The sequence below is a fragment of the Mesorhizobium sp. ORM8.1 genome (assembly GCF_053005525.2).
This window is the reverse complement of the sequence record NZ_CM132600.1, coordinates 6,148,292-6,374,515: the sequence shown is the minus strand read 5'-3', so window position 1 is coordinate 6,374,515 and position 226,224 is coordinate 6,148,292. Positions and strand designations below refer to the sequence as shown.

188 protein-coding genes, 2 other RNA genes and 17 pseudogenes (2 of these 207 only partly in view) are annotated in these 226,224 nt (G+C 63.5%); 82 read left to right on the top strand and 125 right to left on the bottom strand.

Features of this window, described 5'->3' with window-relative positions:
• A protein-coding gene (locus ACVDG8_RS31740; RefSeq protein ID WP_447251996.1) for a thymidylate synthase crosses the window boundary here: on the bottom strand, positions 1–688 show its 5' portion. The gene continues 107 nt to the left of window position 1, outside the view; only the first 688 of its 795 coding nucleotides appear in the window; it begins with the start codon at positions 686–688; its stop codon lies beyond the left edge, outside the window.
• A 155-nt stretch (positions 689–843) separates the two neighbouring features.
• Positions 844–1,155 (bottom strand): DUF2853 family protein, encoded by a 312-nt coding sequence (locus ACVDG8_RS31735; RefSeq protein ID WP_447251995.1) that lies wholly within the window; start codon positions 1,153–1,155, stop codon positions 844–846.
• A 168-nt stretch (positions 1,156–1,323) separates the two neighbouring features.
• Between ACVDG8_RS31735 and ssrA the strand changes: the two genes are divergently transcribed.
• Together ssrA and ACVDG8_RS31725 are read left to right on the top strand one after the other, a co-directional pair.
• Positions 1,324–1,683, top strand: a transfer-messenger RNA (tmRNA) gene (gene ssrA / locus ACVDG8_RS31730).
• A gap of 98 nt (positions 1,684–1,781) precedes the next feature.
• Positions 1,782–2,339: an AAA family ATPase gene (locus ACVDG8_RS31725; protein WP_447251994.1), complete on the top strand. Its 558-nt coding sequence runs from the start codon at positions 1,782–1,784 to the stop codon at positions 2,337–2,339.
• Between the two features lie 44 nt (positions 2,340–2,383).
• Here the strand turns inward: ACVDG8_RS31725 and ACVDG8_RS31720 are convergent, their stop codons facing one another.
• Positions 2,384–3,589: a multidrug effflux MFS transporter gene (locus ACVDG8_RS31720; protein ID WP_447251993.1), complete on the bottom strand. Its 1,206-nt coding sequence runs from the start codon at positions 3,587–3,589 to the stop codon at positions 2,384–2,386.
• Between the two features lie 213 nt (positions 3,590–3,802).
• Between ACVDG8_RS31720 and ACVDG8_RS31715 the strand changes: the two are divergent.
• From ACVDG8_RS31715 to ACVDG8_RS31700, 4 genes and pseudogenes are all read left to right on the top strand, one after another.
• A pseudogene (locus ACVDG8_RS31715) lies at positions 3,803–4,485 on the top strand (TetR/AcrR family transcriptional regulator).
• A gap of 116 nt (positions 4,486–4,601) precedes the next feature.
• Positions 4,602–5,135, top strand: coding sequence for an SspB family protein (locus tag ACVDG8_RS31710; RefSeq protein ID WP_455707369.1), 534 nt, complete (start codon positions 4,602–4,604; stop codon positions 5,133–5,135).
• A 9-nt stretch (positions 5,136–5,144) separates the two neighbouring features.
• Complete coding sequence (locus ACVDG8_RS31705) at positions 5,145–5,342, top strand: DUF4169 family protein (protein ID WP_447251990.1); 198 nt, start codon at positions 5,145–5,147, stop codon at positions 5,340–5,342.
• 8 nt (positions 5,343–5,350) lie between these two features.
• On the top strand, positions 5,351–5,578 hold the full coding sequence (locus ACVDG8_RS31700; protein ID WP_447251989.1) for a ribbon-helix-helix domain-containing protein: 228 nt from the start codon (positions 5,351–5,353) through the stop codon (positions 5,576–5,578).
• Here the strand turns inward: ACVDG8_RS31700 and ACVDG8_RS31695 are convergent.
• On the bottom strand, positions 5,575–7,377 hold the full coding sequence (locus ACVDG8_RS31695) for a chloride channel protein (RefSeq protein WP_447251988.1): 1,803 nt from the start codon (positions 7,375–7,377) through the stop codon (positions 5,575–5,577). The two genes, ACVDG8_RS31700 and ACVDG8_RS31695, sit on opposite strands and share 4 nt — an antisense overlap.
• Positions 7,378–7,605: 228 nt before the next feature.
• Between ACVDG8_RS31695 and ACVDG8_RS31690 the strand changes: the two genes are divergently transcribed.
• Complete coding sequence (locus ACVDG8_RS31690; RefSeq protein ID WP_447251987.1) at positions 7,606–8,037, top strand: MarR family winged helix-turn-helix transcriptional regulator; 432 nt, start codon at positions 7,606–7,608, stop codon at positions 8,035–8,037.
• A 49-nt stretch (positions 8,038–8,086) separates the two neighbouring features.
• On the opposite strand, the gene ACVDG8_RS31685 is transcribed toward ACVDG8_RS31690, so the two are convergent.
• The gene (locus ACVDG8_RS31685) at positions 8,087–12,016 is read right to left on the bottom strand and encodes an AsmA family protein (RefSeq protein WP_447251986.1); all 3,930 of its coding nucleotides are present in this window, start codon (positions 12,014–12,016) and stop codon (positions 8,087–8,089) included.
• A gap of 211 nt (positions 12,017–12,227) precedes the next feature.
• Between ACVDG8_RS31685 and ACVDG8_RS31680 the strand changes: the two genes are divergently transcribed.
• Positions 12,228–13,196, top strand: a complete 969-nt coding sequence (locus tag ACVDG8_RS31680; RefSeq protein ID WP_447251985.1) for a Dyp-type peroxidase — start codon at positions 12,228–12,230, stop codon at positions 13,194–13,196.
• A gap of 35 nt (positions 13,197–13,231) precedes the next feature.
• On the opposite strand, the pseudogene ACVDG8_RS31675 reads toward ACVDG8_RS31680, so the two are convergent.
• From ACVDG8_RS31675 to ACVDG8_RS31665, 3 genes and pseudogenes are all read right to left on the bottom strand, one after another.
• Positions 13,232–13,749, bottom strand: a pseudogene (locus tag ACVDG8_RS31675) (hypothetical protein).
• Between the two features lie 155 nt (positions 13,750–13,904).
• The gene (locus tag ACVDG8_RS31670) at positions 13,905–14,402 is read right to left on the bottom strand and encodes a hypothetical protein (protein WP_447251983.1); all 498 of its coding nucleotides are present in this window, start codon (positions 14,400–14,402) and stop codon (positions 13,905–13,907) included.
• Positions 14,403–14,404: 2 nt separating this feature from the next.
• Entirely contained in the window at positions 14,405–15,823 is a 1,419-nt protein-coding gene (locus tag ACVDG8_RS31665) for an FAD-binding oxidoreductase (RefSeq protein ID WP_447251982.1), read from the bottom strand.
• A gap of 164 nt (positions 15,824–15,987) precedes the next feature.
• On the opposite strand from ACVDG8_RS31665, the gene ACVDG8_RS31660 reads away from it, so the two are divergent.
• Together ACVDG8_RS31660 and ACVDG8_RS31655 are read left to right on the top strand one after the other, a co-directional pair.
• A complete protein-coding gene (locus ACVDG8_RS31660; protein WP_447251981.1) occupies positions 15,988–16,473 on the top strand; it encodes a thioesterase family protein in 486 nt (161 codons plus the stop codon).
• Positions 16,474–16,619: 146 nt separating this feature from the next.
• On the top strand, positions 16,620–16,817 hold the full coding sequence (locus ACVDG8_RS31655) for a hypothetical protein (RefSeq protein ID WP_447251980.1): 198 nt from the start codon (positions 16,620–16,622) through the stop codon (positions 16,815–16,817).
• 5 nt (positions 16,818–16,822) lie between these two features.
• On the opposite strand, the gene ACVDG8_RS31650 is transcribed toward ACVDG8_RS31655, so the two are convergent.
• Positions 16,823–17,299 carry an Lrp/AsnC family transcriptional regulator gene (locus ACVDG8_RS31650; protein ID WP_447251979.1) on the bottom strand — a complete coding sequence of 159 codons (477 nt, stop codon included), beginning with the start codon at positions 17,297–17,299 and terminating at the stop codon, positions 16,823–16,825.
• Positions 17,300–17,387: 88 nt separating this feature from the next.
• Here ACVDG8_RS31650 and ACVDG8_RS31645 point away from each other — a divergent pair, with 88 nt between their 5' ends.
• The 3 genes from ACVDG8_RS31645 to ACVDG8_RS31635 all read left to right on the top strand — a co-directional run bounded on the left by ACVDG8_RS31645 (position 17,388) and on the right by ACVDG8_RS31635 (position 20,004).
• Positions 17,388–18,308 (top strand): EamA family transporter, encoded by a 921-nt coding sequence (locus ACVDG8_RS31645; RefSeq protein ID WP_447251978.1) that lies wholly within the window; start codon positions 17,388–17,390, stop codon positions 18,306–18,308.
• 152 nt (positions 18,309–18,460) lie between these two features.
• A complete protein-coding gene (locus ACVDG8_RS31640; protein WP_447251977.1) occupies positions 18,461–19,558 on the top strand; it encodes a histidine kinase dimerization/phosphoacceptor domain -containing protein in 1,098 nt (365 codons plus the stop codon).
• A complete protein-coding gene (locus ACVDG8_RS31635; protein ID WP_447251976.1) occupies positions 19,555–20,004 on the top strand; it encodes a response regulator in 450 nt (149 codons plus the stop codon). Before ACVDG8_RS31640 ends, ACVDG8_RS31635 begins: the two co-directional genes overlap by 4 nt.
• Positions 20,005–20,007: 3 nt before the next feature.
• Here the strand turns inward: ACVDG8_RS31635 and ACVDG8_RS31630 are convergent, their stop codons facing one another.
• Positions 20,008–20,895, bottom strand: a complete 888-nt coding sequence (locus ACVDG8_RS31630; protein WP_447251975.1) for a dienelactone hydrolase family protein — start codon at positions 20,893–20,895, stop codon at positions 20,008–20,010.
• 209 nt (positions 20,896–21,104) lie between these two features.
• Between ACVDG8_RS31630 and ACVDG8_RS31625 the strand changes: the two genes are divergently transcribed.
• Positions 21,105–21,536 (top strand): hypothetical protein, encoded by a 432-nt coding sequence (locus ACVDG8_RS31625; RefSeq protein ID WP_447251974.1) that lies wholly within the window; start codon positions 21,105–21,107, stop codon positions 21,534–21,536.
• A gap of 307 nt (positions 21,537–21,843) precedes the next feature.
• Positions 21,844–23,970 carry a putative bifunctional diguanylate cyclase/phosphodiesterase gene (locus tag ACVDG8_RS31620; RefSeq protein WP_447251973.1) on the top strand — a complete coding sequence of 709 codons (2,127 nt, stop codon included), beginning with the start codon at positions 21,844–21,846 and terminating at the stop codon, positions 23,968–23,970.
• Positions 23,971–24,010: 40 nt separating this feature from the next.
• On the opposite strand, the pseudogene ACVDG8_RS31615 reads toward ACVDG8_RS31620, so the two are convergent.
• Positions 24,011–26,324: pseudogene (locus tag ACVDG8_RS31615) on the bottom strand (glucose/quinate/shikimate family membrane-bound PQQ-dependent dehydrogenase).
• 186 nt (positions 26,325–26,510) lie between these two features.
• On the opposite strand from ACVDG8_RS31615, the pseudogene ACVDG8_RS31610 reads away from it, so the two are divergent.
• Together ACVDG8_RS31610 and ACVDG8_RS31605 are read left to right on the top strand one after the other, a co-directional pair.
• Positions 26,511–27,357 (top strand): annotated as a pseudogene (locus ACVDG8_RS31610) (ATP-dependent helicase); the annotation flags it as partial.
• Positions 27,358–27,510: 153 nt separating this feature from the next.
• Positions 27,511–29,192 (top strand): annotated as a pseudogene (locus ACVDG8_RS31605) (ATP-dependent helicase); the annotation flags it as partial.
• 9 nt (positions 29,193–29,201) lie between these two features.
• Here the strand turns inward: ACVDG8_RS31605 and ACVDG8_RS31600 are convergent.
• The 5 genes from ACVDG8_RS31600 to ACVDG8_RS31580 all read right to left on the bottom strand — a co-directional run bounded on the left by ACVDG8_RS31600 (position 29,202) and on the right by ACVDG8_RS31580 (position 34,176).
• Positions 29,202–30,251 (bottom strand): ABC transporter permease, encoded by a 1,050-nt coding sequence (locus ACVDG8_RS31600; RefSeq protein ID WP_447251971.1) that lies wholly within the window; start codon positions 30,249–30,251, stop codon positions 29,202–29,204.
• Entirely contained in the window at positions 30,248–31,045 is a 798-nt protein-coding gene (locus ACVDG8_RS31595; protein WP_447257149.1) for an ATP-binding cassette domain-containing protein, read from the bottom strand. Before ACVDG8_RS31595 ends, ACVDG8_RS31600 begins: the two co-directional genes overlap by 4 nt.
• Positions 31,046–31,132: 87 nt before the next feature.
• Entirely contained in the window at positions 31,133–32,140 is a 1,008-nt protein-coding gene (locus tag ACVDG8_RS31590; protein WP_447251970.1) for a substrate-binding domain-containing protein, read from the bottom strand.
• Positions 32,141–32,239: 99 nt separating this feature from the next.
• Positions 32,240–33,145, bottom strand: a complete 906-nt coding sequence (locus ACVDG8_RS31585) for a sugar phosphate isomerase/epimerase family protein (RefSeq protein WP_447251969.1) — start codon at positions 33,143–33,145, stop codon at positions 32,240–32,242.
• Entirely contained in the window at positions 33,145–34,176 is a 1,032-nt protein-coding gene (locus ACVDG8_RS31580; RefSeq protein WP_447251968.1) for a Gfo/Idh/MocA family protein, read from the bottom strand. The genes ACVDG8_RS31585 and ACVDG8_RS31580 overlap by 1 nt, the downstream gene beginning before the upstream one ends.
• Positions 34,177–34,472: 296 nt before the next feature.
• Here ACVDG8_RS31580 and ACVDG8_RS31575 point away from each other — a divergent pair, with 296 nt between their 5' ends.
• Positions 34,473–35,498 (top strand): LacI family DNA-binding transcriptional regulator, encoded by a 1,026-nt coding sequence (locus ACVDG8_RS31575; RefSeq protein WP_447251967.1) that lies wholly within the window; start codon positions 34,473–34,475, stop codon positions 35,496–35,498.
• A gap of 16 nt (positions 35,499–35,514) precedes the next feature.
• Here ACVDG8_RS31575 and ACVDG8_RS31570 read toward each other — a convergent pair whose 3' ends face one another.
• The gene (locus ACVDG8_RS31570; RefSeq protein WP_447251966.1) at positions 35,515–36,663 is read right to left on the bottom strand and encodes a hypothetical protein; all 1,149 of its coding nucleotides are present in this window, start codon (positions 36,661–36,663) and stop codon (positions 35,515–35,517) included.
• Between the two features lie 356 nt (positions 36,664–37,019).
• On the opposite strand from ACVDG8_RS31570, the gene ACVDG8_RS31565 reads away from it, so the two are divergent.
• The 3 genes from ACVDG8_RS31565 (at position 37,020) to ACVDG8_RS31555 (ending at position 40,473) form a co-directional block, all read left to right on the top strand.
• Positions 37,020–38,435 carry an esterase-like activity of phytase family protein gene (locus ACVDG8_RS31565; RefSeq protein ID WP_447257148.1) on the top strand — a complete coding sequence of 472 codons (1,416 nt, stop codon included), beginning with the start codon at positions 37,020–37,022 and terminating at the stop codon, positions 38,433–38,435.
• Between the two features lie 106 nt (positions 38,436–38,541).
• Positions 38,542–40,014, top strand: a complete 1,473-nt coding sequence (locus tag ACVDG8_RS31560; RefSeq protein WP_447251965.1) for an MATE family efflux transporter — start codon at positions 38,542–38,544, stop codon at positions 40,012–40,014.
• Positions 40,015–40,146: 132 nt separating this feature from the next.
• A complete protein-coding gene (locus tag ACVDG8_RS31555) occupies positions 40,147–40,473 on the top strand; it encodes a nuclear transport factor 2 family protein (RefSeq protein WP_447251964.1) in 327 nt (108 codons plus the stop codon).
• 18 nt (positions 40,474–40,491) lie between these two features.
• Here the strand turns inward: ACVDG8_RS31555 and ACVDG8_RS31550 are convergent, their stop codons facing one another.
• A complete protein-coding gene (locus tag ACVDG8_RS31550; RefSeq protein WP_447251963.1) occupies positions 40,492–41,700 on the bottom strand; it encodes an MFS transporter in 1,209 nt (402 codons plus the stop codon).
• Positions 41,701–41,839: 139 nt separating this feature from the next.
• Between ACVDG8_RS31550 and ACVDG8_RS31545 the strand changes: the two genes are divergently transcribed.
• Positions 41,840–42,415 (top strand): TMEM175 family protein, encoded by a 576-nt coding sequence (locus ACVDG8_RS31545; RefSeq protein WP_447251962.1) that lies wholly within the window; start codon positions 41,840–41,842, stop codon positions 42,413–42,415.
• Positions 42,416–42,425: 10 nt separating this feature from the next.
• Here the strand turns inward: ACVDG8_RS31545 and ACVDG8_RS31540 are convergent, their stop codons facing one another.
• The gene (locus tag ACVDG8_RS31540; protein WP_447251961.1) at positions 42,426–42,707 is read right to left on the bottom strand and encodes a hypothetical protein; all 282 of its coding nucleotides are present in this window, start codon (positions 42,705–42,707) and stop codon (positions 42,426–42,428) included.
• 243 nt (positions 42,708–42,950) lie between these two features.
• Between ACVDG8_RS31540 and ACVDG8_RS31535 the strand changes: the two genes are divergently transcribed.
• The gene (locus ACVDG8_RS31535) at positions 42,951–43,817 is read left to right on the top strand and encodes an SDR family NAD(P)-dependent oxidoreductase (protein ID WP_447251960.1); all 867 of its coding nucleotides are present in this window, start codon (positions 42,951–42,953) and stop codon (positions 43,815–43,817) included.
• A gap of 7 nt (positions 43,818–43,824) precedes the next feature.
• Here the strand turns inward: ACVDG8_RS31535 and ACVDG8_RS31530 are convergent, their stop codons facing one another.
• The 3 genes from ACVDG8_RS31530 to ACVDG8_RS31520 all read right to left on the bottom strand — a co-directional run bounded on the left by ACVDG8_RS31530 (position 43,825) and on the right by ACVDG8_RS31520 (position 45,820).
• The gene (locus ACVDG8_RS31530; RefSeq protein WP_447251959.1) at positions 43,825–44,256 is read right to left on the bottom strand and encodes a low affinity iron permease family protein; all 432 of its coding nucleotides are present in this window, start codon (positions 44,254–44,256) and stop codon (positions 43,825–43,827) included.
• 348 nt (positions 44,257–44,604) lie between these two features.
• Complete coding sequence (locus tag ACVDG8_RS31525) at positions 44,605–45,246, bottom strand: transferase hexapeptide repeat family protein (protein ID WP_447251958.1); 642 nt, start codon at positions 45,244–45,246, stop codon at positions 44,605–44,607.
• 88 nt (positions 45,247–45,334) lie between these two features.
• A complete protein-coding gene (locus ACVDG8_RS31520; RefSeq protein ID WP_447251957.1) occupies positions 45,335–45,820 on the bottom strand; it encodes a CreA family protein in 486 nt (161 codons plus the stop codon).
• A gap of 196 nt (positions 45,821–46,016) precedes the next feature.
• Between ACVDG8_RS31520 and ACVDG8_RS31515 the strand changes: the two genes are divergently transcribed.
• The 3 genes from ACVDG8_RS31515 to ACVDG8_RS31505 all read left to right on the top strand — a co-directional run bounded on the left by ACVDG8_RS31515 (position 46,017) and on the right by ACVDG8_RS31505 (position 49,474).
• A complete protein-coding gene (locus tag ACVDG8_RS31515) occupies positions 46,017–46,601 on the top strand; it encodes an SCO family protein (RefSeq protein WP_447251956.1) in 585 nt (194 codons plus the stop codon).
• On the top strand, positions 46,601–47,473 hold the full coding sequence (locus ACVDG8_RS31510) for a 50S ribosomal protein L11 methyltransferase (RefSeq protein WP_447251955.1): 873 nt from the start codon (positions 46,601–46,603) through the stop codon (positions 47,471–47,473). Before ACVDG8_RS31515 ends, ACVDG8_RS31510 begins: the two co-directional genes overlap by 1 nt.
• 156 nt (positions 47,474–47,629) lie before the next feature.
• Positions 47,630–49,474 carry an aminopeptidase P family protein gene (locus tag ACVDG8_RS31505; RefSeq protein WP_447251954.1) on the top strand — a complete coding sequence of 615 codons (1,845 nt, stop codon included), beginning with the start codon at positions 47,630–47,632 and terminating at the stop codon, positions 49,472–49,474.
• On the opposite strand, the gene ACVDG8_RS31500 is transcribed toward ACVDG8_RS31505, so the two are convergent.
• Both ACVDG8_RS31500 and ACVDG8_RS31495 read right to left on the bottom strand, forming a co-directional pair.
• Complete coding sequence (locus tag ACVDG8_RS31500) at positions 49,475–49,771, bottom strand: AzlD family protein (RefSeq protein WP_447251953.1); 297 nt, start codon at positions 49,769–49,771, stop codon at positions 49,475–49,477.
• Positions 49,768–50,496 (bottom strand): AzlC family ABC transporter permease, encoded by a 729-nt coding sequence (locus ACVDG8_RS31495; RefSeq protein ID WP_447251952.1) that lies wholly within the window; start codon positions 50,494–50,496, stop codon positions 49,768–49,770. Before ACVDG8_RS31495 ends, ACVDG8_RS31500 begins: the two co-directional genes overlap by 4 nt.
• 242 nt (positions 50,497–50,738) lie before the next feature.
• On the opposite strand from ACVDG8_RS31495, the gene ACVDG8_RS31490 reads away from it, so the two are divergent.
• The gene (locus ACVDG8_RS31490) at positions 50,739–51,497 is read left to right on the top strand and encodes an SDR family NAD(P)-dependent oxidoreductase (protein WP_447251951.1); all 759 of its coding nucleotides are present in this window, start codon (positions 50,739–50,741) and stop codon (positions 51,495–51,497) included.
• A 36-nt stretch (positions 51,498–51,533) separates the two neighbouring features.
• Here ACVDG8_RS31490 and ACVDG8_RS31485 read toward each other — a convergent pair whose 3' ends face one another.
• The 4 genes from ACVDG8_RS31485 to ACVDG8_RS31470 form a co-directional block, all read right to left on the bottom strand.
• Entirely contained in the window at positions 51,534–52,226 is a 693-nt protein-coding gene (locus ACVDG8_RS31485; RefSeq protein WP_447251950.1) for a DUF2461 domain-containing protein, read from the bottom strand.
• Positions 52,226–54,430, bottom strand: coding sequence for an NAD-dependent DNA ligase LigA (ligA, locus tag ACVDG8_RS31480; protein WP_447251949.1), 2,205 nt, complete (start codon positions 54,428–54,430; stop codon positions 52,226–52,228). Before ligA ends, ACVDG8_RS31485 begins: the two co-directional genes overlap by 1 nt.
• 138 nt (positions 54,431–54,568) lie before the next feature.
• A complete protein-coding gene (gene recN / locus ACVDG8_RS31475) occupies positions 54,569–56,242 on the bottom strand; it encodes a DNA repair protein RecN (RefSeq protein WP_447251948.1) in 1,674 nt (557 codons plus the stop codon).
• A gap of 223 nt (positions 56,243–56,465) precedes the next feature.
• Positions 56,466–57,335 carry an outer membrane protein assembly factor BamD gene (locus tag ACVDG8_RS31470; RefSeq protein ID WP_455707368.1) on the bottom strand — a complete coding sequence of 290 codons (870 nt, stop codon included), beginning with the start codon at positions 57,333–57,335 and terminating at the stop codon, positions 56,466–56,468.
• A gap of 250 nt (positions 57,336–57,585) precedes the next feature.
• On the opposite strand from ACVDG8_RS31470, the pseudogene ACVDG8_RS31465 reads away from it, so the two are divergent.
• Positions 57,586–58,105: pseudogene (locus ACVDG8_RS31465) on the top strand (GNAT family N-acetyltransferase).
• A 10-nt stretch (positions 58,106–58,115) separates the two neighbouring features.
• Here the strand turns inward: ACVDG8_RS31465 and lpxC are convergent.
• The 17 genes from lpxC to mraZ all read right to left on the bottom strand — a co-directional run bounded on the left by lpxC (position 58,116) and on the right by mraZ (position 78,333).
• Positions 58,116–59,063, bottom strand: coding sequence for a UDP-3-O-acyl-N-acetylglucosamine deacetylase (lpxC, locus tag ACVDG8_RS31460; protein ID WP_447251946.1), 948 nt, complete (start codon positions 59,061–59,063; stop codon positions 58,116–58,118).
• Between the two features lie 376 nt (positions 59,064–59,439).
• Positions 59,440–61,098: a cell division protein FtsZ gene (gene ftsZ / locus ACVDG8_RS31455; RefSeq protein WP_447251945.1), complete on the bottom strand. Its 1,659-nt coding sequence runs from the start codon at positions 61,096–61,098 to the stop codon at positions 59,440–59,442.
• Positions 61,099–61,164: 66 nt separating this feature from the next.
• Entirely contained in the window at positions 61,165–62,472 is a 1,308-nt protein-coding gene (gene ftsA / locus ACVDG8_RS31450; RefSeq protein WP_447251944.1) for a cell division protein FtsA, read from the bottom strand.
• A complete protein-coding gene (locus ACVDG8_RS31445) occupies positions 62,469–63,410 on the bottom strand; it encodes a cell division protein FtsQ/DivIB (protein WP_447251943.1) in 942 nt (313 codons plus the stop codon). Before ACVDG8_RS31445 ends, ftsA begins: the two co-directional genes overlap by 4 nt.
• Entirely contained in the window at positions 63,398–64,324 is a 927-nt protein-coding gene (locus ACVDG8_RS31440) for a D-alanine--D-alanine ligase (protein ID WP_447251942.1), read from the bottom strand. The genes ACVDG8_RS31445 and ACVDG8_RS31440 overlap by 13 nt, the downstream gene beginning before the upstream one ends.
• A gap of 312 nt (positions 64,325–64,636) precedes the next feature.
• On the bottom strand, positions 64,637–65,602 hold the full coding sequence (murB, locus tag ACVDG8_RS31435) for a UDP-N-acetylmuramate dehydrogenase (RefSeq protein WP_447251941.1): 966 nt from the start codon (positions 65,600–65,602) through the stop codon (positions 64,637–64,639).
• Complete coding sequence (gene murC, locus ACVDG8_RS31430) at positions 65,599–67,005, bottom strand: UDP-N-acetylmuramate--L-alanine ligase (RefSeq protein ID WP_447251940.1); 1,407 nt, start codon at positions 67,003–67,005, stop codon at positions 65,599–65,601. Before murC ends, murB begins: the two co-directional genes overlap by 4 nt.
• A complete protein-coding gene (gene murG, locus ACVDG8_RS31425) occupies positions 67,002–68,126 on the bottom strand; it encodes an undecaprenyldiphospho-muramoylpentapeptide beta-N-acetylglucosaminyltransferase (RefSeq protein WP_447251939.1) in 1,125 nt (374 codons plus the stop codon). The genes murC and murG overlap by 4 nt, the downstream gene beginning before the upstream one ends.
• Positions 68,127–68,132: 6 nt before the next feature.
• Positions 68,133–69,284, bottom strand: coding sequence for a putative lipid II flippase FtsW (ftsW, locus tag ACVDG8_RS31420; RefSeq protein ID WP_447251938.1), 1,152 nt, complete (start codon positions 69,282–69,284; stop codon positions 68,133–68,135).
• Entirely contained in the window at positions 69,284–70,687 is a 1,404-nt protein-coding gene (murD, locus tag ACVDG8_RS31415) for a UDP-N-acetylmuramoyl-L-alanine--D-glutamate ligase (protein WP_447251937.1), read from the bottom strand. Before murD ends, ftsW begins: the two co-directional genes overlap by 1 nt.
• A gap of 8 nt (positions 70,688–70,695) precedes the next feature.
• Positions 70,696–71,778 carry a phospho-N-acetylmuramoyl-pentapeptide-transferase gene (gene mraY / locus ACVDG8_RS31410; RefSeq protein WP_447251936.1) on the bottom strand — a complete coding sequence of 361 codons (1,083 nt, stop codon included), beginning with the start codon at positions 71,776–71,778 and terminating at the stop codon, positions 70,696–70,698.
• A 27-nt stretch (positions 71,779–71,805) separates the two neighbouring features.
• Positions 71,806–73,239, bottom strand: coding sequence for a UDP-N-acetylmuramoylalanyl-D-glutamyl-2,6-diaminopimelate--D-alanyl-D-alanine ligase (locus tag ACVDG8_RS31405; RefSeq protein WP_447251935.1), 1,434 nt, complete (start codon positions 73,237–73,239; stop codon positions 71,806–71,808).
• Positions 73,236–74,690: a UDP-N-acetylmuramoyl-L-alanyl-D-glutamate--2,6-diaminopimelate ligase gene (locus ACVDG8_RS31400; RefSeq protein ID WP_447251934.1), complete on the bottom strand. Its 1,455-nt coding sequence runs from the start codon at positions 74,688–74,690 to the stop codon at positions 73,236–73,238. Before ACVDG8_RS31400 ends, ACVDG8_RS31405 begins: the two co-directional genes overlap by 4 nt.
• A gap of 53 nt (positions 74,691–74,743) precedes the next feature.
• Positions 74,744–76,465 (bottom strand): peptidoglycan D,D-transpeptidase FtsI family protein, encoded by a 1,722-nt coding sequence (locus ACVDG8_RS31395; RefSeq protein ID WP_455707367.1) that lies wholly within the window; start codon positions 76,463–76,465, stop codon positions 74,744–74,746.
• Positions 76,462–76,857, bottom strand: a complete 396-nt coding sequence (gene ftsL, locus ACVDG8_RS31390; protein ID WP_447251932.1) for a cell division protein FtsL — start codon at positions 76,855–76,857, stop codon at positions 76,462–76,464. The genes ACVDG8_RS31395 and ftsL overlap by 4 nt, the downstream gene beginning before the upstream one ends.
• Positions 76,858–76,861: 4 nt before the next feature.
• Positions 76,862–77,878 carry a 16S rRNA (cytosine(1402)-N(4))-methyltransferase RsmH gene (gene rsmH / locus ACVDG8_RS31385; protein WP_447251931.1) on the bottom strand — a complete coding sequence of 339 codons (1,017 nt, stop codon included), beginning with the start codon at positions 77,876–77,878 and terminating at the stop codon, positions 76,862–76,864.
• Positions 77,875–78,333, bottom strand: a complete 459-nt coding sequence (mraZ, locus tag ACVDG8_RS31380; RefSeq protein WP_447251930.1) for a division/cell wall cluster transcriptional repressor MraZ — start codon at positions 78,331–78,333, stop codon at positions 77,875–77,877. Before mraZ ends, rsmH begins: the two co-directional genes overlap by 4 nt.
• A 407-nt stretch (positions 78,334–78,740) precedes the next feature.
• Between mraZ and ACVDG8_RS31375 the strand changes: the two are divergent.
• Positions 78,741–79,855: pseudogene (locus tag ACVDG8_RS31375) on the top strand (cystathionine gamma-lyase).
• A gap of 52 nt (positions 79,856–79,907) precedes the next feature.
• Here the strand turns inward: ACVDG8_RS31375 and ACVDG8_RS31370 are convergent.
• The 6 genes from ACVDG8_RS31370 to ACVDG8_RS31345 all read right to left on the bottom strand — a co-directional run bounded on the left by ACVDG8_RS31370 (position 79,908) and on the right by ACVDG8_RS31345 (position 83,543).
• Positions 79,908–80,192: a type II toxin-antitoxin system ParD family antitoxin gene (locus tag ACVDG8_RS31370; protein WP_447251928.1), complete on the bottom strand. Its 285-nt coding sequence runs from the start codon at positions 80,190–80,192 to the stop codon at positions 79,908–79,910.
• 157 nt (positions 80,193–80,349) lie between these two features.
• Positions 80,350–80,746, bottom strand: an RNA gene (gene rnpB, locus ACVDG8_RS31365) — RNase P RNA component class A.
• Positions 80,747–80,858: 112 nt separating this feature from the next.
• Complete coding sequence (locus ACVDG8_RS31360) at positions 80,859–81,548, bottom strand: lytic transglycosylase domain-containing protein (RefSeq protein ID WP_447251927.1); 690 nt, start codon at positions 81,546–81,548, stop codon at positions 80,859–80,861.
• 185 nt (positions 81,549–81,733) lie between these two features.
• Positions 81,734–82,501 carry a peptidoglycan recognition protein family protein gene (locus ACVDG8_RS31355; RefSeq protein ID WP_447251926.1) on the bottom strand — a complete coding sequence of 256 codons (768 nt, stop codon included), beginning with the start codon at positions 82,499–82,501 and terminating at the stop codon, positions 81,734–81,736.
• On the bottom strand, positions 82,498–83,217 hold the full coding sequence (locus tag ACVDG8_RS31350; protein WP_371010268.1) for a TerB family tellurite resistance protein: 720 nt from the start codon (positions 83,215–83,217) through the stop codon (positions 82,498–82,500). Before ACVDG8_RS31350 ends, ACVDG8_RS31355 begins: the two co-directional genes overlap by 4 nt.
• A gap of 122 nt (positions 83,218–83,339) precedes the next feature.
• Positions 83,340–83,543 carry a hypothetical protein gene (locus ACVDG8_RS31345; RefSeq protein ID WP_447251925.1) on the bottom strand — a complete coding sequence of 68 codons (204 nt, stop codon included), beginning with the start codon at positions 83,541–83,543 and terminating at the stop codon, positions 83,340–83,342.
• A gap of 171 nt (positions 83,544–83,714) precedes the next feature.
• On the opposite strand from ACVDG8_RS31345, the pseudogene ACVDG8_RS31340 reads away from it, so the two are divergent.
• From ACVDG8_RS31340 to ACVDG8_RS31325, 4 genes and pseudogenes are all read left to right on the top strand, one after another.
• Positions 83,715–86,256: pseudogene (locus ACVDG8_RS31340) on the top strand (hydantoinase/oxoprolinase family protein); the annotation flags it as partial.
• Between the two features lie 130 nt (positions 86,257–86,386).
• Positions 86,387–87,595, top strand: coding sequence for a hydantoinase B/oxoprolinase family protein (locus tag ACVDG8_RS31335; RefSeq protein ID WP_455707870.1), 1,209 nt, complete (start codon positions 86,387–86,389; stop codon positions 87,593–87,595).
• A 37-nt stretch (positions 87,596–87,632) separates the two neighbouring features.
• Positions 87,633–88,931, top strand: coding sequence for a DUF3419 family protein (locus ACVDG8_RS31330; RefSeq protein WP_447251922.1), 1,299 nt, complete (start codon positions 87,633–87,635; stop codon positions 88,929–88,931).
• A complete protein-coding gene (locus tag ACVDG8_RS31325; RefSeq protein ID WP_447251921.1) occupies positions 88,928–89,593 on the top strand; it encodes a class I SAM-dependent methyltransferase in 666 nt (221 codons plus the stop codon). Before ACVDG8_RS31330 ends, ACVDG8_RS31325 begins: the two co-directional genes overlap by 4 nt.
• A 5-nt stretch (positions 89,594–89,598) precedes the next feature.
• On the opposite strand, the gene ACVDG8_RS31320 is transcribed toward ACVDG8_RS31325, so the two are convergent.
• A complete protein-coding gene (locus tag ACVDG8_RS31320) occupies positions 89,599–90,984 on the bottom strand; it encodes a serine hydrolase domain-containing protein (protein WP_447251920.1) in 1,386 nt (461 codons plus the stop codon).
• 287 nt (positions 90,985–91,271) lie between these two features.
• Between ACVDG8_RS31320 and ACVDG8_RS31315 the strand changes: the two genes are divergently transcribed.
• Together ACVDG8_RS31315 and ACVDG8_RS31310 are read left to right on the top strand one after the other, a co-directional pair.
• A complete protein-coding gene (locus tag ACVDG8_RS31315; protein ID WP_447251919.1) occupies positions 91,272–92,063 on the top strand; it encodes a glycoside hydrolase family 25 protein in 792 nt (263 codons plus the stop codon).
• 182 nt (positions 92,064–92,245) lie between these two features.
• The gene (locus ACVDG8_RS31310; RefSeq protein WP_447251918.1) at positions 92,246–93,424 is read left to right on the top strand and encodes a lytic murein transglycosylase; all 1,179 of its coding nucleotides are present in this window, start codon (positions 92,246–92,248) and stop codon (positions 93,422–93,424) included.
• Positions 93,425–93,582: 158 nt separating this feature from the next.
• Here ACVDG8_RS31310 and ACVDG8_RS31305 read toward each other — a convergent pair whose 3' ends face one another.
• A complete protein-coding gene (locus tag ACVDG8_RS31305; RefSeq protein WP_447251917.1) occupies positions 93,583–94,803 on the bottom strand; it encodes an alanine racemase in 1,221 nt (406 codons plus the stop codon).
• Between the two features lie 250 nt (positions 94,804–95,053).
• On the opposite strand from ACVDG8_RS31305, the pseudogene ACVDG8_RS31300 reads away from it, so the two are divergent.
• Positions 95,054–95,940 (top strand): annotated as a pseudogene (locus ACVDG8_RS31300) (DMT family transporter).
• A gap of 473 nt (positions 95,941–96,413) precedes the next feature.
• Here ACVDG8_RS31300 and metF read toward each other — a convergent pair.
• Positions 96,414–97,331, bottom strand: a complete 918-nt coding sequence (gene metF, locus ACVDG8_RS31295) for a methylenetetrahydrofolate reductase [NAD(P)H] (RefSeq protein WP_447251915.1) — start codon at positions 97,329–97,331, stop codon at positions 96,414–96,416.
• Positions 97,331–98,338: an ArsR/SmtB family transcription factor gene (locus tag ACVDG8_RS31290; protein WP_447251914.1), complete on the bottom strand. Its 1,008-nt coding sequence runs from the start codon at positions 98,336–98,338 to the stop codon at positions 97,331–97,333. Before ACVDG8_RS31290 ends, metF begins: the two co-directional genes overlap by 1 nt.
• A gap of 140 nt (positions 98,339–98,478) precedes the next feature.
• Between ACVDG8_RS31290 and tsaA the strand changes: the two genes are divergently transcribed.
• The 3 genes and pseudogenes from tsaA to ACVDG8_RS31275 all read left to right on the top strand — a co-directional run bounded on the left by tsaA (position 98,479) and on the right by ACVDG8_RS31275 (position 100,319).
• Entirely contained in the window at positions 98,479–98,985 is a 507-nt protein-coding gene (tsaA, locus tag ACVDG8_RS31285) for a tRNA (N6-threonylcarbamoyladenosine(37)-N6)-methyltransferase TrmO (RefSeq protein ID WP_447257147.1), read from the top strand.
• A pseudogene (locus ACVDG8_RS31280) lies at positions 98,982–99,295 on the top strand (DUF2293 domain-containing protein). The gene tsaA and the pseudogene ACVDG8_RS31280 overlap by 4 nt, the downstream one beginning before the upstream one ends.
• A 184-nt stretch (positions 99,296–99,479) precedes the next feature.
• Positions 99,480–100,319, top strand: coding sequence for an SDR family oxidoreductase (locus ACVDG8_RS31275; protein WP_447251912.1), 840 nt, complete (start codon positions 99,480–99,482; stop codon positions 100,317–100,319).
• Between the two features lie 45 nt (positions 100,320–100,364).
• Here ACVDG8_RS31275 and ACVDG8_RS31270 read toward each other — a convergent pair whose 3' ends face one another.
• Both ACVDG8_RS31270 and ACVDG8_RS31265 read right to left on the bottom strand, forming a co-directional pair.
• Positions 100,365–100,982: an MOSC domain-containing protein gene (locus ACVDG8_RS31270; RefSeq protein WP_447251911.1), complete on the bottom strand. Its 618-nt coding sequence runs from the start codon at positions 100,980–100,982 to the stop codon at positions 100,365–100,367.
• Positions 100,983–100,985: 3 nt separating this feature from the next.
• Positions 100,986–101,714: a TetR/AcrR family transcriptional regulator gene (locus ACVDG8_RS31265; protein ID WP_447251910.1), complete on the bottom strand. Its 729-nt coding sequence runs from the start codon at positions 101,712–101,714 to the stop codon at positions 100,986–100,988.
• Positions 101,715–101,740: 26 nt separating this feature from the next.
• Between ACVDG8_RS31265 and ACVDG8_RS31260 the strand changes: the two genes are divergently transcribed.
• Both ACVDG8_RS31260 and ACVDG8_RS31255 read left to right on the top strand, forming a co-directional pair.
• A complete protein-coding gene (locus tag ACVDG8_RS31260; protein WP_447251909.1) occupies positions 101,741–102,163 on the top strand; it encodes a hypothetical protein in 423 nt (140 codons plus the stop codon).
• 101 nt (positions 102,164–102,264) lie between these two features.
• The gene (locus ACVDG8_RS31255) at positions 102,265–102,831 is read left to right on the top strand and encodes a methyltransferase family protein (RefSeq protein ID WP_447251908.1); all 567 of its coding nucleotides are present in this window, start codon (positions 102,265–102,267) and stop codon (positions 102,829–102,831) included.
• 4 nt (positions 102,832–102,835) lie between these two features.
• Here the strand turns inward: ACVDG8_RS31255 and ACVDG8_RS31250 are convergent, their stop codons facing one another.
• The 4 genes from ACVDG8_RS31250 to ettA form a co-directional block, all read right to left on the bottom strand.
• Positions 102,836–103,957: a beta-ketoacyl-ACP synthase III gene (locus tag ACVDG8_RS31250; RefSeq protein ID WP_447251907.1), complete on the bottom strand. Its 1,122-nt coding sequence runs from the start codon at positions 103,955–103,957 to the stop codon at positions 102,836–102,838.
• Positions 103,958–104,102: 145 nt separating this feature from the next.
• Complete coding sequence (gene tam / locus ACVDG8_RS31245; RefSeq protein ID WP_447251906.1) at positions 104,103–104,870, bottom strand: trans-aconitate 2-methyltransferase; 768 nt, start codon at positions 104,868–104,870, stop codon at positions 104,103–104,105.
• A complete protein-coding gene (locus ACVDG8_RS31240) occupies positions 104,863–105,126 on the bottom strand; it encodes a DUF6290 family protein (RefSeq protein ID WP_447251905.1) in 264 nt (87 codons plus the stop codon). Before ACVDG8_RS31240 ends, tam begins: the two co-directional genes overlap by 8 nt.
• A 64-nt stretch (positions 105,127–105,190) precedes the next feature.
• Positions 105,191–106,840 (bottom strand): energy-dependent translational throttle protein EttA, encoded by a 1,650-nt coding sequence (gene ettA, locus ACVDG8_RS31235; RefSeq protein WP_447251904.1) that lies wholly within the window; start codon positions 106,838–106,840, stop codon positions 105,191–105,193.
• Positions 106,841–107,206: 366 nt separating this feature from the next.
• On the opposite strand from ettA, the gene ACVDG8_RS31230 reads away from it, so the two are divergent.
• Complete coding sequence (locus ACVDG8_RS31230) at positions 107,207–108,484, top strand: GGDEF domain-containing protein (protein WP_447251903.1); 1,278 nt, start codon at positions 107,207–107,209, stop codon at positions 108,482–108,484.
• Positions 108,485–108,631: 147 nt separating this feature from the next.
• Here ACVDG8_RS31230 and ACVDG8_RS31225 read toward each other — a convergent pair whose 3' ends face one another.
• Positions 108,632–109,639 carry a ribonuclease T2 family protein gene (locus tag ACVDG8_RS31225; protein ID WP_447251902.1) on the bottom strand — a complete coding sequence of 336 codons (1,008 nt, stop codon included), beginning with the start codon at positions 109,637–109,639 and terminating at the stop codon, positions 108,632–108,634.
• 331 nt (positions 109,640–109,970) lie between these two features.
• Between ACVDG8_RS31225 and ACVDG8_RS31220 the strand changes: the two are divergent.
• From ACVDG8_RS31220 to ACVDG8_RS31210, 3 genes and pseudogenes are all read left to right on the top strand, one after another.
• Positions 109,971–110,902, top strand: a pseudogene (locus ACVDG8_RS31220) (alpha/beta fold hydrolase).
• A 79-nt stretch (positions 110,903–110,981) separates the two neighbouring features.
• Positions 110,982–112,157: a CaiB/BaiF CoA transferase family protein gene (locus ACVDG8_RS31215; protein ID WP_447251900.1), complete on the top strand. Its 1,176-nt coding sequence runs from the start codon at positions 110,982–110,984 to the stop codon at positions 112,155–112,157.
• The gene (locus ACVDG8_RS31210; protein WP_455707366.1) at positions 112,154–113,803 is read left to right on the top strand and encodes a thiamine pyrophosphate-binding protein; all 1,650 of its coding nucleotides are present in this window, start codon (positions 112,154–112,156) and stop codon (positions 113,801–113,803) included. Before ACVDG8_RS31215 ends, ACVDG8_RS31210 begins: the two co-directional genes overlap by 4 nt.
• Before the next feature lie 51 nt (positions 113,804–113,854).
• On the opposite strand, the gene ACVDG8_RS31205 is transcribed toward ACVDG8_RS31210, so the two are convergent.
• Positions 113,855–114,295, bottom strand: coding sequence for a CHRD domain-containing protein (locus tag ACVDG8_RS31205; RefSeq protein ID WP_447251898.1), 441 nt, complete (start codon positions 114,293–114,295; stop codon positions 113,855–113,857).
• Between the two features lie 188 nt (positions 114,296–114,483).
• The gene (locus ACVDG8_RS31200) at positions 114,484–115,767 is read right to left on the bottom strand and encodes a cystathionine gamma-synthase family protein (protein ID WP_447251897.1); all 1,284 of its coding nucleotides are present in this window, start codon (positions 115,765–115,767) and stop codon (positions 114,484–114,486) included.
• 124 nt (positions 115,768–115,891) lie between these two features.
• Between ACVDG8_RS31200 and ACVDG8_RS31195 the strand changes: the two genes are divergently transcribed.
• Positions 115,892–116,350, top strand: coding sequence for an Lrp/AsnC family transcriptional regulator (locus ACVDG8_RS31195; protein WP_447251896.1), 459 nt, complete (start codon positions 115,892–115,894; stop codon positions 116,348–116,350).
• A gap of 43 nt (positions 116,351–116,393) precedes the next feature.
• On the opposite strand, the gene ACVDG8_RS31190 is transcribed toward ACVDG8_RS31195, so the two are convergent.
• The 4 genes and pseudogenes from ACVDG8_RS31190 to ACVDG8_RS31175 all read right to left on the bottom strand — a co-directional run bounded on the left by ACVDG8_RS31190 (position 116,394) and on the right by ACVDG8_RS31175 (position 120,524).
• Positions 116,394–117,365, bottom strand: a complete 972-nt coding sequence (locus tag ACVDG8_RS31190; protein WP_447251895.1) for an ABC transporter substrate-binding protein — start codon at positions 117,363–117,365, stop codon at positions 116,394–116,396.
• Between the two features lie 40 nt (positions 117,366–117,405).
• Positions 117,406–118,559 (bottom strand): annotated as a pseudogene (locus ACVDG8_RS31185) (ABC transporter permease).
• The gene (locus ACVDG8_RS31180; RefSeq protein WP_447251893.1) at positions 118,556–119,434 is read right to left on the bottom strand and encodes an ABC transporter permease; all 879 of its coding nucleotides are present in this window, start codon (positions 119,432–119,434) and stop codon (positions 118,556–118,558) included. The pseudogene ACVDG8_RS31185 and the gene ACVDG8_RS31180 overlap by 4 nt, the downstream one beginning before the upstream one ends.
• A 298-nt stretch (positions 119,435–119,732) precedes the next feature.
• Positions 119,733–120,524 carry an ABC transporter ATP-binding protein gene (locus tag ACVDG8_RS31175; protein WP_447251892.1) on the bottom strand — a complete coding sequence of 264 codons (792 nt, stop codon included), beginning with the start codon at positions 120,522–120,524 and terminating at the stop codon, positions 119,733–119,735.
• Between the two features lie 116 nt (positions 120,525–120,640).
• Between ACVDG8_RS31175 and ACVDG8_RS31170 the strand changes: the two genes are divergently transcribed.
• A complete protein-coding gene (locus tag ACVDG8_RS31170) occupies positions 120,641–121,045 on the top strand; it encodes a cupin domain-containing protein (RefSeq protein ID WP_015317160.1) in 405 nt (134 codons plus the stop codon).
• A gap of 23 nt (positions 121,046–121,068) precedes the next feature.
• On the opposite strand, the gene ACVDG8_RS31165 is transcribed toward ACVDG8_RS31170, so the two are convergent.
• The 5 genes from ACVDG8_RS31165 to ACVDG8_RS31145 all read right to left on the bottom strand — a co-directional run bounded on the left by ACVDG8_RS31165 (position 121,069) and on the right by ACVDG8_RS31145 (position 126,096).
• Positions 121,069–121,410: a hypothetical protein gene (locus tag ACVDG8_RS31165; protein ID WP_455707869.1), complete on the bottom strand. Its 342-nt coding sequence runs from the start codon at positions 121,408–121,410 to the stop codon at positions 121,069–121,071.
• A 36-nt stretch (positions 121,411–121,446) separates the two neighbouring features.
• Positions 121,447–122,898 carry a dihydropyrimidinase gene (gene hydA / locus ACVDG8_RS31160; protein ID WP_447251890.1) on the bottom strand — a complete coding sequence of 484 codons (1,452 nt, stop codon included), beginning with the start codon at positions 122,896–122,898 and terminating at the stop codon, positions 121,447–121,449.
• A gap of 65 nt (positions 122,899–122,963) precedes the next feature.
• Entirely contained in the window at positions 122,964–124,214 is a 1,251-nt protein-coding gene (locus ACVDG8_RS31155) for a Zn-dependent hydrolase (protein ID WP_447251889.1), read from the bottom strand.
• Entirely contained in the window at positions 124,215–124,655 is a 441-nt protein-coding gene (locus ACVDG8_RS31150; RefSeq protein ID WP_447251888.1) for an endonuclease domain-containing protein, read from the bottom strand. It abuts the gene before it with no gap.
• A gap of 112 nt (positions 124,656–124,767) precedes the next feature.
• The gene (locus ACVDG8_RS31145) at positions 124,768–126,096 is read right to left on the bottom strand and encodes an aminotransferase class III-fold pyridoxal phosphate-dependent enzyme (RefSeq protein ID WP_447251887.1); all 1,329 of its coding nucleotides are present in this window, start codon (positions 126,094–126,096) and stop codon (positions 124,768–124,770) included.
• A 224-nt stretch (positions 126,097–126,320) separates the two neighbouring features.
• Here ACVDG8_RS31145 and ACVDG8_RS31140 point away from each other — a divergent pair, with 224 nt between their 5' ends.
• Positions 126,321–126,974: a TetR family transcriptional regulator C-terminal domain-containing protein gene (locus ACVDG8_RS31140; protein ID WP_447251886.1), complete on the top strand. Its 654-nt coding sequence runs from the start codon at positions 126,321–126,323 to the stop codon at positions 126,972–126,974.
• 11 nt (positions 126,975–126,985) lie between these two features.
• Here ACVDG8_RS31140 and ACVDG8_RS31135 read toward each other — a convergent pair whose 3' ends face one another.
• Positions 126,986–127,852: a helix-turn-helix transcriptional regulator gene (locus tag ACVDG8_RS31135; RefSeq protein ID WP_447251885.1), complete on the bottom strand. Its 867-nt coding sequence runs from the start codon at positions 127,850–127,852 to the stop codon at positions 126,986–126,988.
• 103 nt (positions 127,853–127,955) lie between these two features.
• Between ACVDG8_RS31135 and ACVDG8_RS31130 the strand changes: the two genes are divergently transcribed.
• Together ACVDG8_RS31130 and ACVDG8_RS31125 are read left to right on the top strand one after the other, a co-directional pair.
• Positions 127,956–128,795: an SDR family oxidoreductase gene (locus tag ACVDG8_RS31130; protein ID WP_447251884.1), complete on the top strand. Its 840-nt coding sequence runs from the start codon at positions 127,956–127,958 to the stop codon at positions 128,793–128,795.
• A pseudogene (locus ACVDG8_RS31125) lies at positions 128,792–129,512 on the top strand (SDR family oxidoreductase). The gene ACVDG8_RS31130 and the pseudogene ACVDG8_RS31125 overlap by 4 nt, the downstream one beginning before the upstream one ends.
• Positions 129,513–129,556: 44 nt before the next feature.
• On the opposite strand, the gene ACVDG8_RS31120 reads toward ACVDG8_RS31125, so the two are convergent.
• The 5 genes from ACVDG8_RS31120 to ACVDG8_RS31100 all read right to left on the bottom strand — a co-directional run bounded on the left by ACVDG8_RS31120 (position 129,557) and on the right by ACVDG8_RS31100 (position 134,532).
• Positions 129,557–130,015, bottom strand: a complete 459-nt coding sequence (locus ACVDG8_RS31120) for a carboxymuconolactone decarboxylase family protein (protein WP_447251882.1) — start codon at positions 130,013–130,015, stop codon at positions 129,557–129,559.
• Positions 130,016–130,045: 30 nt separating this feature from the next.
• Positions 130,046–130,564 (bottom strand): RrF2 family transcriptional regulator, encoded by a 519-nt coding sequence (locus tag ACVDG8_RS31115; protein ID WP_447251881.1) that lies wholly within the window; start codon positions 130,562–130,564, stop codon positions 130,046–130,048.
• 438 nt (positions 130,565–131,002) lie between these two features.
• Entirely contained in the window at positions 131,003–132,316 is a 1,314-nt protein-coding gene (preA, locus tag ACVDG8_RS31110; protein WP_447251880.1) for an NAD-dependent dihydropyrimidine dehydrogenase subunit PreA, read from the bottom strand.
• 2 nt (positions 132,317–132,318) lie between these two features.
• A complete protein-coding gene (locus ACVDG8_RS31105; RefSeq protein WP_447251879.1) occupies positions 132,319–133,683 on the bottom strand; it encodes an NAD(P)-dependent oxidoreductase in 1,365 nt (454 codons plus the stop codon).
• Between the two features lie 114 nt (positions 133,684–133,797).
• Positions 133,798–134,532 (bottom strand): gamma-glutamylcyclotransferase, encoded by a 735-nt coding sequence (locus tag ACVDG8_RS31100; protein ID WP_447257146.1) that lies wholly within the window; start codon positions 134,530–134,532, stop codon positions 133,798–133,800.
• A gap of 171 nt (positions 134,533–134,703) precedes the next feature.
• Here ACVDG8_RS31100 and ACVDG8_RS31095 point away from each other — a divergent pair, with 171 nt between their 5' ends.
• Positions 134,704–135,480, top strand: coding sequence for a VOC family protein (locus ACVDG8_RS31095; RefSeq protein ID WP_447251878.1), 777 nt, complete (start codon positions 134,704–134,706; stop codon positions 135,478–135,480).
• A gap of 118 nt (positions 135,481–135,598) precedes the next feature.
• Here the strand turns inward: ACVDG8_RS31095 and ACVDG8_RS31090 are convergent, their stop codons facing one another.
• Complete coding sequence (locus tag ACVDG8_RS31090; RefSeq protein WP_447251877.1) at positions 135,599–136,087, bottom strand: hypothetical protein; 489 nt, start codon at positions 136,085–136,087, stop codon at positions 135,599–135,601.
• Between the two features lie 210 nt (positions 136,088–136,297).
• On the opposite strand from ACVDG8_RS31090, the gene ACVDG8_RS31085 reads away from it, so the two are divergent.
• The gene (locus tag ACVDG8_RS31085) at positions 136,298–136,687 is read left to right on the top strand and encodes a DoxX family protein (protein WP_447251876.1); all 390 of its coding nucleotides are present in this window, start codon (positions 136,298–136,300) and stop codon (positions 136,685–136,687) included.
• A 22-nt stretch (positions 136,688–136,709) separates the two neighbouring features.
• On the opposite strand, the gene ACVDG8_RS31080 is transcribed toward ACVDG8_RS31085, so the two are convergent.
• Both ACVDG8_RS31080 and ACVDG8_RS31075 read right to left on the bottom strand, forming a co-directional pair.
• The gene (locus ACVDG8_RS31080) at positions 136,710–139,136 is read right to left on the bottom strand and encodes a GcvT family protein (RefSeq protein ID WP_447251875.1); all 2,427 of its coding nucleotides are present in this window, start codon (positions 139,134–139,136) and stop codon (positions 136,710–136,712) included.
• A gap of 64 nt (positions 139,137–139,200) precedes the next feature.
• The gene (locus ACVDG8_RS31075) at positions 139,201–140,739 is read right to left on the bottom strand and encodes a trimethylamine methyltransferase family protein (RefSeq protein ID WP_447251874.1); all 1,539 of its coding nucleotides are present in this window, start codon (positions 140,737–140,739) and stop codon (positions 139,201–139,203) included.
• Here ACVDG8_RS31075 and ACVDG8_RS31070 point away from each other — a divergent pair.
• Both ACVDG8_RS31070 and ACVDG8_RS31065 read left to right on the top strand, forming a co-directional pair.
• Positions 140,738–140,959 carry a hypothetical protein gene (locus ACVDG8_RS31070; RefSeq protein WP_447251873.1) on the top strand — a complete coding sequence of 74 codons (222 nt, stop codon included), beginning with the start codon at positions 140,738–140,740 and terminating at the stop codon, positions 140,957–140,959. The two genes, ACVDG8_RS31075 and ACVDG8_RS31070, sit on opposite strands and share 2 nt — an antisense overlap.
• The gene (locus ACVDG8_RS31065) at positions 140,952–141,542 is read left to right on the top strand and encodes a transglycosylase SLT domain-containing protein (RefSeq protein WP_447251872.1); all 591 of its coding nucleotides are present in this window, start codon (positions 140,952–140,954) and stop codon (positions 141,540–141,542) included. The genes ACVDG8_RS31070 and ACVDG8_RS31065 overlap by 8 nt, the downstream gene beginning before the upstream one ends.
• 25 nt (positions 141,543–141,567) lie before the next feature.
• Here the strand turns inward: ACVDG8_RS31065 and ACVDG8_RS31060 are convergent, their stop codons facing one another.
• The 6 genes from ACVDG8_RS31060 to ACVDG8_RS31035 all read right to left on the bottom strand — a co-directional run bounded on the left by ACVDG8_RS31060 (position 141,568) and on the right by ACVDG8_RS31035 (position 156,222).
• Positions 141,568–143,898, bottom strand: coding sequence for a dipeptide ABC transporter ATP-binding protein (locus tag ACVDG8_RS31060; RefSeq protein WP_455707365.1), 2,331 nt, complete (start codon positions 143,896–143,898; stop codon positions 141,568–141,570).
• Positions 143,899–143,950: 52 nt separating this feature from the next.
• Complete coding sequence (locus tag ACVDG8_RS31055) at positions 143,951–145,108, bottom strand: ABC transporter permease (protein WP_447251870.1); 1,158 nt, start codon at positions 145,106–145,108, stop codon at positions 143,951–143,953.
• Positions 145,109–145,120: 12 nt separating this feature from the next.
• Positions 145,121–146,155, bottom strand: a complete 1,035-nt coding sequence (locus ACVDG8_RS31050; RefSeq protein ID WP_447251869.1) for an ABC transporter permease — start codon at positions 146,153–146,155, stop codon at positions 145,121–145,123.
• 148 nt (positions 146,156–146,303) lie between these two features.
• A complete protein-coding gene (locus ACVDG8_RS31045; protein ID WP_447251868.1) occupies positions 146,304–147,962 on the bottom strand; it encodes an ABC transporter substrate-binding protein in 1,659 nt (552 codons plus the stop codon).
• 278 nt (positions 147,963–148,240) lie between these two features.
• Positions 148,241–154,291, bottom strand: coding sequence for a translocation/assembly module TamB domain-containing protein (locus ACVDG8_RS31040; protein WP_455707364.1), 6,051 nt, complete (start codon positions 154,289–154,291; stop codon positions 148,241–148,243).
• A gap of 2 nt (positions 154,292–154,293) precedes the next feature.
• Positions 154,294–156,222: an autotransporter assembly complex protein TamA gene (locus ACVDG8_RS31035; protein ID WP_447251866.1), complete on the bottom strand. Its 1,929-nt coding sequence runs from the start codon at positions 156,220–156,222 to the stop codon at positions 154,294–154,296.
• 277 nt (positions 156,223–156,499) lie between these two features.
• On the opposite strand from ACVDG8_RS31035, the gene ACVDG8_RS31030 reads away from it, so the two are divergent.
• The 7 genes from ACVDG8_RS31030 (at position 156,500) to ACVDG8_RS31000 (ending at position 169,096) form a co-directional block, all read left to right on the top strand.
• Complete coding sequence (locus tag ACVDG8_RS31030; protein ID WP_447251865.1) at positions 156,500–161,980, top strand: alpha-2-macroglobulin family protein; 5,481 nt, start codon at positions 156,500–156,502, stop codon at positions 161,978–161,980.
• Positions 161,981–162,191: 211 nt separating this feature from the next.
• Positions 162,192–164,282 (top strand): penicillin-binding protein 1C, encoded by a 2,091-nt coding sequence (gene pbpC, locus ACVDG8_RS31025; RefSeq protein WP_447251864.1) that lies wholly within the window; start codon positions 162,192–162,194, stop codon positions 164,280–164,282.
• Between the two features lie 41 nt (positions 164,283–164,323).
• Positions 164,324–165,061: a M15 family metallopeptidase gene (locus tag ACVDG8_RS31020; RefSeq protein ID WP_447257145.1), complete on the top strand. Its 738-nt coding sequence runs from the start codon at positions 164,324–164,326 to the stop codon at positions 165,059–165,061.
• Positions 165,062–165,260: 199 nt separating this feature from the next.
• Positions 165,261–166,289, top strand: a complete 1,029-nt coding sequence (locus ACVDG8_RS31015) for a sulfate ABC transporter substrate-binding protein (protein ID WP_447251863.1) — start codon at positions 165,261–165,263, stop codon at positions 166,287–166,289.
• A 22-nt stretch (positions 166,290–166,311) separates the two neighbouring features.
• A complete protein-coding gene (gene cysT / locus ACVDG8_RS31010; protein WP_447251862.1) occupies positions 166,312–167,163 on the top strand; it encodes a sulfate ABC transporter permease subunit CysT in 852 nt (283 codons plus the stop codon).
• The gene (gene cysW / locus ACVDG8_RS31005; RefSeq protein WP_447251861.1) at positions 167,156–168,040 is read left to right on the top strand and encodes a sulfate ABC transporter permease subunit CysW; all 885 of its coding nucleotides are present in this window, start codon (positions 167,156–167,158) and stop codon (positions 168,038–168,040) included. Before cysT ends, cysW begins: the two co-directional genes overlap by 8 nt.
• Positions 168,041–168,052: 12 nt before the next feature.
• Complete coding sequence (locus ACVDG8_RS31000) at positions 168,053–169,096, top strand: sulfate/molybdate ABC transporter ATP-binding protein (protein ID WP_447251860.1); 1,044 nt, start codon at positions 168,053–168,055, stop codon at positions 169,094–169,096.
• 15 nt (positions 169,097–169,111) lie between these two features.
• On the opposite strand, the gene ACVDG8_RS30995 is transcribed toward ACVDG8_RS31000, so the two are convergent.
• Positions 169,112–169,510, bottom strand: a complete 399-nt coding sequence (locus tag ACVDG8_RS30995; RefSeq protein ID WP_447257144.1) for a PIN domain-containing protein — start codon at positions 169,508–169,510, stop codon at positions 169,112–169,114.
• Complete coding sequence (locus ACVDG8_RS30990) at positions 169,510–169,782, bottom strand: antitoxin (RefSeq protein ID WP_447257143.1); 273 nt, start codon at positions 169,780–169,782, stop codon at positions 169,510–169,512. The genes ACVDG8_RS30995 and ACVDG8_RS30990 overlap by 1 nt, the downstream gene beginning before the upstream one ends.
• Positions 169,783–170,012: 230 nt before the next feature.
• On the opposite strand from ACVDG8_RS30990, the gene ACVDG8_RS30985 reads away from it, so the two are divergent.
• From ACVDG8_RS30985 to ACVDG8_RS30975, 3 genes are all read left to right on the top strand, one after another.
• Complete coding sequence (locus tag ACVDG8_RS30985) at positions 170,013–171,002, top strand: sulfate ABC transporter substrate-binding protein (protein ID WP_447251859.1); 990 nt, start codon at positions 170,013–170,015, stop codon at positions 171,000–171,002.
• A gap of 248 nt (positions 171,003–171,250) precedes the next feature.
• Complete coding sequence (locus ACVDG8_RS30980) at positions 171,251–171,700, top strand: RrF2 family transcriptional regulator (RefSeq protein ID WP_140821031.1); 450 nt, start codon at positions 171,251–171,253, stop codon at positions 171,698–171,700.
• Between the two features lie 88 nt (positions 171,701–171,788).
• Entirely contained in the window at positions 171,789–172,934 is a 1,146-nt protein-coding gene (locus ACVDG8_RS30975; protein WP_455707363.1) for a hypothetical protein, read from the top strand.
• Between the two features lie 16 nt (positions 172,935–172,950).
• Here ACVDG8_RS30975 and ACVDG8_RS30970 read toward each other — a convergent pair whose 3' ends face one another.
• The 7 genes from ACVDG8_RS30970 to ACVDG8_RS30940 form a co-directional block, all read right to left on the bottom strand.
• The gene (locus ACVDG8_RS30970; RefSeq protein WP_447251856.1) at positions 172,951–173,493 is read right to left on the bottom strand and encodes a gluconokinase; all 543 of its coding nucleotides are present in this window, start codon (positions 173,491–173,493) and stop codon (positions 172,951–172,953) included.
• A gap of 2 nt (positions 173,494–173,495) precedes the next feature.
• Positions 173,496–174,482 carry an ABC transporter permease gene (locus ACVDG8_RS30965; protein WP_447251855.1) on the bottom strand — a complete coding sequence of 329 codons (987 nt, stop codon included), beginning with the start codon at positions 174,480–174,482 and terminating at the stop codon, positions 173,496–173,498.
• Positions 174,479–175,459: an ABC transporter permease gene (locus ACVDG8_RS30960; RefSeq protein WP_447251854.1), complete on the bottom strand. Its 981-nt coding sequence runs from the start codon at positions 175,457–175,459 to the stop codon at positions 174,479–174,481. The genes ACVDG8_RS30965 and ACVDG8_RS30960 overlap by 4 nt, the downstream gene beginning before the upstream one ends.
• Positions 175,456–177,003 (bottom strand): sugar ABC transporter ATP-binding protein, encoded by a 1,548-nt coding sequence (locus ACVDG8_RS30955; RefSeq protein WP_447251853.1) that lies wholly within the window; start codon positions 177,001–177,003, stop codon positions 175,456–175,458. Before ACVDG8_RS30955 ends, ACVDG8_RS30960 begins: the two co-directional genes overlap by 4 nt.
• 78 nt (positions 177,004–177,081) lie before the next feature.
• On the bottom strand, positions 177,082–178,209 hold the full coding sequence (locus ACVDG8_RS30950; protein ID WP_447251852.1) for a sugar ABC transporter substrate-binding protein: 1,128 nt from the start codon (positions 178,207–178,209) through the stop codon (positions 177,082–177,084).
• A 293-nt stretch (positions 178,210–178,502) separates the two neighbouring features.
• Positions 178,503–179,540, bottom strand: a complete 1,038-nt coding sequence (gntR, locus tag ACVDG8_RS30945; protein ID WP_447251851.1) for an HTH-type transcriptional regulator GntR — start codon at positions 179,538–179,540, stop codon at positions 178,503–178,505.
• A 177-nt stretch (positions 179,541–179,717) separates the two neighbouring features.
• Entirely contained in the window at positions 179,718–180,890 is a 1,173-nt protein-coding gene (locus ACVDG8_RS30940) for an MFS transporter (RefSeq protein ID WP_447257142.1), read from the bottom strand.
• Between the two features lie 220 nt (positions 180,891–181,110).
• Here ACVDG8_RS30940 and ACVDG8_RS30935 point away from each other — a divergent pair, with 220 nt between their 5' ends.
• The gene (locus tag ACVDG8_RS30935; RefSeq protein ID WP_447251850.1) at positions 181,111–181,398 is read left to right on the top strand and encodes a DUF3175 domain-containing protein; all 288 of its coding nucleotides are present in this window, start codon (positions 181,111–181,113) and stop codon (positions 181,396–181,398) included.
• A 31-nt stretch (positions 181,399–181,429) separates the two neighbouring features.
• Here ACVDG8_RS30935 and ACVDG8_RS30930 read toward each other — a convergent pair whose 3' ends face one another.
• A complete protein-coding gene (locus ACVDG8_RS30930; RefSeq protein ID WP_447251849.1) occupies positions 181,430–182,206 on the bottom strand; it encodes a FadR/GntR family transcriptional regulator in 777 nt (258 codons plus the stop codon).
• Between the two features lie 102 nt (positions 182,207–182,308).
• A complete protein-coding gene (locus ACVDG8_RS30925; RefSeq protein WP_447251848.1) occupies positions 182,309–183,205 on the bottom strand; it encodes an NAD-dependent epimerase/dehydratase family protein in 897 nt (298 codons plus the stop codon).
• A 132-nt stretch (positions 183,206–183,337) separates the two neighbouring features.
• Here ACVDG8_RS30925 and ACVDG8_RS30920 point away from each other — a divergent pair, with 132 nt between their 5' ends.
• Complete coding sequence (locus ACVDG8_RS30920) at positions 183,338–184,276, top strand: NAD(P)-dependent oxidoreductase (RefSeq protein WP_455707362.1); 939 nt, start codon at positions 183,338–183,340, stop codon at positions 184,274–184,276.
• A 90-nt stretch (positions 184,277–184,366) separates the two neighbouring features.
• On the opposite strand, the gene ACVDG8_RS30915 is transcribed toward ACVDG8_RS30920, so the two are convergent.
• Positions 184,367–185,356, bottom strand: a complete 990-nt coding sequence (locus ACVDG8_RS30915; RefSeq protein ID WP_447251846.1) for a sugar-binding protein — start codon at positions 185,354–185,356, stop codon at positions 184,367–184,369.
• Between the two features lie 455 nt (positions 185,357–185,811).
• Here ACVDG8_RS30915 and ACVDG8_RS30910 point away from each other — a divergent pair, with 455 nt between their 5' ends.
• From ACVDG8_RS30910 to ACVDG8_RS30860, 11 genes and pseudogenes are all read left to right on the top strand, one after another.
• On the top strand, positions 185,812–186,555 hold the full coding sequence (locus ACVDG8_RS30910) for an ATP-binding cassette domain-containing protein (protein ID WP_447251845.1): 744 nt from the start codon (positions 185,812–185,814) through the stop codon (positions 186,553–186,555).
• A gap of 28 nt (positions 186,556–186,583) precedes the next feature.
• Positions 186,584–187,582: an ABC transporter permease gene (locus ACVDG8_RS30905; RefSeq protein ID WP_447251844.1), complete on the top strand. Its 999-nt coding sequence runs from the start codon at positions 186,584–186,586 to the stop codon at positions 187,580–187,582.
• A gap of 153 nt (positions 187,583–187,735) precedes the next feature.
• Positions 187,736–188,563 carry a helix-turn-helix domain-containing protein gene (locus ACVDG8_RS30900; protein ID WP_447251843.1) on the top strand — a complete coding sequence of 276 codons (828 nt, stop codon included), beginning with the start codon at positions 187,736–187,738 and terminating at the stop codon, positions 188,561–188,563.
• Between the two features lie 127 nt (positions 188,564–188,690).
• Positions 188,691–189,133 (top strand): annotated as a pseudogene (locus ACVDG8_RS30895) (SRPBCC family protein).
• Positions 189,134–189,144: 11 nt separating this feature from the next.
• Entirely contained in the window at positions 189,145–189,939 is a 795-nt protein-coding gene (locus ACVDG8_RS30890) for an FAD binding domain-containing protein (RefSeq protein WP_447251841.1), read from the top strand.
• Positions 189,940–189,996: 57 nt separating this feature from the next.
• Positions 189,997–190,479: a (2Fe-2S)-binding protein gene (locus ACVDG8_RS30885; RefSeq protein WP_447251840.1), complete on the top strand. Its 483-nt coding sequence runs from the start codon at positions 189,997–189,999 to the stop codon at positions 190,477–190,479.
• 11 nt (positions 190,480–190,490) lie between these two features.
• Positions 190,491–191,858, top strand: a complete 1,368-nt coding sequence (locus tag ACVDG8_RS30880; RefSeq protein WP_455707361.1) for a xanthine dehydrogenase family protein molybdopterin-binding subunit — start codon at positions 190,491–190,493, stop codon at positions 191,856–191,858.
• 1 nt (position 191,859) lies between these two features.
• Positions 191,860–192,864, top strand: a complete 1,005-nt coding sequence (locus tag ACVDG8_RS30875) for a xanthine dehydrogenase family protein molybdopterin-binding subunit (protein WP_447251838.1) — start codon at positions 191,860–191,862, stop codon at positions 192,862–192,864.
• A gap of 8 nt (positions 192,865–192,872) precedes the next feature.
• Positions 192,873–193,754 carry an AAA family ATPase gene (locus ACVDG8_RS30870; RefSeq protein ID WP_447251837.1) on the top strand — a complete coding sequence of 294 codons (882 nt, stop codon included), beginning with the start codon at positions 192,873–192,875 and terminating at the stop codon, positions 193,752–193,754.
• Between the two features lie 221 nt (positions 193,755–193,975).
• Positions 193,976–195,050, top strand: a pseudogene (locus ACVDG8_RS30865) (vWA domain-containing protein).
• Entirely contained in the window at positions 195,050–195,937 is an 888-nt protein-coding gene (locus tag ACVDG8_RS30860) for an amidohydrolase family protein (RefSeq protein WP_447251835.1), read from the top strand. Before ACVDG8_RS30865 ends, ACVDG8_RS30860 begins: the two are co-directional and overlap by 1 nt.
• Before the next feature lie 163 nt (positions 195,938–196,100).
• On the opposite strand, the gene ACVDG8_RS30855 is transcribed toward ACVDG8_RS30860, so the two are convergent.
• From ACVDG8_RS30855 to ACVDG8_RS30825, 7 genes and pseudogenes are all read right to left on the bottom strand, one after another.
• Positions 196,101–196,508 (bottom strand): carboxymuconolactone decarboxylase family protein, encoded by a 408-nt coding sequence (locus tag ACVDG8_RS30855; protein WP_447251834.1) that lies wholly within the window; start codon positions 196,506–196,508, stop codon positions 196,101–196,103.
• A gap of 318 nt (positions 196,509–196,826) precedes the next feature.
• Entirely contained in the window at positions 196,827–198,323 is a 1,497-nt protein-coding gene (locus tag ACVDG8_RS30850) for a sugar ABC transporter ATP-binding protein (RefSeq protein ID WP_447251833.1), read from the bottom strand.
• Positions 198,323–199,369 carry an SMP-30/gluconolactonase/LRE family protein gene (locus ACVDG8_RS30845; protein ID WP_447251832.1) on the bottom strand — a complete coding sequence of 349 codons (1,047 nt, stop codon included), beginning with the start codon at positions 199,367–199,369 and terminating at the stop codon, positions 198,323–198,325. Before ACVDG8_RS30845 ends, ACVDG8_RS30850 begins: the two co-directional genes overlap by 1 nt.
• Positions 199,366–201,488, bottom strand: a pseudogene (locus ACVDG8_RS30840) (ABC transporter permease). Before ACVDG8_RS30840 ends, ACVDG8_RS30845 begins: the two are co-directional and overlap by 4 nt.
• 131 nt (positions 201,489–201,619) lie before the next feature.
• Positions 201,620–202,645, bottom strand: coding sequence for a sugar ABC transporter substrate-binding protein (locus ACVDG8_RS30835; protein WP_447251830.1), 1,026 nt, complete (start codon positions 202,643–202,645; stop codon positions 201,620–201,622).
• Between the two features lie 67 nt (positions 202,646–202,712).
• The gene (locus tag ACVDG8_RS30830; protein WP_447251829.1) at positions 202,713–203,699 is read right to left on the bottom strand and encodes an ABC transporter permease; all 987 of its coding nucleotides are present in this window, start codon (positions 203,697–203,699) and stop codon (positions 202,713–202,715) included.
• 279 nt (positions 203,700–203,978) lie between these two features.
• A pseudogene (locus ACVDG8_RS30825) lies at positions 203,979–204,370 on the bottom strand (MFS transporter); the annotation flags it as partial.
• A 106-nt stretch (positions 204,371–204,476) separates the two neighbouring features.
• Here ACVDG8_RS30825 and ACVDG8_RS30820 point away from each other — a divergent pair.
• Positions 204,477–205,478, top strand: coding sequence for an ornithine cyclodeaminase family protein (locus tag ACVDG8_RS30820; RefSeq protein WP_447251828.1), 1,002 nt, complete (start codon positions 204,477–204,479; stop codon positions 205,476–205,478).
• Positions 205,475–206,971 (top strand): HAL/PAL/TAL family ammonia-lyase, encoded by a 1,497-nt coding sequence (locus tag ACVDG8_RS30815; RefSeq protein WP_447251827.1) that lies wholly within the window; start codon positions 205,475–205,477, stop codon positions 206,969–206,971. The genes ACVDG8_RS30820 and ACVDG8_RS30815 overlap by 4 nt, the downstream gene beginning before the upstream one ends.
• A 12-nt stretch (positions 206,972–206,983) precedes the next feature.
• On the opposite strand, the gene ACVDG8_RS30810 is transcribed toward ACVDG8_RS30815, so the two are convergent.
• The 13 genes from ACVDG8_RS30810 to ACVDG8_RS30750 form a co-directional block, all read right to left on the bottom strand.
• The gene (locus ACVDG8_RS30810; RefSeq protein WP_447251826.1) at positions 206,984–207,787 is read right to left on the bottom strand and encodes a 3-methyl-2-oxobutanoate hydroxymethyltransferase; all 804 of its coding nucleotides are present in this window, start codon (positions 207,785–207,787) and stop codon (positions 206,984–206,986) included.
• A 90-nt stretch (positions 207,788–207,877) separates the two neighbouring features.
• Positions 207,878–208,972, bottom strand: coding sequence for a fatty acid desaturase family protein (locus ACVDG8_RS30805; protein ID WP_447251825.1), 1,095 nt, complete (start codon positions 208,970–208,972; stop codon positions 207,878–207,880).
• Between the two features lie 17 nt (positions 208,973–208,989).
• A complete protein-coding gene (locus ACVDG8_RS30800; RefSeq protein WP_447251824.1) occupies positions 208,990–209,904 on the bottom strand; it encodes a sugar phosphate isomerase/epimerase family protein in 915 nt (304 codons plus the stop codon).
• 62 nt (positions 209,905–209,966) lie between these two features.
• On the bottom strand, positions 209,967–211,055 hold the full coding sequence (locus tag ACVDG8_RS30795) for a Gfo/Idh/MocA family protein (protein WP_447251823.1): 1,089 nt from the start codon (positions 211,053–211,055) through the stop codon (positions 209,967–209,969).
• Between the two features lie 123 nt (positions 211,056–211,178).
• Positions 211,179–211,685 (bottom strand): T6SS immunity protein Tdi1 domain-containing protein, encoded by a 507-nt coding sequence (locus ACVDG8_RS30790; protein ID WP_447251822.1) that lies wholly within the window; start codon positions 211,683–211,685, stop codon positions 211,179–211,181.
• Positions 211,685–212,752: an ABC transporter ATP-binding protein gene (locus ACVDG8_RS30785; RefSeq protein ID WP_447251821.1), complete on the bottom strand. Its 1,068-nt coding sequence runs from the start codon at positions 212,750–212,752 to the stop codon at positions 211,685–211,687. Before ACVDG8_RS30785 ends, ACVDG8_RS30790 begins: the two co-directional genes overlap by 1 nt.
• Positions 212,752–213,540 (bottom strand): ABC transporter permease, encoded by a 789-nt coding sequence (locus ACVDG8_RS30780; protein WP_447251820.1) that lies wholly within the window; start codon positions 213,538–213,540, stop codon positions 212,752–212,754. The genes ACVDG8_RS30785 and ACVDG8_RS30780 overlap by 1 nt, the downstream gene beginning before the upstream one ends.
• The gene (locus tag ACVDG8_RS30775; RefSeq protein ID WP_447251819.1) at positions 213,540–214,409 is read right to left on the bottom strand and encodes an ABC transporter permease; all 870 of its coding nucleotides are present in this window, start codon (positions 214,407–214,409) and stop codon (positions 213,540–213,542) included. The genes ACVDG8_RS30780 and ACVDG8_RS30775 overlap by 1 nt, the downstream gene beginning before the upstream one ends.
• A gap of 65 nt (positions 214,410–214,474) precedes the next feature.
• A complete protein-coding gene (locus tag ACVDG8_RS30770) occupies positions 214,475–215,539 on the bottom strand; it encodes an ABC transporter substrate-binding protein (protein ID WP_447251818.1) in 1,065 nt (354 codons plus the stop codon).
• A gap of 28 nt (positions 215,540–215,567) precedes the next feature.
• Positions 215,568–216,554: a PfkB family carbohydrate kinase gene (locus ACVDG8_RS30765; protein WP_447251817.1), complete on the bottom strand. Its 987-nt coding sequence runs from the start codon at positions 216,552–216,554 to the stop codon at positions 215,568–215,570.
• Positions 216,551–217,582 carry an ADP-ribosylglycohydrolase family protein gene (locus tag ACVDG8_RS30760; protein ID WP_447251816.1) on the bottom strand — a complete coding sequence of 344 codons (1,032 nt, stop codon included), beginning with the start codon at positions 217,580–217,582 and terminating at the stop codon, positions 216,551–216,553. The genes ACVDG8_RS30765 and ACVDG8_RS30760 overlap by 4 nt, the downstream gene beginning before the upstream one ends.
• A gap of 2 nt (positions 217,583–217,584) precedes the next feature.
• The gene (locus ACVDG8_RS30755; RefSeq protein WP_447251815.1) at positions 217,585–218,310 is read right to left on the bottom strand and encodes a GntR family transcriptional regulator; all 726 of its coding nucleotides are present in this window, start codon (positions 218,308–218,310) and stop codon (positions 217,585–217,587) included.
• 234 nt (positions 218,311–218,544) lie between these two features.
• The gene (locus tag ACVDG8_RS30750; protein WP_447251814.1) at positions 218,545–219,327 is read right to left on the bottom strand and encodes an IclR family transcriptional regulator domain-containing protein; all 783 of its coding nucleotides are present in this window, start codon (positions 219,325–219,327) and stop codon (positions 218,545–218,547) included.
• 94 nt (positions 219,328–219,421) lie between these two features.
• Between ACVDG8_RS30750 and ACVDG8_RS30745 the strand changes: the two genes are divergently transcribed.
• From ACVDG8_RS30745 to pcaF, 3 genes are read left to right on the top strand one after another with little or no spacing between them, the layout of a single operon-like run.
• A complete protein-coding gene (locus tag ACVDG8_RS30745) occupies positions 219,422–220,279 on the top strand; it encodes a CoA transferase subunit A (RefSeq protein ID WP_447251813.1) in 858 nt (285 codons plus the stop codon).
• Entirely contained in the window at positions 220,276–221,073 is a 798-nt protein-coding gene (locus tag ACVDG8_RS30740) for a CoA-transferase subunit beta (RefSeq protein ID WP_447251812.1), read from the top strand. The genes ACVDG8_RS30745 and ACVDG8_RS30740 overlap by 4 nt, the downstream gene beginning before the upstream one ends.
• Entirely contained in the window at positions 221,074–222,279 is a 1,206-nt protein-coding gene (gene pcaF, locus ACVDG8_RS30735; RefSeq protein WP_447251811.1) for a 3-oxoadipyl-CoA thiolase, read from the top strand. It abuts the gene before it with no gap.
• 11 nt (positions 222,280–222,290) lie between these two features.
• Here the strand turns inward: pcaF and pobA are convergent, their stop codons facing one another.
• The 5 genes in view from pobA to pcaC are tightly spaced (at most 11 nt apart) and all read right to left on the bottom strand, a layout consistent with a single transcriptional unit that may run on beyond the window.
• Positions 222,291–223,463 (bottom strand): 4-hydroxybenzoate 3-monooxygenase, encoded by a 1,173-nt coding sequence (gene pobA / locus ACVDG8_RS30730; RefSeq protein WP_447251810.1) that lies wholly within the window; start codon positions 223,461–223,463, stop codon positions 222,291–222,293.
• Positions 223,463–224,515, bottom strand: coding sequence for a 3-carboxy-cis,cis-muconate cycloisomerase (locus ACVDG8_RS30725; protein ID WP_447251809.1), 1,053 nt, complete (start codon positions 224,513–224,515; stop codon positions 223,463–223,465). Before ACVDG8_RS30725 ends, pobA begins: the two co-directional genes overlap by 1 nt.
• An 11-nt stretch (positions 224,516–224,526) precedes the next feature.
• Positions 224,527–225,138, bottom strand: coding sequence for a protocatechuate 3,4-dioxygenase subunit alpha (gene pcaG / locus ACVDG8_RS30720; protein ID WP_447257141.1), 612 nt, complete (start codon positions 225,136–225,138; stop codon positions 224,527–224,529).
• A gap of 2 nt (positions 225,139–225,140) precedes the next feature.
• Positions 225,141–225,893: a protocatechuate 3,4-dioxygenase subunit beta gene (pcaH, locus tag ACVDG8_RS30715; RefSeq protein ID WP_447251808.1), complete on the bottom strand. Its 753-nt coding sequence runs from the start codon at positions 225,891–225,893 to the stop codon at positions 225,141–225,143.
• Positions 225,886–226,224, bottom strand: partial view of a 4-carboxymuconolactone decarboxylase gene (gene pcaC / locus ACVDG8_RS30710; RefSeq protein WP_447251807.1) — the 3' portion only. It continues 66 nt past the right edge of the window; only the last 339 of its 405 coding nucleotides appear in the window; the start codon falls outside the window, past its right edge; the stop codon is at positions 225,886–225,888. The genes pcaH and pcaC overlap by 8 nt, the downstream gene beginning before the upstream one ends.

Below are 226,224 nucleotides of genomic sequence, written 5' to 3'. Positions count from 1 at the left end.
TCGTCGGCAGCGCCTTCGGCGTGCGCCGCAGCTGTTCGCGCGCCTGTTCGAAATGGTTCGCGTAGAGATGCGCGTCGCCCAGCGTATGGACGAAATCGCCGGGTTTCAGCCCGGTCACCTGCGCCACCATCAGCGTCAGCAAGGCATAAGAGGCGATGTTGAACGGCACACCGAGGAAGATATCGGCCGAGCGCTGGTAGAGCTGGCAGGAAAGCCGGCCTTCCGAGACATAGAACTGGAACAGGCAGTGGCAGGGTGGCAGCGCCATGGCCTCGACCTCGGCCGGATTCCAGGCCGAGACGATCAGACGGCGCGAATTAGGATTTTTGCGTATCTCCTTGAGAAGATTCGCAATCTGGTCGATCGCGCCGCCATGCCCGTCGGGCCAGGAACGCCATTGCTTGCCATAGACCGGGCCGAGATCGCCGTTCTCGTCGGCCCATTCGTCCCAGATGGTGACGCCGTGATCGTTCAGATATTTGATGTTGGTGTCGCCGGCCAGGAACCACAAAAGCTCGTGGATGATCGACTTCAGATGCAGCTTCTTGGTGGTGGTGACCGGGAAGCCCTGCGAAAGATCGAAGCGCATCTGGTAGCCGAACACCGAGCGCGTACCGGTGCCGGTGCGGTCGCCGCGATCGGCGCCGTTTTCCAGCACATGCTTCAACAGGTCGAGATATTGGCGCATCGGCTTTGCCTCGATCCGGGCTACAGCCGATCATAACCGACTGTCTGCCCGTCGAACACTGCAAAGCCTGCGGCAGGCGTGGATCATGCGTAAAACCTCTGCGCCGGCACCGTTTCGTGCCGGCGGCCGGACGGTTTTCAGGCCTCTTTCAGGCCTCAGAGAGAGCCGAGTTTGCCGAGATCCTTGGCGACCAGATAATAGAAGGTCACGCGGCTCTTGGTGTTGTCCGCATGCATCGCCTTGCAGGTCTTCTCGATCGAAGCATTGGCCTTTGCTGCGTCCGCGATGCCGAGCTTCTTGCCGATCCAATTCTCCCGCACGCGGTCGAGTTCCTTGGGGTCGGTACAGGACACCAGCGAGGAATCGCGGTTCCTGAGCGCGATGCCCAGATGCTTGACGATCTTATCGACCACATCCGCGCCGGCGCCAGCGTCGTACTTCTTCACATCCGCAAGATAGTCGGCCATCAAACTTCCCCTCGTCGGCGCCACCGATGTCATCGATGAGGTTTGTGGCGCACTGCGCAACCTGTGCGCTAGGTCAAAGACTCCTCACCGCGAGCCGGAGCTTCGATTGAGTAAGCGCGCAAGTCAACCCTCGGCCGCGTGGTTTGCCAAGGGGACAAGTGCCGGGATGGCCTTTCTTTTTCCTCATCGATCCCTATATACCGTACGTCGGCTTGACCGACTATGGCGATAAACAGGCGATGAAATAAGCCGTTCGGACCCGGGGGCGGTACCCGGCGCCTCCACCAAAAACCGCTCTGGATAACGGAGCGGCTTTTGCTGGGGGCGAAATAGGATCGACGAAGGTGTAAAGATCGTACTTTTGCCCGGCATTGTACCACCGTTATCGGGCTAAACTTATAGTTGCCAACGACAACTATGCGGAAGCTCGTCTCGCTGCTTAATGCGGCGCGAACGCTTCAAATCAAGCCCTAGGGGTTCGCACTTCTAGGCGGGGTTCGGAGGTACCTGGCAACAGAAACCTCCACTTCTCCCTCCCCGCTTCCCCAATCATCGACAGAACGGCCAAGCCTCGTCCGGCGCTCGATACGCGGCGCGGCCTGCCGCTCATCACCCATGGACAAGTGATGCAAAACGATACCGATCGATTTTTCGTGCTGACCGGCGGTCCCGGTTCCGGCAAGACGACGCTGATCGACGCGTTGAAGGCTGCAGGCTTCGCGACGGCGCCCGAAGCCGGACGCGGCATCATCCGCGACCAGATGGCGATCGACGGCCCTGCCCTTCCCTGGCAGGACCGCGCGCTGTTTGCCGAGCTCATGCTGTCATGGGAGCTGCGCTCTTGGCATGCCGCGCATGCCGAGCCCGGTCCGGTCTTCTTCGACCGCGGTGTGGCCGATACAATCGGCTATCTCAGGCTTTGTGGCCTGCCGGTGCCCGAGCACATCAGAACCGCGGCGGATAAATTCCGCTATGCGCGGCGCGTTTTCGTCGCGCCGCCATGGCCGGAGATCTTCACCCAGGACCAAGAGCGCAAGCAGACGCTGGACGAAGCCGAGCGCACCTTTCAATCGGTGACCGGCGTCTATGCCGAGCTTGGCTACGAGCTGGTGCCCCTGCCTTTCGTCTCCGTCGGGGAGCGGGTCGGCTTCGTCCTCGATCAAGCCGGCTTGCGTCAGACATGAAAAAGGCCGGGCAAGCCCGACCTTCTTCAGTGGTTTGATCCGTCTTATTCCGCCGGCGCCTCCGCTGCTTCCCGCGAACGGCCGAGCGTCACCTTGGCCAGCGTGAAGGAGATAACCGCGCACAGCGTGATGCCAGCGACCATCGGCAGCGGCGTGCCGTCGAAGAAGACGCCGGCAACGCCCATCGCCAGCGCGCCGATGGCGAAGTGCAGCGTGCCCATCAGCGCCGAGGCGGTTCCGGCGATCTCGCCATGCTCTTCCATCGCCAGCACCGAGGTGGTCGGGATGACGAGGCCGAGGAAGCCGTAGCCGACGAACAACAGCGCCGCCATCAAGTCGAGCCGGTCGACGCCGGATGCCATGATCGCGAACAGTGCCACCATCGTCGTGGCATAGCCGGTGACCGCCACCCAGACGACGCGCTTCAGCCCGAAACGCTCGGCCAGCATCCCGGTCAGCTGCGACATGCCGATGAAGGCAACGGCGTTGATCGAGAAGAACACACTGTAGACCGATGGCGACAGGCCGTAATGGTCGATCAGGATGAAGGACGAGCTTGACAGATAGACGAAGAAGCTGGCGATGCCGAAGCCGGCGATTGCCGTCAGGCCGAGGAAGTTGCGGTCACTCAACAAATAGCGGTAGCCGGCCAAAGCCGTGCCGAAGGACGAGTTGGCGCGTTCTTCCGGCGACCGCGTTTCCTTGAGCGAGGTGGCAAGCAAGATCGTGGCCAAAGCCGCCGCACCCGTCACGGTCCAGAACACGGCGCGCCAGCCGAAGCTCTCGATGATCTGGCTGCCGGTCAGCGGCGCCAGGATCGGCGATACCGAGAACACCAGCATCAGGAGCGACATCAGCCTGGCGGCCTCATTGCCGGTGTGCAGGTCGCGCACGATGGCGCGCGGCACCGCCATGCCGGCGCTGGCGCCGAGCCCCTGCAGGAAGCGGAAGACGATCAGCCATTCGATGGTCGGCGCCATCGCCGAGCCGACGCCGCCGACCATGAACAGCGCAAGACCGCCATAGAGCGGCAATTTGCGCCCGACCATGTCGGAGATCGGACCGACGACGATCTGACCAAACCCCATCGACAGGAAGAAGATCAAAAGGCTCATCTGCACGGCAGCCGTGCCGGCGTGCAGATCCTGGCCGATCGAAGGCAGCGCGGGAAGATACATATCGATGGCAAACGGGCCGATCGCGGACAACAAGCCGAGCACGACCGCAATGCGGAGGAATTTGGGACTCATGATTAAGGCTCTTTTCGAATGTGGTTTGCCGCCGCGAAATAGCGGTGTCTAAACCCAGGACGTTCCATCCCGCGGGAACTCGACATCGAAGAACGAATTTATTCGTCTCGTGAGAGCGAACCCATTCGTCTCGTCAACACGCGTCTCCCTTTCTTGTGTCCACAAATTTAGACAGGCTTGTCCAATTCGTCAATCACCGCTATATGGTTTTTTATGAAGCACGGCGTTTCTCCTGACACTTTCCCGCCACGCAGCCATGAGGCCAAGCGCGTGTCGGTGGTCGACGCTGCTGCCGGCGTGTTCTGCCGGGAAGGCTATGCCGGGGCCAATATCGACCTGATCGCGGCCGAGGCCGGCGTGTCGCGCCAGACCGTCTACAACCATCATGGCGACAAGGAAAAGCTTTTGTCGCCGTCGTGCGCGACCTGACCGAGCGCTGCAATGCCGGCATTTTCGCCACCTTCGCTACTTTCCCCGACCAGCCGACCGATCTCGAAGCCGATCTGGTCACGTTTGCCGTTCGCATGAACCGCAACTGCATCTGCAGCCGCGACGGCCGGTTCCTGCGCAAGCTGATCCAGACCGAAGCCGAGCGCTATCCCGAGCTCTTTGCCGAATGGCGCGAACAAGGCCCTGGACGCACCTGGTCGGCGCTTGCCGCCCGCTTCGCCCGCCTTGCCCTCGCCGGCCACCTGTCGATCGGCGATCCCGATGTCGCGGCGCGCCAGTTCATGGCGCTGGTCAATGCCGAATTGCAGATCACCTTCATGCTCGGCGGCACGCCGACCGAGGAAGAGGTGCTGCGCTCTGCCAGCAACGGCGTACGGACCTTCCTCAACGCTTTTGCCAGGAAGAAACAGCCAGCCGGCAAACAGCCGGTCCTCGCCCACGCCTGAGCGATCAAATCGTCGGCACCCCTCTTGGCCTCAACGCTTTGCGCCTATATGCGGTTTACGCCGCGCCCAAGCTTGATTACAGCTATGCGGACGATTCAACGGAACCCGACCAGCACATGGCCGACGACCACATCCGCTACGACATTCTGGCCCAGGAGGCTCTGCGCGGCGTCATGCGCAAGGTCCTGGCCGAAGTCGCGCGCACCGGCCTTCCGGGCAATCATCATTTCTTCATCACCTTCCTGACCGGCGCGCCGGGCGTGCGCGTCTCGTCCAGGCTGCGCGAGCGCTATCCCGAACAGATGACCATCGTCATCCAGTTCCAGTACTGGGACCTGAAGGTGACGGACGCCGGCTTCGAGGTCGGGCTCTCCTTCTCCGATGTTCCGGAAAAGCTGGAGATTCCCTTCTCAGCCGTACGCGGCTTCTACGATCCGTCGGTCAATTTCGAGCTCGAATTCGACGTAAAGAGCGAGACCGTGGAAGACGAAGCCGCAGCACCTGCTCCCGAGCCGATCGCGGTCGTCGTTCCCGAAAAGAAGCCGGAATCCAAGAAGAAGGCCGCCGAGGCCGAGAAGAAGGCCACCGTCGCCGAGACCGGCGGCAAGGGCGCCGACGTGGTTTCGCTCGACGCCTTCCGCAAGAAGTAAGCCGGCGCGATGGGCGAGATCGTCAATCTCCGCCAGGCCCGCAAGCAGAAAGCGCGCACAGAGAAGGAACGCCTGGCGAGCGAGAACCGGGTGCTGCATGGCCGTTCCAAAGCCGAGCGCGAGCGTGACCGGTTGACCGCCGACAAAGCCGAAAATTTCGTCGCCGGCCATCGCCGCGAAAAACCTGACGATCCTGGCGAGCGCTGAGCACCCCGATGGCCGCGGTCGAAAAACGTTCCGTAACGATCCGCGGCCACCGCACCAGCTTTTCCCTGGAACAGCCCTTCTACGACGACCTTATCGCCATCGCGCTGGAACGTTCGCTGTCGCTCGCGGCCCTCGTCGCCGAGATCGACGAGACCCGCAGGCGTGACGCCAACCTGTCGTCGGCGCTCAGGCTCTACGTGCTTGCCTGGGCAAAGCGTGGCGGCAAGGCGGGCTAGATCGGGTCGCCAACGCCCTGCTGCGCTCTTCGCCTGGCGCCGAAGCTCAGCAAGGCAGTGCGGTCTCGCTCCTCGGCCTGCTTTTTCGACCTTACCCGCATCATATCCTTCCAGCCGATATAGCCGACAAGTCGTTCACCCTCGCGTGAGACGACTGGCAGATGCGAGACGTTGGCAAGCAGCAGCTTGTCGGACAGAGCTTCGAGATATTCGTCCGGATAAGCGAGCGTGATCTTGCTGCCGGCAAGCAATTCGCCGAGCGTCGCCTTGCGATGCCTGCCGTTACGGCGCCAGCGCAGGATCGCCGGCGGGTCGATGACGCCGAGCACATGGCCCTCCGCATCGATCACCGGGAAGCTCGGATGCCTGGTTTCCGGCGCGGTCAGGAACGCGGCCGCGCCATGCAGCGTCATGGATGCCGGCACGCTTTCGACATTGGTGGTCATCACCTCGCGCACCCTGGTCAGCGCGAAAGGATCGACGCGGTATTCGCGCACGAGATGATGTCCGCGCCGGGCCACCTTTTCGGTCAGGATCGAGCGCTTCATCAACAGCACGGTGACGGCATGGGCCGTGGCGCAAGCCGCGATCAAAGGCACCAGCACATGCGTGTTGCCGGTAAGCTCGGTGGCGAAGAAGGTTGCGGTGAGCGGCGCACGCATGGTGCCGCCCATGGTCGCCGACATTGCCAGCAGCGGCCAGAAGCCCGGGCTCGCCTCAGGCAGGATGCTCGACAGAACCGCGCCCATCGCGCCGCCCATGATGAGAAGCGGCGCCAGCACGCCGCCGGAAGTCCCGGACCCCAGCGCGACCGACCAGATGATCGCCTTCACCACCAGCAGCAGGAGCGCCGCTGACGCAATCGTGCGGCCGTCCAGCATGTTGGCGATGTTGTCGTAACCGACGCCAAGCGCGTGCGGCTCGATCAGGCCGCCTATGCCGACGACCAGGCCGCCGATCATCGGCCACCACATCCAGTGTATCGGCAGCCTCTGGAAGGCGTCCTCGCAACGGTAGACCATCTGCGTCAGCAAGCCCGACAGCAGGCCGGCGCAGATACCGACCATCACCCAGCCACCAAGGCCGGCAATCGAGGGCTCCATGCTGCCGGTGAACGGAAAGATCGGCCCCGGCATGTGCAGCAAGCTGCGTTCGACTTCGGCAACGATCGCCGCGACGGCGACCGGGATGAAGCTGCGTGGCGTCCATTCGAACAGCAGCAGTTCGACGGCAAGCATGATGGCGGCGATCGGTGTGCCGAAAACGGTCGTCATGCCGGCCGCCGCACCCGCCACCAGCAGCGTCTTTCGCTCATTGTCGCTGACCGGCAGCATCTGCGCGATCAGCGAGCCGATGGCGCCGCCCGTCATGATGATCGGGCCTTCGGCGCCGAACGGTCCGCCCGAACCGATCGAGATCGCCGACGACAAAGGCTTCAACACCGCGACCTTGGCGTCGAGCCGGGAACGGCCGAGAAGGATCGCCTCGATCGCTTCGGGAATGCCGTGGCCGCGGATCTTCTCACTGCCGAAGCGCGCCATCAGTCCGATGATCAGCGCGCCGATCACCGGCACGATGACGGCGGCAAGCCCGAGCGGCGTGTCTTCCAGCCTGAGTTCAGCCAGCGAAAACTGGCCGAAATAGGCAATGTTGGTGGCGAGCCGGATGAGCTTCAGAAGCGCGATGCCGGCGAACAGCCCGGCGGTCGCCACCACGACGGCAGTGACCGCGATCAGCAGAACACGCGGATCGGTGGTGAAGTCGCTAAGGTGGCGGTTGCCATCGGAGGCGGATTTCATGGGAACTCAGCTTTCTGGCGGCGCGATTGCCGACCGGTCGTCGGCGGCTGCATATCGTAACGCGATATAATTCATCAAGACCCCATAGACCGCCGCCCCCGCGTCATTTTGGACAAGGATTGCGCCAGAGCATGGTCCCGAAGAGTGGGAACCGGTTTTCGGCGAAGATCATGCTCCAACAAAGATCCAAGCTTTGAGCTTTCGCGCGAAAGCGCCATAAGTCGGGACATGACGACGCCGAAAAAACCACACCCCGAAATCAGCCTGGCCGATTACCAGAGGCTGTCGGAATTCCGTTATCTCATCCGCCGCTTTCTCGAATTCAGCCAGGTCCAGGCCAATGACGCCGGCCTCACGCCCCGCCAGCACCAGGCGCTGCTGGCCATCAAAGGCTATCCTGGGGGCGCACCGGTAACGGTCGGAGACCTGGCGGAGCGGTTGCGCATCCGCCATCACAGCGCGGTCGAACTGGTGAACCGCCTTGCCGAGGCCGGGCTGGTCGTCAGGGATCAGGACAAGGCGGACAACCGGCGTGTGCTGCTGCAGTTGACACCTCTGGCCGACGACCGGCTGGCGGAACTGTCGGCCGCGCATCTCGATGAGCTTTCGCGCATCGAGCCGATGCTGCGGCGCCTGCTTTCGCGCCACGAGCCATCCTGAGCGCCACACGGCTTCGGCCTGATGCCGAGCCGCTGCTATCATTGGAGGCTCAACCGCCGTCGAGCGACTTCAACAGATTGTCGATGGTGAACGGATTGGCCTTAGGCTTCGCCGGGGCTGAAGTCGAACCGTCGTTGACGCCGGGAAGCGATCGGTCGGCCTTCGGCGCTTGCTCGGCAGCCTTGCGCTCGGCCTGTTCGGCCTTCTTGCGCTCAGCCTCCGCTTGCGCTTTTGCTGCTTTGTCGGCCGCCTGTTGCTCGGCTTGGGCCTCGGCCTGGGCTTTTGCCTCCGCGTCAGCCTTGGCCTTTGCATCGGCCTCGGCTTGAGCCTTTGCGGCAGCCTCCGCCTTGGCTTTCGCCTCTTCGTCCGCCTTGACTTTTGCTTCGGCTTCCGCCTGGGCCTGCGCCTCGGCTTCGGCTTTTGCCTTAGCGTCGGCCTCCGCCTTCTGCCGCGCCTCTTCCTCTTGGCGGCGCAATTCCTCGGCCGCCTTGTCGCGCTCGGTTTCAAGCGCCGCGTAGTAGCGCACCTCGCGCCGCAGCCTTTGCTTTTCGAGCAGCGCCGCCTGCATCGCCTCGACCCTTTGCTGCTCCTTTTCCAGCGCGCGCTGCGTCAGGAACTGCGCCAGCGGTTCGCTGTCGAACGTGGCAGCCACCGCTCCCAGTGGTCCGGCAAGGCTGAAGTTGACGGCCGGTTCCGAACCGACCAGCGCCTCGTCGCCGGAATGATAGGTCAAAGCCCCCTTTGCCGTGACCGTCTCGGTGTTGAGATCGGCCGCCACGTCAGCCGACAAGGTTGCGCCCGGGTTCTCCAGGCTGATTGGCGGCGCGCGCAACGTGCCGTTGGCTACGGTGAAGGCCAGATCCGCGTCGCCGGCGGCAAAACTGCCGGCGCCGGCGATCTGCGGCGCGAAACCCGCTGTCTTGGCCGTGTCGACATCGCGCCCGATCGCATCTGCCTTGGCGATGATGGCGGCAAACCCGTCCGGATTGATGCCGTCGATCTTCATCCCTTTCAAGGTCGCCGTACCCGATCCGGAGAGAGCGGCAATCATCGCATCGACCGACTTGCCGCTGGTTGACAGCGCCGCCGAAATGTCGCCGCTGCCGCTGATGCCGGCGCCCGGCAGCACAGCCGGAAGATCGCCGCCGGTGAGCTTCATCTGGCTGGAAAACAGGCCGGTGCCTTCGGTATTCTTGAGGTCAAACAGGCCGGTCAGCGCACCGCCATAGAGCTTGGCCTTGAGATCGGAGACATGGATGCCCTCGCGGTCGAGCTTCAGCGAGAACGCCGCGTCATGCGCCGTCGCGAACGGCCCGACAGCCAGCGCCGAGGTGGTGAGATCGAGGTCGGCATTGAATGGCAGGGTCGATTTCTGGCTGAAGGGCGCGGTCGGCCATCCGCCCTTGGCCGGCGCGAAGGACGGGTCGCCGAACAGCGACACCGCCAGCGGATCGAGATCGAGCTCGTCGAGCACCAGCGCGCCGGCAAGATGCGGCAGTCCGTCCTTGGCATCGATATTGACGTCGCCGGACACCGACGCCTTGTTGATGGAACCGGTAAGACCGCTCAGCACCAGAAGCCCGTTGCCGAAATCGGCGTCGGCCGCGAGCGATGCGGAGGTGCCGGTGCCCATGCCGGGCAGACCGACGCCCGTCGTCATCAGCCACGGCTCGATATCGGCAGCGTCGAGATTGATCTTGCCCTTGGCGGCCGCACCTTGCGGCGTTGCGGCGACGGTCCCGTCAAAGCTCGCCTTGAAGTCGTCGGCGGTCAGGTTGAAGCTGGTCGCCAGACCGCCGGTCACCGAGCCCTTTGCCGAGATGTCGGTGCTGGCGTGGCCGAGCATGCCGAGCGGCAACGCCGGCAGCCCGTAAAGCGCAAGCAGCGAGGTGGCGTTGTCGTTGCGGCCATTGAAGGTGATCGACACCGGCGCCTCGAGCAATTTATCCGCGGTTCCCTTGCCCGACAGCGAAGCCGAGAAAGCCGAACCGCCGGCCTTGCCTTGGGCCGACAGCGCCAGGCCGGTGGTGCCGTCGCCATTGTCGGCGGCACTTGTCAGCAAATCGACACGGGCATCCTGGAACAGTTCGGGATAGGCCGACGCGCGGCTGGCGATGCCCTTCAACACCGGATTGTCGGGATAGTGCTCGGCCGCGACATCGATCAGCGGCTTCAGATCCACCGCCACGATGGATGCATTGAGTTTGCCCGTCGGGGCCTGCGGAAAATCCTTGACCCGGCCCGTGGCGCTGATCGAGGCACCGGCAAGTCCGCCGATGGAAAGCTTGTCCACCTCCAGCAGGCCTTCGCGCAGCCGCAGCGCCGTGTCGACCGTGTCGGCGGTGAGCCCGCCGGCGCTGACCGGGCCGGCCTTGATCTGGAAATCGAGATCGCGGTCGGAAAAGCGGTTGGCGCCCTTGTCGCTGATGAAGATCGACGCGAAAGCGGCCAGTCCATCAAGGTCCATTTCGCCGCCGGTGAGCCGCATCAGCACCGATGGCCTGGCGCCGTCCGGCTGGCTGGAATCGATGTTGCCCGAGAATTTCGCCTTGCCGAGGATGAGCTCGAGATCGCTGAACGACTGCCGGTTGTCGCTGAGGTCGACCTTGGCCTTGAAACCGGCGGCCGGCAGTCGCCGGATCGCTTCGTCGACGTCCTTTGACAGCCAGGCGGCAAAGCCGGAAGGCTGGCCTACGGCAAGCAGCAGCGAGCCGGTGAAGCCGAAATGATCCTCGACGCTCAGCATGCCGTCTGCTTCGAGCGTCGCGCGGCCAGGCAACGTGGCGGCAAGCGATTTGACCGACCAGCCGCCCTCGACCGGCTCGGCCGAGAGCCGCACGTCGCGCACCGTCGTGTCGCCCGCCACCACCGCCGGCAACTTGACCTCGAGCGTGCCGGGTATGGTCGGCTTCGGCATATGCTGCAGCGTCTGCTCGAATGCCGCGATGCGCTGGTCGAGCGTCAGCCCGGTACCCGCATTTGCACCGACGGCCTCGTCGAACTGCACTTGCGCGCCACTGGCCTCGATCGAGAAATGCGGCTTCAGGCCGAGATCGACCGAGGCCTTGCCGTCGGCCGTATAGGGATTGTCGAGCGGCCCGGTCTCGAAGCGGAACTCGTCGACACCGAGTTTTTGATAATCGAGCGCGAACTTGCCGTTGAGCCGGAAACCCGGATCCGGCTTGCCGGAGCTGACCTTGACCGGCTCGCCGTCAGTGCCGCGCAGTTCTGCCGAGTTCCTGTCCGCCCCGGAAACCTTGAACTGGCCGGAATAGACGGCCGCACCCTTGACGATGCCGGCATTGCCGTCGGTCTCGACGATCAGCGGATAAGCATCGGGATCGGCTTTCAGCCTGATCCGCATCTGGCCGTCGGCTTCCACCTTGCCGGTCGAGGCCGAGACGTCCGTGCGCAGCCCGTCGAAGCGCAGCGTGCCGTCCATGCGCCAAGGGCCGGTGAGCGACTTGGCCGAAACCGTCGAGTTGATCTGCGAAATCAGATGGTTGCGACCGCCGGCCTCGTGGCGCAATTCGATCTGCCCTTCGGTGATCGTCAGCTTTTCGATCGAGATCTGGTTGGGATCGAAGGGCGAGGATGGCCGCATCGCCCAGTCGACGGTGCCGTCACTGGCAACATCGATGATCGCTTTCGGGTGCACCAGCCGCATGTCGAAGATCAGCACTTCGCCGCGCAGGAATGGCGCGAGCTCAGCATCCATCGAAAAGGTCTCGACGGTCATTGCCGGCTGGCCGGCCGGGCCACCGGCAACCTCGACATTCGAGAAGGTCACCGACGGAAACGGCAGCAGCCGCGCGGTGGCATCGCCCTTCACCGTCACCTTGCGGCCGAGGATGGCGCTCGCCTCACGCTCGAAATCGGCGCGGTAGCCCGTCCAGTCGATGAAATACGGCACTACCAGTGCCGCGCACAGCACCAGCACGAACAAGCCACCGAAGATCACGAACAGGCGTGCGAGCATTTGCTCCTGGGGGTTGGGATGAAAGCCAGCCGCACTCTACCCGCATCCGCGTGTCGATAAAGAGGCAATTCGGCAATGTCGGCCCGCAATCCCGGGCAATCTCGGCAGTTGCGCGACCGCTGGCCGTCGCGATATCTCTTTGCAAATTCCCTGCCCCTCCCGGCCCTGCCCTTGGCCGTTACAAATCTGCACCCAACACGGAGCCTTCCCGATGTCAGGCAAGAACTGGGACAGAGTGCCGATCGATGCGCAGAGCATCGATGCGCCGCTCTCGATGGCCGCGATTTTCCTCGTCGTCACGGTTGGCGACGACAAGGCGGCGCTTTCGAACGTCGCTTCGGTGCTCGGCGAGCTTGACGATCTCGTCAAGAATGTCGGTTTTCGCGACTTGTCCGGCCGGCTGTCCTGTATTGCCGGCATCGGCGCCGACCTTTGGAACCGGCTTTCACCCAATAGGCGGCCGCATGAGTTGAAACCCTTCGCGCCGATCAAGGGCTCGGTCCATTCGGCGCCTGCGACGCCGGGCGACCTCCTCTTCCACATCCGCGCCGAGCGGCCCGACATGTGCTTCGAGTTCGAGCGTATCTTGCTCAATGGTTTGGGCGACAGCGTGAGCGTCGTCGACGAGGTTTCGGGCTTTCGCTATTTCGACGCGCGCGACCTGCTCGGTTTCGTCGACGGCACCGCCAACCCGACCGGTCTCGACCTGCCCGCCTCGGCGCTTGTCGGCGACGAGGACGCAGACTTTGCCGGCGGCAGCTACGTCGTCGTCCAGAAATACCTGCACGACATGGCCGCCTGGGGCAAAACGCCGACGCATGTCCAGGAAGAAATCATCGGCCGCACCAAGATCGACAACATGGAGATCGATGACGACGACAAACCGCGCAAGTCGCACAAGTCGCTGGCCACGATCGAGGACGACGCCGGCAACGAATACGACATCCTTCGCGACAACATGCCGTTCGGCCGCCCGGGGCAGAACGAATTCGGCACCTATTTCATCGGCTACACGCGCTATCTGTGGGTGATCGAAAAGATGCTGCAGCGCATGTATGTCGGCGAACCGTCGGGCGCCTATGACCGGCTGCTCGACTTCTCGACGCCAAACACCGGCACGACCTTCTTCGCGCCGACGCGTCCCATGCTGCAGAAGCTTGCCGAACAAGCGGGTGCGTAATGTCGGGGCCGAAATCCGTTTCAGCGCGACGCCTTTTAGCGCGCGTCGCGCTTTGCCCGCGCTACCGCCGCCGCCTTTCGCTGCCGGCCACGTTCCATCGGCCGGACCAGGTTTTCAGCCTTCTGGTTGGCCACTGCCCGCATGCCGCGGTGCGCGGTGCGGGTGTTGAAATCCGGACCCTTCACGGCTGCCTGCTTGCTGTCCAGCGCCTTGCGCGCGTTGTTGATCAACGAGGCACGCGCCGCCAGTTGGCGACGGCGTTCGGCCTCGCCGTTCAGCCGCCGCATGGCCATTGCCAGAACCTCCAGCTTCAACCGCGAGCCACCATCGGCTTTCGAAGCCGTCGCCCCTTTGGAGCACCTTTGCCGCGCATTTCGCGCCGCCGCCGATGCGCCTCGGCCTGCGCCTTGTTGCGTCGTTCCCGCAGCAGCTTGACCAGATCGCCAAGTTCGGCGTCGGCAAGCTCCTGCACCGTCGGATGGTGCGATTTTACCACCAGCTCCTGTTCGTCAGCGCTCAGCGCGCGCGCCTCTTCCTTGCGTGAAATCGCCATGGCATCGCTCCTCCGTTGGCACGCCTGTATGTTCAGGCCTTGCTAGCGCCCAAGCGTCTGCCCGAATGGCGGCGCGGTCAAGACGGACTACTTTCTGCTCCCCTCAGTCCGAAATGTTCGCTGGCGATCCGCCGTCGGACGCTGCGGCCAGACGATCAGTCGCCCACCGCTTCGATCAAAACCTTCACCACCGCTCCTTTTCGCAGGCTGGTCCGGAAATCCCGCGCGATAAATTCCAGGGTCGAATCGTGAAATGTCAGAATGAAGTGCCGACGGCCTGAAAACAGCTCCGGCATATGACGCGGGTGAACCCTGTTTGCTTTTTCCAGAGAAGCAATCCAGGACGAATTGACCACTTCGAACGCGGAATAAGGCTGCAGGCCGAGCCCGTGGAGCCGATGCCCGCTAAGGGCCTCATCGTTCGGCGGACCGAATTGGAATGCGACATAAGGGTCCACCGTCAGGATTGCGACGACCTCCCCCTCCGCAGCGGCTGAAACCGGGCGCGGGTTGATGCCATCGAAGGGTGGATCCGGAACATTGACGATATAAGCAATCACCAACCGTCCCTCGTCCGCGAACACATGCGGCAGAGGAGCTCCCGCCGATGAGAGCGGAAGATCGATCGGCATCAAGGCTTCGGCCGCCGACATGACTAGTGACCATCCGCCGGCAGGATCTTGCCGGGGTTCATGATATTTTGCGGATCGAGTGCCTGCTTGATCGTGCGCATGATATCGACGCCGTGGCCGAGCTCGTGGCGCAGGAAGCCGACCTTGCCCTGGCCGATGCCGTGCTCGCCGGTGCAGGTGCCTTCCATGGCAATCGCACGCATGTTCAGCCTGGCGACGAATTTTTCGGCAAGCGCGATCTCGGCCGGGTTGTCGACGTCCATAAGCACCAGCACGTGGAAATTGCCGTCGCCGGCATGACCGACGATGGGTGCTACCAGGCCCATTTCGGCAATGTCGGCCTCGGTTTCGGTGACGCACTCGGCAAGCCGCGAGATCGGCACACAGACGTCGGTCGACAGCCCCTTGGCGCCGGGGCGCAGCGTCAGCGACGACCAGTAGGCGTCGTGCCGCGCCTTCCACAGTTTCGTCCGCTCCTCGGCGACGGTGGTCCACAAGAACGGCCCGCCGCCATTCTCCTCGGCGATCATGCCGAACGTCTCGGCCTGTTCGGCCACGCCTGCATCGCTGCCATGGAATTCGACGAACAGGCACGGGCTCTCCGGATAGTCGAGCTTGGAATAATTCTTCATCGCCCGCATCTGCAGCGCGTTCACCAGTTCGATGCGCGCCACCGGGATGCCCATCTGGATGGTGGCAATCACCGTGTTGCAGGCGGCCTCTAGGCTTGGAAACGGACAAACGCCACCCGAGATCGCCTGCGGGATGCCCTGCAGACGCAGCGTCAGCGAGGTGATGATGCCAAGCGTGCCTTCCGAGCCGACCAGCAGCCGTGTCAGGTCGTAGCCGGCCGAGCTCTTCTTCGCCCGCTTGCCGGTCGTCATCGTCTCGCCGTCGGCCATGACGGCGGTCAGCGACAACACGTTCTCGCGCATCGTGCCGTAACGCACCGCATTGGTGCCGGACGCCCTGGTAGCCGCCATGCCGCCAAGCGAAGCATTGGCGCCCGGGTCGATCGGGAAGAACAGGCCGGTGTCGCGCAAATGCCGGTTGAGGTCCTCGCGCGTCACCCCGGCCTCGACGGTGCAGTCGAGATCCTGCGGGTTGACCGACAGGATGCGGTTCATGCGTGAAGTGTCGATGGAGATGCCGCCGCCAGGCGCGTTGGTGTGGCCTTCGAGCGAGGAGCCGACGCCGAAGGCGATGACCGGCACCCGATGCTCGGCGCAGGCGCGCACGATCTCCTGCACCTCCGCGATGGTCTCGGTGAACGCAACGCCGTCCGGCGCCTGGGTCGGGATATAGGTGGTGGTGTGCGCATGCTGGCCGCGGATCGCCTCGCCGGTCTGGAAGCGATCGCCCAAGCGCTGCTTGAGGATGCCGAGCACCGCGGCGATGCCTTCCTCGTTGCGCTCGACCGGGTTGAGGTCGCTCAGAGCCATGAATTCCTCCGCGAATGGACCAGCGGCCACTCTTGTTCTGCAGCTATGGAGATGCCTAAAGCACTTCCAGGAAAAGTGTGAAGCGGTTTTCGATCCCGAATTGCTTCAGAACAAGACAACCTTACCGGCCACGCCCTGTCCAGCGACGATCAAAGGAAAAGCAGATGACGACCCCTTCGCCTATCATCACCAGCCCGATGGGCATCGAGAAGGACTGGATCGACTATAACGGCCATCTCAACATGGCCTATTACAACGTGCTGTTCGATCGCGGCTCGGACGAGGCTTTCGAGTTGATGGGCATGGGGCCGAATTACGCCAAGGATCGCCGTCTCACCATCTACACGGCGGAAGTCCATGTCTGCTACGTGCAGGAACTGCATCTCGATCACAAGGTGACGGTCTCCTTCCAGCTCATCGACCACGATGAGAAGCGCCTGCGCGCCTATCAGGAAATCCGCCATGTCGATGGCTGGCTGGCCGCCACCTCCGAGCAGCTTGCGCTGCATGTCGACATGGCCGGGCCGAAGGTCGCCGCCTTCCCTGCCGATGTGATGGCCAAGGTGGAAGCCATGCGCGCCGCCCACGCCGCGCTGCCGATGCCTGAGCGCGCCGGGCGCGCGATCGGCATCAAACGCAAGACCGCTTGAAGCCCTCCAGTACCCGCGTTAACCTTACCAAGGTTTTAACGTGAACAACCCATTTGAGCCGGTTGAACGACTCAGTGGCGCGTTGGAAAACGGCCGTACCGGGTTTGCGCGCGGGCGGCTGGCGGGATGCGGTGCGAGGACAGTGCATGAAAACCGACATCAAGGTCGAAGTGGAACGGTTGGCGGCCGATCCACGCATCACCGACTATGATTTCTGGCGATCGCTGAAGAACGTGAACAACGAGATCTTCCACATCGCCAACAACAACGAGCCTATCCCTTTCGACATGATCCGCTGGCGCGCGATCCTGAAGCAGGCGCGCATGAAGCGCGGCCACGTCTGATCTGTTCACCGGCTCCGCAAAGCCCCGAGTGGTGAACGCGGCTCGACCGGCGACGACTGGATGATGGCGGTGTTGGTCATCGCATGGGGAATGATGCGGTCGATCACCCTTTCCAGTTCAGCCACCGAGCCGACATGCGCGAGCGCAATGAAACAATCCTCGCCGGTGACGCGGTCGCATTGCGCGATCTCCGGCAACTCGCGGATGATCTGCGCCACCACCGATAGCTGCCCAGGCACCGGCCTGATGCGCAGCCATGCCGACAGTTTCAGCCCGAGCGCCGCCGGATTGATCCTCACCGTATAGGCCTCGATCACGCCGTTCTCCTGCAGCTTGCGGATGCGCTCGGCCACGCTCGGCGCCGAGAACCCGATGGCACGCGCCAGTTCGGCCGTGCTGGTGCGGGCGTCTTTTTCCAGCAGGCGCAGGATTTTCAGGTCCGCCGCATCAAGGTCGGTATTTTCATTTCGAAGGCGTTTCACCAGAAAGATCTTTCTTCTCAAAGGATATTGGCTGAACTGACATCGATCCGGCATGTCAGTTGCCGAATTGGCCTGCGATAATGAGCCCATGGAAACGTCAACGCAAGCCTCACCCTCTGCCCGCCCCGCTTTGGCCGGACTGGCCAACGCGCTGCCACCGCATGTCTGGTTCTGCGTCAGCGCCGTCTTTCACTATCTCGGGCCAGCTTTCGCCGTGCTGTTGTTTGCCGAGGTCGGGGTCCTGGGCATGGCCTGGCTACGCATTGCCACCGCCGCGTTGATCTTCGCGCCTTTGACCAAGCCCTGGCGGGTGTTCGCCCGTGCCGACCGTTCCGGCCGGTTGCTGCTTCTCGCCTTCGGCGTCTGCCTGGCGGTGATGAACTGTTCGTTCTATCTCGCGCTTGCCCGGCTGCCGATATCGCTGGTGGCCTCGATCGAATTCGTCGGCACGATCGGCGTGGCGCTTGTTGGCCTCAGAAGCCGGCGCAATCTCGCGGCGCTGGCCATCGCGGTCACCGGCACCCTGCTGCTCATCGACGTAAAATGGTCAAGCGATCCCATTGGCCTGTTTTGGGCCTTCCTCAACGGCGCGCTCTTCGTCTTCTATATCGTGATCGGCCACCGCATTGCCCGGACCGGCCTCGGCATTGCCGGTCTCGGCACGGCCATGATGATAGCCTTCCTCGTCGTCCTGCCGATCGGTTTTCGCGAGGCGCTACCGGCCTTCTCGGCGCCGCAGCTGTTGATCGCCGCCGTCGGCGTCGGCGTCTGCTCGTCGGTCATCCCCTATATCTGCGATCAACTGGCCATGGCGCGGCTGCCGCGCGCAAGCTTCGCGCTGATGCTGTCGCTGTTGCCACTTACCGCGTCGCTGATCGGCATCGTTGTGTTGCATCAGATGCCGAGCCTGACCGATTGCCTCGGCATTGCGCTGGTGGTGTTCGGCGTCGCCGTCCACAAGCCGAATTCAGCGGCAGATCAGAAAAGCCGTTGCCGCCCAAAAACTTAAACCAACAGCGGTTTGGTTCCTTCACTTCTGTGCCTGCGACAACAAAACTTGAGAGTGAACCAATTCCAAGCCTGCGTCGTTGTGGCGGCGAATAAGGCTTGGAGTTTCACATGGATTGGAAGCGGACCAGAGAACCTGCCGATGCATGGCATATGACGGACGATCTTCATGCCGAACAAGGCAAGGGCGACCCGTTCGCGGCAGCCATTCGCGCCACACACATGTCGATGATCATCACCGATCCGCGCCGGGCGGATAATCCCATCGTCTTTGCCAATGACGCGTTCCTGCGCCTGACCGGCTACGAACGCCAGGAAGTGATGGGCAAGAACTGCCGCTTCCTGCAGGGACCCGAGACGGACGAGGCGGTCGTGGCCGAGATCCGCGATGCCATCGCCGAGGGCAGCGATATCAGCGTCGACCTTCTCAATTATCGCAAGGACGGTTCCAGCTTCTGGAACGCGCTCTACATCAGCCCTGTCTCCAACGACAAAGGCGAGCTTTTGTTTTTCTTCGCCTCCCAGCTTGACGTCTCCGACCGCAAGCTCTCGGAGCATCGCATGACGGCGGACAAGGAAAAATTCGAGAAGGCGGTGAAGGAGCGCACGAAGGAACTTGAAGCCGCGCTCGAAATACAAACCACGCTGCTGCACGAGGTCGACCATCGCGTGAAGAACAATTTGCAGATGGTTTCGTCGCTGATCCTGATGCAGAGCCGGGCGACCGAGGATGAGGCCGTCAAGCGGTCGCTGCGCACGATGCTGGAGCGCATCGAAGCGTTGAGCACGGTGCACCGCAGATTCTATCAGTCGAAAGATGTCAGCAACTTCGATGTCTCCGATTTTGCCCGCGATCTCGTCTCCGACCTGCTTGCCGCCTCCGGCCGTTCCCACGTCGGATCGAAGCTCGATCTTGCACCCGTTATCGTGCCAGCGGAGAAGGCGACACCGGTCGCACTCATCATCAACGAACTTGTAACCAACGCGCTAAAACATGCTTTCAAGGATGATACGCGGCCCGGCAACATCGGCATCAAGATGAGCCAGCCGGACGGACGCCTCATTATCGAGGTTTCCGACGACGGCGTCGGCATGGACGGCGCGGACCGCGACGCTTCCTTCGGCATGCGGCTGATCCGGCAGCTTGGACGGCAGTTGCGCGCCGATATCGAGTGGCGCGATGCCGGTCCCGGCACGCAGGTCGTCATAACAATGCCGAACGGGCCGCAGCAGGAAAGGCAGACCCAATGACCGAGCCTCTTAAAGTGCTGATTGTCGAGGACGAGGCGCTGTTGGCGATGGAGCTCGAAAGCCTCGTCGAGGAAGCCGGCCACAGGGTGGTCGGATGGGCGATGTCGTCGGACGAAGCGAGAAGCATTGCCGAAGGCAGCGATGCCGACATTGCCTTTGTCGATATCCACCTCGCGGATGGCCCGACGGGGGTCGATATTGCCGAGCATTTGAAGCAATCGGGCCGGCCGATGGTGGTTTTCATGACCGCCAATCCCAAGCGCATACCCGACCATTTCGCCGGCGCGATCGGCGTCATTTCGAAACCATACACGATGAACGGCCTGATGTCGGCGCTACGTTACCTGCAGGAAGGTGTCAGGCGCCCGCCTCCCGTCTCGCAACTGCCGACGGGATTCACGCTCTCGCCGGCATTTAGCACGGTATGGTCGCCGTCGGTCGCCTGATGCTCAGGCGAGCTTTTCCTTCAGGAAAGCCACCGTCCGTCCCCAGGCGAGGTCCGCGGCCTTCTTGTCGTAGCGCGCAGCCGAGGTGTCGTTGTTGAAGGCGTGGTTGGCGCCGTCATACACATAGACCATGTATTCGACATGCGCGGCGTCGAGCGCTTTTTTATAGGCATCGATTCCGGCATTGGTGCGCTCGTCCAGCCCGGCATAGTGGAGGAGCAGCGCCGCCTTGATCTTCGGCACGTCCTCGGCCTTCGGCTGCATGCCGTAATAGGCGACGCCGGCCGCCAGGTCCGGCGCGTTGACGGCAAGTTGGTTCACCGCGCCGCCGCCCCAGCAGAAGCCGACCGCGCCGACCTTGCCGTTGCCGTCTTTATCGCTCTTGAGATAAGCGACCGTCGCTACGCCATCGGCAACGACCTGTTTGGGGTCGAGCTTGGCGAACATGTCGCGCGCCTTGTCCTCGTCGGACGGCGTGCCGCCGAGCGGCGACAGGAAGTCTGGCGCCAGCGCCACGAAACCTTCGAGCGCCACGCGCCGCGCCACATCGCGGATATGCGGGTTGAGGCCCCTGTTCTCATGGACCACGATCACCGTGCCAAGCTTGCCCGACAAGCCCGCGGGCTTGACCAGATAAGCCTTCATCGCGCCGCTTGAGCCAGGATAGGTGATGTCCTCTCCCTTCACGCGTTTGTCGTCCTCGGCAACGATAGCCGCCTGCGCCGAATTCGCCGCCAGCATCGGCGCGATCGCGGCGGCGGCCGCGCCTGATCCCGCCAGCTTCGTCAATTGCTCCATGAAACGACGCCGGTCGAGCGTCAGATGCGTGTATTCGTCATAGGCATCGATCATCGCCTGGGTGATGACGGGCTTGGCAACAGGTTTGCTCATGGTGCTCTCTCAAAGGACGACGGACGGGTTGATCGCCAAGATAGGGCTGAGATTTGCACGGTCCAGTCACCGGACGGTGACGGTCGCGAACGACCGCGGCGCTCATCACATTTTGGTCATTTCCGAAAGCCTTGATGATATTGTCACATCGGGGCGGGAAGCTGCCAGCGCGGCCTCGCCGATCCAAACGACGACGAAAGGGAAATGCCATGAACGTCCAGGACATCGTCAACACCGTTTCGCAGAAGGCAGGGCTCGACCAAACAACGACGGAAAAGGTCGTTGGCACGATCTTCTCCGTGCTCGAGCATGAAGCGGAAGGCAGCAGCGTGTCTTCCTTCTTCGCCCAGATCCCCGGCGCCGACGCGCTCGCCCAGAAATACGATGTGATGGCGGCCGGCGCCAGTTCAGGCGGCGGCCTGCTGTCGTCGCTGCAGGGCGCGCTTGGCGGCGTGCTCGGCGAAAAGGCCGGCGCCCTCGTCAATGGCGTCGCCGCGCTCAAGGCGTCCGGCCTCGACATGGCACAAATCCAGAAGGCCGGCACAACGCTGATCCAGCAGGCCGAAGCCGCCGCCGGGCCAGACCTCACCAACCAGGTGCTCGACCAAGTGCCCAGCCTGCGAGGTCACCTCGGCCTCTAGTCTTTTGGCAGTCGGCGGAGGACGTTGTGCCCCGCCGACTGTGCTGCCACCCCAGCACGGAGCGCGACGAGGTCCACCGAGCGCTAGAATATCGATATTACAAAACATTACCTCGCGATTAGACACATTTCGGAAACCATCTCCTGAACATCCTGGTCGCGCCTTCCTGCAATTAACGACCCATTAGAAGTTGCACGCCAGGTTGTGGACCAAGTTATTGGTATCCGCATTGGGGGCGGCTGCCTTTACCGCCTCGGTCACACCCCGCCACAACAAATCGGATGTCCGCGCTAACGGGCACCGGGCGATGGTTGGCAAGGCAGGAAGGTCCAGCACCTCCCAGATCGAAGAGGTCGACCCGGCCATGATGCGCGTCATCTCCTGTGTGACGGTGGATCACAATCTTTGGCTCGTGCTCGTCGCGGCGCTTGTCTGCAGCGCCGGCTCCTGGGCGACGATCCGGCTTTTCCTGCGCTCGCATGAAGCCACCGGGCTGCAGCAGATCGGCTGGCATTTCCTGACTGCCGTCTGTGCCGGGTCTTCGATCTGGTGCACGCATTTCATCGCCATGCTTGCTTATGATCCTGGCGCGCCGATCGCCTTCGATCCGGTGTTGACGATTGCCTCGCTGTTCATCGCCATCGCCGGCACCGCTGCCGGCTTCATCGCGGCCACCGGCCACGCCCCGCGCATCGCTCCCATCCTCGGCGGCACGATTGTAGGCCTCGCGATCTCCGGTATGCATTACACCGGCATGGCGGCCTATCATGTCGACGGCATCGTCGAATGGAACGCCAGCTATATCGCTGTCTCTGTCCTATTCTCCGTGGTGTTTGCCTGTCTCGCCGTCGGCGTGGCCCTAAACCAACGCATAGCGGCTCGCAAATATTGGGCTACCGCTATTCTGGTGCTGGCTATCGTCAGCTTGCATTTCACCGGGATGGCGGCGGTGCATGTGACGCCGCTGGTCATGCGCAGCGCCCACGCGGATAGCGCGGCTTTGCATGCCATGGCGCTCGGCGTTGCCGTCGCCGGCCTGATCATCATCGGCACCGGGCTGGCAAGCTATCTGATCGATGATCGGACGCGCTCGGAAGCCTTCCAGCGCCTGCATCACCTGGCGATGAACGATGCCCTGACCGGCCTGCCGAACCGTGCGAATTTCAATGATCATCTCGACCGCGAGATCGATCGCGCTCGCGAACTCGGCGGCAAGGTCGCTGTGATCGGTATCGACCTCGATCGGTTCAAGGAGATCAACGATATCTGGGGCCATAGCGCCGGCGACGAGACGTTGAAGAACCTGGCCGAACGCATGAGCGGGCTCTTGCAGGAAGGCGAGTTCGTCGCCCGCCTCGGCGGCGATGAGTTCGCCGGCGTCAAGCGCATGAAGAACCAGTCGGATCTCGTCGATTTCATTTCGCGCCTCGAAACGGCACTTTTCACGCCGGTCAGGATCGGCGACTTCGAGACGGCGACCGGCGCCAGCCTTGGCGTCGCCATCTATCCGAGCGACGCGCACAATCGCGAGGCGCTGGTCAACAATGCCGACCTCGCCATGTACCGCGCCAAGGCGAACGTGACCCAGAACGTCTGTTTTTATGAGCAGGCCATGGACGAGGCCGTGCGCGCCAACCGGACTCTTGCCAACGATCTGCGCGACGCCGTCGACAACTGCCAGCTCGACCTGCACTACCAGGTTCAGACATCGGTCTCGACCGGTGACATTCGCGGCTACGAGGCGCTGCTGCGCTGGCAGCATCCGAGCCGCGGCAACATCTCCCCGGCCGAATTCATTCCGCTGGCCGAGGAAAACGGCCTCATCCTGCCGCTTGGCGAATGGGTGCTGCGCACAGCTTGCGCCAAGGCCGCCACATGGGATCACCCCTATAAGATCGCGGTCAACCTCTCACCTGTACAGTTCGCCCATGCCGACCTGCCGAAGCTCGTCCATGAGATCCTGCTCGAAACCGGCTTACGGCCGAGCCGGCTTGAGCTCGAGATCACCGAATCCACGATTATCGCCGACAAGAACCGCACGCTGAACATCCTGCGGCGCATCAAGGCGCTTGGCGTCACCATCGCCATCGACGATTTCGGCACCGGTTATTCCTCGCTGGAGACACTGCGCGCTTTCCCGTTCGACAAGATCAAGCTCGACCGCTCCTTCATGTCGGAAGTCGAAACCAGCCCGCAAGCCAAGGCCATCATCCGCGCCGTGCTGGCGCTCGGCCAGAGCCTCCACATCCCGGTGCTTGCCGAAGGCGTCGAGACGCACAGCCAATTGTCGATCCTGCGCGCCGAAGGCTGCAACGAGGCGCAAGGCTTCCTGCTTGGCCGGCCGGCGCCGTTCGGCGAGATATTCGCGCTGATGCATGGCGGCGAAGCTGAGCTTGCCGTAGTGGCTCCACCGATCCACCAGGCCGTCGCCTAGGCAATCGCTGCGATATCCATCAGGCCGGCATCGCCTGAATCTATTTCGGCAGCGTGTAGGCCATCACGTAATCGCCCGGCTTGGTGCCGACCGAGCCATGGCCGCCGGCGACGATGACGACGAACTGGCGACCGTCGGCGACGGTGTAGGTCATCGGCGTCGACTGTCCGCCGGCCGGCAGCCTCGCCTGCCAGAGCTGCCTGCCGGTGGCGAGGTCGTAGGCGCGCAGATAATCGTCGACCGCAGCCCCCAGGAAAGCAACGCCGCCAGCCGTGATCATCGGCCCGCCAATGCCCGGAACGCCGACCTTGAGCGGCAGCGGCAGCGGCGTCATGTCGTAGACGGTTCCGTTGCGGTGCTTATAGGCGATGTTTCCGGTCTTGAGGTCGACGCCGGCGACATAACCCCATGGCGGCGCCTGGCGGGGAACGCCGAGCGGCGACAGGAACGGCCCCATCACCACCGCATAGGGCGCTCCCTCGTTGCGGTTCAGCCCCTGCTCGCTGCCCTTGGTGTTGTCACCCGGCGCCGGCACGTCGGCGCGCGGGATGAGCTTCGAGGTGAACGCGAGATAGGTCGGCATGCCGAACATCACCTGGCGCACCGGATCGACCGCGACGCCGCCCCAGTTGAAGACACCGAAATTGCCGGGATAGATCAGCGAGCCCTGCAGCGAGGGTGGCGTGTAGCGGCCTTCATAGCGCAACTTCCTGAGCTCGATCCGGCATGCCAGCTGGTCGAACATGGTGATGCCCCACATGTCGCCGCCGGTCAGCGGCTTGGGGTTGAAGGAAAGGTCGGAGCTCGGCTGCGTCGGCGAGGCATGATCGCCCTCGATCGCGCCGCCCGGCGCCGGCACTTCCTTGACCGGGATGATCGGCTCGCCGCTGCGCCGGTCGAGCACGTAGAGGTCACCCTGCTTGGTCGGCCCGACCAGCGCCGGCACGACGCCGCTTGCCGTGGTGATATCGACCAGCGTCGGCTGCGCCGGCACGTCCATGTCCCACAAATCGTGATGCACGGTCTGGCGCACCCAGCGCAATTGTCCGGTGTTGAGATCGAGTGCGGTGATCGAGGAGGAGAATTTCTCGACATTGGCGCTGCGGCCCATGCCGAGCTGGTCCGGCGTCTGGTTGCCGAGCGGCACGTAGAGCAGCCCGAGCTTCTCATCGGCGCTTGGCGTCGACCACATGTTGGGCGAGTTGGCCGTATAGGTCTGGCCGGCGGGCAGCGGCGTCGTCTGGTCCGGATTGCCGGAGTCCCAGTTCCACAACAGCGCGCCGCTGTCGACGTCAAAGGCGCGGATGACGCCCGACGGCTCCTGCGTCGAATAATTGTCGTTGACCGCGCCGCCGACAATAATCTTGCCGCCGACAATCAACGGCGCCGAGGTCGAATAATAAGCCCGACTTCGGGTACGGCATGTTGGCCAGCAGGTTCAGCGTGCCGCCCTGGGCGAAGGATGGGCAGACTTGCCCGTTGGCGGCGTCGAGCGCGATCAGCCGCGCGTCCGAGGTCGGCAGATAGACGCGCTGGGCACAAGGCTGCCCGGCGGCGATCTTGGCATCTGCGTAATAGGACACGCCACGGCAGGTCTGGTGCTGGCGGTCGGGATCCAGCTTGATCTTGGGATCGTAGCGCCATTTCTCCTTGCCGGTCGCGGCGTCGATGGCGATGGCGAAATTATGCGGCGTGCAGATGAACAGCGCATCGCCGATCTTCAGCGGCGTCACCTGATAGGTGGTTTCGCCGATATCGTCGGGGCCTTTCACGTCGCCGGTGCGATAGGTCCAGGCCGGCTGCAGTTTGGCCACATTGTCCGGTGTGATCTGGTCGAGCGGCGAATAGCGCTGGCCGAAGGGCGTGCGGCCGTAGAAGTGCCATTCGCCCGCCGGCATGTCGCCGCCGAGATCGGCGGTCGGCGTGATCTTGTCCATGCCGAGTGTGCCGCCGATGTCATATGGATCGGCGGTCATCGAATAGAAGGCGACGGCAAGCGAGGCGAGCACGGCCAGGATCAGCGGCGCCCGCCCGTCGGGGCCGCTCAAGCCTCGCCTGGCCCATGGCGTCAGCAACCATATGGCTACGAGAACGATGACGCCGCCGCGCGGACCGAGCTGCCACCAGTCGAAGCCGATTTCCCACACCGCCCAGCATAGCGTGGCGATGACGAAGAGCGCGTAGAGCCAGAGCGCTGTCGACCTGCGCCGCAGCAGGAGCCAGCCAGTGACCAGGAAGACAAGACCGGCGATGACGTAATACCAGCTGCCGCCCAGCACGGCGAGCCAGATGCCGCCGCCGCCGAGAAGCAGACCGATGAGAAAGAGGACGAGGGAGGTGATGACGACAGCCAAGACGATGCTCCTTCGACTGTTGCTTGTTCCGCGATGCGTCCGTGGGCATCCGGCATCCCGTTCCCGCCCTGCTTCGCAGCTTTCCCCTGCCCGCCCCGGCTGTCAAGTTGGAGCGGGACACGCAAAAATAGAACAAAACGTAGACAGTTCTGGTCTTTCGCTGCCGAATCACTACATTCGGGGGCGATGTCGGGCTTTTCCGAAGACATGCCTTTTTTCGATGAACCGAATGCGCGGCCCGCGGCCCCGTCCGGCGGCATAGCCGCGCGCGCCATGGCGGCGCGCAGCGGCCAGAACGGCGCGCCCGATTATCTCAAGGGCCTCAATCCCGAACAACGGCTCGCCGTCGAAACCACCGAAGGCCCGGTTCTGGTGCTGGCCGGCGCCGGCACCGGCAAGACGCGGGTGCTCACCACCCGCATCGCCCACATCCTCGCCACCGGCCGCGCTTTCCCCTCGCAAATCCTCGCCGTGACCTTCACCAACAAGGCCGCGCGCGAAATGAAGCAGCGCATCGGCATCCTGATCGGCGAAGGCAATGTCGAGGGCATGCCCTGGCTCGGCACCTTCCACTCGATTGGAGTGAAACTGTTGCGCCGCCACGCCGAGCTCGCCGGGCTGAAATCGGACTTCACTATCCTCGACACCGACGACGTGGTGCGGCTGATCAAGCAGCTGATCCAGGCCGAAGGGCTGGACGACAAACGCTGGCCGGCCAAGCAGTTCGCGCAGATGATCGACGGCTGGAAGAACAAGGGGCAAGGGCCCGCCGACATCGCCGAGGGCGACGCCCGCAGCTTCGCCAACGGCAAGGGCCGCGAGCTCTACAAGGCCTATCAGGAGCGCCTGCAGACGCTGAATTCCTGCGACTTCGGCGACCTGCTGTGCCACCCGATCCGCATCTTCCGCGCCAATCCGGATGTGCTGAAGGAATATCACAAGCGCTTCAAATACATCCTGGTCGACGAGTATCAGGACACCAACACCGCCCAGTACATGTGGCTGCGGCTCTTGGCGCAGCGGCCGCCATCCTCCCCCTTGGGGGAGGTGTCCGCGAAGCGGACGGAGGAGCTCGCCGCAGAAGGCACCGCCAGAACGTCGAGCACTGCCGCGAGGACCCCATCCGACCGGGCTTCGCCCGGCCACCCTCCCCTCAAGGGGAGGAAATCCGCGCGCTGCCTCCACCGTTAACATCTGCTGCGTCGGCGACGACGACCAGTCGATCTATGGCTGGCGCGGCGCCGAGGTCGACAACATCCTGCGCTTCGACAAGGATTTCCCGGGCGCCACCATCATCCGGCTGGAGCGCAACTATCGCTCGACCGCGCATATCCTGGGCGCCGCCTCGCACCTCATCGCCCACAATGAAGGCCGCTTCGGCAAGACGCTGTTCACCGACCGCAACGATCCCGAGGACGGTAAGGTGCATGTCCATGCCTCCTGGGACTCCGAGGAAGAGGCCCGGGCCATCGGCGATGCCATCGAGACCTACCAGCGCCAGAAACACCGGCTGAACGACATGGCGATCCTGGTGCGCGCGTCGTTCCAGATGCGCGCCTTCGAAGACCGCTTCATCACGCTTGGCCTGAATTACCGGGTCATCGGCGGCCCGCGCTTCTACGAGCGGCTGGAAATCCGCGACGCGCTGGCCTTCTTCCGCGTCGTCGCCAACAGCGGTGACGACCTCGCCTTCGAGCGCATCGTCAACACCCCGAAGCGTGGCCTGGGCGAAGCCACCATCCGCCAGATCCACGACACGGCGCGGGCCATGCGCATCCCGATGCTGGAGGCGGCCGCCACACTTGCAGAAAGCGACGAGCTGAAGCCGAAGCCGCGTGCCGCTCTGCGCGAGGTCGCCGCCAATTTCGAACGCTGGCAGAAGGCGCTGGAGACCACCCCGCACACCGAGCTCGCCGAGACCATTCTGGAGGAGAGCGGCTACACTGACATGTGGAAGAACGACCGCGCCGCGGATTCGCCGGGACGGCTGGAGAATTTGAAAGAGCTGATCCGCTCCATGGAGGAGTATGAATCGCTGCGCTCCTTCCTCGAACATGTGGCGCTTGTCATGGACGCCGAGCAGAATGCCGACCAGGACGCCGTCTCGATCATGACGCTGCATTCGGCCAAAGGCCTCGAATTCGAGACCGTCTTCCTGCCCGGCTGGGAGGAAGGCCTGTTCCCGCATCAGCGCGCGCTCGACGAAGGCGGCCGCTCCGGCCTCGAGGAGGAACGCCGCCTCGCCTATGTCGGCCTGACGCGGGCGAAAAAGAACCTGCACATCTGGTTCGTCTCCAACCGCCAGATCCACGGCCTGTGGCAATCGACGATCCCGTCGCGCTTCGTCAACGAGTTGCCCGAAACCCATGTCGAAATTGCCGACAGCGGCAACAGCTATGGCGGCTACGGCAACCCCTATGGCGGCGGCGCCTTTGCCTCGGGACGTGGCGGCGGCCGGCAGAACCCTACGGCGCCTCGCGCTTCGACAATGTCGGCGCCAAGGATCAGGGCAGCTTCTCCAATTCTTATGCGACGCCCGGCTGGCAGCGCGCCCAGGCCAACCGCACCGAGGCAACCGACCGCAACTGGGGCACACGCTCCGGCCACCAGGTCGAGCGCATCGGCTATGGCGAGACCGACTCGGGCTACGGCGCCGGTCGCACCAGCGTCAAAGGCCGCACCATCGAGGGCGAGCTGGTCGCCAAATCCGTCGCCGACACGCCGTCCGCCTTCAACGTCGGCGACCGCGTCTTCCACCAGAAATTCGGCAACGGCAACATATCGGCCATCGAAGGCAACAAGCTCACCATCAACTTCGACAAGGCCGGCCAGAAACGCGTGCTGGACGGGTTCGTCGCGGCGGTGTGAGGACGCCCCTCACCTGTACCTTGCCTGGTTCCACTTATGCCCCAGCAGCGACAGGATGATGATCAGGCCGTTGAAGAACTGCACGTAGAAGCCGCTCAGGCCTGCAGCCACGACGCCGGTCTGGATGAAGGACACGGTGACCGCGCCGATCGCGCCGCCGATGACCGTGCCGACGCCGCCCCAGGTCGGCGTGCCGCCGACGAACACCGAGGCCAGCACCGGCAACAGATAACCGTCGCCGGCGGTCGGCCACCAGGTGAAGTTGATCATCACCGAAAACGTGCCGGCGATCGCAGCACCGATGCCGGTGAAGACGAACACTTTCACCCGCACGCGCTTGACGTCGATGCCCATCTGCCGGGCGCTGTCGGGATTGTCGCCGACCACCTTCACCTGCGCGCCGAAGCGATGGCGGTTGTAGAGCATCGCCGACAGCACGACGAAGGCGATGGCCCAGAAGATCTGCACCGGGATACCGTAAACCTGGCTGGAGAAGATCTTGTAGGCCGCGCTGTCGGCAAGGCCGGTCAGCGCCATCGACCTGCCCTCGTTGATGATCTGGATCAGGCCGCGCAGCAGGAAATTCATGCCGAGCGTGGCGATCAGCGACGACAATCCGCCATAGACGACCAGCGACCCGACGAGGAAGCCAAGCAGCACGCCGGTGAGAACCGCCGCCGCAATGCCGAGGAACGGATCGTAGCCGGCCTGCACCACCAGGGCGAAGACCCAGGAGGCAAAGCCCATCGTTGCCGGGAACGACAGGTCGATCTCGCCGCAGGTGACGACGAAGACCAGCGGCACCACAACGAACAGCGCCACGGGCAGCGTCGTCAGCACCGAGCTGTAGAGGTACCAGGTGGTGAACACGGTTGGGTTGGCGATCATGAACACCGCCATCATGACGATGAACACGGCGAGCGTGCCGAGCGATGCGCGGTTGTCGAGGACGAAGCCGCGCAGCCAGTGATCGGATGGGTGTTTCCACTCGGCCCGGGCGGGTTCGTTGCGCGGCAGGCCGAGAGGCTTTTGCAGATCGGGTTCCATGACCTTGCTCATCGTGCCCTCTGCTCCGTTTCGCCGCCATCGTGCAGCCCCGGCAACCCGCCCGGATGCGCCACGTCTTCCATGAAGTTGATCAGCTCCTCGGCCGACTTGACCTGGCCGCGGTCGGTGGTCAGCGCCACCTTGCCGCGGTCGAGCACGACGAAACGGTCGGCGATGTCGAAGACATGATGGATGTTGTGGCCGATGAACAGGATCGAGCGGCCGCTCGCCCGCACCTGGCGCACGAAGTGGAACACCTTGGCGGTCTCAGTCAGCGACAGCGCCGTCGTCGGCTCATCGAGGATGATCAGCTCGGCCTGCTTGTAGATGGCGCGCGCGATCGCCACGCCCTGGCGCTCGCCGCCCGAAAGCTGGCCGACGATCGAGTGCGGTGTGAAGACTTTCGAGGTGAAGCCGATCTCGCGCATCAGCCGGCTCGCCTCCTCGATCTCCTTGTTGACCTTCAGAAAGCCCATGACGCCGGTCAACTCGCGGCCCATGAAGATGTTGCGCACGATGGTCTGCTGCACGGCCAGCGCCCGGTCCTGGAATACCGTCTCGATGCCGGCCTCGCGCGAGCGTGCCGCACTCCATCCGGTCACCGGCTTGCCGCGCACCAGGATCTCGCCGCTGGTCGGGCTGACCACGCCGGACAGGATCTTGATCAGCGTCGACTTGCCGGCGCCGTTGTCGCCGATCAGGCCGACCACCTCGCCGCGGTCGACGGCGAGATCGACGCCGCCCAGCGCATAGACCTGGCCGTAGGATTTCTTGATGTCGCGCAGTTCGATGATGCGTTCGGCCATCGGATCCTCGCTTTTCATTGTCGCATCCCGGCCTCGTTGCCGGCGGTCCTGCCGGCCGGGACTAACCCGGCCGGCAGCCTTGGGAGGTCAGCGCAACGCCTGCTTGGCGAGCTCTGAGACGATCTCATAATTCTGCGGCGTGACGAAGCCGGCGCCGGTGTCGACATTCATCGGCGCCAATCCCAGCACCACTTGCTGGCAGAGACTGAGGATAGGCAGGTAGCCCTGCAGGAACGGCTGCTGGTCGGCGGTCAGCTGCACCCAACCGCCCTTGAAGCCCTCGACGATCTGCGGGCTGGTGTCGAAGCCGAAATTGAAGATGTCGCCCGGCTTCCTGCCCGCCGCCTGCATGTATGTCGGCACATTGCCGAGCATCTGTCCGCCGGGGTAGCCGACCGCCTTGACAGTGGGATTGTTGAGCAGTGCCGCGGTGATCACCGGAATGGCGAGATTCGGATCGGCTGCCCACTCGGTTGCGGAATTGATTTGAACGACATCGACGCCCGCCTCTTTCAGTGCCGCGACTGTCCCACGCTCGCGTGCGCCCCGGCTTTCGTTCTCGAATGGGCCGATCATGATCGCCTTGTCGCCGGCCTTGAGACCGGCCAGCTTGAACGCCTCGGCGCCGAGCGCACGGCCCTGCTGTTCCTGTTGCGCGCCGACGTAACCGCCGCCAAACGCCGCCGTTACCGTCGGCACCGGCACGTTCTGGTACATCATCTTGATGCCGTCCTTATGCGCCTGTTCGGCCAGCGGCATGATCGCGGCGTCGCCGGGATGGCCCATCATGGCGATGCCGTTGGGCTTGACGGCGACCGCCTCGCGCAATTGCTGCACCATCTTCTCGACGTCCCAGCCCGAGAAGATGTAGTCGACCTTCGGCCCGAGATCGGCCGCCGCCTGCTTGGCGCCATTGTAGACGATGGTGCCGAAAGCGTCGCCCTCGGCGCCTCCGACGAAAAAGCGAATGTGCACGTCCTTGCACCACTGGGCGTCAAGGGCTTGCGCCGGCAAGGTGGAGATGGCGGCGCAAAGCGCCGTGGCGGCAGCCATGACGCTCGTGCGCAGAAATGTCGTTCTCAACGCGATGCTCATGCACGTTCCTCCCTTTTCCTCCCTCGCATGCCGAGGGTTTTTGAAATTGTTTCGGCGCTTGGCCGCAAATACAGGCCGGCTCCTCCAGCCGGCTGGTCGCTACGTCGGATTTGGCAGGTAGCTGGCGCCTCCCCGGCATTGCTTCAAATAGTCCAGAGCTCGGGCCTGCCCGGTGATCTCGAGGTCGCCTCGATAGACCGGGTCGTGCCAGCCTTCGATGTCGATGGCGCCCTTGTAGCCAGCCAGCCGCAATTCGCTGATCACCCGCGTCCAGTCGCTGTCGCCGAAGCCAGGCGTGCGCATCTGGACGAAGGGCAGCCGGCCAAACACCCCGTGCTCGCGGATCACGTCCCAGCGCACCGTGGCGTCCTTGCCGTGGACATGAAAAATGCGCGGCGCCCATTTGCGGATCTGCGGGATCGGGTCGATCAGGTAGACGAGCTGATGGCAGGGTTCCCATTCGAGCCCTAGGTTGTCGTCCGGCAGTTCGTTGAACATCAGCTCCCAGGCGTCGGGATTGTGGGCTATGTTCCAGTCGCCGGCGGCCCAGTTGCCGTCCATGGCGCAATTTTCGAAAGCGATACGCACGCCCTTGTCGGCGGCGCGCTTGGCCAGCGGCCCCCACACTTCGCGGAAGCGCGGCAGGCTGTCGGTCAGCTTCTTGCCACGGATACGGCCGGTGAAGCCGCTGACCATGGAAGCGCCGAACAGATGCGCGTTGTCGATCACCGTTTCCCAGGCCGCGAGCACACCGCGATCGACCTCGCCGCTCTCAAGCGGATTGCCGAACACGCCGAGGGAAGACACGATGACATCGGCATCGCCGATCGCCTCGCGGATCTCGCCGGCGAGCCGCGGCAGGTCCTTGCCGCCCGACGTCTGCCAGAAGAACGGCTGGATACTCTCGAAACCGAGCGGCAGGATCTGTTTGATGTAGGCGGCCGGGTCGTCGAGATTGGCCCGCACCATCGTTCCGATCCTGATGTCGAGCAGCGGGTTTGGCATCACTCTGCTTCCTGTCCAATCGCCACGCGCCGTCCGGTCTCGGCGCTTTCGATCGCGCCGAAAACCATGGCCAGGCTTTTGATGTTGTCGGTGCCGCGTGTTTCCGGCTCGGTGCCGGTTTCGATGGCGTACATGAAATCCTTGATGATGCCGAGATGGCCGCCGATGCGATCGGCGGGGTCGAGCGGCGGCACGTCGATCGCTTGCGTTTTGTCGATCAGGCCGTCACGGCCCGATACCACCACTTCCGCCTTCAGCCCGTCATGGCCGTCCCAAATCATGCTGCCGCGCTGGGCGACGATGCGCCAGCTGCCTTCCCAACTGGTGCGAAAACCGTCGGCGCACCAGGAGCCGGCATAGGTGAAGACCTTGCCGCCGCCGAGATCGAAGACGGCGCTGGCGGACGAGCCCTGCCGGTACCAGGAATTGGCCGGCTCCCATTCCTGGCAGTAGACGCTGGCCGGCTCACCGCCGGCCATGTAGCGGGCGGCGTCGAAGGTGTGGATCGCCATATCGAGCAACAGCACATGCGCCATCTCCTCGCGAAAGCCGCCGAAATGCGGCGCGATGAAGAAGTCGGCATGGATGCTGGTCGGCGTTCCGATGGCGCCGGAGTCCAGGAAGCGCCGGATGCGCCTGACATTGGCGACATAGCGTCGGTTCTGGACCACCGCATGGATACGCCCGGCTTGGCGGGCGGCGGCGATGATGGCGCGCGCATTCTCCGGGCTGTCGGCCAGCGGCTTTTCGGTCAAAAGATGGCAGTTGCGGCCAAACGCAGTAAGCGCAACTTCGCGGCGGGCGGCGGGAACCACGACATCGAACACCGCGTCGGGCCTGGTCTGGTCGAGAACGGCGTCGACACTGGTGCCGATGACGGCGCCGGTGAGATCGTACTCACGCGCCCTCGCCTTCGCCCGTTCGGCGTCGAGATCGACGAGACCGACAATAGCGAGGCCGTCGATCTGCCTTGCGGCATCGAGCCACTGCCTGCTCATCGCACCACAGCCGACGAGGACGACATTCATCATCCGGCGTTCCTCCCGTTCGGTCCCTCCAGACCGAATGTCACGGCATCCACGGCATCACCGTAAACGTTTTCCCGTAAACGTTTACGAGAACACACCCGATAGCGTAGATTGTCAACTGGCTGCCGCTCGAAAATCGTCCCGAAGCCTTGGCCTGAGCGGCAGCCAGTGCTAGAGCAGTTGGCCATTCAAGAAATGGCGAACTGATCTAACTCTTTGTTTTTGACGCAATTCCGGACGGAAAACCGCTTCGCACTTTTCCTGGAATTGCTCCGGCCAAGGCAGGGGGAGACTATTCTTTGGCGTCCAGCATCCACGACCTTGCGCGTCACCTGAACATTTCGATCGGCACCGTGTCGCGGGCGCTGAACGGGCGCGCCGACGTCAATGCGGACACCCGCCAGCGCGTGCTCGACGCCGCCAAGCAGCTCAACTATTCGCCCAACCAGTCCGGACGCAGCCTCAGGCAAGGCGCCACCCATTCGATCGCCTTCATGCTGCAGCCGCATCCGGGCGACCAGCAATATGGCGAGCCGTTCTTCATCCCGTTCCTGATCGGCCTGCAGGGCAGGCTGGCCGAAAGCGGGCTCGACCTGACCGTGGTGATGGGCGCGCCCGGCGACTACCAGCAGGAGCGCCTGCGCCGCGTCGTCGAGACCCGCCGCGCCGACGCCGTGGTGCTGGCCTGGACGCGGCGCCAGGACGAGCGCATCGACTATCTGCTCGAGGCCGGCTTCCCCTTCGCCACGCTCGGCCGCAGCCGCACCGGCGGCAAGGCCTATCCCTCGCTCGATCTCGATTTCGAAAAGGCCGGCGCCGATGCCGTCGACAGGTTGGTCGCGCGCGGCCATCGCCGCATCGCCGCCATCCGCCCTTCGCTTGATCTCAATTTCGGCTATCTGTTCCTCGACGGTTATCGCAAGGCCCTCAAGCGGCACGGCATCGAGGTCGATCCGGCGCTGATCGCCGACGCCTTCATCAACGAGGCCGGCGGCTATCAGGTGACGCCGCGCGTGATGCTCGCAAAAGACCGGCCGACCGCCATTATCTTCAACAACGACGCCATGGCGCTTGGTGGCTGCAAGGCGCTGGCCGAGATGGGCATCCGACCCGGCCACGACATCGCGGTGACCGTCATCGTCGACACACCGCTCTGCCGCTATTTCTCGCCGGCGCTGACCGCCTTTCGCCCGGCGCTGGAGCCGATGGGCCGGCGGCTGGCCGAAATGCTGCTCGCCGGGCTTCCCGCCTTTGCCGGCCCGGAAGGCCCGCGCATCATCCGCGAAGTCTGGCCGCTGGAGCTGATCGCCAGAGAGAGCGATTGAGCATAGGAATAATATGTCAACTCTGTAGATACTCCTCATATTCAGAGAAACTGTTGATCATTAACTTTACCGCATTAGATAATATTTCGCCTATTTTCAAAAACTTCCTGCGTCCGACATTAAATTTAGTTGTCAATGGAGGAAGTTTTTGGAGATTTGAATAGGAAAGGTCGAGAGCCGATCCGAATTCCTTCATAACCAAAAGGATTCCACTAATCGATGATCGAAGAATTGCTTTCTCATCATCTGATACCGTGTCACTCAAAATAAGAACATTGTCAAAATGATCCAAAACAGACTTCTGCGTATTAAATATTCCGTCGACTATCGGAGAGAGGCGTTGCGTGTAGGCTTCTAGAATATTTCCGATTTCGTCAAACATAGCCTTGGTATTAGACACATCACTGGGATCTGTGTTTCTTTCAACTGCGGAATTAATCTCCGGTGTTAGCTGTTTTAATATTTCTGAATATGCACTCGTCAATCCTCTAAGAGATTCAAGCCCCTTCGTGGTTTCTTCGGTTTCGTCTAGAACTCCGCTTTCATTATATGTTGCCTCTACGTTATTTTGTTTTAAGCTATCTTCATTTGGTATGGGAGAATGCGAATGGCTTTCTACGGTATTCAATTTCCACCGCTTGACGCTTGCGCGAGCACTCTCTAAGAAACGCCTTACTTTATCTTCCAATTCCTTGATTTCATCAAAATCAATTGTTAACGCCTTACTTTGAATATCAGCACGGAACTTCTTTACCTTATCGAGCTGCAGAGGGTCGAAATTACTTGTGTCAATCGATACATGTTTTTTAAACAATACCTGAACATGCCTATTTTGAAAGATGGAATCCTTCTTTTGTATTGCGTGATTTACCTCTTCCTCGGTACCTGATCTGGCGCGAGGAGTCTCAGAACCGAGACGGCCGCCGACGACAGCTATCAATAAATCGTAATCGGCCAGCATCTGATCGTTGACGGCCAATTGACCATCGTCAGAAACCTGGCCAACGACGTTTTGACCCCAATGGACAACTTCAAAATGAATATCGTTCTCATAGCCAAATATTCTATTATAATCAGATATAACCTCAGATATCTTTTCTCGGTATGGATTCATATCTGAAGGGTTTGACATAATTACTTTTACACAATCAATGGGTCTGATCATTGGGCACCCTGAGAAAACTCGAAGTTTAGGAAAGGTAGAATTTCTCTTTTGCTTTCGTATTGCAAGCAAATTTCGGTAGGCGCAGACAAATGAGATAAGATCGACCGAGAGGTGAGCCCAGATTAGCCCATCGCTGGCGTAGGCTAGGCGAAGGAGGAACGGCCCTTAACCGGAGGTGGGCGGGCAGAGCCGCACCTGTCACGCAGCCATCATGTTCGCGTCCTAAACCGCTTGGCGGAAGGGGTGCGGCATCCTGATGCGACGCCCGCTCCGACATGTTTTGCCACGAGGGGATATCCATGAAGCATCTCAACCGGACCGTCGCATTCGGCGCGGCGCTTGCGCTGTTCACCGCCATGACGCCGGCCCTTGCCGACGGCGTTGCCTATGTCAACAAGGGTCTGGTCGGCATCGGCCGCATCCCGGCAAGCCAGAAGGACAAGTTCGGCGAAACCTTCGGTTCCGGCTCGGGCATGGCGGTCGACACCAAGGGCTGGGCGCGCGACGGCAACGCCTACAAGGGCTCGCTCTGGCTGTTGCCGGATCGCGGCTACAACGTCGCCGGCACCACCGACTACCGCCCGCGCCTCAACAGCATTTCGATCGAGCTTGCCCCGGTGGCGCCAGGTTCCGCGCCGGCAACGGGCAAAGAACAGTCGGGCGTCAAGGCGACGCTTGCCGACACCATGCTGTTGACCGACGACAAGGGCGCTGACGCCACCGGCCTCGATCCGCTGAACGGCGTGCGCCCGGCCGCCGGCGACATGCCGATCCTGCCGCAGGCCGACAACGGCAAGCTGGCGCTGGACAATGAGGCGATCGTGCGCCTGCCCGACGGCACCATGTTCATCTCCGACGAATATGGCCCCAACATCTACCGCTTCTCGGCCGACGGCCATCTGATGTCGGCCACCCAGCCGCCGGCGGCCCTGGTGCCGATGCGCCACGGCAAGCCGAACTTCGCTTCCGACAATCCCGGCCCCGGCGCCGCCGAGCCGGATCCGAAGGATCCCGAGACCGGCCGCCAGAACAACCAGGGCCTCGAAGGCATGTCGATGACGCCGGACGGCAAGTTCCTGATCGCCGTGCTGCAGTCGGCGACCCGCCAGGATGGCGGCGATTCCGGCTCGACGCGCCAGAACACCCGCGCGCTGGTCTATGATGCTTCCGACCTCGCCCACCTCAAGCTGGCCCATGAATATGTCGTGCCGCTGCCGGTGTTCAAGGACGCCAAGGGCAAGACCAAGGTGGCCGCGCAGAGCGAAATCGTGGCGCTCTCCGACACCCGCTTCCTGATGCTGGCGCGCGACAGTGGCAACGGCCAGGGCCTGAAGGGCGCCGAGTCGGTCTATCGCAAGATCAACATTGTCGATCTCTCCGACGCCACCGATATCGCCAACGGCCCGTTTGACGCCGCCGACAAGCCGGTCGCGCCGAAAGGCGTGGTCGATCCGTCGGTGACGACGGCCAAGCTGACGCCTTTTATCGACATCAACGACAAAGCTGAGCTCAGCCGCTTCGGCATGCACAATGGCGCGCCGAACGACAAGAACAACCTCTCGGAAAAGTGGGAGGCGATGTCGCTGGCTTCGGTGCTCGATCCGAAGCTGCCCGACGACTATTTCCTGTTCGTCGCCAACGACAATGACTTCCTGACCCAGGATGGTTTCCAGGTCTGCGCGCCCTACAAGGCCGACGATGGCGCCGATGTCGACACCACCTTCCTCGTCTTCCAGGTCACCCTGCCCGGCCTCGCCAACAACACGCAGTAAGGCGGCGTAGAGCCAGATACCTGCCCATCTGGCTCGGCCACAAAGGCGTGCATGTGCATCAGGCCTGCGATAGCATCGCGGGCCTGATTCATTTTCGGTACCTCACATGGATGACAAAAAGCCCAGCCGCCAACGCGTCGGCGACCTGACCAGCGGTCCGATCCCGCGCACGCTGCTTTTGTTCGCGCTGCCGGTGCTCGGCTCCAACGTGCTGCAGTCGCTCAACGGCTCGATCAACGCCGTCTGGGTCGGCCGCTTCCTCGGCGAGGCGGCGCTGACGGCGACGTCCAACGCCAATCTGGTGCTGTTCCTGATCCTCGGCACCGTGTTCGGCATCGGCATGGCCGCGACGATCCTGGTCGCGCAGTCGGTCGGCGCCCGCGACCTGCCGGAGGCCAAGCGCATCGTCGGCACCAGCGCCACCTTCTTCTTCCTCATCTCGGTCGTGTTCGCCGTCTGCGGCTGGATCTGGGTCGATGCCATCCTCACCGGCCTTGGCACGCCGGCCGACGCCTTGCCGCTGGCGCGCAGCTACCTGCGCATCATCTTCGTCGCCGTGCCGATGATGAACCTGTTGTCCTTCGTCATGACCGTGCTGCGCGGCGCCGGCGATTCACGCACGCCTTTCGTCTTCATGGCGCTGGCGGTGGTTCTCGACGTCGTCTTGAACCCGCTGCTGATCCGCGGCATCGGCCCCTTCCCCGAGCTCGGCATCGCCGGCTCGGCGACCTCGACGCTTGTAGGCCAGACGGTGAGCGTGATCGCCATCCTGATCGTGCTCTATGTGCGCAAACACCCACTGCGGCTGGCCGGCGCCGACCTGGCTTTGCTCCGGCCCGATCCGGCGCTGCTCAGGATCATCGTCTTCAAGGGCATCCCGATGGGGCTGCAGATGATCGTCATCTCGGCCGCGGCGCTCACCGTTATGGGCATCGTCAATTCCTATGGCTCGCAGGTCGCCGCCGCCTATGGCATAGCGGCGCAGCTATGGACCTATATCCAGATGCCGGCGCTTGCCATCGGCGCCGCGGTCTCCTCGATGGCGGCGCAGAATGTCGGCGCCGGCCGCTGGGACCGCATCGGCAAGGTCGCGGCATCCGGCGTCGGCTTCAACATGGTGCTGACCGGCGCATTGGTGGCGCTGCTTTTCATCTTCGATCGCGCCGTGCTCAGCCTTTTCTTGAGCAATGACAGCACCGCGATCGACATTGCCGCCCACATCAACAAGGTGGCGTCGTGGTCGTTCATCCTGTTCGGCATCACCATCGTGCTCTTCGCCACGGTGCGCGCCACCGGCGCCGTCATGCCGCCGCTGATCATCCTGATCATCTCGGTGCTGTTCATCCGCACCGGCTTTGCCTATTCCATGCGCGGCGTGCTCGGCCAGGAGGCGCTGTGGTGGAGTTTCCCGGCGGGCTCGATCGCCTCGCTGATATTGGCCATCGCCTATTACCGCTTTGGCCACTGGCGGACCATGCACAGGATCGAGGACAGGCCGGCCGCCGGCGAGCCGCCCGACACGGGCCTCGGCGTGCCGCGCCAGCGCGCGCATATCGCAACCGAGACGCCGAACGGCTGAAATATCAGGCGTTGCCAGATTCGACGGATTTGCAGACCATCTCGGGCCTGTGTGACCTTTTATCAAATCTCTGGAAGACGGCTGGTGAAAGCACCAACAGCCCTGAAGCCAGCCAGTTTACGAGGCAGCCCCATGCAGGAATTGATCAAGAAGTTCATCGAAACGACCAACGCCGGCGATGTCGATGGCGCGCTCAGCCTGTTCGCGCCCGATGCGGTTATCGACGACGTTTCGGTTGGAGACACGTTCGTCGGCAGCGACGGCGTTCGACTTTACCTCGAGCGATTTTTCGTGGGCTACCATACGTTCAGCAATCTGCTGGCCATCGAAACGACTGATGACCACCATGCGGATGTGCATCTCGATTTCACCGGCGATTTCGGTCACGAGACCGGCACTCTGAAGATCGTCCTCAATGCCGACGGCCTGATCGAGCGGGCTGACGCGGATCTCGACTGACACGCCGAACGGTTGAATTTATCGCGCGTATTTGGCGCCGAAGCCCAGCGCCACCAGCGAGAAAAGCGTGATCATGCCAGCAAACGCGAGGCTGGCGATGGTTGCACTCGCCCAGCTCGAAAGCACGCCGATGCCGATCACCGGCAGCGCATTGCCACAGAAGCAGCAGATGAAGAAGGCTGACACCACTTCGGCGCGGCGATCCGGCGGCGCGATCTGGTTCACCACTTGCAGGCCGCCGCGATAGCCGAGCGCGGCTCCCACGCCGCAGACTGCCGTCGCGACGATCATCAACGCCATCGAGGCGTAGATCTGTGCTGCCACGACCAGCGCCACGGCCGGGATCATCAGCGCCAGCGCGGCAAGCATGGTGGAGCGGCTGGACAGCCAAGTCGTGCCGACAATGGTGATCGCCGCGACGATCGACAGTTCGAAGAACAGCCCGCCGGCTTCGGCGTGATTGGTCGCGTGGAGCTGCTGCGCCAAAATGCTCGGCGCCAGCGCCGCATAAAAACCGACCAGCGCCATGGCGCCAAAACCGGTCACCGCCGGCGCGACGAATTGTACGCGGATCTCGTCGGGCACCGAAAGCCGGGGCCGCAGCGAGACGTCGGAGAACTGTCCAGGGCTGGAGACCGTCTCCTGCGTGCGCCAGATCAGCGCGGTGACCAGCGCAAGCAGGACGAGATAGACGGCAAATGTCAGCTTGAGCGGCCAGGGCGCATATTGGGCGAGCAGCCCCGACATGAGCGCGCCGCCCCCGAGGCCGATGAAGTTGGTGCTGGTGGCGATGACAGCGGCGCGCGACTTGTCCTTGCCTTCAATCAGTTCGGCGAGCCAGGCAGTGCCGGCCCCGGCGCCGACACCGATGCCAAGGCCGCTGAGAATGCGGGCAACGTCGAGCCAGGCGAGGTTTTCAGCAAAGAAGAAAAACAGCGCGCTGACCACGGCGATCGCCATCGCGGCGAGTGCCGCCGGACGGCGGCCGACGACATCCGACAACCGGCCGAAAAACAGCAACGCCGCCAGATTGCCGATCACATAAACGGCGTAGACCAGCGTCAACGTGATCTGCGAGAAGCCGAAGGCCTGCTTGTAGATCACATAGAGCGGCGTCAGCGCCGTGCTGCCTGCGAAAAGCGCTGCGATCATCGCGGCGACGGCAGTCATCGCGGCGCCACCGCCAAGTTCATTGTCACGCGTCAGGATTTGAGCGTAGCTGGTCATCATCACCTCCAGCGTTGCAAGCCCAACGCCCATGTAATGACCACTGTTCCGCTTGCCGAACGCGCTCCTGACAATTCTGGCAGGATGGTCAGGCGCTTCGTCCTCTCGTAACGTCTATCGAGAGCGAAGCGGAGGAATCATGGGCAAAGGCAGGGTCGAGGCGTTTACCGATGGCGTCGTCGCCATCATCATCACCATCATGGTGCTGGAGCTGAAGGTGCCGCATGGCGAGGATCTTTCCGCGCTGGCGCCGTTGTGGCCGATCTTCTTCAGCTATGTCTTGTCCTTCATCAATGTCGGCATCTACTGGAACAATCTGCACAATATGTTCCACACCGTGCAGCGGGTCGACGGCCGAGTACTTTGGGCAAATCTCAACCTTCTGTTCTGGCTGTCGTTGATTCCGGCGACGACGGCCTTCATGGGCGAGAATCATTTCGCGCCGGTCCCTGTCGCCGTCTATGGCGTCGACCTGGTGTTGTGCGCGGTTGCCTACACCTTTCTCGTCACCAAGCTGCACCATTTGCACGGCAACGACACCGCCTTCGCTAAGGCGCTCGGCAATGACCGCAAAGGCAAGATATCAGTGGCGCTCTACATCTGCGCCGTCCCGCTTGCCTTCATCAACCAATGGATCGGCGTCGCGATCTTCGTACTGGTGGCTGCGGTCTGGTTTGTGCCGGACACGCGTTTCTCACGGGAGATCGAAAAGTAGCAGGCTGCCGCTATTTGCGCATCGCCTTCAACTTCTCGGCCACCGAGGCGGCAAGATCGGCATAACGCTCCTCCAGCTGCTCGGCAGCCTTGATGATGGGGAAGTCATGGCCGAACTTCTCCAGCGCCAGGCGCAGCTTTTCGGCGAAGTCGGCCTGTTTTTCCAACGCCGCGAACAGCGTCTTGACCTGAGCCTCGCTGATATCGGGATTGGCAAGCATTTGCGGCACGTCGCGCCCCATCTGGTCGCCGGCGGCGGTCTGCTCTTTCAGGATGTCGATCCAGTCGGCCAATCGGCGAACCTCCGTTTCCCGGCAACATGCGCGGCCCCGGCTGTCGCGGTCAACCCATGGGCGCTTAGGCGGTCAACCCGTTGCCGCTCTCGCGGTCAACCAGTTGCCGCTCTCGCGGTCAACCAGTTGCCGCTCTCGCGGTCAACCAGTTGCCGCTCTCGCGGTCAACCATGGCGCGCAGTCGGGCTTGCCTCGATCTCAACCGGCGTTAAGTTCGGCCCGACCCGAACAAGGACAAAGACCATGACCAGCGACGCCGAAATCCAGACCGCCCTGCCCGCTTTCGCTTCCGGCAATGTCGCCGTCATCACCGGCGGCGCCAGCGGCATCGGCCTTGCCGCGGCCAAGAAGTTCGCTTCCATGGGCATGAAGACCGTGCTGGCCGATATCGGCGGCGTGCGCCTCGACGAGGCAAGACTGGCGGTCGCGGCGATTGCCGGCGACGATGCCGTCCTGCCGATCCCCACCGACGTGTCCAAGGCCGACGACGTCGACCGGCTGGCGGAACTTGCGCACGGCGCCTTCGGCCCGGTCTCGGTGCTGATGAACAATGCCGGCGTCGGCAACAATCCAGGCAAGCCCTGGGAGAACCGTGACGCCTGGAAGCGGCTGCTGGATATCAATTTCTGGGGCGTCGTGCATGGCGTCGAGGCCTTCGCGCCGCGCATGCTGGCCGCGGGCAGGCCTGGCCTGATCATCAACACCGGCTCCAAGCAGGGCATCACCACGCCGCCCGGCAATCTCGCCTACAACGTCTCCAAGGCCGGCGTGAAGACGTTCACCGAAGGCCTGGCGCATGCGTTGCGCAACGAACCGGGAGCGACGGTTTCCGCGCATTTGCTGATCCCCGGCTTCACTTATACCGGTCTGACCGAAGGGGCGACCGAAAAACCTGCCGGCGCCTGGACGGGCGAGCAGGTTATCGACTTCATGCTGGCATCGCTGATGGACGACGATTTCTACATCCTTTGCCCAGACAACGACGTCGCGCGGCCGATGGACGAAAAACGCATGGCCTGGGCGATCGGCGACATCATCGAGAACCGCCCTGCTTTGTCGCGCTGGCATCCGGACCACAAAGACGCGTTCGCCGCCTTCATGAACCGCTGACGACGGTTCAAGCGGCCGTCTGCTTCTTCGGTTTGCGCTTTTGCGCGACGGCCTCGTTGGCCGCCGTCTCGGCGATCTTGCGGTCGTGCCGCTTTGCCGCCGCCTCGCACTTGGCGCGAATCTCCTCGACCTCGGATTCCGTAAGGTGTTCGATGCCGATGAAATGATTGTGGGCGCGGCTGACCCTGATCAGTTCGTCGAGCTTGGCCTGGACCGCCGCGCCGTCGCGGTTCTGCGTGTTCTGGATCAGGAACACCATCAGGAAGGTGATGATGGTGGTGCCGGTGTTGATGACCAACTGCCAGGTGTCCGAGAAACCGAAAAATGGCCCGCTGGCCGCCCATACAACCACGACCAGCACGCAGATAGCGAAAGTCGCAGGCAGCCCCGCCAGATGGGCGACCGAGTTGGCAATCCGCGTGAAAAGCTTTTCGATCATGCAAAGTCCATGAGACACCCCGCAAAACGCGGGCGATGCCTAGAAACAAGCAGTCGCCGCTTCCGGTTCCAGACCACCCCGTTTTTGCGCTTGCACGCAACCACAATCGGATACACGCCAAAGGCGCAGACGCTTGAAAAACCGCCTTATCCGTTTGTTGCCATAGTGCCGATGCAGGCCAAAAGCCTGTTCCTTCCGCTTCACGGCGGTTTACCTCCAGCCCCTTCCGCTGCGCCACCCCCGCATGGCGGAAGGGGCACTAAAATTTCGAGGGCGCGGCACGAGTATCGAAAAGCCCCGTACCGTGCCTCGACACCGCTCCTCCAAATTGCTCGGCAGTTGCGCCTATCAGAGGGCGCTGTTTTCCCAGCGATCGAGGAAGGCCTCGATCGGCATCGCCTGCATGTCGGGGATTGCCCTGGCCAATTTCTCGGGCGCCCAGTCCCACCAGGCAAGCGCCTCGATGCGCGCCGCGACCGCGGCGGGGAACCGTTCACGCACGGGTTTGGCCGGGACCCCGGCAACGATCGTGTACGGCGCCACGTCATGCGTGACCACCGCATTGGCGCCGATGACGGCGCCGTTGCCGATAGCAACACCGGGCATGATCACCGCGCCATGGCCGATCCAGACATCGTGGCCGATGCTCACCGCCTTGGCCCGCCGCCGTTCGCGAAAATCCGCGTCGACGCCCAGCCAGCGGAAATACTCGTTCGGCCTGTAGCTGACCTTGTGCTGGGTCAGCCGCTCGATCGGGTGTTCAAGCGCATTGATGCGGCTGTTGGCGGCGATCGAGCAGAACTTGCCGATCGTCGTATAGATCGCCTCGCAGTGGCGTTCGAAATAGGAGAAGTCGCCGACGCTCACCTCGCGCAGGATCACCCGCTCGCCGATCGCGGCATAGCGGCCGAGCTTGCATGCCTTCAGCTCCGCGGTCGGATGGATGCGCGGCTCAGGATCTTTCAGGACGAGGTTTTCGGAGCGGTCCATCGAGCGGCTTTACGCCCCGGCGATTGGTCCCGCAAGCCGGGGCGGTCCCGCAAGCCGAGGCCAATCGCTTGTCGGCTGCCACCAGAGCCTATTGCGGCTTGCCCTTCGTCCAGACCACGTTCTGGCCATAGAGCGGCACGGTGGTCACCGACATCTTCGCCGAGCCGTTCTGCACCTGGCGCGAATGCGACAGGTAGATCAGCGTCTCGTTCTTCTTGTCGTAGATGCGGTTCACCACCTGCTTCTTCCAGATCAGGCTGAGGCCCTGCTTGAACACTTCCTCGCCGCCTTCGCTCATGTCGATGTCGCTAATGGTGATCGGCCCGGTCTGGCGGCAGGAGATCGAGGAATCGGACGGGTCCTCGAACCAATTGCCCTTGTGCAGCCGGTCGATGAGGCTGCGGTCGAAATAGGCGACATGGCAGGTGACGCCGTCCACTTTCGGATCCTTGATCGCGTCGATCATGATGTCGTTGCCGACCCAGTCGACGCCGACCTTGCCGACCTCGTCAGCCACTGCAGCGCCGGTGCTGAGCGCAAGACATGCGGCGAATAAGCCGATCAGTTTTCGCAAGGAAGCCTCCTCGGTTCGCGTTTGCCGGTCTCAGGTGGGACAGGACCATGGCATTTGCAAGCCGATCGACGACGATGCCTGACCGGTTGCGGCAACGCGACATCTTTGCGTGCCGCACGCCCAACGGCTAAGACTATCGCCCAAACTCGGCCTGCCCCAATCCGGCGAGCCATAACAGTCACGACGGACACCCCTGATGATGCGTTCAATCCTGGTCGGCATTCTCGTCCTGATGGCGGCGGGCATCGGCTGGCTCACCTTCGACTGGTATCGCGGCCACTATGGCGGCGAGCCTTTCGGCGCGCCGTTCACGCTGGTCGACCAGAAAGGCGCGCCGATCACCGAAGCCGCGTTCAAGGGTCACCCAAGCATCGTCTTCTTCGGCTTCACGCATTGCCCGGAAGTCTGTCCGACGACATTGTTCGAATTGGCCGGCTGGTTGAAGACGATGGGCGACAGCGGCAAGAACCTCAACGCCTATTTCGTCACCGTCGATCCGGAGCGCGACACGCCGGAGACGATGAACACCTATGTCAGCAATTTCTCCGACCGCATCACCGGCATCACCGGCGACCCTGACAAAGTGCACGCCATGGCCAAGGCTTTCGGTATCTACTGGAAGAAGGTCGACACCGGCGACGGCGACTACACGATGGACCACACCGCGTCGGTGCTGCTCCTCAATGCACACGGTGATTTCGCCGGCACCATCGCCTATGGCGAGAATGCCGACACCGCCATTGCCAAGTTGAAGCGCTTGGCTAGCGGCGGACAAACTTGATGGCGCAAACCCGGCTCCATTTCACCGCTGGGAAGATCGAGGCCGACCGTATTTTCGCCGCGCTCGATCAGGCCTTCGAGGATGACGGCCTGCCGATCGCTGTGCTGGAGCTCGACGAGGAAAAAGACATCCACGAAGTGTCGATCTATGCCGACGGCGACGTCGATGCCGTCGAAGTACGCATCAAGGAGGTACTGACCCATCTTGGTCTGCCAAAGCCGATCGAGCGGGAAGTGCTGCCGGACGTCGACTGGGTGGCGCGCTCGCTGGAAGGGCTGAAGCCGGTGCGCGCCGGCCGTTTCTTCGTCCACGGATCGCATGACCGGGCCAAGCGCCACAGCGGTGATCTCGCCATCGAGATCGAGGCCGGCCTTGCCTTCGGCACTGGACATCACGGCACCACGGCCGGCTGCCTCGAAGTGCTGGAGCAGGTGGTGCTGCGCGAACGGCCGCGCAACGCGCTCGACCTCGGCACCGGCAGCGCCGTGCTGGCGATCGCACTGGCAAAGCTGGCGCATATCCCGGTGTTGGCGACCGACATCGATCCGGTCGCGGTTCGCGTCGCCGCCGCCAATGCCCGTCTCAACCATGTCAAGGCGCTGGTCGAGACGGTAACGGCGCCCGGCTTCCACAACCCGATCTTCAGCAAGCGTGCGCCTTTTGACCTCATCGTCGCCAACATCCTGGCGCGGCCGCTGATGCGGCTGGCGCCGCAGATGGCCAGGCACATCCAGCTTGGCGGCTCGCTGGTGCTCTCCGGCATCCTCGACCGCCAGCGCGACGCGGTGATCTCGGCCTATGTCGGCCAGAGCTTCCGCCACGTCCGCACGCTGCATCGCGAAGGCTGGGTGACGATCCACCTGAAGCGCTGAGGCCGGCCCCCGCTGGCGGCTGGACCAAACGCCGGAATGTTGTAAACCGTCCAAGCCCATTGCACCTTGCCTCGCGGCGACGCGACGGGAAATCGATTCCGATTTTCGAGGCCATCGGCTACGGTCAAGGCGCGGTGGCGCGAGAGGGAGGCCAAAATGTTCCAGACCTTTGATTCCGCCGGCGATCCAACTGTCGGCAAGCCGCGCGTTGCGCTGCTGCGGCAGTGGCTGGCCGAGAACAAGCTCGATGGCTTCATTGTTCCCCGCGCGGACGAACACCAGGGCGAATATGTCGCCGACCGCTCGGCGCGGCTGAAATGGCTGACCGGCTTTTCCGGCTCGGCCGGCGTTGCTATCGTGCTCCGCGACCGCGCCTTCATCTTCGTCGACGGCCGCTACACGCTGCAGGTGCGCGGTGAAGTCGATCTGTCGATCTTCACTGTCGAGAGCCTCGTCGACAATCCGCCGGCAAACTGGATCAAGGACAATCTCGGCAAAGGCGCGCGGCTCGGCTTCGATCCGTGGCTGCACACGATTGGCGAGGTCACGGCGCTGAAGGCGTCCGCCGAGCTATCCGGCGCGACGCTGGTGCCGCTCGACAGGAACCCGATCGACGTCATCTGGAAGGACCAGCCTGAGCCGCCGCGCGCGCCGGTCGAGCTGCACCCGATCGCCTTTGCCGGCGAGCTCGCCAAGGACAAGCTCAGGCGGCTGGCCGGCGCGATCGACAAGGACGGCGCGACCCACGCGGTGCTGACCGACCCCTCCTCCATCGCCTGGGCCTTCAACATCCGTGGCGGCGACGTCCCGCACACGCCGCTGGCGCTCGGCTTTGCCATCCTCGCCGCCGACGGCAACCACCAGCTGTTCATGGACCAGCGCAAGTTCCCGCGTCAGGTGGCAGCCTATCTCACGCAACTCGCCGACTTGCATGATCCAGGCGAGTTCGAGACGGCGATCGTCGACCTCGCCAAGGGTGGCGCCAAAATCGCGCTCGATCCGGTGCTGGCGGCCGAGAAGCTCCGGATGCTGGTCGAGGACAATGGCGGCAAAGTCGTGCTGGCGGCCGATCCGGCGCGTATTCCCCGCGCCACCAAGAACCACGCCGAGATCGCCGGCAGCCGTGCCGCGCATCGCCGCGACGGCGCGGCGGTCGCCAAGCTGCTTTGCTGGCTCGACCGCCAGAAGCCCGGCTCTCTCGACGAGATCGCGGTTGTCACAAGGCTCGAGGAAACCCGCCGGCAAACCGGCGAGGAAACGCAAATGCCGCTGCGCGACGTTTCCTTCGACACAATTTCCGGCGCCGGCCCGAACGGCGCCATCATGCACTACCGCGTCTCGCGCGCCACCAGCCGCAAGCTGCAGGCCGGCGAGCTGTTCCTGCTCGATTCCGGCGCGCAATACCAGGACGGCACCACCGACATCACTCGCACCGTGCCGATCGGCCAGCCGACCGAAGAGATGCGCGAGCGCTTCACGCTGGTGCTGAAAGGCATGATCGGCATCTCGATGCTGCGCTTCCCCGCTGGCACGCGCGGCTCGGAGATCGACGCCGTCGCCCGCATGGCATTGTGGAAGCATGGCTGCGACTTCGCCCATGGCACCGGCCACGGCGTCGGCTCCTACCTGGCCGTGCATGAAGGGCCGCAACGGATCGCGCGCACCGGCACCGAAAAGCTGCTTGCCGGCATGATGCTGTCCAACGAGCCTGGCTACTACAAGGAAGGCTCCTATGGCATCCGCATCGAGAACCTGATCCTGGTCACATCAGCCGAGCCGGTCGACGGCGGCGACATCGCCATGCATGCTTTCGAGACGCTGACGCTGGCGCCGATCGACAAACGTCTGATCCGCACCGAGCTGTTGAACCGCGACGAGCTGCAGTGGCTCGACCAGTATCACGCCTGGGTGCTGGCCGAGATCGGTCCGATGGTCGATGGCGAGACGCTGGCCTGGCTGGAGAAAGCCACCGCGCCGCTGCCGCACGACGCCAAGATCTGATTATCCGACGAACTGTCGCGCGATAATCAGCACGGCAGCACCGGTCAAAAACATCGCCATCAGCCCACCGCGCAGCGACACCAGCGCGGTGACGGCGAGCGCTGCCCATTCCGCAGGTCCGGCGTGCAGCAGCTCCGGCGCCACCAGCGTCGTCAGCACGGCGGCGGGCACCGCGTTCAGCCCCGCCTCGACGCGCGGATGGATGTTCTCGAAACGCGAAATGACAAGATGGCCGCCGACGCGGGTGAGATAAGTGGCGACGGCGCCGGCGAGAATGATCCAGAAGGTCGTGCTCATGGCCGCTTGCCCACACCGCTGTGATGCGGCGGCAGGATCACCGCCAGAAGAATGCCGGCAATCGCGCCGATCGAGACATGCCAGGGCGAGCCGACCGTCCTGTAGGCGATGATCGAGGCAATTGCGCTGGCGGCGACGACGGGCGCCCACAGCGGCCGCTTGCGGAAGCCGAGCACCAGGCCGAGGAAGTAGATCGGCAGCAGGAAATCGATGCCCAGCGCATGCGTGTCGGGGATCATCTTGCCGAACACCGCGCCCAGCGCGCTCTCGATCACCCAGAACAGATAGACCGGCAGGCCGAGCCCCATATACCAGACGAAGCCGACGGGACGGCCGGATTCGGCCCTCGCCTCGGCGATGGCATATTGCGGATCGGTGAGCACAAAATAGCCGATCGTCTGCTGGATAATCGGCCAATGCGCGATACGCCGGCCGATACCTGCCGAGTAGAGCACATGGCGGAAATTCACCGCGAAGATCGACAGCACAATCAGCCACGGCGCGACATGCTGGCCGAACAGTTCGATGCCGACCATCTGGCTGGCGCCGCCATAGATCGTGGCGCTCATCAGGAACGCTTCGAGCACGGAAAACCCGTTGTCGACGGCTAAGGCGCCGAACAGCACCGCGAACGGCGCCGAGGCGACGACCACAGGCATCGACAGCCGCACGCCGTCCCAGAAATCGCTCTTGGCGCCGCCTTCAGAGATTGCTTCCGCCACCATCCGCCGCTCCTTGAGCGGTCTGACTTAGGGAGCGTCGCCTTCAATGTCACACGAATTCGCTTGAGCCGACCATCAGCGGAACTGATGGAACCCGCCACCCGCGCAATGGCCAGCCATAATCGGTAAAACGTTGCGCGCCTGCACGCCGCCAAACGATCTTTCCCGATGATGGATTTTCCAACCGACCCTATTGTCGTGCGATCGCGCCTGATGCCAAGATCGGGAACAACAGGGGATAGCGAATGATCGTCTATGATTTCACCGGCCGCCATGCGGTCGTCACCGGGGCCGGCGGCGGCATGGGCGAGGCGATCGCGCTGGCGTTGCTCGATGCCGGCGCCTCCGTCACGGCCATCGATATCAAGCCGCGTCCGGCATCGCTCGCCGCCTATGACGACCGGCTCACCTTCGCTCAGGGCGACCTGACCGACGCCGCCTTTGTCGAACAGACCATCAATGCTGCGGGCCGTGAGCGTGGCGGCATCGACTATCTCGCCAATGTCGCCGGCGTGCTCTGGTTCGGCCGTGACAAGTCGGCGCTGGAGATGGATCTCGATGTCTGGGACCAGGTCTTCAACATCAATCTGAAGTCTTTCGTGCACACGGCCCGCGCGGTCGTTCCTCATATGCGTGCGGGCGGGCGCGGCGGCGCCATGGTGCATTTCTCCACCATCCAATGGTATCGCGGCGATCCGACCCCGCAGGATGCCTACCAGGCCTCGAAAGCAGGCGTCTGCGCGCTGTCCAAATCGCTTGCCATGCAGCTTGCCGGCGACCGCATCCGGTCCAACTCCATCTGCCCCGGCATGGCGCTGACGCCGCTGCAGGCACGCTGGGACACCGAGGAGAAGCGCGCCGCCGTCGCCAACTATGCACCGCTTGGCCGCATCGGCACGCCGCAGGACATGGCCAATGCCGCGCTGTTCCTGCTCTCCGATGCCGCAAGCTACATCACCGGCATCGAGCTCGCCGTCGACGGCGGCCTGCTGATGCGGATGTAAGTGACTGCTGGTTTTGTCTGAGCGACGAGGCCGAAGTTAAGCCGCCACAGCCGTACCCTGGATCGCCCTGCCCCAGTCGAGCAGCGGCTTGGCCCGCAAGGTGAAATCGACCAGGTCGTCGACCAGCGCTGGCGAGTGGATCGTCGCCGGATCGATGTCGAGGCTGACGACAAAATGCCGATTGCGCACTGCCTGGGCGAGATCGTCTTCGCCGACATCCTCGAAGCCGCGCGGCGCGCGCTTCAGGCGGTCTTCCGCGTCAAGCTCCAGGCCCGCCTTCTTGAGCGATGAGACCATGCCGCGGAAGGCAGCCGGCTTCGTCACGATCGCCTTGCGCATCGCCTGCAGCAATTCCGGCGCCGGCTGCCACCAGGCGACGCCGGCAAAACAGCGCTCCAGCCCGATATGCACGTAGAACACGCCTTGCGACATCTTGGTGCCGTCCGGCGACAGGATCGCCGACAGATGCCGGTTATAGGGCCGTTTGTCCTTGGCGAAGCGCACGTCGCGATTGATGCGGAAGAGCGATCTCTTGCGGTCGCCGCGCAGACCGAGCTTGGCTTTTTCAAAACGTTCGCTGAGCGTCTCGACCAGATCGCAGAATGGTTCGTGCAACTCGCTGTCAAAGAGGTCGCGATTCTCCTGGAACCATTCGCGGCTCTGGTGAAAGTCGAGCGCCTTGAAGAACGGAATGGCTTTTTGGCCGAAGCCTTTGAACGCGCCGGCCATCACGCTTTGCCGACCCGCTGCAGCCAGGTGTCCTCGTCGATGACTTCGACGCCGAGTTCATTGGCTTGCTTCAGTTTGGAGCCGGCGCCCGGCCCGGCCACCAAGAGATCGGTCTTCGCCGACACCGAGCCGGCCACCTTGGCGCCCAGGCGTTCGGCCATCGCCTTGGCTTCGGACCGTGTCATCTTTTCCAGCGTGCCGGTGAAGACGATGGTCTTGCCAGCGACCTCGCTGTCGGCCGAAACGGTGACGATATAGGGCTTCGGCTTGACCTGTTCGAGCAGCTTGTCGAGCACGTCGTCATTGCGCTCATTGCCGAAGAAATCGCGCAGCGCGTCGATCACCGTGTCACCGATGCCGTTGATCGACGGGAAGACGCTGTGCGGATCCTCCGCATTTGCCGTCTCCTTGCCGACCCGGATCAGCTCCTCGATGGTCGAGAAGGTGCGGGCAAGCACCGCTGCCGTCGTTTCGCCGATATGGCGGATGCCGAGCGCGAAGATGAAGCGGTCGAGCTCCGGCTCGCGGCGCGCATCGATGGCGGCGAACAATTTGTCGAGGCCTTCATAGTTGCGATCCTCGACGCCGCGCACATTCTTGCGCGTCTTGCCGGATGCCGCCTCGCGCAGTTTGGCCTGTTCTTCGCGTCGCTCGGCCAATGCCTTGGTGACGGCCGGCCGGCGGTCCTTCAGCGTAAAAATGTCGGCGGCGGTCTTCACCAGCCCCGAATTGAAGAACAGGTCGATGTTCTCGGCGCCTAGCCCCTCGATATCGAGCGCGCCGCGCGACACGAAGTGGCGCAGTCTCTCGACCGCCTGCGCGGCGCAGATCAGCTCGCCGGTACAGCGGCGGCGCGAATCCTCCTTGCCGGTCTTCTCGTTGACCTCGCGCGTCGCCGGCGAGCCGCAGACCGGACAGGTATGCGGGAACTCGTAAGGCACGGCATCGGCCGGCCGCTTGTCGACGACGACGCTGACGATCTGCGGGATGACGTCGCCAGCCCGCTGGATGACGACGGTGTCGCCGATGCGCACGTCGATGCCGTCGCGGATCGGCTGGCCGTTGCTGTCGAAGCCCTTGATATAGTCCTCATTGTGCAGCGTGACGTTCTCGACCACCACGCCGCCGACCGTCACCGGCGCCAGCCGCGCCACCGGCGCCAGCGTGCCGGTGCGGCCGACCTGGATGTCGATCTTCTCGACCGTGGTCATCGCTTGTTCGGCCGGGAATTTGTGCGCCACCGCCCAGCGCGGCTCGCCGGTGACAAAACCCCAGCGGCGCTGCAACTCGAGCTGATCGACCTTGTAGACGACGCCGTCGATGTCATAGCCGAGAGACGAGCGCAGTTCCTCGATATGATGATACTGCGCGATGAGTTCATCGACCGACTTTGCCCGCACCATCAGCGGGCTGATCTTGAACCCCCACTCGGCGAATTTCTGCACCGACTCAAATTGGGTTGGGGCAGGATCCGCCGTCGTGTACCCCCACGCATAGGCGAAGAACTTCAGATTGCGGCTGGCGGTAACGGACGGGTCCTTCTGGCGCAGAGACCCTGCCGCCGTGTTGCGCGGATTGACATAGTCCTGGCCACCGACCGCCGCCGAACGCTGCTTCAGCGCCTCGAATTCGGCATAGGTCATATAGACCTCGCCACGGATCTCTATTGTCTCGGGCCAACCTGAGCTCTTCAGCATTTTCGGGATGTCGGCGATGGTCTTCAGGTTTGCCGTGATGTCTTCGCCCACGGCACCGTCGCCGCGCGTCGCGCCCTGCACGAACACGCCGTTCTCGTAGCGCAGCGAGGCCGACAGCCCGTCGATCTTCGGCTCGGCGGTGAAAGCGATGTCGAGATCCTTGTCGCGATCGAAGAAGCGCCGGCCGCGCTCGATGAAATCGGCGACGTCCTCGTCGGTGTAAGCCTTGGCCAAGCTCAGCATCGGCACGGCGTGGCGCACCTTGGCAAAGCCTTCGGCGGGCGCAGCCCCAACCCGCAGCGATGGCGAGTCTTCGCGCACCAGGCCGGGAAAATGCTCCTCAAGGGCAAGGTTGCGCCGCCGCATGGCATCATATTCGGCATCGGTGATCGTCGGCGCGTCCTCGGCATGGTAGCGCCGGTCGTGCTCGGCGATCTCGGCTGCCAGCCGCTTCAGCTCATCCGCGGCTTCGCTTTCGCTCAACGATTCGACTGGCTTTTCCGACATGCGATGCGGTCCTCGAATTATGGCGCGCTACTATAAATCAGGATTCGCCGGGAGGGAGATAGGCTATCGAAAAATCATTCCTGAACAGCAAGATGCAGCCATCTGCTGACTCTGCTTCCAAGCCTGGAAATCAAACCTCTAGGCTGCGGCCGTGTTCTCGCGCAACAACCGTTCAGCGGCGGCGCGCGCCTCGTCGGTGATGGTGGCGCCAGCCAGCATGCGCGCGATCTCTTCCTGGCGCGCCGCTCGGTCCATCTCGGCAATGCCGGTGGCGACACGGTCCTTGCCGCCGGATTTGGAGATCAGGAAATGCGTCGCCGCGCGTGCCGCCACCTGCGGCGCATGCGTCACCGAAAGCACCTGCACCCGCTTCGACAATCTCGCCAGCCGCTGGCCGATGGCATCGGCCACCGCGCCGCCAACGCCTGTATCGATCTCGTCAAAGACCAGCGTCGGCGCCGAGCCGCGGTCGGCGAGCGCGACTTTCAGCGCCAGGAGGAAGCGCGAAAGCTCGCCGCCGGATGCCACCTTCATCATCGGCCCCGGCCGGGTGCCCGGATTGGTGCGGACCCAGAACTCGACCTGGTCGATGCCTTCCTCCATGCGGCTTTCAGCATCGGTTGCTATCTCGACGATGAACTCCGCGCGCTCGAGCTTGAGGGCCGGCAATTCCACCATCACCGCCTTGGTCAGGCCGGACGCCGCCGCATGACGCAGCGACGACAATTGCGCCGCCGAGATGTCGTAAGCCTCGCGCGCGGCGGCCGCCTGCTTTTCCAGCGCATGCAGGCGTTCCTCGCCGGCATCGAGGTCGGCCAGATCGGCAACCATCGTGTCGCGCAGCTGCGCCAGATCGTCGACGGCGACACTGTGCTTGCGTGAAGCGGCGCGCAACGCAAACAGCCGCTCCTCGGCCTTCTCCAGTCGCTGCGGATCATATTCGGTGGCGCGAAGCGCCGCCTCGACACCGGATTGCGCCGCGTCGAGCGACAACATGGCTTCGTCGAGCGACTTCACCACATCCTCAAGCAGCCCGGGCGCCTCCGTCGCCTTGCGCTGCAGCCGTCTCAACAAACTGGCCAGTTGCGGCAAGGGCGAGGACGGTCCGGACAGCACATCCTGCGCATCATGGATTTCGCCAGCGATCTTTTCGGCGCGCATCATCTGCGCCCGCAGCTCGGCAAGCTCGGTCTCCTCGCCCGGCTGCGGATCGAGCTTGGCAAGCTCGGCGACCGAGGCGCGCAGATAGTCGGCCTCACGCGCCGCCGCTTCCACCTTGGCGCGATGCCGGGAAAGCTCCTGCGCGCAGCCGCGCCAGTAGCGCCAGGCTTCGCCCGTGCCGCGCACGGCGCCGAGATGACCGCCAAAACTGTCGAGCAGGTCGCGATGCGCGCCGGGATCGACCAGCGCCCGCTCGTCATGCTGGCCATGAATCTCGACCAGCGCCCGACCGACATCGCGCATCAAAGTGACGCTGGACGGCTGGTCGTTGACGAAGACACGCGTGCGCCCGTCGGCCGTCTGCACGCGGCGTAGGATGATATCGCCATCGTTCTCGATGTCATTTTCAGCCAGCAGCGCGCGCGCCGGATGGTTGCGCGGCACATCGAACACCGCGATGACCTGGCCTTGCGCCGCGCCGTGGCGGACGAGCGATGCGTCGCCGCGCGCGCCGAGCGCCAGCGACAAGGCATCGAGCAGGATGGATTTGCCGGCGCCGGTCTCACCCGTCAGCACGGAGAGTCCGGGCAGGAAATCGATGTCCAGCTTCTCGATCAGGACGATATCGCGGATCGACAGTCTGGACAGCATCAGAACCCGGACCTATTGCATGTCGCCCAAAAATGGACCCGGTTTCGGGACAACGACATGCGCAAAACAAAAGACTTAAAGCGCGTCAAATGGGCCTGTTCAAGCGCGACGCGCCTTAACGCGGCATGCGACCCGTCTGGAGTCGCAGCGCCGCACTATCTTTTTGTTTTTGCGCCGGATCAATCCGAAAAGCGTGTGCACGCTTCCGTTCGATGCTCCGCCGTCAGGCGCCGGTGATCAGCTTCCCGGCTTTGGAAATCCACGACCCGGCATTTTCGTGCGGTTCAAGCCCGTTGCTCTGCAACAGCTTGTAGGAATCCTTGTACCACGAACTGTCCGGATAGTTCGTGCCGAGCACCGCCGCTGCAGTCTGCGCCTCCGAGGTCAGGCCTAGTGCGTAATAGGCCTCGGTCAGGCGCGCCAGTGCCTCCTCGACGTGGCGTGTGTTGGAGTAGTTCTCGACCACGGTGCGGAAGCGCTTGACCGCTGCGATATATTCGCGGCGCTCGAGATAATAGCGGCCAACCTGCATTTCCTTGCCGGCGAGCTGGTCGTTGGCGAAGCGGATCTTGTCCTTGGCGTCGCCGACATATTCCGAATTCGGCCAGCGCGTCACCAGATCCTGCATGGTCTGGATGGTCTGGCGCGCTTCCTTCTGGTCCTGGGTGACGTCCTTGATCTGACGGTAGTAGCTCAGGCCGATGATGTACTGCGCATAGGCGGCGTCGTCGGTCGTCGGGTAAAGCGTCAGATAACGTTTGGCCGTGCCGATCGCCTCGTCATAATTGCCGGCACGGTAGTCGGCGAAGGCGCCCATCACCATCGATTTGCGGGCGGCTTCCGAATAGGGGTGCTGCTGGTCGACAGCGTCGAACTTCTTGCTCGCTTCGTCGAGGCGGCCGGCATTCATATTGGCCAGGCCCTGGTTGTAGAGAACGTCCGCCGGCTCGGTCTGGTCGACATAAGTCGCCAGGTTGACATCCTTCTCGGACGACATGCAGGCCGACAGCACGAGCGCGGGAGCAATCACCGAAAGCGCCAGCAGAACAGCACGACGCGGCGCTACCGATTGACCAACTCGCGAAAAAAACATGTTTGAATTCCGCCCCTTCGGCGTCGTTTCGGTCCGGGCCGAAGCCATAAACCATTATCCCCTTGCCCGGCAACGCTATGTCCGGCCAATCGCACATTTTTGTGGCGACCGTCGGGCACCGTGACCGGGGCGCAATTTGGCGTCCCAGTGATGTATTAATACCACACAGCCTCAATATCACCAAACCCGGCGACTGTGTTTTGCCACATCACGCGCGATCTTGCCTTATCGGTCGCAAAGGAACCGTTACATGCCGCTGGAACTGGAGACACCGCGCCTGTGGCTTAGACCTGTCAATCCGGCCGACCGCAACGATCTCTTCGCTCTGGAGCAGGACCCCGAAGTCATGCGCTTCCTCAACGGCGGCAAGCCGACACCGCCCGACGGCATCCATCCGTCCGTCGATTTCCTGATGCCGCGCGGCGGTGAAAAAGGCATCTGGAGCGCGCGCGAAAAGGCGTCCTCGGCCTTTGTCGGCTGGTTCTCGCTGCAGGGTCGCGGCGACGATTCGGCGGAATTGGGTGCGGCGCGCAGTGTGGGGAAGAGGCTATGCCAGCGAAGGCGCGACGGCGCTCGTTGAAGCCGGCCTGTCCCGTTTCGGCTTCAGCCGCATCGTCGCCAGCACGATGGCCGTCAACAAGGCCTCACGCCGTGTCCTGGAGAAGGCCGGGCTTGTCCATGTCGGTACGTTTTGTGTCGAAGAACCCGACAGGTTGCCGGGCGCCGAGCATGGCGATGTCGACTATGAGATCCGGCGCAAAGCCTGGTAAGCGGGCTGACCTAGATTACCCACGGCGCGTAGACCGGCCGGCTGACGGCGATCATTTCGGCGACACGGCCGCGCTCGCGGCGCCGCGTCTCGACGATTTCGAAGGCCGTATGGTCGGACAACAGCCGGCGCAGCGCCGAAGCGTTCATGCGGTGGCCGCCGCGGTAGGAGCGGAAACAGCCGATGAAACGCGCGCCGGCCAGCGCCAGATCACCCATCGCGTCGAGCGTCTTGTGGCGGGCGAATTCATTGGGATAGCGCAGTCCGCCGACATTGATGACGCGGTTGTCGTCGCCGATGACCAGCGAATTCTCCAGCGACGAGCCGAGCGCGTAGCCGGCGGCCCACAGCCGCTCGACGTCCTTCATGAAGCCGAAGGTGCGGGCCCTGGCGATATCGCCGCGGAAGACGTCGGGGTTGATGTCGGAAGCGAATTGCTGCCGGCCGATCGCCGGGCTTTCGAAATCGATCTCGACCTCAAAGCGCGTGCCGTCATAGGGCCGGAACTCGGCCCAGGACGCGCCGGCCTCGACGCGCACCGGCTTGAGCACGCGGATATAGCGGCGCTTGACCGCCAGCGTCTCGATACCGGCCTGGTCGAAAGCCTCGACGAAAGCCATCGCGCTGCCATCGAGGATAGGAACCTCGGACCCGTCGATCTCGATGATCAGATTGTCGATGCCAAGCCCGAACACCGTGGCCATGAGATGTTCGATGGTGCCGATATGCGCACCGGCCGGATCGCCAAGCATGGTGGACAAATCGGTTGCGCCAACCTCCGCGACCAGGGCACGGAACTCATGGCCCTCATCGCCATTCGAAAGGTGGAAGACGATGCCCGTGTCGGCATCGGCGGGCAGGAAATGCACGGTAACGGGTTTGCCGCTGTGGACGCCGGTACCGGTCAGCGTCGCACGCGATTTCACTGTGGTCTGATAGTCGTGCAAGACAAACCCCATAGCCCAAATTGCCTGTGTCCGCTTTATCGGCCTCGAACATCTTGCGGCAAATGGGGCGTCTCGCGTCCACACGAATGCGGCAAAACAAACAAGAGCTTGCGGCTCTGGTATGATCGGCAGGCAGGGCTACTCCCCGAATCCCCGCAAGCCGATTTGATCGCACGGAAGATAATGACCCGTCAGGAAGACTCCAAATCACGGTTTCTTACCCTGTGTAACCACGGAAAAGTGTAAGGAAAGCCCGACAACACTTTGTTTTCATTATGTTTTAAAAAGAAACAGGCAGACGATTTGCTCGTCTGCCTGTTAACAACCGTTATACAACGTTAACGATCAGCGGCGCGCTGTATCGACGATCAGTGGCCGCCGTATCTGGTCAGTTGGCCTGGCGGCGCAGGAATGCCGGAATCTCCAGCTGGTCGTCTTCCTGGACCGTGCGGCTCTGCGGCGTCAGCCGGCCCTGGTCGTCGAGCTGGCCGCGGCGCGGCGCGTAGAGCGCCGGATCCTGGCTGGCGAGACGGCGCATTTCCGGCGCCGCCTGGCGCAGCTTCGGCTCGCGCGGCTGCGCCGGCTGAAGCCGGGCAGGCTCTTCCTCACGGCGGGTCAGGCCGTTGGTCAGCCGCTTGATCAGGCCCATCGGACCGCTGTTCTCATGGTCGGCGGGACGGCTCTTGGCTTCGACTTCCGCCCTTACGACCGGCGGAAAGTCCTCCACGCGCGGCATGCGCTGCGGTGCTGCCGCCATCGGTTGCGGCATTTCGCGCTGCGGCGCGGGCTGCATGACCTGCTGCGGCACGACCGGCTGCGGCCGCAGCTGGGCCGGCGGTGCCTGGAAGATCTTGCTCTGCGGCTGGAAATCGTCGATGGGAGCCGGACGCTGCTGCGCCATCGCTGCCGCGTTGGCCTCGGCGAGTTGAATCGCCTCGGCTACCGGATCGACAGCGCGCGGTTCGTAGATCGGCTGCTGCACGGCTGCCGGACGGCCTTCCACCGCAGGCGCAGCCGGCCGGCCGGCCGGCTTCGGCGGTGCCGTACGGATCGAGATCGGCGCAGCGGCGATTTCAGCCGCCGACTTGTCGATGCCGGTGGCGACGACCGAGACGCGGATGACGCCTTCGAGTTCCTCGTCGAAAGTGGCGCCCAGGATAATGTTGGCGTCCTGGTCGACTTCCTCACGGATGCGGGTCGCGGCTTCGTCGACTTCGAACAGGGTGAGATCGCGACCGCCGGTGATCGAGATCAGCAGGCCCTTTGCGCCCTTCATCGAGGTCTCGTCGAGCAGCGGGTTGGCAATGGCAGCCTCGGCGGCGGCCATCGCGCGGCCCTCGCCCGAAGCTTCGCCGGTGCCCATCATCGCCTTGCCCATCTCGCGCATCACCGAACGCACGTCGGCGAAGTCGAGGTTGATCAGGCCTTCCTTGACCATCAGGTCGGTGATGCAGGCAACACCGGAATAGAGCACTTGGTCGGCCATGGCGAAGGCGTCGGCGAAGGTGGTCTTGTCATTGGCCAGCCGGAACAGGTTCTGGTTGGGGATGACGATCAGCGTGTCGACGCATTTCTGCAGTTCCTCGATGCCCAAGTCGGCCGTCTTCATGCGGCGCTGGCCTTCGAAATGGAACGGCTTGGTGACGACGCCGACGGTGAGGATGCCCTTTTCGCGTGCCGCGCGGGCAACGACTGGGGCAGCGCCCGTGCCGGTGCCGCCGCCCATGCCGGCGGTGACGAAGCACATATGCGTGTTGGTGAGATGGTCGAGGATCTCATCGATGCACTCTTCCGCTGCGGCGCGGCCGACTTCCGGCTGCGAGCCGGCGCCGAGGCCTTCGGTGACATGCGCGCCGAGCTGGATGAGCCGCTCGGCCTTCGACATCGTCAGCGCCTGTGCGTCGGTGTTGGCCACCACGAACTCGACACCGCGCAGACCCGCGGTGATCATGTTGTTCACGGCATTGCCGCCGCCGCCGCCGACACCGAACACGGTGATGCGCGGCTTAAGCTCGGTGATGTCCGGCTTTTGCAGATTGATGGTCATTTTCTTCGTCCTTTGCCTTTCCCGCCGCCTCGCCGCTGCGGCCGCCTGTGGGGCTGTCCCCGTCAATTAAAAACTGTCTCTCAACCACTGACTCATGCGATGCAGTTTTCCGCCTGTCCCGGTCATCCTGAAACCGGAAAGTCCTTTCGCCGAATGGCTCTCGAAGCTTGCCATCTGCGGATAGATCAGCAGTCCGACCGGCGTTGAGAACGCTGGGCCCTTGGCAGCCTCCGGCAGGCCGGCAACGCCAAGCGGCCGGCCGATGCGCACGTTGCGTCCCAGGATACGACGCGCCGCTTCCGGAAGGCCGGACAGTTGGCTGGCGCCGCCGGTGAGCACGACGCGCTTTCCCACGGCGTTGCCGTAGCCGGACTTGTTCAGCCGGTCGCGCAGCAACTCCAGTGTCTCGTCGATGCGGGCGCGGATGATGCGCGTCATCACCGAACGCGGGATCTGCAGCGGCATCTCGCCCTCCTCGCCGATCGGCTGGATCGAAACGAGATCGCGGTCGTCGGCGCTGCCAGGCAGCGCCGAGCCATGCATCACCTTCAGCCGTTCGGCGGCGTCGAGCGATGTCGACAGCCCCTTGGCCATGTCGAGCGTGACATGGTTGCCACCGATAGCGATGGCGTCGCCATGCACGAACTTGCCTTCCGAGAACACCGAAATCGTCGTGGTGCCGCCGCCCATATCGATGCAGGCAGCACCCATTTCGAGCTCGTCATCGACCAGTGCGGCAAGCCCGCTGGCATAGGGCGTCGCCACCATGCGCTCGACCGACAGATGCGAGCGGTTGATGCAAAGTTCGAGATTGCGCATGGGTGCTGCGTCACCGGTCAAGACATGCATATCGACGCCGAGCGCGTCGCCGACCATGCCGCGCGGATCGCGCATGCCACGCTCGGCATCGAGCGAAAAGCCGACGGGCAGCGAGTGAACCACCTCGCGCTCGGCTCTGAGCGCCTGCTTGGCGCCGGCAGAAAGCACGCGCTTGATGTCGGCTTCCTCGACCTGGTGACCGCCGAGATTGATGGTTGCCGAGAAAGCCTCGCTCTTCAGCCGGCCGGCCGTCATGTTGACGATCAGGGAATCGACGGTCAGCCCGGCCATGCGCTCGGCCGCGTCGACGGAGAGGCGAATGGCATGTTCGGCGCGATCGAGGTCAACCACAACGCCCGACTTCACGCCCTGCGATTTCTGATGCCCGATGCCGATCACCTGGATGCGGTGCGAACGTCCGCGCAGAAGCTTGCCGTCCTCGTTCGGCTTGAGCTTGGCCACCACACAGCAAACCTTGCTCGAACCGACATCGAGCACGGTAAGCGTGCCTGACCGGCGCGAAGAAGCATCACTGTTGCCGCCAAGCCAGCTCATATCTTCGTCCCCGCCTTGCGCTTGGTCAGGCTCTTTGGTTTTTCGTTGAGCGAGGCTTCGCGCTGCGTCGCGGCCTCCGGCGATAATTCCAGCACCAGCCGGTCGGGGAGCCGCATGTCGACACCGACGATGTCGCGAGCGAGAATGCCATTGTCATGGTCGAGCTTGACGAGTTCAGCCATCGCCTGATCATCGTCATCCTCCGGCAATTTGATGGTGATGCCGTTATCGAGCTTCAGATCCCAGCGCCGTTCGCCAACCCGGATGTAGCCTTTGACCCGCGCGGCGAGCTCGGGATAGCGCTTGATCTTCTCCAGGAAAGCAGGCGCCTGCGCCGGCGCGCCGGTGCCGATGATCAACGGCAGCAAGGCCTGCTTGCCGCCCGAGAAAGGCGCAATCACTTCGCCGGAGCGTTCGATGACCGAAAGCTGGTCGCCCTGCTGCCAGAGCGCGAATGCCTCGCGCTCTTCGATGCGCACCTCGAGTGTATGCGGATAGATCTTGCGCACTGCGGCGCCCTCGACCCAGGGCAACGTCGCGATGCGTTCCCGCGCCGCCTCGGCATCGAAGCCGATCAGCGAGGTCCAGCCATCGAGGCCGATCCGGTCAAGCACGTCGATCTCGGATGTCTGGCGGTTGCCGATCACCTTGATCTGGTCGACGGCAAAACCGGTGCGCGCCGTGACGCCTTGCACGATGCTGTCGCCGTAGCCGCCAATATAGGCGCCATAGGCGCTGCTCGACGCGATCAGCACGGCGGACAGGATCGCCGCTGCAAAGCGCGGCGCCTCGTACTCGCCGCCGCAGAGGCGGGCAAGCACGCGAACCGGCCGGCGCAGCTGGCGCGGCAGCACGAAATGGTCGAATGACAGCGGCATGCCGAACAGCGCGGAACCGGCCGCACCGCCTTTGCCCTGTCCCCATCTCAACGCAGACACGAAGCGTCCTCCACCATCCAACTCAACAAATCGCCGAACGAATGTCCCGCTTGCGCGGCGATTTCGGGCACCAGAGACGTCGGCGTCATGCCCGGCTGGGTGTTGACCTCAAGCCAGACAATCTCGCCGTTTTCGGAGTGGCGATCGTCGTAACGGAAGTCCGACCGGGAGACGCCCCGGCAACCGATGGCAAGATGAGCCTTAAGGGCCAGTGTCTGTATTTTTTGGTAAATATTCGGTGAAATTTTAGCAGGGATTTCGTGTTTTGATCCGCCGGGGACGTATTTTGAATCGTAGTCGTAGAAGGAATGCCCGGTCGGGATGATCTCACAGACGCCAAGCGCCACGTCGCCCATCACCGCGCAGGTCAGCTCGCGGCCGTGGATGTAGCGCTCGACCATGACGATCTCGCCATATTTCCACTCCGAAGAACCGATCAGCTGCGGTGGATGCGACTGCCCTTCATGCACGATGACGACGCCGAAGCTTGAACCCTCATTGACCGGCTTCACCACGTAAGGCGGCTTCATCGGATGCTTGTTCTGGACGGAAAAACGGTTGATCACCTTCGATTCCGCGACCGGAATGCCGGCCGCCTTGGCAACTTTCTTGGACTGCTCCTTGTTCATGGCCAACGCCGAAGCGAGCACACCCGAATGGGTGTAGGGAATTCCGAGATATTCGAGAATTCCCTGAATGGTGCCGTCCTCACCGAACGGGCCGTGCAGCGCATTGAAGGCGACGTCAGGCTTGAGATCGGCAAGCACAGCCCCGACATCGCGCGAAACATCGACGCGGGTGACCTGATAGCCTTCACTCTCGAGCGCATCCGCACATGCCTTCCCCGAGGACAGAGACACGGGCCGCTCCGAGGAGAATCCACCCAGAAGGACAGCCACATGCTTCTTCTTCATTTCCCGTCATCCCCTCTCACGCCGGGCCTGCAACCGATATTCCCGCACCGCATCCCCAAGCATTGAGTCCGAGTCTTCCGGCAGGTTGCCCCCCAGACGGAAACGCGACTTAACGCGTCGAACGACTCAAATCAGGAAACGCTTTGGGGCAGAGAATCAGAGAGTTGATTCGCTGGCAAGTGCCTATGATTCCGAGAGATTCACTTTCCGCGAAAACGGCAGTAAAAAGTGAATTGTGAGTCTTTGCGGCAACGGTTTTGGCTGGCATTTCGGGCCGCTGAAGTTCAAGCATCACATGAACTTCAGCCCACGCTAAAGCAGCTGCCCGAGGAACTCCTGCACGGCATGGTCCGGCCGGAAATTGCCAAGGCGCTTGATTTCCCAGTGCAGCCGGATGCCGGAATTTTCGAGCACCCGCGCCCGCACCGTCTCGCCGAGATATTCCAGGTCATAGCCGGTCGCAGTGCCGGTGTTGATCATGAAGTTGCAATGCATCGGCGACATCTGCGCTCCGCCGATCATCAGCCCGCGGCAGCCGGCCTTGTCGATCTCTTTCCAGGCCGACGTGCCTTCGGGATTCTTGAAGGTCGAGCCGCCGGTCTTCTCGCGGATCGGCTGCACCGTCTCGCGGTGGTTCTGCACGGCATCCATCGCCGCCTTGATCGCAGCCTTGTCTTCAGTAACGCCCTCGAAAGTCGCCGACGTGAAGATCAGCCCGGCGGGCGCCGACGAATGACGATAGGCATAGCCCATGTCGGCGTTGCTCAGCGTGTGGACATTGCCCTTGCGGTCGAGCGTCCTCACCTCGACGACGCGCTCGCGCGTCTCGACACCATTGGCGCCGGCATTCATCCGAAGCGCGCCGCCGATGGCGCCCGGAATGCCGTGATAGAAGTGGAAGCCGCCGATGCCGGCTTCATAGGCAACGGCCGCGACACGTTTGTCCGGCGTCGCAGCGCCTGCCTTGATGGTGGTTGGTCCGGTGACTTCTGCTTCGCCAAAACCCTTGGCCGAAAGCCGGATGACAAAACCTGGAATGCCGCCGTCGCGCACCAGGAGGTTCGAACCGACACCGACCACCATGAGCGATATCTCTTCCGGCACCGCGCGCAGGAAGGTCGCGAGATCTTCCTCGTCGGCCGGCTGGAACAGCGCCTCGGCCAGCCCGCCGGCGCGGAACCAGGTGATCTTGTCCATCTCGGCATTGGGCGTGATGCGGCCGCGCAGGCCTGCAAGCCGGTCGCCAAGCTTGTCGATGAGAGCCTGTCCCCGCATCATGAGGGCGTTCCCCCCAGGTCCCTGGGCAGCGCATAGGCCCATTGCGTGATGTTGCCGGCGCCGAGGAAGACGACGAAGTCGCCGGGCTGGGCAAGCTCTCGAATGATCGGCGCGATCGCCGCCGGCCCCTCGATGTAGCGCGCGTCGCGATGACCGCCGGAGCGGATGCGCGACACCAGGGCGTCGGACGTCACACCGTCGATGGGCTCCTCGCCTGCCGCGTAGACAGGGGCGACCATCACCGTGTCGGCATCGTTGAAGCAGGCAGAAAATTCACTGAAGAGATCATGCAGCCGGGTGAAGCGATGCGGCTGCGCGATGGCGATGACGCGCCCCTTGGTGGCGCTGCGCGCCGCCTTCAGCACCGCCGCGATCTCGACAGGATGGTGGCCGTAATCGTCGAACACGTCGACGCCGTTCCAGGAGCCGGTGAGGGTGAAACGCCGCTTGACGCCGGCGAAGGACGACAGGCCCTTCTTGATCGCCTCCGGCGAGAGGCCGAGCTCATGGGCAACCGCGATCGCAGCGGTCGCGTTGGAGACGTTATGGTGGCCGGGCATCGGCAGCCGCAGATTGTTGATCGCTGTCGTGCCGCGTCCCTTGCGGTCACGGATCACCACGTCGAACTCCGATATCGCGCCCTGCATGCGATGATTGATGAAACGCACGTCGGCCTGCGCGTTCTCGCCATAGGTGATGACGCGCCGGTCCTCGATGCGGCCGACCAGGGCCTGCACCTCCGGATGGTCGGTGCACATCACGCCGAAGCCGTAGAACGGCACGTTCTCGACGAATTGTCGGAAGGCCTCGCGCACCTTGTCGAAGCTGCCATAGTGGTCGAGATGTTCGGGATCGATGTTGGTGACGACGGCAATGTCGGCCGGCAGCTTCAGGAAGGTGCCGTCGCTCTCGTCGGCCTCGACCACCATCCATTCGCCGTCACCCATGCGCGCATTGGTGCCATAGGCGTTGATGATGCCGCCATTGATGACGGTCGGGTCAAGCCCGCCGGCTTCGAGCAGCGTCGCCACCATCGAGGTGGTCGTCGTCTTGCCATGCGTGCCGCCGATCGCGACCGCCTGGCGGAAACGCATCAGTTCGGCCAGCATCTCGGCGCGGCGCACGATCGGCAGCAGCTTCTCGCGAGCGGCCTTGAGCTCCGGATTGGATTTCTTGATCGCAGTCGACACCACCACGACTTCGGCGTCGCCGAGATTCTCGGCTCGGTGGCCGACGAAGCACTCGATGCCCTTGTCGCGCAGGCGCTGCACATTGGCGCCGTCGGCCTGGTCCGACCCTTGCACCTTGTAGCCGAGATTGTGCAGCACCTCGGCGATGCCGCTCATGCCGATGCCGCCGATGCCGATGAAATGCACGAGGCCGATCGTCTGCGGCATCTTCATGCGCGCGTCTCCCTGTAGTCCGAAACTGTTTTGCCGGACGCAATAGCCTCTGTGAGATCGGCGAGCAACCGCGCCGCGTTGGGTTTGCCGGACGAACGCGCGGCGGCGGCCATGGTGGCCAGCCGGTTCGGGTCCTGGATCAGCCCGCCGACCAGTTCGGCGACCCGCCCGGAGGACAGCGTCGATTGCGGATGGAGTTCGGCGCCGCCAGCAGCGGCAAGTGCGGCGGCGTTCGCCGCCTGATCATGATCGAGCGCATGCGGATAGGGCACCAGCAACGCCGGCCTGCCGATGACGGCGATCTCCGAAACCGTCGAGGCGCCGGAGCGCGACATCACCAGATGCGCGGCCGCCATGCGTGCCGCCATGTCGGTGAAGAAGGGCGAGACCTGGGCTTCGACGCCCAGATCGGCATAGGCGGCCTTGACCCGCGCCACATCCTCGGCGCGGGCCTGCTGGGTAATGAGCAGCCGCCTACGCTGGTCCTCAGGCAACAGCGCAATCGCCGCCGGCACCGCGTCGGAAAAGAATTGCGCGCCCTGGCTGCCGCCGAACACCAGGAAGCGGAATGGCTCGCCGTCATTGGACGCCACATAAGGCGTCTTCGCCGCTTCCAGCACCTGCGGCCTGACCGGATTGCCGGTGGTCACCGTCTTTGCGCTGGCCGCGCTTGCGCCTTCCGGCAGGAAGCCGCCGGCAATCGCATCGACGCGGGCCGATAGCGCCTTGTTGGCGCGCCCCATGACGGCGTTCTGCTCATGGATCAACGTCGGCACCTTGCGCCGTGTCGCCGCATAGAGCGGCGGCAAGGTCGGATAGCCGCCGAAGCCGACCACGGCCTCCGGGCGGATCTTCGCGATGACACGCCCCGCTTCGCGCACGCCCTGCCAGATCTTCCAGAAGGAAGAGAGCATAGCGACCGGATTCTTCGAGCCCAAGGTCGCCGATGGGATCGGATGGACAGCGACGGCCGGGAACTGGCCGGAATAGCGCTCGGCGCGATGGTCGGTGGCCAGATGCACCTTCCAGCCGCGTTCGATCAGCTCATGCGCAAGCGCCTCGGCCGGGAACAGATGCCCGCCCGTTCCGCCGGCTGCCAGCAGGATGACACCCTTCGACATCCAGCCTCATTCCGCCGGCATGGCGCGCTGCGAGAAGGCAAAGCCCATCTGCTTGCGCTTTTCAGGGCGTCTGCGCGTCAGCGCCAGGACCATGCCCATCGAGACGGCAATGGCGATCTGCGAGGAGCCGCCATAGGAAATGAAAGGCAGCGTCATGCCCTTGGCCGGCATCAGCTGCAGGTTCACGCACATGTTGATGGCCGACTGCAGCCCGAAGACGGTGACCAGGCCGCCAACGGCATAGCGGGTGAAATCGTCCTGCTCCTTGAGCGCGATGCTCAAGCCGCGCAGCACGATGAAGGCAAAGATCGACATGATGAAGAAACACATGATGAGGCCGAATTCCTCACCCGCGACCGAGAAGACGAAGTCGGCATGGCTGTCGGGGATGACGCGCTTGACCGTGCCCTCGCCCGGACCGACGCCGAACCAGCCGCCATTGATCAGCGCCTCGCGGCCCATGTCGACCTGGAAGGTATCGCCTTCGCCGGTCATGAATTTGTCGATGCGCGCGGCGACATGCGGGAACACCGTATAAGCGGCGAACACGCCGCCGACACCGGCAGCGCCAAGTGCCGTGATCCAGAACCACGGCAGGCCGGCCATGAAGAACATCACGCCCCAGGTGCCGAGCACCAGCATGGTCTGGCCGAGATCGGGCTGCGCCACCAGCAATGAGATCACCAGCGCCAGCAAAAGCATGGCGAACAGATTGCCCGGAATGTCGGGCTGGCGCCTGTGCTCGGCAAACAGCCAGGCGCAGATGATGACGAAGGCCGGCTTGAGGAATTCGGAAGGCTGGATGGAGAGGCCCGCCAGCGATACCCAGCGCCGAGCGCCCTTCACTTCGACGCCGATGTAAAGCACCGCCACCATCAGCACCAGCATGATGCAGATCATGACCAGCGACATGCGCCTGATCTGCCGTGCCTCGAGGAAGGAGACGGCAAGCATCACCACCAGCGCCGGAATTGTGAAGATGATCTGGCGCGTGGCGAAATGGAAACTGTCGAGGCCGATACGCTCGGCGACCGCCGGGCTCGCGGCGAAGGACAAGACGATGCCCAGCCCCATCAGCGACAGGAACGCCGCCAGGAACCAGCGATCGATCGTCCACCACCAGGTGGCGACAGGACTTTTGTCGAGACGGCTTTGCATCAACGTGGCCCTCCGATGGATATCACCCCATCAATAGCAGTCGCAGCTTGCCTGAAGGCTTCGCCGCGAACTTCGAAATTCTTGAACTGGTCGAAACTGGCGCAGGCCGGCGAAAGCAACACCACGGCTTCGCCGCCGGCGTCGTTCGCCGCATCGTTGGCGGCATGCTCGACCGCGGCCGCCAGCGTTCCGGATATTTCGTAAGGCACAGCCTCGCCGAGCGTAGCCGAAAAGGCGGGCGCCGCCTCGCCGATCAGATAGGCCTTGGCGATACGCGGGAAGAAACCGCGCAGAGGCTCGATGCCGCCTTCCTTGGGCAGGCCGCCGGCGATCCAGTAGATGCGGTTGTTGAAGCTAGACAGCGCCGGCGCTGCCGCATCGGCATTGGTCGCCTTGGAATCGTTGATGAACAGCACGTGACCTTTGCGGCCGACCTGCTCCATGCGATGCGCGAGCCCGGGGAAGCTTTCGAGCCCGGCCTGGATCTCGCCAAGCTCCAGCCCAACCTTCAGGCAGGCGACGATCGCGGCCAATGCGTTCTGCGCATTGTGCTGGCCGCGCAGCGAGCCTATGCCTTCGAGAAAGGCGATGCGGCCGTAGCGGCCATGCACGGCCTCCATCAGATCGGAGCCGTCGGCGAAATAACCATCGGTCAGCGGCAGCCGCTTGGAAATGCGGACCACCTGCCGCCCCGCCCGCTCCAGACGATCGGCGATCTGGGCGCACCAGGAATCGTCGACGCCGACGATCGCGGTGTCGGAGCCGGCGACCAGCCTTTCCTTGATCGAGGCGTAATGCGCCATCGTGCCGTGCCGGTCGAGATGATCGGGCGTCAGATTGAGCAGGATGCCGGCGGTCGGGTTGATCGAGGGCGCGAGGTCGATCTGGTAGGACGAGCACTCGACCACATAGTACCGTCCTGGCTCCGGCGGATCGAGCGTCATGATGGCGCGGCCGATATTGCCGCCCATCTGTGTGTCGCGACCTGCCGATTTCAGAATATGCGCCGTCAACGCCGTCGTCGTCGACTTGCCGTTGGTGCCGGTGATCGCAATGAAGGGTGCAGTCGGCGCGCGGCTGATGCGCTCACGGCAGAACAGTTCGATGTCGCCGATCACCTCGACGCCGGCGCCGCGCGCCAGTTCAACGGTCCAGTGCGGCTTTGGATGCGTCAGCGGCACGCCGGGCGACAGCACGAAAGCCGAAAACTTCGACCAGTCGGCGGCACGCAGGTCGCCGGTTGCAATGCCGGCGGCCGTGGCCTTGGCGACGCTGTCGGGATTGTCGTCCCAGGCAAGGACCTCGGCGCCGCCTGCAATCAGCGCATGCGCGGTCGCGATCCCCGAGCCGCCAAGCCCGAAGAGCGAAACGCGTTTGCCTGAGAAGGATGCGGCGGGGATCACTTCACGTCCTATCTGAGCTTGAGGGTGGACAGGCCGACTAGCGCCAGGATGACGGCAATGATCCAGAAGCGGATCACCACCTGGCTTTCGGTCCAGCCGAGCTTTTCGAAATGGTGATGGATCGGCGCCATCAGGAACACGCGCTTGCCGGTCATCTTGAAGTATCCGACCTGGATGATGACCGACAGGATCTCGACCACGAACAGGCCGCCGACGATGACGAGCACGATCTCGTGCTTGGTGGCGACGGCGACGGTGCCGATCAGGCCGCCCATGGCGAGTGAGCCGGTGTCGCCCATGAAGATCGCCGCCGGCGGCGCGTTGAACCAGAGGAAGCCGAGGCCGGCGCCGATCACCGCGCCGAGCACGACGGCAAGTTCGCCGGTGCCGGGAACGAAATGGATCTGCAGATATTCGGCGAAGACCGCGTTGCCCGACAGATAGGCGATAACCCCGAACGATGCCGCTGCGATCATGATCGGCACGATCGCCAGGCCGTCGAGACCGTCGGTGAGGTTAACCGCGTTGCCTGCGCCGACAATGACGAAGCAGGAGAACGGCACGAAGAACCAGCCAAGGTTGATGAGGAATTCCTTGGCGAAGGGAAAGGTCAGCGACGACGAGAACGGCGCCTGGCCATTGTGCATGATGACCCAGGCGGCGATGCCGGCGATGATGAATTCGAGACCCAGGCGCGCCTTGCCGGAAAAGCCCAGATGCGACTGCTTGGTGACCTTGAGATAGTCGTCATAAAAGCCGATCGAGCCGAAGCCGACCGTGACCAGCAGCACCACCCATACGTAGATCGAGGAAAGGTTCGCCCATAAAAGCGAGGAGCCAATGATGCCGGACAGGATCATCAGCCCGCCCATGGTCGGCGTTCCGGCTTTCTTGAAATGCGTCTGCGGGCCGTCGGCGCGGATCGGCTGGCCCTTGCCTTGCCTGAGCCGCAGCGAACTGATGATCGTCGGCCCGAAGATGAAGACGATCAGCGCCGAGGTGATCAGCGCGCCGCCGGTGCGGAAGGTGATGTAGCGGAAGACGTTGAAGACCGAGATCTTGTCCGCGAAATCGACGAGCAGTGTGAACATGTTGTTTTCCGTCCCCCGGAGCCCGACCTAGGTCGGTTCAATGTTTGTGGCTTCCGCCGGAAATTTGCCGAGCAATGCCTCGACCAGCTTTGAGAATCCGATGCCTTTCGACGACTTCACCATCACCACGTCGCCGGGCCGGAGCGCCGAGATCACCAGTGGCTTCAGCTCTTCCGCCCCGGTCCGATACTCGGTTGCGATGTCGGACGGCAAAACGTCGGCCAGCGCGCGCATTTCCGGGCCGCCGAGAAAGACGTTGTGCGTTCCCGTGCCGACGATCAGCTCGGCAAGGCCTGCGTGAAGCTTCGCCGAATGGCTGCCAAGCTCCAGCATGTCGCCGAGCACGGCGATGCGCCGGCCCTCGCCCGAGACAGGCGTGGTGTTGAGCAATGCCATCGCCGCCGCCATCGAGGCGGGATTGGCGTTGTAGCTCTCGTCGATCAGCGTGATTTGACCATTGGGATGGCGCAGGACATGGCGCCGGCCACGGCCGCGTTCCGCCGCCAGATCGGCGAGCGCCGCCGCCACCTTGTCGAGATCGGCGCCAACGAGCTTGGCGGCGCCCAACACAGCCAGCACGTTCTGCACCATGTGGCGGCCAGGCGCGCCAATACGTGCCGTGACATCCAGCTTGCCGATCTTGGCAGCGATGTCGGAATGGTCGGCGTAAAGGTCGCAGCCGGTGAGCCGGAAGGTCGAGCGTGCGTTCTCGCCGAAACCGAAAATATTCGTGACGCCGGCTTCCTTCGCCATTTTCTCGAGCAGCTTCCAGCGCGCGTCGTCGCGGTTCAGCACCGCCGCGCCGCCAGGCTCCAGGCCTTCGAAAATCTCGGCCTTCGCCTTGGCGATCTCGTCGAGGTTCTTGAAGAAGCCGAGATGCGCGGCGGCGATCATCGTGACGATGGCGACATGCGGCCTCACCATCTTGACCAGCGGCCTGATCTCGTCGGGATGGTTCATGCCGATCTCGAAGATCGCGTAGTCGCAATCCTGCGGCATACGTGCCAGCGTCAGTGGCACACCCCAGTGATTGTTGAAGGATTGCGCCGAAGCATGCACCTTGCCGACGGCCGAGAGCACATGGCGCAGCGCTTCCTTGGTCGTCGTCTTGCCCGCCGAACCGGTCACCGCGATGATCCTGGCTTTCGCGCGGGCACGCGCCGCGACGCCGAGTTTTTCCAACGCGGCAAGCACGTCCTGCACGACGATCATCGGCGCGGTGAGCCGGCCAAGCGACGGCAGCTTGCCTTCCGCGACCACCAGCACGGCAGCACCTGCCTTCACCGCCGCGGTCGCGAAGTCGTGGCCGTCCATCGCCTCGCCCTTGATGGCGAAGAAAGCGTTGCCTGGCTCGAGGCTGCGGCTGTCGATCGAAATGCCGGTGATGCCTTCCGGCAGCGAGCCGATAGGCCTGCCGCCCGTGGCATCGACCAGCGCTTCCGACGTCCACAGCACGCTCATGCGGCGCGCTCCTGCAGCGCTTCGCGCACTTCCTCATGGTCGGAGAAGTGGAAGGTTTCGGAGCCGATCGTCTGGCCTTCCTCATGGCCCTTGCCGGCGACGATCAGCGTGTCGCCAGCATGCAGCATCGCCACCGCTTCATGGATCGCCCTGCGGCGGTCCCCGATCTCGATGGCGCCGGGCGCCGCGGCAAGGATCGCGGCGCGGATGGTTTCAGGTACTTCCGTGCGCGGATTGTCATCGGTGACGATGACGACATCGGCCAGCCGCGTCGCGATCTCGCCCATGATCGGCCTTTTTCCACGGTCGCGGTCGCCGCCGCAGCCAAACACCACGACAACGCGGCCGGTGGTGAACGGGCGAACCGAGGTCAGCACGTTTTCCAGTGCATCGGGCTTGTGGGCATAGTCGACATAGACAGGAGCGCCGGCCGCCGTGGTGCCGACGAGATCGAGCCGCCCTGGCGCGCCCTTCAATTTTTCCAGCGCGGCCAAAGCCTTATCGGTGGGTGTTCCAGTCGAAATGGCAAGCCCGGCCGCGACCAGTGCGTTGGCGATCTGGAAATCGCCGGCTAACGGCAGGTCGATCTCATGCAGCACGCCGCCGGCCACCACCTCGGCGCGCTGACGGCGACGCTCATGCTCGACCCGCTTCAGCGTCAGGAAATCGCCGTTACGGCCGACCGTAAGCACCTTCAGGCCCGCGGCCTTCGCTGCCTTGATCGTTGGCTCGGACCATGGATCGTCGGCGAATATGATGGCCGGCGCCCCTTTCGGCAGCAGCGTGTCGAACAGGCGCAATTTGGCGCGGTGATACTCCTCGAGCGTCGGATGATAATCCATGTGGTCGCGGCCGAGATTGGTGAAGCCGCCGGCGGCGAGCTTCACGCCGTCGAGCCGGCGCTGGTCGAGACCGTGGCTGGAGGCCTCCATCGCGGCGTGCGTGACGCCTGCATCCGCCAGCTCTTTCAGCAGTTGGTGCAACGCCACCGGATCTGGCGTGGTCAGCGAGCCATAGTCGTTGCGGCCGGGAGCCACCACGCCCGTTGTGCCGATCGAAGCGGCGGCAAAACCGGCCTGCTCCCAGATCTGCCTGGCAAAAGCGGCGACCGAAGTCTTGCCGGCGGTGCCGGTTACCGCCACCATGGTTTCGGGCTGCCTGCCGAAGAAGCGTGCGGCGCTGAGTGCCAGCGCCAGGCGCGGGTCGTCGACGGTGAGAACCGGCACGGACAGACCGGATATGGCACTGCTCTTGCCGGCCACGATTGCGATTGCGCCTCGCCCCGCGGCGTCGGCGGCATAAGCAGAGCCGTCGTCCTTGCTGCCGGCGAGCGCAAAAAAAACGACGCCGGCTTTGAGCGCGCGAGAATCGGAGGAGAGGCCGGTCACCTCCAGATCGCGGGAAGCAGTTCCCTCGACAGGCAGGATACCGGCTAGATCTTTCAGGTGCATTGAGTCCCGTTCACCGCAACAAAATAGCGCGCAATTGCCAGCGCGCCCCAGAATCATTCATAGGAAACCAACGTTGCACCATTTTCATGGCTGAAATCTGGTTTCACGCCAAGCATGGCCGCGGAACGCCTGATGATATTGCCAGCTATAACACCCGCATTCGCGGCCGCGACGTCCGTCATGCCGGGCTTTTCCGGGTGCGGGGCGTCGGCGATCGTAAACACCAGGAATTGCGGATCGTCCATCGGGAAGGCAGCGACAAAAGTATTGAAATTCAAGTCTTTCGAGTAGCGGCCATTGATGACCTTTTCGGCCGTTCCGGTCTTGCCGCCAACGCGGTAGCCGGGAACTCGAGCGTTTCTGGCCGAGCCCTTCTCGGCGTTGAGCGTATAGAGGTAGCGCATGCCCTGTACGGTCTTTTCGCTGACGACTTTCTTGGCCACCGCCATCGCATCCTGCTCGCTGCGGACCAGGAATGTCGGCTGGATCAGGTAGCCGTTCATCAGCGCCGCGCAGCCGACGGCTGCTTGCAGCGGTGTCGTCGACACACCGTGGCCGAAGGCGATGGTGAAGGAATTGACCTGTTTCCAGACCTTCGGTTCAGTCGGGCGGGCGACCTCCGGCAGTTCGGTCTGCATCTTGTCCAGAATTCCAAGGCGATGCAGGAATTCGCGGTGCCCCTCGATGCCGACCAGTTCGGCCTCCCTGGCCGACCCGATGTTGGACGAATAGAGGAACACCTCCGGCAACGACAGCACGCGGTTCTTGCCGTGGAAATCGTGGATGGCCTGATGGCCGACCCGGATCGGATGCGACGCGTCGAAACGACTGTTCATCGTCGCCTTGCCGGAATCTAGCGCCATCGCCGATGTGAAGCTCTTGAAGGTCGAGCCCATCTCATAGAGGCCGGCCGACATACGGTTCAGCCGGTCCTTTTCCTGGGCATTGTAGGGATTGTTCGGATCAAAATCGGGCACCGAGGCCATGGCGATCACTTCGCCGGTCTTGACGTTGAGCACGACGGCGCCGGCGCCCAGGGCGCGATAGCGCTCCAGGCCGGCGGCGATCTCGTCGCGCACCACATGCTGGACGCGCAGATCGATCGAGAGCTTCACCGGCTTGAGATCCTTGGCCACCGCCAGGCCCGACGCCTGCAGGTCGCTCAAACCCTGCTCGTCGATATACTTCTCCATGCCGGAGATGCCCTGGTTGTCGATGTTGGTCAGCCCGACGATATAGGAAGACGTCTCGCCGCTCGGGTAGAAGCGGCGCTTTTCGGTGCGGAAGCCGAGGCCGGGAACGCCCAGCGCCATGATGTCGGACTGCTGCTTGGGCGTCAGCTGCCGTTGCAACCAGACGAAACCGGCGCCGCTCTTGAGCTTATGGTAGGTCTGCTCGTAATCGATCTCGGGAAGCACGGTCGACAATTTCTCGATCGCCTCGTCGGCATCGACGATGCGGCGCGGCTCGGCAAACAGCGATGCCGTCTTGATGTCGGTCGCCAGCACTTCGCCGTTGCGGTCGACGATATCCGGCCGCGACGCGGTCACCCGGCTCTGCGGCCCGCCCGACAGGTCTGGGCTCTGCATGCCGAGATAGACCAGGCGGCCGGCAATCGTCGAATAGATGGTGAAGAACACCGCCATCGTCATGACGATACGCGTCTTTGCCTTGCCGCCGGTCGCCTTGCGGGCATCGACGACGATCGAGCCCTTTTCCGCCGCCTTCGTGCGCCGCCTGAGCAGGTTACCGATCCTGGGAAGCCTGCCGATCATTGCACGGTGCTCCCGGTGACCACAGGATCCTTGCCGTCCGGCTGCTGCTTGTCGGAATTGTCGGCCATGCCGCCGAGCCGCTGCGAGGTGAGGTCCTCGATGGTCAAGGGTTTCACGGGAATGTCGTCAAGGCCGCCAATCTGGTGCGCGTTGACCGGCTGGAGCCCGAGCTGGCTCTTGTAGACGTCGGCAAGCTTCTGCAGGCGCGAGGGCTGGGTGAGCAGGCTCCAATCCGCCTTGAGAAGATCGATCGTTTCTTCCTCGTAGTGGATCTGCGCCTGGATGTTGCGCACAGCCTTCATCTGTTCCTCGGCCTCGCGCTTGGTCTTGTAGGTCAAGGCCGCGGCCGAAACCATGACGGCGATCAGGACTATGTCGCTGGTACGAAACACGTGCTTACCTCTCCCCCGGCCGCTCGACGGCGGGAAGCTTTGGAAGGCCGAAAATCGAAAAATCACCGGCGCGCGCCGGCGCGTCGGTGCGGATCGCCGCGCGCAGCCTTGCCGAACGCGCCCGCGGGTTGGCTTCTATCTCGGCCTCTCCCGCCGTGACGCCGCCGCCCGACTTGGCGAAGGTCGCAACGCGCATCGGCGCGTCAGGCATATGGCGCGAGCCGCTGGCGGCCTCGGCGCGATCGGCGATGAAGCGCTTGACGATGCGGTCTTCCAGCGAGTGGAAGGTCACCACGACCAGCCGCCCGCCGGGCTTCAGCACACGCTCCGCGGCAAACAGCGCTTTGGCCAGTTCGCCAAGCTCGTCATTGACGAAGATGCGCAGCGCCTGGAAGACGCGTGTCGCCGGATGGATTTTGTCCTTCGGCGCGCGGCCGATATGGGTGGAGATCGCGTCGGCAAGGTCGAGCGTGCGCTCGAACGGCCGCTTCTCGCGCCGGCTCTCGATCATGCGCGCGATGCGGCCGGCATGGCGCTCTTCGCCGAGGAAGCCGAAGATGCGGGCAAGATCGCCCGCCTTGAAACTGTTGACCACATCGGCGGCGCTCAGACCCGCCTGCGCCATGCGCATATCGAGCGGCCCGTCGGCGCGGAAGGAAAAGCCGCGCTCGGCCTGATCGAGCTGCATGGACGAAACGCCGATATCGAGCACGACGCCGTCGGCGCTTTCGACATGCTCGTCCAGCGTCGAGAACGGCGCCTGGACAAGCGTCAACCTGCCGCCGGCCTGCTGCTCGAGCGCCCTGCCGGCAGAAATCGCATCCGGATCACGATCGATAGCCACCACCGAGGCGCCGCGATCGAGGATCGCGCTGGTGTAACCGCCGGCGCCGAATGTCCCGTCGACGATCGTCTCGCCTGGCTTCGGCTGGACAGCATCAAGCACTTCGGCAAGGAGGACCGGAATGTGACGGGCCAGTCCGCCAACGGCGTGAGATCCCTCGCCGTGGCCAGCCATCATTCCGATCGCTCCCCAGGCTTCGTCCCCTGCCGAAGCTGCAACAGCCTGGCCCGCGCCTGCGCCCCATAGGCGGCAAGCCGTCCCGGCTCCCAGACTTGAAAGAAATTGCCGCGGCCGACGAAAGCCACCTCGTTCGATATGCCCGTATGCTCGCGGATGAAATCGGTCATGGTGATGCGGCCATCCTGGTCCAGCTTCAGAAACGTCCCGTCGCCATGGCAGAAGAACGACATGTCGTCGGCCGTCTGCAGGAACGGGTCTTCCAGCGCGATCCGCCGCTCGTAGCGATCGAGCAGGTCGAGCCCGCCGACATCCATCGCCGACAGGTCCAGGCAGCGCAACGCGAAGAGTTCCGAATAACCGCGTTTCTGCACGACGGCGCGGAAATGCGCCGGAACGGACACCCGTCCCTTCGCATCGATCCTGTTCACCGCATTTGACAGAAATCGGTCCACTACACGCTACAGCCGCTTGCGCCGCCGCACCCCTTCCCATGTTGTTCTCCGTGCCGCCGCAGCACGTTCCTTCGCGAGAAATCGCCTCGTTCGCCCGAGTGAAAAAAATCGGCAAACGCACAGCCGCCGCGACTGCCCGATTGGCGTACGCTTCAACCTGACGCGGAACGAAAGCTTGATGATGCGAATGGGATATCATGGGGTGCTATGGGCGTCAACGGGAACAGGCATCACAAACACGCGCGCTGCAACCGGAAGAATAGGCTGAAGGCACGTCTCGTCTTTATCGTCTATTAAGCCTAACGAAGCGTTTAGAGGCCTCTGGCCCAAAAAGACCCAACTTGATGTGAATGGCCGCCGCGCATAGCGTCGGCGGCGATTGCTGTTCAGCCGAAGGATCGAGCCTCATGTCCGACACCGCGCAGTCACGCGCCGCGGCACTTGCCCATTTGCGCAGCCATGGTTTCGCCAAGGGCGATCCGATCCCGTTGCCACTGACCATGGCCTCGATCTTCCACACACCGGGCACTGAGGCCGGCTTCGACCAATATGGCCGCTACGACAATCCGACATGGCGCGCCGTCGAGCACGCGCTCGGCCAGCTCGAAGACGCGCAATGCGTGACCTTCCCGTCTGGAATGGGGGCGATCTCGTCGGTGTTTTTCGCGCTGCTGAAATCAGGCGACCGCGTACTTTTGCCGTCCGACGGCTATCACGCCACCCGCGCGATGGCGGAACGCTTTCTGAAACCCTCGGCATCGCCTACGACACAAGGCCGACGCCAACCTTCCTTGACGGTGGCTTCGATGGCTACCGGCTGGTCTTTGCCGAAACGCCATCCAATCCGCGACTGGATATCTGCGATATCGCGGCGATCGCCGAAGCCGTCCATCGGCAGGATGGGCTGCTTGTCGTCGACAACACGACGATGACGCCTTTCGGCCAGCGTCCGCTCGATTTCGGCGCCGACATCGTCGTCTCCGCCGACACCAAGGCGGTGAATGGTCATTCCGACGTGCTGTTTGGCCATGTCGCCAGCCGCAATCCGGAGATCATTGCCAAGGTCGGTGACTGGCGCGGCATGGTCGGCGGCATTCCTGGGCCGTTCGAGGCTTGGCTCGTGCATCGCGGACTTGAGACGCTGGAAGTGCGTTTCGACCGGATGTGTTCTTCGGCGGAGACAATCGCAAAAAGACTGATAGCCCACCGGACGGTGAGCGGCCTGCGCTATCCCGGCCTCGATGGCGACCCGTCCCACAATCTGGCGCGCGCCCAGATGGAACGCTTCGGCTTCCTGATTTCGTTCGAACTCGCCTCGGAGCAGAAGGCGGAAGCCTTCATCGACAATTGCGCGCTGATTGAATCGGCGACCTCGTTCGGCGGCGTGCACACGTCGGCCGAACGGCGTTCGAAGCGCGGCGACGCCGTGCCGCCAGGATTCGTGCGCCTGTCGATCGGATGCGAGCCGGTGGAAGAGCTCTGGCAAGCCATCGAGGCGTCGTTGGATAAGATCGCAAGCTGAGCGAACCTGTTAAGGGGTTCATGTCATCCGCTTCGAGGAAGTAGTTGGTATTTCACTCTTCGAAGCCTTTCGCTTCAGCCATCTTGAGATATCTGGCGCGCGCTCGTTCGATAATCGACGGACCCTCAAGCGCCGGCCCGCTGTCGATCCCTTCCTGCACCAGCTTGCGTAATTCCTCGACGGTGTAGCCGAGCAGGTCGCGGCGATCCTTCCATTGCCTCAGCGCATCGCGGATCACTTCGCTGGCCGAGGCATATTCGCCAGCGGCGACAACGTCGTCGACCGCGGCCGCCAGTTCCGGCGAAAGCGTGATGCTGCGTTTGTCGACCTTGCCCATGCATATGCTCCCTTGCCCCGCTAAGGTACGATTTAATCGCACCAGCTTCAAGGACAGGTTTGGACACGGCGTGGAAACTGGCCTGCAGAATGCCTGAATCAAAAGGAGCGCCTGTCGGCGTAACCTCCTGACCCCGTTCAGCTATCGCCAAGGAGAAAATGCCAGCTGGCCTGTAAGCCGGGTTCTGTATGGCCCTCGCCCGAAAGCGAGAACGTGGCGGCCATTCATCTTGGGCGCATGTTGCCATGCGCCTCACGCAACCTACCCGGGCGGTGAGCCGGAAACAGCCCTCGAAGGTTTCCCTTCGCACCGCCCCTATTCGGTTTTGCTCCCGGTGGGGTTTACCGTGCCGCTCCTGTTGCCAGTCGCGCGGTGGGCTCTTACCCCACCCTTTCACCCTTGCCGCGGCCGAAGCCGCGGCGGTTTGCTTTCTGTGGCACTTTCCCTGGGGTCGCCCCCGCCGGCCGTTAACCGGCACCGTGTCTCCATGGAGCCCGGACTTTCCTCACCCGCAGCCTTTCGACTCTCGCGGGTGCGGCCGCCCAGCCAGCTGACAAGCGCGTATAAAGGGATTCCCGCCTGAAAACGCAAACGAAAAAGGCAATGCATGTCGCCCAAAAGTGTGCAGCGGTTCTAGGACAACGACATGCAAAGCTGACAATTCGCTTAAGCCGGTGAGCCGAGCGCCGCCATCTGCACCTTCACCTTGCTGCAATAGGCGGCGGAGATCGGATTCATCCGCGTCGCGCCGTGGCCGGCATTGTATTTCAGGATCGTGCCGCAAGTGGTGCCGCCGCCGAGATCCCGCGCCATGGCGAGGTACTTCATGCCGTATTTGATGTTGGTGTCGGGATCGAACAATCCCTTGGCCGAACCGTTATAGCCCATCATCCGCGCCGTCGCCGGCTTGATCTGCATCAGGCCGATTTCGCCTGCGCCGCCGACCATATGCGGCCGATAATTGCTTTCGATCTTGATGACCGCCTTGGCCAGCGACACCGGAACGCTGTAGCTCGCGGCATAACGGGCGATGATCGTCGAATACTGGCCGTCGCCAACGCCTGAAGAGAAGGCTGGTTTCTCGGGGCGAATGGAAGCTGTCGTGGTAAGGTCGATAGCCTTTTTGCCGCGCCTGGCCCATTTGGCCGTTGATTTTGTTGCCTTGATCGCAGCTGCCTTCTGCACCTTTGCCGCTCTTTTTGAGATTTTGCCGACTTGGGCTGCTTTCGGCGTTGCGGAGGCGGCGGCGAAGCCATTGTCGGCTCGGGGGCTCAAGGGGGCACTGTTCGCCGGGCTGAAGGCAAAGCTTATCACTCCGACAGCAACAGCTGCCGCTACAACGGTCAAATTTTGCATGTAATCCTGTTCTGCTAGAACCGGGCGAAGAACTTCGCGCAGTTGTTCCAATTCAACGTCGGTGCATCCAGGAGGCTAGATGCCCAACGACTTGCGGGAGTGGCATTTGACCGTGGAATTGGCGGCAATGAAGGCGAGGCAATTCACTTTAAATGACAGATTGTAATTTAAAGACCCTGCCGCGATTATTTGGCGAAGGTTGCCTTAACGGAAGCCAGCAGCCTTTGCAGCGTGCTGATCGTGGAGTAATCGGCCACGCCGTCGACCAGTCGCCGACGAAAGTGTCGCTGGAAAGCCGACACCACGATTTCGGTCTGCCGATCGTAGACACCGGAGATGTCGACGCCATAGCCATAAAGCGCCAGCATCGACTGCAACGCCTCGACATCGGCGCCGGTGTTGCCCGCTTTCAGCGCCGCGCCTGGCCGCAACGGCGCTGCCGGCACCAGATGGCCGACACCGGCGGCAAACAAGGCTTTCCATGGGAACTTTTCGCCCGGATCGACCTTGCGCCCAGGCGCGACATCCGAATGGGCAAGCACTCTTTCGGCCGGGATCAAGTAGCGCCCGACGATCCCCGCGCATAGGCTGGTGACAGCCTCGATCTGCCGCTTCGGAAATGCCTTGTAGCCCAGCGAATGTCCAGGATTGGCGATCTCGATGCCGACCGAACAGGAGTTGATATCGGTGCGTCCGAACCACGAACTCTTGCCCGCATGCCAGGCTCTGTCCTGCTCGCGCACCATCTGGATGATGCGTCCGTCCTCATGGACCAGATAATGTGAGGATACTTCGCTCTGCGGATTGCACAGCCACGCCTCGGCGCCGGCGCCGCTCGCCATGCCGGTATAATGCAAAACGATCATGTCGGGCCTGAGCGTCTCGCGGCGTGGCCCGAAATTCGGCGACACCCTGACCTCGGCACCAGGCTGTTCCGGCAGAAAACCGCTCATGCGTGCCTGAGGCCCCGCTCGATCATCTCATAGGCGGTGTTGATCGCCGCGACCCTGGTCGTGGCGATCTTGATGAATTCCTGCGGCAGGCCGCGCGCGATCAGCCTGTCGGGGTGATTGTCGGAGATCAGCTTGCGGTAGCGCTTCTTGATTTCCTCGAACGGCTTGCCGCGCTCGATGCCGAGAACGACATAAGGATCGGCGGCGCCGAGATTGACGTGCCGCGACAGGATCGCCTCGTAATGCGCTTCATCGATCCGAAAAATCTCGGCAATCCGATGCAGGAACTGCCCTTCGTGCTCATGGATCAGGCCGTCCGCCTTGGCGATGTGGAACAATCCATCGAGGATATCCTCCAGCATCATGCAGTTGGCGTGGCCGGAGCCGCAGAGCCCAGCCATACGCTGTGCGTAGATCTCGAAGCCGGCAACGTCCTGTTTGGCGATGTCGTAGAGCCGCGCCACGTTGCGCGTTTCACTCGGCGGCACCTCGAAGATTTCCTGGAAGGCGCGCACCTCGTCCTGGGTGACGATGCCGTCCGCCTTGGCCATCTTGGCCGACAGCGCAATCATCGCCACCGAGAAAGCGACACGCCGGCGCAAATCCGGATCGCCGGAGAAGACGGTCCGCACGGCTTCCACGACGTCCGCGACGCCCGAGGACGCCGACGACGAAACACGAGCGATGAAATCGCCAAGGCGGTCCCAAATCGACATGCCGGCTTCATAGAGCGAACCGGGCGGTTCTATCAAGCGGGACGATGCCGCAGGGTGAATCCATCTCTGGACCAGAAGGCCGGCAAAGCGCCGGCCTTCTTGAATGTTTGCTATGTCAGCTCTTACTGCGCAGGCGCGGCAGGAGCCGGTTTTGTTGCCGGAGCCGGTTCAGCGGGCTTCGAAGCGTCAGGCGAGGCCGGCTTCATCGTATCGTTGGCCGGCGGATTGGTGCTCTGGGTCGTGGTCTTGTCGGTGCCGTTTTCGCTGCACGCAGCGACGCCCAAAAGGGCTAGGGCCGAAATCGACGCAAGAATGAGCTTCCTCATGACATCTCTCCTTCAGTAAACGCTCACGTTTTGGTGAACGGTCAGATAAGAAATGCGCCAGCGAGGCCTGAGTTTCGTAACGTTGCATTTCTGTATGTAACACCAACTTACAGTGGCCGGGCTTAAACACGGCGGGCTTGCGGTTCGCGCGTCCGATACATGGGGTAGAGAATGTCGAACACTGCAGAGGCCGGAAAATGGGATTTCTGGATCGATCGCGGCGGCACCTTCACGGATGTCATCGGCCGTGATCCGCAAGGCGGCCTGCATCCGCGCAAGCTTCTGTCGGAAAATCCCGAAGCCTATGCCGACGCCGCCATCCAGGGCATTCGCGACCTGCTCGGGCTGGAATCCGGCGCAGCGATCCCCTCCGGACTGGTCGGCGACGTCAAAATGGGCACCACTGTTGCCACCAATGCGCTGCTCGAGCGCAAGGGCGACCGTGTGCTCCTGCTCATCACCAAGGGCTTTCGCGACGCGCTGCGCATCGCCTATCAGGCGCGGCCGGATATCTTCGCCAAGGAGATCATCCTGCCGGAGCAACTTTACGAGCGTGTCATCGAGATCGATGAACGCGTGCTCGCCGACGGCTGCGTCGAGCGCCTGCTTGACATCGCCGCCTGCCGCCCGGCGATCGAGCAGGCCAAGGCCGACGGCATCGACGCGGTGGCAATTGTCTTCATGCATGCCTGGAAGTATCCGGATCACGAGAAGGCCGTGGCCAAGGTCTGCCGCAAGATCGGCTTCAGCCAGGTCTCGGTCAGCCACGAGGTCTCGCCGCTGATCAAGCTGGTCGGCCGCGGCGACACCACCGTGGTCGACGCCTACCTGTCGCCGATCCTGTCGCGCTATGTGCAAGGGTGGCGGGCGAACTGGGCGTCCTCTCCCCCTTGAGGGGGAGATGTCGGCGAAGCCGATAGAGGGGGTCCTCCCAGAAGGCACCGTCAGGGCGTCGAGCCCAGTCGATCCGACCCCACCCGGCGGCTTTGCCGCCACCCTCCCCTCGAGGGGGAGGGAAAGCCCCCGCCTGATGTTCATGATGTCGTCGGGCGGGCTGACCGCCGCCGACATGTTCCAAGGCAAGGACGCGCTGCTGTCGGGACCTGCCGGCGGCGTTGTCGGCATGGTCGAGACGGCAAAGCTCGCCGGCTTCGAAAAGGTCATCGGCTTCGACATGGGCGGCACCTCGACCGATGTCGCCCATTATGACGGCGAATATGAACGCGCCTTCGACACCGAGGTTGCCGGCGTGCGCATCCGCGCGCCGATGATGCGCATCCACACCGTTGCCGCCGGCGGCGGCTCGATCCTGCACTATGAAGCCGGCCGCTTCCGCGTCGGCCCGGATTCCGCCGGCGCTAATCCCGGTCCGGCGGCCTACCGGCGCGGCGGGCCGCTCGCTGTCACCGACGCCAATGTCATGCTCGGCAAATTGCAGCCCGATTTCTTCCCGGCGATTTTTGGACCCGGCCAGGACCAGCCGCTCGATGCGAAAACGGTGCGCGATAAATTCGCGGCGCTCGCGGCCGAGATCGGCGATGGCCGCTCGCCCGAAGCGGCGGCCGAAGGCTTCGTCACCATCGCTGTCGAAAACATGGCCAACGCCATCAAGAAGATCTCAGTGCAGCGCGGCTATGACGTCACCGAATATCTCCTGAACTGTTTTGGCGGCGCCGGTGGGCAGCACGCCTGCCTCGTCGCCGATGCGCTTGGCATGGAAGCCGTGCTGATCCACCCCTTCTCCGGCCTGCTTTCGGCCTACGGCATCGGCCTGTCCTCGGTCTTCGCCTCGCGCCAGCAGGCATTGCTCAAGCCGCTGGCGGAGGAATCCAGAACCGAAATCGGCAATCTCATCGCCGACTTGCGCAAAGCCGTCATCGCCGATCTCGCGGCGCAAGGCATCGCCGAGGACGCGGTAGCCGCGAAACCGGTGCTCCACATTCGCTATGACGGCACCGACACGACGCTTCCGGTGAATTTCACGGAAGACTCGATTTTCCAGGCCAGGCGCGATTTCGAAATCGCCCACAAGGCTCAATTCGGCTTCGTCTATGACAACAAGCCGATGATCGTCGAAGCTGTCGGTGTCGAGGGCGCCGAAATCGCCGAGAGCAGGGCTGAAGCCTATGCGCCCGCCGGGCCCGGGGGGACAGAGCCGAAGCCATCGGAAAGCCGGCGCATCTATTGCGAAGGCAGCTGGCACGAAGCCGGCATCTTCCGCCGCGAAAACCTGCGTCCTTCCAATCTGGTCGCCGGCCCCGCCCTGATCATCGAAGCGAACCAGACCATCGTCGTCGAACCGGGCTGGCGCGCCGAAATCACCAATCTCAACCACGTCGTGATACGCCGTGTGGTCAAGAAGCTGCGCGCCGCGGCGCTCGGCACCGAAGCCGATCCGGTGATGCTCGAGGTGTTCAACAATCTCTTCATGTCGATCGCCGAGCAGATGGGCGTGACGCTGCAGAACACCGCCTATTCGGTGAACATCAAGGAGCGGCTGGATTTCTCCTGCGCCGTCTTCGACCGCCACGGCGCGCTGGTTGCCAACGCGCCGCATATGCCGGTGCATCTGGGCTCCATGGATCGCTCGGTCGAGACCATCATCCGCCTGAACTCCGGCGATATCCATCCTGGCGACGTCTTCGCGCTCAATGCCCCTTACAATGGCGGCACGCACCTGCCCGACATCACCGTGGTGACGCCTGTTTTTTCCCTCCCCTTGAGGGGACAGTGGCCGCGCAGCGGCCGGGTGGGGTCCTCTCGGAAGGAACCGCAAGAACGTCGAGCACTGCCGCAGCGACCCCTCCGCCGCCTTCGGCGGCACCTCCCCTCAAGGGGAGGAAATATTATTCTATGTCGCCTCGCGCGGCCATCACGCCGATGTCGGCGGCACCGCACCTGGTTCCATGACGCCTCTGGCCACCACCGTCGACGAGGAAGGCGTGCTGTTCGACAATTTCCGCATCGTCGACCGCGGCCGTTTCCACGAGAAGGAGTTGGAGACCCTTCTCACTGACCATCCCTATCCCGCCCGCAATCCGGTCCAGAACATCGCCGACCTGAAGGCCCAGATCGCCGCCAACGAGAAGGGCGTCGCGGAGTTGCGCAAGATGGTCGCGCATTTCGGCCTCGATGTCGTCGAAGCCTATATGGGCCATGTCCAGGACAACGCCGCCGAAAGCGTGCGCCGCGTGCTGGAACGGCTGCCCGATGCTTCGCAATACGAGTACCCGACCGACACCGGCCAGGTGATCAAGGTCAAGATCAGCGTCGATCGCAAGAAGCGCGAGGCGACCGTCGACTTCACCGGCACGTCGCCAGTGATGAAGAACAACTTCAATGCGCCCGAGCCTGTCGCCCGCGCGGCCGTGCTCTATGCCTTCCGCGTCATGGTCGAGGACATGATCCCGATGAATGCCGGCTGCCTCAGGCCGATCAACATCATCATCCCCGATGGCTCGATGCTGAAGCCCGCCTATCCGGCCGCTGTCGTGGCCGGCAATGTCGAGACTTCGCAGCACGTCACCAACGCGTTGTTCGGCGCCATGGGCGCGATAGCCAATGCGCAAGGCACGATGAACAACCTGACCTTCGGCAACAAGAAGTACCAATATTACGAGACGATCTGCTCCGGCTCGCCGGCCGGCCAGATGAATTCCGGGCGCGGCTTTGCCGGCACGTCCGGTGTCCACACCCATATGACCAATTCGCGCCTCACCGACCCGGAGGTGCTGGAGCTGCGCTTCCCCGTGGTACTGGAGGATTTCCACATCCGCGAGGGTTCCGGCGGCAAGGGCAAATGGAACGCCGGCGACGGCACCAAGCGCACCATCCGCTTCCTCGATAAGATGGAGTGCGCGATCCTGTCCTCCCACCGCAACCGTCCGCCCCAGGGTCTCGACGGCGGTGGCGATGGCGAGGCCGGCTCGACCAAGGTCAGGCGCAATGACGGCTCGGTCGATGTGCTGAAGGCTTGCGACCAGACCGTGCTCGAGGCCGGTGAAGCCGTGATCCTGACGACGCCGACGCCCGGAGCATTCGGCAAAGCGTAGCAGGCGTCAACAGTCAACAGGCTGTCACCTGCCTGTCATGACGCTGCGCTACCCGCTTGCGCCAATGCAAACGGGGAATCACCTTGCCATGTCGGATGTTTCCGGAGAACTCGTTTATCGCCGCGGCAAGGAAGTCGGAAAAGCGGTCTACCAGAACCGCGCATTGTCGAAAGACGGCATTTCCGAGCGGCTTTTCGCCTTCCTGTTCTCCGGCCTCGTCTATCCGCAGATCTGGGAAGATCCGGATGTCGACATGGAGGCCATGCAGCTCGGCGCCGGCCACCGCGTCGTCACAATCGCATCAGGCGGCTGCAACATTCTGGCTTATCTCACGCGCTCGCCGGCCAGCATCGACGCCGTCGACCTCAACGCCGCGCATATCGCGCTGAACCGCATGAAGCTCGAGGCAGTGCGCCACCTGCCGTCGCAGGGCGACCTGTTTCGCTTTTTCGGCGCCGCCGACACCAGCCATAATTCGGATGCCTACGATCGCTTCATCGCGCCGCATCTCGATCCGGTCAGCCGCCATTACTGGGAGCGCCGCAGCTGGCGCGGCCGCCGCCGCATCTCGGTGTTCGACCGCAATTTCTACCAGACCGGCCTGCTCGGCCTCTTCATCGCCATGGGCCATCGCGTCGGCAAGCTGTTCGGTGTCGATCCGGCCGGCATCATGAAGGCCCGGAATATCGGCGAGCAGCGACGCTTCTTCAACGAGGAGCTGGCGCCGATCTTCGACAAGAAGCTGCTGCGCTGGGCGACCTCGCGCAAGGCTTCGCTGTTCGGCCTCGGCATCCCGCCGGCGCAGTACGATTCGCTGATCACCTCCGGTGACGGCTCGATGGCCAGCGTGTTGAAGGCGCGGCTGGAAAAGCTCGCTTGCGACTTCCCGCTGAAGAACAATTATTTCGCCTGGCAGGCCTTTGCCCGCCGCTACCCGCAGCCCGGCGAGGCAGCCCTTCCCGCCTATCTGGAACAGGCGAACTACAAGACCATCCGCGACAACATCGATCGTGTCGGCATCCACCATGCCAATCTGATCAAGTTCCTCGCCGGCAAGGATGCGGGGGCGGTCGACCGCTTCGTGCTGCTAGACGCGCAGGACTGGATGACCGACGACCTGCTCAACGATCTGTGGACCGAGATCACCCGCGCCGCATCGGTTGGCGCCCGCGTCATCTTCCGCACCGCGGCCGAGCCCAGCCTGCTGCCAGGCCGCGTCTCCAACTCGCTGCTCGACCAGTGGACTTACGAGAGCGATGCCTCGCGCGAATTCTCGGCCCGGGACCGCTCGGCCATCTATGGCGGCTTCCACCTCTATGTGAAGCGCGCCGCATGAGCACGACCGAGCTGCCGGCCAGCCATGCCGAATTGATGGACGGCGTCTATCGCTGGCAGCGCCATATCTACGATCTGACCCGCAAATATTACCTGCTCGGCCGCGACCGGCTGATCGACGGGCTTGACGTGCCGAAAAATGGCAGCGTGCTGGAGCTCGGCTGCGGCACCGGCCGCAACATCGTGCTCGCCGCCCGCCGCTATCCCGACGCCCGCTTCTTCGGCCTCGACATCTCGGCCGAGATGCTGGAGACGGCCAGCGCCGCGATCGTCCGCGACGGTCTCTCGGCCAAGGTCAGCCTGGCATGCGGCGACGCCACCGATTTCGACGCCAAGGCGCTTTTCGGCGTCGAGCGCTTCGACCGCGTTTTTGTGTCCTATTCGCTGTCGATGATCCCCGGCTGGGAAAAGACCGTGTCGACCGCGCTGGCAGCGCTGGCGCCAGGCGGTTCGCTGCATGTCGTCGATTTCGGCCAGCAGGAAGGCCTGCCGCGATGGTTCCGAACGATGCTGCGCGGCTGGTTGAAGAAATTCCACGTCACGCCGCGTCAATCACTGCGCGACGTGCTTGAATCGGAATCCGAGCGCACAGGCGCAACCTTCCGGTTCAGAACGCTTTATCGCGGCTATGCATATCTCGGCGTGATTGGAGCCGGCGCGTAGCAGCGCTACTGGTGCAGCGCCTTCACCAGGGCGCCAACCATCGTCTGCGGCCGGTAGCCGAACTTGGCTGGCGTCAAGCCCAACCGCACCACGACCAGTTGCTCCGACGGAATGATCGCCACCGTCTGGCCGTCATGGCCTTCCATCCAGTAGGTGTCCTTGGGCAGGCCGGCCGCCGAGCCGGCACCGGGCTTTTCCTCATCGCCCGGACCTTCGACCCACAATTGGCCCTTGCCATAGACCTTTGAGGCCGGCGCCGGCTCGCGCATCCAGTCGACGAAGCCGGCCGGAAGCACCTGATTGCCGTTCCAGACGCCGCCCTGCAGCAGGAATTGGCCGAAGCGCGCCCAGTCATGCGCCGTGGCGTAGAGATAGGACGAGCCGACGAAAGTGCCCTGCTCGTCGGTCTCGAGCACCGCGCTGTGCATGCCGAGCGGCTCGAACAGCGCCGTGCGCGGCCAGGAAAGCGCCTTCGCCTTGTCGCCGATGGCGTCCTGCCAGAGCCGCGACAGCATCACCGCCGTGCCGCTCGAATAGGAAAACACCTTGCCAGCTTCACCGGTCAGCGGCTTCGACTCGGCAAAGCCAGCCATGTTCGGTTCGAGATAGAGCATGCGCGTCACGTCGGCGACGTCGCCATAATCCTCGTTGAACTCCAGCCCGCTCGACATCGCCATCATGTCGGCAAGGCTGATGGCGGCGCGGCCGTCGGCCTTCCACGGCGCGAACAGCCCCTTGCTGTCCACCGCCATCTTGCCGTCCTTGACCAGCGTGCCGATGATCGCCGCATTGACCGTCTTGGTCATCGACCAGCCGAGCAGCGGCGTCTTGGCCGAAAAGCCTTCGCCATAGCGTTCCGCGACAACGCGGCCGTTCTTCACCACGACGATCGCACGCATGCCCGTGCCAACCATCGATGCGTCGTCGACGATCTTGGCGATCTCGGGGTTCTGCGAAGCATCTACCCGCTCGCCGTCGGGCCAGAGCGCGTCCGGTTGCGCCGCCGCGGCTGGCGCCGTGCGCAGTGACGTCTGCCGCGCCTTGCCGGTGTCGCCATCCGGAACCGAGGCGCAGCCGACGCCGTCGCGCTCGACGGCGACGCTCTTGCCCAGCACCCAGAGCAGGCCCGCCGAAACGATGCCCCTCTCCTTGTCGACGGACACCTTCATCAGCTTGAGCAACGGATGGCCCGGCGCCTGCACATCGACCGCCAGGACCTCATTGGCGTCGCGGCCGGCGACGAAGACGTTGGAACAGACGATCTTGGCCGAATAGCCGGAGCCGACACGAATAAGCTCCGGCGGGGCGAAATAGAGCCATGCGAAGAGCGCGACCACCGCCAGCACCACGAGGCCGAGCAGCCATTTGATGAACCTCACGACAGCCCGCATCTTTTCCGCCCTTTGAATTTTCCGGCTCGATTTATGTCATCGATTTGCCGCCATTGCTTCCGCAAAATCATGTCCCTTGTCGAGCGTCGTCAATGGTTTATCAACCATGTTCGGCGATCAACTCGTCCATGTCGCCCAAAAGTGTGCAGCGCTTTTGGGACAACGACATGGGCAAAGCAAAAGTATGGATGGTCCTGTGGGGCGACCGTCCGGAGGGGGCCAGCGCAAGCAACGGCCATCTGCAAGGACCCATCAGCGGCCGGCTGGAACCGGCCCCGGGGAATGCCATGCGCAGTCTTGCGGCCATCCTGATGCTGACGCTGCTGGGCGCCTGCTCGACCGTCGATGATTTGTCGCCGCTGTCGCCGGCCTCGCAGAATGTTGCCGTACGCGCACCCCGCTTTGACGATTCCAAGCCGCATGAGTGGGACAGCGGCGCGCCATGGAACTACTCCATCCACGGCACCGACGTTTCCAAATACCAGACCTCGGTCAACTGGCCGACCGCCAGGGCGAGCGGCATTTCCTTCGCCTTCATCAAGGCAACCGAGGGCGGGGACCGGTTCGACGAGTATTTCAACGAGCATTGGGCGCGCACCAGGGCGGCCGGCGTGCCGCGCGCGGCCTATCATTTCTTCTATTTCTGCACGCCCGCCGCCACCCAGGCGCGCTGGTTCATCGCCAACGTTCCCAACGACCCGTCGGCCATGCCGCCGGTGCTCGACATGGAATGGAACCCGAAATCGCCGACCTGCAGGCTGCGCCCCGACGCGGCTACCGTGCGCGCCGAGATGACAACCTTCCTCGAAATCGTCGAGCGCCACTACGGCAAGAAGCCGATCATCTACACCTCGATCGACTTCTTCGACGACAATGAGCTGGCCACTTTCCGCGGCTATCCCTACTGGCTGCGCTCGGTCGCAGGCCATCCGCGCCAGAAATATGGCAGCCACCCCTTCACGTTCTGGCAGTACACCGGCACCGGCATTGTGCCGGGCATGACCGGCAAGTCCGACATCAACGTCTTCAACGGCTCGGAAGCCGCCTGGAAGAAGTGGCTGCGGCAGAACACCCGTTGACATCCGTCCCCGCGCCTGCTTTTCGACAGCGCGGGCGGCTTCACATGCAACCGCTGATGAACAAGGCGCCGCGCACCCAACCGGGTGGCGAACGGCGCTCCTGAATTTTGAAATCCACGCATGCTCCTGTGCAGCCCGGTTCGGGTTTGATGGGATCATGTGCCGGTCTCGAAAGGGAAGCAATGGGATTGCCCACTGGAATCCTGGCGGCGTTGATCCTTGGCGCAATCGCCTGGCCGGCGGTTGCGCAGGAATGCGGCGGCGATTTCGAGGCCTGGAAACAGGGCGTGGCGGCCGAGGCCAAGGCAGCCGGCGTCGGCGCCGTCGGTCTCGACGCGCTGGAAGACGCGACCATCGACCAGAAGGTGCTGGCCCGCGATCGCGCCCAAGGCGTCTTCACCCAGACCTTCACCGAGTTTTCCAACCGCATGATTTCGGGCTATCGCCTCAAGCAGGGCGCGGCCAATTTGAAGAAATATGCCGATGTCTTCGACCGCGCCGACAAAGAGTTCGGCGTCCAGCCGGCCGTCATTACCGCCTTCTGGGGCCTGGAGACCGATTTCGGCGCCGTCCAAGGCGATTTCCACACGCTGGACGCGCTTGTCACGCTTTCGCATGACTGCCGTCGCCCGCAGCTCTTCCGGCCGCAGTTGCTGCCGCTGCTGACCTTGATCGATCGCGGCGTGCTGCCGGCCGACGTCAAGGGCGCCTGGGCCGGTGAGGTTGGCCAGACGCAGATCCTGCCGACCGACTATCTGGCGCGCGGCGTCGACGGCGACGGCGACGGCAAGGTCGACCTCAGGAACAGCGTGCCGGACGTCATCATGACCACGGCCAGCAAGATCCAGTCGCGCGGCTGGAAGCGCGACCAGCCCTGGATCCAGGAGGTGCGCGTGCCCGACGAGATGCCGTGGGACCAGACCGGCCGCACCAACAAATTGCCGCTGTCGCAGTGGGCGCAGTGGGGTGTCACCAGCCCGAACGGCACGCCCTTGATCGACAACGGCCTGAAGGCCGGCCTGGCGCTGCCTATGGGCCGCAAGGGCCCAGCCTTCCTGACCTACGACAATTTCGACGTCTACCTGGAATGGAACCAGTCCTTCACCTACGCGCTGACCGCCGCCGTTATGGCGACGCGGTTTGCCGGCGCGCCGCAATTCGATCCACGCACGCCCGAGCAAGGCCTCGACGGCAACCAGATGAAGGCGCTGCAGACCAAGCTCGAAGCCAAGGGCTATGACGTCGGCACGGTCGACGGCATCCTCGGCACCAACACACGCGAGGCGATCCGCAAGGAACAGACGCGGCTCGGGTTGCCGGTGGATGGCTGGCCGACGCCGGAGCTGTTGGGGAAGCTGTAGTTCCTTTCCCTTCTCCCCTTGTGGGAGAAGGTGGATCGGCGCGTAGCGCCGAGACGGATGAGGGGTGTTCCAGCGGAGTGAGGCGTTCGTATTCCCTGGAACACCCTCATCCGTCGCCTTCGGCGACACCTTCTCCCACAAGGGAGAAGGGAAAGTGCCTAATCCGCCATTGTCTCCAGGCTGGCAAACCCCTGCGGCGCGTCGCCTTCGTCGAACGGCGTCGTCACCTCCACGAAGGTATCGGGATAAAAGCCGTTGAAGCGTGTCCTGAGCGACAGCGAATAGGCGCCGATATGGCCGATCTCGATCCAGTCGCCGGTGTCGACCGTTTCCGGCAGCCAGAACGGCCGCGACAGGATGTCGACGGAATCGCAGGTCGCGCCGCACACCTTGAACGGTACGATGGCGTTCTCACTGCCGTTGCGGGTGCGGATCGCCGGATCCGGAATGAAGCGGGCCGGCAGCGTGATCTTGCCAGTCCAGGAATCCGAGAGTGAGGCCCAGATGCCGTCATTGATGTAGAGCCGCTTGCCCTTGCGCAGCAGCACCCGCACGATCAGCGACAGGCAGCGCGCCACGATCACGCGGCCCGGCTCCGCCACCAGCGGCACCTGGTCGAACTGGTATTCCTTCAGGTCGCCGGACAGCCGCGACATGATCTGCCCCAGCGACGGCATCTCGACCTGCTTGCGGTTGGGATCGTGGCCGTACTCGGCCGGAAAGCCGCCGCCGACATCGAGCCCGGCAATGTCGAAGGTCAGCCGGTTGCGCACCCAGTCGGCCGAGGCCAGCGCGCGCTCGTAGGTGTCGGGGTCCTCGATCTGGCTGCCGACATGGAAGCACAGGCCAACCTTATAGCCGGTGCGGTTCAACCGTTCGGCAAGCTCGACGGCGCTGGCCGGGCCGGCGCCGAACTTCTTCGACAGTTCGTAAGCCGCGTGGCCCTTGGTCTGGATACGCACGAAGACGGTGAGCGCGCCGGGATCGATGTCGAGCGCCCGCACCACCCGCGTCAGCTTGGTGATCTCGTCCTCATGGTCGAGCGAAATGACGCGGATTGCGTATTTCTCAAGCGCCAGCTTGATGTCCGACTGCGCCTTGACCGGATGCATGTAGAGCATCTCGGCATCTGGCGAGACGGCGCGCACGGCGGCGAACTCGCCGGGCGAGGCCACGTCGAAGGCGGTAACGCCGGCTTCCGCCAGCGTCTTCAGCACGATGTTCTCGCCATTGGTCTTGACCGCATAGGCGGTCTTGCCGGGAAACATACCCATGAATTGCAAGGCGTCCGCCTTCAGCACCTGCGGACGAAAGCAGTAGACCGGGTCGTCGGGACGAAGCGCCAGGGCCGCCTCGCGGGCATTTTCGAATCGCTGCATGGGACGAATCCTCGATCTGGAGCGCGCACAATTAATCCTAGCTAACGGCTAAAGAAAACAGTTCTGTGTCTCGCCTTCCCGCATGGTCCGCCGCATATTTTTGCCAACGCTAAACCACCGATCAGGTTTCGGGTGGCTCTTGCCGCCAAACCGGATATCGGATGGTGGGTGCTGCATGGGCCGCAATTGCGTCGGCTCTGGGAGGACTGACAAGATGACAACGGTTGTGGCCGCGCCGGCGCGCGGACCGATGACACTTACGGATTGGGGGCAGTTGTTGCTGCTTGGCGCGATCTGGGGCGGCTCGTTTTTCTTTGCCCGCATCGCGGTGTCTGAAATCCACCCTCTGGCATTGGTGCTGTTTCGCGTCGCTATCGCCGCGATCGCGCTCCAGCTCTATCTGGCGATCCGCGGCCCTTCGTTCCGCCTCGCCTTCCCCGTGCCGGCCTGTTCTTCCTGCTGGCGCTCACCAACAACGTGGTCCCCTTCTCGCTGATCTTCGCCGGACAAACCCAGCTCGGCGCCGGCGTTGCCTCGGTGCTCAACGCCACGACGCCGTTCTGGACGCTGATCCTCGCCAACGCGCTCACCACCGATGAAAAGCTGTCCTGGAACAAGCTCGCCGGCATCGCGCTCGGCGTCGCCGGCACCGCCGTGATGATCGGCCCGGGACTGCTTGCCGGGCTCGGCGGTCCGGTCTGGGCGAAGTTCGCGCTGATCGGCGCTTCGCTTTCCTACGCGGTCGCGCTGATGATCGCGCGGCGCTTCAAGGGCATCCCCTCGCCGGTGATCGCCACCGGGCAATTGACCGCGTCGACCATCATCATGATCCCGATCGTGCTGATCGCCTACCGCCCTGCCGGGCTCTTCGCCGTCTCGCCGCCGGTCTGGGCGGCGGTGCTTGGCCTAGCGCTGCTGTCGACCGCCTTCGCCTATATCCTCTATTTCAACCTCGTCGCCTCGGCCGGCGCTACCAATGCCTCATTGGTCACCCTCATCGTGCCGGTCAGCGCGGTGCTGCTCGGGTTCCTGTTCCTTGGCGAGCGGCTGGCGATCTTCGAGATGGGTGGAATGGCGCTCATTGGCCTCGGCCTGCTTACCATCGACGGCCGCCTGCTCGGCCGACCTAGAGCATGATCCCGAAAAGTGGGAACCGGTTTTCGGATAAGGATCATGCTCCAACGAAGAGCTAGATCGGGATGAGATCCAACCAAATCTCATCCCGATCTAGCGCTGCCATGCCACGGCGCCGCCACAATTTATTCACAACCCCTAAGCCGGCTTTTGCCGAAGAGTTTCAACGGCTAACGGCAAATCGACAGTCGCAAATTTCACAATCGCGTCGCATTGCAGCATATTTTCCGCTTGCCTGTGACCCAAATGACCCTAGACTCCTGCCATAGCTCTTTAAGAGGAGGCTATGACATGGGACTGACGAGACCGATCAACGCATTGATGATTTGTTTCGCATTCGCCTTTATCGGCGCCCTTATCATAGGTGTTCTTCCCTGACCCGCCAAAGCCGGGAAGACCAGCACCGAGACTAGTCAAAAGTTCGAAAAGGCCGGGTTCACCCGGCCTTTTCCGTTAGAGACTCACCTCTGCCCGCCTCAAGCCGCGGCTGAGCCGGCCACCTCGGCTTCATGCGAGCGGATGCCGATCATGTGGCAGACGGCGAAGACCAGGTCGGCGCGGTTCATCGTGTAGAAATGGAAATCGCCGACGCCGCGCTCGACGAGGTCGAGCACCTGCTCGGCCGCCACGGCCGAGGCGACCAGCGCATGCGTCTGCGGATCGTTCTCCAGCCCATCGAAGCGTTCGGCGAGCCACGCCGGCACCAGCGCGCCGCAGCGCGAGGCGAAATTGGCGACCTGGGTGAAATTATGCACCGGCAGGATGCCCGGCACGATCGGGATATAGATGCCGGCGCGCCGCGCCCTTTCGACATAGCGCTCGTAAAGATCGTTGTCGAAGAAGAACTGGGTGATCGCCCGCGTTGCGCCGTTGTCGACCTTGCGCTTCAGCATGTCGATGTCGGTGGCGAAATCCGGGCTTTGCGGATGCTTTTCCGGATAGGCCGAGACCGAGATATCGAAATCGCCGACGCTCTTCAGCGCCCCGACCAGCTCCGCGCCATTGGCATAGCCATCCGGATGCGGCCTGTAGGCAGTGCCGACGCCCGCCGCCGGATCGCCGCGCAAGGCAACGAAGCGGGTGACGCCCATGCCGGCGAATTCCTGGATGACGGCGTCGACCTCGTCACGGGCGGCATCGACGCAGGTCATGTGCGCGGCCGGCGTCAGCGTCGTCTCGTTGAGGATGCGCTTGACCGTGCGCGCCGTACGCTCGCGCGTCGAGCCGCCGGCGCCATAGGTGACCGAGACGAATTTCGGCTTCAGCGGCTCGAGCCGCGTGACCGTGTCCCAAAGCCTTGCTTCCATCTCATCGGTCTTCGGCGGGAAGAACTCGAACGAGACCCGGACCTTGTCGCCAATGTCGGGGCGGCGGGAAAAGCGGAACTGGTTCATCAGGCTGTTTCCCTTGCAGGTGTGGCATCGTTGGACGGATCGGCGATCAGCAGGCGGCGGTCGCGGCCAAGCCACAACTTGACGGTGAGCCTGGCCTCGGCCTGACCGCGCGGCTCGAACTCCTGGCTATCCTCGAGATCGAGCCCGGCCTCGGCGAGCCAGTCGGCGATCTGCCGGTCGGCAAAGCCGAGCCGCATATGGGCATGCTGGTCGCGCAGGAATTCGAGCGTGTGCGGCGCAAAATCGACGATCACCAGCCGGCCCGAGGGACGCAGCAGCCTTGCCGCCTCGCCGATGGCGCGGGCCGGATCGTCGAGATAGTGCAGCACCTGGTGGACGGTGACGAGATCGAAGGCGTTGCGCTCGACCGGTGGCGAAAAGATATCGCCCTGGCGCACCTGCGCATTGGCGACACCCGCCTTGTCGAGATTGGCGCGCGCCACGGTCAGCATCTCGCGCGACATGTCGATACCTACGCCACGCCGGTAAAGCGGGGCGAAGATTTCGAGCAGCCTGCCGGTGCCGGTGCCGAGGTCGAGCATCGACTGGAACGGACGTTTGCCGACAAGCTTGAGGAGTGCCGCCTCCACCGCCCGGTCGGGCACATGCAGCGAGCGGATGTGGTCCCAGCTTGCCGCATTCTCGGAAAAGTATTCGGCGGCGCGGTCCTGCCGCTTGCGCTTGACCGAGGTCAGCCTTTCGAGATCGCGCACCACCTGCGGATCGGCTTCGCGAACGCCCGACACAAGACGCTGCACGAAGTCGCGCGAGGAGTCCGCGTCCGACAGCCGGAAGAAGGCCCACGACCCTTCCTGATAGCGGCCGATCAACCCGGCATCGAGCAGCAGCTTCAAATGGCGCGAGACGCGCGGCTGCGACTGGCCGAGGATCTCGGTGAGGTCGGAGACGGTAAGATCGCCGCGCGACAACAGCACCAGGATGCGCAGCCGACTGGATTCGGCTGCGGCCTTCAATGTATCTACCATTGTGTCGAGTGAGACGTGCATGGTGCGGACTTTCGTCGAAAGATATAAAGATATGTTTATGTCGATTTTGAAACCCTGGCAAGCGCTATGTCGCTTCCGGACAAGAAAATGCCGCAGCCATGATTTGAGCATGGCAAGCGGCGCTTGAATTGAGCGAGACAATGTTCGAGACGCGCGACGGCGAGCAGCGCCTGGAAATCGACCCCGCCGATATGGCGCCGGACGGACATGTGGTCTTCATCGGCCGCATCGTTTCGCCATGGACGAGCCGTGAGGATTGCCCGAAGAACATGCGCCAGGCGCGTGAAGCAGGACGGCCGGCAACAATTGTGCTCCACCAGGCCTTTCGCGCTGGCTTGCAAAATCTCGAGCGCGCCAGCCACGTCGTCATCCTGTCCTGGCTCGATCACGCGCCGCGGAATCTGATTGTGCAAAAACCGCGCCATGCGGCTGAACCGAAAGGCGTTTTCTCGTTGCGCTCGCCTGCCCGGCCCAATCCCGTCGGGTTGCATATCGCGCGGCTGGTGGCGCTCGATAGCGGAGCCGGCAGGATCGAGATCGACGGCATCGACGTCCTCGACGGCACGCCGGTCATCGACATCAAGCCCTACTATGCTTCGACCGATGCGTTCCCCGACGCAACCATTGCCGGGCGCGACGAGAAATGAGCGCACCCACCAGCCGCCGCCGCGCCATCGCCAAGGCGCTCACCGTACTTTGCCGCTGGCGCCCTACGCCGACATCGAAAAGATCCGCGCTGATGCCGGCTCCGTGCATATGAAGACGCTGCCCCCGACGATCGCCGTGTGGCTGGCGACGATCGCCCATATCCGCCACACCCATACCGATTACGAGAAACTGCTCGCCGAAGGCTATGATCGCGACTCGGCGCGCTTCTTCGTCATCAACCAGACCAATGAGGTGCTCACCCGCTGGCGCGCGACGCGACTGCTCGAGGAAGAAGACGAGCAAGATTAGACCGGCACAAAAGCGGTTTCGCCTGCGGCATCCAGTCTGCGCTGCCCTTGCGACTCGATGGCCGACCAATAATTCCAGCATCGCCTCTGGAAAAACGCCGGCGGCACCGTATATGGCAAAAACGGAGCTTCCTCCGTTTAATCTCCGAGAATTTACCGCCCCCTCTGGGCAAGGATCACAGATCATGACAGCTAAGGTTTGGTTCATCACCGGATCGTCGAAGGGTTTTGGCCGCGTCTGGGCCGAGGCCGCGCTCGCCCGTGGCGACAGCGTCGCCGCCACCGCCCGCGACGCCGCAACACTGGCCGATCTCGTCGGGAAATACGGCGACAAGGTCGCCGCCATAAAGCTCGACGTCACCGACAAGAAAGCCGTCGATGCCGCGGTCGCCGAAGCGCATAAGCGTTTCGGCCGCCTCGACGTCGTCATCAACAACGCCGGCTACGGCCATTTCGGCGCCATCGAGGAGGTCTCCGAGCAGGAAGCCCGCGACCAGATCGAGACCAACGTCTTCGGCGCGCTGTGGGTCACGCAGGCGGCGCTGCCGATCATGCGGGCGCAGCGCTCCGGTCATATCATCCAGATCTCGTCGATCGGCGGCGTCAACGCCTTCGCCTCGCTCGGTCTCTACCACGCCTCGAAATGGGCGCTGGAAGCGTTCAGCCAGTCGCTCAGCGTGGAAGTCGCCGAGTTCGGCATCCATGTCACGCTGGTCGAGCCGGGCGGCTTCTCCACCGACTGGGCCGGCCCATCAGCCAAGGTCTCCAAGCGTATCGATGCCTACGAACCGGTCCGTGCGGCCATGGCGGAGCGCCGCAGCCGTTCGGTCGCCGGCGATCCCGAGGCGACCGGCCCGGCGATGCTGGCCATCGTCGACGCGGCCGAGCCGCCGCTCCGGGTCTTCTTCGGCGATGGCGGCCTGCCGATGACCAGGCAGGAATATGCAAACCGCGTCGCCACCTGGGAAAAGTGGGACCATGTTTCGGTAATGGCGCAAGGCGCCAACAAGAACCGGAAATCGTAAGTCCCTGATGGTTGGCCATGCCGTTTCGGGCGGCATGGCCGACCGTCAGCAACGATAGATCCACTGCTCCGGCACGCGCACGGAAATCTCTTCGCCGATCGCGATGCTGCCCGGTTTCTCAACCCAGGCGACAAGGCCGCGCAGCCGCTTCGCCACCTTCGGGAAGGCCAGCGCGCCGGCCTCGTGATCGGCCATCCCAGCATTTTCGGCAATCGAACGTCCCGCAATGCGGCACGGCTTGTTCTGCGCGTCGATCTTGATCGTCACGCCACCCTTGAAGAACAGCAGCGTGCCGGCCGGCAGCATCGACAGATGCGGCACGCCTTCGATCAGCATGTTGGCGCCGATCCATTCCGGCTTGATTTCGTCGAGCCCCATCTGCGCGGCGACGACGGCCAGCTCGTCCGCCGCCACCAGCGACAATTGCCGTTCGTTGCGCATCTCGGTACCGCGCGGGTACCAAGGCTCGGGGCCGCCGGAGCGCCGCGTGGCGCCGGCGTGGAAGTCGCCGTCGATGCCTTCGAAACCCAGCTGCAATTCTGTGACCGGGCGTGTCTGGAAATGATCGAATGGCGCGACGTAGAGCGACATCACCTTGGCGGCAAGTTTTCGCGCCGCAATGATTTCAACCGGGTTCTCGGCTTCAGGGAAAAGATCCAGCATGATTTATTCCTTGGGCGATGCGCCGTGATTTTGCCGGTTGAGCGGCAAGGCCTCAAGAGCGGTCTCGGCCATGGCCCGCAGCTCATCGGCCGAGGCCCCGTCCCGCGCCTGGATCGACATGCCATTCATGACGCCGGCCAGGTATTTGGCGAAACCTTGCGTTGAGACCCCCTCCGGCAGGTCGCCGATCGCCCGGCCTTTGGCCAGCCGCTCCGCGATCGCGGCTTCGCTTGCCGTGCGGTAGGTCTTGAGCTCATCGGCAATCGCCTGCGCCTGCGGCGAGGCCGCCAGGGCGCCGCTGACAAACAGGCAACCGCCTGGCTTGCCTGGCCTGGTATAGGCTTGCGCGGCCCCCATCAACAGCCGCCGGATCGCCTCCCCCGTCGACACCGGCGCGCTCAGCGCATCCAGCGCAAATCCAATCTCGGTTTCGTGGTAGCGCGTCAGCGCCTTACGGAACAATGTCTCCTTGTCGGTGAAGGCGTTGTAGATCTGCGGCGGCGTCAGCCCCATCGCGTCACGCAGCATGGCAAGCGAGGACGCCTCATAGCCATGCTCCCAGAACAGATGCATGGCCGCGTCGAGCGCGGCCTCCGGGTCGAATGCGCGTGGCCGGCCCCCGCGCGGCTTTTCCATGTTTTCCATATCGATCGTTACGAAACCTGTTGACTCGCCTCTTCCGTATAACGTAACAATCGATACGAAACATGGCAAGTTCGAAACACAGGCCATGCAACTCCAGGAAAAGGACAAGCCAAATGCCCATCACCGTGACCGCACCGCAAGGCATACTGACGTCAGCGGGAGAGCGTGAAATCCTGCCGCGTCTGAGCGCCGCCCTGATCGAGGCCTCCGGCGCCACCGGCAATTCGTTCTTCACCGCAATTGTCGGCGGCACGGTCCACATCCTGCCGCCGCACCACATTTATGCCGGCGGCGCCAATCGGCCTGTCATCATGGTGGAACTGAAGCTGCCCAACATCGGCCTCGCCACGGTCGAAGCCCGCCATGCCTTCATCACCGCGGCCGCCGCCATTGTCGCGGCACTTTGCGTGCCGGGCCACAAGCCGGAAAACACCTGGATCAACATCGTCAATGCGCCCGACGGCGGCTGGGGCATCGGTGACAGGCAGTATACAGGCGATGCGCTGATTGCAGCCGCTACCGCCGCCGCTGCGTGACCGGACGAACAAACCCGATCACGACGTTCTTACCGGCTTCGGACTATCTTTCGCCGCATCGCGCCGCTCTGATCGCGGCGCGATGACGGGGAGGTTCGGTCATGCAGGTTGGATACGCAATCGCTGCCCTCTGGCTATTCTGGCTGGTATCCTGGCTCCTTGCCTCGTTCTGGGCCGATCCCGCGCAAAAGCGCGCGGATTTAAGGTCGGAGGCCCGCTACCGGGTGCTCTGGCTGGCCGGCACGGTATTGATGTTCGTGCCGGCGCACGGCTATGTCGGCCGGCTGCGGCTGTGGATGCCGACGCTTGCCGAGGCGTGGATCTGCGTTGCCCTCATCGCGATCGGCATCGCCTTCGCCTGGTGGGCGCGCCTGCATCTCGGCCGCCTCTGGTCCGCCAACGTGACGGCCAAGGCCGATCATCGCATCGTTGACACAGGTCCCTACGGGCTGGTGCGCCACCCGATCTACACAGGGCTGCTGCTTTCCATCCTGGCCACGATGGCGGTCAAGGGCACGATATGGGGCATCGCGGGCGCCGCGCTGCTTCTCATCGGCATCGTCGTCAAGGCCAAGCTTGAAGAAAGCTTCCTGCGTGGCGAACTCGGCCCGGCCTATGACGACTATGCCAAGCGCGTGCCGATGCTGGTGCCCTTCGCGCCGGCGTGAGCGTTCAAAGCATGCGCAGCAGCGCGCCGCCGATCGAATAGCCGGCGCCGAAGGCGCAGATCACACCGAAATCGCCGGCCTTCATGTCGGCATGGTTTTCCGACAGCGCAACGATGGCGCCGGCGCCAGCCGTGTTGCCGAGCCGCTCCAGCACCATCGGCGCGCGGTCGTGATCAACGTCGTGGCCGAATGACAGTTTCAGGATCATCGCATTCATGCGAGCATTGGCTTGGTGCAGCCAGAAGCGCCGGATCGCCTGCGGCGTCAGCCCATGCTCGGCGAGGAACGCAACGATGAATTGCTGTCCGGCAACGGTGACTTCCTTGAACACCTTGTTGCCAACCTGTTTGATCAGATTGCCTTCAAGATTGATCATGTAGGGATCATCCTGCGCGGTGCGGGTGTGGTAGCCGAGATTGGTGCGGATGTTGTTCGACATCTGCGTCCAGATACGGGTGTCCAGCACCTCGAAACGCTTGGGCCTTCTGTCACCCTGGGCGAGCCCCTCCACCACCATCGACACCGAGGCGTCGCCGAAGATGAAATGCGTCTGCCGGTCGCGGAAATTGAGATGGCCGGTGATGATTTCCGGCGTGGTCACCAGGATGCGCTTGTGCGCGCCCGAGCGCACCAGATTGACGGCCATGTGAAGCGCCGCAGCCGCGGAAGAACAGCCAAGGCCCATATCGAAGCCGGCGCCCTTGGTGCCCAGCGCTTCCTGCATTTCGATGGCAATTGCCGGATAGGGCCGCTGATGGTGCGAGGCCGAGCAGATCACCAGGTCGACATCCGCCGGATCGACAGCGGCATGAGCAAGCGCCTTCTTCGCCGAAGCCACGCCGAACTCCGCCTCCAGCGACAGCGCATCGTCCGGCCGGGCCGGAATGCGCGGCGTCATGCGGGTCGGATCGAGGATGCCCTCGCGCTCGATCACATGGCGGGTCTTGACGCCCGAGGCATGCACGATGAAGTCGCTGTCCGATTTCTGCAGCAGCGTCTCGCCGGTCAAGGCGCGGCGCGCATTCTCGGTATCGACCCAGCTGTTGAAGCTTTCGACCAGTTCTTCATTGGTGATGACGGGTTCAGGGATTTCGGCGCCGATGCCGCTGATGATGACGCGATGCATGTTCAATCCATCCGGGGCACGGGCATTACGGGCTCTGATGTGGGCGCGCAAACAGCCCGGCGCAACCCTTGTCGCATTTGGTCGGCTTATGCCAGCTTAATCGACAACCCTTGCTGGCATCGCGGCGAGTTGTCTTACGGTGCGTTCAGGCTCGTTTGGCGACGATGAAAATGCGCGGGAAACGCAGCAGCACCTTGCCGTTCGCGGTCTTGGGATAGGTCTTGGCGACCTTGGCCGTGTAGGTATCGAGAAATTGCTTTTTCTCAGCCGCGTCGAGCGGATCGAGGAACGGCTTCAGCCCGGTCGCCTTGACCCATTCGACGATCGCTTCGGCATCGCTGAGCGGATGGTTGTAGGCCGTGTGCCAGATGTCGAGCCGGTCGGCGAGCGGAGACAACAGATCGTAGTAGAACGACACCGGCGGCAGTGGCCCGCGCGCCGCGCCCTTGAGCTTCGCCGAAAACGGCATCTCGGCCGCAGTGTCGCGCATCAGTTGGTGCGATGGCTCGCCAAGATTGTCGGGCATCTGGACGGCCAAGGCGCCACCGGGCGCCAGCAATCCGATGAGCCGCTGGAACACCGCCGGATGCTCCGGCAGCCACTGGAAGACCGCGTTGGCAAAGATAACATCGACCGGATGCTCCGGCTGCCATTTGGCGGCGTCCGCCAGTTCGAAATTGACGTTAGGCAGCCGCGCCCGCGCCTTCTCGATCATATCGGGCGAAGTGTCGAAGCCGCTGACCGCAGCGTCCGGCCAGCGCTCGACCAGAAGCTCCGTCGAATTGCCGGGGCCGCAGCCGATGTCGACGACGCGGCGCGGAAAATCGACCGGCACCTGCGCCACGAGATCGCGCGCGGGCCGCGTGCGTTCATCCTCGAATTTCAGATATTGGGCGGCGGACCAGTCAGCCATTCGGTACTGCGCCAGCGGCGGGCTTCGTATGACGTTCTTCGGCATCACGACGCTCAAGCTTCCGCATCACCCCTTCCAGCGGGATACGAACGCCATCGTCATCTTTCAGCCGTTCGTCCGCTATCTTTGCGTCCTGCCCATCCTCGATCGCTTCGAGAACAGCTTCAGTCACGACCTGATCGGTGGTGCGGCCGCTGGCCTTGGCCATGACGGCCAGCAGCTTCTCGGCTTTCCCGGGTAGCTTCACAGTGATCATACGGGAACGCTCCATCCGATCAATTTAGGCCAAGTACCGGGTACCCGCAACGAATCCCGCCGTCTTACCGCGTCAGCCTTTTATGCGTCATGCGGTGCGGCGCTGCCGCTTCGGCGCCGAGGCGGCGCAGCTTGTCCTTCTCATATTCTTCGAAATTGCCTTCGAACCATTCGACATGCGCATCACCCTCGAAGGCCAGCATGTGTGTCGCCATGCGGTCGAGGAACATGCGATCGTGGCTGATGATCACCGCGCAGCCGGCATAGGCTTCGAGCGCGTCTTCCAGCGCGCCCAGCGTTTCGGTGTCGAGGTCGTTGGTCGGTTCGTCGAGCAGCAGAACATTGCCGCCGCCCTTCAGCATCTTGGCCAGATGCACGCGATTGCGCTGGCCGCCCGAAAGGTTGCCGACTTTCTGTTGCTGGTCGCCGCCACGGAAGTTGAAGGACGAGCAATAGGCGCGGCTGTTGATCTCGTGCTTGCCGAGCTTGATGATTTCGGCGCCGCCGGAGATTTCTTCCCAGACCGTCTTGTTCCCATCGAGCGCGTCGCGGCTCTGGTCGACATAACCGAGCTTGACCGTCTCGCCGATGCGCACAGTGCCCGAATCCGGCTTTTCCTGGCCGGTGAAGGTCTTGAACAGCGTCGTCTTGCCGGCGCCGTTCGGGCCGATGACGCCGACGATACCGCCCGGCGGCAGCCGGAACGACAGGTTCTCGATCAAAAGCTCGTCGCCAAAACCCTTGTTGAGGCCTTCGACCTCGATGACGACATTGCCGAGACGCTCGCTGGACGGGATGACGATCTGCGTGTCGGTCGGCTTGCGGTTCTGCGACTGCTCGACCAGTTCCTCATAGGCCTTGATGCGCGCCTTCGACTTGGTCTGACGCGCCTTCGGCGAGGACTGGATCCATTCGCGCTCACGCCAGATCGACTTTTGGCGGGCGTCGTCCTCGCGGCCTTCCTGGATCAGGCGCTTGGCCTTGGCGTCGAGATATCTGGTGTAGTTGCCCTCGTAGGGAATGCCGCGGCCGCGATCGAGCTCGAGGATCCAGCCGGTGACATTGTCGAGGAAGTAGCGGTCGTGGGTGATGATCAGCACCGAGCCCGGATAGTCGCGCAGGTGCTTTTCCAGCCACGCCGTGGTCTCGGCGTCAAGATGGTTGGTCGGTTCGTCGAGCAGCAGAAGATCAGGCTGTTCGAGCAGCAGCCGGCACAGCGCCACGCGGCGGCGCTCGCCGCCGGAAAGGTTGGTCACCTCGGACTCAGGCGGCGGGCACTGCAGCGCATCCATCGCCATCTCGACCTGCTGGTCGAGGTCCCACAGGTTGAGGCGGTCCATCTCGTCCTGGAGCTTGCCGGACTCGTCCGCCGTCTCGTCGGAATAGTTCATCATCAGCTCGTTGTAGCGCTCGATGATGGCGGTCTTCCTGGCGACGCCGTCCATGACGTTTTCGCGCACGGTCTTCGAGTTGTCGAGCTGCGGCTCCTGCGCGAGGTAGCCGACGGTGGCGCCCTCGGCCAGCCAAGCCTCGCCCTGGAACTCCTTGTCGAGCCCGGCCATGATGCGCAGGATCGTCGACTTACCCGAGCCGTTGGGACCGAGAATACCGATCTTGGCGTCCGGATAGAAGGACAGGTGAACGTTATCGAGCACCTTCTTGGTGCCATAGGCCTTCGACAGGCCGGACATGTGATAGATGAACTGGCGTGCCACGCGCGCTTTCCCTGGAGACTGAGTGTCAGGTTGGATGGGGGTTGGCCGCTATGTAGGCGATGAAGCGGCGAACGGCAATCGCTTTCGACGTGCCGAAGGCCAATCCCAGCCATATTTGCGGGTTTGCGGCGCCCTGACAGTCTACAGCTTTTCACCGCTCCCTGCGCTTGTACGAAAGAAGCGGTTAACCATTGGCGTTCAAAACCGTTAAGCAATTCTAGGAAAAGTGTGAAGCGGTTTTCCGTCCGGAATTGCGCATAAACCAAAGGGATAGAGCGGTTCACCGTTTCCGCGAAACGGCGAAACGCTCTAAGGTTGGGAAATCGCGGCCAGGCCACGATTTCGGGGAAAGATCGGATCGACGACGTGCTGAATGGTGCCCTGCTCCTTGCCGAAGCCGTTCTGTATTTCGGCGCCATGGTCACGCTTTTCCGCTTCAGGCGCCGCATCGGCCTTGGCGTGTTCATCTGCGCGCTCGGCGCCATGCACTTCCTCGAAACCTATCTCGCCAGCGTCTTTTACGTCGCGCTGCCCTTCGGCATGGTCTCGCCGGGCTCGGCCGTGCTCTTCTCCGGCAAGCTGGTGATGCTTCTCCTGCTCTACATGAAGGAGGACGCCGCGACCGTGCGCCAGCCGATCTACGGCCTGCTGCTTGGCAACGCGATGATGGTCGGCCTGGTGCTCATCCTGCGCTTGCACAGCATAGCGCCGCTTCCGGACGGCAAAATGCCCGACATCGGTTTCATCGACGAGATGGGCTGGCTGATGGTCTGGGGCACGACGCTGCTCTTCATCGACGCCATCCTGATCATCCTGCTTTACGAGAAGCTCGGCGCCTTCCTGCGACAGAGGCCCTTCATCCGCATCCTGGCATCGGTCGCCTGCGTGCTGACCTTCGACCAGGTCGGCTTCTTCACCGCCTTGCATTTCGTCGCCGGCGCGCCGATCGAGGTCTTCTTCGGCGGCTGGTTCGCCAAGATGGGCGCGGCGCTTGCTTACAGCGGCATGCTGATTGCCTATCTCAGATGGGTCGAGGATAACGACATCGCCGTGCCGCGCGGCCTCTCCGATATTTTCGACACCCTCACCTACCGCGAACGCTACGAGGCGCTGATCAAATATGTCGGCCGCGACGGCCTGACCGGCCTACTCCATCGCGGCAGCTTCGACGCTGACGGCGAGTCCGCCGTCGCCGGCGCCATCAGGACCGGCAGGCCGCTCAGCCTGCTCATCGTCGATGTCGACCATTTCAAGTCGATCAATGACCGCTTCGGCCACGCCGAGGGCGACAAGGTGTTGAAATCGATGGCCGCCATGCTGGCCGAGACGGTTAGCGGCAACGACCAGGTCTTCCGCATCGGCGGCGAGGAATTCGCCATCCTTTGCCAGCAATCGCATACCGGCGGCAGATTGCTCGGCGAAAGTATCAGGAACGCCGCCAAGGCGTCGGCGCACACCAGCCGCTTCAACATGACGGTGAGCGCCGGTGTCTCCACCGTCAGCGAGACGACGCGCTGCCTTGCCGACATTTTCGCGCTGGCCGACCAGCGTCTCTACAAAGCCAAGCTCAGCGGTCGCGACCGCGTCGTCGGCGAGCCGGACAGCGAAGCGATTATCCTGAAGGCAGCCCCGAAAACGGCCTGAGTAGAGCCGATCAGCCCCGCTTGCGCCGCAGGGCGCCAAGTGTGGTCGAAATGCCCAACAGCGCGATGGCCACCCATTTCAGCGTGGTGATGATCGGACCAGCTTGAGCAGCATATCACCGCGTCGGCGAAGCGACAGCGGTGTGACTTACTGGAAGCCGATCGCGTCGACCGTGCCCTTCGGACAGCCGGCCTTGCCGGTCGGCGCGGCGGCCATCAGCAGATTGCCGAGCTTGCTGTCGGGACCGATCGGGCCGGAAATGCCGAGCGTCAGCTCGCCGATCAGCCTTCGGCCGCTCGACGGATCGACCAGGCAGGAGACGCGCACCCGATCGCCGGCGCCGGCGCCGAAGGCTTCATTGAAGGCGCGGCGGATCTGGTCCGAGGTCAGCTGTTTGCCGATATTCTGGTTGAACAGGTCGCGCACCGGCGAGGCATTCACCGCGCGCATCAGATTGAGCGCGTCGGAGAAATACTCCTGTTGGCTTTTGCCATAGCAGGTGCCGTGCTTGATCCATTCGTGGCGCTCGAGCTTCGAGGCGGTGCCGGGCATCACCTGGTCGAGTTCGGCGCGGGTGTTGGCGTCGAGATTGACGGCCGGCAGGTCGCCCCAATGCGCCGGATTGTCGTTGGCCTTGTCGCTTGCGGGGACCTGGCAATAGAAATTGCCGTTCGGCTGCGGCCACAGGCCGTGCAGGGTGAAATGCGAGGCGTCGAACTCGCTTGGGCTTTGCGCCTTGCATTCGGGTTTGCTGGCCTTGGTTTCGCAGAAAGCCGGCTGCCAGCTGAGCGCGAAGACATATTCCGGCTTGCCGGAAGCCGACTTCGATGGCTTGCCCTGGTCGGCTGGCGCCGGCGTGGCCGAAGCGCCGCCGCCGGTGACATGGCCGCAGCCGATCGCCACCCAGCGCCGCTCCGGATCGGCGCCCGGCACCTGGATCAGATAGTGGGTCGGCTGATCCTTGTTGCCGGCGAGCAGCTCATAGCTCTGGCCTGCTGCCGTCGAGATGTTGCCCGGGTTCTTGCCGCTCTTGATCGCCTGCGTCGCCGGACAGGCGCTGTCGGACACGAATGTCCCGCTCAGCTTCACGTCCGCATGCGCAGCGCTCGCGCCGGCCACAGCCAGAACAGCCGCCCACAGTCCCGAAACCCGCATTCCCACTCTCCCCGGCAAGGATTGAACCGTATTGGATTTGTCACACTAGAACAGGCGTCGTGTCAGAATTGCGATCTTTTTCGTGTCACGAAGAAACAATCCCCAGGCGATCCACTGCCGGTTCGATGCGTTTTCCGGATTTGAGCCCGAGCTGCTCGCTGCGCGTTGCTCTCTTGACGCCGGCTAAACCCTCGCCCAACAGTCGCCTAGAGCATGATGCCGAAAAGTGTGACGCGGTTTTCGGGCACCATCATGCTCTATCTCTTGGTTTAGAGCCGGCTGATTTCAGGTCGAACAGACCTGAAATCAGCCGGCTCTAGAGGAGCGAGACATGCCATTCGACAAGCAGACCAGGCTGGCCTCACCGACAGGGGCCGACCTCAACCTCTATTTGAAACAGGCGGCGGGAAGTCCGCGCGCGGTCATCCAGATCAATCATGGACTGGCAGAGCATGCGGCGCGCTACGCCCGCTTCGCCGATTTCCTGTCGCCACGGGGCTTTCACGTCTACGCCCATGACCATCGCGGCCACGGCGCGACAAAGGCGCCGGACGCGCCGCTCGGCAAGTTCGCCGATGTCGACAGCATCGCCAAGGTGATCGCCGATGTCGACGCGGTGCATGATCTGATCGCTGCCGAGCATCCCGGCTTGCCGGTCATCGTCTTCGGCCATTCGCTCGGCGCTTCCGTCGCGCTGAACTTCGTGCTGCGCCATTCCGGGCGTATCCATGCCGCGGCGATCTGGAACGGCAATTTCTCGCAAGGCCTGCTTGGACAACTGGCGCTGGCCATCCTTGGCTGGGAGCGGATGCGGCTCGGTTCCGACGTTCCCTCCCGCCTGCTGCCCAGGCTGACCTTCCAGGCCTGGGGCAAGGCCGTACCGAACCACCGGACCCTGTTCGACTGGCTGTCGCGCGACCCGGTCGAGGTCGACAAATACATCGCCGACCCGCTCTGCGGCTGGGACGCCTCGGTGTCGATGTGGCGCGATGTGGTCTCGATGGCGCTCTATGGCGGCAAGGACTCCAGCTTTGCCAGCGTCCGCCGCGACCTCCCCGTCAATCTGGTCGGCGGCGAGAAGGACCCTGCTTCCGACCACGGCAAGGCGGTCGATCACCTTGCCCGGCGCATGCGGGCAATGGGCTTTTCGAATCTGGCTTCAAGGTTTACGCCGAGACTCGCCACGAAAGCCTGAACGAGATCAACCGCGATGCCGTCATGAACGAATTCTCCGCCTGGGCGGACAGCGTGCTGAAACCCTGACTGGCGTGGCCTATCGCATGGGTCGTGACACAACCGGCCCCTATTGCTAGAGGCTGCGCTTCATCAAGAACGGTGATCCATGACTGAGCCTCCGCTGAAAGGCATCCGCGTTATCGAACTCGCCCGCATCCTGGCCGGTCCCTGGGCCGGGCAGCTGCTTGCCGATCTCGGCGCCGATGTCATCAAGGTCGAGAGCCCGGACGGAGGCGACGATACCCGCAAATGGGGCCCGCCCTTCGTCATGAGCCATGACGGGGAGAACCTGTCGGCCGCCTACTACCATTCCTGCAATCGCGGCAAACGCTCGATCGCGGTTGATTTCTCCAAGCCGGAAGGCGCCGAGACGCTTCGCCAACTCGTCGCCACCGCCGACGTGCTGATCGAGAACTTCAAGCTCGGCGGCCTCAAGAAATACGGCCTCGACTATGCGAGCCTGAAAGCGGTCAATCCGCGCCTCGTCTATTGCTCGATCACCGGCTTCGGCCAGGACGGGCCGTATGCACCGCGCGCGGGCTACGACTTCATCATCCAGGCGATGGCCGGCATGATGTCGATCACCGGCGAGGCCGGCCGCGAGCCGCAGAAGGCCGGCGTCGCCATCTCCGATCTGTTCACCGGCCTCTATTCGGTGATCGCCATTCAGGCAGCACTTCGCCACGCGGAAAAGACCGGTGAAGGCCAGCATATCGACATGGCGCTGTTCGACAGCCAGATCTCGGCGCTCGGCAACCAGAACCTCAACTATCTGGTCTCCGGCAAGTCGCCGGTGCAGATGGGCAATGCGCATATGAACATCGCGCCTTACGAGGTGCTGCCGGTGAAGGACGGCCACATCATCCTGGCGGTCGGCAATGACGGCCAGTTCGGCAAATTCTGCGCCACGGTCGGCCTGACGGATTTGCCCGCCAACCCGGATTTCGCCACCAATCCCGCCCGCGTCGCCAATCGCGTGAAGCTGCGCGAGACGATCGTCGATAGGCTGGCAACGCTCGAGCGCGATCCGCTGCTGGCCAAGCTCGAAGCCGCAGGCGTGCCGGCGAGCCCGATCAACACCATCGGCCAGATGTTTTCCGACCCGCAGACGATCGCGCGCGGCATGCGCCTCGACCTTGACGACGGCCACGGCAATCTGTTGCCTTCGGTGCGCGCGCCGATGGTGATGTCGGCCACGCCGCTGGTCTACGAGCGGCCCTCGCCGCGCCTTGGCGAACACACGCAAGAAATCCTTGCCGAACTGGAGAGATCAGCCAAATGAAGACCGGCGGACAACTGATCGTCGAGGCGCTGGAAGCGAACGGCACCGACCGCATCTTCTGCGTTCCGGGCGAGATCCTATCTGGCGGTGCTCGACGCCCTGCACGACTCGGCCATCCGCACCATCGTCTGCCGCCAGGAAGGGGTGCCGCGATGATGGCCGATTGCCAGGGGCGGCTGACCGGCAAGCCCGGTATCTGCTTCGTCACCCGTGGCCCCGGCGCCACCAACGCCTCGGCCGGCGTCCACATCGCCATGCAGGATTCGGTGCCGATGATCCTGTTCATCGGCCAGGTCGCCAGCCATGCCAAGGAACGCGAGGCGTTCCAGGAGGTCGACTACAAGCGCTTCTTCGGAGACATCGCCAAATGGATCGTCGAAATCGACGATGCCGCGCGCATCCCGGAATTCGTCACCCGCGCCTTCGCGGTGGCGACCTCGGGCCGCCCCGGCCCGGTCGTCATCTCGCTGCCCGAGGACATGCTGACCAGCGAGGTCGACGCTCCCAAGGCGCTTCCGCATACGCCGGTCGAGACCCGCCCCGGCGAAGCCGAGCTCGATGCGCTGCAGATGCTGCTCGCCAACGCCAAGCGTCCGTTCGTCATCCTCGGCGGCACGCGCTGGAGCGAGGAAGCGGTGGCTGATATCCGCGCGATCGCCGAGACATGGTCGCTGCCGGTCGGCTGCTCGTTCCGCCGCCAGATGCTGTTCGACCACCTTCATGCGAACTATGCCGGCGATGTCGGCATCGGCATCAACCCGAAACTGGCGGCGCAGATCAAAGCGGCCGACGTCGTGCTGCTGATCGGCGGCCGCATGGGCGAGATGCCGTCATCGGACTACACGCTGCTGAAAAGCCCCTACCCCGACCAGGCGCTGGTGCATGTCCATGCCGATGCCGGCGAGCTTGGCCGCGTCTACCGGCCGACGCTGGCGATCAACGCCTCGCCCGCCGCCTTCGTCGAAGCCTTCGCCAAGCGCAAGCCGGCGTCCAGGCCCGCATGGGCGGCCGAGACGGAAAAAGCGCATGCCGCATATCTGGAGTGGTCGACGCCGCCCAAGACCGGCCCCGGCGCCGTCCAGATGGGGCCGATCATGGAGTATCTGGAAAAGGCGCTGCCGCAAGACGCCATCCTTACCAACGGCGCCGGCAATTACGCCACCTGGGTGCATCGCTTCCACCGCTTCCGCCGCTTTGCCACGCAGGCAGCACCGACCTCGGGCTCGATGGGCTATGGCACGCCGGCCGCGGTCGCCGCCAAGGCGTTGCATCCGGACCGCGAGGTCATCGCCTTTGCCGGCGACGGCTGCTTCCAGATGAATGGTCAGGAATTCGCCACCGCCGTCCAATATGACCTGCCGATCATCGTGGTCGTCGTCAACAACGGCATCTACGGCACGATCCGCATGCATCAGGAGCGGGAATATCCGAGCCGCGTCGTCGCCACCGACCTCAAGAACCCGGACTTCGCCGCCCTGGCCCGGGCCTATGGCGGTCATGGCGAAACGGTCGAGAAGACCGAGGACTTCGCGCCGGCCTTCGAACGCGCGCGCGCCAGCGGCAAGCCGGCGATCGTCGAGGTGAAGCTCGACCCCGAAGCGATCACCCCGACCCGCACGCTGACACAAATCCGCGACAAGGCTTGATCCAGCAAAAAAAGGGCGGTCACCCGCCCCATTTTGTCAACGCGGTTTGCGCTATTTCGCTGCCTCGATCTGGCCACGGATTTCGCCGTCCTTGTTGGCGGCGGTATGGACGTTGACGTAATATTTGCCGGCCTCGAGATCGGCTACCTGCGCATCGGTGAGCGTCGCCGATCCCTTGATCGGGCTCTTGAGCTTGCCTTTGAAGGGGATGACCGGATCTGCATTTGCACCCATGTCCGCCGGACCGTGAATGTGCGCTGCTATCGCCGGGCCGCTAAGGCCGGAATATTTGACGTTCCAACTGAGCTTCTTGCTGGTGGTGTTGAATGTGAAGGTGGCGCTGCCCTTGCCCTTGGTGGTGACGGGCGGGCTCTGCTGCGTGCCGTCGAGCGTCGCTTTGAATTTCATCGTCTCGGCCATGGCCGGCGATGCGATGAGGAAGGCGGTCGAAACGGCTAAGGCCGAAAGCATCGGCACGGATAGGATGCGCATGAAGAACCTCCGTTGGTTGCAGCATCCCCCACGGCTCCCCGACGCGCGGATGCCTACTGCAACGATTGAACGGCGCGATGTATCCCGGCACACGCATATTTTACCGTGAAAGGCCGATCGGTCGGCCTTGAAGGCGGCTCCGGTCACCTGCCCAGCCGCGCGACGAGCCGGCTGGGCGAAGCCTGTCGTCAGACCGCCGCCAGCGCCTGCGTCAGGTCGGCGATCAGATCGTCCGGATGCTCGACGCCGATCGACAGCCTGACCGTGGTTTCGAGCACGCCGATGCGCTGGCGCACATCAAACGGAATACCGGAATGGGTCATCGCCGCCGGGTGGCTGGCGAGCGATTCCGTGCCGCCGAGGCTCACCGCCAGCTTGAAGATCTGCAAATTGTTCAGAAAAGCGAAAGCCGCCTTCTGCCCGCCTTTGATGTCGAAGGAGAAGGTCGAGCCAGCACCGCTGCATTGCACCTTGTAGGCGCGGCCCGCGGCCGTATCCTCGCCCAGGAACGGCAGATAATGCACCTTCTCGACCTTGGCGTGATCGCGCAGGAATTCGGCGATCAGCCGCGCATTGTCGTTCGCCCGCTCCATGCGGATCGACAGCGTCTCCAGCGAACGGCCGAGCATCCAGCAGGAATGCGGGTCGAGCTGCGTGCCGATCGCGCCGCGCAAGGCCTTGATCGGCTTGGTGACCGCCTTGCTGCCCATGGCGGCGCCCGCGATCAAGTCGGAATGGCCGCCGACATATTTGGTCAGCGAATAGACGGAAACATCGGCGCCGTGTTCGATCGGCCGCTGGAACACCGGGCCGAGCAGCGTGTTGTCGCAGACGATGATTGGCGTCGAGCCTTGGCTAGCGCCGATCTCGTCGGCGATGTTGCGCATCAGCGCGATGTCGACAAGGCTGTTGGTCGGGTTCGACGGTGTCTCGATCAGGATGACCGAGACACGGCCCTTGGCCGTGGCTGCGTCCGCGGCCACTCGCACTGCCGCTTCGTCGACACCGTCCGCAAAGCCGACAGCATCGATGCCGAAGCCGGCGAGCGTGCGCGTCAGCAGCGTCTCGGTACCGCCATAAAGCGGCTGCGAATGCAGGATGACATCGCCCGGCCGGGCATAGGCGAGCAGCGTCGTCGCGATCGCCGACATGCCGGACGAAAACAGGATGCAGGCATCCGTCCCCTCATAGATCGCCAGCCGGTCCTCGACGATCTCGCTGTTGGGATGATTGAAGCGCGAATAGACCAGACCCGATGCCGTACCGCTCGGCGGCTCCTTGCGACCCGAGGTGTAGTCGAAGAAATCGCGCCCCTCTTCCGCCGACTTGAACACGAAGGTCGAGGTCAAAAACACCGGCGGCTTGACGGCGCCTTCCGACAGCTGCGGATCAAAGCCATAGCTCAGCATCAGCGTCTCCGGATGGAGCTTATGGTTGCCGATATGGGTTTTCGACGGGCGCGGCGCGGTCATGGCTTTTTTCCTGCTTTTCGAGTGATGTCCTGCGGCAATTTATGCGATCCCGATCAGCCAGTCCTTGCTATTTTCGGCCTCTCATGGCTGCCTCTCGGCAACAAATTGCCTGGAGATAGCAAAAGTGCAGCAGAAGATAGCCGACGATTTCGACCGCAAGATCCTCCGCGAACTGCAGGCCGACGCCCGCATCACCAACAACGAGCTTGCCGAGCGGATCGGCTTATCGCCATCGCCCTGCCTGAGGCGCGTACGGCGCCTGGAGGAGACCGGCGTGATCAGAGGCTACACCGCGCTGGTCGATCCGGCAGCCTTCGGCTGGGGCATGGCCGCCATCGCAACCATCCGGCTCAGCCGCCAGAACGAGGACGAGATCGTCATGTTCGAAGACGCGATCCGCGGTTGGGACGAGGTGCTGGAATGCCACCTCGTCACAGGTTCGCGCGACTACGTGTTGAAGGTGGTGACCGGAAACCTGGAACAGTATGAGCGCTTCATCAAGGAGAAGATCGCACGGCTGAAATGCGTCGCCTCGATCGAGACCAGCTTCGTCATGAACACCATAAAGGAACGGCGCCTCTGATATTTGATCAGAGGCGCCGCTCTTCCGACTATAGCCGGTTAGCTTACTTGATCGCCTTGTCGGTGATCGCGGTCGTGTAGGCTCCGGTCGGCTCCTTGGTGATGATCTTCTGGTCGAGCAGCGCCTTGGCGGTGCGCTCGTAGGCCGCCGGGATCAGCTTGCCGTCGGCATTGTCGACCAGCTTGGCCACTTCCTTCATCATGAACTTCTGATGGTTCTCGTCCTGGCCGCCGGCGTCGACGACGATGCCGGCTGCCTCATCGGTGTTCTCGGTGGCGTATTTCCAGCCCTTCATCGAAGCGCGCACGAAGCGCACCATCTTGTCCTCGAAGGCCGGATCCTTGAGCTTGTCCTCGAGCGTATAAAGGCCGTCCTCCAAAAGGTCGTTGCCCATGGCCGAGTAGTTGAACACGGTCAGGTCTTCAGGCTTGTAGCCAGCATCCAGCACCTGGCCATATTCGTTGTAGGTCATGACCGAGATGCAGTCGGCCTGCTTCTGGATCAGCGGCTGTACGTCGAAGCTCTGCTTGAGCACGGTGACGCCGTCCGGACCGCCCTCGGTCTTGAGGCCGATCTTGTTCATCCAGGCATAGAATGGATATTCGTTGCCGAAGAACCAGACGCCGAGCGTATGGCCCTTGAAATCGGCCTCGGTCTTGATCGGCCCGTCCTTCGGGCAGACCAGTTCCATGCCCGCCTTCTTGAACGGCTGGGCGATGTTGACGAGCATCACGCCCTTGTCGCGGGCCGCGAGCGCGCCGCCCATCCAGTCGACGATGACGTCGGCGCCACCGCCGGCGATCACCTGTTCGGGCGCAATATCGGGACCGCCCGGCTTGATGTCGACGTCGAGGCCTTCGGCGTCATAGAAGCCCTTGGCCTTGGCGACATAGTAGCCGGCAAACTGTGCCTGCGTGACCCATTTCAACTGCAACGTCACCTTGTCGGCGGCCATTGCCTGGAACGCGGCCAGCGACATCGCGCCGGCCAAAGCGGTAATTACCAGTCTTTTCATGTTTTTACCCTCTGAAGTTAGCACCCAAAACCCACCGCCCCTATCCACCGCGGACAGAGGGATGCCAAAACGTGACGGCTCTCTCGATAAGAGCGACCACGCCATAAAAGACCGAACCCGCCAGTGCTGCAACTGCGATTTCGGCCCAGACCATGTCGATGTTCATCCGCCCGACCTCGGTCGAAATGCGAAAGCCCATGCCGACGACCGGCGTGCCGAAGAACTCCGCGACGATGGCGCCGATCAGCGCCAGCGTCGAATTGATCTTCAGCGCGTTGAAGATGAAAGGCATTGCCGCAGGCAGCCTGAGCTTCAAAAGCGTCGGCCAGTAGGCGGAAGCGTAGGTGCGCATCAGGTCGCGCTCCATGTGGCCGGAAGCGGCAAGCCCGGCGACCGTGTTCACCAGCATCGGGAAGAAGGTCATGATGATGACGACCGCCGCCTTGGATGGCCAGTCGAAGCCGAACCACATCACCATGATCGGCGCCACGCCGATGATCGGCAACGCCGAGACCATGTTGCCGATCGGCAGCAGCCCGCGCCGCAGGAACGGCACGCGGTCGGCGAGGATGGCGACGGTGAAGCCGGCGAGGTTGCCGACGATATAGCCGATCAGCACCGCCTTGAGGATTGTCTGGCGCACATCCGCGCCCAGGATCGGCAGTGAGTTGGCAAAGCGCGCGCCGATGGCGCTCGGCGGCGGCAGGAGGATGAACGGAACGCCGGCGCCGCGCGTCACCGCTTCCCAGATGATCAGGATCCAGGCGCCGAAGATTGCCGGGATGATCAGGCGCAGCGCCGTCCTCGCCACACTTTCGCTGGGGCGCAATGAGGACAGCAAGGCGACGCAGCGCCAGGCAAGCAGCCAGGCGGCGGCAAGCAGCAGGAAATAGGGCGCCAACGCCGTACCCTCGAAGCCGGCTATGCCTTTGATCAGAAGCCAGGCGGCTGCGTGAGCGCCGACGAACAGCAGGACGGCCTCGACGATCGGCGTCAACCTCACCATCGAGATCAAGGCCGCGATCAGCAGCAGGCCGACGATCAGGCTTTTGCTCCCATATAGGGGTAGGCAATGCTCGCCATGGGCTGCGCCAAGGCTGCCGCTTCCGGTTTCGACATGGCGCCGAGCGCCACGGCGATCAGGCAAAGAAGAACGGCAAGCACCGCCTGCCAGGAGGGCTTCAGCCAATTCATGCCGGCCTCCCGCCCATGGCGCGGTCGACGATGCGTCCGGCAACGCCAACCACCATCACCAGAAGTGCGGCCACGATCGAGCCGGCGACCAGCGCCGACCAGATATCGATCGACTGGCTGTAATAGGCGCCAGCCAAGAGCTTAGCGCCGATTCCGGCGACAGCACCCGTCGGCAATTCGCCGACGATGGCGCCGACCAGGCTTGCGGCGACCGCCACCTTCATCGAGGTGAACAGGAACGGCACCGAGGCCGGCACACGCAATTTCCAGAAGGTCTGCGAGGAACTGGCATTGTAGGTGTGCATCAGATCGAGATGCATGATCTCGGGCGAGCGCAGCCCCTTCACCATGCCGACCGTCACCGGGAAGAACGACAGATAGGTCGAGATCATCGCCTTCGGCACAAGTCCGGTGATGCCCACCGCCGCCAAAACCACGATGATCATCGGCGCCACCGCCAGGATCGGAATGGTCTGCGAGGCGATGATCCACGGCATCAGGCTGCGCTCGAGCGTCGCCACATGCACGATGCCCACCGCGATGATGATGCCGAGCGCCGTGCCGAAAGCAAAGCCGAGCAGCGTCGAGGACAGCGTTACCCAGGCATTGTAGACGAGGCTGCGGTTCGAATTGATGGGCCGCAGGAAGGTGTTTTCAAAGAAATTCACCGCCACCTGATGCGGCGCCGGCAATGTCGGCTTCGGCTGCGCCAACGTCTTGCCGATGAATTCGACAGTGCCGAGGGTTTGGTTGGCGCGGCGGTCGAGATCGCGCTGGAACGGCGCGTTGAGGATGACGGCGAAGACGTACCAGAGGATGACCACGCCCAGGAGGATCGAGGTGACGGGGATGAGTTTGGAACGGAAGGAGTCCATCTAGCGGTGCGCCCTTCGAACCACTGGGAGCAAGCGGCGACATTCGCGCTTCGTCATCCTAGGGCGGAGCGAGGAGCGACGCGACGCGGCGCAGACCCTAGGATCCATGCCGTTACTTCTCCGCTCCGCATCGGTCCAGAATATGACTCCCTGTGCCGGGCTCTGCTTGTCGGGTATTCTGAACCGCTTACGCCCTTCGACCAACGTCACGGCATGGATCCTAGGGTCTGCGCTCCGCTTCGCGTCGCTACGCCCTAGGATGACGAAGGTGCGGTAGGCAGCCGATCTGCAGGGCACCTCAATCATCATAGCTGTGCCCAGCCCGCAGCCCGTCGCGCACCCTTGCGGCAATGGCCAAGAACTCCGGCGTCTCGCGGATGTCCAGCGGCCGTTCCCTCGGCAGCGTCGATTCGATGACGTCGGTGACACGACCCGGGCGCGGCGACATGACGACGATGCGCGTCGACAGGTACACCGCCTCGGGGATCGAATGGGTGACGAAGCAGATCGTCTTGTTGGTCCGCGCCCAGAGATCGAGGAGCTGCTCGTTGAGGTGGTCGCGCACGATCTCATCCAGTGCGCCGAACGGCTCGTCCATCAACAGGAGATCGGCATCGAAGGCCAGCGCGCGGGCGATCGAGGCGCGCTGCTGCATGCCGCCGGAAAGCTGCCAGGGATATTTCTTCTCGAAGCCAGCAAGGTTGACGAGTTCCATCGTGCGCTTGATGCGCTGCGCCTGCTCGGCCTGACTGAGACCGATGATCTCCAGCGGCAGCGCGACATTACGCTCGATCGTGCGCCACGGGAACAGCGCCGCCGCCTGGAAGACGTAACCGTAGGCGCGTTTCTCGCGCGCCTGTTCGGGCGACATGCCGTTGACCGAAATTGTCCCCGAAGTCGGCTTTTCGAGATCGGCGATGACCCGCAGCAGCGTGGTCTTGCCGCAGCCGGAAGGTCCGATGAAGGAGACGAACTCGCCCTTGCCGATGGTCAGGTCGACATTGGACAGCGCCTCAACCGGACCGTCATTGGTCTGGAAGGTGAGGCCAAGTTTGCTTGCCGAAACGACGGCTGGCGAGATTCCGGTCATTGGCTGGCGCCTGCCTTTCGCAGTCGCTGCCGTGCCGGATGAAATCCCGTTGCATTTGCGTTGATGTTGTTTTCCACTCGTCCAGTCCCAACTGATCGACGCCCGGAGCCTTGCCGATGTCGCCCAAACCCACTTGTCATCTTATCCGCCCTGAAAGCACTTATGAAGGCAAGCAGGGATTGACCTATTTCGCCGGCATCGCCACCGAATCGGTTGGCTCGTCGGGCATCTGCATGCATGTGCTCACCATGCCGCCCGGCGCCCGCGCCAAGGCGCATCTGCATGAGAACCATGAAACGGCGATCTACGTGCTCTCCGGCGAAGTCCACACCTGGTATGGCGACCGGCTCGAGCATCACATCGTCGTCAAGGCCGGCGACCTGTTCTACATCCCGGCCGGCGTGCCGCATCTGCCGGCCAATCTGAGCAACGCGCCGTCCTCGGCCGTCATTGCCCGCACCGATCCCAACGAGCAGGAGAGCGTCGTCCTGCTGCCGGAACTGGATGCGCTGGTTGCCTGAGGCTGATGGAAGGCCGACTGCCGTCATCGGCACAGGGACACTTCCCCATAGACGGTGCCGTCTTCATCCGCGATTACCAGCTTCTTGGCACTCTTGGCGCTGTGCTTGATCATGAAGCTGCCGGGCGATTTGCCGTCCTCGCCTTCGGCTTCGCAATCTGCCTTGACCACCAGCGAGCCGTCCGGCTGGCTTTTGGTCCCGGTAAAGGTGCAGGCGCTGGTTGCGGTGACGAATGCCTCGCTGGTCAGAAGCAGCATGTCCTCGGCATAGACTTCCTGGCCATTCCGGTTGATGCAGCCGGACCTGTTGCCATAGGGTTTCGACAGGTCGATGCCCGCGGCCGATACATGGCCGGCGGCAAACACCAAGACGGCGGTGAAAAAGAGCCCCCGCTCCGCATCTCAGACACCCGTTGCCGGAATGCCGGTGCGCTCCACCTTGCGCGGCGCCGAAATTTCCTTCCAGGTCGACAGCGCCCGGTTGACCGCCGCATTGGGCTCGCGCCCGACGAACTCGCCATGGCCGATTTTGGCCTTGACCTCCGCTTCCTCGATCGACAGTTCGCCGCGCGAGAAGACGAAGCGCGGCAGGCCGGTCACCTCGAACCCTTCGAAGACGTTGTAGTCGATCACCGACTGCTGCTTCTTCGACGTGATGGTTTTTTTGCGCTTCGGGTCCCAGACGACGATGTCGGCATCCGCGCCTTCGACGATGGCGCCCTTTTTCGGATACATGTTGAGGATCTTGGCGATGTTGGTCGAGGTCACCGCGACGAACTCGTTCATAGTCAGCCGCCCGGTGCTGACGCCGGTGGTCCACAGCATCGGCAGCCGGTCTTCGAGACCGCCGGTGCCGTTCGGGATCTTGGTGAAGTCGCCGACGCCGTTGCGCTTCTGTTTGGTGGTGAAGGCGCAGTGATCGGTCGCTACCACCTGCAGCGATCCGGCCTGCAGGCCGGCCCACAGCGAATCCTGGTGCAGCTTGTTGCGGAAGGGCGGGCTCATCACGCGGCGCGCCGCATGATCCCAGTCCTTGTTGAAATACTCGGTCTCGTCCAGCGTCAGATGCTGGATCAGCGGCTCGCCGAACACGCGCATGCCTTTCTGGCGCGCCCGGCGGATGGCTTCATGGCTCTGCTCGCAGGAGACATGCACGACATAGAGCGGCACGCCGGCCATGTCGGCGATCATGATGGCGCGATTTGTCGCCTCGCCCTCCACTTCCGGCGGACGCGAATAAGCGTGACCCTCAGGACCGTTGTTGCCGGCCGCCAGCAGCTTTTGCGAGAGCGCCGCAACCACGTCGCCATTCTCGGCATGGACAAGCGGCAGCGCGCCAAGATCGGCGCAGCGCTGGAACGATGCGTACATCTCATCGTCGTCCACCATCAGCGCGCCCTTATAGGCCATGAAGTGCTTGAACGAGGTGATGCCCCGATCGACGACGGTTGCCATCTCGTCGAACACCTGCTTGCCCCACCAGGTGATCGCCATGTGGAAGGAGTAGTCGCAGGCCGCCTTCGAGGTCTTGTTGTCCCACATCTGCAGTGCCTCGAGCAGCGACTGCTGTGGCGCCGGCAGGCAGAAATCGACGACCATGGTGGTGCCGCCGGAAAGTGCTGCCCGCGTGCCGGATTCGAAATCATCGGCCGAATAGGTGCCCATGAAAGGCATTTCGAGATGGGTGTGCGGATCGATGCCGCCGGGCATGACATAGCAGCCGGTGGCGTCGAACTCATGATCGCCATGCAGGTTGGACCCAATGGCGACGATCTTGCCGTGCTGCATCAGCACGTCGGCCTTCCATGTGCGGTCGGCGGTGACGATGGTGCCGTTGCGGATGACTTTGGTCATTTTCTTGTTCCCTTGTTCTTGCCGCGCTTCTTTGTGAGCGTCGTTTGGAAGCTAGATCTCTAGATTCACTCCACGATGACAGCCGTCTCCACCACCGCGTGGAACAGCACGTCGGCGCCGGCGCTCGCCCATTCCTTGGAGATTTCCTCGGCCTCGTTGTGTGACAACCCGTCAACGCAGGGGCACATCACCATGGCGGTCGGCGCGACGCGGTTGATCCAGCAGGCGTCGTGGCCCGCACCCGAGACGAGGTTGCGGTGCGTATAGCCGAGCCGTTCGGCGGCGTCGCGGATGGCCTTGACGCAGTTCTTGTCGAAGGTCACCGGATCGAACGCGCCGACCTCCTGGATTTCATGCTTGATGTCGAGCGCGTCGCAGATCGTGTCGATGCCTTCGCGGATGCGGGCATTCATCGCGTCCAGCACTTCCTTTTCCGGCGAGCGGATGTCGATGGTGAATACGGTGCGGCCGGCAATGATGTTGCGCGAGTTGGGATAGACTTCCATGTGACCTACGGCGCCGACCGCGTCCGGCTGGTAGTCCATGGCGATCTCGTGCACCAGCTCGATGACGCGCGCCATGCCGAGCCCAGCATTGCGGCGCTTGGGCATCGGCGTCGAGCCGGTATGCGCCTCCTTGCCGGTCAGCGTCACCTGCAGCCATTTCAAACCCTGGCCGTGGGTAACGACACCGATGTCGATGCCTTCATCCTCGAGGATCGGCCCCTGCTCGATATGCAACTCGAAGAAAGCGTGGATCTTTCGGTCGCCGACCTTCTCGGTGCCCTTCCAACCGATGCGCTCCAGCTCTTCGCCGAATTTTTTCCCCTGCTTATCGGTGTGCTGATACACGTCCGCCTGCTCCAGCACGCCGGCGAACACGCCGGACGCCATCATCGCCGGGGCAAAGCGCGAGCCTTCCTCGTTGGTCCAGTTGGTGACGACGATCGGATGTTTGGTCTTGATGCCGAGATCGTTGAGCGAGCGGATGATCTCCAATCCGCCGAGAACGCCGAGAACGCCGTCATATTTGCCGCCGGTCGGCTGCGTATCAAGGTGGCTGCCGACATAGACCGGCGGCAGGCTGGGATCGGCGCCTTCGCGACGGGCAAACATGGTGCCCATCTCGTCGACGCCCATTTCGAGCCCGGCGGCGTCACACCAGCGCTTGAACAGATGCCGGCCCTCGCCGTCCTCATCGGTCACGGTCTGGCGATTGTTGCCGCCGGCAATGCCGGGGCCGATCTTCGCCATCTCCATGATGGAATCCCACAAACGATCTGAATTGATTCGCAGATTCTCGCCTGGGGCGGCCATTCAAAATCTCTCCAATTGCACAGCGTCCCCCTCCCCCTCGAGGGGAGGGTGGCCGCGAAGCGATCGGGTGGGGTCGCCTGACATAAGCTCGACCTTCCCCTTGACCACCTGCGCGACATGCCAGGCGCTGTTTATGACATCGGGTTCGTCAACGCGAAAGATATCGTACCCGAGCGACCGCAGGTAATCATCGCGGACTGCGTCGTGCCGCTTGCCCTTCCCATATTCGTGCATGTCGCCGTCGACCTCAACGATCAGCTTCACGGCAAAGCAGGCAAAGTCGACGATATATGGTCCGATGGGGCACTGGCGGCGGAACTTGATGCCGCTCGATTTGAAATCGCGCAGTTCGTACCAGAGCAGGTTCTCACCCTTGGTCGCGTGAATTCGAAGGGCACGCGCCTTCTGACGCATTTCGAAGCTCACGCGGGTGCGGGGCATCAGGCACGGCCTCGCAGTAGGAGATCAGGTCGCCGCCTCGTCGCACCGACCCCACCCGACCGCTTCGCGGCCACCCTCCCCTCAAGGGGGAGGGATATCCACGTCCGGTTCTTCAATCGATCGACCTCAGCACTTCACGCACATGGTCGATCAGTTCGTTGATCTGGCCCTTGGTGATGATCAGCGGCGGCGACAGCGCGATGATGTCGCCGGTGGTGCGGATCAGTGCGCCGCGCTCGAACGCCTTGACGAAGGCCGAGAAGGCCCGCTTGGTCGGGCTGCCGGGAATAGGCGCCAACTCGATCGCGCCGATCAGGCCGATGTTGCGGATATCGATGACATGCGGTTCGCCCTTCAGCGAATGCAGCGCGTCTTCCCAATAGGGCGCCAGTTCCTCGCCGCGCGTCAGCAGGCCCTCTTCCTTGTAGGTGTCCAAAGTGCCGAGCGCCGCGGCGCACGCGATCGGATTGCCCGAATAGGTGTAGCCGTGGAAGAACTCGATCATGTGCTCGGGGCCGGTCATGAAGGCGTCGTGGATTTCCTTCTTCACGAACACCGCACCCATCGGGATGACGCCGTTGGAGACGCCCTTGGCCGTGGTCATTATGTCGGGAATGACGCCGAAATAGTCAGCCGCGAACGGCGCGCCGAGACGGCCGAAACCGGTGATCACTTCATCGAAAATCAACAATATGCCGTGTTTCGTGCAGATTTCCCGAAGCTTCTGCAGATAGCCTTTCGGCGGCAGGATGACGCCGGTGGAGCCGGCCACCGGCTCGACGATGACGGCCGCGATGGTCGAGGCGTCATGCAGCGTGACCAGGCGCTCCAGCTCGTTGGCGAGCTCCGCGCCATATTCCGGCACGCCCTTGGTGAAGGCGTTCTTCTCCGGCAAATGCGTGTGCGGCAGGTGGTCGACGCCGCCGAGCAGCGTGCCGAACATCTTGCGGTTGGTGACGATGCCGCCGACCGAGATGCCGCCGAAATTGACGCCATGATAGCCGCGCTCGCGGCCGATCAGCCGGGTGCGCGCGCCTTCGCCCTTCACGCGGTGATAGGCGATAGCCATCTTCAGCGCGGTCTCGACCGATTCCGAACCGGAATTGGTGAAGAAGACATGGTCCATGCCCTTCGGCGCGATGTCGACCAGGCGGTTCGCCAGCTCGAACACGATCGGGTGGCCCATCTGGAAGGCCGGCGCATAGTCGAGCTCGGCGGCCTGGCTCTGGATCGCCTCGGTGATCTTCGGCCGGCAGTGGCCGGCATTGACGCACCAGAGGCCGGCGGTACCGTCGAGCACCTTGCGGCCGTCGCTGGTGGTGTAATGCATGTCCTTGGCGGACACGAACATGCGTGGCGCCTGCTTGAACTGCCGGTTTGCCGTGAACGGCATCCAGAATGCGCTGAGATCGTTCGGCGTGACTTTCAGCCGGTTGGACATGACCAAGACTTCCCCTTGTAACCTGTTTCGGTGCGCCCAACGCTTGGTCTTTGCCGCGCTTTCATGCTACGCAAATTTTTGACCGATTGGACAAACGTTAGCACCGCCCTGTCGGCGGTCAAGGGATTACTAGCGGAAATGCGGCTGCTGAAGTGCGTTCCACAGGCTAGGGAAAAACTGGTCCAGAGAATTGGTCCAGACGGCCTTGAACGCGGGATTTGGCAATGCGAGGGCTTGCAACGGTGAACACCAGCACGGACGCCCCTCGCCGCACCCGCATCCAGCAGGAAAAGCGCGAACTGATCCTGGAGGCCGCACTCGAAGTGTTCTCCACCAACGGCTTCCGCGGCTCGACCATCGACCAGATCGCCGAAGCGGCCGGCATGTCGAAGCCGAACCTGCTCTATTATTTCCGCCGCAAGGAAGACATTCACGAGACGTTGATGCAGCGCCTCCTCGACACCTGGCTGGCGCCGCTCAGGGAACTGGACGACATCGGCGATCCGCTGACCGAGCTCCGGAGCTACATCCGCCGCAAGCTCGAAATGGCACGCGATTTCCCGCGCGAGAGCCGGCTCTTCGCCAATGAGATCCTGCAAGGCGCGCCGCGCATCATGCCGCTGCTGGAAGGCGAGCTGAAGACGCTGGTCGACGAGAAGGCCAACGTCATCAAGGGCTGGATGCGCACGGGAAAAATCGCCCGGACCGATCCCTGGCACCTGATCTTCTCGATCTGGGCAACGACGCAGCATTATGCCGATTTCGACGTCCAGGTCCGCGCCGTGCTCGGCGCCGACCGCGGCGGCGACGGCCGCTTCGAGGATGCAGCGCGTTTTCTGGAGCAGCTGTTTCTGGATGGGCTGAAGCCGAAGGGCTGACCCGGAACCGGTTAGGCGCTGCGTTTCTCGGCCGGCTGCGCATCCAAGAGCTTGCGCAGCTTCACAATCGAGTTCTGTTCGGCCAGCGGCGTGTAGACGATCAGCTTCATGTCCGAGCCATCATCGATCGACAGGCTCATATGCTCGAAGGTCATGGCGCCGGCGATCGGGTGGCGCAGATGCTTCATGCCGGACAGGCGGTGGACGACATCGCGCTGCGGCCACCATTCGCGGAACTCGGGACTTGAGCGCATCATCAGCGCGATCAGCCGCTCGAAATCGGGATCGCCGACATATTTCGCGCTCTCGGCACGGAATGCGGCCAGCGTTGCGCGGGCGAGTTGCTCCCAGTCGACGAGCAAATGCCGCCGGTGCGGATCGGTGAATACGCCATGGATGATGTTGCGGGCGTCCCCCTCCAGCAGTCCGTAGTCGCCGAAGATGGCAACCGCCGCGTCATTCCAGGCCAGCACGTCCCAGCGCGGGCCGACGACATAGGCGGGTTGCAGCACCAGGCTCTGCAACATATGCAGCAAGGGTCCTTCGACCTTTCCCGCAACAATGCGCCGCTGTTCCGGCTGCTGCCGGCCGGCGAGCGTGAACAGATGCCGCTGCTCGGCGCCGTCGAGCCGCAATGCCTCGCATAGCGCCGTCAGGACCTCGACCGAGGGCCGCACGTCCCTGCCCTGCTCCAGCCAGGTGTACCAGGTGGTGCCGACGCCGGCGATCATCGCCACTTCCTCGCGCCGCAGCCCGGGCGTGCGCCGCCGCGCGCCACAGGCAATGCCGGCGGTCTCCGGCGCAAGCCGCTCACGGCGCGAGCGCAGGAAGGCGCCCAGCTCTCGGCGGCGGTGATCTTCGGGGGCGATGGCATTCATGCGCCTATTATAGCAGTACCGATACCAGGATAAAGTTTGAACTGTTTGGGATGCCCGCGTTGTCCCATCTTTGCGTTCAGAGCAGCATAAGGAGGCTCTGAACATGGATATCAAGAACAAAACAGCTCTCGTCACCGGCTCGACCGACGGCGTCGGCCGTGTGGTTGCCGAACGGCTTGGCGCCGCCGGCGCGCGCGTGCTGGTGCATGGCCGCGACCAGGGCCGCGCCAAAACAGTCGTCGCCGCTATCGAAGCTAAAGGCGGCAACGCCGAATTCCTGATCGCCGACCTGTCGTCGCTGGCCGAGGTGCGGCAGCTTGCCGATGCCGTCCGGGCCAGGACCGACCGGCTCGACATATTGATCAACAATGCCGGCGTCGGCACGGCCGGCGCCAAGCGACAGCTCAGCGCCGACGGCTACGAACTGCGCTTCGCCGTCAATTATCTCGCAGGTTTCCTGCTGACCTCCGAACTTCTGCCATTGCTGAAGGCCAGCGCACCGGCGCGCATCGTCAATGTCGCCTCGGCCGGCCAGCAGGCGATTGATTTCGGCGACGTCATGCTGACCCACGGCTATAGCGGCGTACGCGCCTACTGCCAGAGCAAACTGGCGCAGATCCTGTTCACTGTCGATCTGGCCGGAGAGCTCAAAGGCACCGGGGTCACCGTCAACGCCCTGCACCCGGCGAGCTACATGGACACGACCATGGTCCGGCAGGCGGGCGTCCAGCCGTGGAGCTCGGTCGAAACCGGCGCCGACGCCATCCTCAATCTCGCGGCATCGCCGGGGCTTGAAGGGCGCAGCGGCCTCTATTTCGACGGCCAGCGGGAATCACGCGCCGATGCCCAAGCCTATGACGAGAAAGCCCGGCGCCAGTTGCGGGCATTGAGCCTCGACCTGACCGGGCAGCCGTCTTCAAAATCCAAGGAACAGCAATCATGAGCGAGACCATCGAACACTGTGTGATCATCGGCGGCTCGTCCGGCATCGGCCTGGCGACCGCAAGACGCCTGGTCAGTCCGACGATGAAAGTGACGATCACCGGCCGCAACGAGGAAAAGCTCAAGGCCGCCTGGAAAAGCCTGGGCGGCGCGGTCGACAAGGCGGCGTTCGATGCCGCGAAGCCGGATGAAGTGCGGCAGTTTTTCGACGGCCTCGGGCCGTTCGATCACCTGGTGCTGGCGGCAAGCGGCGGCAAGGGCCTTGGACCATTCCACGCCCTCGACCTTGCCGACATTGGCAGCGGCGTCGACGAAAAATCCGGCCGCAATTGTCCTGCCTGCAAGCCGCCCTGCCGACATTGAACAAGCACGGGTCGGCAACCTTCATTTCCGCCGTCTCTGCTCAGATAACGGCACCCGGCGTCGCCGGCATCGGCGCCATCAACGGCATGCTGTTGACTGTGACGCCGATCCTGGCTGTCGAGTTGAAGCCGCTGCGCGTCAATGTCGTGGCGCCGGGCGTCATCGACACGCCATGGTGGGATTTCCTGCCCGACGAGCAGCGGCAGGCGGTCTTTGCCGAATATGCCGGCAAGACCCGGTCGGCCGCATCGGCCGCGCCGAAGATGTCGCCGACGCGATTGCCTTCCTCGTCTCCAACGGTTTCATGACCGGCCAGGTGCTGACCTGTGACGGTGGTTTGAGGTTCGCGGCGTAAATGGCCCTGGCGCGCAGATCTTTCGTCCGCGCGCCTGGCCATTATCAAGCTGCCTTGGCCGCCGGCATCGGGTGGATGGCGTGGAAGGAGATGCAGAGCCGGTTCCAGGTGTTGATCATGCCGGTCACCACGGTGAGCTTGACCAGCTCTTCCTCGGAGAAATGCTCGAGCGTGCTGGCGTAGAGATCGTCCGGAACGCCATTGTCGGAAATGGTCGTCACCGTCTCGGTCCAGGCCAATGCGGCGCGCTCGCGCTCGGAAAACAGCGGCGATTCCTTCCAGGCGGCGACCAGATAGAGCCTGGCCTCGGTCTCGCCGTCGCGTCGCGCCTCGCGGCTGTGCATCTCGACGCAGTAGGAGCAACCATTGATCTGCGAAGCCCTGAGCTTGACGAGGTGCATCAGGCCGGCATCGAGCCCGCATGTCTCGACCGCTTCGTTGAGCGCCGACACGGCCTTCATGATCTGCGGCGCCTTGGCGAAAAATTGCAGTCTCTGTTTCATCGTCTTTGCCTTTCATATTTGTCTGGCGGGTTAAAACTGTTTGGTTGAAGCGGCCTTCTGCGGCCGCTGGTGCCGTTCGACGAAAGCGCAGCTCGCGGCGAACGATCGCGGATCGCCTTCCGCCGCGTAGTCCGCGACGATGTCGGACAGCTTCACGTCCGCGAGAGCGGCGCGATAGGCACGCTCGGCCTTGAGCATCGCGGCATTGATGCCGCAGGGTTTGACATAGGCCGAGGCATCGATCTTGACCGGACCGTTGCGGCGGATTTCGCCGCAACGAAAGGCCGGTTCGCGACCCTCGACCGCCAGCACGATGTCGAGCAGCGTGATGCGCTCGGCCGCCCGCGCCAGCCGATAACCGCCGGCAGGTCCGGACACCGATTCCAGGATACGCGCCGCGGTCAGCTGGTTGAGATGTTTCAAAAGATAGCTCGGCGACAGGCCAAAACACTCCGCCAGAGCGGCGCCCGGCATGGTGCTGTTGCCGTCGACGCTCGCCAGCGTCGCCGCGCAGTGGATGGCCGCCTCAACGCCCTCGCCCAGCTTCATGGTGCTGATCTCCTATTCATGGATATATTCCATCGTGGATAGTTTTTATCTGCAATAGGGAAATGCGGAAATTCATATGTCGCGATGGCTTCACAGGACTTGGGTTCCTCGCGTCCCGCTCTGCGCTACCGCATGCACACATTTCCAGGCGGCTGGTCTTGGCGATAGCGTGCATGGCAGCTTGGCGCATGCTTTGTCTAGTGCTGCGCTGGTCGACCCCACTCCGTCTCGGCTTCGCCGAGCCACCTCTCCCCGATCGACGGGGTAGAGGAAAGGCGCCAAGCTTTTTTGCAGTCAACTCTCGTCCAGCAAAGCTCCCTTCCTTTCCCTCCGGAGGGGAAGGTGGCGCTGCGAAGCAGCGACGGATTGGGGGAACCACATGGCAATCAAGCCTCGGGCCGAGCCAAATAGCCGTCGATCGGAGCGAGGAACCAAATTCTACTCCGCAGCCACCTTGGCCATCGGATTGTTCGGGTGCGTCGTCCAGTTGGCGTAGATCGGCGACACCGGCTTGCCGGTGCGCTCGTCCAGAGCGCCCGCCGCCAGCGGCTCCATGGTGATGCAGCCTTCGACCGGGCAGACATTGACGCACAGATTGCAGCCGACGCATTCGGCTTCGATGACCTCGAAATGCCTCGAGCCATCGACCATGCTGGTGATCGCCTGGTGCGAGGTGTCCTCGCAGGCGATGTGGCAGCGGCCGCATTTGATGCAGGCGTCTTGGTCGATATGCGCCTTGGCGACATAATTGAGGTTGAGATACTGCCAGTCGGTGACGTTGGGCGTGGCGCGACCGATGATGTCGTCGAGTGAGCGGTGGCCCTTCTCGTCCATCCAGTTTTCAAGGCCGGCGATCATCTCCTGGACGATCTTGAAGCCATAGGTCATCGCCGCCGTGCAGACCTGCACATTGCCGGCGCCAAGCGCCATGAATTCGGCCGCATCGCGCCAGGTGGTGATGCCGCCGATGCCGGAGATCGGCAGGCCGCGCGTTTCGGGATCGCGCGCGATCTCGGCCACCATGTTCATGGCGATCGGTTTCACCGCCGGGCCGCAATAGCCGCCATGCGAGCCCTTGCCGTCGATGGTCGGCATCGGCGCGAAACTGTCAAGGTCTACGCCGGTGATCGAGTTGATCGTGTTGATCAATGAGACCGCATCGGTGCCGCCGGCATGCGCCGCCCTCGCGGGCTTGCGGATGTCGGTGATGTTGGGCGTCAGCTTGGTGATGACGGGCATGCGCGTATACTGCTTGCACCAGCGCACCACCATTTCGATGTATTCCGGCACCTGGCCGACGGCGGCCCCCATGCCGCGCTCTGACATGCCGTGCGGGCAGCCGAAATTGAGCTCGATGCCGTCGGCGCCGGTCTCCTCGACCAGCGGCAGGATGGCTTTCCAACTCGCCTCCTCGCAGGGCACCATGATCGAGGCAACCAGCGCGCGATCGGGCCACTCCATCTTGACCTGCTTCATCTCACGCAGATTGGTCTGCAGGTCGCGATCGGTGATCAGCTCGATGTTGTTCAAGCCAAGCAGGCGCCGGTCGGCGCCCCAGATCGCGCCGTAACGCGGACCGTTGACGTTGACGACCGGCGGACCCTCTTCGCCAAGCGTCTTCCACACCACGCCGCCCCAGCCCGCCTTGAAGGCGCGAATGACATTGTAAGCCTTATCGGTCGGCGGCGCCGAAGCCAGCCAGAACGGATTGGGCGATTTGATGCCGACGAAATTGTTGCGGATGTCTGCCATGCTCATGCCCTCCCGTTCGAGGTCAGTGCCCGGTGGATGGATTCGGCCGCGTCGCGGCCTTGCGCCACGGCCGAGACGGTCAGGTCGTCGCCGCCGAAGATGCAGTCGCCGCCGGCCCAGACTTTCGTCAGCGAAGTGCGGCCTTCGGCGTCGACCTTGATGCGGCCGGCCTCGAGCGCGATCTGTTCGCCGCTGCCGTTGAGCACGGCGGGCGTAAAACTCTGGCCGATCGCCTTGAACACCTGGTCGGCCACCAGTGTCAGCTTCTCACCGGTGCCGGCGAGCTTGTCGCCATTCATGGCGGTGTATTCGAGCTCTATACCCGACACTTTACCGCCCTCGGCAATGACGCGCTTCGGCTGCAGCCAATGCCGGATGCTGACGCCATTGGCGGCGGCCAGATCCTGCTCGAACCCGGAAGCGTTCATATGCTCCTGGCCGCGCCGGTAGCAGATCGTCACCTCTTCGGCGCCGAGCAGCTTCGACTGCACCGCGGCATCGATCGCCGTCATGCCGCCGCCGATGACGACGACGCGCCGGCCGACCGGCAGGCTGGAAAGATCGCTCGCCTGCCTGAGTTCAGCGATGAACTCGACGGCGTTGGCGACGCCGTCGGTATCCTCGCCATCGGCGCGCAACGCGTTGACGCCGCCGAGCCCCATGCCGAGGAATACGGCGTCGTAGTTCCGCATCAGGTCCGACAGCTGGAAATCGCGGCCAAGCGCCTTGCCGTTCTGGATGTCGATGCCGCCGATCGAGGTGACGTAATCGACCTCGGCCTGGGCGAAATTGTCGACGCTCTTATAGGCGGCGATACCGTATTCGTTGAGACCGCCGGCCTTCGGCCGCGCCTCCAGGATGGTGACGTCATAACCGTGGCGGGCGAGCCGATGCGCCGCCGCCAGCCCTGCCGGCCCGGCGCCGACCACGGCGACCGTTTTGCCGGTCGGCTCGGCGCGCTTGTAGAACTGCTTGTCCTCGCTCATGGCGATGTCGGTGGCATAGCGCTGCAGCCGGCCGATCTGCACCGGCTTGCCTTCCGCCACCTCGCGCACGCAGACCTCCTCGCACAGCGTTTCGGTCGGGCAGACGCGGGCGCACATGCCGCCCAAAATATTCTGGTCGAAAATGGTCTTGGCCGATCCCAGCGGATTGCCGGTCGCGATCTGGCGGATGAACAGCGGGATGTCGATCGAGGTCGGGCATGCATTCATGCACGGCGCATCGTAGCAGAAGTAGCAGCGGTCGGATTCGACCAGCGCCTCGTGGTGGTCGAGCGGCGGGTGCAGGTCGGAAAAATTGTCGGCATATTGCTCGGACGACAGCCGGCCGCCGGCAATGCCTTCGAGGAAATGACCAGTCGCCATTCCAGTTCCCCTTGTTGTCGTTTCGGGGAAGGCTAGCACGTTTTATTTTTTTATCAATTGGTCAATTTTTGGCCAAGGTACTGTATTGCTTGCATAAAAATATGACAGTCGCAGTCATGTTATGGTCATAACGGAGACGTCAGGCGGCCCCGCGCTTTCGATCCTGGAAGAATGGATCGACCGTATCTCGTCTGCGACGAGTTCCTGCAGGCGCCACAGGTTGCGGTCATGGATGCCGAAGGTCTCGAGGTGGCTGACCGTGTTGTAGAGATACTCGGCGCCCGAACCGACATGGCCGCACGCGTGTGCCAATATGTTCGCTACCTTTTCCAGCGGCTGCCCGAGAGAAGTGCCCTTGCCGGTCACGCCGACCCAGAAGCCCAGCGCCCGCAGCCGACCGCGCGCCGTGCGCACCGGAACCCATCGCACCGAACTGATGCTCTCATGGTCATCGACCTCACGTCGCAGCAGTCTTTCGATCTGTGCGGGTTTTTCGCCATCCGGCAAACGATAGATGACGCCGTCGCAGCGCCCGCCGCGTTCCAGGGCCATCATCAGCCCCGGCTGCGTGGCGCTGCCCCTCCAGCGGGCGATGTCGAGGCAGAAGGAGCGATGCCAGCCATGGGCCGAGGCGCGCTGCTGCTCGACGGATTCGAAGGCCGGCTTCCAGATCAGCGAGCCATAAGCAAACACCCAGAGCGGCCCCTCGTCCGCTTCGCCGGAAAGGCGCAGGGCAAGCGTTGCGTAGTCCTCATCGCTCAACTGCGTCCACTGCCCGCTGGGGCCAGGATCGACCTCCTCCCGATGGCACAGAGCCACAAGCTCAGGCGTGAGCGACATTCGACGCATGGAAAACGCAAGCCCCTCTTTGGCGGCAGCAAAGTCGAAAACCGTGAGGCACGCAAGGCTAAGCGCCTTGCCGTCTTCGATTTCTGGCACAGATGTCGGATTTCTGTCGCCAGAGTCGTCCTAGGATGGATCGAACCGCGATCGCTGCCTGAACCGGTTAGGAGACCGACCATGCCGAAGTCCCAAACACCCTTCTTCTGGTACGAACTGATGACCACCGACCTCGACGCCGCCGAGGCCTTTTACACCGCCGTCGTCGGCTGGAAGGCCGAGCCTTTCGACAAGGCGCCAGGCATGCCCCGCTACATCGTCGTGAATTCAAGCGTGCGCGGCGTCGGCGGCCTGATGACGATGCCGCAAGACGCCGCCAAGATGGGCATGCCGCCAGCCTGGATCGGCTACATCTATTCCCGGGATGTCGACGCCTCGACCGAGGCCGTGAAGAAGGCGGGCGGCGTTGTCCATCGCGCCCCGGACGACATCCCCGGCGTCGGCCGCTTCGCCGTCGTCGCCGACCCTCAAGGGGCAACCTTCATGTTCCTGAAGCCGCACCAGCCCGACCAGCCACCTGTGCCGGCAACGACGCTCGGCCATGTCGGCTGGCACGAGCTCTACACGACCGATTGGAAAACCTCCTTCGACTTCTATTCCAGCCAGTTCGGCTGGACCAGCGCCGGCCAGTTCGACATGGGCGAGATGGGCATCTACCAGACCTTCTCGGCGGGGCCTGACTCCGGCGGCGGCATCATGAACAAGCCGCCGCAGATCCCGGTTCCGTTCTGGCAATTCTATTTCAATGTCGATGCCATCGACGCCGCCGCCAAACGCGTCACCGACAATGGCGGCAAGGTCATCATGGGTCCGATGGACGTGCCGAGCGGCCAGTGGATCATCCAGTGCCAGGACCCCCAAGGCGCGCATTTCGCTCTGATCGCGCCCGCGCGGTAGAAGCCAGTCTCGCCCTCGTGGGTTTCCACGGGGAGTTGCCGGTCCACCTTCCGCAGGTGCTGCGGAGGGTGGCAGGACAGAACAGAGGCGCTGTCCCGCCGACTTCACATCCTTGGCCTCACTCCGGCGCCAGGACCGCAACCTTGAGCTCGGCCGTCTTGGCGCCGCTGACCTGGATGATTGCGGCGCCGGCGGCGAGCTTGAAGCGCACGCTCTTACGAATGCCCGGGCAGGTCTTCACGCCGCTGAAAGCCGCCGACTTCGTGGCATGGCCGTCCTGGATGACGTCGATCCAGGCGTCGCCTGACAGGCTGATCTGGAGCTCGCCTTCCGGCGGCACAGTCACGTTCGCCGTCGCGCCGAACGTGCCGGCAGCCGGGGCGTGCTCGGGCGGCACGGCGAAGCTGATCGTGTCGACCGGCGCAAGTTTCAGATCCGCGGCTGCGCCAATCGCAACCGAGGCGCCGGGCTGCGCGGCGGGCGCTGCCGCAAACAAGGACTGCTCGCGCGCCACCGGCCATTTGAAGGCGGCACAGCCGGCATCGTCAGCCATGGCGAAGCCGGTGCCTGCAAGGATCGCGAAGAGGCTGATGACGATTTTTTTCATGACGAAGGGAATCCACATGGTTGGAGCATCCAGATATCACTACAACCATAGCGATACGAATGCAACTATGGCGAGAACGAAAATAATACAAGCATCGAAATGGGGAACCCTTTTCCATCACCGATTGTTGATGGCAGGCCATGGGAAGTGAATGGTCCGTCGCCGGGCGATAATCTATGGCCGGGCGCACGGTTGGAAAATGGAGTTTAGATGAAGCTTTTCGAAAGCCTTGCGCAATATCGGCCGCAGGCCTTGGGCATATTGCGCATCATGACCGCGTTGCAATTCGTCGAACACGGCTCGCAAAAGCTGTTCAACTTCCCGGTCAGCGCCCAGCCGCACGCCCTAACCGGGCTGACGACGGCTGCCGGCATTCTCGAATTCGCAGGCGGCATCCTTTTGGCGCTTGGCCTGTTCACTCGGCCCGTCGCATTCCTGCTCGCCGGCGAAATGGCGATCGCCTATTTCATGGCGCACTTCCCGCGCGATTTCTTCCCGGTCAACAATGGCGGCGACCTGGCAATCTCCTTCTGCTTCATCTTCCTCTATCTGGTCTTCGCCGGTTCCGGCGCCTTCGCGCTCGACAACCGCAGCAGTTAAGCTTCCGACGGATGCGCCTGGATCAGCCGCGCATCCGTTCGAAATTGGCATCGAACAGCGGCGCCGGTTGAATTCGCGCTACGTGCCGCCTGCCGAGGATCTCGATCTCGAAACCGTCCACTCCGTCGGCGATCTCCTTCGGCACATAGCCGAGCGCGACCGATTTCTTGGCATTGTGCGCATAGCCGCCGGACGTCACCCAGCCGCGCACGACGCCGTCATGCCAGATCGCCTCGTCGCCGATGACATCGGCATCCGTCGCATCGACAATGAAGGCGCGCAGCCGGAGCTTGCCGCCTTGCTTGCGCTCGGCGAGCGCTGCCTCCTTGCCGATGAAGTCAGCTTCCTTACCGTAAGCGACGAAACGGTCGAGCCCGGCTTCCAGCGGCCCATAGATCGGCCGGTATTCGCGCGCCCATGAGCCGTAATTCTTCTCGAGCCTGAGCGCATTGAGCGCCCGTGAGCCGAACAGGCCTATGCCGAATTCCTCGCCCGCCGCCAGCAGCGCCTGGTAAGCGGCGCGCTGGTATTCCGGCGCCACCCAGATCTCATAGCCGAGATCGCCGGTGTAGCTGACGCGGCCGACCAGGCACGGCGCCATGCCGATATCCATCCTGGCCACGGCCATGAACGGGAATGGGTCGTTGGAGACGTCGGCGCGGGTCACCTTGGCCAGCACCGCCCTCGCCTTCGGTCCCGCGATGGCGAGACCGGTGAGCTTCTGCCCAAAGGCCTCGATGCGCACCGAACCGTCCTTGGGCATATGCGCCTCGAACCAGCGCATATGGAATTGCTCGGCGATGCCGGAGCCGGCGATGAACCATTCGCTGCCGTCGATATTGGCGAGCGTGAAATCGCCGATCAGCTTGCCGTCCTCCTTCAGCATCGGCGCCAGCGTCATACGGCCTGGCCTTGGCAGCTTGCAGGCAAATATGCGGTCGAGCCAGGCGGCGGCGGCTGCGCCGGTCACCGTGTATTTGGCGAAGTTCGAGATCTCCGACAGGCCGATACCGTTGCGGACCGCCGAAACCTCCTTGCCGACATGGTCGAAGTCGGTCGAGCGCCGCCACGAGAACTCGTCCTTGACGCCGTCCGGCGCATACCAGAGCGGCACTTCCAGCCCGAAGGACACGCCCCATTGCGCGCCTTTGGCGGACAGCGTGTCGTAGACCGGCGTCGTCTTGAGCGGACGCCCGGCCGGCAGCTCCTCATTGGGGAAGCGGATCGAGAAGCGCCTCGAATAGTTCTCGCGCACTTTGGCGTTGGTGTAGGCCGTCGTCGCCCAGTCGCCATAGCGCGCCACGTCCATGGCCCAGATGTCGGCGCCCGGATCGCCTTCGATCATCCAGTTGGAGAGCGCGAGGCCAACGCCGCCGCCTTGCGAAAAACCCGCCATGACGCCGCAGGCGACCCAGAAGCCCGGAAGGCCGCGCACCGGGCCGACCAGCGGATTGCCGTCGGGCGCGAAGGTGAACGGGCCATTGATGATCTGCTTGATGCCGGTGTTCTGGAAGGCGGGGAAATGGCGGAAGCCGACTTCCAGCGACGGCGCGATACGATCGATATCCGGCTCCAGCAGCTCGTGACCGAAATTCCATGGCGTGGAAAATTCGGACCAGACCTTGTTGGCCTTCTCGTAGGTCCCCATCAGCATGCCGCCGCGCTCCTGGCGCAGATACAGTTCGCCGTCGAAGTCGACCGCGTGGATGATCTCGGTGCCGGTCTTGGCGTTCCAGTCGGCGACCTCCGGCATGTCCTCGGTGATCAGGTACATGTGCTCCATGGCCAGCACCGGCAGTTCCAGCCCAACCATGCGGCCGACCTCGCGCGCCCAGAGCCCGCCGGCATTGACGACATGCTCGGTCACGACCTCGCCCTTGTTGGTGATGACGCGCCACAGCCCATCGGGACGGCGCACGATGTCCTCGACCTTGGTGAAGCGCTCGACTTCCGCGCCGAGTTTTCGCGCCGCCTTGGCGTAGGCATGCGTGACGCCAGACGGATCGAGATGGCCGTCCTCCTTGTTGCGGACAGCACCGACGAATTGTTTCGGATCGATAAGCGGCATCAGCTCGGCCGCCTCTTTGGCCGAGATCACTTCGAGGTCGATGCCGAGATAGCGGCCCTTCGAGACGACGCCACGCAGCCAGTCGAGCCGCGCCTCGGTCGCCGCCAAAAGCACGCCACCGGTCAGATGCACGCCGGTCGCCTGTCCCGAAAGCTCCTCGATCTCCTTGTAGAGCGAGATCGTGTATTTCTGCAGCTTGGCGACGTTGGGGTCACCATTGATGGTGTGCATGCCGCCGGCTGCATGCCAGGTCGAACCGGAGGTCAGTTCATCGCGCTCCAGCAGCACGACGTCGGTCCAGCCATGGCGCGCCAGATGGAACAGCACCGAGCAGCCGACGACACCGCCACCGATAACCACGACCTTTGCATGCGATTTCATGAGGTTTTTCTCGTTAATTCAGTGCGTTGGGACACTAAGCCGAATCAAGACAGGAAGCTGCTCCTCACGGCTCGCCCTGCCCGATCGCTTCCTTGCGCCGCGCCATATAGGCCTCCAGCGCCTCGCGCACAGCAGGGTCCATGGCGGGCTGCACATATTCGTCCAGCGCCTTCTTCCACAGCCGCGTCGCCCGCGCCGTCGTGTCGAGCCCGCCCGCCTCCTGCCACGCCTCGTAATTCTGCCAGTTGGACAGCATCGGCTGATAGAAGGCGGTGGCATAGCGCTCCAGCGTATGCGGCTCGCCGAAGAAGTGGCCGCCGGTCGGCACCGCGCCCAGTGCCTCGACGGCGAGTTCCGCCTCGTCGACCACGATCGGGCGCAGGAATTCCATCATGTGCTGGATCATCTCGACATCGATAATGAGCTTCTCGAACGAGGCTGTCAGCCCGCCTTCCTGCCAGCCGGCGGCGTGGTAGATGAGATTGCCGTGGCCGAGCACCGCGCCCCACAGCGCCATCAGCGTCTCATAAGCACCTTGCGCGTCGGCGGCGTTGGAGGCCGAGCCGGGCGTCGTGCGATACGGCAAGCTATAGCGCCGCGCCAATTGACCGGAAGCGATGTTGGCCTTGGTATTCTCCGGCGTGCCGAAGGCCGGCGCGCCCGACTTCATGTCGACATTGGAGGTGAAGGCGCCATACATCACCGGCGCGCCTGGGCGCACCAGCTGCGTCAGCACCACGCCGAACAGCGCTTCGGCATTCTGCTGCGCCAAGGCGCCCGCAAGCGTCACCGGGCTCATCGCGCCCATCAGGGTGAACGGCGTCACCGCCACCGACTGGCCGTATTCGGCCATGGTCATCAGCCCTTCGGCCATCATCTCGTCGAAGCGGCGTGGCGAGTTGACCGAAATGATGGTGGCGATGCCTGGGTCGTCGCGCATCTCGTCCAGCGTCAGCCCGCGCGCGATCGCCATCATCTCGATGCCGTCGAGCGCCCTGCCCCTGCCGATCGCCGAGACATGGAAGCTTTTGTCGGTCAGCGTCAGATTGGTGAAATAGGTGTCCATATGCCTTGTGTTCGCCGGCAGCTCGATCGGCGCGCAGACCTGGTTGCCCAGCATGTGGATGCAGTTGAAATGCTGCGCCAGCCGGGTCAGATCGGAATAGTCCGCGAGGTTGCCAGCGCGGCGGCCGCGCTCCATGTCGTGGACGTTGGGCGGCCCGGCGACAAGCGTGAAATTGATCGTGTTGCCGCCGAGATGGATGGCATTGGCCGGATTGCGTGGCGTCAGCTGGTAGCTCGACTTCGTGGTCCTCAGCGCTTCGGCGACCAGCCCCCGGTCGATGCGCACATTCGCCGTTGCATGATCGACCTTGGCGCCCGCCTTCTCGAACAGCGACAGCGCCCGCGGGCTCATCACCTCGATGCCGAAATTCTCCAGGATATGCATCGAGGCCTGATGGATGGCTTCGATCTGGTCGGCCGACAGCAGCGCCATCGGTGGGTAAGGATTTTCCACACGCCGCAGCGGCAATTGTGGAATAGCGGCTGGCCCCCGGTTGCTGGTCCGCTCGGCGCCGCGCTTGCGTCTTGGCTCGTTCATGCGTGCATCAGAACGCCCGCAGGCCAGGACGGCTGTCAGAATTCCGTCGTTTGCCGGCGCGATTTTAGCCAAGGCGGCATTTTTTGAAATCGATAACGATAAAAGCGACAGGCAAGGTCGAAATATCGATATCGGCCTGCCCGGCTTACGAGAAACCCTCGTTAAGGAACGCTGCAAGACTCCTTTTATGATTTCGGCCTATTCGTCTTTCCATGCGTAGGTCGAGTTTTAGTAAAAGTGTAGCTGTCACGATGCTGCTGGCGCTGTCCGCCTGCGCGACGGCGCCGAGCCACATCAACAATGTCTGCGCCGTCTTCGATCAGAATGACGGCTGGTTCGACAACTGGCAGTCGGCCGCCGAACGCTCGTCACAGAAATACGGCATCCCGGTTCCCGTGCTGATGGCGACGGTGCGCAAGGAGTCCGGCTTCAAGAGCAACGCCCGGCCGCCACGCACCAAACTGCTCGGCTTCATCCCGTGGACGCATGTCTCGTCGGCCACCGGCTTCTCGCAGGCGCTCGACGGCACCTGGTCGCAATATCAGAACGAGACCGGCAACTGGGCGGCGCGACGGACCAAGTTTGCCGACGCCGTCGACTTTGTCGGCTGGTATCATTCCAAGACCGCCGACACTTTCGGCGTCGCCCGCAACGACACCTACAATCTCTATCTGGCCTATTATCTCGGCTGGACCGCTTATGGCCGTGGCAATCGCGGCGACGCCGGCGTGCAGGGCTACGCCAGAGCCACCGACAAGATGGCGCGCGATTATGACGCGCAGCTGCGGCAATGTGGCTCCTGATACCTGCCTAGAGCAACGCTCCAGGTTAGTGCCGCCTGGTCGTGTCTTTCGGCTTCGAAACGCCGGTTTCGGAAACCTCGTCTCGGACTTCGTGGCGACGGGCTCGCATGCCAGCCTCGCCCTGCTCCACGGCATCTCCGATCTGGTCGGCTTGCGCGCTGCCCGTTTTGCCACGCGGACGGTTGGGCGCCGTTCCAGCCAGACCCGGCCCGGTGCCGTGCGCATCATCCGGCACGCCCTCATGCGCGGCGTGCTCCTTGTCGAACTTGATCACCGGCTCCATCGTCGCCAGCACGTCGTCCGACAGCCAGCACAGGCTCATATGACCTTCGCCGAGGTTCTTCACCGGCGGCACTTTGGTCTCGCACAGATTGTCCGGCACCAGCTTCTTGTAGCCGCAGCGCGTCTGGAACGGGCAGCCGGAAGGCGGGTTCATCGCCGAAGGGATATCGCCTTCCAGCACGATGTGCTTCTTGACCACGCTGGTGTCGGCAATCGGGATCGCCGACAGCAAGGCTTCGGTATACGGGTGATAGGGCGGCGCGAAGATCTGGTCGGTCGTGCCCTGCTCCACGATATAACCGAGATACATGACGACGACGCGGTCAGCGATGTAGCGCACAACGGACAGATCGTGGCTGATGAACAGCATCGTCGTCTTGTTCTTGCGCTGGATGTCCATCAACAGCTCGGTCACCGCCGCCTGCACCGAGACGTCGAGCGCCGAGACCGGCTCGTCGGCCACCACCACCTTGGCGTCGCCGGCGAAGGCGCGCGCCACGCCGATGCGTTGCTTTTGGCCGCCGGAGAGCTGGCGCGGTTTGCGGGTCTCGAAGGCGCGCGGCAACTTCACCAGGTCGAGCAGTTCCAGCATGCGCTTGCGGCGCTCGGCGACATTGTTGCCGACATGGAATTTTTCCAGCGTGCGGATGATCTGCGAGCCAACGGAGTGGCTGGGATTTAGCGTGTCGAACGGGTTCTGGAACACCATCTGGATCGATGACACCGTATCGACGCCGCGCTTCTCGATGCCGGTCGACTGAATCTCCTTGTTGCCGAGCGTCACGGTGCCGGAGCTTGCCGTCTCCAGCCCGAGCAGAACCTTGGCCAGCGTCGACTTTCCACAGCCGGACTCGCCGACAATGGCGACGGTCTCGGATTCGCGCGCCATGAACGAGATGGTCTCGTTGGCCTTGACGACGCGGCCCTCGCTGGAGCCAAAGACTTCGCTGCCGCCAACCCGGTAGTATTTTCTCAAATCCTCGATCTTGAGCACGGGCGCGCCCGGCACGACCTTTTCATTGACCTTCTTGGCGCCGGGCGGCAGCGCTTCCCAGTCGATTTCGTTGAAGCGCACGCAGCGCGAGAAATGGCCTTCATGGCCGGCGACCTCGATCATCGGAATTTCTGCGGCGTTGCAAACGCCCTCGACGAAATGGTGGCAGCGCGGGCCGAAATTGCAGCCTTTGGGTCGCTCATGCGGCAGCGGCAATTGCCCCGGAATGGCAATCAGCGGCCGCGAATTCTTGTCGGCGCCGGGCAGCGGGATCGAACGGAACAGCCCTTGCGTGTAGGGATGGCGCATGCGGTCGAAGACGTCCTTGATCTTGCCGGTCTCCACCGCTTCACCCGAATACATCACCGTGATGCGATCGCAGGTCTCGAGGATGAGCCCCAGATTGTGCGACACGAAGATCATAGAGGTGCCGAACTTCTCGCCCAGACCCTTGACCAGTTCGACGATGCCCGCCTCCACCGTCACGTCGAGCGCCGTCGTCGGCTCGTCGAGCAGCAGCAGCGCCGGCTTCGACAGCAGCGCCATGGCAATGACGATGCGCTGCTGCTGGCCGCCGGAGAGCTGGTGCGGATAGGAGCGCATCATGCGCTCGGGGTCGGGCAGCCTGACCGAACGGACCATTTCGACCGCGCGTTTATAAGCCTCTTGCTTCGACACCTTGTCGTGGATCAGCGGCACTTCCATCAGCTGCTGGCCGATCTTCATCGCCGGATTGAGGCTGGCCATCGGCTCCTGATAGATCATCGCGATCTTGTTGCCGCGGATAGCGCGCAGCTCCTCGTCGGAGAGCTCGCCCATGTCCTTGCCCTGGAACTTGATCTTGCCGCCGACGATCTTCCCGATATTGGAAAGGTCGCGCATGATGCCGAGCGACACGGTTGACTTGCCGCAGCCGGATTCGCCGACGATGCCCATCGCCTCGCCGGGCATGACCGTGCAGGAAAAATCCATGACGGCCGGTATCTCGCCCTTGCGGGTGAAGAAGGAGATCGACAGGTTCTCGATCTCGATGATCGGCTCGTTGGTCGACTTGGTGGGATTTCGAACTGCCTCGTTCATGGGTCGCTCCAATCCTTGTTCTTCCGGGCAAGTAGGGTCGAGGACCCCGCCATCAATCCTTCATCGATTGCTCGCGCAGGGAATCGGCGAGCAGATTGAGCCCCAGCACGAAGCTCATCAGTGCGATCGTCGGTGGCAGAGCCGGGTGGATGAAGGAGCGCAGCAAGCGGCTTGCATCCTTGATCGCCGTGCCCCAGTCCGGACTCTCCGGTGCGAGACCCAGGCCGAAGTAGCCGAGCGTGCCGAGCAGGATCGTGGTGTAACCGATGCGCAGGCAGGCATCGACGATCAGCGGTCCGCGTGCATTGGGCAGGATCTCCCAGAGCATGATGTACCAGGGCGATTCACCGCGCGTCTGCGCCGCAGCGACATAGTCGCGGGTCTTGATGTCCATCACCAGGCCACGCACGATGCGGAAGACGCCGGGGCTGGAAGCAAACACCACCGCCACGAAGATGTTGAGCTGGTTGGGATCGATGTGGACGATGTGCAGCGGGTCCCTGTCGAACACCAGGCCGAGGTAGATCCAGCCGCCGATGATCAGCGTCAGGCCGAGCAGGATGTAGATCCGGTCGGGCCGGTTCTTGTAGCGTGTCCAAAACAGCACGCTGAAAAAGATGATCGGAAACAGGAAAAAGACACCGGCCAGCGCATAGGGGATCGGCGTGTCCATGATGCCTGGCGTCACCAGAAGGTAGAACAACAGGATGACCGGGAAAGCCAGCACGAGATTGGCGAGGAACGACAGCACCGTATCGATCTTGCCGCCGTAGTAGCCCGCCGGCAGGCCGAGCGTTATACCGACCATCAGCGCGAAGCCGGTCGCCGCCGGCGCGATGATCAGCACGATCTGGCTGCCAAAGACCATGCGCGAGAAGACGTCGCGTGCGAGCTTGTCGCCGCCGAACAGGTAGACGAGCCCCGATTGCGGTTCGATGGCGCCGGGCAGCGTATCCTTCATGATTGGGATCTGGCCGAGCGGATCGAAGGGCGAGATGGTCGAGGCGAAGATCGCGGTAAACAGCCAGAACAGGCAGATGAAGACACCCGCTATGCCGACGCCGCTGTCGAACAGCTGGCCATAGAGCGCCAGTTTCTTCTTGTAGATGAAGCTCGCGCCCAGGACGATGGCGAGCGCGACCCAGACCGGCCAGAAGCGCAAGAGCACTTCGAGGACAATGGTGGAGGCGCCGATATATTGAGGTTGCATGCGCCGTTCCCTCTACTGAACCCGGATGCGCGGATTGAGAAACGCGTAGCCGACATCGGAGATGAGCTGCGTGATCAGAACGATGAACACCGAGACCAGCGAGCAGCCGAGCAGAAGGTCGATGTCGTTGTTGCCGGCCGCCTCGACCAGCGTGTAGCCAAACCCCTGGTAGCGGAACATCACCTCGACGATGACGACGCCGGTGAGCAGCCACGGGAACTGCAGCATGATGACCGTGAACGGCGCGATCAGCGCGTTGCGCAACGCATGCTTGACCACCACGCTGTTGAAGGAAAGGCCCTTCAGCCGCGCGGTGCGGATATATTGCTGCGTCATCACCTCGACCATCGAGGCGCGCGTCATGCGCGCGATATAGCCGATGCCGTAGATTGCCAGCGTGATCACCGGCAGGGTGAAATTGTAGAAGGTGATGCCCTGGCTGGCGGATGCTGCCGAGCCGTTCAGCCAGCCAAGCCAGGATGCGAAGATGACGGTGAAGATGACGCCCGACACATATTCAGGCGTCGCGGTCGACGCGATCGAGGCAACGGACAATGTCCGGTCCGTGCGCGACCCTTCGCGCATGCCGGCAAGAATGCCGATGAGCAGCGAGATCGGCACCATCACCACCAGCACCCAGAACATCAGCAGTCCGGTAGCGCCGAGCGCCGGGAACAGCTTGGCCCCGACCGTCGTCTTGAATTTGGTCGAGCAGCCGAAATCACCTTCAAGCACGCCGGAGAATTTCGGCTCGACAGGATCGTTGCAGAAGGAGAAGCGTTGCGTCGTCTTGCCCGTCGCCGGATCGGTGATCGGTTGCTTCGGCAGCACGCCCAGCCATTGGCCGTAGCGCACGAAGAAGTTCTGCCGGTAGCCATGGTTGACCAGCCAGCTTTCGAGCTGGTCGGCGGGCGTGTGCATCTCGGTCTGGCTGATCGCCAGCTTCTTCAGATTGGGCTCGAGATTGACGAGGAAGAAGACGACCAGCGTCAGGCACAGCATCGTGAGCAGGATCGTGCCGATGCGTCTGGCGATGAATGAGAACATGCGTGCCCCCCTGCCGGCCGGGTTGGGGTCAGATATGGTCAACCCTATGTCGGAAACCTGATGAGGCCCCGCCACCGCTGCAGCATATGCAACGGCGACGAAGCTGCAAATACGAGGGGCTGTTGCCCCTCGTATTCATCGCGACGGATCACGCCTGATCGAGCCAGACCTTGCCGAAGTCGTGCTCGTAAGTCGGGTGCATCGAGTGGTTCTTCACCTCGGGCTTGATGTTGATGTAGAGCTTGCGCCAGTAGGGCTGGATGATGATGCCGGACTCCTGCAGCATCGTCTCGATGTCCTTCATCACAACCTTGCGCTTCTCCGCATCGGCGATGCCGAGCGCCTCGTTGACCTTCTTGTCGAAGTCCGGATTGGCATAGGCGGTCTCGTTCCAGGCTTCGCCTGTACGATAGGCGATGGCGATGACCTGGATACCCAACGGACGCATGTTCCAGTTGGTTTCCGAGAACGGATACTTCGTCCAGTCGTTCCAGAAGGTCGAGCTCGGCAGCACGGTGCGCTTGACCTTGATACCGGCCTCGCGCAGCTGGGCCGCGATCGCGTCCGTGGTGTTCTTGTGGTAGTCCTCGTCGTTGCTGATCAGCTCGTGCTCGAAATCGATCACGCCGGCTTCCGTCAGCATCTGCTTGGCCTTGGCGATGTCGCGCTTGATCTCCGGCAGCTTGACGTATTCCGGATGGATCGGCGCGACATGGTGGTTTTCGGCCGGCGTGCCGGCATTGCCGTAACCCAGCTGCAGGACGACAGAGTTGTCGACGGCCAGGCACATCGCCTGGCGCACTTTCTGGTCGCCGTAAGGCTTGGCGTTGACATTGAAGCGCGACACCACGGTTGCCGCGGTCACCACTTCCGAAGCCGGCGCGCCGACGCCTTCGATGATCTTGACGTAGTCGGCGGTCGTCTCGTGGTTGGTCTGCACTTCGCCGGACTCGAAAGCCGAGACGGTCGCTGCCGGATCGGTGCCGTAGTCGATGAACTCGACGCCGTCGAGGAACGCCTCGCCCTGCCACCACTTGCCGGTGGTGCGGCGTTTGTAGACGACCTTCTGGCCGACATCGTAGGAGACGAGCTCGAACGGACCGGTGCCGATCGGGCAGTTCTTGAAGTTCGCGCCCTTCGCGTCGAAGGTCTTGTGGACGATCAGGCCCGGATAGTCGCACAGGTTCGGGATGATGGCGATGTCGGGCTTGGTGAGCTTGAGCTTGACCGTCATGTCGTCAACCTTGACGACCGAGCCTTCGCGCAGCTTCTTGGTCTTCTCGTCGACGAGGCTGCCGAGGCGGCCCGGCATCGAGTTGCCCTCAGCGCCCTTGTCGGCCCAGCGGGTGAAATTGTAGATCACGTCGTCGGCGGTGAACTTGTCGCCATTGTTCCATTCGACGCCCGGCCGCACATGCAGCGTGTATTCGGTGGCGTCGTCATTGATGTCCCAGCTTGCCAGCAGGTACGGCGCGAAAGTGTATTCCTTGGTGTATTTCACCAGCGGCTCGAGCGCCTGGCGCTCGGCGTTGGAGATTTCCGACCAGTCGGCCGTGCGCGGGTCCTTGGGATCCTTGACCGACATCGCGACCTTGATCACGCCGCCCTTCTTGCCCTGTACGTCCTCGGCTCTGGCCGGGGTCGGAGCGGCAAGACCGAGCATGCCATAGGCCATTGCCGTCGATGCCCCAAACACGCTGGCCAAAGCCAGGAATTCGCGGCGATCCACCGTGCCCGACTTGGCTTCTTCGGCCATTGCCAGGATGTGGTCCGGAACACGGTCACCATTGCTTTTATAGATTGCCATGACTTACTCCCATTGTTGGCTTTCCGCCTTTTAACATTCCGCATCCAAACCCTGATGTCAAAGCACCACAAGGTGAGATAGGAACATGTCAGGGAATGTGCATCTTTGATGACAACCCGGTTCGCGCGATAACGACAGTCTTGACGCAAATTTGCTAGCGCGCCGCGGATTCGCCAGAAAACGTCGCGGGCGATTAAATCAATACATTTTATATGGATACGGGCTTTCTGCTCGCGGCCCGCGAGCCGCCATGCCGGCGAAACGAGAGCTTAGCGCCCTCAATATTCGCGTTCGTAGAACAGGCCGCCCTTGGCTTCGCCGGCGTCGTTGGCCTCACCGCGCAGCTTGACGCCCTTCCCGACATTGAGATCGATCGTCGCCTTGCCCGAGCCCGGCTTGTCGCCCTTCTGTATGGTCACATAGGTGCGGTCGTTGAGGTACTTTCCGGCCGAGACGGCGGTGCCGCCCTTGGCGTCGGTGGTGACATCGAGATCGTCGACGCCGATGGCGCTGCGCAGATTGTCGAGCAGCGAGGTCGTGCCGCCAGCGCCAGCCAGTTGTGCGGCGGCGTCGGCGAGCTGGGCGATCTGCAAGGGCGACAGGTTGGACATCGAGCGGCCAAAGATCAACTGCGCCAGCACCTCGTCCTCCGGCAGCGCCGGCACCGACGAGAAGGTGAATTTCGGATTGGTCGCCTCGCCCGAAACCACGATGGTGACTGTGGCGTCGCTCGTCGTCGTGGTTGCTGTGAGGTTCAGGTAGGGCACCAGCGAGCCCGAGAAGCCGACCGTGCCCTCGGTGAAAGTCAGCCGCTTGGCGAGGATCGTCAGCCGACCGCGCTGCAATGTGAAGGTGCCGACAGCCTGCGGCGAGGAGGCCGGCCCGGTCAATCTGAGCGAGCCGCCGAGTTCGGCATCGACGCCCCTGCCCTGGATGAAGATCTGGTTCGGCGCGTTGACGGTCACGTCAAGCGCAAGGCCGCTGCCGCTGTTGCCGCCGCCGGAGGCCGCGGGGCGCAGCGCCTTGTCCTGCGCGCGCACGGCCGCCGGCGCGTTCTTGTGCTTGACGTCGAGCGCCGAAAGCGAAGCCGGCAGCTTGTCCGGCACGGTGATCACCGTCCTCGCCAGGTTGATGGTGCCGGCGATCGCCGGCGCCGAGGCAAGCGGTCCCTTGATGGTCAGGTCGCCGCCGAGATTGGCGGTCACCACCCGGCCGTCGGTGTAGCGGCCGTCGGTGAGCTTGATCGACAAATCGGCCGGGAACCCTTGCGCCGGCACGATGCCGACCGTGCCTGAGGCCGACAGGCTGCCGCGCGTCGACAGCGTGCCGGTCAGGCGGTTGATCCTGGCGACGCCGCTGCCGATCGAAACATCGGCGGCGAGGTCGTTGACCGCAAGCCCCGAGCGGGCGTCGACCAGGCGCGCGCCGGACGTGCTCACCGTGCCGCCGATGACCGGCGCGGATGCCGGGCCGCGCACCTGGAGATTGACATTCGCGGTGCCGGTCAGCCCCAGCCCTTGCGCGGCAAGCTTCGAGGCAAGGAAGGAGAACGGCACCTTGCCGTTGAAGTCGAGGGCCAGGGCCGGCGTGCCGGTGGTCGTCACTGAACCGCCGCCCTTGAGACCGAGGCCGGCGCCGTCGCTGATGTTGGCGTCGAAGGCGAGCTTGTTGCCGGCGAAGGATCCCGACGACGACACGTTCATGCCGCCGAGCCCGGCGCCGCGTGTCTGCGACGTCTGCACGGCTGAGGCATCGACTTTGAAGGCGACCGAAGGGTTGGCTGGCGCGCCCGTCACCTTGACCGTGCCCGAGATCGAACCGGCGGCATCCAGGCCCGGTGAAAAACTGTTGGCGAGCGACACCGGCACGCGGGAGAGATTGGCGTTGATATCGAGCGCCTGCCCGACCTTGCCTGTCACCGTCGCCGTGCCGCCGCCGAGATTGAGCACGAGCCTGTCCAATGTCGTCGTGCCGTTGGCGATGGTCACCGTCGAGGCCTGGGCGATCGCCGCCTTGACGCCCTGCACCGTCGCCTGGCCGGACGACAGCTCGATCGTCGTCGTTCCGTTGGCCACTTTCACGCGGCCGGTGGCCTTGGCCGGGATATTCTTGACCGTCGCGCCGCCGGAGAAGCCAGTCCAGTCGCCGTCGCGCTTCAGATCGACATCGATGCCGGTAATGGCTGTGCCGCCGGAAGTCACACTCTCGGCGCGAACCGTGCCGGCAATGACGGGCGCTGCCATGTAATTGGCGATCTGTGCGTCGATGGCGACATTCTTGGCCGACAGGTCGCCGCGCTTGATCGCCTCCGTGGTTGCCTTCACTGCAACATTGGGACCGTTCGCGCTCTTCGAGAAAGCGATCGTGCCGCGCACGTTGCCCTCCGCCTTTTCCAGCGCAAGGGTCGCCAGCGGGCCGATATCGGGAAGGTCGAGCGAGACGGTGCCGTCCGGCACGAAAGCCTGGTCGAGCGCCAGATCGCCGGAGATCTTGTTCGGGCCGAGCGACAGCAGCAGCCCGTTGATCGCGCTCTTGCCGTCGGTGGTGGCGAGCACTGCGCTGCCTTGCAGGGGTTGGCCGGCGACATTGCCGGTCAGTTGCACGTTGGCGGCCGGATTGGCCGCATCAGCTTTGCCGGTCGCGGTCAGCTTGAGACCTGTGATCTCGCGGGCCGCAACCGTGAGCCGGTCGCTGTTGACGTTAAGCGACAGATCGGGCGCGGTCGGCGCGCCTTGCGCGTCGAGCGAGAAGGTGATTGCCCCCTTGGCGTCCTTCGACAGCAGCGAGATATTCGCCAAAGCCCCCTTTACCGCGGCGCTAAGCTTGTTGTCAGCGATGCTCGCCTGCCCGTCGGCGGTCAGCGCGCCGGACACAAGCCTGACCGGCCCGACGCTGAGATTGCCCTTGGCGTCGCGCTGCGTCGTGGCGCTGAGCTGCGTCCGCTCAGCCAGCACGCCGCGCACGCCGGCCGGCAGCGCCGCCGAAAGCACGTCGGCCTTGACCGTGAAATCGACGGAGCCGTCGGCCAGTGACACCCGGCCATTGAAGGCGCCGTCCAGCGCGTCGCTCGAGGCCGAGCCGCTGTCGATGGTGATCGCATCCGGCGCAAGGCTGCCCGTGACCTTCGCCATGACCTTGCCGGCAACCAAGGGCGCGACGGTCGGATTGTCGAGATCGATCTTGTCGGCCCCCACCGTTCCGGAGATCGGCCCCTTCTTCTCCTTGATGTCGAAAGCGTCCGAATGCAGCGCCAGCGCCAGCCCCTCGATCTTGACGTGATTGGCCGTGGCAGAGGGCAGCGTTGCGGAAATATCGAGCCGCGGCGTCGTCCCCTGTCCTTGCGCCTTCGCCGAAATCGACTGCAGCTCCAGCTCGACCGGGCTGTCGGGCGTGCCGAACTTCAATGGCAGGCTCGACCCGTTGGAGGCGAGGTCGAGCGCGAAATCGCTGGCGCCGTTCGGGTTGATGGTGCCGGTTGCCGTGCCGGAAATCTTGTCGCCGGACAAAGTAGCCTTGTCGATGACGAGGCCGCCGGCGGTCGTGACGCTGCCGGCGGCATCGAGGTTGAGCGGCCCCAGTCCCGCCTGCCGCGTCTGGCTGGTCTCGGCCCCCGCGATTTGCGCGTTGAACTGGACATCCGGGTTGGCGGAAGCCCCCGTGACGTGCGCCGTGACGTTCAATATTCCGGCTGCATCGAGGCCGGGCACGAAATCATTGGCAAGGGCCGCCGGCAGGTTGGCGACTTTGGCTGACAGGTCGAGCGTCTGGCCCGCCTTGCCGGAAACCGTCGCCGAACCGCCGCCGAGATCGAGCGCAAGTTTTTCGATAGTGGCCACGCCATCGGCAATCGAAAGGCTGGAAGGCTCGGCGATCGCCGCCTTGATGCCGCGCACGGTCGCTTCGCCGGAAGCGATTTCCATGCTGGTCGTGCCATTGGCGATCTTCACGCGCCCCGTCGCGGTCGCCGGGATACCGGCGACGGTCGCACCGCCGGTAAAGTTGGTCCAGTCGCCGTCGCGCTTGAGGTCGATGCCGATGCCGCTGACCACGGTCGAGCCCGACGTCACGCTGTCGGCCTTGATCGTGCCCGAAATTGCCGGGCCTTTGAGATAGTTGGCGATCAGCGCGTTGACGGTGATCGTCTTTGCCGCCAGATCGCCGCGCGCGATCGACCCGCTGGCCGCATTGATGGTGACGGTCGGCGCCTCCCCAACCTTGGCAAAAGCAATCGCGCCGTTGATGTCGCCTGTAGCGTTCTGGTTGCCGAGCGCCGCCAGCGGTCCGATGTCCGGCACGGCGAGCGTCAGCGTGCCGAGCGGTAGGAACTGGCCGTCAAGCGCAAGATCGCCCGAAATCTTGTTGTCGCCGAGCGACAGGCTGAGCCCCTTGATCGAGCGATTGCCGTCCGCAGTGACCAGCGACGCCCTGATATCGAGCGGCTGGTCCTCGGCGCTGCCGGTCAACGAGATATCGGCCGACGGATTGACGATGTCGGCCTTGCCCTTAGCCGAGAACTTGATGTCCTTCACTGTCCGGCCGGCCGCCGTCAGGCTGGCGCTGTCGGCCGATACGGCAAAATCCGGCGCCGAGCGCGGCCCGCTCGCCGTCAGCCCGAACTCGACCCCGCCGGCGAGAGGCGTGCCGGCAAGCGACGACAGCGACGAGACGTCGCCCAGCGTTCCCTTTAGATCAGCCTGGATATCCGACCCTTGAGCGCTCGCCGTGCCGCTGGCGCTGAGCGAGCCGGAAGTGAGCTCCAGCGAATTGGCCGCGAAGGCGCCTTGCGGATCGCGTGTGGCGGTGGCCGAGAATTTCACCCGTTCGCCAAGCAGCGAGCTGATCTGAGGCGGCAATGCCTTCGATACGGCATCGGCATTCATCTTCAGCGTTATCGACAGGTCGACGAGCGATACGGCCGCTGTCAGCGAGGCATTGAGCGCGTCGCTGCGCAGCGTGCCCTGATCGATCGTCACATTTTCGCGGCTGAGCGCGCCGGAAAGATCGGCTGCAAGCTTGCCTGTCACCAGCGGAGCCAGCGTTGCCACGTCCGTCTTCAGCCCGGCCGCGGCGAGCTTGATATTGACTGGGCCGCTGCGGTTCTCGATGTCGAAGCCGTCGGAATGGATTTGCGCCGTGATGTTGTTGAGCTGCGTGCCGCCTACGGCGACCGAGGTGAGCGACGTCCCGATATCGACCATTGGCGCCTTGCCGTCGCCGAAGGCGCGCGCCGTCGCCTTTTCCACCGCGACCAGGATCGGCACAGCGCCGTTGCCGACATCGATGGTGACCGGCTTGTCCTTCGCCGAGAGCTCGACGGCAAGGTCGCTGGCGCCCTTCGGATCGACATTGCCGGTGGCCGTGGCGTGCACGGCGTCGCTCTCTATGGCGCCACGCTCGATATCCAGCCCGCCGGTCGTCGTCGCCGTGCCGGCGACATCGAAGCTTGTCTTGCCGGCAAACAACGAAGCGATCCTTTCGGGCAGGAAAGGCTCGAATTCGCCGTCGCCCTTGGCTTCGATATGATGGCCCTTGTCGGACAGTTGATGGCGGCCGGTGAACTGGGTGACGATCTGGCGGTCGACCATGAAGGTGCCGACGCCGCTCCAGTTGGCGAGCGGTCCGCTGCCGGACACGACAATGTCGACGGGCGGGGCATTGGGCAGCTTGAGCAGATTGGCGATGATGCCACCCGCCGGCTCCGACGCCTTGAGATCGAGGTCGAGCTTGTTGTCGGCCGGTACGAAGTGGATCTTGGCGTCGACATTGCCCTGCTTGCCGTCATGGCGGGTAACGTTGAGCACGGTTTCGACCGCCAGCGGCGACGGGTCGGCCTTGAGCGACCCCTTGGCTGCGAGCTCGGCAATGCCGCTGCCGGCAAGCTCCGGGCCGAGCGCGATCTCGGGCAGGTCAACCTGTTTGACGTCGATCGACACCGGCAGGCCGCTCGAGCCGCCTTGCGCCGGCTGCTGGCTTGGCTGCGGCAGGCGCGCCAATTCGATGCGCTCGGCCGCCAGGCGGTCGGCGTTGAAATGCCACGACAGGAGCGCTGTCGGCGACCAGTCCAGCGCCACCTTGCGCGCCACCAGCCAGGGGCCGGTGCGGTCTTCGACCACGACATGATCGAGCCTGAGCGCGCCCGACCATATGCCCTCTATGCCGGCGACCGTGACCTTGCGATCGTCGCCCGAAGCCATTTTCGAAATCAGGCTGGCGAGGTTCTGCCGGCCGCCTTCCGTGCCGGTCAGCACGAACAGCGCGCCGATTGCGACCACCAGCAGCAGGAGCAGCGTGTAGAGGCAGATGCGAAGGATGCGCCAGAAAATCTTCATCGTCAGAACGCCTGCCCGATGCCGGCATAGATGCCGAAATGGGGATCGCCCGGATCGCGGTTGAGCGGCACGGCCGCGTCGATGCGCAGCGGCCCGAACGGCGTGATGTAGCGCAGGCCGAGGCCGGCGCCGACCTTTACGTTGGAGAAATCGGGGAAGGATTTGGTCGACACCGTGCCGGCATCGATGAAGGGCACGATGCCGATCGTGTCAGTGACGCCGATGCGCATCTCGACCGAGGTCTCGAAGAAGGACAACCCGCCGATCGGCTGGCCGTTGATGTCCTTCGGGCCGATGCCCTGGTAGGAATAGCCACGCACCGAACCGCCGCCGCCGGAATAGAAGCGCCGGTCGGCCGGCACGTTCTGCAGGCCGGTGCCGACGATCGAGCCAAGCGTGGCGCGCTCGGCAAGCACGAACCGGCTTGCCGTATCGATCGACTGGTAGGCGTAGCCCTCACCCTTCAGTTTCAGGAAGGTGGCGCCATTCAGGATGTCGTAGCTCGGCTCGGCATAGGCGAGAAAACGGAAACCCCTGGTCGGGTTGAGCTTGTTGTCGCGGCTGTCATAGACATATTGTAGCGGCACGCTGGCGATCAGATAGGTGTGCTTGCCGAAAGCATCGGTGATCTTCGAATAGTCGAGGTCGAACTCGGCCGACACCCGCTGCTGCTTGTCGAGGTCGTAGGAGACGCCGACATCGCCCTTGACCGAGAAATGGTCATAGGCATCGGGATGTTCGAACACCGTCTTGATGCCGGTGAAGAACTTCGATGTCGGCCCGAGCACGCCCGGCTTCTCGAACATGACGCCGGCATTGTAGTTGAGCGCCGAAATGCTGTTGTTGCCGATGCCGCTGATCGAGCCGTCGATGCGCAGCTTCTCGGCCTGGCCGAACAGGTTGCGGTGCCCCCAATAGCCTTCGAGCCCCAGCCCTTCGGTGTTCGAAACCGTGCCGCCGAGGCCGAAATAGCGCGGCTTTCGTTCACTGACCTGGACGTTGATCGGGATATTGCCTTGAGCGTCGAGGCTGTCGCCCTCCTTCATGGTGACGCTGTTGAACACTTCGAGCCCGAGCAGCCGGTCCCTCGCATCGTCGATCTCCTGCGGCGAATACTGTTTGCCGCGCTGCAGGCCGGTCATGTATTCGGTGAAGTCGCGGTCGACCTTCTCGGTGCCCTCAACCGTCGTGTCGCCATAGCCGGCGATCGGGCCGGCCGCCACCGTCAGCGTGACATCGAGCATCGAATTGGCATGGTCGGCGACGATCTGGCGGTCCGTGACCTTGGCCAGCGGCCTGCCCTCTTCCTTCAATGCCCGCACGATTCCCGCTTCTGCCTTGAGCACGGCGCCGGATCCGGCATCGCCGCCGGCAATCAAGCCGAAATCGGCGCCCGCCAGCCCGGCCGCGTCGCCTTCCAGCCTGATGGTGCCAAGCGTGAATTTCGGGCCGGCGACGACGCGGACCACCACCGGAATGGGCTGCGGCCCCTTGAATTCGGCATCCGGCGGCAGTTCGTCGATCGACTTGCCCTGGATCGTGATCGTGACCACGCCTTCGTAGCGCGCATCGGCGTAAAGCGCGGCGACCAATTGCTCGCGGTCGTTGCGCGCCTTGGCCATCAGGCCAAGCGAGCCCGAGACCGGGTGCTCTTCGTCGCTTTTCAGCGCCGAGGCGTTTTCGAGCCTCTTGACCAGGTCCTTGTCGGCGTCTGGCGCATCGATGGTCACGGAATAGCGCAAAGGGTCGACAATGTCGGTGTCCTTGTCGTTGGACGAGCCCCAGAGCTTGATGCCGAAGATCTCGAAGGCGCCGGCCGGCCGCAATCCGCCACAAAGTACGGTCGAGCAGACGAGCGCCAAAAGCAGGGCGCGCGAAAGCCCGCGCCCTGGCGCGACCTCCGCTGACATCTGCGTTTCATGCGCCGGCATTAAGACAACCTAGTCGACAAAACTAAAATTGGAATGAAGTTCCGAAACGTTCGTAAAGGGGCCACAATCCAATTGTCTGAAATAGACCGGGCTTGGAATTCACACCTTTTGCATTTTCGCAAGAAAGTGTGATCCGTCTCACAGAGGTTCTGTCGAAATACCGGCCTTTGGCCGGCATGGAAACCGTTCGCGGGTGATAAACCTGCGCCGTTCCGGCGTTGACAAGCCTGTTTGAAGCTTGCTCATGTCCGGACGCTGGCAATGTCTGGAGGGTGGTATGGCAATGCGTGCGGCTCGTGGTCTCCCTTTCCTTTTTCTTCTCTTTTTCGCCCTGAGCGGGGTCGCCCTGGCGGCCGAAGCCCGGCGGATCGTGACAACCGACAATTCCGACTATTTCGGTTTCGACCTGAGGTCGGACCAGAATGTCACCCTGGACCAGTGCAAGACCACCTGCCTCGCCGATTCCGCCTGCCGTGCCTTCACCTACAACACCAAGGCAAAGTGGTGTTTTCTCAAATCCGACTATAATCAGCTCAAACCCTTCACCGGCGCCGTCGCCGGCAAGGTCGCAAACGTCGATGGCGACCCCGATATCGGCGCCCCGCCGGAACTGGCCTTCTTCCCCAATTGGATGGCCGACCAGGCGCAGCAATTCCGCAACAAGCTGACCGATCCGGCCTATGACAAGCCGACCGAGGGCCTTGCCGCCCTGCAGGCCGCCGCCGAGCAGGCGGCACTGACCGGCGACCATCGCCTCGCCATGCAGAAATACCAGGCCGCGGTCTCGGTCCTGCCCGACGATGGCATGCTGTGGCTGGCGCTGGCGCGTGAGACGCTTGCCGTGCAGCCGGCGTCGAACACCGCCGAACCCTCGACTTTCCCGACAAACGTCACCTCGGCCGCCTTCAACGCCTACAAATTGGTGCGCACCGCGAAAACCCGCGCGGAGGCCCTGGCCGTGCTTGGCGCCGGCCTCGACAGGCGCGATCTCTATCGTCCATCCTTGCAGGCCTTTGAGGCCAGCCTTGCGCTGGTGAGCTCGCCCGCCGTCCAGGCCGACTATGCCGACCTCAAGGCGCGCAAGGGTTTTCGGGTCATCGAGCACACCGTCGATGCCGATTCTTCCTCGCCCCGCATCTGCGCCCAGTTTTCCGAGGAACTGGTCAAGACCGGCGTCGATTATGCGCAGTTCGTCACCGTCGACAACGCCGCTCCCAAGGCCGTCGAAGCCAAGGACAAGCAGATCTGCGTCGAGGGCCTGGAGCATGGCCAGCATTATGACGTGACCTTCCGCGCCGGCCTGCCGGCCGCGATCGGCGAGACGATTGCCGCGCCGGTCGTGCTGTCGATCTATGTCCAGGATCGCGCGCCGTCCGCCCGCTTCACTGGCGACAGCTTCGTGCTGCCTTCCGGCGCGCGCCGCGGCATTCCGGTCGTTACCGTCAACATGACGGCCGCCAAGATGACGCTCTATCGCGTCGGCGATCGTTCGCTGGCGCAGCTTTTGTCCGGCTACCAGTTCCTGCATCAGCTCGACGGCTATGACATTTCCACCGTTTCCGACCAGATGGGCGAGCCCGTCTGGTCCGGCACGCTCGACATCGCCAACGACCTCAACAAGGAAGTCACCACATCCTTCCCGGTCGATCAGGCGATCCCGCAGCGCAAGCCGGGCGTCTATGTGCTGACCGCGCAGGCGGTCAACGACAAGAGCGACGATTATGGTTCGCGCGCCACGCAGTGGTTCGTGGTCTCCGACATCGGGCTGACCACCTACACCGGCCAGGACGGCCTCAACGTCTTTGCCCGTTCGCTGGGTTCGGCCAAGCCGATCGCCGGCGCCGAATTGACGCTGCTTGCCAAGAACAACGAAATCCTCGGCACCGCGACCACCGACGCCGACGGCCGTGCCGTCTTCAACCCGGGCCTCACCCGTGGCGAAAACGGCATGGTTCCGGCCGTGCTGATGGCCAAGCAGGGCGACAGCGACTTCGTCTTCCTCGACATGACCAAGGCCGGCTTCGACCTGTCGGATCGCGGCGTCGAGGGCCGTGCCTCGCCCGGTGCGCTCGACGTCTATGCCTGGACCGAGCGCGGCATCTACCGCGCCGGCGAGGACGTGCATGTCGCGGCCCTTGCCCGCGACGGCGCGGCAAAAGCGGTCGAGAACCTGCCGCTGACCTTCATCTTCACCCGCCCCGACGGCGTCGAGAACCGCCGCATCGTCAGCAACGGCGAGTCCGCCGGCGGCCATGCGGTCGACCTGCCGCTCGAGGCCAACGCCATGCGCGGCACCTGGACGGTGTCGATCTATACCGATCCCAAGCAGTCGCCGGTCGCCAGCCAGATGTTCCTGGTTGAAGACTTCGTGCCGGATCGCATCGAGTTCGACCTGACGGCCGACAAGAAAGAGATCGCCCAGGGCGAGACCGCCAACGCCACTGTCGACGGCCGCTTCCTCTACGGCGCGCCGGCCGCGGGCCTGGCGCTCGAAGGCGAAATGACGCTGTCGACCACGAGCAGCTGGGACAGCTTCAAGAACTTCACCTTCGGCCTCGCCGACGAGCAGTCGAGCGAGCCGACCGTGACACCGTTCACCAACCTTCCCGTGGTCGGCGACGACGGCAAGGCGACCTTCCCGGTCACCATCGACAAATTGCCGTCGACCACCAAGCTGGTCAACGCCAAGGTCACCGTGCGCATGCGCGAGGCCGGCGGCCGCGCGGTCGAGCGCTCGCTCGATCTCGCGGTGCATCCGCTCAAGGAGATGATCGGCATTCGCCCGGATTTCGCGGATGATGAGGTGCCGCAGGGCGGAACCGCCAAGTTCAGCATCATCGCCGTCGATCCGAACGGCAAGCGTGAGAACCTGAAGGGCGCCCAGTGGTCGCTGGTCAAGGTCGAACGCAATTACCAATGGTACCGCAACAACAATTCCTGGAACTATGAGGCGGTGAGCCTCACCAAGGCTGTCGCCAATGGTGCAATCGACCTCAACGCCGACGGCGACGCGACCGTATCGCTTCCCGTCGATTGGGGCCGCTACCGCCTCGAGGTCGAGACACTCGATCCGGACGGCCCGGCGACCAGCTATGAGTTCGACGCCGGCTGGTATGTCGCGTCCACCACCACCGAAACACCCGATGGGCTGGAGATCGCCCTTGACAAAGACAACTACGCCGCCGGCGAAGTCGCCAAGCTGAAAATCTCGCCGCATTTTGCCGGCGAACTGCTGGTCACCATCGGCGCCGAGAAACTCTTGAAGACCGTCACCGCCACGGTGCCGGCCGCCGGCACCACCGTCGACATCCCCGTCGGCGACGATTGGGGCGCCGGCGCCTATGTCACAGCGACGTTGTTCAGGCCGGGCGATGCGCAGGAATCGCGTATGCCGGCCCGCGCCATCGGCGTCAAATGGCTGGCGGTCGATCCGGGCTCGAAGAAGCTCGCGGTCTCCTTGACGCCGCCGGAAAAGACCTTGCCGCGCCAGCAGCTGTCGATCCCGGTTGCCGTCAACGGCGCCCAGGCCGGCACCAACGCTTATGTGATGGTATCGGCCGTCGATGTCGGCATCCTCAACCTCACCAACTACAAAGCGCCCGATCCGGAGGACTGGTTCTTCGGCCAACGCATGCTTGGGCTCGAGATCCGCGACCTCTACGGCCGCCTGATCGACGGATCGCTCGGCGCCATCGGCAAGATACGGACCGGCGGCGACGGCGCCAACATGCAGGCGCAAGGCAGCCCGCCGACCGAAAAGCTGGTCGCCTTCTTCTCCGGCCCGGTCGAGCTCGACGCCAACGGCAAGGCGCGCATCGACTTCGACATCCCGCAGTTCAACGGCACCGTGCGCGTCATGGCCGTCGCCTGGACCAGGGATGCAGTCGGCCATGCCCAGACCGATGTCATCGTGCGCGATCCGGTGGTGATCACCGCCGGCCTGCCGCGCTTCCTGGCGCCGGGCGATGCCGCGACCATGCGTCTCGACATTGCCGACACCGATGGCCCGGCCGGCGACTATTCGCTCGCCGTCACCACGACCGGTGACCTGACGACCGGCGACAAGCCGTTGCCCGAGAAGCTGACGCTCGCCCAGGGCAAGCGGCAGTCGCTTACCTTTCCGCTTGTCGCGCACACCGCCGGCGACGCTTCCGTCACCGTCAAGCTCGCGCATCCCGATGGCACACAGGTCGAGCAGACGCTCTATCTGCCGGTGCGCCCGGCGCAGCTTCCGGTCACCAACCGCATGGTTGTCGACCTGAAGCCGCATGGCGGCTCGCTGCGCGTCGACAAGGAACTGCTTGCCGCAAGCGTGCTCGACGGCGCTTCGGTCAGCGTCGGCGTTTCGCAATCGTCAGCGCTCGACGTGCCGTCGCTTTTGATGTCGCTCGACCGCTACCCTTATGGTTGCGCCGAGCAGACCACCAGCCGCGCCATGCCGCTACTCTATGTCAACGACATGGCCAAGAGCATCGGCATGGAGAACGATCCCGACCTGCATGGCCGCATCCAGGACGCCATCTACAAGGTCCTGTCCTATCAGGCGGCGAGCGGCAGCTTCGGCCTCTGGGGACCGGGCTCGGGCGATCTGTGGCTCGACGCCTATGTCACCGAGTTCCTGACCCGGGCGCGCGAGGAGAAGTACGATGTTCCGGCACTCGCCATGAACCAGGCGCTGAGCAACCTGCAAAACTCGCTGGGTTACGACCAGAGCGTCCAGGACCGCGGCAGCGAGATTGCCTATGCACTCTATGTACTCGCCCGCAACAAGAAGGCCTCGATCGGCGATCTGCGCTACTATGCCGACACGCAGCTCGAAGCCTTCACCAGCCCGATGGCTGTCGCCCAGTTGGCGGCGAGCCTCGCCCTCTACGGCGACACGCAGCGTTCGGAAGCGACCTTCCAGACGGCGCTTCGGCTGGCGCAGGCGGAAACCGACTACGACTACTACCGCTCGGACTATGGCTCGCGGCTGCGCGACGGCGCGGCGATGCTGGCGCTGGCGGCGGAATCGAAGCCGGTGCCGAGCATCATGCCGCAGTTGATCAAGCTGGTCGGAGTGGCACGCGCCGATGCCCGCTGGACGAGCACGCAGGACGAATCCTGGATGCTGCTCGCCGCGCGGGCGCTGCGGGAAGGCAATGATTCCATCACGCTTTCCGTCAATGGCGCGCCGCATTCGGGCGGCTATTCCAACCAGGTCGCCGGCAGCGATCTCGTCGACAGCCCGCTTACCATCGCCAACACCGGCACGACGCCGCTGCAGGCGGTGGTGACCACGGTGGCCGCCCCGGTCGAGCCGCTGCCGGCCGGTGGCGACGGCTTCACCATCAATCGCACCTACTACAAGCTCGATGGCACCGAGGCCAACGTCACCGAGGCCAAGCAGAACGAGCGCTACGTGGTCGTGCTCAAGGTCTATGAGCAGAACAAGTGGCCGTCGCGCCTCTTGATCACCGACCTGTTGCCGGCTGGCTTCGAGATCGACAATCCGGGGCTGGTCTCCAGCGCGCAATTGTCGAACTTCTCCTGGCTGGCGCAGACCGACGCCGCGCATTTGGAGTTCCGCGACGACCGCTTCGTCGCCGCCTTCAATCCGAATGAAGGCGACGGCGACCGTAACATCATGCTGGCCTATGTAGTGCGCGCAGTGACGCCTGGCACCTACGCCCACCCGGCGGCGACGGTGGAGGACATGTACCGGCCGCAATACTCGGCCCGCACCGCCACCGGCGTGATGGAGATCAAGGCGCCCTAAGGCGCTGAGGAAACATGGACAGGACGATGGCGCTGCCCCTCATCCGCCTGCCGGCACCTTCTCCCCGTATAGTGACGGGGAGAAGGAGACTGCCGCGATCGCCGGCACCCGTTCGGCAGCGCTGGAAATTGGCGAAATCCCCAGCGCAGGCCCCTTTCTCCCCGTCTCTATACGGGGAGAAATGCCCGGCAGGGCAATGAGGGGCGGCGCCATGCTCTCAAGGAAATTTCTCCGTCGAACAGGCATCGCCGGGATTTCTCTAGCCGGCATCGTAGTAATTTCCCTCGCCGCGCTCTGGGAGCTCGACCGCGCCTTCCCGCCGCCCTTGCCGGCGACGCTGACGGTCTCGACCGAGGTGCAGGACCGCGACGGCCAGCTGCTGCGCGCCTTCGCCACTCCGGACGGCTACTGGCGGCTCGAAACCCAGCTCGACCAGGTCGACAAGCAGTTCGTCGACATGCTGGTCACTTACGAAGACAAGCGCTTCTGGGATCATGACGGGGTCGATTTCCTGGCGCTCTGCCGCGCCGCCGGCCAGCTCGTCACCAGCGGCCACATCGTTTCCGGCGGCTCGACGCTCTCGATGCAGCTTGCCCGGCTGATCGAGCCGCGCGACAGCCGCAGCCTAGGTTCCAAGATCAAGCAGATGTTGCGCGCCATCCAGATCGAGCGGCGGCTCTCCAAGCAGGAGATCCTCGAACGCTATCTGACGCTGGCGCCCTATGGCGGCAACCTCGAAGGCGTGCGCGCCGCCTCGCTCGCCTATTTCGGCAAGGAGCCGAAGCGGCTCACCGTCTCGGAAGCCGCCCTCCTCGTCGCCCTGCCGCAATTGCCCGAAAAGCGCCGGCCCGACCGCAACCTCGATATTGCGCACGGGGCGCGCGACCGGGTGCTGACCCGCATGGTCTCGTCCGGCCTGCTCGGCGAACGCGAGGCCGCGCGCGCCGCGCTCGACGACGTCTCCGGCCTGCGCCGCAAGCTGCCGGCGCTTGCCGCGCACGCTTCCTACGCCATGCTGCCAAGGGCGGTGCCCGGAAAACCTCTGCAACTCACCATCCGCAAGAGCGTGCAGCAAGGGCTGGAACAGGTCGCGAGGGATGCCGCCAGGAAGCTTGGACCAAAACTCTCCATCGCCATGGTGATGGCCGATGCGCGCACCGGCGACATCCTCGGCGAGGTCGGCTCGGCCGATTTCTTCGACGCCAGCCGCTCCGGCTGGATCGACATGACCAAGGTGGTGCGCTCGCCCGGTTCGACGCTGAAACCCTTCATCTATGGGCTGGCCTTCGAGCAGGGTCTGGTGGCGCAAGAGATGATCATCGAGGACAGCCCGGTCGATTTCGGCGGTTATCGCCCGAAGAATTTCGACATGGGTTACCAGGGCGACGTCTCGATCCGCCAGGCGCTGCAGCTCTCCCTTAATGTGCCGGCGATCCGCGTGCTCGATGCGGTCGGTCCGGCGCGGCTGACGGCGCGCTTCCGCCAGGCCGGCGTCAATCCAATCCTGCCGGTCAACGAAGCGCCCGGCCTGGCGATCGGCCTTGGCGGCGTCGGCGTCACGCTGCGCGACCTGGTGCAGCTCTATACCGGGCTCGCCAACGGCGGAAAGATGCATTCGCTGCATGACGGCACCGAGCCGGCCAACGCCGAACGCATCACCGCCACCATCCTCGACGACCAGGCCGCCTGGCAGATCAACGACATCCTGTCCGGCGTGAAGCCCCCGGAAGGCGCCATGCAGCGCGGCATCGCCTACAAGACCGGCACATCCTATGGCTATCGTGACGCCTGGTCGGTCGGCTTCGACGGCCGCTACGTGCTCGGCGTCTGGGTCGGCCGCGCCGATGCAAGTCCGGTACCCGGTCTGTCCGGCTATGTTTCGGCGGCACCAATCCTGTTCGAAGGTTTTGTCCGCTCCGGTCTCGCCAGCGTGCCACTGCCCAGCCGGCCGCCCGGCGTCTTCAGCCCCAAACGCGAGGACCTGCCGGTAACGCTCGCCCGCTTCGGCGCCGGATCGGACGGGCTGGTGCAAGCGACAGCGAGCGAACCCGCGCCGACGATCATCTACCCGCCCAATGGCGCGCGCGTCGACCTCGGCACCAACTCGCCCGACGCCACGCCGCTGGTGCTGAAATTGCAAGGCGGCCGCGCGCCCTTCCGCTGGCTCGCCAATGGCAAGCCGCTCGCCGGCATCGACCGCCGCCGCACCGCGACCTGGCAGCCCGATGGCACCGGCTATTCGACGCTGACGGTGATCGATGCCGTGGGGCGCGCCGCGAGCGTGAAGGTTTTCGTTGAATAGGGATGCGGCAAGTGATTCAGGGGATTGCGCTTCTTCGCCTGATGCATGACGCCTCGCGCCGACCTTTGTTGGGAGCATTCTTCGCAGCGCTTGCGCTAGCAATCGCAAGCCCTCTCTCGGCCCATGCCGATCCCTTGCCCGCCGGCTTCGTCAGGCTGGCCGATGTCGACCCGACCATCCGCCAGGATATCCGCTATGCCGGTCTTGAAAACTTCCTGCGCCGCAAAGCCGCCGGTTACGACGCCCCCGTTTGCATTCTGACCAAACAGGCCGCCAAGGCGCTGGCAAACGTCCAGAAAACGATGAACCCCAAAGGCCTGACGCTGGTGGTCTTCGACTGCTACCGCCCGGCGGGCGCGGTTGCGGACATGGGTAAATGGACCAGAGAAGGCGGCCCGCCCGATCCGCAATGGTATCCGACGGTCCAACGCGGCGATCTCATCGCCAAGGGCTATATCGGCGAGCTCTCCAGCCATTCGCGCGGCTCGACCGTCGACCTCGCCATTGCCGAAACAGATAAGAAGGGCCCGGCGCATCCGGCCTGCGGTGCGCCGGACGGCGGCACGCTCGATTTCGGCACCGGCTTCGACTGCTTCGACCGAAAGAGCGAAACCGCCAGCGCGCTGGTCGGCGCCGAGGCGGCGGCAAACCGCGAAATGCTGCTGGCCGCCATGCGCGCCGCCGGCTTCCGCAATTATGCGCGCGAATGGTGGCACTTCACGCTGGCCAAGGAGCCTTTCCCAAAACAGCGCTTCGATTTTCCGGTGACGGCGAACTAGCTCCGGGCTTGTCTCGATGAAGGCCGGTTCTAACTAGGTCGACTGACAAAGGGTCGTCGCAACTTACGTTGAGGAAGTTATTTCCTCGACAAGCCAAAGGTCAGCGAAAAATTTCTGCAAGGAGGCGAAAAAGGCAACAATCAATGCATCTAATTTCTATCAAATCGGTAGATTTGGCGCGGGTTCAACGGAGGCAGAAATGACCAAACCTCATTTCAGGAAACTGCTCGGCGCGCTGGTCGCCACATCTGTCCAGTTCGGCACGCTCGGTTTCGCGTTCGCCGATACGACCATTCTCAACGTGTCCTACGATCCGACACGCGAGCTCTATAAAGCCTATGACGAAGCGTTTGCCGCGCATTGGAAGGCCGAGACCGGCGAGACGGTCACCATCCAGCAATCGCATGGTGGCTCCGGCGCTCAGGCCCGCGCGGTGATCGACGGCCTCAATGCCGACGTGGTGACGCTGGCGCTCGAAGGCGACATCAACGCCATCGTTTCGAAATCGAAGAAGATCGATCCCAACTGGCGCAAGAAATTCGAAAACAATTCAGCACCTTACACCTCGACCATCATCTTCCTGGTGCGCAAGGGCAACCCCAAGGGCATTCACGACTGGAGTGACCTGGTGAAGGATGGCGTGCAGGTGATCACGCCGAACCCGAAAACTTCCGGCGGCGCACGCTGGAACTATCTCGCGGCCTGGGCTTATGCCAATGCCCATGACGGCGGCGACGAGGCCAAGAACAAGGAATTCGTCGGCAAGCTCTACGCCAACGCCCCCGTGCTCGACAGCGGCGCGCGCGGCTCGACCGTAACCTTCGCGCAGAAGGGTCTTGGCGACGTGCTGATCGGGTGGGAAAACGATGCCTATCTGGCGCTCGATGAATTCGGCGCCGACAATTTCGATATCGTCTATCCGCCGACCTCGATCCTGGCTGAGCCGCCAGTGGCGATCGTCGATGCCAATGTCGACGCCAAGGGGACGCGCAAGGTGGCCGAAGCCTATCTCGGCTGGCTCTACTCCAAGGAGGGGCAGACGATCATCGCCAAGAACCACTATCGCCCGGCAAAGCCGGAGCTCGTGGCGCCGGGGGATCTACCCAAGACGCCGGATATCAAGCTGATCTCCATCGACGATCCGCTTTTTGGCGGCTGGAAGAAGGCACAGCCTTATCATTTCGGCGACGGTGGTATATTCGACCAGATCTACAAGCCGGCCCAGTAAGCCAGACCTAGACCAGGACGATATGACCACAGCACCCGCGAAGGCGGGGTGGCGGTTCAGACAGCCGAGTGTCATTCCGGGTTTCGGACTGACGCTCGGCTTCTCGCTTGCCTACCTCACGCTCATCATCCTCATCCCACTCTCCGGGCTGATCTGGCGATCGGCAGCGCTTGGCTGGGCCGATTTCTGGGCCCTCGCCACCGATCCGCGCACCGTCAAGGCACTCGAGATCAGCTTCGGCACGGCCTTCATCGCCGCTGCCGTGAACGTCGTCTTCGGCACGCTGGTGGCCTGGGTGCTGGTGCGCTACCGCTTTCCGGGCCGCCGCGTCGTCGACGCCATGGTCGACCTGCCCTTCGCGTTGCCAACAGCGGTCGCAGGCATCGCGCTCACCACGCTTTACGCGCCGAATGGCTGGATTGGCCACCTCCTGGCGCCGCTCGGGATCAAGGTCGCCTACACGCCGCTCGGCATCGTCGTGGCGCTCGTCTTCATCGGCCTGCCTTTCGTCGTGCGCACCGTGCAGCCGATCATGGAAGAGATCGACAAGGAGGTCGAGGAAGCCGCGGCCACGCTCGGCGCCAGCCGTTTCCAGATCATCACCCGCGTGCTGCTGCCTGGACTGGCGCCCGCCATCATCACCGGTTTCTCGCTCGCCTTCGCGCGCGGTGTCGGTGAATACGGCTCGGTCATCTTCATTGCCGGCAATCTTCCCTACAAGTCGGAGATCGCCCCGCTGCTGATCGTCATCCGGCTCGAGGAATACAATTATCCGGCCGCGACCGCGATCGCGGCGATCATGCTGGCGCTGTCCTTTGCGATGCTCCTGGTGATCAACCTGGCGCAGACATGGAGCCGCAAGCGCTATGGCTGACCCCGAGATCAAATCCTACGAGCCGCACCACGAGAGCCGATCGGCCGCGGTTACGGAGAGCCGTCCCGTCCGGATCACGCTGACGATCCTGACGCTGGCCTTTCTCGCCGTCTTCCTGCTGTTGCCGCTGATCGTCGTTTTCCGCGAAGCTTTTGCCAAAGGCGTCGGCGCCTATTTCGCGTCGCTAAGCGATGCCGACACGCGCTCCGCCATTCGCCTGACCTTGCTGGTGGCGGCGATCGCGGTTCCCCTCAACCTCGTTTTCGGCCTTTCGGCCGCCTGGGCGATCGCCAAGTTCGAATTCAAGGGCAAGGCCTTCCTGACCACGCTGATCGACCTGCCCTTCTCGGTCTCGCCGGTCATTTCCGGCCTGGTCTACGTGCTGCTGTTCGGCGCGCAGGGGCTGCTGGGCGAATGGTTGCAGGCGCATGGCATCCAGATCCTGTTTGCCGTGCCGGGCATTGTGCTGGCCACCGTCTTCGTCACTTTCCCTTTCGTCGCCCGTGAGCTCATCCCGCTGATGCAGGAACAGGGCAATGGCGACGAGGAGGCGGCGCTTTCGCTCGGCGCCAGTGGCTGGCAGGCTTTCTGGTATGTGACGCTGCCCAACATCAAATGGGGGCTGCTCTACGGCGTTCTGCTCTGCAACGCGCGCGCCATGGGCGAATTCGGCGCCGTCTCTGTGGTGTCGGGCCATATTCGCGGCCTCACCAACACCATGCCGCTGCATGTCGAAATCCTCTACAACGAATACAACGCCGTCGGCGCTTTCGCCGTGGCTTCGCTGCTTGCCGGCCTGGCGCTGGTGACGCTGGTCTTGAAAACACTTCTCGAGATGCGCTACGGCGCCGAGATCGCCGCCACACGCGGGCATTAGAGGGTTCAGTAGATGGAAGTACGCGTTGCCAACGTGCGCAAGGAGTTTGACCGGTTTCCGGCCCTCCATGACGTATCGCTTGACATCAAGTCGGGTGAACTGATTGCGCTGCTTGGCCCATCCGGTTCCGGCAAGACGACGCTGCTGCGCCTGATCGCCGGGCTGGAGCGCCCGACGCGCGGAAAAATCTTCTTCGGCGAGGACGACGCATCGCATCGGTCGATCCAGGAGCGCAATGTCGGCTTCGTCTTCCAGCATTACGCGCTGTTCCGCCACATGACGGTGGCCGACAATATCGGCTTTGGCCTGAAAGTCCGCCACGGCGCGGCGCGCCCGCCGGCGCGCGAGATACGCCGGCGCGCCTCGGAGCTGCTCGATCTCGTCCAACTGTCGGGACTGGAGAAGCGCTATCCGGCGCAACTCTCCGGCGGCCAGCGCCAGCGCGTGGCGCTTGCCCGCGCCATGGCGATCGAGCCCAAGGTGCTGCTGCTCGACGAGCCGTTCGGCGCGCTCGACGCGCAGGTGCGCCGCGAGTTGCGCCGCTGGCTGCGCGAGATCCATGACCGCACCGGCCACACCACCGTCTTCGTCACCCATGACCAGGAGGAGGCACTGGAGCTTGCCGACCGCGTCGTCGTCATGAGCCAGGGCCGCATCGAGCAGGTCGGCACCGCCGATGACATCTACGACACGCCGAACTCGCCCTTCGTCTACTCTTTCATCGGCGAGTCGAGTTCGCTGCCGGTCAAGGTCGAGAATGGCGAAGTCTGGATAGCCGACCGGCCGATCGGCCTGCAGGCGCCGCATGCGCCGACCGGCGAGGCAATTCTCTATTTCCGCCCGCACGACGTCGACCTGCTCGACGGCTGCAGCGGCTGCATCGCCGGCACGGTTGCGGCGAGCCGCCGCGTCGCCGGCACCAGACGGGTGGAACTTGAGATCGGCGGCGAACGCCAGCGCGTCGAGATCGAACTGCCGGTCGACCACCCCGCCGCGCAGAAGAGCCGCGTCGCCTTCAGGCCGCGGCGCTGGAAGCTTTTTCCGGCGGCGGCCTAATTTTTGCGCCGAGCGCTACTCCAGCCAGTTCTCGACCTTCAAACCTTTGATCCGGCTGAACTCTCCGACGTTAGCCGTCACCAATGTTGTGCCCAGCGTGCGGGCATGCGCTGCAATGAAAAGGTCATTGTGGCCAATGGTCTGACCTCTGGCCTCCAGGTCGGCGCGAAGTGCGCCATATTCGGCGTCCACCGGCACATCAAGGGGCAGGACGGGAATCTCCGCCAGCAGTTCCTCGACCTTCGCGAGCAGCTTGGCCGATCCCTTCCGGGCACAACCATAGCGCAATTCCGAGGCAACCACGATGCTGGTGCACACGGCGCCGTCTCCTTCGCGAGCCACCGCACCGGCGGCCTTGCCGGCCGGATTTCGAATGACGTCGCTGATGATGTTGGTGTCCAACATGAAACGCATCAAAACATATCCTCGGGCTTGACGGGCGCATCGTCGATCTCGGGAAAGTCATCCTCGGGACCGAGCGGCGGCTCTTTCGCCCATTCGGCAAGCAGCGCGACAAGGCCGGATTTCCGAACCGGCTCGATGATGAGACGCTCGCCGTCCCGGCTAATCAGAACCTTGTCTCCAGGAAGTTCGAATTCGACAGGAATACGAACCGCCTGGCTTCGGTTGTTGCGGAATAGCTTCGCTTCCTTCGGTGGTGTCGTTGAATGATGGCGCTGGGGCATGGCGGCTCGCATCTGTATATGCCATCTGTATATGCCATCTAATCCTTCAATTCAAGGCAATGAAAGCTTCGGCATCCGGTCATATCGACGGGAATAGAATTCCAGCAATCAGCCAGTTCGACGATGTCTTTTCCTACGGCTACATCATGGAGCCGCGTCGCGTGCCTCGTAGGATGGTGCGCGGCCCGGCTATGGTTCCAAACGCGCATTTCACATCGGAGCCTATTTTCATGAAGCGATTTTTGCTTGGCATCGCAGCCATTGCCGGTCTCGTCCTCGCATCCTCCCAAGCCTGGTCGGCCGAGAAGCTGCTGAATGCCTCTTACGATGTCGGGCGCGAACTGTTCGTCGACATCAACAAGGCCTTCGTCGCCAAGCATCCCGGCGTGACGATCGACCAGTCGCATGCCGGCACCTCGGCGCAGGCGCGCGCCATCGCCGAGGGCCTCGCCGCCGATGTCGTCACCTTCAACCAGGTCACCGACGTCGACTTCCTGGTCAAGAAGGGCCTGGTTTCCGCCGACTGGCAGAAGGATTTTCCGGACAACGCCTCGCCCTTCTATTCGCTGCCCTCGTTCCTCGTCCGCGCCGGCAACCCCAAGCACATCAAGGACTGGAACGACCTGGTGCGCGACGACGACGTGCAGGTCATCTTCCCCAACCCGAAGACTTCCGGAAATGCGCGCTACACCTATCTGGCCGCCACCGCTTACGCCAAGGAGGCCTTCAAGGGCGACGACGCCAAGGTGAAGGAGTTCATCACCAAGCTGTTCAACAACGTGCCGATCTTCGACACCGGCGGCCGCGCCGCGACCACAACTTTCGTCCAGCGCGAGATCGGCGATGTGTTGATCACGTTCGAATCCGAGACACGTGGCATCCGCAAGGAGTATGGCGACGACAAATTCGAGCAGGTCACGCCTTCGGTCAGCCTGCTTGCCGAATTCCCGGTGGCGATCATCGACAAGGTCGTCGACGAACACGGCAGCCGCGATCTCGCCAAATCCTATCTCGATTTCCTCTACACACCGGAAGGCCAGGACATCCTCGCCCGCAACGGCAACCGCGTCCGCGACGCCGCGGTGGCCGCCAAGTACAAGGCGGATTTCCCCGAGGTCCGGCTGCTGACGGTCGAAGAAGTCTTCGGCGGCTGGGACAAGGTGCAGAAGGAGCATTTCGCCGCCGGCGGCCTGCTCGATCAGGCTTACGGCAGCCACTGAAAAGGCTCCGCAATCAGGAAGAGCAAGAAAGCCGGCTTTGCCGGCTTTCTTTATGCCGAATGACTCGTCCTTTGCTGGGGACAGCGCGACCGCCAATGTGAAAAACGTTACGAAGAATCAACGCGTTTGTGCCTAAGCTGACTGGCAAATCATTGGGCCAAAGGCTGTTCGGGGGCCGAACTGTCATGATTTGCACACAAACAACCGCCAGATGCAGGCGCATTGGGGTTTGATGAACTGACTCGGGCATGCTGACCAAAAAAGGCAAATACGGCCTCAAGGCCCTCGTGCATCTTTCCAGCCTGCCGGCTGGCCAGCTTGCATTCGTCAACGACATCGCGGTCGCCAACAACATCCCGAAGAAATTCCTGGATGCAATCCTCGGCGAGTTGCGCAATGCCGGTTTCGTGCAAAGCCGCAAGGGCAAGGAAGGCGGCTATCGCCTCGCTCGGCCGGCTGCCGAGATCAAGATCGGCCATGTCGTGCGTGTGCTCGACGGACCGCTGGCGCCGATCCCTTGCGCCAGCCGCACGCAGTACCAGCGCTGCGAGGATTGCGACGAGGCCACCTGCCAGGTCCGCCACATGATGCTGGAAGTGCGCCAGGCGATCGCCGAGGTGCTCGACAACCGCAGCCTCGCCGCCATGCGCGACGCCGACAACGACGATTTCCCGGCCGAACTGACATCGCAGATCTGAAGCGGCTCCGTCCCGCTACCATCGTCCTCGGTTGCCTGTCCGACATGGACGCAGTAAATCGCTGGAGGATGGAACGGGGCTTTCACGCATGAGGCTGCCTTGGCTTGGCAATTCCCGCAAGGCCAACCGTCAACCATCGTCCAGCGATATCTTTCGCACCGAGGTCATTGCGGACGTACCGGTGCCGGAGCGCGACGAGGCCGTCCGCTTCTTCAGCCGCAAGCTGGTCCGGCCTGGCAAATTGCGAAGCTTTTCCAATCGGGATCTGCGCGAGATCGTGCTGTCGTGCTTCTATCTCGCGGTCGCAGCGGTGCTGCCCGTCTCCTCTTGGGAGGCGATCTGCGGCTGGGTATCGAGGGTCCGGCGAAAACGCCATTTTCGCAAGGACTACCCCCGCTATGACGCCGCGGTCAGGGCGGTGCTTGGCGATGGTGTCGACACGCCGGGCATGTTCGCGGACGAACTCGCCGCCGTTCACCGCCGCCGCATGACGCTTGCCGCGCATCTTGTTCCAGGACGCGGCTGGTCGCCGACCATCCGGTTGGAAGGCCTCGAAGGCCTGCACGAGGCGTTGCGCCGCGGGCGCGGCGCCATCGTCTGGTGCGATCAGTTCACGGCTCAGACCATCATGGGCAAGCGCGCCCTCCACGAGGTCGGTATCGAGAGCCATCAGGTCAGCGCCGAGTTCCATGGTTTTTCGCCAAGCAAGTTCGGTCTCAATGTCATCAACCCGCCGCTGGTCAAGGTCGAGAACCGCTTCCTGAAAAGCCGGATCGTCTTCGAGCGCTCCGACGCCTACCAGGTGACGATACGCATCCAGAAGGTTTTGAAGGAGAACGGCGTGGTGCTTATGACAAACACCGTCTATGCCGGTTCCACCTTCGCCGAGGCCGCTTTTGGCGAGCATGGCTGGACCCACCTCGCATCGGCGCCGGCAAACTTCGCATCGCGCGCGGGTGCTGCGCTGTTCCATATGGCGACGCTGGAGACGGTGCCGTTTCGCGACTATCGGGCGATCGTGCGCGAGCTCAGTTCCGGTCCAAGGCCACCGGCCTCGGCAGCGGACGATAAGACGGCAAAGAACCTCGCCCTTCAGGCAGGCTACATCCTGTCGAAGCGCGACCACATGCTCGAAACGATCAAGCTCTGCCCGCAGCAGATGATGGTCTGGTCCAGTGCGGTGCGGCTCACCGAGCGGCCAACGGAAGCCGCCATCGACGACGAAAGCGCTTGAAGCGACTGGAATTACTCTAACCGAGCACCTCTTTGACTATCTCCGCCACTGGGTGCGTTCCGTCGATCGTCACCGCCCGCTCATCGGCGGCAGGCTCTTCCAGCGTGGCGAACTGGCTGTCAACCAGGCTTGCCGGCATGAAATGGCCCCTGCGGTTGGTGACGCGTTGCCAGGCGACCGCGCGGTCGATCTTCAGATAAAGGAAGACGATATCGGGGAAAAAGCCACGCAGCCGACCGCGATAGCTGCGCTTCAAGGCCGAGCAGGCGACCACCACCTTGCGGCTGTCCGTGACCGCGGCGGCTATCCGTTCGCCTATGGCGTCGAGCCAACCCTGGCGCAGTTCATCCGTCAGCGCTTCGCCGCGCGCCATGCGCGCTACGTTCTCCGCCGGATGCAGCCTGTCGCCCTCGATGTAGATTGCCCCGATGGCCTCGGCCAGAGCCTCTCCGACGATCGTCTTGCCCGAACCGGCGACGCCCATAACGACGATGGCCGGCGCCGAGCGGATATCGTTTGCGCCAGCCTCCAACGGCCTGGCTGCTGCCTCATCATCCACGGTCAGCGGCTCGCCGGCGCACGGCCATAAAGCAGAAGCATGGCGACGATGACGACGCCGTAGATGATCTGCCGTCCAGCTTCCGGCATCTGCATGACCGAGAGGATGGATTGCAGGAGCGTGATCAGGATGACCCCGGCGACGGTTCCGAGATAGGAGCCGCGTCCGCCGAGGATCGACGTACCCCCGAGCACGACGGCGGCGATCGACGGCAGCAGGTAGGCATCGCCCATCGACTGCGCCGCCTTCGAGGCATAACCTGCCAGAAGCACGCCACCGAAGGCCGATAGCCCGCCGGAGACGGCAAAGGCGATCATCACCACACGCCTTGTGTCGATGCCCGAGAGATAGGCGGCGCGCTCGCGATTGCCGATACCATAGACGGTGCGGCCAAAACCGGCGCGGGTCAGCACGAACACCATCGCCGCACCGATGACAGCCCAGATGATGACCGCGTTGGGCACGCCCGGAATGGTAAAGCCCGTGGCGAGGTAGCGCATGGCGCGGGTTGCTGAATCCTGTGGCGAGAAGCCGCCGGTGTAGACCACCATCAGCCCTTGCGCGACGGCGTTGGTGGCGAGCGTGATGATCATCGAGGGAATGCGCAGATAGGCGACGCCGATGCCGTTGACGATGCCGATCAGCACGCCGCAGAAGATGCCGAACGGAATGGCCAGCGCCACGCCGACCGGACCGTAAGCCGCTGCCGCGCAGGCCATCATCGCGCCCGCGGCTACCGACCACGGCACCGAAAGGTCGATCTGACCAAGCAGGACGACCAGCATCATGCCGGTGGCGATGACGCCGAGGAACGAAGCCACCTTCAACTGCTGCAGCAGATATTCAGGCGACAGGAAGCTGCGCGAATAGAGGCTGCCCAGGAACAGCAGCAGCACGATGCAGGCGAAAGCCGTCAGCACCGCCGGGTCGGCGCGGCGGATGAATTTCGGCATGCGGCCGGCAATGCCACCAAACGTCGTTTCGCTCACAGGAACCACTCCAGCCGGTTGCGGACCCGAAACAGGGCGAAGGCGCCGAGACTGACCGCGATCAGCAGGATAACGCCCTGGAACAAAGGCTGCCAGAGCGGATCGAAATCGAACACGAACAACAAATCGCCGATGGTGCGGAAGGCGAGCGCGCCGAAAATGGCGCCGATGGCGCTGCCCTTGCCGCCGAACAGCGAGACGCCACCGAGCACCACGGCGGCGATGGAAAACAGCGTGTAGGCGTTGCCGCTGGCATAGGCCGCGTCGCCCGTATAGGTGAAGAAGGTCAGGAACAGCCCGCCGATCGCCGCCAGCAGCCCGGCCAGAGTGTAGGCGGCGAATTTGCCCCGCCTTATCGGCACGCCGGACATATAGGCCGCCGTCTCCGACGAACCCGCCGCATAAGCCGCCCGGCCGAGCACCGAGCGGCTGAACGGCACCCAGATCACCAGCACGATGGCGAGCAGCACGACGAGGCTCGCCGGCACCACGCTGAACACGCGGCCGGTCAGCGCATCAGCCAGATCCTCATTGACTGAACCACCCGGGAACGGCCGCAGCAGAAGCCCGATGCCGTAATAGACGGCACCTGTGGCGATGGTGGCGACGATCGGCTGTAGCCGTCCGTAGATGACGATGGCGCCATTGATGGCGCCGCATAACAGACCGACCGCCAGCACAGCGATGACACCGAGCGTCGTCTGCATCGGCGTGCCCACCACCAGCCAGGAGGCCAGGCAGTTGGTGAGCAGAAAAATCATGCCAACCGACAGGTCGATGCCTGCGGTGATCACCACCAGCGTCTGCGCCATGGCGACGAAGGCGAGCAGCACGCCCTTGTTCGCCGCCGTCTGCACGACATTGGCGGTGAAGCCGGCCGGATGGTTCGATGTGTAGATGACGAACATGACGATGAAGATGCCGAGCGCCAGCAGCGTTCCGCGCTGCTCGGCCAGCCAGTAGCGCCAATCCTTCACGCACTTGCTCCCAGGCCCACCGGACTCTCCTTGCCATCAATGTTGAGCGCGCTTGAAATCAGCGCCCGCTCGGTGATCTCGGCGCCGACGAGTTCGCGCTTGACCGCCCCGTCATACAGCACAAGCACGCGGTCGCAGCAGCCGATCAGCTCGTCGTAATCGGTCGAATAGAAGAGGATCGCCGCACCCGCATCCGCCAGCTTGCGCATCAGCTGATAGAGCTCCTGCTTGGTGCCGACATCGATACCGCGCGTCGGATCGTTGAGCAGGATGATGCGTGGCTGGCGCATCAGCCATTTGGCGATAACCACCTTCTGCTGGTTGCCGCCCGACAGCGCCCCGACAGGAATGTCGAGCCCCGCCGTCTTGATCGCCAAAAGGCCAACCATGTCGTCGATCAGCCGCTGCTCGGCGGCCCGGTCGATGATGCCGCCCCTCGACAGCCGGTCGAGCGCGGCGAAGGACAAGTTCTCGCGCACCGTCATCGGCAGCATCAGCCCTTCGGTCTTGCGGTCTTCCGGGATCAGCGCCATGCCGATGTCATCCTGCCGCGCCTTGGCGGGACTGCCGATCGTCACCGGCTTGCCGTCGATCAGCACCTCGCCGGAAAGGCCGCGCAGCACGCCGAAGAAGGCGAGCAGCAATTCGCGCTGGCCCTGGCCGTCGAGGCCGCCGAGGCCGACCACCTCGCCTGCCCTGACGGTCAGCGAGACGTTGTCCAGCCGGTCGGTCCAGGAGAGCTTGCGGGCTTCGAGCCTCGGTGAGGCTGTAACCGGCACGGCCGCCGGCTTGGCCGGGAAGATGTGGCTGTATTCGCGGCCGATCATCAGCTCGACCACCTCATTGTCGCTCTTCGAGCCGGCCTTGTAGCTGGCGACGTTGCGGCCGTTGCGGAACACCGTGCACTGATCGGCGAGTTCCGCGATCTCGTTCATGCGGTGTGAGATGTAGAGCAGCGCCAGTCCTTCCGAGCGCAACCGCTTCAGCACGCCAAAAATGTTCGAGACATCCGCCGCGGTGAGCGCGGACGTCGCCTCATCGAGAATAAGGATGCGCGGCTTTCTGGCGAGCGCCTTGGCGATCTCGACCATCTGCCGGCGCGACAAGGGCAAGTCCTTGACCAATGCCAGCGGGTGGATGTCAGCAGCTCCCGCGCGCGCCAGCGCCTCCTCGGCGATACGGCGCTGCGCCTTGCGGTCGATCATGCCGAAGCGTTTGGGCGGGTCTGATATGACGATATTGTCGGCGACGCTGAGTTCGGGAACCAGCGACAGTTCTTGGAAGATGCAGACGATGCCGGCCTTGTTGGCCGCACCGGGCGAAGCGAAAGTCACCTCCCGCCCGTCCAGCATCATGCGGCCTTCGTCGGCCGCAACGACGCCCGCCATCACCTTGATCAGCGTCGATTTGCCGGCGCCATTTTCGCCAAGGATGGCGTGGATGCTGCCGGATGTGACCGAAAGCTCAGCCTTTTCCAGCGCTCGCACGCCTCCGTAGCGCTTGGATATGCCTTCCATCTGGAAGAGCGGAACCGCACCGTCCATCGGCCCTCCCGAGGCACCTTGATGACAGAATATCAGGTGGTCGGTGCCGTGGAGATCCCACGACACCGGGTGTTCAACCTACTGGTCAGCCTTGGTCTGACCCATGATTTCCTGGGCAGTGAAATTGATGCCGCAGGTCGGGAAGGAATTGCCGACGAAGAAATTGTCGGACTGGTCGGGGAAGAAATCCTGACCGGCCTTGAAGTTCGGATCCTCGACGATCGCCAGCGGCAGCTTGACCGACTGCGGGACGACGTTGCCTTCGAGTGCGGCGATCGCCGTCTTGATGGCGACGGCCACCTGGGCTGGGCCGGTGCCGGCCGACGAGCATTTCAGCCCGTCGCCTGCATGGGCCGCGCAGAACTTGCGGAAGCCGTTCTCGGTCTCGCCGCCAAACGGCACGAAAGGATGCTTGGCATCCATCATCGCCTGCACGATGCCGGTGTCGCCGCCTTGCCCGGTGATGCCGTCGAAGGGTCCATTGGTAGCAATCGCGTCGGCCGTCGCTTTCTGGGCCACGCCGTCGTCCCATTTGCCGACGACCTCGGTGACGGCCCACTTCTTGCCGGAACCATCGAGCACCTCGTGGATGCCCGCATGACGGTCCGTATCGACGGAAGTGCCGGCAACTCCGCGCACCTCGAGCACTTTGCCGCCGTTCGGCACATGCGAGACCAGCCATTTGCCCCACAGCTCGCCAAGACCTTTCTGGTCGACATTGACGTTGATGGCATCCTTGGTGTCGAGAATGTTGTCGAAGGCAACCAGCACGATACCGGCTTCCTTGGCGCGCTTGATCACCGGCCCAAAGGCGGTTGGGTTCTGAGCGTTGACGACGATTGCGTCGTAGCCGGAATCAATGAAGTTATTGATCGCCGAAATCTGCGCCGGCACGTCTTCGCCGGTCGAGACCACCTTGAATTCCTTCAGCTTCGCGGCGACGTCCTTCTGCGCCGCGTAGGCCTTCGCGGTCTGCACCATCTGGATGCGCCAGGTGTTGGCGATATAGCCGTTGGCGAGCGCGATGCGGTATGGGCCGGCCTTCTTTGGGAACTTGAAGAACTGCGTATCCGCGGCCCACGGTGCGAAGCAATCGGGCTCGGCAGCCGGGCCCTTCACGATTTCAGGACCCGCGGCAATCGCCGACGAGCTCAGCATAACGAATGCAGTGGCGGCAACGATGCCACCAACGAGTGACTTGATCATCGATATTCCTCCCATTTGCAGTTCTGATTTGTTGTTGGCTGCTGCACAATCGACGCGTTTGCCCAAGCACCTCCTGCCTTGGCTCGCCGCGGTTTCCAGGCGGTCAACGCCGACCTGATCTTCTCCCTTTCGCTCCCTCAAGCGGCTTAGAAAACTATCATATTATCAATAATAAACAAGGAGAATTCTGTCGCTTATGTATAATAAACAGAACTGACTTTTGTTGTGATTTTTCGCGGATGCCGAATGGTAGCGCTACCAAGGAATCCTGTAAAGCATCATTTCAGCGAACTCTAAGATACTCGGCGCGCCGTGCTTTCGCGGCGCATGAGCTCGAAACCGAGATCGACGATCCGCTGTTCCGGACGGTTTCCGGCGATTTCCGCCAGCGCCATGGCGACAGCGCGCCGGCCAATCTCATAGCGGTGGGTGCGGATGCTTGTGATCGACGGAAACGCCACCTGCATCATGTCGAGATCGTTGAAGCCGACGATGCCGATGGTCTTCGGCACATCGATCGCGGCGCGGTGGCATTCGAACAGCACGCCGATCGCGATATCGTCATTGTTGCAGAACACGCCGTCGAGCGTCGGCATCTTGGCCAGCGCATCGCGAAACAGTTCGCGGCCGAGCGACACACTCGACAGCACCGGCGTGGTGGTGATCAGCCGCGGGTCGAACAGGCCGGCCTTCTCCATCGCCGCGCGGTAGCCGGCAAGGCGCCGCTGCGAGCGTGGATCCATGCGCGCGCCGATGAAGCCGATGCGACGATACCCGGCTTCGATCAGATGCTCCGTCGCCATCCTGCCGCCGTCGAGATGCGAGAAGCCGACCATCATGTCGACGGGGTCGGGTCCGGTCTCCATGACCTGCACCACCGGGCAGCCGGCATTCTCCAGCAATCTTCGCGAGGTCGGCGTCTGGTCGATGCCGGCCACGATCAGCGCCGCGGGACGTTGCGATCCAAAGACCTGAAGCAGCCGCTCTTCCTCGAGACCGGAATAATGCGTGTTGCCGAGCTGGATGCGGAACGGGCTGTCGGACAAACTGTCATAGATGCCGCGCACCACTTCGGCGAAGACATTGTTGGTGAGCGACGGCACCAGCACGCCGAAGACCTCGGCGCGCGCCGAGGCCAGCGCACGCGCATTGGGGTCGGGCACATAGCCCAGTTCATCGACCGCGGCCTGTATCTGCCGTCGCAAATCTTCCGACACCCGGCCGGGCTCGCGCAGGGCGCGCGACACGGTGATGGCGCCAACGCCGGCCTTGCTCGCCACGTCGGCAATGGTCGGGCGGCCGCCGCCCCGGCGCGAGCGCGGCTTGGTCAAGGACGCCTGCCCGGCGGCAGAGCGAGGCCGCTACGCACTTGCAAAACCATATTCAGCGTCTTTGCCATCAACCATCATGCCAACCGGCCTGGTGCCACACTCTCGGCACTGGGGTCGCGCAGCCTTGGGTGGTTGTCAAGCGACGCGGTTGCGCCCGTGATCGGCTGGAGAGATGCCTCAGGCCATTGCCGGTGCGTTGCCCCTCGCCTTCCACATGAACAGCCCGATCGCCAGTATGTTCAGCAAATTCCAGGCGATGCCGTTCAGGAACGCGGCGGCATATGAGCCCGTCAGGTCATAGATCCAACCTGACATCCAGCCGCCGATCGCCATGCCGAAAATCGTCGCCATCATGACGATACCGATACGCTGGCCGGCCTCCTTGGCAGGCAGATATTCACGCACGATGATCGCGTAGCAAGGCACGATGCCGCCTTGCGACAGGCCGAACACCAGCGACACGATGTAGAGCGAAGCGAGCCCGTCGAACGGGATATAGAAGAGCAGCGACAGGCATTGCAGCACTGAACCGATGATCAAGGTTTTCGCCCCACCGATGCGGTCGGCGATAAAGCCAGAAGCAAGCCGGCTGACGACGCCCGCCGCCATCATGATCGACAGCATGTCGGCGCCATGCGCGATGCCGTAGCCAAGATCCATGCAATAGGCGACGATGTGCACCTGCGGCATCGACATCGCCACGCAGCAGCCGAGGCCGGCGACGACCAGCAGCCCCTGCAGCGCCGCCGGCGACATCGCAATCGGTTGCACCAGCCGGCTTCCCCGCGAGCCGGCCGCCGCCGCGTCCGGAGCGCCGCGCCGCAACAACAGCACCAGCGGCACCATGGTGACCAGGCAGAAGATGCCGATCGCGGCATAGGTGAAGCGCCAGCCTTCCGCCTTGATCAGCGTCGGCATGATGGTCGGCCAAAGCGCGCCGGCGAGATAGTTACCGGCGGCCGCCGCCGTGACGGCAACGCCGCGCCGGCGGTTGAACCAGTGCGAGATGTCGGCGATCAGTGGCCCGAAGATCACCGACGTGCCGATGCCGATCAGCACCCCTTGCGCAAGGGTGAATTGCAGGATCGAGGTCGAGAGCGCCGCGAGCAGAAGGCCGGCGGAGAGCGCCACGGAAGAGATCAGCGCCGGGATCCAATAGCCTATGCGGTCGATGGCGCGGCCAACCAGCACGTTGCCGGCGGCAAAGCCGACCATGGTCGCGGTGTAGGGCATGGACGCCGCGGCGCGGTCGACGCCGAACTCGGCCTGCACGGCGGGCAGCACCACGACGACGGCCCACATGCCGACCGCACCGATCGTGGCGAGCAGCACCGAAATGGCGAGCCGCATCCAGGCGTAGCCGCTGTCGATGCCGGGACTGTTGGCCCTATTTGCAGATACCGTCGTCAAAGGCGTTTCCTGTCCCGCTGTTCTCGAAACTTGACGGGTTCCCAGCCCACTATCGGCTCATTTGCAGGACCGAGCAGCGCCACGACCGGCAAATCCGTGACTCCAGAAGCTGGAACCGGCCTCACCCGATGGAGTTGTGCCTTGAGAAAGGAGTTTCGCCATGACCGCCAGGAAGAAATGGTCGGCCGATGTGACCGAGCACAGCGACGCGATGGATCTTGAGGACCACGTGTTTGAATCCCACGATGCGAAAAAGATCGCTGCCTCGCTCAAACGCTCGGCCGAACACAGCGACCGCCGCAAGGCCGAGCCGTTCCAGTCCGCCATGTCGATGTTGAATTTCTACATCAACCGCGCCGGCAAGAACCTGCCCGAAGAGCGCAAGAAGGTGCTGGAAAAGGCCAAGGACGAGCTGCGTGTCGCCTTCGGCCGCGAGAAGCAGGATTAGGATCAGGTCTACCGGCGGATGGCCACAGGCGCTAACGCGTTTGAATGACTTCGTCGGTATTGGCCAGCAGCTTGCGGACCGCGTTGCGGGCAGCATCCGGTCTTTGCAGCCGGATGTTCTTCTCGATCGCTTCATGCAGCTTCTGGGCGTGATGGAGGTCGTCCAGCTCACGTGTCGTGTAGGTGAAGAGATGGTCGAAGGCGGATTCGATCAGCACGCCGAGCGGCACCAGCAGATCGTTGCCCGAGGCCCTGAGGATGGCGAGGTGGAAGCGCGTATCGGCCCGCGTGCGCTCCTGCAGGTTGGTCGCCTCGCCCATTTCGCGGCAGGCCATGCTGATCTCCGCCATCTGCTCGTCGGTGCGCCGCATCGCCGCGAAGGCGGTCGCCTCCGGCTCGATGATGTGGCGGAACTCCTGCACAGTCTTCAGGAACACCTCGCGGTCGGGCGAGGTCGCATACCAGGCCAGCACGTCGCGATCGAGCAGGTTCCAGCGCTCCTTCGGCTCGACCCAGCTGCCGATCTTAGGGCGTGATGCGAGCAGGCTCTTGGCCATCAGCATCTTGATGGCTTCGCGCACGGCCGACCGGCTGACGTCGAAGGTTTCCGACCATTTGGCTTCGTTGGGCAGGATGGTGCCCGGCGGGTAGTCGCCGCGCACTATCCTGAGGCCGATCTCGCTGGCCAGGGACGTATGCACGCTGGCGCCCGGCATGCGCGCCGCATTGGGCCGGCGAACGCCGGCGGGGCGCTCCGCGGCAGGCGTTTTCGTCGGCCCTTTTTCGTTGTTCGGCTTCGCGTCGCGCATGTGATCCAGAGATTCCGGTTTTCAGGGGCTGTCAAGCACGACAAGCCAGCTTTGCCATAACGTGCACGGATGTGCACAGCTCAACCAGCGTTTGTTGCCCTCTCACGCGGTTTTGACGTATTTGCGCCAGCTATGCTCGGGTCGGAAGCCGAGCATTTCGCGCGCCTTGCGGTTCGAAAGCAGCGTCTCATATTCGCCGAGCTCAGCCTTCACCGGCACGCCCGGATAGAAGCGTTTCAAAAGCTCCGCGGTCGGCAGGTCGGACGAGGTGTCGTCATTGGCGGCGTTGAACACCTGGTAGCCCAGCCCATCCTTCTCGATGGCGCGAAGCGTGATCTGGCCGAGATCGCGGGCATCGATATAGCTCCAGGCGATCCGCTTGCGAAAACCCGGATCGGCAAACCATTTCGGGAACAGTGAATATTCATGCGGCTCGATGACGTTGCCGATGCGCAGCGCATAGATGTCGGCGCCGCTGCGCAGCGCAAAGGCGCGCGCCGTCTTCTCGTTGACGATCTTGGACAGCGCATAGGAGTCCATCGGATCGACGTCATAGTCCTCATCCAGCGGGAAATGCGTCGGATTGCGCGGCTCGTTGGCAAAGACCAGGCCGTAAGTCGTCTCCGAGGAGGCGATGATCACCTTGCGGATGCCGAGCTTCACCGCTGCCTCGACGACATTGTAGGTGCCCATCGCATTGATGCGGAACACCTCATTGTCGGGCGTGATCATGATGCGCGGAATGGCGGCGAAATGCACAACGGCGTCAACCGGCTGGGCTCTCAGCGACGGATCGAACTCGTGCAGCCCCATATAGCTCGACAGCGCGTTGAACACCTGGCCGCTGTCGGTGATGTCGGTGATCAAAGTGCGCACCTTTGGATTGTCGAGCGGCTTGGTGTCGATGTTGAGCACCTGGCAGCCATGCTCGACCAGATATTGCACGACATGGCGGCCGGCCTTGCCGCTGCCGCCGGTGAACATGATCCGCTTCGTCATTTCTGCTCTCTCCACATCGCTTGGCATTGAGGTGTATTGTCAGACAATATTGCATTCCGCAACCATATGCGGCAAGAACCATGACGCGATTATCGATAATCCCAGAGCCGAACAAACCACAGGACAACCCACATGACCACGAACGCGGTGCGCGAAAACATCGGCTTCATCGGCCTCGGCTTGATGGGGCACGGCATCGCCAAGAACATCGTCGACAAGGGCTATGCGCTGACCTTCCTCGGCAGGAAGAACCGCAAACCGGCGGACGACCTGGCTGGCCGCGGCGCCAAGGAAGTGGCGACCTCCAAAGAAGTGGCGGCGGCCTCCGACATCGTCTTCATCTGCGTTACCGGCTCGCCCGAGGTCGAGGCGATCATCCGCGGCCCCGGCGGGCTGAAGGAGGGCTTGAAGAAGGGCGCGGTCGTCGTCGATTGCTCGACATCCGATCCGGTCTCGACCGTGGCTTTGGCCGCCGAACTCAAGGCGCTCGGCGTCGACTATGTCGACGCGCCGCTCAGCCGCACGCCGAAGGAAGCCTGGGAAGGCACGCTCGACGCCATGGTCGGCGCGCCGGACGCGGTGTTCGCCAGGCTGAAGCCGGTGATCGAGACCTGGGCCGGCCGCATCGTCCATATCGGCGACACCGGCGACGGCCATCGCATGAAGCTGCTCAACAACTTCATTTCGCTGGGCTACGCGGCAATCTACGCCGAAGCCCTCACGCTGGCCGAGAAAGTCGGCATCTCGCCGCAGCGTTTCGACAGCGTCATCCGCAACGGCCGCATGGATTGCGGCTTCTACCAGACCTTCATGCGCTGGACGCTTGAGGGCGATCGCGACGCCCATAAATTCTCCATCGCCAATGCCTTCAAGGACCTGACTTATCTCGGATCGATGGCGGGCGCCGCAGGCATCGCCAATCCGCTCGGCAACGCCACCAAGAACTCATTTGCGACGGCCTTCGCCGCCGGCCCCGCCGAGCAGTACGTGCCGATGCTCGCCACCCATATCGGCAAGCTCAACGGCGTCGACCTGATGCCGACGAAGGATGGCGTGAAGCAGAAGATCTGAGACGGAAGGCGCCTTTCGCCGAGGATGCGACTTTGAAAAAGCCAGGGGCGCCTCGCGGCGCCCCTTTGATATTCCGGATGAAGCCGTCGCCTACCTCTGGATGCAGGTGTCGGCCGTTTCCTTGGTGCATTCGTCGAGGCCGGTGAAGACCGGATCGTCGACCTTCTTGCCGGCGATGAGGTCGATCATCACCGAAGGCGCCTTGTAGCCCATTTCGAACGGCCGCTGGCCGACCAGCGCGGTCACCAGGCCCTCCTTGGCGATCGCCACCTCGTCGCCGATCGTGTCGGCGGCGCCAATGACGAAGTCGTTCTTGGCGATCTTGTCGGCCAGCGGCTTGAACAGGTCGCGATAGGGCTGCGGTGCGCCGAACAGCGGCCAGCCGCCCATGATGCCGAAGGCGGAAAGGTCGGGATTGGCAGCGAGGATGTCGGTCATCGCCTGCACGCCCTTGGCGCCGTCGTCATTGGTGAACACCGGGCAACCGGCGACCTCGGTCCAGCCACCTTCGCCGGCAAGAGCGGCAAGGCCTTCCTTGCCCGACAGCGCATCGCGCATGCCTTGCGCGCGGCGCAGGATGTTGTCGGCCGCGGGATTGCCTTCGATGGTGCAGATCTTACCGCCGCCCGGCTTGGCTTTCTTGATGTATTCACCGATCTTCTTGCCCATCAGGTAATTGTCGGTGCCGAGATAGGTCTTGCGAAGCGCTGCGTCGTCCTTGCTCAGGTCGGCGTCGACCGTCATGATCGGGATCGTCGGCTTGGCGCTCTTGAGGGTCTGCGCGATCAACGGCGCGTTGGACGGCGAGATCGCCACCGCGGCCGTATCCGGCTTGCTCAGCACATCCTGAAGGATCTGGGCTTCGCCGGCTTCATCCGAGGTCGATGCCGGGCCGGTGTAGAAGCATTCATACTCCGAGCTGGCGTTTTCCTTGTTCCATTTCTCGCAGCCCTGGTGGATGGCTTCGAAGAACGGGTTGTCGAGGCCCTTCACGACGATGACGAGCTGTTTCTTGGCCAAAGCCGGCCCGGCGCCCAGCGCCATCGCGGCGACGGCGGCGAGCAAAAGTGTTTTCCTCATATCAGTCCTCCCTTGAACCAGACGGACACGGCGTGCCCGCCATACAGATCAGCTCGGGATGCAAGAGAACGCGATCGCAACCGACCCGTACCTTCCCCGTGCTGATAAGCATTTGCCGATCCGTCGCCAGTTCGAACGAATACTGACGTCGCCGGACCCTGATCATCAAATCCATTTGCCCGCCTCTGCGCCAGACAGCCGCCGACGACGAGCAAAAACTTCCTCCGAGGCTTAGCTAATATCGGCTTTTCACCAACGTCAATTGCTATTTGTCCTACAAAACGGATTTTTCGTCGAGACTCGAAATTAATCGTCTGACAATTGATTGACGCCTTTGCCGGCATTAGCCTAAATGCGGGCATCGCGCTCGCTTGGGAGGAACAGGGCGGGCGACCTGCGTCACGCCGATCGTCCATGGCGAAGGATAGCGCTAGAAAAGGGGAGGCTTAAGGCTGGTGCCAGTTCTCGAACTCGCCAACATCTCGAAGCATTTCGGCGCCATCCAGGCGGTCAACGACGTGTCGTTTTCGCTGGAGGCCGGCGAGGTCGTCGGCCTGATGGGCGACAACGGCGCCGGCAAGTCGACGCTGGTCAAGATGATCGCCGGCAATTTCCATCCGAGCCACGGCACCATGCGTCTGGACGGCAAGGAGCTTGTCCTGCACAAGCCGGCGGAGGCGCGCCAGCACGGCATCGAGATCGTCCACCAGGACCTTGCGCTCTGCAACAATCTGACGGCTGCGGCAAATGTCTATCTCGGCCGTGAGCTGCGACGTGGCTTCGGCCCGCTGCGCATTCTCGACTATGGCGCGATGTACAAGCGCGCCGGCCAGCTCTTCGCCGAGCTGAAATCCGAAACCCGCCCGCGCGATCTGGTCAAGCAGATGTCGGGCGGCCAGCGCCAGGCGGTGGCGATCGCCCGCACAATGCTGTCGCAGGCCAAGATCGTGCTGATGGACGAGCCGACGGCGGCGATCTCGGTCCGACAGGTCGCCGAGGTGCTGAACCTGATCCGACACCTTCGCGACCAAGGCATTGCGGTCGTGCTGATCAGCCACCGCATGCCCGACGTCTTCGATGTCGCCGATCGCGTCATCGTCATGCGGCGCGGCCGCAAGGTGGCCGACAAGAAGATCGCGGCGAGTTCACCCGAGGAAGTCACCGGGCTGATCACCGGCGCCATCGAACAGGTGGCGTGATCTTGCGCCCTCTCAGGAAAGGTCGATAATGGCAGTCACCCTTGACCAGACGATCGCGCAGAAGCAGCACACATTGCTGTCGCGGCTCTTTGCCAACCAGACCTTCTGGGTGGTGATCGCGGTCATCCTGGCTTGCCTGTTCCTGTCCTTCGCCACCGATTCCTTCGCCACCTCGAAGAACCTCTACAACATCACCCGCAACATCACCTTCGTTGCCATCGTGGCGCTGGGCATGACCTTCGTCATCATCACCGGCGGCATCGACCTTTCGGTCGGCTCGGTGCTTTGCCTGTGCTCGATGATACTGGCCGTCACCATGCATGCCGGTTACTCGATCGAGGTCGGCATATTGGCTTCGATCGCAACCGCGCTTGCCGTCGGCGCCTTCAACGGCGTGCTCATCGCCTATCTCGGCTTCCCGCCTTTCGTGGTGACGCTCGGCGTGCTGTCGGTGGCGCGCAGCCTTGCCATGGTCGCGTCCAACAACACGGTGGTGTTCCAGTTCGGGCCGGACCATCAGAAACTTCTGGCGCTCGGCGGCGGCGCCTGGCTGTTCGGCATCGCCAATCCGGTGCTCTACATGATCATCCTGGCCCTGATCACCGGCTTCACCCTGCGCTGGACCAAATTCGGCCGGCACATCTTCGCCATCGGCGGCAACGAGCATGCGGCAACGCTGACCGGCGTTCCGGTCAAGCGGATCAAGGTCGCGGTCTATATGATCTCGGCGCTGTCGGCCGGGGTGGCCGGCATCATCCAGACCGGATGGCTGGGCGCCGTCACCACCAATCTCGGCACCGGCATGGAGCTGCAGGTGATTGCCGCCACCGTCATCGGCGGCGCCAATCTCGCCGGCGGTGTCGGCACCGCCTTCGGCGCTATTGTCGGCGCCGCGCTGATCGAAGTGATCCGCAACAGCCTCGGCCTGCTTGGCATAAACGCCTTCTGGCAAGGCACCTTCATCGGCGGCGCCATCATCCTGGCGGTGCTGTTCGACCGCCTCCGCAATTTCAGGCGCAGCGATTAGCGCTACACCTCCTATCGCTCAGTCTGAAAATCCATTTTGGCGTCGAGAACGCGGGTTCGGCCGCGTTCTGCCCGCCTTGACGCGGCCGGACCCCAGCCGCACTATCCCTTGGCAGGCGAAGGGAGGCCAGCGCCTGCGGGAGGAACGATACCCATGACGGACGCGATCAGGCTCTATTGGGGCCGGTTCGGACATGTCTCCGTGCTGAATGTCGCCAACGACTTCGTCACCCATGCGCATGGCGAAGCGCATCTCATTATCTGGCTGGAAGGCACGGCCGGCGAAATGACCATCGGCCGCGAGACGGTGCGGCTTGGGCCGGGGACAGCGGCCGGCATCAATTCGTTCCAGCCGCACAGCCACGCGCTTTCGCACGACGGCAAGCCCGGCCTGTTCCTGGCCTTCTATATCGATCCCGATTGGGCACGCCGGCGCCGCGATCTGCCCTGCTCGGCTCCGTTGTTCACGCGGGCTGCGATTACGCTGGAGCCTTGGTTGCATCAGGCGGCGGCCAATCTGCTCGACCACCTCACCGACAATGAAAGCATCGACGACGTCGCCAATTACGAGATCGAGCGCTTCATCGACTCGGTGCTCGACGCGGCGGATGCCTCGGCGCCCCGGGCGGTGCGGGCACGCATCAACACGATGCTCGATTTCCGCGTCCGCAAGGCGATCCAGCTGATGAAGGCCAATGTCTGCGAGCGCATCTCCTTCGACGACGTCGCCCGATCGGTTGGCCTGTCGCGGCCGCATTTCTTCGCTTTGTTCAAGGAACAGACCAACCTGACGCCCAACGTCTACTGGAACACGCTGCGCATGGAAGAGGCCGTACGCCAGTTGCAATGGTCGCAGGAACCGCTGATCTCCGTCGCCTGCAATCTCGGCTTCACCACCCAGGGCAATTTCTCGCGCTTCTTCCGCGATCATGTCGGCGTGCCGCCAACGCTCTACCGCGAGGCGGCGCGGGCGATTGCCTGAGCTAAGCCATCGCCTCCAACTTGCCGGTTTTTCAGACTCGTTGATAGCACCGCAAGACGCATTGATAAGCGCAACATCAGCTGCCGACCTACCCTCGCAGCATCCTGGAATATGAGGGGAAGATCACATGGTTGCCGTCACCGTCTCCAGCGTCATCGACGCCCCGGTCGAAAAGGTCTGGGCGCGGATACGCGACTTCAACGGCCTGCCGGGCTGGCATCCACGCATGGTCGAAAGCCATATCGAGGACGGCAAGGACGCCTCGACGATCGGCTGTGTGCGCAATTTCGAGCTGGCCAGCGGCGCGCGGCTGCGTGAACAGCTGCTCGATTTCTCCGATGAGAACTTCCTCGTCAGCTACTCGATCCTGGAGACCCCCAGCCGCTAACCAATCACAAGGCGACGCTGCAATTGCGCCGCGTCACCGATGGCGACCGCACCTATGCAGAATGGACCGCCAGCTTCGACGCTGCCCCAGAAGAGGCCGACAAGCTCGCCGCCGGCATGGGCGCCAATGTCTTCCAGGGCGGCTTCAACGCCCTGAAGAGCCATTTTAGCGGCCAGAGCTGAAGGAGCGGCCCATGGCGCTGGCACTCCAGACTTTCGCAACGGTGAAGGACGCGAACGCGGCGCTGAAAGCCCAGGGCGCGCGCTATCTCGGCGGCGGCACGCTGGTCGTCCGCGCGGCCAATGAAGGTGATGTTTCGGTCTCCGGCCTGATCAGGTCGACCGACCCGGCCCTGTCGGCCATCGTGGTTTCAGGCGACGCGGTCCGCATCGGCGCTTCGGTGACGATGGCGGCGATCGCCCGCCATCCGGACCTTGCCGCCCTTGCCAAGGCCGCACGCGCGGTTGGCGGCCCGGCAATCCGCAACATGGCGACCGTCGGTGGCAATCTGTTCGCACCTGCGCCCTACGGCGACTTCGCCGTTGCCCTGCTGGCGCTCGATGCCCTGGTCAGTACCGATGACGGCGAATTGCCCATCGAGACCTTTCTGGCCGCGCGGGATGACAGCCGTGCCATCGTCACGTCAGTCAGCTTCACGCTGCCAAAAGCCGACAACTTCCGCTTCCTGAAAGTGTCACGGGTCAAGCCCAAGGGTGTCTCGGTGCTCAGTATCGCCGCCGTTCTCGAGCTGGCTACCGACGGCGCCGTGTCCTCGGCGCGGATCGCGCTCGGCTGCATGGCCGACCGGCCGATGCGCGCCAAGGCGGCGGAAAAGGCGCTTCTAGGAAAGACGCTTGACCGGGACGGCATCGCAGCAGCGCTGGCCGCCGGCACCGAAGGCATCGCGCCGATCACCGATCCGATCGCCAGCGCCTGGTACCGCGCCGAAGTCCTGCCGGTCCATCTCGGCCGGTTGCTGACGAAGTAAATCCGTGGGGACGCGCGTCTGTCCGGTCGATCCGGGCAGGCGCGCAGGGGAGGAAGAATGGCCAAGGTCCCGGTTCAATTCACGCTCAACGGCTCGGAAAAAGCCGAATTCATCGACAGCGGCACGACGCTGCTCAACGCCTTGCGCGACAAGATCGGCGATACCTCGCCGAAGGGCGGTTGCCACCAGGGCACGTGCGGCGCCTGCTCCGTCATCGTCGATGGCGAACTCAGGCTGTCTTGCCTGACACTGGCAGAGACCTGCAACGGCGCTAGCATCACCACCACATCCGGCCTCGCCGAAGGCGGTGTTCTGCATCCGCTGCAGCGCGCCTTCCTCGATGCCTTCGCCACGCAATGCGGCTTCTGCACGCCAGGCATGATCATGGCCGCCAAGGTGCTGCTCGACCATACGCCCAATCCCAGCCGCGAGGACGTGGTCGAGGCGCTATCCGGCAACATCTGCCGCTGCACCGGCTACGAGCCGATCATCCAGGCGGTGCTCACCGCTGCCCGCGCCAATTCGCAGAACGCCGCCTGAGGGGAAGCAACATGGAACTGCGGAAAAACTACTTCGCCGATATGCGCAAGGACGATCTGCACGAGATCGGCCAGCCAAGACCGCGTTCGGATCTGCCCGGACATGCCACCGGCAAGACCGCCTATTTCGCCGACCGCACCTTTCCCAACATGCTGCATTTGAAGATGGTGCGCAGCCCGCATCATCATGCCCGTATCCGCTCTATCGACACATCCGAAGCGGAAAAGCATCCCGGCGTGGTGAAAATCCTCACCGCCAAAGATGTGCCGCACAATGTCTACACCATCCTGATCCTGATCCAGATCGGCCCCGAGGACGAGACAGTGCTGGCCGACGGCAAGGTTCGCTGGAAAGGCGAGGCCGTGGTGGCGGTGCTGGCCGAGACCGAACGCGCCGCCCAGGAAGCCGCCGCCAAGGTCAAGGTCGACTATGAGGTGCTGCCGGCGGTCTTCGACATGGAGGAAGCGCTGAAGCCCGGCGCGCCGCTGGTCAACGAATATCACGGCCAGAACTATTATCTCTATGACAGCGGCGAGTGCCGCAAGGTGCGCTTCGGCGATGTCGAGGCGGGTTTTGCCGGCGCCGATCACATCCTCGAACAGAGCTACCAGTCCTCGCCGATCGAGCATGCGCCGACCGAGACCACCGGCTGCGTGGTAGTGCCCGAAGGCAATGACCGTTTCACCTGCTACACCAACACGCAGGCGATGTTCTTCACCCTCGACAACGCCTCGATCATACTGCAGATGCAGGGCTCGAAGCTGCACTTCGTCGGCGGCACCGTCGGCGGCGGCTTTGGCGGCAAGGTCGACGTCATCGTCGAGCCCATCGCCATCCTCGGCGCCAAGCTGACCGGCCGCCCGGTCTCCTTCATCTACAGCCGCGAGGAGGAGATGCAGATCTCGTCGCCGCGTGCGGCCGAAAAAGTCGTCATCAAGGACGGCGTCATGAAAGATGGCCGCATCATCGCCCGCAAGGTCACCGGTTATACCGATGCGGGCGCCTATTCGCGCCATTCGCCCTATGGCGCGCAGAAGGGTGCCGGGCACTATCCCGGCCCCTACACGGTCCCCAATGTCTGGATCGACACCTATTGCGTCTACACCAACCGCACGCCCTCGTCGGCCATGCGCGGCTTCGGCGTCACCATCGGCGACTTCGCCCTTGAAGTGCAGATGGACAAGCTGGCGCGGCTGATCGGCATGGATCCACTCGAATTCCGCTTCATCAACGCCTACCGCGATGGCGACATGAAGGCGCATCGCCAACCGACCGAAGGGGCGGCCCTCATCGAGTGCATGCAGGAGGCTTCGCGCGCCGCCAACTGGCCGGTGGCGGAGAAATACATGACGATGTCTTCCTACAGGAAGGGGGCCTGAGATGGCGATCCGACGCGGACGCGGCGTCGCCGCGATCAACTATCCCACCGGCATGAACCTCGGCGGCGACCCGACCCAGGCGCTGGTCCACTCGACGCCGACCGGCAATTTCATGGTGACGCTGTCATCCGTCGATCTCGGCCAGGGCCTGAAGCAGATCATGGCGCAGATTTGCGCCGAGACGATCGGTGTGCCGACCGACCGCGTCGTCGTCGACACCGCCGACACCGATACCGGCCCGCATTGCATGGGCACCTTCGCCTCGCGCGGCACGCACCGCGCCGGCAATGCCGTCATCCAGGCGGCAAAAGAAGCGCGCCAAGTGATGCTGGAAGTTGCGGCCGAGGAACTTGAAGTGAACGCCTCCGACCTCGATACCGACGGCCAAGGCAACATAACGGTCAAGGGCGCGCCGCAAAAGTCGATCTCGATCTTCGATGTCGCGCTGTCGGCGCATTTCAAGCGCGGCCGCTCGATATCAGGCCGCGGCATGTTCCTGATCCCGCGCTCTTATCCCGAGAAAGAAACCGGCGCGATGAAGCCCTCGACCTGCTACGCCCACGCCTGCACGGTGGCCGAGGTCGAGGTCGACGACGAGACCGGCGAAGTCACCGTGCTGACGGTGAAGAACGTCTTCGAGATCGGCCGCGCGCTGAATCCGAAAATGGTCGAGCAGCAATTGGTCGGCGGCTCCTGGATGGGCATCAGCCACGCGCTCTATGAGACGACCGAGCCTTACTATCCCAACCGCGACCATGGCGGCACCGACTTCAATCAATATCTGATGCCCGGCCCCGGCGATCTCGCCGAGACCGAGATCATCGTGCTGGAGCGGCCGTCAGCCGATGGACCGTACGGCGCCAAGGGGCCGGGTGAAATGTGCGCCAACCCGCAAATCCCCGCCGTCGCCAATGCCGTCTTCGACGCCGTCGGCGTGCGCATCGACACGCTGCCGATCACGCCGGAACGCATTTTGCGTGCGCTCAAGGCGCAAGCGGCGAACTGAGGACCAAAATGAACTGGACCAGCGCAGAGACTGTCGCGACCTCGCCGGAGGCGGTGGCGCAGCATCTCGCCGCCTCGCGCTATCTGGCCGATGACAGTCTCGCCACCGCCATCTTCCTGGCCATTCGGCTCGGCAAGCCGCTGTTGCTGGAAGGCGCGCCGGGCGTCGGCAAGACGGAAGCGGCCAAGGCAATCGCCGAACTGCTTGGCCGCGATCTGGTGCGGCTGCAATGCTACGAAGGCATCGACGCCGCGCATGCGCTCTACGAGTGGAACTACCAGCGCCAACTGCTCGCCATCCGTCATGCCGGCGAGCATGAGATCGACATCTATGACGACCGCTTTCTGATCGCCCGGCCGCTGCTGCAGGTGTTGCGGGCACCGGAGCAGCGTGTGCTGCTGGTCGACGAAGTCGACCGTTCCGACCACGAATTCGAAGCGCTCCTGCTCGAATTTCTGTCCGACTTCCAGATCAGCATTCCAGAGCGCGGCACTATCCGCGCTGCTGCCCAGCCGATCGTCATCCTGACCTCGAACCGTACCCGCGAACTCGCGGAAGCCTTGCGCCGGCGCTGCGTCTATCACTGGATCGGCTATCCCGATGCCGAGCGCGAAGCCGCCATCATCATGCTGCGCGCTGGCGATGTCGCCGAGGCAACGGCACGTGCCGTGGCGGCTGCGGTGCAGACCATCCGCGCGCGCCCGCTGGCCAAGCCGCCCGGCATCGCCGAGGCGGTCGAATGGGCCAATGCCGCGACCATCCTCGAAAAAGGCGGCAGCCCATGGCCCGAAGCCTTCCGCCGCGCCATTGGCGTTCTGATCAAGGATGAGGAAGACCTGTCCTACATCGCGCCCGAACTTGGCCGCATCGTCGAGGAGGCGCTGGCGTGATGCGGGACCTCAACAATTCCTTCTCCCCGTTCACGGGGAGAAGGTGCCCCGAAGGGGCGGATGAGGGGCGGCGCCATGATCATCAGAAGTCGGCGCCGCCCCTCACCTGCCTGCCGGCATCAGGGGTCGAGCCGCCTGTCTCGACCCGTCCTTCGGACCCCGTAAACGGGGCGAGGAGAGCCTACCCGCGCCGCGGCCCCCTGCTCAGCTTCGCTCGTCTCTTGCGCCGCTACAGTTTTGCCGTCGCACCCGAACAGGTTTCCGGCTTCATGCAGGCAGTGACGTTGCTCGGCCCCCGCTCGATGGCCGACATCCGTGAGGCGGCACTTGCCACGCTGGCACCACCACCCGACCGCCGCGACGAATTCGAGGCGCATTTCCAGAGCCACTTCTACGGCAACATTTCAGCCGTGTTCGAAGGCGACGCCGACGAGGAAACCCGCATCAAGGACAACGGCGGCACGCGCGAAGAAGAGCGCGAGACCACGCGCCAGGAGAAGGGCGGCGAGCTATCCTCAGCTCTCGAGCAACTGAGCACTCGCGAATTCCAGCGCGACGACGATAGGCTGACCGCCTTTCGCCGCAAGCTCTCATCTGCCCTGCCCGCGCGCCGCTCCTTCCGCACCGTGCGCACCCATTCGCGTGGCAAGCTCGACCTGCGCCGCTCGCTCAGAGATTGTCAGCGCCGATGGCGACGTACCCTCGCCACTGCTGCGCCGCCGCCAGACCGTGCCGCGCAAGCTTTTGCTGCTGATCGATGTCTCCGGCTCGATGAAATTGCACACGGCGGACTATCTCAAGCTCGCGCATGCCGCCGTGCAAGGTGCTGACAGGGCGGAAATCTTCACCTTCGGCACGCGGCTCACCCGCATCACCTCGGCATTGCGCATCCGCGATCGCGACCAGGCGCTAACGCGCGCGGCCGCCCAGGTCGACGACTGGGACGGCGGCACCCGCATGGGACCGACATTGCTCGCCTTCTTGTCGGTGCCGCGCTTCTCGGCCTTCGCGCGCGGTGCCGCGATCGTCATCCTGTCGGATGCGCTGGAGCGCGGTGATCATGCCGAGTTGGAAACAGCCATGCGGCGGCTCAGTGCCCGCGCCTTCCGGCTGTCGCTGGCCACGCCCTTGGCCGGTGACCCGCGCTTCCGCCCGGCCACCGCAGCGCTTCGCGCCATCCTGCCGCTGCTCGACGATCTGGTCGACGGCTCCTCGCTCGCCGGCCTCACCGATTTCATCCTGTCGCTCGCCCGCCCTGCTCCGGCGGCATCGACAACCTGGAAAAGGGTATCGTGATGCAGAAAGCCATCGACGCGCATTTCCATATCTGGCGCCAACAGGACCAGCCCTGGCTGGTCGGCCCGATGGTGCCGCGCATCTTCGGCCCCTACGAGCCGATCCGCCGCGACTATCCGATCACGGAATTCCTCGGGGACCAGAAGGGATCCGGCATCGAGAAGGCCGTCTACGTCCAGACCAACTGGGCCAAGGAGGATTTCGAAAAGGAGGTCGCCTTGCTGCAGAAGACATCTGACGAGACCGGCTGGCCGCACGCCATTGTCGGCTATGCGGATATGACGGTCGACGATGTCCGCCCACAGATCGACCGGCTGATGAAATACAAGCTGCTGCGCGGCGTGCGCATGCAGCTCCATTGGCACGAGACGCCCGCCTTCCGCTTTGCCGCCTCGGCGGACCAGGTAATCGATCCCAAAGTGCGCGCCAACGTGGCCCGGCTGAAGGACCATGGCCTATCCTTCGACCTGCAGCTTTTCCCCGCTCAGATGAAGGACGGGCTGATGCTGGTTGGCGAGAATCCGCAAACCAATTTCATCCTGACGCATGCGGGCATGCTGACCGGCATGGAGCCCGAAACCACGGAAGCCTGGAAGGCCGGCCTGCATACGCTTTCGACCGCGCCGAACTTCTACGCAAAGCTGTCGGGGCTGGGCACTTTCGAGCACCGCAACGATCCGGGACTGATCGTCTATATCGTCGACAACGCGATCGAAATCCTCGGCAGCGACCGGCTGATGTTCGGCTCGAACTTCCCGATCGAAAAGCTGTGGACCAGCCACGCCGAACTCATCAAGGCGCACCGCGCGGCAGTGGCCCGCCACGGAGCGCAAGCCGAGGCGGATATCTTCTGGAACACGGCGGAGAAGGTATACCGACCAGTGTAGCGCTCTTTTTCCTTCTCCTCTTGTGGGAGAAGGTGGATCGGCGCGCTGCGCCGAGACGGATGAGGGGTGTTCCAGCGGAGTGAGACGCCGCTGTTTCCTGGAACACCTCATCCGTCGCCTTCGGCGACACCTTCTCCCACAAGGGGAGAAGGGAGCCGGCGCCTCACTTCACCTCGAATTGCGGATCGACCGGGATCTGCATGGCGGTGACCAGATGGTTGGTCTGGCCGGCAAGGCCGATGATCGATACCAGCTCGCCATGCTGCACATCGGTCATGCCCTTGGCGCGGGCCGCCGCCGTGTGCGAATGGATGCAATAGGAACAACCATTGGCGACCGAGACGGCGATATAGATCATCTCCTTGGTCAGCGGATCGATGGCGCTGTCGGCCATCATCACCGCCTTGAGCTGCTCCCACACCCGCTTCAATGCCGCCGGATCGTTGGCCAGCCCCCGCCAGAAATTGTTGACGAAATCGGACTTTCGCGTCGCGCGGATATCGTCGAACACGGCTTTCACCGCCGGGATTTTTTCGACCTCGGCGTCGCTGAGGAGTCTTGTGGTGGCCATGATGCGGTCCTTTCGTGTGGATTGAATCAGGTGTTGAACAATTGCAGCCAACCACCTTGGATGAATCGGTTTTTTGCAGGTCGGCTCCTTAGCTTCGTCATAGCAGGAGCGAAGCTCCGTCGCGGAGACCCTAGAATCCATGCCGCGACTTTGGCCATAGAGTGCAGCGAAGCAGAATTCTGCACCGTTGCGGCGCTTCCGAGTCGCGGCATGGATCCTCGGGTCTGCGCGCGTCGCTGCGCTCCTTGCTCCGCCCGTGGATGACGAACGGGTTGAGGTCTTCGCCATTGCCAACGCATTTGCGCCATCGGCTAGAACCTAGTGCACAGCCGCATACATGATCTTCTCCTCCGTCGCCTCCGCCGGCGAGAATTCCTCCACGATGCGGCCTTGCCGGCACACCAGAATCCGGTCCGAAAGATTCATGATTTCCGGCAGGTAGGACGAGATGACGACGACGGCCAGCCCCTCGTCAGCCAGGCGGTTGATGATCTGGTGGATCTCAGCGATGGCGCCGACATCGACGCCGCGCGTCGGCTCGTCGAGGATCACGATGCGCGGCTGCTGCACCAGTCCCTTGCCGATCACCACCTTCTGCTGATTGCCGCCGGAGAGCTCGACGACGCGGGCATTGTCGTTGATCGCCTTGATGTTCAGCGTCTTCGTCCATTCAGCCGAAAGCTGGCGCATCTCCTGCTGGTTGATCACCCAGGCTTTCTCGCGCCCGGCCGCCAGCAAGCCGCCGAACAGGTTCTCGGCGACGCTCATGGTCTCGAAAATGCCCTCGCTCTTGCGGTCCTCGGTGACATAGACGATGCCGTCGGCCACCGCTTGGCTCGGCACAAGGTAGCGCACCGGTCTGTCGTCGAGTTCGATCGCGCCGCCGCGCAGGAAATCGCGCTTGTAGATGCCCGACACGATCTTGAAGGTTTCGGTGCGCCCCGACCCGATCAACCCGAACACGCCGGTGATCTGACCCTCGAAGATCGAGAAGGACGTGTTGCGCACGACATTGCTCATCGAAATGTCCTGCACCGACAACACTTTCTTGCCCGCCTTGCGCAGCTTTGCCTCGTCGCGCTGGCGGTAGATCTGTCCCGACAGCGAACGGCCGACCATGGCCGATACGATCTTGTCGCGATCGAAAGCCTGTGTGTCGTCGGTAACCACCAACTCGCCGTCGCGCAAAATGGTGATGCGGTCGGCAATCATCAGCGCCTCTTCCAGCGCGTGGCTGATGAAGACGATCGAGACGCCGCGCGCTTTCAGCCGACGGATCAGCGCGAAGAAATGGCGCTTTTCCTCCGGCGTCAGCGTTGCCGTCGGCTCGTCGAAGATGATGATCTCGGCATTGTGGTGGACGGCGCGCGCGATCTCGACCATCTGCCGCTTGGCCGCGCCCAGCGTCGCCACCATCGCGTTGGGGTCGACGGGAAAATTCAGCGATTGCAGGAATTGCTGCGCCGAGATGTAAGTGCCACGCAACCGGTTGAGGAATTTCTCGGTGCCGAGATAGAGGTTCTGCGCCACCGTCATCGACGGCACCAGGCTTGTCTCCTGGAACACCATGGCGATGCCGGCTTCCAGGGCGGCATGCGGCGAAGCGTAGGCGATCTCGCGACCCTTGTGGAACATCTTGCCCGACGTGGCGTCGACAACGCCCGCGATGATCTTGGTCAGCGTCGACTTGCCGGCGCCGTTCTCGCCAAGCAACGCGTGGATCTCGCCCTTGCGCAGGTCGAAGCTGACATTCTTCACCGCCGGCACGCCGCGATAGGTCTTGGTAACGTTTTCCAGGCGAACGATCGGTTCCATCAGAAACCTCCCGAAGCGATGGCCAGCACGCAGTCGCCGCCTTTGGAAGCGACAAGCAACTGGCCATCCTTTTCCACCACGCTGCAGATGCCGTGGCGCGTGCCGTTGGCGCGGCTGTGCAGGCTGAATTGCGGCTGCATGTCCCGGCCGAGCTTCGCCACCAGCCCGTAGGAGCGGCTGGGCGACCACGGCTTGTGAATGCCCATGGTGCGGATGCCGCCGCATTGCAGCGGTTCGAGGAAGCTGCGGTTGGAGGCCAGCGCCGGCGCGATCCAGTAGGCCGGCGGCACCTGATCGATCATGTCCTGGCGGTAGTGCCTTTCCTGCAGCACGAATTCGATCAGCCGGTTGCGCGGCGCAAACAGCGCCAGCCATGCGCCGCCATCGCCGGCCAGCGACAGCCGCGAGGGATAACCAGGCAGATGCGCCAGCACCGTCGAGCGGTTGCCGCTCGCACCGTCGAAACGGATGAGCTGATGGCGCCAGCTTTCGCTGACCAGCACATCGGAGCCAATGGGGTGTAGCCCATACGGGAACGCGATGTCGCCGGCCACCTTGCGGAACGCACCGCCTGGGTCTCGCTTCCACAGCGAACCGGACGCGCCTTTCTTCATCAGGTCCGCCGCCCATTGCGACGGCGTATGCTCGGCCGACCCGTTGGCCAGCCACAGCGTGCCGTCTTCGGCATAAGCGAGTGCGGTGATGCAGCGGACTTCGGCCGGCAGCGACAGTTCCCTGCCCCCGATCAGCAGCTTGCCGGTTTCGAGAGCCACGGTAAGTTCTCTGGCCGGCGACAGCGCGAGCGCGCTGATCGGCGCAGGCAGAGTTTCGACCACCGTCGGCCCGCCTGTTGCGGCAACCGCAAACACCGCATTGCCGCTGGAGGCGAGCAGCCTCTCGCCGTCGACAAGCAAATTGTCCGGCTCGGTCATTTGGGCAAATGCCGGCGCGTCATCCAGCCGCGTGTTGGGTCGGAAAGCACCGTCGAGCGGCGGGATGGTGACCGCCTTGCCGCGAAACAGATCGAGCACAGGATCGAGGATCATGACTTCGCTCCCCAATAGGAAGCGGGGCTGGTCCAGTTCGGGTCGGCGCCCGCTATTCTGTAGCGGCCGACACGGTTGTTGAGGATGCCGCCAACGAACAGACAGCCCTTATGCTCGCGCATCGAGGTGACCATAGGATGCGCGCCACCGGTGAGATCGCCCATCGCTTCGACGATGCCGCCCTTCTCGTTGAATTTCACCACGCCGCCGGTGTTGATGTTGGGAAACAGCCACTCGTCCTGCGGCAACCGGCGCGTCATGCGCTTGCGCATGTCGGGGTGGCGCAACGACAGGTCGAAGCTTGGCGTGCGCATGCCGAGCCAGGCCATCCAGTAATTGCCGTCCGAGGCGCGGTTGATGTTGTCGGGATAGCCCGGCATGTCGCGGATGACGCATTCGGCGGTGCCGGCCTTCGGCCCCTCCAGCCAGTAACGGTGCACGCGGCAGGCCCAGCTCTCGGCGAAGAACAGCGGCTTGCCGTCATGCGCCATGCACACGCCGTTGGTGTAGCGATAGCCATCGAGCAGCGTCTTTGTCGAGCCGTCAGTCGGATCGTAGACCAGCAGGCGGCCGGTGGCGCGGTTCTCGATCGAGTCCAGCGCCCAATCGTGGGCGTCATAGCGCTTGGTCGAATCCGTGAAATAAATGCGGCCGTCCGGCGCGATGTCGCAATCATTGGGATCGCGCAGCCGTGCATCGTCGACGATCGAGGTCCAGGAGCGCGCCGTCTCCGCCGAGAGCCGCTTCACCTCGCGCTCCGGCGAAACGGAATAAAGCCCCATGGCGCCGACGCAGGTGATCAGATTGCCTGATTTGTCGAAGGCCAAGCCCAGCGGAAAGCCGCCAATATGGGCAAAGACTTCGGAGCGTTTGTAGTCGGGGGCAAAGAAGCGGACGATCTCGCCGTGGCGTGTGCCGCAATAGAGATGATCGTCGCGGTCGAGGATGACGTCTTCCGGTCCTTCCAACTCGCCGAGCCCGATATGGTCCGCCGCCGACAGCCGGTTGTCGAGCTCGTAGGGCGTCCCGGAGCCCGGCACGGTCGACTGCGTCTCGCCCATCTTGAGATAGACCGGCGCGACATAGACCTCGTTCAGCACCTTGTGGCGGTTCTTCAGCCAGCGGATGTCGATGGTCACCGCCACCGCGAGCAGGATGCCGAGCACCATCTGGTTGGTGCCGGTGCCGTAGCCGAGCCTGATCAATCCGTTGGTCATGGTGAGCACGATGATGGCGCCCATCAGCCCTTTGACCACCGAGCCGCGCCCGCCGCCCAGGCTGACGCCGCCGACGACCGCCGCGGTCAGCGCCATGATTTCCAGGTTGAGCCCGGTGCCTGGTCCCGCGCCGCTCAACCGGCAGGCGATCAGGAAGCCGCCGATCGAGGAGCAAAGGCCGGAGAAGACATAGGTCATGAAGACGGTGCGCCGCACGCGAATGCCGGCATTGTGCGCAGAACGCCTCGAGCCACCGACCGCCAGCACGTGCCAGCCGGGACGCGAGCGCGTCAGCGCGATGTGGGTGATGATGGCAAGGATGATCGCCAGCCACACCGACACCGAGAGCCCCCAGAATGTCCCGTCGCCGATGAAGTCGAGCACATCGGAGGAGGCCTGGGAAAGCTGGACATCGGCGGCATAGGTGCTGACCAGGATGTCGAACAGCGCCCGCCCGAAGATGAAGGTGACCAGCGTGGTGAGGAAGGCGCGCAGCCTGAGATACCCGACCAGGTAGCCGTTGATGGCGCCGAAGACGAGGCCGGTGGCCAGTGCCGCGGCCAGCGCCAGCCACACCGACTGTTCGAGGATGAAGAAGACATAGACGGCGGAGAAGCAGGACAGCGCGAAGATCGAGCCGACCGAGAGGTCGATGCCGCCGCCCAGCATCACCACCGTCATGCCGGTGACGACGAGGAAAACTCGCCGAGCTGACGGGTCGATTCCTGCAGCGAGTTTAGCTTGAAGAAGCCCGGTATGACCGAGCCGAACACGCCGAGCGTCGCCACCAGCGCCAGGAAGGGAATGGCGTTGTCGGTCCAGCGCTTGGTCAGGATCTCGCCGACCAGATGGTCGGGCACGAGATTGTAGCGCCAGGCCTGGAGGCGTTCACGAAGGGTCATTTGGCTGCTTTTGTCATTCAAGCGGGAAAAGGTGGCAAGCGGGAAAGAGGTGGCAACAGGAAGAGGTGGCAAACAGAAAGAGGCGGCCGAAACGATCCGGCCACCTCATGGGCGTTTTCCAAAGGCGCGGCTTACTTCGCCGCCGCCTCGGCCTGCAGCGCCTTGAGGTCCCAGCAACTGTCCGGCTTGAGGTCGGCCTTCGTCGTCGCCTTCTCTAGCGTGTAGATGTAGGTGTGCGAGGTGCCGGCAGGCTGGCCGCTTTGCAGCAGGAACTTGATGATGGCATTCATGTCGCCGGACTGGCGGGCAAGATCGGTCATCACAACGGCGCCATAGGTGCCGTCCACGAGCTTGTCGCAGTCGGCGGCCTTCTCGCCGCCGCCGGTGGTGACCAGGAACACCTTGCCGTCGAGTTTGGCGTCGCGGATCGCGGCCGAGGCGCCGGTGGCGTCACCATCCCAGAAGTCGATGATCGAGCAGATATCGGGATTCTGCTGCAGCATCGTCGTTGTCACGTTGCGCGAGTTCGTCGCATCCCAGTTGGAATCGGGCTTGGCCACCACCTTGAAGTCCGGGTTTTTGTCCAGCACCTTCATGATACCGGCATATTGGTAGAGGCTCGAGGAATTGGCCTGGTCGCCTTGCACCAAACCGATTTTCTTTGAGGAGTTCGACCCACAGCCCTTGATCGCCGCTTCCGCCTCGAGCTGGCCGAGCTTGTCCCAGTCGCTGCCGACAAAGGCATCGGCCGGGAAATTCGCCGGATTGTCGACGAGCAGCACATAGGTGCCGGCGGCCTGTGCCTTCTTCATCAGCTTGGAGTAGGAGTTGAGGTCGGGCGCATGGATGATGAGCACGTCGGGCCTTGCGTCGGAAGCGATGGCGTCGGTGATAGCCTGCGCGCCGGCGTCGACCACCCAGTTCGGATCGCGCGTCTCGAACGTGCCGCCCCAGGCCTCGACCTCCTTCTTCAGATAATGCGCCCAGCCCTGCGCCAGGTCGAAGCCCATGGCCAGCGGCACCAGCATGACGCGCTTGCCCTTCAGCGCCTGCGCATAGGCGGCGGGGCCCGGATCGTCGGCGGCGAAGGTCGGCGCCACGAAGGCGGTAACGGCCAGCGCCGTGGCGGCGGCCATCAATGTCCTAATCAGTCTCATGTCACATCCTCTGTTTGTGTTGTTGCCGACCGGGTACCCCAGAGCAAGATGGGCTAGCCCATCTGCTCTAAATGTCGCCTTGCTGCGCGGTCTGCTCGTCGCGCGGGTTGATGATGCCGTCGACGATGATCGCCCCTAACAGGATCGCCGCCTTGATCAGGTTCTGGTAAAGCAGCGGAATGTCGATGATCGTCATGGCGTTGAGCAGGATGCCGATCAGGGCCGCCCCCACCAGCACATTGCGCACCCCGCCCCTGCCGCCCGACAGGCCGATGCCGCCGATCACCGCCACCAGCACGATGTCGTAGAGCAGCGTCGAGTTGACGACGCGGGTGTTGATCGAATGCAGGCTGGCCGCGGTCAGCAGGCCGGCGACCAGCGCCACGACCGCCGAAAGCACATAGCGCAGCACCAGCATCGGTCGCACCGGAATGCCGATGTTGCGCGCCGCCACTGGGTTGTCGCCGGCAAAATAGATGAAGCGGCCCCATTTGGTGTAGCGCAGGAACAGGAAGACCAGAAACGCCAACCCGGCGAAGACGAAGACCTCGACTGGGACATCGAGGAAGCGCAAGCCGCCGAGCAGTTCCACCCAATGGCCCTGCGGCACCGGCACCGCGTCCTGCGTGATCAATTGCGAGCGGACATAACCGAAGACGAAGGAGCCGGTGGCCAAAGTGACGAATATCGCCGGCACGTCGGCATAGGCGACGAGAAAGCCGTTGAGCAGGCCGATGGCGAGCACGCCCGCCAGCACATAGGCGAAGGCGAGCCCATCCGGCGTGCCGGCATTGAGCAGTTGCAGATACCACGCGACCGACATCGCCATGATCGCCACCGCCGACAGATCGATGCCGCGGCCGATAATGACCAGCGCCATGCCGAGCGCCAAAATGCCCAGCACCGAGACGGAACGGACGATGGCGACAAGGTTGTCGGCGGCGAAAAAGCCCGGCAGACCGATGGCAGCGGCGACGAACAGCATCACCGCAATGGCAAAAACAATGCCTTCCTGATTAAGGCGCCTCCAGTCCGGCCAGCCGATCGCGTTCATCGCTATTTCTTTCGCCCCGATGGAAGGTCCGGTCGAACCTCCATCCCGCCTGAAAGCTAATCGGCTCAACAGCCGCTCGTCAAATGAATCCGCGTTCAACAAACGTACAGGCGCTACTATTTGTCGAGTGGACGCATCGATTGCCAAAACTGGCGCAATGATCGGAAACTGCTAGGCTTTTGGCGTTTCTTTGCGTCGATCGCGCGGCTCGCGAACCCGTGCGTTCAAAGCCGGCTATGCCAGCGGAATTTGCGTCCGCAAAGCGCGGCGGGCGCGACGTCAATTGTTTCGGGAGTGCCCGGAAACTTCGGCGCCTGCCGAAGGCGGCAGAACCGGGAAACGCAAAGCGCCGCAAGCCCGATCAGGCCGATCGCCACAAAAGCGATTCCGAAGTCGAAGAGGTCGGGCGCCGCCCCGCCCCTGACGATCCGCAACAGATTGAGGATCGCCGCCGCGACCGCCACGCCGAACAGCATCGCTATCTGCTGCAGCGTGCTGGAAAGCGTCGCCGCCGAGCTTCGCCGCCGCGCATCGATGTCGGCGAAGGCCAGCGTGTTCAGCGCCGTGAACTGCATCGAGCGCGACAGGCCGGCGACCAGCATCAGCGCCACCACCAGCGCCCGCGGTGTTTGTGGTGAGATGGCGCCGCAAGCGATGATCGCCAGCGATGCGCTGGTTGAACAGCATAAAGCTGGCCCAGTCCAGAGTTTATCCAACAAACTTCCGTGTCGCCGTTTGGCCTGTTATGGATGGATCGGGGGTGGCCGAGGAAAACGCATGAAGCCCATTTATATCGACTACCTCAACGCCCTCGACATCGAAGCGCTTGCGATGACCGACGCCGAGATCATCGACGCCGTCGAGGCCGGGCTCGTCGCGCAAGGCAACGGCCAGACGGTGATCGAGCCGCGCGTCCATCTCGAACCGGATCCATCCTTCCACGGTCATTTCAACGTGCTGCGCGGCTATGTTGCACCGCTCGACGCCGCCGGCGTGAAGATCGTCGGCGATTATGTCGACAATTACCTGCACGGCCTGCCCTCCGAATTCGGCATCCTCAACCTTTTCGATCCGCGCACCGGCACGCCGCGCGCCATCCTCGACGCCACCGTCATCACCGACATGCGCACCGGCGCCGTCACCGCGATCGGCGCCAAGCACCTGGCGCGCAAGACTTCCAAGGTGCTCGGCCATATCGGCGCACGCGGCACCGCCTATTGGAACGTGCGGCTGCTCGACCATCTCTTCGACTTCGACGATATCCGCGTCCATTCGCGCAGGCCCGAAAGCCGGGATGGCTTTGCCGCCAAACTGTCCGCCGACCTCGGCAAGAAAGTCACCGCCGTGGCGGACTGGAAAAGTTGTGTCGACGGCGCCGATATCGTTGTAGAGGCCTCGCGGTTGAACGAGCCACAGCCATTGCTCAAGACCGAATGGATCAAGCCCGGCGCGTTGGTCATGCCTTATGGCACGATGAGCGCGGTCGAGCTGTCGCTCACCGACATCATGTCGAAGATCGTCGTCGACGACTGGGGCCAGTGCAAGACCGGCAAGCTCGGTTCGCTGCGCGCCCATGTCGAGACCGGAAGGCTGAGCGACGCGACGCTCCATGCCGAACTCGGCCAGATCGCAGCCGGCAAGAAAGCAGGACGGCAAAGCGAAGACGAGACGATCCTATTCTGGCACCGCGGCCTGTCGCTGTCCGACATTGCGCTTGGCAAGGCGATGCTCGCCAAGGCCGGCGAAAAAGGCATCGGCCAGAGGTTGCGTTTCGCATGAGCGCGCTCGTCCTCACCGGCGCCGGCGTCAGCATCGACGATGTCGCGGCGGTCGCGCGCAACACCGACAAGATCGAGGTCACGCCGACCGTCGTCGAGAAGCTCGGCAAGGCGCGAAAAATACTCGACGAGGCCGCGGCCGGTGGCCAGCAGATCTACGGGTTGAACAGAGGCCTCGGCGCCAATCTCGTCACGGCCATCGAAGGCGACGCCAGCGCCTTCCAGCGCCAACTGCTTGAAGGCCGCAGCGCCGGGGTCGGCGAAGCGTTGCCGATCCCCACCGTGCGCGCGGCGATGTTTGCCCGCATCGCCATGCTGGCGGCCGGCGGTTCGGGCCTGTCGCCGCATATCTTCACCGCACTTGTCGAAGCGCTCAATGCCGGCGTCCATCCGGTGATACCCTCGCTCGGCTCGATCGGCGACGGCGATCTGGTGCTGATGACCGCGATCGCCCGCATGCTGATCGGCGAAGGCGAGGCCGACTACCAGGGCCGGCGCATGCCCGCCGCCAAGGCGCTGACGATGGCGCGGTTGGCTCCGGTCAGCCTGGCGCCCAAAGACGGCCTGTCGCTGATCAATGCCTCCGCCGTGTCCACCGGCGCCGGCGCGCTGACGCTCGTCGATGCACTCTCGGCGCTCGGGCAACAGCAGCAGGCCGGCGCACTCACCATGGAAGCGCTCGGCGCCAACCGCACCATCCTCGACGCGCGCCAGCATCTGGCGCGGCCGGGGGCCTGCCAGCAGGTGGCGGCAAAGGCGCTGCGCGAGCTGCTGGCGCGCGATGACGCGCCGGCTGCGACCACCATCCAGGACCCGCTGTCGATCCGCTGCATGCCTTCGATCCATGGCACGCTGATCCAGGCAATCGACAATGCGCGGCACGCGGTCGAGATCGAGCTCAATGCCGCCGCCGACAATCCGCTGGTGCTGGTCGACGATGCCGTCGTGATGTCGACCGGCAATTTCCACACCGCTTCGCTTTCGCTAGCCTTCGAGACGCTTGGCCTGGCGATCGCGCAATGCGCAGCGGCGTGCGCCGCCCGCTTCATCCAGCTCACCGGCTCCACCCGTCACGGCCTGCCGAAATATTTGTCGCCGGTCGGCGGCGCCTCGGCCGGCTTCGTGCCGTTGCAGAAAACGGTGACGGCGATCCTGGCCGGCATCCGCCACAAGGCAAATCCGGTGATGCTCGACTTCCTGCCGGTATCCGAGGGCGTCGAGGATCTTGCCACGCAAGCGCCGCTGGCCGTGGCCAAATGCGCCGAAATGATCGCGCTGTGGCGGCGGCTGATCACCTTCGAACTCATGGCGGCGGCGCAGGCCGTCGATTTGCGTGAGGGCGCAACGCTCGCGCCAGCCACCGGCGCGATCCACACAGCCGTGCGTTCGCATGTGGCGACACTGAAGGAAGACCGGCCGCTCGGAGTGGACGCCGAGGTACTCTATGCCACGCTCGCCGGCGGGACGTGGAAAGGTTCGCCGGCAACCGGCTAAACGAGCCTTCTCTCAGGACTTTGTGTCGACCTTCTTCATGAACTGGGCGAGCTCGCTCGGGTCCATGCGCACGACATGCTTGTCTTCCGGATAGGCGCCGCTCTCGACGTCGGCGACATATTCGGAGAACGCCGCGATACGCTCCTGCTGCAGCCGGTCATACTCGGCGGCGAAGTTGCGATAGATTTTCGAGTGACGCGGCATGTGGCCCCGGTTCATGCCGAGAATGTCCTCGGCGAACAGATATTGCGCGTCGCAACCGGTGCCCGCCCCCATCGACAGCATGATCAGCGGCGTACGCTCCGAGATTGCCTTCGCCACCTCGACCGGCACCACTTCGATCTCGGCGCCGATCGCGCCGGCCGCCTCCAGCTGCTTCACCGCTTCGAACACCTGCATGGCGGTGTCGGCGGTCTTGCCGACGGCCTTGAAGCCGCCGGTCCAGGTCGCGCGTGACGGGATCAGACCGACATGGCCGATCACCGGAATGGCATCGTCGGCCATCCGCTTGATCGTGGCATAGCCGGCACTGCAATAGACGGCGTCCGCGCTTGCTTTGTAGAGCCTGAAGGCCCAGCGGACGAAATCATCCGCCGTGCCAATCTCGAAGAAGTTCTCGCCGGGCATGGTGAAGAGGCTGGGCGCGGCATCCCGATAGTGCGGATTGAGCACCAGCTCCGGTGGCACCGAGACGATATCCACCCCTGCCCGCTCGGCGGCTTCCGCCTCTTCCAGCGTCAGCACACGCAGCATGGTCAGTTGCCGCTTGCCCTTCATGGCGCGCAGGTCGGCAACGGTCGGTCTCTTTCGGCTCATCGGATATCCCTATTTGCTGGCGGACGTTCGGTTCATCTTCCCGTCACCCTATCGGCCGCGCGGCTGGCCGGAAAGCCGGATAGCCGATAGCTACTCGGCGGCCCTCGACATGTCGACCTCGTGAAACTCGCCGCGATACGGCCTGGCCGTCGGCGGCAAGTCGCGCTTGAGGTAATAGTCCTCGTATCTCAATTGCCTGAGAAGCACCGGCCATACTTCGCGATAGGCATGCCACATCGATGGATTGGGTTCCGGCAGGTCATGCTTGATCAGTTGATGCAGCTTCGGTAGCGCGTGATAGGGCACCATCGGGAACATGTGATGCTCCACATGATAGTTCATGTTCCAGTAGATGAACCGGCTGATCGGGTTCATATAGACCGTGCGCGTGTTCAGCCGGTGGTCGGTGACATTGTCGGCGAGCCCGATATGCTGCAGCAGTCCGGTCAGCACCATATGCCAGGTGCCGTAGAGGCGCGGCAGGCCGATCAGCACCAAGGGCAGCCATGAGTGAAGCGCGATCGCGGCAGCGATCGTCGCGACATAGACGACCATATGCCAGCGCGCCGCGACCAGCGCCTTGTGCTGCTCCATCTCGGGAATGTAGCTCTTCTCGTCGTCAGAGAGCCGACCGAAGGCCTGACGCACCAGCGTCGGCAGCGAATAGCGGAAATCGAGGATGCCGGTGAAAGCGAGCGCCGCCTTGACGAGATCCGGCGGCCGCATCACGGCGATCTCGGCATCGCGGCCGACAATGATGGTGTCGGTGTGATGGCGGGCATGGCTCCACCGCCATTGCACCGGATTGCGCATCAGCATGAACGAGGCGATGTGATAGACGACATCGTTCATCCAGCGCGTCCGGAAGGCCGTGCCGTGGCCGCATTCGTGCCAGCGCGAATCGCTCGACGAGCCATAGAGCACGCCATAGACGATGAGGAACGGCGCCACCCACCATGTGCCCCAGAACCAGACGATGCCCGCCGCCGAACCCAGGATCGCGACGATCCAGATGATGGTGTCGCGGATCGCCGGTCCGTCGGAACGCTGCATCAGCTCCTTCATGGTCTTGCGCGGCACGTCGGTGTGATACCACTCGGCCGAGGCCAGCCCGGTCTCGACGGCGGCCCGCGTGCTTTCGCCGACCAGGCTGTAATCGCGCTTTGTCTTGGCCGCCGTCGCCATCACCGTCTGCCCTGCCTTCAAAGCCCGTTGGCGCGGAATTTCCCGTCGAGGAATTTCTTGGCGCGCGGCACGTCGTCCTCGGTCAGATGCTCGATGATCACCGGGATGTTCGGGTGCTTCTCGCTGAGCCGCTTCAGGTAAAGATCGTAGTTGAGCGCGCCGAGACCGGGCGCCGGCAATTCGATCTCGCCGACGCCACGGAATGTCAGCCCCTCATGCGCGTCCGCGTCGCCAATATCGGCATGCTTCTCCGTCTTGTCGCTGCCCGAACGCTTCACGTCCTTGGCATGCGCTATTTTGATCTTGTCGGTCAGCGTGTCGAACACCTGGTTCAGCACCTGGTCCATGCGGTCGATGTTGTGCGCCTCGAAATAGTTGGTCGGATCCATCAAAAGGCCAAGGCCGGGATGGTCGACCTGCGCGAACATCCTGACCGTCTCCTCGACCGAGCCGACGACATTGTTGACATAGGTCTCGAGCAGGAACACCGCGCCGTGATCGTAGGCCGTCTGGGCAAGGTCCGAGATCACCCTGCGGCATTCCTCGAACCCCTCTTCGGTCTTGTTCTTCGGGTGATGCACCCAGTCGGATTCGGTGTTGTAGGTGCCGGTCTCCGAGATCACGTAGGGCGTGCCGAAATCGCGCGCGTTGCGGATGGTCTCCTTGAGATAGCCGACGCGCTTCTCGCGCTCTCCCTTGTCGGGATGGATGATGTTGGTGTAGCCCGAAATACAACAGACCGGCAGATTGTGGTCGCGAAATGTGTCGCGCACCGTCCTTGCCTTGTCCTTAGTGATCTGCCCCGCCGACAGGTCGATATCCTTGAAATGCAGGTCGAGCTGCACCGTGTTGAAACCAAGCGCGCGGATGCGCCCGGCGGATTCCACGAGATCATAGGGGAAATAGCCTGTGAAGATACCAGCCTGCATCATGAGGTGAAGTCCTCCCGGTAAGCGATTCAGTTGCCCTGTCTTTTGGTCGTGCCTTTAGCCGCCTAAGCGACAGGGATTTCGGACAGCCAGATCGTGCGGGCTTCCGCCATCGAGCGGTAGCCGGCCTCGACCAAGGCCATGGTCTTGACGTTGTCGGCGACGGAGAGCGCCGGCGGCGTGCCGGTCTTCAGCGCATATTGCAGCTGCTCCATGACGCCGATGAAGGCCTGCGGAAACCACATCGTCTCCCAGCTTGGGCTCACCCATTTGCCGCCCGTCGTCTCGGCCGAGGCGTAGGTCAGCGTCGAGGCGACGCCTTTCGGCCAGCCGATCGTGCCCTTGGCCACGCCCTTGGTGCCGTCGACGCGCCAATTGATATGCTGGTCGTCCTCATAGCCTTCCTGGCGCGGACCGGACCAGACATCTTCCAGTGACATGGCAAGCACGCCGGAGGCAAAGCGCAATGTCGAGACGGTGATGCCGTCCGAATGCTGAAACTGCGTGCGCGGGTCTTTCCGGGTTAGCGTCGTGATCTCGTCCGGATCGCCGAACAGGAAGCGCAAAACGTCGAGGTGATGCACGCTCATATTGGCAAGCGTCAGCCGGTCGTAGTCGGCAAGGAAGCCCTGCCAGTGCGGGATCGCATGCATGTCGATCTGCGCGAAAACGATGTCGCCCAGCGCGCCGCTGTCGATGATCTGCTTCAAGACGCGCATCGACTGGTCGTAGCGCATGTTCTGGTTGACCGACAGGATCTTGCCGGAGACCGCTACCTCGTCGCGCAGCTTGACCGCTTCCTCGACCGAGAGCGCCAACGGCTTCTGCGCCAGGATCGCCTTGATGTGCTTCTGCTTCAGCGCATGGCGGATCAGCGCCGGCTGCTGGTCGGGCGGGAAGGCAAGGTCGACGATCTCGACGCGGCTATCCTCGATCAATTGTTCCGGCGTGTCGTGAACGGTTGGGATGTTCCAGCGGTTCGCGACCTTCCGCGCATTGGCCTTGGTGCGCGAAGCGATGGCAACGACCGGAAAGCCGGCTTCATGATAAGCGGCCAGGTGGCACTCGGCCATGATCATGCCGGCGCCGATGCAGCCGATCCGGTAGTCCTTGACCCGGACTTTTACATCCGGCTCGAAACCCATGCTCGCCATCCATTCCTCCCGTCGAGGACTGGATATAGCGCGATGGTCCGGCCCTCAGCCAAGGCCCGCGCCATCATTTCCCATCAGGTGATGGCAAAGGTTTCTTTCGCAAGCGCATCCAAGCCGAACTGCTTAATCCACAAGCCGTATTGAAATGCCGGTGCCCTCGGGAAGATCCTTGGTTTGCGCGTAGATGGAGGCTGTATAACCAAGCCATTCGCGCCACGAGGAGATCCAAACATTGTCGATCTCGTATAGGCCACCCAGAAAAGGGAGCGCCGTGAACGCGTAACATTGACCTTCAGACAGGCGCATGCCGACGGCCTGGCACCGGTCAACGAGTGGGCGCAAAAGCCAGCCCTCCTCATCGTCGACGCATTGCCTCCTGAACTCATCCTCAGAAACGGCGATTGGCGAAATAGAGGCAGCAGAGACTTCCAACATGTGGACCACACCGGTCGAGTCGGCCACAAACACGTCGGCAAAGCAATTCGCGCACAGGACCGTGTACGGGTGCGGGAGAACCTCATCCCAACCGCTAAGGTCAGCTTGCGTAACGTCCGGCGACAAAAAATAGGATGATGGTCCCATCACGGCGTGAGTATGACCGTCACACTGGAAGGTCGCAATAGGATCCACTAGCTGAGTCCGATCAGCACCGTGCTGTCGGGCGACCAGCTCAGCACCACCGGCTCGCCCTCGGCCAGTCGCTCGGCGCCGGTGTTTTGCACGATCACCTTCAACGTCTGGCCGTCGCGATCGACGAAATAGGTGCTGTTGTTGCCGGCAAAGATGCGTTTCGAGACCTGCCCCTTGAGCGAGTTGGCATTGCCTGCATCGGCCTTTTCCGTGCCCGTCGATATCTGGATGCGCTCCGGCCGCACCGCGCAGCTTGCCTTCACGCCGGCCGACAGCGCAGGCCCGGAGGCGGCGGCGATCGTCGTGCCGTCAGGCAGCTTGATGCCGTTGCCGGTGGCATCGCCGCGAAAGATGTTGGCGTCGCCGAGGAAGGTCGCGGCGAACTCGCTTTGCGGCCGGTCGTAGATCTCTTCGGGCGGCCCTTCCTGCACCAGCCTGCCGTCGCGCAGGATGCCGATGCGGTCGCTCATCGTCAGCGCCTCTTCCTGGTCGTGTGTGACGAAGATGGTGGTGATGCCGATCTCGCGCTGGATGCGCTTCAATTCGATCTGCATGTCGACGCGCAACGCCTTGTCGAGCGCGCCAAGCGGCTCGTCGAGCAACAACACGCGCGGCTTGGTGACGATGGCACGCGCCAGCGCGACACGCTGGCGTTGACCACCGGAGAGCTGGTGCGGGCGGCGCTCGCCGAGCTTGCCGAGTTGCACCAGGTCAAGCGCACGCTGCACTTCCGTGGCGATCGTCGCCTTGGCTTCGCCGCGCACCGACAGGCCGAAAGCGACATTGTCGGCGACGCTCATATTGGGAAACAGCGCATAATTCTGGAACACCATGCCGATGCGCCGCTTTTCGACCGGCACGCGCTCGACGCTTTCGTCGCCGATGGCGATGCGGCCGGAATCTGGAAAATCGAAGCCGGCGATCTGCCTCAGCAAGGTGGTCTTGCCGCTGCCCGAAGGCCCGAGCAGCGCATAGAAGCCGCCATCGGCGAAATCGATCGAGACATCGTCCAGCGCCTTGTGCGCGCCGAAACTGCGGGAGACGTTCGCTACCTGGACGCCGGCCATTATTTCTCTCCGCCAAATTTGAAAAAGCGTGCCGTGAGCAGCATCAGCGCCATCGACACGACGATGATGATCGTCGACACCGCGTTGATCTCGGGCGTGAAACCCTTGCGGATCGCGGCGTAGATTTCGACCGGCAGCGTCGTCTGTCCCGGCGTCGACAGGAAATACGAAACCACGAACTGGTCGAACGACACCGCGAAGGCAAACAGCCCGCCGGCGATCACGCCCGGCATGATCCATGGCAGCGTGACGCGCATGGTGACCTGCCACTGGTTAGCGCCGAGCGAGCGCGCCGCCTCTTCCAATTCGGGTGCGAAGGTCTGCAGCCGCGCCGAGACGACGACGATGACATAGGGCAGCGCCAGCGCGACATGGCCGAGCAGGATGGCAAACAGCCCTCGGCCGATGCCGACGCCGAAGAAGAAGATCAGCATGGCCGTGCCGGTGATCAGCCACGGGATGGCGATCGGCGGGAACAGCAACGCCTGCAGGATCTTCTTGCCGCGGAACTCGTAGCGATAGAGCGCAAGCGAGGCCATCGAGCCCAACACGGTTGAGATGATCGTGGTGATGACCGCGATCTCGATGCTGTTCCAGGTCGCCGCGATCAACTGGTCGTTCTGCCACAGCGAGGCATACCAGTCGGTCGTCCACTCGAAAGGCAGCTGGTAGAAGGGCGAGGCATTGAACGACATCGCCGCCATGATGATGATCGGCAGATAGAGGAAGCCGAGCAGCAGGAAAATGTAGAGACGGCCGAGCCATTCGAGGATGCGCGTCACGGCCATCAGCCGGCCCTCCGCAGGACCGGAGCCGCAAGCGCCAGGATGATCAGCACGACGGCGAGCAGGATGAAGGACAGGGCGGCGCCCAACGGCCAGTTGAAGACGGCGACGAACTGGTCCTCGATGACGGTGCCGTAGAAGGTGCCGGTGCGGCCGCCGAGGATGCGCGGCTCCATGAAGGAGCCGACCACCGGCACGAAGATCAGGGCCGAGCCGGCGATCAGGCCAGGCATCGACAGCGGGATGATCACCCGCCACAAGACCTGCAGCCGCGATGCGCCGAGCGAGCGCCCGGCCTCGATCAGCGAGTCGTCGATGGCCTGCAGCGTGAGATAGCAGGTGAGTACCATATAGGGCACATAGGAGTGCACCAGGCCGATGATGACGGCCGGGTAGGAATACATCAGATCGATGTTGATCTTGAACGGCAGCACGGCATTGAGCGCCGTGTCGAGAATGCCGCCTTCGCGCAGCACCATTGCCCAGGAGAAGATGCGCACCAGCCCGTTCGACCAGAACGGCAGGATGACGAGCAGGAAGATCGCCTCGCGGCTGCGGCCCTTGAGCACCTTGGCCAGCACATAGGCCGCCGGATAGCCGATGACGACGCACCACAGTGTGACCTCGAGACCGAGCCGCAACGAGGCGAGCATGAGTTTTGAATACAGGCTCTGCGAGAAGAAGGCGGCGTAGTTGCCGAGCGTGAAAGACCAGTCCTTGCCGGCCAGCGGCAGGTCGGTCATGAAGGAGAAGAACACCATGGCCGACAGCGGCAGGAAGATCGCCACCGTCAGCCACAGATAGGCAGGCAGGAGAAGCGGCAGAGCCGGTCTCAGTCCGCCGCGTGACGCAACCGCGCCCTGTGCTGCCATGATGCCGTCCTCCCCAGGACTGAAGGACCAGCCGGCGCGAACCGTCGGCTGGTCCGGACGCGGAACTACTTCACGTCGACCTTGAGTTGCTGCCACAGCGCCAGATACTTCTCGCGCTGGGCGTCGGTGATCGGCGCCTGGAACTGAATGCGCTTGGCGATATCGGGGCTGCCCATCACCTTGCGGTTGAAGGCGTCCTCGGGCAGCGCCTCGACCGCCTTGGTGTTGGCCGAAACCGGCGCGCCGACCTTGGTGACCCATTCGACATAGAATTTCGGGTCGATCATGTAGTTGATGAAGGCCTCGGCGCCGGCGACGTTCTTGGAACCGACCGGGATCGAGAAGGCGTCGAGCCAGGCGACGGCGCCTTCCTGCGGGACGACCAGCGAGACCGGCAGCTTGAAATGCGTCTTGGCGCGATCGGCCGAGCCGCTCCAATAGGTGCCGATGTCGATCTGGTTGGAGGCGACCATCTGGTTCCAGTCGTTCTCCGAGCTCCAGAAGGTCTTGATCTGCGGCATCAGCGAGGTGAGCTTCGCCTTGACGGCGTCCATATCCTTGATGTCGTTGATGTTCTGCCCCGACGCGATGGCGCCGAACTGCACCGCCTCGACGGCGTCGTCACGGATGATGACGCGGCCCTTATGCGCCGGATCCCACATCTCGGCGATCGACGTCGGCGGCTTGTCGAAGGATTTCTCGTTGATGGCCAGAGCGGTCAGGCCCCAGACCCACGGCACGCCATAGACTTTGCCGTCATGGTCGAGCATCGGCGAGCTGGCCTTGTCCTTGGCGATATCGGCATAGTTGGACAGTTTCGAGACATCGATCGGCTGGATCAGCTTGCCGGCCATCGCCTGGTCGTTGAAGGCGGCGTTGATCATGACGACGTCGTAAAGGCCGGGATTGGTCCTGATCTTCGTCAGCATCTCCTGCTCGGAGTTGAAGAAGTCGTTGACCACCTTGAAGCCGGTCGCCTTCTCGAAATTGGCGACCGCCCAGGGCTCGTCGGCGCCGTAGCCTTTCCAGTTGAGCACATGCACTTCCTCGGCCGCCGATGCGGCAAAAGTGAAGGCTGAAACGAAGACGGCCGTTGCCGTCAAAAAAGCGGTCAGTCTGGGCATGGACATGTTTGTCTTCCTCTCATTTGTTGCCCGTTTAGCGGGCTTGTTGAATTGCAGTCGCTTCCTCCTGGCCAGGCACGGTGCTTGCGTCGCCGCGCTGGCTCAGGAATTCCCGGATTTCGTTGTCGCTCGGCGCCGACGATCCGCCGTGGCGGGTGACCGAAAGAGCGGCGGCCGCATTGGCGTAGCGTGCCGCGTCGCAAGGACGCATGCCACGCGCCAACCCACTGACGAAAGCGCCGATATGCGTGTCGCCGGCGCCATTCGTGTCGACGGCCTTCACATCGAACCCGGGCACCGCCCGTGTCCCGCCATCGGCCATCCGCACCAGGCAGCCATGCGCGCCGGCGCGGATGACGACGCCTGCTGCCTTGGGGCAATGTTGCTCAAGCAGCCGCACAGCGACCGTCTGTGCATCGCCGCAACCGGCGATCTCGGCCGCCTCATTGGTGTTGCAGCTCAGCCATGTCGTGCGCGCCAGAACCCTGTCCAGGATCGGGCGCGGGATGTCGGCGATCACCGGTGTCGGGTCGAAGACGAAGAAAATGTCGGCCGGCAAAGCCTCGATCCAATCGGCCAGCGCCTCGCGGCTGCCGGGATAGCTCAGCGTGTAGCCGGAGGTGAAAACCCAATCGCCCGGAACGACTTGCACGGGCGCCATCATGTCGAGCGTGAGACTGCTCTCGGCGCCCGGCCAGGAGACGAAGGTACGTTCGGCATCGCTCGAAATCATGGCGACACAATTGCCGCTATCCATCTCGACGGAGGGTGGCGTCAGCGTCTCGATGCCTTCAGTGGCGAAGGCCGCACGCAGGAAGTCGCCATCAGGACCGGTGCCCAGTTGTCCGCCGAACACCACCTTCATGCCGGTGCGGCGCGCCGCGACCATCATGTTGAAGCCGCCGCCGGCGACGCGTGCATAGCTCGATGCGGTCTTTTCCGTACCCGGGGCCGGCAACGCATCGATGCGGTAGACATAGTCCACCACCGCACTGCCGACATGGACGAGACGCCCGCTCATGCGGCGGCCTCCTTGCCCGAGCCGGACTTGGAACTGCGCGCCGCGACCAGATCGTCGGCAAGCACGCGGACCGCGTCGAAATCGATACCCCGGAGCCCGGCGATGCGATCCTGCGGCAGGCGCGACAGGCCGCTGCAGGCGCCGGCCATGCCGGCGGCAATGGCGCCGATCGTGTCGGTATCGCCGCCGAGATTGGCGGCAATGACGGCTGCCCGCCAGGCGTCGCCTTGCGCGACCTCCAGAACGGCGAAGGCCGCCGGGACCGATTCCTGGCTGGCAACGCCGGTGCCGACCAGGTCGACGATCAGCTTGATGGCTTCCTTCTCCGCCTTGCCGTGCACGAGGTCCTGCGCCCAGGCGATCTTTGCGGCGATGTCGCCGCCGGTAACCCAATGGCCGAGCGCGGCGCCGAGCCTTGCCGCCGCGACGGCATGGCCGGAGGCAGCGCGCCAGTCACCGCCCGATATCCCGAGACTGACGGCTGCAGCGACGGCAGCAGCCGATGCGATGGCGATCGAGGTGTTGTGCGTGGCCCGGCAGGTTTCCGCAACCTTGGCGGCCAGTGCTGCAAGTGGCTCCGGCGGCATCATGATCCCGACCGGCGCAATGCGCATGGCAGCACCATTGGTGTCGCCGCCGCGCCCCGCCTCTTCCGGCGGCACGCCGACATTGATAGCGTCGATGGCGCGCTTGGTCGACGGTCCGAGCAGATCGTAGCTGCCGCGCGCCTTGACGTCGCGTTCCCAGTCGAGCAGCGCATTGACCCAGCGCCCATGGTCGAAGCGATCGCCTGAAACAACCAGGATGCGGCCCAGCAGCAACGCCTGTTCGGTGTCGTCGGTGATCGCCCCGGCCGGCAGCCCCTTGGAAACCGGGTGATCGTCGAAGGGCGCGACGAAACCCTCCACATGGCCGTAGAGCTCGGCGATGCGCGCCGGCGACAGCAACTGCGTCGGCATGCCGAGCGCGTCGCCCAGCGCGCCGCCGATCAGCGCGCCCATTGCCCGGTCTATCGCATCGATTGCCATGCTCAGAACTCCAGATGCAGCGCGAAATGCGCCGGGTTGAGCAGGCTGGTGACGAATTCGATCACCCTGCCGTCGGCGGCGCGCGTCAGGCGTCGCGTGCGCAGGAACGGCGTGCCGGGAGCGCAATCGAGGATCGCCGCATCGGCCGCGCTCAGCATCTCGATGTCGACCCACTCCTCGCCATGGTCGGGCATCAGCCCTGCCTCGCGCAACGTCTGGTGCAGCGTGCCTTCGCGCAAGCCGCGCAGCGGCACGTCTTCAAGTTCCGGCGACAGCGGCAGGCGGCTGCGTTCGATCGAGATCGCATGGCCGTCGGCGGCATTGGTGCGGGCGCGGTCGACCGCGATAAAGGACGGACTGTCGACACCGAGCCTTGCCGCCAGTTCGGCGTCCTCGATGATTTCAAGCCGCAACGTGCGGGTCTCGGCATTGGCGCCGGCATTGGCGAGCGCGCGCGACCAGCCGATGGCGTCGTCGACCGGCATGCCGTCGAAGGTGACGAAGGAGCCGATGCCGACCCTGGTGGTGATGAGCCCCCGGCTCGACAGTTCCTCCAGCCCTTTGCGGACCGTGTTGCGGCTGACGGAAAAGCGCTGGACGAGTTCGTTCTCGCTCTGCAGGCGGTCGCCGAAGCCCAGCACGCCGGAGCGGATTTCATGTTCGAGAACCGTCGCGATCTGCTCGGGCTTGCCCGTGCCGGGAGTGATCTGCGCTGCGCGACGGGCCATATCGATACCTGTTCAGTGAACCTGTATAGTCCTGTTCATTAGCGCATCTGAAATGAACGGTCAACGGCGAGCCCCTTCTCCCCGTCCCTATACGGGAAGAAGTGCCCAGTTTACCCTCCGAAGCTGCAGCGTAGCTGCTGCGAAGGACGGGCAGGGCGATGAGGGGCAGCGCCAACGTCCGACAATCACATCGAACTCTCGCCAGCAACTTGGCTTCGCGTAGCCGTGTAGCTCCTAAACGAAGAAGAATTCCTCGATCCGCTGCCTGGCCTTCAACAGCACCGGCAGGATATCGCGCTGCATCGCTTCGACCGAGAAGCGCGCCGATTGCGTCGAGACGTTGATGGCGGCGACGGTGTGTCCGGCGCGGTCGTTGATCGGCACGGCGATCGAGCGCAGCCCAAGCTCCAACTCCTCGTCGACGATGGCAAAGCCATCCGTCCTCGCCGCGTCAATCGCCTTGCCGAGCGCGGCGCGGCCGGTGATCGTCTTTGGTGTCCGCCGCTCGATCCTTGCCTCGGCAAGAAAGGTCTTCTGTTCGTCGGTTGCCATGCCGGAGAGCAGCACGCGCCCCATCGAGGTGCAGTAGGCAGGCAGCCTCGTGCCGACATCGAGCGCCACGCTCAGTATCCGACGCCCGGGAATGCGCGCGACATAGACGACATCCTCGCCCGACAGCACCGCGGCATTGCAGGCCTCGTCGAACTTGGCCGCCACCTCGCGCATGACCGGCGCCGCGAAAGTCCATAGCGATGCGCCGCCAAGCCAGGTCCGCGCCACGGTCAACAACCGCGGCGACAGGCAAAACCGCCGGCCGGACTGCGTGGCGTAGCCGGTCGCGGTCAGCGTCAGCAGAAAACGTCGGGCGCCTGCCCGCGTAAGCCCCGCCTCCTCCGCCATTTCGGTCAGCGTCATGCCGGACGGATGGCGGGCGAGGATTTCCATCACCGCCAGGCCGCGCTCCAGCGAGCCGACTAGGTCGCGCGAACCGGTCTCTTCTTCCGCGACCGCTTCCATGACGTTGACTCCCCGTTCGGGTCGGATTAAAAAGTATCGCATATCAAACATATGTTCGCAATACGAACTTTTATTAGATCATCGGAGTTTGGAAATGGTGAAGTTCCTGCCGCTGAAAGAAGCCGTCGCGCAGAATCTTCACGATGGCGATACGGTCGCATTCGAGGGCTTCACCCACCTGATCCCGACCGCCGCCGCGCATGAGGCGATCCGCCAGGGCTTTCGCGACCTGACGCTGATCCGCATGACGCCCGATTTGATCTACGACCAGATGATCGGCATGGGCATGGCGAAGAAGATCATCTTCTCCTATGTCGGCAATCCGGGCGTCGGCCTGTTGCGGCGCGCCCGCGACGCCATCGAAAACGGCTTTCCACGGTCGATCGAGGTCGAGGAGCACAGCCATGCCGGCATGGCCAACGCCTATGAGGCGGGTGCGGCAGGCCTGCCCTGCGCAGTGTTTCGTGGCTATCGCGGCGCTGGTCTGGCCTCGGTCAATCCGAACATCCGGACCGTCACCTGCCCGTTCACCGGCGAAGTGCTTGCCGCCGTTCCGGCTATTAGGCCCGATGTCAGCGTCATCCACGCGCAGAAGGCCGACCGCAAAGGCAACGTGCTGGTCGAAGGCATCATCGGCATCCAGAAGGAAGCCGTGCTTGCCGCTAGCCGAGCCGTGGTCACGGTCGAGGAAGTGGTCGACACTTTCGACGACCTCCACCCCAACCTCACCGTGCTGCCGCACTGGACGATCGCCGCGATCTCGGTGGTTCCGGGCGGCTCGCATCCGTCCTACGCGCATGGCTATTACGAGCGCGACAACGCCGCTTATCTCGAATGGGACGAGATCGCCGCCGACCGCGACCGCTTTCACGCGTGGATCAAAAAGTACGTCATCGAAAGCAGCGCCGACGACTTCGCCGCACGTGTCGAGCATCTGAGGAAAGCCGCATGAGCGACGCACAGGGTTTCACGCCCAACGAGATGATGACGATCGCCGCCAGCCGCGCGCTGAAAAGCAAGGACGTCTGCTTCGTCGGCATCGGCGCGCCCTCGGCCGCCTGCAACGTCGCGCGGCTGACCCATGCGCCCGACATCACGCTGATCTATGAAAGCGGCACCATCGGCACCGCGCCCGACGTGCTGCCGCTGTCGATCGGCGACGGCGAATTGTGCGAGACGGCGATCACCACCGTCGCGGTGCCGGAGATGTTCCGCTACTGGCTGCAAGGCGGCCGCATCTCGATCGGCTTCCTCGGAGCGGCCCAACTCGACAAGTTCGGCAACATCAACACCACCGTCATCGGCGATTACGCGCATCCGAAGACGCGCCTGCCCGGCGGCGGCGGCGCGCCGGAGATCGCGACCTCGTCGAAACAGGTCTACATCACCATGGCGCAGACGAAGCGCGGCATGGTCGACAAGATCGACTTCTTCACCTCCTTCGGCCATGGCGACGGCGGCGACCATCGCCAGCGCCTCGGCATCGACACCGCAGGCCCGACACTGCTGATCACCGACCTTGCCATCTGGAAGCCTGACCCGGTCAGTAAGGAATTCACCGTCGTGTCGCTGCATCCCGGCGTCACGCGCGAGCAGGTGCAGGCGACCTGTGGCTGGACGGTCAGGTTCGCCGAGGCCCTTGACGAGACGCCGGCGCCAACGGAACTCGAATTGAAGACATTGCGCGACCTGCAAGCCCGCACCAAGGCGGCGCATGAAGGAACCGCCAGAGAGAAAGCAGCCTAGATGACTGAGGCCTATATCTGCGACTACATCCGCACCCCGATCGGCCGCTTCGGCGGCGCGCTGTCCTCGGTGCGCGCCGACGATCTTGGCGCCATCCCGCTGAAGGCGCTGGTCGAGCGCAATGCCGGAATCGACTGGGCCGCGGTCGACGATCTCGTCTATGGCTGCGCCAACCAGGCCGGCGAGGACAACCGCAACGTCGCGCGCATGGCGCTGTTGCTGGCCGGCCTGCCCCAGGACATCCCCGGATCTACCGTCAATCGCCTCTGCGGCTCGGGCATGGACGCCGTTACCATCGCCGCGCGCGCCATCAAATCAGGTGAAGCCGAGCTGATGATCGCGGGTGGCGTGGAGTCGATGAGCCGCGCGCCCTTCGTCATGCCGAAGGCCGACACCGCCTTTTCACGCAATGCCGAAATCCACGACACCACCATCGGCTGGCGCTTCATCAACCCGCTGATGAAGAAACAATATGGCGTCGATTCCATGCCGGAGACCGGCGAGAACGTCGCCGAGGATTTTTCCGTCAGCAGGGCGGATCAGGACGCCTTCGCCGTGCGCAGCCAGGACAAGGCGGTCGCCGCGCAAGCCAATGGCCGGCTGGCGATGGAGATCACGCCGGTGAGCATTCCCCAGAGAAAGGGCGATGCGGTTGTCGTATCGAAGGACGAGCATCCGCGCGCCGGCACGACCATGGATACACTCGGCAAACTGCCGACGCCGTTCCGGCAAGGCGGCACGGTCACCGCCGGCAACGCCTCGGGTGTCAATGATGGCGCGGCCGCCCTCATCATCGCCTCGGAAGCGGCGGCGAAGAGACACGGCCTGACGCCGATCGCCCGCATCCTCGGCGGCGCCGCCGCCGGCGTTGCGCCACGCATCATGGGCATCGGCCCGGCGCCGGCGACGAAAAAGCTCTGCGCCCGTCTTGGCCTGACACCCGACCAGTTCGATGTCATCGAGCTCAACGAAGCCTTTGCCTCGCAAGGCATCGCCGTATTGCGCCAGCTCGGTATCGCCGAGGACGCCGCGCACGTTAATCCGAACGGCGGCGCCATCGCGCTCGGCCATCCGCTCGGCATGTCGGGCGCCCGCATCACCGGCACGGCGGCGCTGGAGCTGCGCGAACGTGGCGGCAAGCTGGCTTTGGCGACCATGTGCATCGGTGTCGGCCAGGGTATTGCAATCGCGTTGGAGCGGGTCTGACCGATCTCCGGTCAATAAGGCAAGCCGACGTAATTCTCCGCCAGCGCGGTCGACGCCGCCTGCGAGTTGACCAGATAATCAAGCTCGGCTTCCTGGATGCGCTGGCCGAACTCGCCCGTCTCCGGAAAACGGTGCAGCATCGTCGTCATCCACCAGGAGAAGCGCACCGCTTTCCACACCCGCGCCAGCGCCTTTGACGAATAGGCGTCGAGCCCGGCTGCCGACTTCTCGCGATAGAATTCGCGAAGCCCGGCAAACAGATAGCGCACGTCGCTGGCGGCAAGGTTGAGCCCTTTTGCGCCGGTCGGCGGCACGATATGGGCGGCGTCGCCGACCAGGAACAATTTGCCGAAGCGCATCGGCTCGGCAACGAATGACCGCAGCGGCGCAATCGACTTTTCGAAGGATGGCCCGGTGGTGACGGCAGACGCCGTCTGCGGCGGCAGGCGGCGTCGCAACTCGTCCCAGAAGCGGTCGTCCGACCATGCCTCGACGCGCTCGTCGACAGGCACCTGCACATAGTAGCGGCTGCGCTGCGGCGAGCGCATCGAGCACAGCGCAAAGCCTAGCTCGTGATTGGCGTAGACCAGTTCGTGATCGGCCGGTGGCACTTCGGCCAGCAAGCCCAGCCAGCCGAACGGATACTGCCGCTCGAATGTCTTCAGCGCGCCTTCCGGCACCGATCTGCGGCTGACGCCGTGATAGCCGTCGCAGCCGGCGATGAAGTCGCAGTCGAGGCGATGCGCAACACCGTCCTTGTCGTAGGTGACGAAAGACGATGCGCTGTCAAAATCATGCAGCACGACATTCGAGGCCTCGAAAACGGTCGCAAGGCCCGCTGCTTCGCGCTTCAGCATCAGGTCCAGCGTCACTTCGGTCTGACCGTAGACGGTGACATGCTTGCCGCCGGTGAGCGCCGCCATGTCGATGCGGTGTACGCGACCATCAAAGGCGAGCGAGATGCCCTCATGCGGCAGCCCTTGAGCCAGCAGCCGGTCCGCCGCGCCTGCGTCGCCGAGCAGGTCGACAGTGCCTTGTTCAAGCACGCCAGCGCGCACGCGTCCGAGCACATGCTCGCGGCTCGATCGTTCGAGAATCACCGTCTCGACACCGATTGTGGCCAGCAATTGACCGAGCAGCAGGCCGGAAGGGCCAGAGCCGATGATGGCGACCTGTGTGCGCATCAGTGGCCGAGGCTTTCGATCTGACCGGCCAGCTCAGCGGCGAGCCTGAGCGCCCCGGCTGTCGCCACCACCATCTGCGGCAGGATCAGCCATTCCAGCATCCAGCCGGCGCCCGAGCGCTCCTGCTCATGCACCAGCGCCTGATGCATGCCGGAAAGCTGGACGGCGTTGAAGCGCGCCAGCGCGACCAGCGCTTCCGCCTTCACCGGGTTCTGCTTGTGCGGCATGGCCGACGAGCCACCGCCGCCTGACAGCTTGACCTCTGTTCCCGCCTGCGCCATCAGCGCGACGTCCTGGCCGAACTTGCCGAGGCTGCCGGTGACGAGCGACAGCCAGCCGGCGAACTCGGCGAGCGCGTCACGCTGGCTATGCCATTGCGGCGCGTCGCCAAGGCCGAGCTTGGCGGCAAGCGCCGCGCGCACCGCCGCAGCTTTGCCGCCCAGCTTTTCCAGCGTGCCGGCGGCGCCGCCGAATTGCACCACCAGCAACCGGCCCGACACTTCGGCAAGACGCAGCTGATGACGTTCGAGCGGAGCGCGCCAGGCGGCCAACCGATCTCCCACCGTGATCGGGATTGCCGGTTGCATGCGCGTCACCGCCATCAGCGCCTTGCCCTCGAACTCCTGTTCGAGCCCGGTGAGGCGCACGATGTTTTCGCCAAGCAGCAGGCCGATATGGTCGATCACCTGGCACAGGCGCAGCACCAGCGACGTGTCGATGACGTCCTGGCTGGTGGCGCCGAAATGGACGAACTCGCCATATTGCGCGCCCACGGTCGCCCGGATCTGTCGCACCAGTTCCGGCACCACGACGCCGTCCTTGGTGACGCCAGCCTTCAGCTTCGCGGTATCCGGCCGGAACGAGGCCAGCGCCTTGACGATCGCTGCCTCGGCCTCGTTTGGAATCACGCCACATGCTGCCTCGGCTTGCGCCAACGCCTGCTCGAAACCGAGCATCGCATCGATGTCGGCCTCCACCGAAAAATGCCTTGCCGCCTCCTCGTCGCCAACGAGGCCGGAAAGCAGTGGGTGATCGAAAGGCGATACGGTCATGTGGCTGTCGGTCAGCTGTCGAAGAAGACCGTCTCCTTCTCGCCCTGGAGATGAACGTCGAAGACATAGGTATTGCCCTGGCGCTCGGCGATCAGCGTCGCCACGCGCTGCCGATGCTCGATGCGGGCCAGGATCGGATCCTCGGCATTGGCTTTCTCCTCGTCGGAGAAGTAGAGCCTGGTGTTGAGGCCGACATTGATGCCGCGCGCCACGATCCAGAGGCTGATATGCGGCGCCATCAGCCGCCCATCGCGGAATGGCACCCGGCCGGGCTTGATCGTCTGGAACAGGCAGATGCCCGTTTCCATGTCGGTCGGCTGCCGGCCCCAGCCCTGGAAGTTTGGATCGGCCGCGCCACGCAATTCGGCCGGCGAATTGTAGAGCCCGTCGCTGTCGGCCTGCCAGATCTCGACCAACGCATCCTTGAGCGGCGCGCCGGCGCCGTCGAGAACCCGGATGCGCAATTCGATCCGCTCGCCCTTCGTCTGGTCGTTGACCATGGTCGAGCCGAGGTCGCTGTCGTAGACGCCGCCAATGCCGCAGAAATTCGGCGTCAGCCCGATATGCACGTAAGGGCCTGCGGTCTGCGACGGGCTCTCCTTCAATCGGTCGAGCGATTGCATGCTCAATTGCCCTCCGGCCTGTTCTCGAACAGCGTCGAGCGGCGTCCGCGCAGCACGATGTCGAACTTGTAGGCGAGCGCGTCCATCGGGATCGTCGACTGCATGTCGAGCATGGCAACCAGCGCCTCGATCGCGGCCTTGTCGCGAATGCCGCCGACGATCGGGCAGCGCCAGATCAGCGGATCGCCTTCGAAATACATCTGCGTGATCAGCCGCTGCGCGAAGCCGTGGCCGAAGACCGAAAAATGGATATGCGCCGGACGCCAGTCGTTGGGGCCATTCGGCCACGGATAAGGGCCCGGCCTGACGGTACGAAAAGCATAGAAGCCGTCCTCGCCAGTGATGGTGCGGCCGCAGCCGCCGAAATTCGGATCGAGCGGCGCCAGATAGCCATCCTTCTTGTGGCGATAACGGCCGCCGGCATTGGCCTGCCAAAACTCGACCAAAACGCCGGGCACGCCCCTGCCGCGCTCGTCGAGCACCCGTCCGTGGACGATGATGCGCTCGCCAATGGCGCTCTCGCCCGGCGTGGCGAAATTATGGATCAGGTCGTTGTCGAGTTCGCCCAACATGGCATGGCCGAACACCGGCCCGGTCAGTTCCGACAGGGTGTTGTCGAAAGACAGCAGCGCCTTCTGTGGCGAGCGCAGCACCGAACTTTTGTAGCCTGGCGTGAACGCCGGCGGATGCCATTGCCGGTCGCGCTGGAAGAAGGCGCCGGTTTCCGGCGCGCGATTGGATCTGAGTTCAGCCATGCGCGGCTCCATCCATCTGCGCGAACACCTCCTTGGCGATCTTGAAAGCGCGGTTTGCCGCTGGAACACCGGCATAGATCGCGACATGCAGGAAGGCTTCGCAAATGTCGTCGCGCGAGGCGCCGGTGTTGACGGTTGCGCGCACATGCATCGCCACCTCCTCGTCATGGCCGAGTGCCGCGAGCAGCGCCAGGGTCACGATCGAACGTTCGCGCTTCGACCAGCCGGGTCGTGCCCACACCGTCCCCCAGGCCGCCTCGGTGATCAATTCCTGAAATGGCCGGTCGAAATCGGTCGCGGCGTCCTCGGCGCGATCGACATGCGGACCGCC

What these genes read in the sequence shown, in the direction of transcription:
- ACVDG8_RS31485 (WP_447251950.1), bottom strand. Translation starts at nt 52,226, where the DNA reads ATGGCCGGCGCGTTCAAAGGCTTCGGCCAAAAAGCCATTCCGTTCTTC.
- ACVDG8_RS30815 (WP_447251827.1), top strand. Translation starts at nt 205,475, where the DNA reads ATGAGCGCGCTCGTCCTCACCGGCGCCGGCGTCAGCATCGACGATGTC.
- ACVDG8_RS31565 (WP_447257148.1), top strand. Translation starts at nt 37,020, where the DNA reads ATGACGCCGGCCCTTGCCGACGGCGTTGCCTATGTCAACAAGGGTCTG.
- ACVDG8_RS31560 (WP_447251965.1), top strand. Translation starts at nt 38,542, where the DNA reads ATGGATGACAAAAAGCCCAGCCGCCAACGCGTCGGCGACCTGACCAGC.
- ACVDG8_RS31035 (WP_447251866.1), bottom strand. Translation starts at nt 156,222, where the DNA reads ATGCCGGCGCATGAAACGCAGATGTCAGCGGAGGTCGCGCCAGGGCGC.
- metF (WP_447251915.1), bottom strand. Translation starts at nt 97,331, where the DNA reads ATGAACCAGTTCCGCTTTTCCCGCCGCCCCGACATTGGCGACAAGGTC.
- ACVDG8_RS31080 (WP_447251875.1), bottom strand. Translation starts at nt 139,136, where the DNA reads ATGAAATCGCATGCAAAGGTCGTGGTTATCGGTGGCGGTGTCGTCGGC.
- ACVDG8_RS31685 (WP_447251986.1), bottom strand. Translation starts at nt 12,016, where the DNA reads ATGCTCGCACGCCTGTTCGTGATCTTCGGTGGCTTGTTCGTGCTGGTG.
- ACVDG8_RS30920 (WP_455707362.1), top strand. Translation starts at nt 183,338, where the DNA reads ATGACCACGAACGCGGTGCGCGAAAACATCGGCTTCATCGGCCTCGGC.
- ACVDG8_RS30890 (WP_447251841.1), top strand. Translation starts at nt 189,145, where the DNA reads ATGGCGCTGGCACTCCAGACTTTCGCAACGGTGAAGGACGCGAACGCG.
- ACVDG8_RS31535 (WP_447251960.1), top strand. Translation starts at nt 42,951, where the DNA reads ATGACCAGCGACGCCGAAATCCAGACCGCCCTGCCCGCTTTCGCTTCC.
- ACVDG8_RS30935 (WP_447251850.1), top strand. Translation starts at nt 181,111, where the DNA reads ATGACCGCCAGGAAGAAATGGTCGGCCGATGTGACCGAGCACAGCGAC.
- ACVDG8_RS31270 (WP_447251911.1), bottom strand. Translation starts at nt 100,982, where the DNA reads ATGCTGGATCTTTTCCCTGAAGCCGAGAACCCGGTTGAAATCATTGCG.
- ACVDG8_RS31525 (WP_447251958.1), bottom strand. Translation starts at nt 45,246, where the DNA reads ATGGACCGCTCCGAAAACCTCGTCCTGAAAGATCCTGAGCCGCGCATC.
- murG (WP_447251939.1), bottom strand. Translation starts at nt 68,126, where the DNA reads ATGTCGAAGGGTGTCATCCTGCTGGCAGCCGGCGGAACGGGCGGGCAT.
- ACVDG8_RS31665 (WP_447251982.1), bottom strand. Translation starts at nt 15,823, where the DNA reads ATGGCTCTGAGCGACCTCAACCCGGTCGAGCGCAACGAGGAAGGCATC.
- ACVDG8_RS31405 (WP_447251935.1), bottom strand. Translation starts at nt 73,239, where the DNA reads ATGAGCGTGCTGTGGACGTCGGAAGCGCTGGTCGATGCCACGGGCGGC.
- ACVDG8_RS30755 (WP_447251815.1), bottom strand. Translation starts at nt 218,310, where the DNA reads ATGGCCCGTCGCGCAGCGCAGATCACTCCCGGCACGGGCAAGCCCGAG.
- ACVDG8_RS31330 (WP_447251922.1), top strand. Translation starts at nt 87,633, where the DNA reads ATGACGCTGCGCTACCCGCTTGCGCCAATGCAAACGGGGAATCACCTT.
- ACVDG8_RS31625 (WP_447251974.1), top strand. Translation starts at nt 21,105, where the DNA reads ATGAACGTCCAGGACATCGTCAACACCGTTTCGCAGAAGGCAGGGCTC.
- ACVDG8_RS31150 (WP_447251888.1), bottom strand. Translation starts at nt 124,655, where the DNA reads ATGCCCCGCACCCGCGTGAGCTTCGAAATGCGTCAGAAGGCGCGTGCC.
- ACVDG8_RS31135 (WP_447251885.1), bottom strand. Translation starts at nt 127,852, where the DNA reads ATGAATGCCATCGCCCCCGAAGATCACCGCCGCCGAGAGCTGGGCGCC.
- ACVDG8_RS31640 (WP_447251977.1), top strand. Translation starts at nt 18,461, where the DNA reads ATGACGGACGATCTTCATGCCGAACAAGGCAAGGGCGACCCGTTCGCG.
- ACVDG8_RS30785 (WP_447251821.1), bottom strand. Translation starts at nt 212,752, where the DNA reads ATGGCCGGCGTCCAGGTAGCGAACGTCTCCCGCAGTTTCGGCGCGCAC.
- ACVDG8_RS31020 (WP_447257145.1), top strand. Translation starts at nt 164,324, where the DNA reads ATGCATGACGCCTCGCGCCGACCTTTGTTGGGAGCATTCTTCGCAGCG.
- ACVDG8_RS30770 (WP_447251818.1), bottom strand. Translation starts at nt 215,539, where the DNA reads ATGTCCATGCCCAGACTGACCGCTTTTTTGACGGCAACGGCCGTCTTC.
- ACVDG8_RS31015 (WP_447251863.1), top strand. Translation starts at nt 165,261, where the DNA reads ATGACCAAACCTCATTTCAGGAAACTGCTCGGCGCGCTGGTCGCCACA.
- ACVDG8_RS31085 (WP_447251876.1), top strand. Translation starts at nt 136,298, where the DNA reads ATGAAGCTTTTCGAAAGCCTTGCGCAATATCGGCCGCAGGCCTTGGGC.
- ACVDG8_RS30875 (WP_447251838.1), top strand. Translation starts at nt 191,860, where the DNA reads ATGGCGATCCGACGCGGACGCGGCGTCGCCGCGATCAACTATCCCACC.
- ACVDG8_RS31180 (WP_447251893.1), bottom strand. Translation starts at nt 119,434, where the DNA reads ATGGACTCCTTCCGTTCCAAACTCATCCCCGTCACCTCGATCCTCCTG.
- ACVDG8_RS31680 (WP_447251985.1), top strand. Translation starts at nt 12,228, where the DNA reads ATGTCAGGCAAGAACTGGGACAGAGTGCCGATCGATGCGCAGAGCATC.
- pcaG (WP_447257141.1), bottom strand. Translation starts at nt 225,138, where the DNA reads ATGCAATCGCTCGACCGATTGAAGGAGAGCCCGTCGCAGACCGCAGGC.
- ACVDG8_RS31545 (WP_447251962.1), top strand. Translation starts at nt 41,840, where the DNA reads ATGGGCAAAGGCAGGGTCGAGGCGTTTACCGATGGCGTCGTCGCCATC.
- ACVDG8_RS31065 (WP_447251872.1), top strand. Translation starts at nt 140,952, where the DNA reads ATGCGTAGGTCGAGTTTTAGTAAAAGTGTAGCTGTCACGATGCTGCTG.
- ACVDG8_RS30980 (WP_140821031.1), top strand. Translation starts at nt 171,251, where the DNA reads ATGCTGACCAAAAAAGGCAAATACGGCCTCAAGGCCCTCGTGCATCTT.
- ACVDG8_RS31580 (WP_447251968.1), bottom strand. Translation starts at nt 34,176, where the DNA reads ATGATGAATGTCGTCCTCGTCGGCTGTGGTGCGATGAGCAGGCAGTGG.
- ACVDG8_RS31345 (WP_447251925.1), bottom strand. Translation starts at nt 83,543, where the DNA reads ATGAGGAAGCTCATTCTTGCGTCGATTTCGGCCCTAGCCCTTTTGGGC.
- ACVDG8_RS31440 (WP_447251942.1), bottom strand. Translation starts at nt 64,324, where the DNA reads ATGAAGAAGAAGCATGTGGCTGTCCTTCTGGGTGGATTCTCCTCGGAG.
- preA (WP_447251880.1), bottom strand. Translation starts at nt 132,316, where the DNA reads ATGGCAGACATCCGCAACAATTTCGTCGGCATCAAATCGCCCAATCCG.
- ACVDG8_RS30800 (WP_447251824.1), bottom strand. Translation starts at nt 209,904, where the DNA reads ATGATGCAGGCTGGTATCTTCACAGGCTATTTCCCCTATGATCTCGTG.
- ACVDG8_RS30870 (WP_447251837.1), top strand. Translation starts at nt 192,873, where the DNA reads ATGAACTGGACCAGCGCAGAGACTGTCGCGACCTCGCCGGAGGCGGTG.
- ACVDG8_RS31140 (WP_447251886.1), top strand. Translation starts at nt 126,321, where the DNA reads ATGCGAGGGCTTGCAACGGTGAACACCAGCACGGACGCCCCTCGCCGC.
- ACVDG8_RS31050 (WP_447251869.1), bottom strand. Translation starts at nt 146,155, where the DNA reads ATGTTCTCATTCATCGCCAGACGCATCGGCACGATCCTGCTCACGATG.
- ACVDG8_RS30985 (WP_447251859.1), top strand. Translation starts at nt 170,013, where the DNA reads ATGAAGCGATTTTTGCTTGGCATCGCAGCCATTGCCGGTCTCGTCCTC.
- ACVDG8_RS31510 (WP_447251955.1), top strand. Translation starts at nt 46,601, where the DNA reads ATGGCGCAAACCCGGCTCCATTTCACCGCTGGGAAGATCGAGGCCGAC.
- ACVDG8_RS31600 (WP_447251971.1), bottom strand. Translation starts at nt 30,251, where the DNA reads ATGAGCAAGGTCATGGAACCCGATCTGCAAAAGCCTCTCGGCCTGCCG.
- ACVDG8_RS31645 (WP_447251978.1), top strand. Translation starts at nt 17,388, where the DNA reads ATGGAAACGTCAACGCAAGCCTCACCCTCTGCCCGCCCCGCTTTGGCC.
- ftsA (WP_447251944.1), bottom strand. Translation starts at nt 62,472, where the DNA reads ATGAGCTGGCTTGGCGGCAACAGTGATGCTTCTTCGCGCCGGTCAGGC.
- ACVDG8_RS31400 (WP_447251934.1), bottom strand. Translation starts at nt 74,690, where the DNA reads ATGCACCTGAAAGATCTAGCCGGTATCCTGCCTGTCGAGGGAACTGCT.
- hydA (WP_447251890.1), bottom strand. Translation starts at nt 122,898, where the DNA reads ATGACCAAAGTCATCCGCAACGGCACCATCGTCACCGCCGACCGCACA.
- ACVDG8_RS31570 (WP_447251966.1), bottom strand. Translation starts at nt 36,663, where the DNA reads ATGATCAGACCCATTGATTGTGTAAAAGTAATTATGTCAAACCCTTCA.
- ACVDG8_RS31090 (WP_447251877.1), bottom strand. Translation starts at nt 136,087, where the DNA reads ATGAAAAAAATCGTCATCAGCCTCTTCGCGATCCTTGCAGGCACCGGC.
- ACVDG8_RS30915 (WP_447251846.1), bottom strand. Translation starts at nt 185,356, where the DNA reads ATGAGGAAAACACTTTTGCTCGCCGCCGTCGCCGCGATGGCGCTGGGC.
- ACVDG8_RS31490 (WP_447251951.1), top strand. Translation starts at nt 50,739, where the DNA reads ATGATCGTCTATGATTTCACCGGCCGCCATGCGGTCGTCACCGGGGCC.
- ACVDG8_RS30930 (WP_447251849.1), bottom strand. Translation starts at nt 182,206, where the DNA reads ATGCGCGACGCGAAGCCGAACAACGAAAAAGGGCCGACGAAAACGCCT.
- ACVDG8_RS31250 (WP_447251907.1), bottom strand. Translation starts at nt 103,957, where the DNA reads ATGCATCGCGTCATCATCAGCGGCATCGGCGCCGAAATCCCTGAACCC.
- ACVDG8_RS31395 (WP_455707367.1), bottom strand. Translation starts at nt 76,465, where the DNA reads ATGATCGGCAGGCTTCCCAGGATCGGTAACCTGCTCAGGCGGCGCACG.
- lpxC (WP_447251946.1), bottom strand. Translation starts at nt 59,063, where the DNA reads ATGGGGTTTGTCTTGCACGACTATCAGACCACAGTGAAATCGCGTGCG.
- ACVDG8_RS30995 (WP_447257144.1), bottom strand. Translation starts at nt 169,510, where the DNA reads ATGCGTTTCATGTTGGACACCAACATCATCAGCGACGTCATTCGAAAT.
- ACVDG8_RS30885 (WP_447251840.1), top strand. Translation starts at nt 189,997, where the DNA reads ATGGCCAAGGTCCCGGTTCAATTCACGCTCAACGGCTCGGAAAAAGCC.
- ACVDG8_RS31260 (WP_447251909.1), top strand. Translation starts at nt 101,741, where the DNA reads ATGCCCATCACCGTGACCGCACCGCAAGGCATACTGACGTCAGCGGGA.
- ACVDG8_RS31595 (WP_447257149.1), bottom strand. Translation starts at nt 31,045, where the DNA reads ATGGCCGAACGCATCATCGAACTGCGCGACATCAAGAAATCCTACGGC.
- ACVDG8_RS30805 (WP_447251825.1), bottom strand. Translation starts at nt 208,972, where the DNA reads ATGGCGACGGCGGCCAAGACAAAGCGCGATTACAGCCTGGTCGGCGAA.
- ACVDG8_RS31145 (WP_447251887.1), bottom strand. Translation starts at nt 126,096, where the DNA reads ATGTCCAACCGGCTGAAAGTCACGCCGAACGATCTCAGCGCATTCTGG.
- ACVDG8_RS31275 (WP_447251912.1), top strand. Translation starts at nt 99,480, where the DNA reads ATGACAGCTAAGGTTTGGTTCATCACCGGATCGTCGAAGGGTTTTGGC.
- ACVDG8_RS31700 (WP_447251989.1), top strand. Translation starts at nt 5,351, where the DNA reads ATGGCCGCGGTCGAAAAACGTTCCGTAACGATCCGCGGCCACCGCACC.
- ACVDG8_RS31320 (WP_447251920.1), bottom strand. Translation starts at nt 90,984, where the DNA reads ATGCGGGCTGTCGTGAGGTTCATCAAATGGCTGCTCGGCCTCGTGGTG.
- ACVDG8_RS30975 (WP_455707363.1), top strand. Translation starts at nt 171,789, where the DNA reads ATGAGGCTGCCTTGGCTTGGCAATTCCCGCAAGGCCAACCGTCAACCA.
- ACVDG8_RS31690 (WP_447251987.1), top strand. Translation starts at nt 7,606, where the DNA reads ATGACGACGCCGAAAAAACCACACCCCGAAATCAGCCTGGCCGATTAC.
- tam (WP_447251906.1), bottom strand. Translation starts at nt 104,870, where the DNA reads ATGGCTGACTGGTCCGCCGCCCAATATCTGAAATTCGAGGATGAACGC.
- ACVDG8_RS31225 (WP_447251902.1), bottom strand. Translation starts at nt 109,639, where the DNA reads ATGCGGGTTTCGGGACTGTGGGCGGCTGTTCTGGCTGTGGCCGGCGCG.
- ACVDG8_RS31075 (WP_447251874.1), bottom strand. Translation starts at nt 140,739, where the DNA reads ATGAACGAGCCAAGACGCAAGCGCGGCGCCGAGCGGACCAGCAACCGG.
- ACVDG8_RS31635 (WP_447251976.1), top strand. Translation starts at nt 19,555, where the DNA reads ATGACCGAGCCTCTTAAAGTGCTGATTGTCGAGGACGAGGCGCTGTTG.
- ACVDG8_RS31055 (WP_447251870.1), bottom strand. Translation starts at nt 145,108, where the DNA reads ATGCAACCTCAATATATCGGCGCCTCCACCATTGTCCTCGAAGTGCTC.
- ACVDG8_RS31305 (WP_447251917.1), bottom strand. Translation starts at nt 94,803, where the DNA reads ATGCAGCGATTCGAAAATGCCCGCGAGGCGGCCCTGGCGCTTCGTCCC.
- ACVDG8_RS30905 (WP_447251844.1), top strand. Translation starts at nt 186,584, where the DNA reads ATGGCAGTCACCCTTGACCAGACGATCGCGCAGAAGCAGCACACATTG.
- ACVDG8_RS31495 (WP_447251952.1), bottom strand. Translation starts at nt 50,496, where the DNA reads ATGGTGGCGGAAGCAATCTCTGAAGGCGGCGCCAAGAGCGATTTCTGG.
- ACVDG8_RS31660 (WP_447251981.1), top strand. Translation starts at nt 15,988, where the DNA reads ATGACGACCCCTTCGCCTATCATCACCAGCCCGATGGGCATCGAGAAG.
- ACVDG8_RS30950 (WP_447251852.1), bottom strand. Translation starts at nt 178,209, where the DNA reads ATGATCAAGTCACTCGTTGGTGGCATCGTTGCCGCCACTGCATTCGTT.
- mraY (WP_447251936.1), bottom strand. Translation starts at nt 71,778, where the DNA reads ATGTTCACACTGCTCGTCGATTTCGCGGACAAGATCTCGGTCTTCAAC.
- ACVDG8_RS30860 (WP_447251835.1), top strand. Translation starts at nt 195,050, where the DNA reads ATGCAGAAAGCCATCGACGCGCATTTCCATATCTGGCGCCAACAGGAC.
- ACVDG8_RS31350 (WP_371010268.1), bottom strand. Translation starts at nt 83,217, where the DNA reads ATGTCGATTTGGGACCGCCTTGGCGATTTCATCGCTCGTGTTTCGTCG.
- ACVDG8_RS31500 (WP_447251953.1), bottom strand. Translation starts at nt 49,771, where the DNA reads ATGAGCACGACCTTCTGGATCATTCTCGCCGGCGCCGTCGCCACTTAT.
- ACVDG8_RS30850 (WP_447251833.1), bottom strand. Translation starts at nt 198,323, where the DNA reads ATGGAACCGATCGTTCGCCTGGAAAACGTTACCAAGACCTATCGCGGC.
- ACVDG8_RS31170 (WP_015317160.1), top strand. Translation starts at nt 120,641, where the DNA reads ATGTCGCCCAAACCCACTTGTCATCTTATCCGCCCTGAAAGCACTTAT.
- ACVDG8_RS30830 (WP_447251829.1), bottom strand. Translation starts at nt 203,699, where the DNA reads ATGAACGCGATCGGCTGGCCGGACTGGAGGCGCCTTAATCAGGAAGGC.
- ACVDG8_RS31670 (WP_447251983.1), bottom strand. Translation starts at nt 14,402, where the DNA reads ATGTCGGCGGCCGAAGCCTTGATGCCGATCGATCTTCCGCTCTCATCG.
- ACVDG8_RS31590 (WP_447251970.1), bottom strand. Translation starts at nt 32,140, where the DNA reads ATGAGCATCGCGTTGAGAACGACATTTCTGCGCACGAGCGTCATGGCT.
- ACVDG8_RS31355 (WP_447251926.1), bottom strand. Translation starts at nt 82,501, where the DNA reads ATGAGCGGTTTTCTGCCGGAACAGCCTGGTGCCGAGGTCAGGGTGTCG.
- ACVDG8_RS31000 (WP_447251860.1), top strand. Translation starts at nt 168,053, where the DNA reads ATGGAAGTACGCGTTGCCAACGTGCGCAAGGAGTTTGACCGGTTTCCG.
- ftsW (WP_447251938.1), bottom strand. Translation starts at nt 69,284, where the DNA reads ATGCAAAGCCGTCTCGACAAAAGTCCTGTCGCCACCTGGTGGTGGACG.
- ftsZ (WP_447251945.1), bottom strand. Translation starts at nt 61,098, where the DNA reads ATGACCATCAATCTGCAAAAGCCGGACATCACCGAGCTTAAGCCGCGC.
- ACVDG8_RS31130 (WP_447251884.1), top strand. Translation starts at nt 127,956, where the DNA reads ATGGATATCAAGAACAAAACAGCTCTCGTCACCGGCTCGACCGACGGC.
- ACVDG8_RS30845 (WP_447251832.1), bottom strand. Translation starts at nt 199,369, where the DNA reads ATGATCCTCGATCCTGTGCTCGATCTGTTTCGCGGCAAGGCGGTCACC.
- ACVDG8_RS31205 (WP_447251898.1), bottom strand. Translation starts at nt 114,295, where the DNA reads ATGCGCATCCTATCCGTGCCGATGCTTTCGGCCTTAGCCGTTTCGACC.
- ACVDG8_RS30855 (WP_447251834.1), bottom strand. Translation starts at nt 196,508, where the DNA reads ATGGCCACCACAAGACTCCTCAGCGACGCCGAGGTCGAAAAAATCCCG.
- ACVDG8_RS31470 (WP_455707368.1), bottom strand. Translation starts at nt 57,335, where the DNA reads ATGTTTTTTTCGCGAGTTGGTCAATCGGTAGCGCCGCGTCGTGCTGTT.
- pcaF (WP_447251811.1), top strand. Translation starts at nt 221,074, where the DNA reads ATGACTGAGGCCTATATCTGCGACTACATCCGCACCCCGATCGGCCGC.
- ACVDG8_RS31070 (WP_447251873.1), top strand. Translation starts at nt 140,738, where the DNA reads ATGCGTGCATCAGAACGCCCGCAGGCCAGGACGGCTGTCAGAATTCCG.
- ACVDG8_RS31215 (WP_447251900.1), top strand. Translation starts at nt 110,982, where the DNA reads ATGACTGAGCCTCCGCTGAAAGGCATCCGCGTTATCGAACTCGCCCGC.
- ACVDG8_RS31725 (WP_447251994.1), top strand. Translation starts at nt 1,782, where the DNA reads ATGCAAAACGATACCGATCGATTTTTCGTGCTGACCGGCGGTCCCGGT.
- ACVDG8_RS30940 (WP_447257142.1), bottom strand. Translation starts at nt 180,890, where the DNA reads ATGCGGCTCGCCATTTCGGTGCTGCTCGCCACGATCGGTGCGGTCGGC.
- ACVDG8_RS31360 (WP_447251927.1), bottom strand. Translation starts at nt 81,548, where the DNA reads ATGCAAAATTTGACCGTTGTAGCGGCAGCTGTTGCTGTCGGAGTGATA.
- ACVDG8_RS30780 (WP_447251820.1), bottom strand. Translation starts at nt 213,540, where the DNA reads ATGGCCGTGACGCGCATCCTCGAATGGCTCGGCCGTCTCTACATTTTC.
- ACVDG8_RS30820 (WP_447251828.1), top strand. Translation starts at nt 204,477, where the DNA reads ATGAAGCCCATTTATATCGACTACCTCAACGCCCTCGACATCGAAGCG.
- ACVDG8_RS31515 (WP_447251956.1), top strand. Translation starts at nt 46,017, where the DNA reads ATGATGCGTTCAATCCTGGTCGGCATTCTCGTCCTGATGGCGGCGGGC.
- ACVDG8_RS30750 (WP_447251814.1), bottom strand. Translation starts at nt 219,327, where the DNA reads ATGGAAGCGGTCGCGGAAGAAGAGACCGGTTCGCGCGACCTAGTCGGC.
- ACVDG8_RS31155 (WP_447251889.1), bottom strand. Translation starts at nt 124,214, where the DNA reads ATGGCCGCCCCAGGCGAGAATCTGCGAATCAATTCAGATCGTTTGTGG.
- ACVDG8_RS31370 (WP_447251928.1), bottom strand. Translation starts at nt 80,192, where the DNA reads ATGGGCAAGGTCGACAAACGCAGCATCACGCTTTCGCCGGAACTGGCG.
- ACVDG8_RS31190 (WP_447251895.1), bottom strand. Translation starts at nt 117,365, where the DNA reads ATGAAAAGACTGGTAATTACCGCTTTGGCCGGCGCGATGTCGCTGGCC.
- ACVDG8_RS31030 (WP_447251865.1), top strand. Translation starts at nt 156,500, where the DNA reads ATGGCAATGCGTGCGGCTCGTGGTCTCCCTTTCCTTTTTCTTCTCTTT.
- ACVDG8_RS31240 (WP_447251905.1), bottom strand. Translation starts at nt 105,126, where the DNA reads ATGATCACTGTGAAGCTACCCGGGAAAGCCGAGAAGCTGCTGGCCGTC.
- ACVDG8_RS31630 (WP_447251975.1), bottom strand. Translation starts at nt 20,895, where the DNA reads ATGAGCAAACCTGTTGCCAAGCCCGTCATCACCCAGGCGATGATCGAT.
- ACVDG8_RS31115 (WP_447251881.1), bottom strand. Translation starts at nt 130,564, where the DNA reads ATGAAGCTGGGCGAGGGCGTTGAGGCGGCCATCCACTGCGCGGCGACG.
- ACVDG8_RS30880 (WP_455707361.1), top strand. Translation starts at nt 190,491, where the DNA reads ATGGAACTGCGGAAAAACTACTTCGCCGATATGCGCAAGGACGATCTG.
- recN (WP_447251948.1), bottom strand. Translation starts at nt 56,242, where the DNA reads ATGCTGTCCAGACTGTCGATCCGCGATATCGTCCTGATCGAGAAGCTG.
- ACVDG8_RS30745 (WP_447251813.1), top strand. Translation starts at nt 219,422, where the DNA reads ATGGTGAAGTTCCTGCCGCTGAAAGAAGCCGTCGCGCAGAATCTTCAC.
- ACVDG8_RS31720 (WP_447251993.1), bottom strand. Translation starts at nt 3,589, where the DNA reads ATGAGTCCCAAATTCCTCCGCATTGCGGTCGTGCTCGGCTTGTTGTCC.
- ACVDG8_RS31045 (WP_447251868.1), bottom strand. Translation starts at nt 147,962, where the DNA reads ATGGCAATCTATAAAAGCAATGGTGACCGTGTTCCGGACCACATCCTG.
- ACVDG8_RS31255 (WP_447251908.1), top strand. Translation starts at nt 102,265, where the DNA reads ATGCAGGTTGGATACGCAATCGCTGCCCTCTGGCTATTCTGGCTGGTA.
- ACVDG8_RS31210 (WP_455707366.1), top strand. Translation starts at nt 112,154, where the DNA reads ATGAAGACCGGCGGACAACTGATCGTCGAGGCGCTGGAAGCGAACGGC.
- ACVDG8_RS31655 (WP_447251980.1), top strand. Translation starts at nt 16,620, where the DNA reads ATGAAAACCGACATCAAGGTCGAAGTGGAACGGTTGGCGGCCGATCCA.
- ACVDG8_RS30740 (WP_447251812.1), top strand. Translation starts at nt 220,276, where the DNA reads ATGAGCGACGCACAGGGTTTCACGCCCAACGAGATGATGACGATCGCC.
- ACVDG8_RS30765 (WP_447251817.1), bottom strand. Translation starts at nt 216,554, where the DNA reads ATGAGCGGGCGTCTCGTCCATGTCGGCAGTGCGGTGGTGGACTATGTC.
- ACVDG8_RS30775 (WP_447251819.1), bottom strand. Translation starts at nt 214,409, where the DNA reads ATGGCAGCACAGGGCGCGGTTGCGTCACGCGGCGGACTGAGACCGGCT.
- ACVDG8_RS31585 (WP_447251969.1), bottom strand. Translation starts at nt 33,145, where the DNA reads ATGCCAAACCCGCTGCTCGACATCAGGATCGGAACGATGGTGCGGGCC.
- ACVDG8_RS31620 (WP_447251973.1), top strand. Translation starts at nt 21,844, where the DNA reads ATGGTTGGCAAGGCAGGAAGGTCCAGCACCTCCCAGATCGAAGAGGTC.
- ACVDG8_RS31695 (WP_447251988.1), bottom strand. Translation starts at nt 7,377, where the DNA reads ATGAAATCCGCCTCCGATGGCAACCGCCACCTTAGCGACTTCACCACC.
- ACVDG8_RS31060 (WP_455707365.1), bottom strand. Translation starts at nt 143,898, where the DNA reads ATGAACGAGGCAGTTCGAAATCCCACCAAGTCGACCAACGAGCCGATC.
- ACVDG8_RS30955 (WP_447251853.1), bottom strand. Translation starts at nt 177,003, where the DNA reads ATGGACGGTGCGGTTCCGCTCTTCCAGATGGAAGGCATATCCAAGCGC.
- ACVDG8_RS30760 (WP_447251816.1), bottom strand. Translation starts at nt 217,582, where the DNA reads ATGGCAATCGATGCGATAGACCGGGCAATGGGCGCGCTGATCGGCGGC.
- pbpC (WP_447251864.1), top strand. Translation starts at nt 162,192, where the DNA reads ATGCTCTCAAGGAAATTTCTCCGTCGAACAGGCATCGCCGGGATTTCT.
- ACVDG8_RS31735 (WP_447251995.1), bottom strand. Translation starts at nt 1,155, where the DNA reads ATGGCCGACTATCTTGCGGATGTGAAGAAGTACGACGCTGGCGCCGGC.
- ACVDG8_RS31505 (WP_447251954.1), top strand. Translation starts at nt 47,630, where the DNA reads ATGTTCCAGACCTTTGATTCCGCCGGCGATCCAACTGTCGGCAAGCCG.
- ACVDG8_RS30810 (WP_447251826.1), bottom strand. Translation starts at nt 207,787, where the DNA reads ATGAGCCGAAAGAGACCGACCGTTGCCGACCTGCGCGCCATGAAGGGC.
- murC (WP_447251940.1), bottom strand. Translation starts at nt 67,005, where the DNA reads ATGAAGATGCCGCAGACGATCGGCCTCGTGCATTTCATCGGCATCGGC.
- pcaH (WP_447251808.1), bottom strand. Translation starts at nt 225,893, where the DNA reads ATGGCTGAACTCAGATCCAATCGCGCGCCGGAAACCGGCGCCTTCTTC.
- ACVDG8_RS31105 (WP_447251879.1), bottom strand. Translation starts at nt 133,683, where the DNA reads ATGGCGACTGGTCATTTCCTCGAAGGCATTGCCGGCGGCCGGCTGTCG.
- ACVDG8_RS31550 (WP_447251963.1), bottom strand. Translation starts at nt 41,700, where the DNA reads ATGACCAGCTACGCTCAAATCCTGACGCGTGACAATGAACTTGGCGGT.
- pobA (WP_447251810.1), bottom strand. Translation starts at nt 223,463, where the DNA reads ATGCGCACACAGGTCGCCATCATCGGCTCTGGCCCTTCCGGCCTGCTG.
- rsmH (WP_447251931.1), bottom strand. Translation starts at nt 77,878, where the DNA reads ATGATGGCTGGCCACGGCGAGGGATCTCACGCCGTTGGCGGACTGGCC.
- ACVDG8_RS31095 (WP_447251878.1), top strand. Translation starts at nt 134,704, where the DNA reads ATGCCGAAGTCCCAAACACCCTTCTTCTGGTACGAACTGATGACCACC.
- ACVDG8_RS31040 (WP_455707364.1), bottom strand. Translation starts at nt 154,291, where the DNA reads ATGAAGATTTTCTGGCGCATCCTTCGCATCTGCCTCTACACGCTGCTC.
- cysW (WP_447251861.1), top strand. Translation starts at nt 167,156, where the DNA reads ATGGCTGACCCCGAGATCAAATCCTACGAGCCGCACCACGAGAGCCGA.
- ACVDG8_RS31705 (WP_447251990.1), top strand. Translation starts at nt 5,145, where the DNA reads ATGGGCGAGATCGTCAATCTCCGCCAGGCCCGCAAGCAGAAAGCGCGC.
- ACVDG8_RS30795 (WP_447251823.1), bottom strand. Translation starts at nt 211,055, where the DNA reads ATGGCGAGCATGGGTTTCGAGCCGGATGTAAAAGTCCGGGTCAAGGAC.
- ACVDG8_RS30835 (WP_447251830.1), bottom strand. Translation starts at nt 202,645, where the DNA reads ATGAGACTGATTAGGACATTGATGGCCGCCGCCACGGCGCTGGCCGTT.
- ACVDG8_RS31710 (WP_455707369.1), top strand. Translation starts at nt 4,602, where the DNA reads ATGGCCGACGACCACATCCGCTACGACATTCTGGCCCAGGAGGCTCTG.
- ACVDG8_RS31315 (WP_447251919.1), top strand. Translation starts at nt 91,272, where the DNA reads ATGCGCAGTCTTGCGGCCATCCTGATGCTGACGCTGCTGGGCGCCTGC.
- ACVDG8_RS31100 (WP_447257146.1), bottom strand. Translation starts at nt 134,532, where the DNA reads ATGCGTCGAATGTCGCTCACGCCTGAGCTTGTGGCTCTGTGCCATCGG.
- cysT (WP_447251862.1), top strand. Translation starts at nt 166,312, where the DNA reads ATGACCACAGCACCCGCGAAGGCGGGGTGGCGGTTCAGACAGCCGAGT.
- ACVDG8_RS30900 (WP_447251843.1), top strand. Translation starts at nt 187,736, where the DNA reads ATGACGGACGCGATCAGGCTCTATTGGGGCCGGTTCGGACATGTCTCC.
- ACVDG8_RS31200 (WP_447251897.1), bottom strand. Translation starts at nt 115,767, where the DNA reads ATGACCGCGCCGCGCCCGTCGAAAACCCATATCGGCAACCATAAGCTC.
- ligA (WP_447251949.1), bottom strand. Translation starts at nt 54,430, where the DNA reads ATGTCGGAAAAGCCAGTCGAATCGTTGAGCGAAAGCGAAGCCGCGGAT.
- ACVDG8_RS31310 (WP_447251918.1), top strand. Translation starts at nt 92,246, where the DNA reads ATGGGATTGCCCACTGGAATCCTGGCGGCGTTGATCCTTGGCGCAATC.
- ACVDG8_RS31555 (WP_447251964.1), top strand. Translation starts at nt 40,147, where the DNA reads ATGCAGGAATTGATCAAGAAGTTCATCGAAACGACCAACGCCGGCGAT.
- ACVDG8_RS30925 (WP_447251848.1), bottom strand. Translation starts at nt 183,205, where the DNA reads ATGACGAAGCGGATCATGTTCACCGGCGGCAGCGGCAAGGCCGGCCGC.
- ACVDG8_RS30990 (WP_447257143.1), bottom strand. Translation starts at nt 169,782, where the DNA reads ATGCCCCAGCGCCATCATTCAACGACACCACCGAAGGAAGCGAAGCTA.
- tsaA (WP_447257147.1), top strand. Translation starts at nt 98,479, where the DNA reads ATGTTCGAGACGCGCGACGGCGAGCAGCGCCTGGAAATCGACCCCGCC.
- ACVDG8_RS31120 (WP_447251882.1), bottom strand. Translation starts at nt 130,015, where the DNA reads ATGAAACAGAGACTGCAATTTTTCGCCAAGGCGCCGCAGATCATGAAG.
- ACVDG8_RS31290 (WP_447251914.1), bottom strand. Translation starts at nt 98,338, where the DNA reads ATGCACGTCTCACTCGACACAATGGTAGATACATTGAAGGCCGCAGCC.
- ACVDG8_RS31325 (WP_447251921.1), top strand. Translation starts at nt 88,928, where the DNA reads ATGAGCACGACCGAGCTGCCGGCCAGCCATGCCGAATTGATGGACGGC.
- ACVDG8_RS31265 (WP_447251910.1), bottom strand. Translation starts at nt 101,714, where the DNA reads ATGGCCTGTGTTTCGAACTTGCCATGTTTCGTATCGATTGTTACGTTA.
- ACVDG8_RS30725 (WP_447251809.1), bottom strand. Translation starts at nt 224,515, where the DNA reads ATGACCGTATCGCCTTTCGATCACCCACTGCTTTCCGGCCTCGTTGGC.
- murB (WP_447251941.1), bottom strand. Translation starts at nt 65,602, where the DNA reads ATGATGCGGGGACAGGCTCTCATCGACAAGCTTGGCGACCGGCTTGCA.
- ACVDG8_RS31175 (WP_447251892.1), bottom strand. Translation starts at nt 120,524, where the DNA reads ATGACCGGAATCTCGCCAGCCGTCGTTTCGGCAAGCAAACTTGGCCTC.
- ACVDG8_RS31530 (WP_447251959.1), bottom strand. Translation starts at nt 44,256, where the DNA reads ATGATCGAAAAGCTTTTCACGCGGATTGCCAACTCGGTCGCCCATCTG.